The organism is Acinetobacter sp. KB005 (assembly GCF_049949095.1).
GTDB classification, from domain to species: Bacteria; Pseudomonadota; Gammaproteobacteria; order Pseudomonadales; family Moraxellaceae; genus Acinetobacter; species Acinetobacter calcoaceticus.
Genome location: NZ_CP188191.1, coordinates 1,210,314 through 1,440,999, shown reverse-complemented (window position 1 = coordinate 1,440,999; position 230,686 = coordinate 1,210,314). Strand labels below are relative to the sequence as shown.

Annotated in this window: 212 protein-coding genes, 5 tRNA genes, 3 pseudogenes and 1 riboswitch (2 of these 221 only partly in view); of the genes and pseudogenes, 101 read left to right on the top strand and 119 right to left on the bottom strand. The window is 40.3% G+C overall.

Annotation, left to right across the window (positions count from 1 at the left end; translation table 11 throughout):
* From holA to ACPF64_RS07030, 5 genes are all read left to right on the top strand, one after another.
* On the top strand, positions 1 to 315 hold the final stretch of the coding sequence (gene holA, locus ACPF64_RS07050; RefSeq protein ID WP_017391267.1) for a DNA polymerase III subunit delta. Its footprint begins 675 nt before the window's first position; 315 of the gene's 990 nt are visible here — the last part of the coding sequence; the start codon falls outside the window, past its left edge; the stop codon is at positions 313 to 315.
* Positions 316 to 422: 107 nt separating this feature from the next.
* Positions 423 to 1,763: a MacA family efflux pump subunit gene (locus ACPF64_RS07045; protein ID WP_426455887.1), complete on the top strand. Its 1,341-nt coding sequence runs from the start codon at positions 423 to 425 to the stop codon at positions 1,761 to 1,763.
* A gap of 2 nt (positions 1,764 to 1,765) precedes the next feature.
* Complete coding sequence (locus ACPF64_RS07040) at positions 1,766 to 3,760, top strand: MacB family efflux pump subunit (protein WP_151743489.1); 1,995 nt, start codon at positions 1,766 to 1,768, stop codon at positions 3,758 to 3,760.
* 22 nt (positions 3,761 to 3,782) lie between these two features.
* Complete coding sequence (locus ACPF64_RS07035; RefSeq protein ID WP_426456113.1) at positions 3,783 to 5,177, top strand: efflux transporter outer membrane subunit; 1,395 nt, start codon at positions 3,783 to 3,785, stop codon at positions 5,175 to 5,177.
* 185 nt (positions 5,178 to 5,362) lie between these two features.
* Positions 5,363 to 5,617 carry a hypothetical protein gene (locus ACPF64_RS07030; protein WP_004641165.1) on the top strand — a complete coding sequence of 85 codons (255 nt, stop codon included), beginning with the start codon at positions 5,363 to 5,365 and terminating at the stop codon, positions 5,615 to 5,617.
* Positions 5,618 to 5,943: 326 nt separating this feature from the next.
* Here the strand turns inward: ACPF64_RS07030 and ACPF64_RS07025 are convergent, their stop codons facing one another.
* The 3 genes from ACPF64_RS07025 to orn form a co-directional block, all read right to left on the bottom strand.
* A complete protein-coding gene (locus tag ACPF64_RS07025; RefSeq protein WP_209831560.1) occupies positions 5,944 to 6,747 on the bottom strand; it encodes an enoyl-ACP reductase FabI in 804 nt (267 codons plus the stop codon).
* A gap of 137 nt (positions 6,748 to 6,884) precedes the next feature.
* On the bottom strand, positions 6,885 to 7,616 hold the full coding sequence (locus ACPF64_RS07020; RefSeq protein WP_003654934.1) for a Bax inhibitor-1/YccA family protein: 732 nt from the start codon (positions 7,614 to 7,616) through the stop codon (positions 6,885 to 6,887).
* Between the two features lie 153 nt (positions 7,617 to 7,769).
* A complete protein-coding gene (gene orn / locus ACPF64_RS07015; protein WP_003654932.1) occupies positions 7,770 to 8,336 on the bottom strand; it encodes an oligoribonuclease in 567 nt (188 codons plus the stop codon).
* 125 nt (positions 8,337 to 8,461) lie between these two features.
* Between orn and rsgA the strand changes: the two genes are divergently transcribed.
* From rsgA to secB, 4 genes are all read left to right on the top strand, one after another.
* Positions 8,462 to 9,523 carry a small ribosomal subunit biogenesis GTPase RsgA gene (rsgA, locus tag ACPF64_RS07010; protein WP_004641160.1) on the top strand — a complete coding sequence of 354 codons (1,062 nt, stop codon included), beginning with the start codon at positions 8,462 to 8,464 and terminating at the stop codon, positions 9,521 to 9,523.
* 98 nt (positions 9,524 to 9,621) lie between these two features.
* Positions 9,622 to 10,038, top strand: a complete 417-nt coding sequence (locus ACPF64_RS07005; RefSeq protein ID WP_003654928.1) for a rhodanese-like domain-containing protein — start codon at positions 9,622 to 9,624, stop codon at positions 10,036 to 10,038.
* Positions 10,039 to 10,049: 11 nt separating this feature from the next.
* A complete protein-coding gene (gene grxC / locus ACPF64_RS07000) occupies positions 10,050 to 10,307 on the top strand; it encodes a glutaredoxin 3 (RefSeq protein WP_003654926.1) in 258 nt (85 codons plus the stop codon).
* A gap of 27 nt (positions 10,308 to 10,334) precedes the next feature.
* Positions 10,335 to 10,787 carry a protein-export chaperone SecB gene (secB, locus tag ACPF64_RS06995; protein ID WP_003654925.1) on the top strand — a complete coding sequence of 151 codons (453 nt, stop codon included), beginning with the start codon at positions 10,335 to 10,337 and terminating at the stop codon, positions 10,785 to 10,787.
* Positions 10,788 to 10,854: 67 nt separating this feature from the next.
* Here the strand turns inward: secB and ACPF64_RS06990 are convergent, their stop codons facing one another.
* The 33 genes from ACPF64_RS06990 to ACPF64_RS06830 form a co-directional block, all read right to left on the bottom strand.
* Positions 10,855 to 11,511, bottom strand: a complete 657-nt coding sequence (locus ACPF64_RS06990; RefSeq protein WP_426455886.1) for a 4'-phosphopantetheinyl transferase family protein — start codon at positions 11,509 to 11,511, stop codon at positions 10,855 to 10,857.
* Between the two features lie 24 nt (positions 11,512 to 11,535).
* Complete coding sequence (locus tag ACPF64_RS06985) at positions 11,536 to 11,970, bottom strand: hypothetical protein (RefSeq protein WP_005036894.1); 435 nt, start codon at positions 11,968 to 11,970, stop codon at positions 11,536 to 11,538.
* Positions 11,971 to 11,981: 11 nt separating this feature from the next.
* Complete coding sequence (locus tag ACPF64_RS06980) at positions 11,982 to 13,208, bottom strand: beta-ketoacyl-ACP synthase (RefSeq protein WP_426455885.1); 1,227 nt, start codon at positions 13,206 to 13,208, stop codon at positions 11,982 to 11,984.
* A complete protein-coding gene (locus ACPF64_RS06975) occupies positions 13,208 to 13,933 on the bottom strand; it encodes a 3-ketoacyl-ACP reductase FabG2 (RefSeq protein ID WP_005044822.1) in 726 nt (241 codons plus the stop codon). Before ACPF64_RS06975 ends, ACPF64_RS06980 begins: the two co-directional genes overlap by 1 nt.
* Before the next feature lie 23 nt (positions 13,934 to 13,956).
* A complete protein-coding gene (locus ACPF64_RS06970; RefSeq protein ID WP_000762336.1) occupies positions 13,957 to 14,382 on the bottom strand; it encodes a 3-hydroxylacyl-ACP dehydratase in 426 nt (141 codons plus the stop codon).
* Complete coding sequence (locus ACPF64_RS06965; protein ID WP_426455884.1) at positions 14,382 to 15,584, bottom strand: beta-ketoacyl-[acyl-carrier-protein] synthase family protein; 1,203 nt, start codon at positions 15,582 to 15,584, stop codon at positions 14,382 to 14,384. Before ACPF64_RS06965 ends, ACPF64_RS06970 begins: the two co-directional genes overlap by 1 nt.
* A complete protein-coding gene (locus ACPF64_RS06960) occupies positions 15,581 to 16,126 on the bottom strand; it encodes a DUF3261 domain-containing protein (RefSeq protein ID WP_426455883.1) in 546 nt (181 codons plus the stop codon). Before ACPF64_RS06960 ends, ACPF64_RS06965 begins: the two co-directional genes overlap by 4 nt.
* Before the next feature lie 2 nt (positions 16,127 to 16,128).
* The gene (locus tag ACPF64_RS06955) at positions 16,129 to 17,424 is read right to left on the bottom strand and encodes an NAD(P)/FAD-dependent oxidoreductase (RefSeq protein WP_426455882.1); all 1,296 of its coding nucleotides are present in this window, start codon (positions 17,422 to 17,424) and stop codon (positions 16,129 to 16,131) included.
* A 29-nt stretch (positions 17,425 to 17,453) separates the two neighbouring features.
* Complete coding sequence (locus ACPF64_RS06950) at positions 17,454 to 19,769, bottom strand: MMPL family transporter (protein ID WP_426455881.1); 2,316 nt, start codon at positions 19,767 to 19,769, stop codon at positions 17,454 to 17,456.
* On the bottom strand, positions 19,744 to 20,373 hold the full coding sequence (locus ACPF64_RS06945) for a LolA family protein (RefSeq protein ID WP_132070865.1): 630 nt from the start codon (positions 20,371 to 20,373) through the stop codon (positions 19,744 to 19,746). Before ACPF64_RS06945 ends, ACPF64_RS06950 begins: the two co-directional genes overlap by 26 nt.
* Complete coding sequence (locus ACPF64_RS06940; protein WP_000542808.1) at positions 20,373 to 20,801, bottom strand: acyl-CoA thioesterase; 429 nt, start codon at positions 20,799 to 20,801, stop codon at positions 20,373 to 20,375. The genes ACPF64_RS06945 and ACPF64_RS06940 overlap by 1 nt, the downstream gene beginning before the upstream one ends.
* A gap of 9 nt (positions 20,802 to 20,810) precedes the next feature.
* Positions 20,811 to 22,346, bottom strand: a complete 1,536-nt coding sequence (locus ACPF64_RS06935; protein WP_426455880.1) for an HAL/PAL/TAL family ammonia-lyase — start codon at positions 22,344 to 22,346, stop codon at positions 20,811 to 20,813.
* Position 22,347: 1 nt separating this feature from the next.
* Entirely contained in the window at positions 22,348 to 23,274 is a 927-nt protein-coding gene (locus ACPF64_RS06930; protein ID WP_426455879.1) for an acyltransferase, read from the bottom strand.
* A 2-nt stretch (positions 23,275 to 23,276) separates the two neighbouring features.
* Positions 23,277 to 24,017, bottom strand: coding sequence for a glycosyltransferase family 2 protein (locus tag ACPF64_RS06925; protein WP_426455878.1), 741 nt, complete (start codon positions 24,015 to 24,017; stop codon positions 23,277 to 23,279).
* Positions 24,018 to 24,019: 2 nt separating this feature from the next.
* Positions 24,020 to 25,678 (bottom strand): AMP-binding protein, encoded by a 1,659-nt coding sequence (locus tag ACPF64_RS06920; protein ID WP_426455877.1) that lies wholly within the window; start codon positions 25,676 to 25,678, stop codon positions 24,020 to 24,022.
* A gap of 9 nt (positions 25,679 to 25,687) precedes the next feature.
* Positions 25,688 to 26,242, bottom strand: coding sequence for a septation protein IspZ (locus ACPF64_RS06915; protein WP_127493167.1), 555 nt, complete (start codon positions 26,240 to 26,242; stop codon positions 25,688 to 25,690).
* Positions 26,239 to 26,493 carry an acyl carrier protein gene (locus tag ACPF64_RS06910; protein ID WP_080592314.1) on the bottom strand — a complete coding sequence of 85 codons (255 nt, stop codon included), beginning with the start codon at positions 26,491 to 26,493 and terminating at the stop codon, positions 26,239 to 26,241. Before ACPF64_RS06910 ends, ACPF64_RS06915 begins: the two co-directional genes overlap by 4 nt.
* Before the next feature lie 5 nt (positions 26,494 to 26,498).
* A complete protein-coding gene (locus ACPF64_RS06905) occupies positions 26,499 to 26,759 on the bottom strand; it encodes a phosphopantetheine-binding protein (protein ID WP_000067033.1) in 261 nt (86 codons plus the stop codon).
* A 1-nt stretch (position 26,760) separates the two neighbouring features.
* Complete coding sequence (locus ACPF64_RS06900; RefSeq protein WP_080026281.1) at positions 26,761 to 27,564, bottom strand: lysophospholipid acyltransferase family protein; 804 nt, start codon at positions 27,562 to 27,564, stop codon at positions 26,761 to 26,763.
* Positions 27,549 to 28,163, bottom strand: coding sequence for a beta-ketoacyl synthase chain length factor (locus ACPF64_RS06895; protein ID WP_426455876.1), 615 nt, complete (start codon positions 28,161 to 28,163; stop codon positions 27,549 to 27,551). The genes ACPF64_RS06900 and ACPF64_RS06895 overlap by 16 nt, the downstream gene beginning before the upstream one ends.
* A 196-nt stretch (positions 28,164 to 28,359) precedes the next feature.
* Positions 28,360 to 29,769: a ribosome biogenesis GTPase Der gene (gene der, locus ACPF64_RS06890; RefSeq protein ID WP_005036930.1), complete on the bottom strand. Its 1,410-nt coding sequence runs from the start codon at positions 29,767 to 29,769 to the stop codon at positions 28,360 to 28,362.
* A gap of 187 nt (positions 29,770 to 29,956) precedes the next feature.
* Positions 29,957 to 31,102: an outer membrane protein assembly factor BamB gene (gene bamB / locus ACPF64_RS06885; RefSeq protein ID WP_426455875.1), complete on the bottom strand. Its 1,146-nt coding sequence runs from the start codon at positions 31,100 to 31,102 to the stop codon at positions 29,957 to 29,959.
* Complete coding sequence (locus tag ACPF64_RS06880; RefSeq protein WP_004641116.1) at positions 31,102 to 31,800, bottom strand: YfgM family protein; 699 nt, start codon at positions 31,798 to 31,800, stop codon at positions 31,102 to 31,104. The genes bamB and ACPF64_RS06880 overlap by 1 nt, the downstream gene beginning before the upstream one ends.
* 28 nt (positions 31,801 to 31,828) lie before the next feature.
* Positions 31,829 to 33,121, bottom strand: a complete 1,293-nt coding sequence (gene hisS, locus ACPF64_RS06875) for a histidine--tRNA ligase (RefSeq protein ID WP_426455874.1) — start codon at positions 33,119 to 33,121, stop codon at positions 31,829 to 31,831.
* A complete protein-coding gene (gene ispG / locus ACPF64_RS06870) occupies positions 33,118 to 34,233 on the bottom strand; it encodes a flavodoxin-dependent (E)-4-hydroxy-3-methylbut-2-enyl-diphosphate synthase (RefSeq protein WP_426455873.1) in 1,116 nt (371 codons plus the stop codon). The genes hisS and ispG overlap by 4 nt, the downstream gene beginning before the upstream one ends.
* Positions 34,234 to 34,254: 21 nt before the next feature.
* On the bottom strand, positions 34,255 to 35,046 hold the full coding sequence (locus ACPF64_RS06865) for a helix-turn-helix domain-containing protein (protein ID WP_004641111.1): 792 nt from the start codon (positions 35,044 to 35,046) through the stop codon (positions 34,255 to 34,257).
* Complete coding sequence (pilW, locus tag ACPF64_RS06860) at positions 35,037 to 35,837, bottom strand: type IV pilus biogenesis/stability protein PilW (protein WP_212749600.1); 801 nt, start codon at positions 35,835 to 35,837, stop codon at positions 35,037 to 35,039. The genes ACPF64_RS06865 and pilW overlap by 10 nt, the downstream gene beginning before the upstream one ends.
* A gap of 14 nt (positions 35,838 to 35,851) precedes the next feature.
* Positions 35,852 to 37,087 (bottom strand): 23S rRNA (adenine(2503)-C(2))-methyltransferase RlmN, encoded by a 1,236-nt coding sequence (gene rlmN / locus ACPF64_RS06855; RefSeq protein ID WP_231764111.1) that lies wholly within the window; start codon positions 37,085 to 37,087, stop codon positions 35,852 to 35,854.
* 123 nt (positions 37,088 to 37,210) lie between these two features.
* Positions 37,211 to 37,642, bottom strand: a complete 432-nt coding sequence (ndk, locus tag ACPF64_RS06850) for a nucleoside-diphosphate kinase (protein WP_003654870.1) — start codon at positions 37,640 to 37,642, stop codon at positions 37,211 to 37,213.
* A 113-nt stretch (positions 37,643 to 37,755) separates the two neighbouring features.
* The gene (iscX, locus tag ACPF64_RS06845; protein WP_003654869.1) at positions 37,756 to 37,956 is read right to left on the bottom strand and encodes a Fe-S cluster assembly protein IscX; all 201 of its coding nucleotides are present in this window, start codon (positions 37,954 to 37,956) and stop codon (positions 37,756 to 37,758) included.
* Positions 37,957 to 38,055: 99 nt separating this feature from the next.
* Entirely contained in the window at positions 38,056 to 38,607 is a 552-nt protein-coding gene (locus tag ACPF64_RS06840; RefSeq protein ID WP_042894811.1) for a phosphatase PAP2 family protein, read from the bottom strand.
* A 24-nt stretch (positions 38,608 to 38,631) separates the two neighbouring features.
* Positions 38,632 to 39,921: a glycosyltransferase family 4 protein gene (locus ACPF64_RS06835; protein WP_426456112.1), complete on the bottom strand. Its 1,290-nt coding sequence runs from the start codon at positions 39,919 to 39,921 to the stop codon at positions 38,632 to 38,634.
* Positions 39,922 to 40,059: 138 nt separating this feature from the next.
* Complete coding sequence (locus tag ACPF64_RS06830; protein ID WP_056482901.1) at positions 40,060 to 42,243, bottom strand: carboxy terminal-processing peptidase; 2,184 nt, start codon at positions 42,241 to 42,243, stop codon at positions 40,060 to 40,062.
* 192 nt (positions 42,244 to 42,435) lie between these two features.
* Between ACPF64_RS06830 and nagZ the strand changes: the two genes are divergently transcribed.
* A complete protein-coding gene (gene nagZ, locus ACPF64_RS06825; protein WP_426455872.1) occupies positions 42,436 to 43,455 on the top strand; it encodes a beta-N-acetylhexosaminidase in 1,020 nt (339 codons plus the stop codon).
* Positions 43,456 to 43,535: 80 nt separating this feature from the next.
* Positions 43,536 to 44,378 carry a class I SAM-dependent methyltransferase gene (locus ACPF64_RS06820; protein ID WP_426455871.1) on the top strand — a complete coding sequence of 281 codons (843 nt, stop codon included), beginning with the start codon at positions 43,536 to 43,538 and terminating at the stop codon, positions 44,376 to 44,378.
* A gap of 55 nt (positions 44,379 to 44,433) precedes the next feature.
* Here the strand turns inward: ACPF64_RS06820 and ACPF64_RS06815 are convergent, their stop codons facing one another.
* Positions 44,434 to 45,747 (bottom strand): alpha/beta fold hydrolase, encoded by a 1,314-nt coding sequence (locus tag ACPF64_RS06815; RefSeq protein ID WP_416659241.1) that lies wholly within the window; start codon positions 45,745 to 45,747, stop codon positions 44,434 to 44,436.
* Between the two features lie 299 nt (positions 45,748 to 46,046).
* On the opposite strand from ACPF64_RS06815, the gene ACPF64_RS06810 reads away from it, so the two are divergent.
* Entirely contained in the window at positions 46,047 to 47,312 is a 1,266-nt protein-coding gene (locus ACPF64_RS06810; RefSeq protein WP_426456111.1) for a glutamate-5-semialdehyde dehydrogenase, read from the top strand.
* A gap of 121 nt (positions 47,313 to 47,433) precedes the next feature.
* Here the strand turns inward: ACPF64_RS06810 and ACPF64_RS06805 are convergent, their stop codons facing one another.
* The 5 genes from ACPF64_RS06805 to edd all read right to left on the bottom strand — a co-directional run bounded on the left by ACPF64_RS06805 (position 47,434) and on the right by edd (position 53,808).
* Positions 47,434 to 49,062, bottom strand: a complete 1,629-nt coding sequence (locus ACPF64_RS06805; protein ID WP_426455870.1) for an NADP-dependent glyceraldehyde-3-phosphate dehydrogenase — start codon at positions 49,060 to 49,062, stop codon at positions 47,434 to 47,436.
* Between the two features lie 163 nt (positions 49,063 to 49,225).
* A complete protein-coding gene (locus ACPF64_RS06800) occupies positions 49,226 to 49,738 on the bottom strand; it encodes a gluconokinase (RefSeq protein ID WP_017391294.1) in 513 nt (170 codons plus the stop codon).
* A 17-nt stretch (positions 49,739 to 49,755) separates the two neighbouring features.
* Positions 49,756 to 51,114 carry a gluconate:H+ symporter gene (locus tag ACPF64_RS06795; protein ID WP_003654858.1) on the bottom strand — a complete coding sequence of 453 codons (1,359 nt, stop codon included), beginning with the start codon at positions 51,112 to 51,114 and terminating at the stop codon, positions 49,756 to 49,758.
* A 187-nt stretch (positions 51,115 to 51,301) separates the two neighbouring features.
* Positions 51,302 to 51,931 (bottom strand): bifunctional 4-hydroxy-2-oxoglutarate aldolase/2-dehydro-3-deoxy-phosphogluconate aldolase, encoded by a 630-nt coding sequence (gene eda / locus ACPF64_RS06790; RefSeq protein WP_045434971.1) that lies wholly within the window; start codon positions 51,929 to 51,931, stop codon positions 51,302 to 51,304.
* A gap of 29 nt (positions 51,932 to 51,960) precedes the next feature.
* Positions 51,961 to 53,808 carry a phosphogluconate dehydratase gene (gene edd, locus ACPF64_RS06785; protein WP_426455869.1) on the bottom strand — a complete coding sequence of 616 codons (1,848 nt, stop codon included), beginning with the start codon at positions 53,806 to 53,808 and terminating at the stop codon, positions 51,961 to 51,963.
* A 650-nt stretch (positions 53,809 to 54,458) separates the two neighbouring features.
* Between edd and ACPF64_RS06780 the strand changes: the two genes are divergently transcribed.
* The 5 genes from ACPF64_RS06780 (at position 54,459) to ACPF64_RS06760 (ending at position 60,402) form a co-directional block, all read left to right on the top strand.
* Positions 54,459 to 54,578 carry a hypothetical protein gene (locus tag ACPF64_RS06780; RefSeq protein WP_151743507.1) on the top strand — a complete coding sequence of 40 codons (120 nt, stop codon included), beginning with the start codon at positions 54,459 to 54,461 and terminating at the stop codon, positions 54,576 to 54,578.
* Entirely contained in the window at positions 54,560 to 55,762 is a 1,203-nt protein-coding gene (locus tag ACPF64_RS06775; protein WP_416659247.1) for an acetate/propionate family kinase, read from the top strand. The genes ACPF64_RS06780 and ACPF64_RS06775 overlap by 19 nt, the downstream gene beginning before the upstream one ends.
* A gap of 45 nt (positions 55,763 to 55,807) precedes the next feature.
* On the top strand, positions 55,808 to 57,952 hold the full coding sequence (pta, locus tag ACPF64_RS06770) for a phosphate acetyltransferase (RefSeq protein ID WP_416659248.1): 2,145 nt from the start codon (positions 55,808 to 55,810) through the stop codon (positions 57,950 to 57,952).
* Between the two features lie 227 nt (positions 57,953 to 58,179).
* Positions 58,180 to 59,706 carry a fumarate hydratase gene (locus ACPF64_RS06765; protein WP_004641080.1) on the top strand — a complete coding sequence of 509 codons (1,527 nt, stop codon included), beginning with the start codon at positions 58,180 to 58,182 and terminating at the stop codon, positions 59,704 to 59,706.
* Between the two features lie 141 nt (positions 59,707 to 59,847).
* Positions 59,848 to 60,402, top strand: coding sequence for a DUF2059 domain-containing protein (locus ACPF64_RS06760; protein ID WP_416659250.1), 555 nt, complete (start codon positions 59,848 to 59,850; stop codon positions 60,400 to 60,402).
* Positions 60,403 to 60,426: 24 nt separating this feature from the next.
* Here the strand turns inward: ACPF64_RS06760 and ACPF64_RS06755 are convergent, their stop codons facing one another.
* From ACPF64_RS06755 to tig, 4 genes are all read right to left on the bottom strand, one after another.
* Complete coding sequence (locus ACPF64_RS06755; RefSeq protein ID WP_005036950.1) at positions 60,427 to 61,143, bottom strand: DUF2846 domain-containing protein; 717 nt, start codon at positions 61,141 to 61,143, stop codon at positions 60,427 to 60,429.
* Positions 61,144 to 61,295: 152 nt separating this feature from the next.
* Positions 61,296 to 62,609, bottom strand: a complete 1,314-nt coding sequence (clpX, locus tag ACPF64_RS06750) for an ATP-dependent Clp protease ATP-binding subunit ClpX (protein WP_004641074.1) — start codon at positions 62,607 to 62,609, stop codon at positions 61,296 to 61,298.
* A gap of 105 nt (positions 62,610 to 62,714) precedes the next feature.
* Positions 62,715 to 63,320, bottom strand: coding sequence for an ATP-dependent Clp endopeptidase proteolytic subunit ClpP (clpP, locus tag ACPF64_RS06745; protein ID WP_003654845.1), 606 nt, complete (start codon positions 63,318 to 63,320; stop codon positions 62,715 to 62,717).
* Between the two features lie 193 nt (positions 63,321 to 63,513).
* Positions 63,514 to 64,848 (bottom strand): trigger factor, encoded by a 1,335-nt coding sequence (tig, locus tag ACPF64_RS06740; protein ID WP_005036955.1) that lies wholly within the window; start codon positions 64,846 to 64,848, stop codon positions 63,514 to 63,516.
* A 414-nt stretch (positions 64,849 to 65,262) separates the two neighbouring features.
* On the opposite strand from tig, the gene ACPF64_RS06735 reads away from it, so the two are divergent.
* The 7 genes from ACPF64_RS06735 (at position 65,263) to rdgB (ending at position 73,718) form a co-directional block, all read left to right on the top strand.
* Positions 65,263 to 67,551 carry a TonB-dependent receptor gene (locus ACPF64_RS06735; protein ID WP_426455868.1) on the top strand — a complete coding sequence of 763 codons (2,289 nt, stop codon included), beginning with the start codon at positions 65,263 to 65,265 and terminating at the stop codon, positions 67,549 to 67,551.
* Positions 67,552 to 67,656: 105 nt separating this feature from the next.
* Positions 67,657 to 68,340 carry a Fe2+-dependent dioxygenase gene (locus ACPF64_RS06730; RefSeq protein ID WP_005036960.1) on the top strand — a complete coding sequence of 228 codons (684 nt, stop codon included), beginning with the start codon at positions 67,657 to 67,659 and terminating at the stop codon, positions 68,338 to 68,340.
* 458 nt (positions 68,341 to 68,798) lie between these two features.
* Positions 68,799 to 70,496 carry a 2-isopropylmalate synthase gene (gene leuA, locus ACPF64_RS06725; RefSeq protein WP_004641067.1) on the top strand — a complete coding sequence of 566 codons (1,698 nt, stop codon included), beginning with the start codon at positions 68,799 to 68,801 and terminating at the stop codon, positions 70,494 to 70,496.
* Between the two features lie 83 nt (positions 70,497 to 70,579).
* Entirely contained in the window at positions 70,580 to 71,740 is a 1,161-nt protein-coding gene (gene metX / locus ACPF64_RS06720) for a homoserine O-succinyltransferase MetX (protein WP_004641065.1), read from the top strand.
* Positions 71,740 to 72,333, top strand: a complete 594-nt coding sequence (metW, locus tag ACPF64_RS06715; protein ID WP_001217230.1) for a methionine biosynthesis protein MetW — start codon at positions 71,740 to 71,742, stop codon at positions 72,331 to 72,333. The genes metX and metW overlap by 1 nt, the downstream gene beginning before the upstream one ends.
* Complete coding sequence (locus ACPF64_RS06710; protein ID WP_017391301.1) at positions 72,330 to 72,917, top strand: tetratricopeptide repeat protein; 588 nt, start codon at positions 72,330 to 72,332, stop codon at positions 72,915 to 72,917. Before metW ends, ACPF64_RS06710 begins: the two co-directional genes overlap by 4 nt.
* Before the next feature lie 174 nt (positions 72,918 to 73,091).
* Positions 73,092 to 73,718, top strand: a complete 627-nt coding sequence (rdgB, locus tag ACPF64_RS06705; protein ID WP_426455867.1) for an RdgB/HAM1 family non-canonical purine NTP pyrophosphatase — start codon at positions 73,092 to 73,094, stop codon at positions 73,716 to 73,718.
* Positions 73,719 to 73,942: 224 nt separating this feature from the next.
* Here the strand turns inward: rdgB and ACPF64_RS06700 are convergent, their stop codons facing one another.
* Positions 73,943 to 74,818: an AEC family transporter gene (locus ACPF64_RS06700; RefSeq protein WP_198079044.1), complete on the bottom strand. Its 876-nt coding sequence runs from the start codon at positions 74,816 to 74,818 to the stop codon at positions 73,943 to 73,945.
* A gap of 253 nt (positions 74,819 to 75,071) precedes the next feature.
* On the opposite strand from ACPF64_RS06700, the gene ACPF64_RS06695 reads away from it, so the two are divergent.
* From ACPF64_RS06695 to ACPF64_RS06675, 5 genes are all read left to right on the top strand, one after another.
* The gene (locus tag ACPF64_RS06695) at positions 75,072 to 75,290 is read left to right on the top strand and encodes a Sec-independent protein translocase subunit TatA (RefSeq protein WP_004794775.1); all 219 of its coding nucleotides are present in this window, start codon (positions 75,072 to 75,074) and stop codon (positions 75,288 to 75,290) included.
* A gap of 12 nt (positions 75,291 to 75,302) precedes the next feature.
* Positions 75,303 to 75,737, top strand: coding sequence for a Sec-independent protein translocase protein TatB (gene tatB / locus ACPF64_RS06690; protein WP_017391305.1), 435 nt, complete (start codon positions 75,303 to 75,305; stop codon positions 75,735 to 75,737).
* A complete protein-coding gene (gene tatC, locus ACPF64_RS06685) occupies positions 75,734 to 76,504 on the top strand; it encodes a twin-arginine translocase subunit TatC (protein WP_004794778.1) in 771 nt (256 codons plus the stop codon). Before tatB ends, tatC begins: the two co-directional genes overlap by 4 nt.
* 177 nt (positions 76,505 to 76,681) lie before the next feature.
* The gene (locus ACPF64_RS06680; RefSeq protein ID WP_426455866.1) at positions 76,682 to 78,862 is read left to right on the top strand and encodes a PhoX family protein; all 2,181 of its coding nucleotides are present in this window, start codon (positions 76,682 to 76,684) and stop codon (positions 78,860 to 78,862) included.
* A 180-nt stretch (positions 78,863 to 79,042) separates the two neighbouring features.
* Positions 79,043 to 81,376, top strand: coding sequence for a PhoX family protein (locus ACPF64_RS06675; RefSeq protein WP_426455865.1), 2,334 nt, complete (start codon positions 79,043 to 79,045; stop codon positions 81,374 to 81,376).
* Positions 81,377 to 81,425: 49 nt separating this feature from the next.
* Here the strand turns inward: ACPF64_RS06675 and ACPF64_RS06670 are convergent, their stop codons facing one another.
* Positions 81,426 to 82,205, bottom strand: coding sequence for an NRDE family protein (locus ACPF64_RS06670; RefSeq protein WP_045434934.1), 780 nt, complete (start codon positions 82,203 to 82,205; stop codon positions 81,426 to 81,428).
* 93 nt (positions 82,206 to 82,298) lie between these two features.
* On the opposite strand from ACPF64_RS06670, the gene lgt reads away from it, so the two are divergent.
* The 7 genes and pseudogenes from lgt (at position 82,299) to msrA (ending at position 87,184) form a co-directional block, all read left to right on the top strand.
* Positions 82,299 to 83,117 carry a prolipoprotein diacylglyceryl transferase gene (gene lgt, locus ACPF64_RS06665; protein WP_005036980.1) on the top strand — a complete coding sequence of 273 codons (819 nt, stop codon included), beginning with the start codon at positions 82,299 to 82,301 and terminating at the stop codon, positions 83,115 to 83,117.
* A 79-nt stretch (positions 83,118 to 83,196) separates the two neighbouring features.
* Positions 83,197 to 83,556 (top strand): hypothetical protein, encoded by a 360-nt coding sequence (locus ACPF64_RS06660; protein WP_426455864.1) that lies wholly within the window; start codon positions 83,197 to 83,199, stop codon positions 83,554 to 83,556.
* Positions 83,557 to 83,567: 11 nt separating this feature from the next.
* Positions 83,568 to 83,937, top strand: a pseudogene (locus ACPF64_RS06655) (hypothetical protein); the annotation flags it as partial.
* A gap of 160 nt (positions 83,938 to 84,097) precedes the next feature.
* Positions 84,098 to 84,940 (top strand): thymidylate synthase, encoded by an 843-nt coding sequence (thyA, locus tag ACPF64_RS06650; RefSeq protein ID WP_003654809.1) that lies wholly within the window; start codon positions 84,098 to 84,100, stop codon positions 84,938 to 84,940.
* Between the two features lie 44 nt (positions 84,941 to 84,984).
* A complete protein-coding gene (locus ACPF64_RS06645) occupies positions 84,985 to 85,494 on the top strand; it encodes a dihydrofolate reductase (protein ID WP_426455863.1) in 510 nt (169 codons plus the stop codon).
* A 14-nt stretch (positions 85,495 to 85,508) separates the two neighbouring features.
* Positions 85,509 to 86,564 (top strand): DUF4105 domain-containing protein, encoded by a 1,056-nt coding sequence (locus ACPF64_RS06640; RefSeq protein WP_199990043.1) that lies wholly within the window; start codon positions 85,509 to 85,511, stop codon positions 86,562 to 86,564.
* A 95-nt stretch (positions 86,565 to 86,659) separates the two neighbouring features.
* Positions 86,660 to 87,184, top strand: coding sequence for a peptide-methionine (S)-S-oxide reductase MsrA (msrA, locus tag ACPF64_RS06635; protein ID WP_003654802.1), 525 nt, complete (start codon positions 86,660 to 86,662; stop codon positions 87,182 to 87,184).
* Positions 87,185 to 87,241: 57 nt separating this feature from the next.
* On the opposite strand, the gene ACPF64_RS06630 is transcribed toward msrA, so the two are convergent.
* The 5 genes from ACPF64_RS06630 to ACPF64_RS06610 form a co-directional block, all read right to left on the bottom strand.
* Entirely contained in the window at positions 87,242 to 87,646 is a 405-nt protein-coding gene (locus ACPF64_RS06630) for an ExbD/TolR family protein (protein ID WP_003654800.1), read from the bottom strand.
* Positions 87,646 to 88,266, bottom strand: coding sequence for a MotA/TolQ/ExbB proton channel family protein (locus ACPF64_RS06625; RefSeq protein ID WP_004641039.1), 621 nt, complete (start codon positions 88,264 to 88,266; stop codon positions 87,646 to 87,648). Before ACPF64_RS06625 ends, ACPF64_RS06630 begins: the two co-directional genes overlap by 1 nt.
* Before the next feature lie 43 nt (positions 88,267 to 88,309).
* Positions 88,310 to 89,065, bottom strand: a complete 756-nt coding sequence (locus ACPF64_RS06620; protein ID WP_426455862.1) for an energy transducer TonB — start codon at positions 89,063 to 89,065, stop codon at positions 88,310 to 88,312.
* 381 nt (positions 89,066 to 89,446) lie between these two features.
* On the bottom strand, positions 89,447 to 90,310 hold the full coding sequence (gene purU / locus ACPF64_RS06615; RefSeq protein WP_005036989.1) for a formyltetrahydrofolate deformylase: 864 nt from the start codon (positions 90,308 to 90,310) through the stop codon (positions 89,447 to 89,449).
* 75 nt (positions 90,311 to 90,385) lie between these two features.
* The gene (locus tag ACPF64_RS06610; RefSeq protein ID WP_003654791.1) at positions 90,386 to 91,078 is read right to left on the bottom strand and encodes a TetR/AcrR family transcriptional regulator; all 693 of its coding nucleotides are present in this window, start codon (positions 91,076 to 91,078) and stop codon (positions 90,386 to 90,388) included.
* A gap of 112 nt (positions 91,079 to 91,190) precedes the next feature.
* Here ACPF64_RS06610 and ACPF64_RS06605 point away from each other — a divergent pair, with 112 nt between their 5' ends.
* The 4 genes from ACPF64_RS06605 (at position 91,191) to ACPF64_RS06590 (ending at position 95,071) form a co-directional block, all read left to right on the top strand.
* The gene (locus ACPF64_RS06605) at positions 91,191 to 92,639 is read left to right on the top strand and encodes a coniferyl aldehyde dehydrogenase (RefSeq protein WP_198079053.1); all 1,449 of its coding nucleotides are present in this window, start codon (positions 91,191 to 91,193) and stop codon (positions 92,637 to 92,639) included.
* A 167-nt stretch (positions 92,640 to 92,806) separates the two neighbouring features.
* The gene (gene rpmB, locus ACPF64_RS06600) at positions 92,807 to 93,043 is read left to right on the top strand and encodes a 50S ribosomal protein L28 (RefSeq protein ID WP_000048256.1); all 237 of its coding nucleotides are present in this window, start codon (positions 92,807 to 92,809) and stop codon (positions 93,041 to 93,043) included.
* Positions 93,044 to 93,055: 12 nt separating this feature from the next.
* Positions 93,056 to 93,211, top strand: coding sequence for a 50S ribosomal protein L33 (gene rpmG / locus ACPF64_RS06595; protein ID WP_003654787.1), 156 nt, complete (start codon positions 93,056 to 93,058; stop codon positions 93,209 to 93,211).
* Between the two features lie 150 nt (positions 93,212 to 93,361).
* Positions 93,362 to 95,071, top strand: coding sequence for a cation:proton antiporter (locus ACPF64_RS06590; RefSeq protein WP_426455861.1), 1,710 nt, complete (start codon positions 93,362 to 93,364; stop codon positions 95,069 to 95,071).
* 36 nt (positions 95,072 to 95,107) lie between these two features.
* Here ACPF64_RS06590 and ACPF64_RS06585 read toward each other — a convergent pair whose 3' ends face one another.
* From ACPF64_RS06585 to ACPF64_RS06540, 10 genes are all read right to left on the bottom strand, one after another.
* The gene (locus tag ACPF64_RS06585; protein WP_003654767.1) at positions 95,108 to 95,386 is read right to left on the bottom strand and encodes a hypothetical protein; all 279 of its coding nucleotides are present in this window, start codon (positions 95,384 to 95,386) and stop codon (positions 95,108 to 95,110) included.
* 112 nt (positions 95,387 to 95,498) lie between these two features.
* Positions 95,499 to 96,002: a DUF6586 family protein gene (locus tag ACPF64_RS06580; protein WP_003654765.1), complete on the bottom strand. Its 504-nt coding sequence runs from the start codon at positions 96,000 to 96,002 to the stop codon at positions 95,499 to 95,501.
* 81 nt (positions 96,003 to 96,083) lie between these two features.
* Positions 96,084 to 96,446 carry an ASCH domain-containing protein gene (locus ACPF64_RS06575; protein ID WP_426455860.1) on the bottom strand — a complete coding sequence of 121 codons (363 nt, stop codon included), beginning with the start codon at positions 96,444 to 96,446 and terminating at the stop codon, positions 96,084 to 96,086.
* A gap of 9 nt (positions 96,447 to 96,455) precedes the next feature.
* Positions 96,456 to 96,695, bottom strand: a complete 240-nt coding sequence (locus ACPF64_RS06570; RefSeq protein ID WP_003654760.1) for an RNA recognition motif domain-containing protein — start codon at positions 96,693 to 96,695, stop codon at positions 96,456 to 96,458.
* 72 nt (positions 96,696 to 96,767) lie between these two features.
* On the bottom strand, positions 96,768 to 98,747 hold the full coding sequence (locus ACPF64_RS06565; RefSeq protein ID WP_151743519.1) for an ATP-dependent helicase: 1,980 nt from the start codon (positions 98,745 to 98,747) through the stop codon (positions 96,768 to 96,770).
* A 117-nt stretch (positions 98,748 to 98,864) separates the two neighbouring features.
* A complete protein-coding gene (locus tag ACPF64_RS06560) occupies positions 98,865 to 99,437 on the bottom strand; it encodes an HdeD family acid-resistance protein (RefSeq protein WP_016801770.1) in 573 nt (190 codons plus the stop codon).
* A gap of 135 nt (positions 99,438 to 99,572) precedes the next feature.
* The gene (locus ACPF64_RS06555) at positions 99,573 to 100,331 is read right to left on the bottom strand and encodes a hypothetical protein (protein ID WP_426455859.1); all 759 of its coding nucleotides are present in this window, start codon (positions 100,329 to 100,331) and stop codon (positions 99,573 to 99,575) included.
* Between the two features lie 88 nt (positions 100,332 to 100,419).
* Positions 100,420 to 103,056 (bottom strand): type I DNA topoisomerase, encoded by a 2,637-nt coding sequence (gene topA / locus ACPF64_RS06550; RefSeq protein WP_426455858.1) that lies wholly within the window; start codon positions 103,054 to 103,056, stop codon positions 100,420 to 100,422.
* Between the two features lie 35 nt (positions 103,057 to 103,091).
* On the bottom strand, positions 103,092 to 103,541 hold the full coding sequence (locus ACPF64_RS06545) for a hypothetical protein (protein ID WP_003654749.1): 450 nt from the start codon (positions 103,539 to 103,541) through the stop codon (positions 103,092 to 103,094).
* A 148-nt stretch (positions 103,542 to 103,689) separates the two neighbouring features.
* Positions 103,690 to 104,067: a winged helix-turn-helix transcriptional regulator gene (locus ACPF64_RS06540; protein WP_003654748.1), complete on the bottom strand. Its 378-nt coding sequence runs from the start codon at positions 104,065 to 104,067 to the stop codon at positions 103,690 to 103,692.
* 99 nt (positions 104,068 to 104,166) lie between these two features.
* Here ACPF64_RS06540 and ACPF64_RS06535 point away from each other — a divergent pair, with 99 nt between their 5' ends.
* A complete protein-coding gene (locus tag ACPF64_RS06535) occupies positions 104,167 to 105,177 on the top strand; it encodes a zinc-binding alcohol dehydrogenase family protein (protein ID WP_426455857.1) in 1,011 nt (336 codons plus the stop codon).
* Between the two features lie 53 nt (positions 105,178 to 105,230).
* On the opposite strand, the gene ACPF64_RS06530 is transcribed toward ACPF64_RS06535, so the two are convergent.
* On the bottom strand, positions 105,231 to 105,476 hold the full coding sequence (locus ACPF64_RS06530; protein WP_003654743.1) for a SlyX family protein: 246 nt from the start codon (positions 105,474 to 105,476) through the stop codon (positions 105,231 to 105,233).
* Positions 105,477 to 105,508: 32 nt separating this feature from the next.
* Here ACPF64_RS06530 and ACPF64_RS06525 point away from each other — a divergent pair, with 32 nt between their 5' ends.
* From ACPF64_RS06525 to ACPF64_RS06510, 4 genes are all read left to right on the top strand, one after another.
* Complete coding sequence (locus ACPF64_RS06525; RefSeq protein ID WP_056482973.1) at positions 105,509 to 107,419, top strand: ATP-binding cassette domain-containing protein; 1,911 nt, start codon at positions 105,509 to 105,511, stop codon at positions 107,417 to 107,419.
* A 235-nt stretch (positions 107,420 to 107,654) separates the two neighbouring features.
* A complete protein-coding gene (locus tag ACPF64_RS06520) occupies positions 107,655 to 108,287 on the top strand; it encodes a LysE family translocator (protein WP_017388434.1) in 633 nt (210 codons plus the stop codon).
* Between the two features lie 116 nt (positions 108,288 to 108,403).
* On the top strand, positions 108,404 to 109,339 hold the full coding sequence (locus ACPF64_RS06515) for a lauroyl acyltransferase (protein ID WP_426455856.1): 936 nt from the start codon (positions 108,404 to 108,406) through the stop codon (positions 109,337 to 109,339).
* 233 nt (positions 109,340 to 109,572) lie between these two features.
* A complete protein-coding gene (locus ACPF64_RS06510; RefSeq protein WP_426455855.1) occupies positions 109,573 to 110,673 on the top strand; it encodes a glycosyltransferase family 4 protein in 1,101 nt (366 codons plus the stop codon).
* 54 nt (positions 110,674 to 110,727) lie between these two features.
* On the opposite strand, the gene gltP is transcribed toward ACPF64_RS06510, so the two are convergent.
* Both gltP and ACPF64_RS06500 read right to left on the bottom strand, forming a co-directional pair.
* On the bottom strand, positions 110,728 to 112,014 hold the full coding sequence (gltP, locus tag ACPF64_RS06505; protein WP_003654734.1) for a glutamate/aspartate:proton symporter GltP: 1,287 nt from the start codon (positions 112,012 to 112,014) through the stop codon (positions 110,728 to 110,730).
* 699 nt (positions 112,015 to 112,713) lie between these two features.
* Complete coding sequence (locus tag ACPF64_RS06500) at positions 112,714 to 113,823, bottom strand: endonuclease/exonuclease/phosphatase family protein (protein ID WP_426455854.1); 1,110 nt, start codon at positions 113,821 to 113,823, stop codon at positions 112,714 to 112,716.
* A 187-nt stretch (positions 113,824 to 114,010) separates the two neighbouring features.
* Here ACPF64_RS06500 and asd point away from each other — a divergent pair, with 187 nt between their 5' ends.
* The 5 genes from asd to truA all read left to right on the top strand — a co-directional run bounded on the left by asd (position 114,011) and on the right by truA (position 119,782).
* Positions 114,011 to 115,129 (top strand): aspartate-semialdehyde dehydrogenase, encoded by a 1,119-nt coding sequence (gene asd / locus ACPF64_RS06495; protein ID WP_003654731.1) that lies wholly within the window; start codon positions 114,011 to 114,013, stop codon positions 115,127 to 115,129.
* 148 nt (positions 115,130 to 115,277) lie between these two features.
* A complete protein-coding gene (locus ACPF64_RS06490; protein ID WP_426455853.1) occupies positions 115,278 to 116,630 on the top strand; it encodes a type IV pilus assembly protein FimV in 1,353 nt (450 codons plus the stop codon).
* A 59-nt stretch (positions 116,631 to 116,689) separates the two neighbouring features.
* The gene (locus ACPF64_RS06485) at positions 116,690 to 117,943 is read left to right on the top strand and encodes a hypothetical protein (protein ID WP_426455852.1); all 1,254 of its coding nucleotides are present in this window, start codon (positions 116,690 to 116,692) and stop codon (positions 117,941 to 117,943) included.
* Between the two features lie 55 nt (positions 117,944 to 117,998).
* Positions 117,999 to 118,970 (top strand): asparaginase, encoded by a 972-nt coding sequence (locus ACPF64_RS06480; protein ID WP_426455851.1) that lies wholly within the window; start codon positions 117,999 to 118,001, stop codon positions 118,968 to 118,970.
* 14 nt (positions 118,971 to 118,984) lie between these two features.
* Entirely contained in the window at positions 118,985 to 119,782 is a 798-nt protein-coding gene (gene truA, locus ACPF64_RS06475) for a tRNA pseudouridine(38-40) synthase TruA (RefSeq protein WP_426455850.1), read from the top strand.
* A gap of 26 nt (positions 119,783 to 119,808) precedes the next feature.
* Here truA and ACPF64_RS06470 read toward each other — a convergent pair whose 3' ends face one another.
* On the bottom strand, positions 119,809 to 120,819 hold the full coding sequence (locus ACPF64_RS06470) for an AraC family transcriptional regulator (protein WP_151743532.1): 1,011 nt from the start codon (positions 120,817 to 120,819) through the stop codon (positions 119,809 to 119,811).
* Between the two features lie 262 nt (positions 120,820 to 121,081).
* Here ACPF64_RS06470 and infA point away from each other — a divergent pair, with 262 nt between their 5' ends.
* The gene (infA, locus tag ACPF64_RS06465; RefSeq protein ID WP_001284370.1) at positions 121,082 to 121,303 is read left to right on the top strand and encodes a translation initiation factor IF-1; all 222 of its coding nucleotides are present in this window, start codon (positions 121,082 to 121,084) and stop codon (positions 121,301 to 121,303) included.
* A gap of 51 nt (positions 121,304 to 121,354) precedes the next feature.
* On the opposite strand, the gene ACPF64_RS06460 is transcribed toward infA, so the two are convergent.
* Complete coding sequence (locus ACPF64_RS06460; protein ID WP_004640989.1) at positions 121,355 to 121,726, bottom strand: lysozyme inhibitor LprI family protein; 372 nt, start codon at positions 121,724 to 121,726, stop codon at positions 121,355 to 121,357.
* A 173-nt stretch (positions 121,727 to 121,899) separates the two neighbouring features.
* Between ACPF64_RS06460 and ACPF64_RS06455 the strand changes: the two genes are divergently transcribed.
* On the top strand, positions 121,900 to 122,307 hold the full coding sequence (locus tag ACPF64_RS06455; RefSeq protein WP_426455849.1) for a hypothetical protein: 408 nt from the start codon (positions 121,900 to 121,902) through the stop codon (positions 122,305 to 122,307).
* A 52-nt stretch (positions 122,308 to 122,359) separates the two neighbouring features.
* Here the strand turns inward: ACPF64_RS06455 and leuB are convergent, their stop codons facing one another.
* From leuB to leuC, 4 genes are all read right to left on the bottom strand, one after another.
* Positions 122,360 to 123,439 carry a 3-isopropylmalate dehydrogenase gene (gene leuB, locus ACPF64_RS06450; RefSeq protein WP_004640985.1) on the bottom strand — a complete coding sequence of 360 codons (1,080 nt, stop codon included), beginning with the start codon at positions 123,437 to 123,439 and terminating at the stop codon, positions 122,360 to 122,362.
* 33 nt (positions 123,440 to 123,472) lie between these two features.
* Entirely contained in the window at positions 123,473 to 124,063 is a 591-nt protein-coding gene (locus ACPF64_RS06445; protein WP_003654712.1) for a hypothetical protein, read from the bottom strand.
* A 112-nt stretch (positions 124,064 to 124,175) separates the two neighbouring features.
* Positions 124,176 to 124,823 carry a 3-isopropylmalate dehydratase small subunit gene (gene leuD, locus ACPF64_RS06440; RefSeq protein WP_003654711.1) on the bottom strand — a complete coding sequence of 216 codons (648 nt, stop codon included), beginning with the start codon at positions 124,821 to 124,823 and terminating at the stop codon, positions 124,176 to 124,178.
* Positions 124,824 to 124,841: 18 nt separating this feature from the next.
* Positions 124,842 to 126,260: a 3-isopropylmalate dehydratase large subunit gene (gene leuC / locus ACPF64_RS06435; protein ID WP_005037045.1), complete on the bottom strand. Its 1,419-nt coding sequence runs from the start codon at positions 126,258 to 126,260 to the stop codon at positions 124,842 to 124,844.
* A 237-nt stretch (positions 126,261 to 126,497) separates the two neighbouring features.
* Here leuC and ACPF64_RS06430 point away from each other — a divergent pair, with 237 nt between their 5' ends.
* On the top strand, positions 126,498 to 126,752 hold the full coding sequence (locus ACPF64_RS06430; RefSeq protein WP_426455848.1) for a DUF2061 domain-containing protein: 255 nt from the start codon (positions 126,498 to 126,500) through the stop codon (positions 126,750 to 126,752).
* A gap of 115 nt (positions 126,753 to 126,867) precedes the next feature.
* On the top strand, positions 126,868 to 127,728 hold the full coding sequence (locus ACPF64_RS06425; protein WP_003654705.1) for a LysR family transcriptional regulator: 861 nt from the start codon (positions 126,868 to 126,870) through the stop codon (positions 127,726 to 127,728).
* 8 nt (positions 127,729 to 127,736) lie between these two features.
* On the opposite strand, the gene ACPF64_RS06420 is transcribed toward ACPF64_RS06425, so the two are convergent.
* The 4 genes from ACPF64_RS06420 to ACPF64_RS06405 all read right to left on the bottom strand — a co-directional run bounded on the left by ACPF64_RS06420 (position 127,737) and on the right by ACPF64_RS06405 (position 131,204).
* A complete protein-coding gene (locus tag ACPF64_RS06420) occupies positions 127,737 to 127,988 on the bottom strand; it encodes a hypothetical protein (RefSeq protein ID WP_426456110.1) in 252 nt (83 codons plus the stop codon).
* A gap of 129 nt (positions 127,989 to 128,117) precedes the next feature.
* Positions 128,118 to 128,861, bottom strand: a complete 744-nt coding sequence (locus tag ACPF64_RS06415; RefSeq protein ID WP_426455847.1) for a sporulation protein — start codon at positions 128,859 to 128,861, stop codon at positions 128,118 to 128,120.
* A gap of 54 nt (positions 128,862 to 128,915) precedes the next feature.
* On the bottom strand, positions 128,916 to 130,355 hold the full coding sequence (locus ACPF64_RS06410; RefSeq protein WP_426455846.1) for a DUF2252 domain-containing protein: 1,440 nt from the start codon (positions 130,353 to 130,355) through the stop codon (positions 128,916 to 128,918).
* A gap of 198 nt (positions 130,356 to 130,553) precedes the next feature.
* On the bottom strand, positions 130,554 to 131,204 hold the full coding sequence (locus ACPF64_RS06405; RefSeq protein WP_045126237.1) for an HAD family hydrolase: 651 nt from the start codon (positions 131,202 to 131,204) through the stop codon (positions 130,554 to 130,556).
* Positions 131,205 to 131,386: 182 nt separating this feature from the next.
* On the opposite strand from ACPF64_RS06405, the gene ACPF64_RS06400 reads away from it, so the two are divergent.
* The 3 genes from ACPF64_RS06400 (at position 131,387) to katG (ending at position 136,938) form a co-directional block, all read left to right on the top strand.
* Positions 131,387 to 131,872: an RNA pyrophosphohydrolase gene (locus ACPF64_RS06400; protein WP_003654696.1), complete on the top strand. Its 486-nt coding sequence runs from the start codon at positions 131,387 to 131,389 to the stop codon at positions 131,870 to 131,872.
* Positions 131,873 to 131,957: 85 nt separating this feature from the next.
* On the top strand, positions 131,958 to 134,252 hold the full coding sequence (gene ptsP / locus ACPF64_RS06395; RefSeq protein WP_004640970.1) for a phosphoenolpyruvate--protein phosphotransferase: 2,295 nt from the start codon (positions 131,958 to 131,960) through the stop codon (positions 134,250 to 134,252).
* Positions 134,253 to 134,781: 529 nt separating this feature from the next.
* Positions 134,782 to 136,938, top strand: a complete 2,157-nt coding sequence (katG, locus tag ACPF64_RS06390; RefSeq protein WP_003654694.1) for a catalase/peroxidase HPI — start codon at positions 134,782 to 134,784, stop codon at positions 136,936 to 136,938.
* Positions 136,939 to 137,012: 74 nt separating this feature from the next.
* Here the strand turns inward: katG and ACPF64_RS06385 are convergent, their stop codons facing one another.
* Positions 137,013 to 138,065, bottom strand: a complete 1,053-nt coding sequence (locus ACPF64_RS06385; RefSeq protein WP_003654693.1) for an MBL fold metallo-hydrolase — start codon at positions 138,063 to 138,065, stop codon at positions 137,013 to 137,015.
* 655 nt (positions 138,066 to 138,720) lie between these two features.
* On the opposite strand from ACPF64_RS06385, the gene hcaR reads away from it, so the two are divergent.
* A complete protein-coding gene (gene hcaR / locus ACPF64_RS06380; protein WP_151743539.1) occupies positions 138,721 to 139,626 on the top strand; it encodes a DNA-binding transcriptional regulator HcaR in 906 nt (301 codons plus the stop codon).
* Positions 139,627 to 139,893: 267 nt separating this feature from the next.
* Positions 139,894 to 140,571, top strand: a complete 678-nt coding sequence (locus ACPF64_RS06375) for a DUF1345 domain-containing protein (protein ID WP_004640963.1) — start codon at positions 139,894 to 139,896, stop codon at positions 140,569 to 140,571.
* A 56-nt stretch (positions 140,572 to 140,627) separates the two neighbouring features.
* Here the strand turns inward: ACPF64_RS06375 and ACPF64_RS06370 are convergent, their stop codons facing one another.
* From ACPF64_RS06370 to ACPF64_RS06355, 4 genes are all read right to left on the bottom strand, one after another.
* Complete coding sequence (locus tag ACPF64_RS06370; RefSeq protein WP_231762004.1) at positions 140,628 to 141,233, bottom strand: glutathione S-transferase family protein; 606 nt, start codon at positions 141,231 to 141,233, stop codon at positions 140,628 to 140,630.
* A 49-nt stretch (positions 141,234 to 141,282) separates the two neighbouring features.
* Positions 141,283 to 141,975, bottom strand: a complete 693-nt coding sequence (locus ACPF64_RS06365) for a helix-turn-helix transcriptional regulator (RefSeq protein ID WP_092707211.1) — start codon at positions 141,973 to 141,975, stop codon at positions 141,283 to 141,285.
* 66 nt (positions 141,976 to 142,041) lie between these two features.
* A complete protein-coding gene (locus tag ACPF64_RS06360; RefSeq protein ID WP_426455845.1) occupies positions 142,042 to 142,716 on the bottom strand; it encodes an HAD-IA family hydrolase in 675 nt (224 codons plus the stop codon).
* Positions 142,713 to 143,645, bottom strand: a complete 933-nt coding sequence (locus ACPF64_RS06355) for an RluA family pseudouridine synthase (RefSeq protein ID WP_005037068.1) — start codon at positions 143,643 to 143,645, stop codon at positions 142,713 to 142,715. Before ACPF64_RS06355 ends, ACPF64_RS06360 begins: the two co-directional genes overlap by 4 nt.
* Before the next feature lie 721 nt (positions 143,646 to 144,366).
* Between ACPF64_RS06355 and ACPF64_RS06350 the strand changes: the two genes are divergently transcribed.
* From ACPF64_RS06350 to ACPF64_RS06335, 4 genes are all read left to right on the top strand, one after another.
* Complete coding sequence (locus tag ACPF64_RS06350; protein ID WP_426455844.1) at positions 144,367 to 147,711, top strand: Rne/Rng family ribonuclease; 3,345 nt, start codon at positions 144,367 to 144,369, stop codon at positions 147,709 to 147,711.
* 191 nt (positions 147,712 to 147,902) lie between these two features.
* Entirely contained in the window at positions 147,903 to 149,744 is a 1,842-nt protein-coding gene (locus tag ACPF64_RS06345) for a long-chain-acyl-CoA synthetase (RefSeq protein ID WP_426455843.1), read from the top strand.
* 120 nt (positions 149,745 to 149,864) lie between these two features.
* Positions 149,865 to 149,940 (top strand) — tRNA-Lys (locus ACPF64_RS06340).
* Positions 149,941 to 149,961: 21 nt separating this feature from the next.
* Positions 149,962 to 150,037, top strand: a tRNA-Lys gene (locus ACPF64_RS06335).
* 63 nt (positions 150,038 to 150,100) lie between these two features.
* Here the strand turns inward: ACPF64_RS06335 and ACPF64_RS06330 are convergent.
* Positions 150,101 to 150,997 carry a LysR family transcriptional regulator gene (locus ACPF64_RS06330; protein WP_426455842.1) on the bottom strand — a complete coding sequence of 299 codons (897 nt, stop codon included), beginning with the start codon at positions 150,995 to 150,997 and terminating at the stop codon, positions 150,101 to 150,103.
* A gap of 112 nt (positions 150,998 to 151,109) precedes the next feature.
* Between ACPF64_RS06330 and ACPF64_RS06325 the strand changes: the two genes are divergently transcribed.
* Complete coding sequence (locus ACPF64_RS06325) at positions 151,110 to 151,865, top strand: SDR family oxidoreductase (RefSeq protein WP_426455841.1); 756 nt, start codon at positions 151,110 to 151,112, stop codon at positions 151,863 to 151,865.
* A gap of 45 nt (positions 151,866 to 151,910) precedes the next feature.
* Here ACPF64_RS06325 and hemW read toward each other — a convergent pair whose 3' ends face one another.
* Positions 151,911 to 153,065, bottom strand: a complete 1,155-nt coding sequence (gene hemW / locus ACPF64_RS06320) for a radical SAM family heme chaperone HemW (RefSeq protein ID WP_426455840.1) — start codon at positions 153,063 to 153,065, stop codon at positions 151,911 to 151,913.
* Between the two features lie 116 nt (positions 153,066 to 153,181).
* Here hemW and ACPF64_RS06315 point away from each other — a divergent pair, with 116 nt between their 5' ends.
* Both ACPF64_RS06315 and abeM read left to right on the top strand, forming a co-directional pair.
* Positions 153,182 to 153,643: a DMT family transporter gene (locus ACPF64_RS06315; protein ID WP_426455839.1), complete on the top strand. Its 462-nt coding sequence runs from the start codon at positions 153,182 to 153,184 to the stop codon at positions 153,641 to 153,643.
* Positions 153,644 to 153,675: 32 nt separating this feature from the next.
* Positions 153,676 to 155,037, top strand: coding sequence for a multidrug efflux MATE transporter AbeM (gene abeM, locus ACPF64_RS06310; protein ID WP_426455838.1), 1,362 nt, complete (start codon positions 153,676 to 153,678; stop codon positions 155,035 to 155,037).
* A gap of 18 nt (positions 155,038 to 155,055) precedes the next feature.
* Here the strand turns inward: abeM and ACPF64_RS06305 are convergent, their stop codons facing one another.
* Entirely contained in the window at positions 155,056 to 156,306 is a 1,251-nt protein-coding gene (locus ACPF64_RS06305) for an acyl-CoA dehydrogenase family protein (protein WP_003654675.1), read from the bottom strand.
* 32 nt (positions 156,307 to 156,338) lie between these two features.
* Positions 156,339 to 157,586: an SfnB family sulfur acquisition oxidoreductase gene (locus ACPF64_RS06300; protein ID WP_198079083.1), complete on the bottom strand. Its 1,248-nt coding sequence runs from the start codon at positions 157,584 to 157,586 to the stop codon at positions 156,339 to 156,341.
* A gap of 256 nt (positions 157,587 to 157,842) precedes the next feature.
* Between ACPF64_RS06300 and ACPF64_RS06295 the strand changes: the two genes are divergently transcribed.
* The 3 genes from ACPF64_RS06295 (at position 157,843) to ACPF64_RS06285 (ending at position 160,079) form a co-directional block, all read left to right on the top strand.
* Positions 157,843 to 159,141 carry an ABC1 kinase family protein gene (locus tag ACPF64_RS06295; protein WP_426455837.1) on the top strand — a complete coding sequence of 433 codons (1,299 nt, stop codon included), beginning with the start codon at positions 157,843 to 157,845 and terminating at the stop codon, positions 159,139 to 159,141.
* A 99-nt stretch (positions 159,142 to 159,240) separates the two neighbouring features.
* A complete protein-coding gene (locus tag ACPF64_RS06290; protein ID WP_003654672.1) occupies positions 159,241 to 159,495 on the top strand; it encodes a type B 50S ribosomal protein L31 in 255 nt (84 codons plus the stop codon).
* A 251-nt stretch (positions 159,496 to 159,746) separates the two neighbouring features.
* Positions 159,747 to 160,079: a HopJ type III effector protein gene (locus tag ACPF64_RS06285; protein WP_426455836.1), complete on the top strand. Its 333-nt coding sequence runs from the start codon at positions 159,747 to 159,749 to the stop codon at positions 160,077 to 160,079.
* A 158-nt stretch (positions 160,080 to 160,237) separates the two neighbouring features.
* Here the strand turns inward: ACPF64_RS06285 and ACPF64_RS06280 are convergent.
* The 5 genes and pseudogenes from ACPF64_RS06280 to ACPF64_RS06260 all read right to left on the bottom strand — a co-directional run.
* Positions 160,238 to 160,333 (bottom strand): annotated as a pseudogene (locus ACPF64_RS06280) (hypothetical protein); the annotation flags it as partial.
* Between the two features lie 221 nt (positions 160,334 to 160,554).
* The gene (gene crcB, locus ACPF64_RS06275; protein WP_003654670.1) at positions 160,555 to 160,935 is read right to left on the bottom strand and encodes a fluoride efflux transporter CrcB; all 381 of its coding nucleotides are present in this window, start codon (positions 160,933 to 160,935) and stop codon (positions 160,555 to 160,557) included.
* Between the two features lie 124 nt (positions 160,936 to 161,059).
* A riboswitch (Fluoride riboswitch) is annotated at positions 161,060 to 161,126 on the bottom strand.
* Positions 161,127 to 161,171: 45 nt separating this feature from the next.
* The gene (locus tag ACPF64_RS06270) at positions 161,172 to 161,582 is read right to left on the bottom strand and encodes a GFA family protein (protein WP_004640936.1); all 411 of its coding nucleotides are present in this window, start codon (positions 161,580 to 161,582) and stop codon (positions 161,172 to 161,174) included.
* Between the two features lie 78 nt (positions 161,583 to 161,660).
* Entirely contained in the window at positions 161,661 to 162,866 is a 1,206-nt protein-coding gene (locus ACPF64_RS06265) for a TIGR03862 family flavoprotein (protein WP_426455835.1), read from the bottom strand.
* The gene (locus tag ACPF64_RS06260; RefSeq protein WP_080595440.1) at positions 162,856 to 163,494 is read right to left on the bottom strand and encodes an SAM-dependent methyltransferase; all 639 of its coding nucleotides are present in this window, start codon (positions 163,492 to 163,494) and stop codon (positions 162,856 to 162,858) included. Before ACPF64_RS06260 ends, ACPF64_RS06265 begins: the two co-directional genes overlap by 11 nt.
* Positions 163,495 to 163,581: 87 nt before the next feature.
* On the opposite strand from ACPF64_RS06260, the gene ACPF64_RS06255 reads away from it, so the two are divergent.
* Positions 163,582 to 163,776: a DNA gyrase inhibitor YacG gene (locus tag ACPF64_RS06255; RefSeq protein WP_003654666.1), complete on the top strand. Its 195-nt coding sequence runs from the start codon at positions 163,582 to 163,584 to the stop codon at positions 163,774 to 163,776.
* Here the strand turns inward: ACPF64_RS06255 and ACPF64_RS06250 are convergent.
* The 5 genes from ACPF64_RS06250 to ACPF64_RS06230 form a co-directional block, all read right to left on the bottom strand.
* Positions 163,773 to 164,417: an MBL fold metallo-hydrolase gene (locus ACPF64_RS06250; RefSeq protein WP_426455834.1), complete on the bottom strand. Its 645-nt coding sequence runs from the start codon at positions 164,415 to 164,417 to the stop codon at positions 163,773 to 163,775. The two genes, ACPF64_RS06255 and ACPF64_RS06250, sit on opposite strands and share 4 nt — an antisense overlap.
* A gap of 23 nt (positions 164,418 to 164,440) precedes the next feature.
* The gene (gene hemH, locus ACPF64_RS06245; protein WP_426455833.1) at positions 164,441 to 165,457 is read right to left on the bottom strand and encodes a ferrochelatase; all 1,017 of its coding nucleotides are present in this window, start codon (positions 165,455 to 165,457) and stop codon (positions 164,441 to 164,443) included.
* A 73-nt stretch (positions 165,458 to 165,530) separates the two neighbouring features.
* Positions 165,531 to 166,535 carry a DUF4062 domain-containing protein gene (locus ACPF64_RS06240; protein WP_426455832.1) on the bottom strand — a complete coding sequence of 335 codons (1,005 nt, stop codon included), beginning with the start codon at positions 166,533 to 166,535 and terminating at the stop codon, positions 165,531 to 165,533.
* A gap of 113 nt (positions 166,536 to 166,648) precedes the next feature.
* Complete coding sequence (gene murI, locus ACPF64_RS06235) at positions 166,649 to 167,515, bottom strand: glutamate racemase (RefSeq protein WP_426455831.1); 867 nt, start codon at positions 167,513 to 167,515, stop codon at positions 166,649 to 166,651.
* Positions 167,516 to 167,561: 46 nt separating this feature from the next.
* The gene (locus ACPF64_RS06230; RefSeq protein WP_004640922.1) at positions 167,562 to 168,173 is read right to left on the bottom strand and encodes a DUF1285 domain-containing protein; all 612 of its coding nucleotides are present in this window, start codon (positions 168,171 to 168,173) and stop codon (positions 167,562 to 167,564) included.
* 186 nt (positions 168,174 to 168,359) lie between these two features.
* Here ACPF64_RS06230 and ACPF64_RS06225 point away from each other — a divergent pair, with 186 nt between their 5' ends.
* On the top strand, positions 168,360 to 170,072 hold the full coding sequence (locus ACPF64_RS06225) for an electron transfer flavoprotein-ubiquinone oxidoreductase (protein ID WP_307011984.1): 1,713 nt from the start codon (positions 168,360 to 168,362) through the stop codon (positions 170,070 to 170,072).
* 103 nt (positions 170,073 to 170,175) lie between these two features.
* Here the strand turns inward: ACPF64_RS06225 and ACPF64_RS06220 are convergent, their stop codons facing one another.
* A complete protein-coding gene (locus ACPF64_RS06220) occupies positions 170,176 to 170,556 on the bottom strand; it encodes a hypothetical protein (RefSeq protein ID WP_426455830.1) in 381 nt (126 codons plus the stop codon).
* A 132-nt stretch (positions 170,557 to 170,688) separates the two neighbouring features.
* Positions 170,689 to 170,946, bottom strand: coding sequence for a sulfurtransferase TusA (gene tusA / locus ACPF64_RS06215; RefSeq protein ID WP_005037115.1), 258 nt, complete (start codon positions 170,944 to 170,946; stop codon positions 170,689 to 170,691).
* Positions 170,947 to 171,131: 185 nt separating this feature from the next.
* Here tusA and ACPF64_RS06210 point away from each other — a divergent pair, with 185 nt between their 5' ends.
* On the top strand, positions 171,132 to 171,971 hold the full coding sequence (locus tag ACPF64_RS06210; RefSeq protein ID WP_004794939.1) for an HlyC/CorC family transporter: 840 nt from the start codon (positions 171,132 to 171,134) through the stop codon (positions 171,969 to 171,971).
* Positions 171,968 to 173,527, top strand: coding sequence for an apolipoprotein N-acyltransferase (lnt, locus tag ACPF64_RS06205; RefSeq protein ID WP_426455829.1), 1,560 nt, complete (start codon positions 171,968 to 171,970; stop codon positions 173,525 to 173,527). Before ACPF64_RS06210 ends, lnt begins: the two co-directional genes overlap by 4 nt.
* A 1-nt stretch (position 173,528) precedes the next feature.
* On the opposite strand, the gene ACPF64_RS06200 is transcribed toward lnt, so the two are convergent.
* Entirely contained in the window at positions 173,529 to 173,867 is a 339-nt protein-coding gene (locus ACPF64_RS06200) for a tRNA-binding protein (RefSeq protein WP_003654647.1), read from the bottom strand.
* A gap of 243 nt (positions 173,868 to 174,110) precedes the next feature.
* Between ACPF64_RS06200 and ACPF64_RS06195 the strand changes: the two genes are divergently transcribed.
* On the top strand, positions 174,111 to 174,374 hold the full coding sequence (locus ACPF64_RS06195) for a DUF2798 domain-containing protein (RefSeq protein ID WP_426455828.1): 264 nt from the start codon (positions 174,111 to 174,113) through the stop codon (positions 174,372 to 174,374).
* Positions 174,375 to 174,439: 65 nt separating this feature from the next.
* Here ACPF64_RS06195 and ACPF64_RS06190 read toward each other — a convergent pair whose 3' ends face one another.
* The 4 genes and pseudogenes from ACPF64_RS06190 to gspF all read right to left on the bottom strand — a co-directional run bounded on the left by ACPF64_RS06190 (position 174,440) and on the right by gspF (position 176,878).
* Entirely contained in the window at positions 174,440 to 174,784 is a 345-nt protein-coding gene (locus tag ACPF64_RS06190) for a hypothetical protein (protein WP_003654643.1), read from the bottom strand.
* A gap of 268 nt (positions 174,785 to 175,052) precedes the next feature.
* Positions 175,053 to 175,445: a type II secretion system major pseudopilin GspG gene (gene gspG, locus ACPF64_RS06185; RefSeq protein ID WP_426456109.1), complete on the bottom strand. Its 393-nt coding sequence runs from the start codon at positions 175,443 to 175,445 to the stop codon at positions 175,053 to 175,055.
* 125 nt (positions 175,446 to 175,570) lie between these two features.
* Positions 175,571 to 175,649 (bottom strand): annotated as a pseudogene (locus ACPF64_RS06180) (type II secretion system major pseudopilin GspG); the annotation flags it as partial.
* Between the two features lie 23 nt (positions 175,650 to 175,672).
* Complete coding sequence (gene gspF / locus ACPF64_RS06175; RefSeq protein ID WP_005045048.1) at positions 175,673 to 176,878, bottom strand: type II secretion system inner membrane protein GspF; 1,206 nt, start codon at positions 176,876 to 176,878, stop codon at positions 175,673 to 175,675.
* Between the two features lie 148 nt (positions 176,879 to 177,026).
* On the opposite strand from gspF, the gene ACPF64_RS06170 reads away from it, so the two are divergent.
* The 6 genes from ACPF64_RS06170 to ACPF64_RS06145 all read left to right on the top strand — a co-directional run bounded on the left by ACPF64_RS06170 (position 177,027) and on the right by ACPF64_RS06145 (position 184,423).
* Positions 177,027 to 179,255 carry a primosomal protein N' gene (locus ACPF64_RS06170; RefSeq protein WP_270903110.1) on the top strand — a complete coding sequence of 743 codons (2,229 nt, stop codon included), beginning with the start codon at positions 177,027 to 177,029 and terminating at the stop codon, positions 179,253 to 179,255.
* A gap of 76 nt (positions 179,256 to 179,331) precedes the next feature.
* Positions 179,332 to 181,176 (top strand): monovalent cation:proton antiporter-2 (CPA2) family protein, encoded by a 1,845-nt coding sequence (locus ACPF64_RS06165; RefSeq protein WP_426455827.1) that lies wholly within the window; start codon positions 179,332 to 179,334, stop codon positions 181,174 to 181,176.
* A 164-nt stretch (positions 181,177 to 181,340) separates the two neighbouring features.
* Positions 181,341 to 182,216, top strand: coding sequence for an Hsp33 family molecular chaperone HslO (hslO, locus tag ACPF64_RS06160; RefSeq protein ID WP_004640903.1), 876 nt, complete (start codon positions 181,341 to 181,343; stop codon positions 182,214 to 182,216).
* 137 nt (positions 182,217 to 182,353) lie between these two features.
* On the top strand, positions 182,354 to 182,965 hold the full coding sequence (locus ACPF64_RS06155; RefSeq protein ID WP_045436893.1) for a LysE family translocator: 612 nt from the start codon (positions 182,354 to 182,356) through the stop codon (positions 182,963 to 182,965).
* 160 nt (positions 182,966 to 183,125) lie between these two features.
* Positions 183,126 to 184,082: a DnaJ C-terminal domain-containing protein gene (locus tag ACPF64_RS06150; protein WP_426455826.1), complete on the top strand. Its 957-nt coding sequence runs from the start codon at positions 183,126 to 183,128 to the stop codon at positions 184,080 to 184,082.
* An 11-nt stretch (positions 184,083 to 184,093) separates the two neighbouring features.
* Entirely contained in the window at positions 184,094 to 184,423 is a 330-nt protein-coding gene (locus ACPF64_RS06145) for a chaperone modulator CbpM (protein ID WP_151743562.1), read from the top strand.
* 230 nt (positions 184,424 to 184,653) lie between these two features.
* On the opposite strand, the gene ACPF64_RS06140 is transcribed toward ACPF64_RS06145, so the two are convergent.
* The 3 genes from ACPF64_RS06140 to rpsO form a co-directional block, all read right to left on the bottom strand.
* Entirely contained in the window at positions 184,654 to 185,865 is a 1,212-nt protein-coding gene (locus ACPF64_RS06140) for a magnesium transporter CorA family protein (protein ID WP_426455825.1), read from the bottom strand.
* 85 nt (positions 185,866 to 185,950) lie between these two features.
* Entirely contained in the window at positions 185,951 to 188,038 is a 2,088-nt protein-coding gene (gene pnp / locus ACPF64_RS06135; RefSeq protein WP_171252347.1) for a polyribonucleotide nucleotidyltransferase, read from the bottom strand.
* Between the two features lie 265 nt (positions 188,039 to 188,303).
* Complete coding sequence (gene rpsO, locus ACPF64_RS06130; protein WP_002114951.1) at positions 188,304 to 188,573, bottom strand: 30S ribosomal protein S15; 270 nt, start codon at positions 188,571 to 188,573, stop codon at positions 188,304 to 188,306.
* Between the two features lie 211 nt (positions 188,574 to 188,784).
* Between rpsO and ACPF64_RS06125 the strand changes: the two genes are divergently transcribed.
* On the top strand, positions 188,785 to 190,083 hold the full coding sequence (locus ACPF64_RS06125) for a serine hydrolase domain-containing protein (RefSeq protein WP_075431253.1): 1,299 nt from the start codon (positions 188,785 to 188,787) through the stop codon (positions 190,081 to 190,083).
* 702 nt (positions 190,084 to 190,785) lie between these two features.
* Here the strand turns inward: ACPF64_RS06125 and recD are convergent.
* From recD to ACPF64_RS06110, 3 genes are all read right to left on the bottom strand, one after another.
* A complete protein-coding gene (gene recD / locus ACPF64_RS06120) occupies positions 190,786 to 192,537 on the bottom strand; it encodes an exodeoxyribonuclease V subunit alpha (RefSeq protein ID WP_426455824.1) in 1,752 nt (583 codons plus the stop codon).
* A 108-nt stretch (positions 192,538 to 192,645) separates the two neighbouring features.
* Positions 192,646 to 196,344: a UvrD-helicase domain-containing protein gene (locus tag ACPF64_RS06115; RefSeq protein ID WP_426455823.1), complete on the bottom strand. Its 3,699-nt coding sequence runs from the start codon at positions 196,342 to 196,344 to the stop codon at positions 192,646 to 192,648.
* Positions 196,345 to 196,347: 3 nt separating this feature from the next.
* Positions 196,348 to 199,983: an exodeoxyribonuclease V subunit gamma gene (locus tag ACPF64_RS06110; RefSeq protein ID WP_426455822.1), complete on the bottom strand. Its 3,636-nt coding sequence runs from the start codon at positions 199,981 to 199,983 to the stop codon at positions 196,348 to 196,350.
* A 169-nt stretch (positions 199,984 to 200,152) separates the two neighbouring features.
* Here ACPF64_RS06110 and ACPF64_RS06105 point away from each other — a divergent pair, with 169 nt between their 5' ends.
* The gene (locus ACPF64_RS06105; RefSeq protein ID WP_056483103.1) at positions 200,153 to 200,659 is read left to right on the top strand and encodes a hypothetical protein; all 507 of its coding nucleotides are present in this window, start codon (positions 200,153 to 200,155) and stop codon (positions 200,657 to 200,659) included.
* A gap of 22 nt (positions 200,660 to 200,681) precedes the next feature.
* On the opposite strand, the gene pap is transcribed toward ACPF64_RS06105, so the two are convergent.
* Positions 200,682 to 202,100: a polyphosphate:AMP phosphotransferase gene (gene pap / locus ACPF64_RS06100; protein WP_004640882.1), complete on the bottom strand. Its 1,419-nt coding sequence runs from the start codon at positions 202,098 to 202,100 to the stop codon at positions 200,682 to 200,684.
* Positions 202,101 to 202,309: 209 nt separating this feature from the next.
* Here pap and ACPF64_RS06095 point away from each other — a divergent pair, with 209 nt between their 5' ends.
* The 6 genes from ACPF64_RS06095 (at position 202,310) to ACPF64_RS06070 (ending at position 208,276) form a co-directional block, all read left to right on the top strand.
* Positions 202,310 to 203,017: an FFLEELY motif protein gene (locus tag ACPF64_RS06095; RefSeq protein ID WP_426455821.1), complete on the top strand. Its 708-nt coding sequence runs from the start codon at positions 202,310 to 202,312 to the stop codon at positions 203,015 to 203,017.
* Positions 203,018 to 203,164: 147 nt separating this feature from the next.
* A complete protein-coding gene (gene ubiE, locus ACPF64_RS06090; protein ID WP_004640878.1) occupies positions 203,165 to 204,112 on the top strand; it encodes a bifunctional demethylmenaquinone methyltransferase/2-methoxy-6-polyprenyl-1,4-benzoquinol methylase UbiE in 948 nt (315 codons plus the stop codon).
* An 11-nt stretch (positions 204,113 to 204,123) separates the two neighbouring features.
* Positions 204,124 to 204,792, top strand: a complete 669-nt coding sequence (locus ACPF64_RS06085) for a ubiquinone biosynthesis accessory factor UbiJ (RefSeq protein ID WP_426455820.1) — start codon at positions 204,124 to 204,126, stop codon at positions 204,790 to 204,792.
* Between the two features lie 12 nt (positions 204,793 to 204,804).
* On the top strand, positions 204,805 to 206,424 hold the full coding sequence (locus ACPF64_RS06080) for an ABC1 kinase family protein (RefSeq protein ID WP_151743568.1): 1,620 nt from the start codon (positions 204,805 to 204,807) through the stop codon (positions 206,422 to 206,424).
* 125 nt (positions 206,425 to 206,549) lie between these two features.
* On the top strand, positions 206,550 to 207,863 hold the full coding sequence (locus tag ACPF64_RS06075) for an FAD-dependent oxidoreductase (RefSeq protein ID WP_426455819.1): 1,314 nt from the start codon (positions 206,550 to 206,552) through the stop codon (positions 207,861 to 207,863).
* A 26-nt stretch (positions 207,864 to 207,889) separates the two neighbouring features.
* On the top strand, positions 207,890 to 208,276 hold the full coding sequence (locus tag ACPF64_RS06070) for a VOC family protein (RefSeq protein ID WP_426455818.1): 387 nt from the start codon (positions 207,890 to 207,892) through the stop codon (positions 208,274 to 208,276).
* A 1-nt stretch (position 208,277) separates the two neighbouring features.
* On the opposite strand, the gene ACPF64_RS06065 is transcribed toward ACPF64_RS06070, so the two are convergent.
* Positions 208,278 to 208,544 carry a hypothetical protein gene (locus ACPF64_RS06065; protein ID WP_061874455.1) on the bottom strand — a complete coding sequence of 89 codons (267 nt, stop codon included), beginning with the start codon at positions 208,542 to 208,544 and terminating at the stop codon, positions 208,278 to 208,280.
* 213 nt (positions 208,545 to 208,757) lie between these two features.
* Between ACPF64_RS06065 and hisIE the strand changes: the two genes are divergently transcribed.
* The 9 genes from hisIE (at position 208,758) to ACPF64_RS06020 (ending at position 219,014) form a co-directional block, all read left to right on the top strand.
* Positions 208,758 to 209,525: a bifunctional phosphoribosyl-AMP cyclohydrolase/phosphoribosyl-ATP diphosphatase HisIE gene (hisIE, locus tag ACPF64_RS06060; RefSeq protein ID WP_426455817.1), complete on the top strand. Its 768-nt coding sequence runs from the start codon at positions 208,758 to 208,760 to the stop codon at positions 209,523 to 209,525.
* A 9-nt stretch (positions 209,526 to 209,534) separates the two neighbouring features.
* Complete coding sequence (locus tag ACPF64_RS06055; RefSeq protein WP_004640865.1) at positions 209,535 to 211,037, top strand: UvrD-helicase domain-containing protein; 1,503 nt, start codon at positions 209,535 to 209,537, stop codon at positions 211,035 to 211,037.
* A 23-nt stretch (positions 211,038 to 211,060) separates the two neighbouring features.
* Positions 211,061 to 212,452, top strand: a complete 1,392-nt coding sequence (locus ACPF64_RS06050) for an AAA family ATPase (protein ID WP_426455816.1) — start codon at positions 211,061 to 211,063, stop codon at positions 212,450 to 212,452.
* 314 nt (positions 212,453 to 212,766) lie between these two features.
* Positions 212,767 to 215,619 carry a monovalent cation/H+ antiporter subunit A gene (locus ACPF64_RS06045; protein ID WP_198496445.1) on the top strand — a complete coding sequence of 951 codons (2,853 nt, stop codon included), beginning with the start codon at positions 212,767 to 212,769 and terminating at the stop codon, positions 215,617 to 215,619.
* Positions 215,616 to 215,984 carry a Na+/H+ antiporter subunit C gene (locus tag ACPF64_RS06040; RefSeq protein WP_005037171.1) on the top strand — a complete coding sequence of 123 codons (369 nt, stop codon included), beginning with the start codon at positions 215,616 to 215,618 and terminating at the stop codon, positions 215,982 to 215,984. Before ACPF64_RS06045 ends, ACPF64_RS06040 begins: the two co-directional genes overlap by 4 nt.
* Positions 215,984 to 217,795, top strand: coding sequence for a monovalent cation/H+ antiporter subunit D (locus ACPF64_RS06035; RefSeq protein ID WP_426455815.1), 1,812 nt, complete (start codon positions 215,984 to 215,986; stop codon positions 217,793 to 217,795). Before ACPF64_RS06040 ends, ACPF64_RS06035 begins: the two co-directional genes overlap by 1 nt.
* Positions 217,796 to 217,797: 2 nt before the next feature.
* A complete protein-coding gene (locus tag ACPF64_RS06030; RefSeq protein WP_005037176.1) occupies positions 217,798 to 218,325 on the top strand; it encodes a Na+/H+ antiporter subunit E in 528 nt (175 codons plus the stop codon).
* Complete coding sequence (locus ACPF64_RS06025) at positions 218,322 to 218,597, top strand: monovalent cation/H+ antiporter subunit F (RefSeq protein WP_426455814.1); 276 nt, start codon at positions 218,322 to 218,324, stop codon at positions 218,595 to 218,597. Before ACPF64_RS06030 ends, ACPF64_RS06025 begins: the two co-directional genes overlap by 4 nt.
* A gap of 12 nt (positions 218,598 to 218,609) precedes the next feature.
* Positions 218,610 to 219,014 carry a Na+/H+ antiporter subunit G gene (locus tag ACPF64_RS06020; RefSeq protein ID WP_005037179.1) on the top strand — a complete coding sequence of 135 codons (405 nt, stop codon included), beginning with the start codon at positions 218,610 to 218,612 and terminating at the stop codon, positions 219,012 to 219,014.
* A 55-nt stretch (positions 219,015 to 219,069) separates the two neighbouring features.
* Here the strand turns inward: ACPF64_RS06020 and ACPF64_RS06015 are convergent, their stop codons facing one another.
* The 9 genes from ACPF64_RS06015 to tpiA all read right to left on the bottom strand — a co-directional run bounded on the left by ACPF64_RS06015 (position 219,070) and on the right by tpiA (position 226,003).
* Entirely contained in the window at positions 219,070 to 219,471 is a 402-nt protein-coding gene (locus ACPF64_RS06015) for a ribosome-binding factor A (protein WP_003654587.1), read from the bottom strand.
* On the bottom strand, positions 219,471 to 222,170 hold the full coding sequence (infB, locus tag ACPF64_RS06010; RefSeq protein WP_005037181.1) for a translation initiation factor IF-2: 2,700 nt from the start codon (positions 222,168 to 222,170) through the stop codon (positions 219,471 to 219,473). The genes ACPF64_RS06015 and infB overlap by 1 nt, the downstream gene beginning before the upstream one ends.
* Positions 222,171 to 222,180: 10 nt before the next feature.
* A complete protein-coding gene (gene nusA / locus ACPF64_RS06005; RefSeq protein WP_426455813.1) occupies positions 222,181 to 223,665 on the bottom strand; it encodes a transcription termination factor NusA in 1,485 nt (494 codons plus the stop codon).
* 36 nt (positions 223,666 to 223,701) lie between these two features.
* Positions 223,702 to 224,226, bottom strand: a complete 525-nt coding sequence (gene rimP, locus ACPF64_RS06000; RefSeq protein WP_426455812.1) for a ribosome maturation factor RimP — start codon at positions 224,224 to 224,226, stop codon at positions 223,702 to 223,704.
* A 215-nt stretch (positions 224,227 to 224,441) separates the two neighbouring features.
* Positions 224,442 to 224,518 (bottom strand) — tRNA-Met (locus tag ACPF64_RS05995).
* A gap of 89 nt (positions 224,519 to 224,607) precedes the next feature.
* A tRNA-Met gene (locus ACPF64_RS05990) sits at positions 224,608 to 224,684 on the bottom strand.
* 41 nt (positions 224,685 to 224,725) lie between these two features.
* Positions 224,726 to 224,810 (bottom strand) — tRNA-Leu (locus ACPF64_RS05985).
* 56 nt (positions 224,811 to 224,866) lie between these two features.
* Positions 224,867 to 225,196 carry a preprotein translocase subunit SecG gene (gene secG, locus ACPF64_RS05980; RefSeq protein ID WP_005037186.1) on the bottom strand — a complete coding sequence of 110 codons (330 nt, stop codon included), beginning with the start codon at positions 225,194 to 225,196 and terminating at the stop codon, positions 224,867 to 224,869.
* 12 nt (positions 225,197 to 225,208) lie between these two features.
* Complete coding sequence (gene tpiA / locus ACPF64_RS05975; protein WP_426455811.1) at positions 225,209 to 226,003, bottom strand: triose-phosphate isomerase; 795 nt, start codon at positions 226,001 to 226,003, stop codon at positions 225,209 to 225,211.
* A gap of 291 nt (positions 226,004 to 226,294) precedes the next feature.
* Between tpiA and pilB the strand changes: the two genes are divergently transcribed.
* The 4 genes in view from pilB to coaE are tightly spaced (at most 27 nt apart) and all read left to right on the top strand, a layout consistent with a single transcriptional unit that may run on beyond the window.
* Positions 226,295 to 228,007: a type IV-A pilus assembly ATPase PilB gene (gene pilB / locus ACPF64_RS05970; protein ID WP_426455810.1), complete on the top strand. Its 1,713-nt coding sequence runs from the start codon at positions 226,295 to 226,297 to the stop codon at positions 228,005 to 228,007.
* Positions 228,008 to 228,034: 27 nt separating this feature from the next.
* Positions 228,035 to 229,261: a type II secretion system F family protein gene (locus tag ACPF64_RS05965; protein WP_426455809.1), complete on the top strand. Its 1,227-nt coding sequence runs from the start codon at positions 228,035 to 228,037 to the stop codon at positions 229,259 to 229,261.
* Positions 229,261 to 230,121 carry a prepilin peptidase gene (locus tag ACPF64_RS05960; RefSeq protein ID WP_005037195.1) on the top strand — a complete coding sequence of 287 codons (861 nt, stop codon included), beginning with the start codon at positions 229,261 to 229,263 and terminating at the stop codon, positions 230,119 to 230,121. Before ACPF64_RS05965 ends, ACPF64_RS05960 begins: the two co-directional genes overlap by 1 nt.
* Before the next feature lies 1 nt (position 230,122).
* Positions 230,123 to 230,686: the 5' portion of a dephospho-CoA kinase gene (coaE, locus tag ACPF64_RS05955; RefSeq protein ID WP_426455808.1), read on the top strand. The gene runs 33 nt beyond the window's last position; only the first 564 of its 597 coding nucleotides appear in the window; the start codon lies at positions 230,123 to 230,125; its stop codon lies beyond the right edge, outside the window.

Below are 230,686 nucleotides of genomic sequence, written 5' to 3'. Positions count from 1 at the left end.
ATTAAGATTTTTCAATATCTAATTGCAGCAGGCGAACCAGATAGTCTGATTTTATGGACTTTAAGTAAAGAAATGCGCTTGTTGATGCAATTGTTTGAGCAACCTCATAATGCCCTACAGCTTGGTATATGGAAAACTAAGGTTGGTTTATATCAACAAGCCTTAAGAAGACTAAATCCACAACAGTTTTTAGGCTGGTCTACCCTTCTATTGCAAATTGATGCAGCAATTAAAGGAATGTCGAACGAAAATGCAGAACATTTAATGCAACAGGCGATTGCTGAATTATGTGGGAAAACACTATTTATACAATAATTCGGCTGAATCATTTTTCTTCATTCCTGAAATATCATAAAAATTCACGTTTTATCCTCATTTCGCTTTTATACTAAATTAAATTTTAAACTTTTCGACCTCTCGCCATGCCAAAAATAAAGCCAATCAAACTTGTTATTATCATCATCTGTATAGTCATTATTGCTCTTTTAGCCTGGAAGTTTTTCAAGCCAAAACAGCAGCAGCCACAATATATTACTGCCGAAGTAACACGCGGGGATATTGAAAATAATGTACTTGCAACGGGTACACTTGATGCAACCAAACTGATTAGTGTCGGTGCACAGGTATCTGGTCAGGTTAAAAAGATGTATGTACAACTGGGCGATCAGGTTAAGCAAGGTCAACTTATTGCGCAAATTGATTCAACCACACAAGAAAATAGTTTAAAAACTTCTGATGCGAATATTAAAAATTTAGAAGCACAGCGCCTTCAACAAGTTGCTTCTTTGAATGAAAAGCAACTTGAATACCGCCGTCAGCAACAAATGTATGCGCAAGATGCGACACCACGCGCTGATCTAGAATCGGCTGAAGCAAGCTATAAAACAGCTCAAGCACAAATCAAAGCATTAGATGCGCAAATCGAATCTGCAAAAGTGACTAGATCTACGGCGCAAACCAATATTGGTTATACACGTATTCTTGCTCCAACTGATGGTACGGTTGTCGCAATTGTGACTGAAGAAGGTCAAACGGTAAACGCAAACCAAAGTGCGCCAACAATTGTCAAAATTGCAAAATTACAAAATATGACGATCAAGGCTCAAGTCAGTGAAGCTGACATTATGAAAGTTGAGAAAGGACAACAGGTTTATTTCACTACCTTAGGCGAAGACACTAAGCGTTACGCAACCTTACGACAAATTGAGCCTGCTCCAGATTCAATTTCTAGCGAATCAACAAGTACAACAAGCTCAACAACAAGTTCAGCTGTTTACTATAATGCCCTATTTGATGTGCCAAATACCGATGGTAAATTGCGTATTGATATGACTGCTCAAGTTTATATCGTTTTAAATTCAGCTAAAAATGCCCTGCTCGTTCCTTCATCAGCGCTTAGCTCTAAACAATTTTCAGGTCAAAGAAAATCAGGTCAGTCATCTGATAAAGCAAGCTCTACACCTGAAGCTGCTAAAAAATCTCAAGGGAACGGAGCTCGTTTAGAGCGTCTTAACCTGACTGCTGAGCAAAAACAGTTAATTGAACAAGGCAAGTTAACTTTAAGTGTTGTACGCATATTACAAGCCGATGGCACAGCTAAACCAACTCAGATTTTGGTTGGCATCAACAACCGTGTAAATGCGCAAGTTCTTGCGGGCTTAAAACAAGGTGATCAAGTTGTCATTGCCGATAGCGCAGATACTTCTGCTGCATCAGCTAATAGTAGTAATAACCGTCGCCGTAGTGGCCCAATGGGAATGTAAGCATGACAAAACAAGCTTTGCTTGAAGTCAGCAATCTGGTCCGGGAATTCCCTGCTGGCGAAAGCACAATACAAATTTTAAAAGGGATTGACCTTACCATTTATGAAGGCGAACTGGTTGCCATTGTCGGCCAGTCTGGTTCGGGTAAGTCAACGCTCATGAACATTTTGGGCTGCTTAGACCGCCCTACCAGTGGTAGTTACAAAGTTAGTGGGCAAGAGACTGGTAAGTTAGAGCCAGATCAGCTCGCTCGACTACGTCGTGAATATTTTGGTTTTATTTTCCAGCGCTACCATTTACTGGGTGACTTATCGGCTGAAGGCAACGTTGAGGTTCCAGCAGTTTATGCAGGTGTTACGCCTTCTGAGCGTAAACAACGCGCAACAGCTCTACTTACCGAATTAGGATTAGGCACTAAAACACTTAATAGACCAAGTCAGCTTTCTGGTGGTCAGCAGCAACGTGTTTCTATTGCCCGTGCCCTCATGAATGGTGGAGATGTCATCCTTGCGGATGAACCAACAGGAGCGCTCGACTCTCATAGTGGTGTTGAAGTTATGCGTATTTTGCGTGAACTCAATGCTGCTGGTCACACTATTATTCTGGTGACACACGATATGCAAGTTGCAAAAAATGCGACTCGTATTATCGAGATTAGTGACGGAGAAATTATTAGTGACCGTCCTAATGTTCCAGATCAAGCAGCCGAACCAATCAAGTCTGATCCTGATGCTGCTCCTGCTTTACAAGGTAAACAGAAGAAAGGCAAAAGTATTTCCGCATGGCGTTCAACTTTAGATCGTTTGTCTGAAGCTTTTCAAATGGCTTTACTGTCTATGAATGCCCATCGCATGCGTACTTTTTTAACCATGCTTGGGATCATTATTGGTATTGCCTCTGTTGTTACCGTGGTCGCTCTAGGTAAAGGTTCTCAACAACAGATTTTAAGCAATATTAGTAGTCTAGGAACAAATACGATTACGGTGTTTCAGGGCCGTGGTTTTGGTGACAACTCCAAAACTGCAAGCTTTAAGACCTTGGTTCCTGCCGATGCCGATGCGTTAATGACTCAACCTTATGTCAGTGCAGTCAGCCCAATCGTCAGTACATCAAAAACCATGCGTTACCAGCAGAATGAAGCAAACGCGACCATTAATGGTGTGAGTAACGATTATTTCGATGTAAAAGGTTTAGTCTTTAAAGATGGACAAACTTTTGACCAACGTAGTGTACGTGATCGTTCACAAGATGTAGTGATTGATACCAATACACAAAAACAATTCTTCGGCGATGGTAGCAATCCAATTGGCCAAGTCGTACTGCTCGGTAGCGTACCAGCGCGCATTATCGGGGTTGTAGAACCGCAAACAAGCGGCATGGGCTCAGATGACACGTTAAATGTCTATATGCCTTATACAACCGTAATGAGCCGTATGCTAGGTCAGTCTAATGTCCGCAATATCGTGGTTCGTATTAATGACAAATATTCAACTACAGCCGCAGAAAATGCGATTGTAAACTTATTAACCCAGCGCCATGGTGCACAAGATATTTTCACTATGAACAGTGACAGTATCCGTCAAACCATTGAAAAAACAACCAGCACGATGACCCTTCTGGTTTCAGCAATTGCTGTAATTTCATTGGTCGTTGGTGGTATCGGGGTTATGAATATTATGCTGGTTTCTGTGACTGAACGTACTCAGGAAATTGGTGTACGTATGGCTGTAGGCGCACGTCAAAGTGATATTTTGCAGCAATTTCTTATTGAAGCAATTTTAGTCTGTTTAATTGGTGGTGTACTTGGTGTCTTACTGTCACTTGGCCTTGGACAACTCATTAATAAATTTGCTGGCGGTAACTTTAGCGTGGCTTATTCAAGCACTTCTATTATTGCAGCATTTGTGTGTTCAACACTGATTGGTGTCGTTTTTGGTTTCTTACCAGCCAAGAATGCGGCAAAACTCGACCCAGTTGCAGCACTATCACGAGAATAAGGAAAATTGCATGTCTTTCTCTATGACTAAACTCAGCACAGCACTTCTCCTCACAAGCTCTCTTGTTGGATGTGCTGCTGTAGTAAAAACACCTTATGAAACACCTGCGGTACAAGTTCCGGGTAGTTTTCAGTATGACGCCACAAAAGCAAAAACCATGTCTGCCGATCAATATTCTGACCGTTGGTGGACACTTTTTGGTGATGCACAGCTTAATCAGCTCGTAAGCAATGTATTAGAACGTAACAGTGACTTAGCTGTCGCAGGGATTACCTTAAAACAAGCACGTTTACAAGCTGACCTAACAGCAAATAAGCAAGGGTTACGTACTAGCTCTAGTGTTTCAACGGGACATTCTTTTGATTTGAACTCAGGAGATGACAGCGCTAAAGGTCTATCAATGAGTGCGGGCGTAAGCTATGAGGTTGATTTGTTTGGTAAGCTTGCACGCCAAACTGAAGCAAGTAAATGGGAAGCTTTAGCGACTGAACAAGACTTACAAGCCACTGGACAAAGTTTAATTGCAACCACGGCTAAATTGTATTGGCAACTCGGTTATTTAAATGAGCGCTACACAACTGCCCAGCAAAGTCTCGCAACATCACAAAAGCTTTATGACTTGGTACAAATTCAATATAAAGCTGGTGCTGTTTCAGGTGTAGATCTGACTCAAGCAGAACAATCTCTACAAAGCCAAAAAGCGAGCCTAAGCCAGATCAAGCAACAACTGGTTGAAACGCGTACTGCCATTGCAGTGCTCTTACATGAACCATTGCAACAGTTAAACATTCAAGAGCCCAAACGTTTGCCACGCAATGCACTACCAGCAATTGGTGCAGGCTTACCTGCTGATATTTTATCGCGCCGTCCCGATTTACAAGCCTCTGAGCTTCGTTTGAAAAAGGCGCTCGCGACTAAAGATGCTACTAAGGCGAGCTACTATCCATCGATTAGCTTAACCAGTAGTTTGGGTTCAACAAGTACATCATTGACAGAACTGTTACGTAACCCTGCCCTAACTTTAGGTGCAAGTCTAAGCTTACCGTTTTTGCAATATAACGATATGAAAAAAGATATCGCGATTAGCAATCTGGATTATGAAAAAGCAATTATTCAATATCGCCAGACGCTTTATCAAGCTTTTGCTGATGTCGAAAATGCTTTATCAAGTCGTACAGAACTCGATAAACAAGTAGCGTTACAAGAGCGTAATGTTGAACTTGCAGAAAAAACTGAACGTTTAACTGAAGTCCGTTATCGTTATGGTGCTGTCGCATTAAAAACACTTCTTGATGCTCAGCAAACGACACGTACTGCACGCTTAAGCCTTGTTGAAACTAAACAAAGCCAATACAACGCGTATGTCACCCTCATGCAAGCTTTAGGTGGTTCACCTGTAAAAGAACTGCCAAACTAATAAGCACTATAGATACTATTGTTTTACTCAATTAGAGTTATCAGCTCATTTTCGATGGGCTGATAACTCTTGATTATTGTGCATCTTGACGAAAATATTGTTTTTATATGTCGATAAAAATAAGATAGAAAATCCAATTAATTATATTTTATTATCACAACGATATATCAAAAGAGAGTAGTTAAATGCACGAACCTTGGGTAAATGGAATTATCAAAAAGTGGACTTTAGATAACATTGGAGATGAGCTATATGAATTGATAATTCACAAGGAAAAAAATGTCATTTGTACATGTGGGCGTTTTGCTCATTCGAGTGGTTCAAAGTCTGTTTCTTTCGAACAATTTATAGCAGGTGAACTTGATGACTTAATTTCCAAAACAATGGGTGAAGATATATTAAACCAAGCAAAAGAATATATAAGAGAACAAATAGTATAAATTGCTTAACTATGTACTTTTGCCACGTAAGCTCTGCGCGACGATATAAAATTATCAAAGTACAGTTTAACAAATTGGATTTTTAAGTATTTATTAAATTATAAACTGGTCTATTAACCTAGACAGTAGAGAATCCAATGTTTGATGACTGGTTTGAATATTACAAAAATCATGAATGGTCTATTGAAGGACCATATTCCCAAAATGAGTAATTAGACTATAGCGATATATTTATATTAATTTTGAAATGACACCAAAAGTGAAACTAGTTGTCAAAACAAAGCCGCTATAAAAGCGGCTTTGTTATATAGATTAGATAAATCTAATTATTCATCATCCATCATGCTTTGGCTCATACCTACAGTATTAAAACCACCATCAACATATAGAATTTCACCAGTAATACCTGAAGCCCACGGCGAGCAAAGGAACAATGCTGCATTACCCACTTCTTCAATCGTCACATTACGTTTTAACGGTGCAATTTTTTCATTGGCATCTAACATTTTACGGAAAGATTTAATACCAGAAGCAGCCAATGTACGAATTGGACCCGCAGAAATCGCGTTTACACGAATACCGTCAACACCTAAGCTTGATGCCAAGTAGCGAACACCCGCTTCTAAAGAAGCTTTTGCCATACCCATAACGTTATAGTTAGGCATAACGCGCTCAGAGCCTTGGTAAGTCAAAGTCAATAAACAACCTTGGCGAGCTTGTAATAATGGTTTTGCAGCACGTGCCATCGCAATAAAGCTGTATGCACTGATGTCATGAGCAACTTTAAAACCGTCACGGTCAGTCACGTCAGTAAAATCACCATCAAGTGTATGTGCAGGAGCAAAGCCGATAGAGTGAACTACGCCATCTAGACCGTCCCAATGTTTTGCAAGTTCTGCAAATGCATTGTCAATTTCGCTATCAACTGCAACATCACATGGGAACACAAGCTTAGAACCGAATTGCTCAGCAAATTCATCCACACGTTTTTTTAATTTTTCGTTGGGATAAGTAAACGCAAGCTCTGCACCTTCACGGTGTAATGCTTGGGCAATACCAAAAGCAATTGATAATTTACTAGCAACGCCTGCAATCAAAAAGCGTTTACCTGCTAAAAGTCCTTGTGTCATGCCGATCTCACTCAAAACAATTTAAAGCATAATGCCAATATTCAACGGTTTTCGAAATTGCATAATGCATCTTTTTTCAAAAATCGCACGAAAAAAAATCGCCCCTCATAAGGAGCGACTTCTAAATGAATATAATTTTAGTCGTCAGATAACAAACCAATCAAACGTAAAAAAGAGATATACATCCAAACTAAAGTTGAGAGTAATGCAATTCCACATAACCACTCCATAAATTTTGGAGCACGATAAGCTGCGTTGGTTTCAATTAAATCGAAATCTAAAATCAGGTTAAGTGACGCAATCACAGCAATAAATGCAGCAAAGCCAATGCCTAACCAGTTACTTTCAAAAATATAAGGAATGCTTGAACCAAAGGCTAAGCGCATGATCATCTGCACGATAAACACAAGAAAAATCGCCAAAGATGCAGAAATCACGACTGACTTGAATTTTTCAGTTGCACGTACAATCTGAAATTTATATAAGCCAAACATCACCAATGTTGTCACGAACGTGGCAAGTAATGCTTGTAAAGGCACACCTGGGTACTTCATTTGAAAAGTAAAAGAAATACCACCTAAAAATGCACCTTCAAATAAAGCATATGGAATTGCTAAGGTTGGTGCAGTCGTCGGTTTAAATGTGGCAATCAAAGCTAAAACCAGGCCACCAATTGCACCAACAATAGCACCCGCATAGGCAATACCAACATTTGCAGTAAAAGCTGCGTAGAAAAATAAAGCAATGCCCACAGCCGCTGCAATGACCGTCAACATAACAGATTTTTGAATCGCACCTTGCACAGTCATTGGTTGACTATAGTCACTGACCGTTTCAACACGTGTCAGTATCGGGTTATTACTTTGCATAAATGCTCTCTTTTTATAATAAAAATTTAAAACATCATTTTAAGCAAAATGAATATGAAAGCCAAATCAGGCTCTCGGCATTATTGTAACAATGTCCTTTAAGCAATAAAAAAAAGGGCAGTAGCCCCCTTTCATATTACGTATACAACGTAATCAATCTTTACCATCAGTATTCATAATAAAGAAGTATTCACGGTAATATTTCAACTCGGAAATCGAGTCACGAATATCATCCATTGCCAAATGTGATGCATTCTTTTTCAGACCGCTCATGATTTCAGGGCGCCAGCGTTTTGAAAGCTCTTTTACGGTAGACACATCAAGATTACGATAATGGAAATATTGCTCAAGCTCAGGCATAAGGCGATGTAAGAAGCGACGATCCTGACAAATCGAGTTACCGCACATCGGTGAAACTTTTGGATTGACCCATTTTTTTAGGAATTCTAAAGTCTGTAGCTCAGCATCACGAGCTGTCAATTTGCTACGACGAACTCGTTCAACTAACCCAGATTGTCCATGTTGGCGGGTATTCCACTCATCCATTGCATTTAAAATACGATCAGGTTGATGGACAGCCAAGACCGGACCTTCGGCAAGTACATTTAAATTATCATCTGTAATAATTGTTGCGATTTCAATAATTTGGTCATTATCGGTATCTAAACCGGTCATTTCCAGATCAATCCAAATTAATCGTGTATTTAAAGTACTGCTCATGTATGTACGTTCTAAAATGCCGTAAAAACATCAATAGTAGCAAATTTCTTGCATCTGCGCTGTAATTCTATAGCCGCTTCATGCTATTTTTGCCATCTTCAAACAGTGGTTTTTTTGGGATATGAATGGCTTTAATTCGTAAGCGTCGTTTAACTGAACAGCAGCAACGTCGTATTGAAAAACAGCACAAAACTCGCCAAGAAGAGGCCGATACTTCACAAGATCTGGACGGACTCGTTGTACAACATTATGGCCGCCAACTCGAAGTACAGGCACTCTCTGTACCTGAGCATCACCCAGAAAAACCTCAAGTTGCCGAAGGAGAGCCAGAACCATTCTGGAAACCTATCGAACTCAAAAGCGTATGGCGCTGTCACACTCGAACTAACCTTGAGTTACTTGTGACTGGTGACCGGGTTAAATGGCAAGCAGACCCAAACACGGGTTTAGGCATTATTACTGCCATTCATCCACGCAACTCGTTACTTACCCGTCCAGACCGTTATCACAAGGTTAAACCAGTTGCAGCAAATATCAGTTTGATTGTAATTGTATTTTCTCCCCTTCCTGAGCCAGCTCCGACATTAATCGACCGTTATTTAGTGGCTTGCGCAGACGCTAACATTCCTGCACTTTTAGTCTTAAATAAATCAGATTTACTCACTGAAAATGACCCAATTCTCACGCTATTAGAAGAATATAAAACTTTGGGTTATGAGGTGATGATTTGTCAGTCTAAAAAGGGAGATATCTCTGCTTTATCTGAACGTTTAGATGGTGAAACGGTAGCTTTCGTTGGTCAATCGGGTGTAGGGAAAAGTTCTTTAATTAATGTATTAATTCCAGATGCAGAGCAAAAAACAAATATTATTTCTGAAAACTCTGCACTTGGTCAGCACACAACAACCTCTACACGTTTAATGAATTTCGGTAAAAATGGCGCATTAATCGACTCACCGGGAATTCGTGAATTTGGGCTTTGGCATCTTGATTTAGAAAAAATTCGTATGGGCTTTCCAGAAATTGAAGCACATTTGGGTTCTTGCCAATTCCGTAATTGCACCCATACTCATGAAAAGAACTGTGGGCTAAAACACGCTGTAGAATCTGGTGAAATTTTACCACGGCGCCTAGATAGCTTTTTGCGTTTAAATGATGAGATTCAAGAAGCACAGCAAAAAAACTAATTTTCTGTCCGCTTTGCACTTGAAGTGGTGATTTTGATCACCATCTATATACGCTATACTCTAGGTCAATTTTGTTTTTAATTTTTTTTAGGTGACTTGTGGAACGCTGGTTAGAGTTTATGGGGAATCACCCCATTTTGTTTGGTACGCTCGGAGTCTTGGTCGTGTTGTTCTTCATTTTTGAAGGTCAACGTAACGGTCGTAAAATTTCACCACAGTCGCTTGGTATTTTAGTGAAAGCGAAAAATGCCATACTGATCGACTTGCGCGATAGTAAAGACTTCCGTGAAGGTCATATTAGTGGCAGCCGCAATATTCCTTTCAGCCAAATTGCAAGTCATGCTGATGAATTAAAAGCAAGTGAGCGCCCATTGGTATTTATTTGCAACCTCGGGCAAGTTGCTGGTAGTGCTTTGCAAAAAGTTGCTCACCATGACAGCTATCGTCTTGATGGTGGTATTAGTAACTGGAAAGCACAAGGCTTACCTCTTGTAAAAAGCAAACCAAAAGCTTAAGGAGAATTATTATGACTGCAAATGTCATTGTTTACTCAACTTCTGTATGCCCGTATTGCGTTCGAGCTAAACAGTTACTTGAGCGTAAAGGTATTGCTTACAAAGAAGTAAATCTTTCCGTTGAAGCACCGGAAGTACGTGTTGAATTAATGCAACGCACGAATCATCGTACTGTCCCACAAATTTTTATTAACGATCAGTTTATTGGCGGTTTTGACCAACTTTATGCTTTAGAGCGTGAAGGTAAACTCGACGAATTATTGGCTTAACATCGCATCCATATTAAGGAAAAAACAATGAGCGAAGAACAACAAGTTCAACCACAATTAGCTTTAGAGCGTATTTATACAAAAGATATTTCTTTTGAGGTTCCTGGGGCGCAGGTTTTTACTAAACAATGGCAACCTGAACTCAATATCAATCTTTCTTCTGCTGCAGAAAAAATTGATCCAACTCATTTTGAAGTTTCTTTAAAAGTTGTGGTACAAGCCGATAACGACAACGAAACAGCGTTCATTGTAGATATCACTCAATCAGGTATTTTCTTGATTGATAACATCGAAGAAGATCGCTTACCGTATATTTTAGGCGCTTATTGCCCAAATATTTTATTCCCGTTCTTACGTGAAGCGGTAAATGATTTAGTGACTAAAGGTAGCTTCCCACAGTTACTTCTTACACCAATCAACTTTGATGCAGAGTTCGAAGCAAATATGCAACGTGCTCAAGCTGTTGAAGGTCAAGCTTAATTTTTTAGCTTGTTCTAAACTAAAAAACCGCGTAATTCGCGGTTTTTTTATGTCTGCTATTCGCTTATTAAGTATCAAGTGAATGAAGCTGAATTGTAGGAAACTGAAAACCACGGCAAGATAATTCTGAGCGCCATGCCACTGTTAACATCATATTGCCCAGAACGAAATTTTGATAAGCAAATGTCCCAATAAGTGGATGAGAACATATTCCGCCATTGTCTGTAGGATGTGCTTGGGTATTTAAAGTATTTAAATCTAGCCGTATGCCGAGGCCCGAGGCTTTTAGAACAGCCTCTTTAGTCGTCCAGACTTTAAACCAGTATTCTCTGTCTTGATCCAAGCTTAGCCACGTTTCATATTCATCAGGATGAAATGCATGCTGGGCTAAAGCTTCCAAACGAACTTTACGGTCTAGTTCTTCAACATCTACACCGATATCTTTAACATGCGGGCTCATCGCTAAAGCATAATACTGTTGGCTATGAGAGTGATTGAAATCTAAATCGTGATTCAATAAATATGGCTTGCCATGCTCATGCTTTGCAAACTCTAAATCCGTTATTGTAATTTGCAATTTCTGTGCTATCAGCTCGTTTCTAATATTATGTATTTGCTGTTTTTTATAGTGATTAAATGTACGAAAGTCAGGGAAATCTTGTTTAGATTTTAAAAGAAGCTGGGACAATGTCTGTGTGTAGACTTCAATATTACGCTTAGACATTATCCCGACCTTATTTAAAATTAATTAGAATTTAACCACGTCGCCTTTTAAGGTAACCCCCGCCATCATGGCACCTTTATAGCAATCGTAAGTTGTCGTACTTGTGGTTTCATTGGCTTTAAAATAGCTCACAATATTGGTAACCGCGTTTGCACCTTGTGCTTTAGCATTGTTTTGCATTTGGATGAGTGCTGAACGTAAAACCCAGTCACAAGACGTTGCTGCTGACTTACCAAAACCATTGGTTTTTTTATTGGTCACCGCATCTTTTTGAATGACTTTACCACCAGACTTTGTACCCTTTAAATAAAACTTTACTGAACCATCTAAAGTGCCATCTGCAACTGCACGGTCTACAGCTTCTTTAAAATTTAACTGATGTACTTCATCTCCAGCCTGAACAGTGGCAGTAAAACCCGCACTTAGCATTGCTACAAATAAAAGTTTTTTATTTAACATTGTTGTGTTCCTTATTGTTTAACACGTTTAAAAATAAGCGAAGTATTAATTCCGCCAAAAGCAAAGTTATTGCTCATAATAATGTCAGCATCCAGAGTTCTTGGCTGCTGAACGATATAATCCAGATCGCCGCATAGTGGATCGACTTCATCTAGATTTAAAGTTGGAATAAAGCGACTACGATTCATCATTTCAATGCTCAGCCAAGCTTCAATAGCTCCACACGCCCCCAGCGTATGTCCAAAATAGCTTTTTAAAGAGCTGATAGGCTTACGTCCCAAAACTGCTGCTGTCGCCTGACTTTCAGCCACATCACCCTGATCAGTTGAGGTGCCATGCGCATTTACATAAGCAATGTCTTTAGCTTCTACAGATGCATCTTTAAGTGCCAATTGCATACAGCGACCCATCATTTCTGACTCGGGGCGAGTTACATGTTGACCATCAGTATTGCTACCGTAGCCAATCACTTCTGCATAGATATGGGCACCTCGAGCTTTGGCATGTTCGTATTCTTCTAAAATTAAACAGCCAGCCCCTTCACCAATCACCAATCCATCTCGCTTAGCATCAAATGGTCGTGGTGTTTTTTCTGGTTGGTCATTCATTCCACTAGTCGCGAACAATACATCAAAAACCGCAGCTCCTGCTGCACTGAGTTCTTCTGCACCACCAGCAATCATGACCTGTTGTTTACCATATTTAATCGCTTCATAGGCCTGACCAATGGCCATAGAACCAGAAGTACACGCACTTGAGGTCGGTAAAGTTAAGCCTTTTAGACCAAAATATACGGTCATGTTCACCGCACTTGTATGAGCCATCATGCGGATATAGGTTGTTGCATTGATCTTACTCATGCTCTGATGAAGCAACATGCTAGCAAACTCACCCACGGCCTCTACACTACCCGCAGAAGAACCAAATGCAACACCCGCTTCGCCACTAGACAAAATTTCGTGTCCAAGCAAGCCAGCATTTTGCAAAGCAGTTTCGGCACAAACCACAGACATGAGCGCAACACGGCCCATACCACGGGTGACTTTACGATTAAAATGTTTTGGAACATTAAAAGTTTCAATAGGTCCAGCAAGCTTGGTCCGAAGGTCAACATACTGTTCCCATTCCGGCATGTAACGAATACCACTTTTGGCGGCTTCAAATTGGGCAAAAATCTCATCAGAGGTTTCACCTAAAGAGGTAATTCCAGCCATTCCCGTCACGACAACGCGTTTCATCAGATGAGTCCCCCATTCACAGAGATAACCTGTCGAGTTACGTAAGAAGCTTCATCTGAACACAAGAATTTCACCACGCTAGCAACTTCATCGACTTGTCCCATGCGTTGTAACGGAATCATTTTAAGTGCATGCTCTTTGACTTCATCGGTAACCATTTCCGTCTCAATCAGGCCGGGTGCTACACAGTTCACGGTAATTTTTCGCTTGGCCAATTCGAGTGCCAAGGCCTTGGTCGCACCAATCAACCCTGCTTTTGCAGCACTGTAGTTAACCTGCCCCCGGTTACCCATAATGCCAGAAACCGAAGATAACGTGACGATACGACCGCCTTTACGCAAATGGATCATTGGCATAACTAATGGTTTTAATACGTTATAAAAACCATCTAAGGAAGTCGAAATAACTTCATCCCAGTCTTGATCTGTTAAAGCTGGGAAAGCACCATCATGGGTAAGACCAGCATTCAATACAACACCATAGAATCCACCGTGTTGCTCTACATCTTGTTCTAAAATCTGTTGAACGGTTTGGCGTTCAGTTACATCAAACATTAAATAATGGCTATTTTGTCCTAGCGCTTGAATCTCTTGTACGACTTGCTCTGCATCTGCCTGACGCGAACGTGCATGCACAGTTACATCAAAACCCGCCTTTGCAAGTTGTAATGCAATCGCTTTCCCAATTCCTCGACTTGAACCCGTTACTAAAATTCGTCTTGTCACAATGTATTCCTAATTCTTTGTGGTTATTCAAATGGTGTTTCTGTTGGCTCAAATACACTTAACGTTGCCTGAATGCAGTGTTCAGCATATTGGATTTCACAGGAAAATTGCCCAAGTCCTTCATGAAAATATTGTTGTTCTATTTGAATGATCAATCGTGAACCTAAAGCGAAATAAGGGATCGGTAAATTTAATTTACGTGTTCCCAATAAAAAACCGACTTTTGGCGCTTGTTTTGACTGCTGACCTTGCCAGCCTGAGTAAGCACTAATCGTTTGTGCCATAATTTCAATACTTGCCCATGTCGGCAAGCCTTCTGCTTCACAAAACATGAGCTCGGGTGTAATCGTGAGTTCGGCTTGTGCCCGCCCTTCTGCAACATCAGTTAAATGGTCAATAAAAACCATAGGCTGCTCATGAGGAATATATTGAATTGCATCAAGTTTCATCAGGGCTTCACTCCAAAAACAAGACTAATATTACTTCCCCCAAAAGCGAAAGAATTACTCATCACATAGCGAATGGGCTGTTTTAGCTCGGCATCTCGTACATAGTTTTGGTCAGCCAAATCCGGATCAATCTCAACATTTTGATGCAATGGCAACCAACTTTGATCTTTTAGAATCTGTTCACAAATAAAAGCTTCTATAGCACCTGCTGCACCAAGACAATGTCCAGTTTTGTGTTTGGTACTACTTAAAGCAACTTGATAATCACCAAAAACTTGTCGTACAGCCTTAATTTCCATCGCATCATTTTGTGGAGTTGCTGTGCCGTGCAAGTTGATATAACCAACTTCTTGAGCTGAAATATGAGCCATATCTAATGCGCGTTGCATGGCTAATGCTGCACCTTTGCCTTCTGGATGTGGAGCCGAAATATGCCATGCATCCATTGATTCACCAGCACCCATTAACATCACAGGAGCAGTGGCTTTACTTAATACAAAAAATGCAGCAGCTTCACCAATATTAATGCCATCACGTTTCACACCGCAGGGTTGGCAAGTCTTTTCAGATAAACTTTCTAGGCTATTAAATCCATTTAGTGTCAACTGACACAAGGTATCAACGCCCCCCACCAGTACAACATCGGCTAAATCTGCATGAAGTAAACGCTGTCCCGCAGCTAATGCTTTCGCGCTTGAAGAGCAAGCGGTCGAAATAGTATATGCAGGCCCTTCCCATCCTAAGTACTGCTGCAATGCTTTTGCTAAACAGCCCATTTCCTGAGGATAGTGAGATATTGAAAGTTCGGTTTTCCCTTGAAAATATTGCTTAAGTAATAATTCATTATCTGCAATACCTGAAGTGGATGTGCCCACCACAATTGCCAAACGTTTATTTTCAAAGGATGCCGTATAGTCTCTTAACGCTGCTTCGATTTCAGATAATGCAGTTAATGCAAAACGTAGATTACGTGAATCTACAGACTGTAAGGTGTCTGGTACATTCGAGCACAATGGATGTGTATATTGCCCCACCCAAACATTACGATCAGCAATTAAATCATCTCGCAAACTTAAGGTTTGCTGTGGTTGTTGTAATGCCTGTTTGATTTGATTAAGTTCGCAACCTAATGCAGATAAACCGACACTTAATTGTATGCCTACTGCCATTGTGGCTGCATTTTCTGAAGGTAAATGTTTCATGGTGTAGGACTTTCTTCTGTTTGCAACGTATTTTCAATCGAACTCAGCGTCATGGTATAAGGGACTTGTTCATTAATCAATTCAATGCTTCCTTGCCCCTGTTTAAGCTGCAACACAGGCTGCTTTTCAATATAAACAACTTGCATGCCTGCTTGTTGTTTCATCTCTACAGCTTGCTGTCCTAAATGTGAAAATTGAGGGTATGTCGCAAACAAAAGGTCACGTACCACAAACTCAAAAGGCAATAAACGCATTTGATCAATACGTTGTTCAACATGAATACGATGTCCATCAAACTGTAACTTAAATAATTGTTGGCCTGTCAGGCTCAAAGCCACCATATCCAGTACAGCACCCTTTTGCTGTTGGTATAACAAGAAGCTAAAACTTTGCTGCTTCCACTGAACTTCAACCTGATCTTGTCGTTGATAAGCTTGCGCCTGCCATAGTGGGCTTTGCAGCCCTTTGGCATGTGGCATGACCTGACAACCATTTAAAAATATAAAGCTACTGAGTAATATCGTTGCCCATTTGCGTTGCATGATTAGCCCTCAAGTGCCTGTTCTTGTGCCAAGCCCTCACGACAATATTCTGCCAAAGTAGTAAGTCTACGTTTGGCATTTTTATGGATTGGATTTTTTTCATCCCACGCATAACCAGCCAGTAATGAAGAAATCATACGGCGAATGCCTTCATTCTGATTTTGTGAGAACACTACATCTTGAAACTCACCTTCATACCATGACTCAACATAGGCACGAAATACCTGAATACCACGGCGTAATGGTTTTTCATATTCTTGCAACCAGTCTACCTGCTCACCTTGCAAGACACGCTCAACCAAAGGTACAGCCAAGCTGGAAGATTTTAAAGCGATCGTCACACCCGATGAAAAGACGGGATCGAGAAACTCACCGGCATTACCCAATAGCGCATAGTTGTGGCCTGCCAAGTGTTTTACATTCGCTGAGTAACCCACCAAGGTGCGTACTGGTGTATCAAATCTTGCACGGTGCAATACATGTGACAAGCTTGGCTCATCGGCTAAAATGCGCTTAAACATTGCCTCAGGTTCATTATCTTCAGCATTTTCGACCGTGTATTTGTCAAAAAAATCTTGTTCTGCAACCACACCAAAAGAAGCACGACCATCTGCAAATGGAATAAGCCAATACCATGCGCGATGATCTTTTTCGTGCACAGTAATTAAAATTTTATTGCGGTCAAACTCAGGGTCGTCTGTAATTCCGTCTTCAATATGGGTAAACAGCGCACGTCGTACTGGAAAATTTGATGGGCTCTCTAAATCTAAAAGCTTTGGTAAAATCCGCCCAAAACCACTCGCATCTAACAAGAATTTAGTTTGAATCTGATAACGCTGTTGTTCTTCATTTAATATAGTAAGTACAGGTTGTTCAGATGCAACATCAACATCTAAAACCTCATGTCCAAAGCGTATGTCAGCACCATAAACTTGTGCCTGCTTTGCGAGTAAGTTGTCAAAATCTGCACGGCGAACTTGCCAAGTAGTCCCCGGCCCATCCGTAAATTTTTCTGTAAAGTCATAAAAGCTACGTTGTTTACCGCGTAAAAAAGCCGCGCCATTTTTAAATTGAAAAGCGTATTGATCAACATGCTCACGGACCGTTTCTAATAAACCAGCCTCTTCTAAAAATGCCATAGATTGCGGTAACAATGACTCACCAATCGAAAAACGTGGGAAATGCTGTTTTTCAATGACCGTAACGGTATAACCCTTTTTTCGAAGAAGTGCCGCAGCAGAACTACCTGATGGTCCAGCCCCAATAATTACGACGTCAATTTTTTCTATAGTGCTCATAGCACAACTTCCTTTTTAATTTATTCAAATTATGAATGGTCTTGTAAATTCACGATATGTTTTTCATCTGCGGGAGTTAATAAAGTCGCATAGATAAACGAGAAAATAACCCCGAATAAAACCGTTAAACCAAAACAATGAATTGCGTAAGTATGGCTAAATGAAAGTAATCCAAAGCCAAGTAAGGTGGACATCATACATAAAAATAACGCCATTCCAACCACTTGCGGGTGATCATGTCCATGTCGGTAAAAAATTGCATAGTCGACTCCAATCCCGATAATCAGGAAAGTTGCCATAATACTAAACAGGTTAATCTCGACACCTAACCATGCCTGAACAGCAAAAGTGCTCAGTAATGCCAAACTTACTGGCAGGACCAAAGGCACAATCGAACTTAGTCCATAAATAAGCGCCAAACCAACCGCCAGACCAATTAAGGCATAAATCAGAAGATGCTGAGCCTGCACTCGATGTTCAGCAAACATTTGCGACATTGCAGTAATGGGTTGCTGGAAATGTATGTGATCATTCTGAAGCTGCTTTAACACTTCAGGCTGTTTCACCCCTGTTACCATCACTAATCGTTCATTGGCTTGAGGCTGTAAAAAAGCTAAAGGATGATCTTTAAATACAGAAAAATCTAATAGCGGTTGTGTAGCCAGTTGCTGTTGCCACTGTAAAACGTCAGTGACATTTAACCGCATGCTTTGGGCATATTGCTGCAAAGTCGCTTTTGGAATATTTCTTAATAGTTGTACATTGTTTTGCTGCTCTGCCAATGGTGGAATCCACTGTCCCAGAGCTTGAAATGCACTGATTTTCCCTTGTGACTGCAACTGTTGTAATTGCCCAATCAGTTGCTGCTCTTGTTGCTGCATTTCATTTGCAGAGGCTGCTCGTACTACAAAATAATCACTGCTTTGTTGCTGGCCAAATTGCTCACGAACAGCTTGGTCTTGCTGTTTCAGACTCACATCCATCCCTTGTAAGTTACGGATGTCATCGTTACTTTTAAGATAGAAAAGACTCACCGTACCCACTGCTATAATGGCTGCAATCAATCCATAACGTATTTTAGCTCGTTGTTGAAACCATAAGCGTGCTTGTCCAATCCACGACAATGCTCGTATGGCTGGCTGAGCATTGAGTGCGGGCAGTCTTGGCAATAAAAGCACACTACTAATCCAAGCCGCAGTCAGTCCCACAATTGAAAAGACTGCAATCTGCTTGAACCCAGGAAATGGAGTAAAACTCAAAAAGATGTAAGCAACCAATGTGGTCATTAAGCCCATAAACAAGCTTGGCAATAGTGGTTTTAAAATTTGAAAACCGCCAAGCTGTCTATGCTGTGATTGCATCGCCATAAAATAAAATGAAAAATCGACACAAACACCAATAAGACTCGCACCAAACACCAATGTCATGAGGTGAATTTCACCAAACATCCAATGCGTGACTGCAAATGCAACAAAGCTTCCGGTCGAAACTGCAATAAACTCGGTCGCCAAAGGTCGCAATGAACGAAAGCCAAACCAAACCAGAAAAATTAAGCCCAGTGTCGAACCGACACCAATGGTTGAGATTTCCTGTTTAGCTGATTGCGTCCCAAAATTTGAAAATAAAATAGTTCCAGTCCAATGAGAATTTAATCCCATTGTCGCTAAATTTTGCTTAGTTTGCTCAATCCAGTTCGATACCTGTTCTTGATAATCAATATTGTATGGGCTTTGGGTTAACTGTAATACGAAAAGCCGAGAGATACCTTGCTCATGATGAATCGTGGCAAAGCCCTGCTCCATTTCAATATCTTGTTGTGACGGATTCGCCAACTGCATGGCATAACGAGGGAACAATAATAATGGGTCTTGCTTAAGTGACTCAGCAGTGACAGGCATGCCGGGACTCATCATCTGCATCAGACTTTGTTCCGTCAGTGCCTCGTAATCCAGCTTTTGTAATAAGGCTTGATCTTGCGTATTCAACAACCCTGTTCGATGTTGATACAACTGTTTTGCAAATTGATCAAAATCAAGCTGTGGTTTGAGTGGCTGCCATAACTGACTTTGCTTGGCCTGCGTCGTTAAGAAATGAGTCGCTTTTTGTATCGCAGCTTCATCTTTGGCATCTACCACCACAAATACTTTATTGTTGAGTTGCTCATTCATGTACTGCTGAGTACGTGCAAGTTCTGGGTCTTGCTGAACTTTAGGCAATAACGCAAAAATATTAGTTTGAATATGAATATCTTTATTCAGCCACGTCACGCCAAGCCCCACCGCGATCAGTAGCAGAGAAATTAACCAAAGCGCGGTGAACTTATTTTGCCAGTTGGAAAAGCGCATGCTCAGCAGCCGTTAGAGTCGTCGGTTGAGAAGTCTGGTGACTAAAACGAATGGTAGTCAAATTATTGGCTTTTTCGGTAATCACAATTTGGTTAACGTACTGTTGCCCTTGCGCATCAACACGCACAAACAGCTTTTTAAACAGGCTACTTTTTGGAGTTAAGCTCATGCTCCAACCCGCTGGACTATAGTTCGCACTTACTACATTAAAATTCTTTGCCAAGGCTTGTTCATTACCTGACATTAACTGCAAAAATAAAGTTGCTACAGAGCTATAAGGTGATTGATCCACCTGAATTTGGCTAAATGTACGCTGCGTTTTTTGCACTAGCTTCGTTGGGGTAACGATCAAATCTGCTTGTACTGGGCGTTTGATTTGCCATGCCACACCATAAGATTTAGCAAATAATAACGAGCCGTTCGACACAAAGGTTTTATTCAATGATGGCAGTTTTTTTTGCTGTTCGAAATCAGCACGAACCGTAGGAGACTGCGACAATTGCTGAAAAATTTGAGTGATCTGTGCCGGTGCTGCATAGACCGCACTTAAACTACCCATCCAGATAGCAGTACCTAAACCTAAAGTTTTGATGAATTGAGACATCACGCATTCCTCTTCGGTTGAAACTCAGACCATGCATTTAAACGATCAAACAAAACCTGAGGCGACTGAAAACACATTTCACGGGCTTCAATATTCACCGCCACCTGTGTGGTATAACCTTTGGTTAAGCGTTTCCCAGACTCAGCATCAAAAATCAAATAATCAATTTTCAAACGGTTTTCCCATTCTTTTAAAATGGCGCGAACCCGAATCTTTTGTTCAAACTCAATACCGTATGCATAGCGAACATGGCTTTCAATCACAGGCCATGCATAGCCTGATTCTTTCATCTGCATATAGTTGTAATGAAATTGATCGAGCAATTTACAGCGCGCAATCTCAAAGTATTTTAAATAGTGTCCATGCCAAACCACATTCATGGTATCGACATCATGAAATGGAATTTCAATGATTACATCTGCATGCATTGGCTCACCTTATCCCATAAATTCTGGTTGATTAAACAATTCAAGTTGGTCTAAACGATCAACAATCTGTTGTAATTCGGTTTGTAATGGTCGGTCTTCTTCGACAAATGCAAAGCTTTGTAAGGTCCATTGCATAAATGCCTGCAATGTTGGGCTTAACTGTGCTGTTAAACCTTTCAGATGAATCGCCTGCACACTAGCGCAGCAGAGGGCTGCAACCACTTGTTGGGTTAAGGTGATCACCCGACTTGCATCACGTGCAGCAATGGTTCCCATACTGACTTTGTCTTGGTTATGACATTCGGTTGAACGTGAAAAAATCGACGCTGCCAAAGTGTTTTTTAAGGCTTCAGCTGTCCACGCTGACACCCCGATTTGCACCGCTTTAAAACCATGATTCAGTGGTAAACGTTCAGCCGTTGCGCCAGTTAAATTACGTGGTAAACCATGATTCATTTTATGATCGACCAATTGTGCAATCTGTCTATCCATCAAGTCAGCAATATTGGCAATCATAATTTTTAAGCTATCCATTGCTTGTGCAATGTGCCCGCCGTAAAAATGACCGCCATGCAACACACGCATCCCTATCGGATCAATCAAGGGATTGTCATTGCTGGAATTCAGTTCATTTTCAATAAACTGACGTAACCATACTTTTGAATCTTCAAACACACCAATAATATGCGGTGCACAGCGCAACGAATAACGATCTTGTAGGCGCGGGCTTTGATGTGCTGTTTGTACTTCGCTGTTAAGCCAATCACGTAATTGTTTGGCAATCTGTTGCTGCCCAGGATGGGGTTTCTGAGCAAACAGTACTTCATCAAAATGACTAGGATTACCTTCCAAGGCCAGCACATTTAGAGCTGTAATCAAAGTACTTGCGAGTGCAATCTGCTCTGCTTTTTTATAGTTTAAACAAGCAATTGCCGTCATCACGGCAGTGCCGTTCATAAGCGCCAAACCTTCTTTAGGTCTGAGCGTTAATGGTTGCAAGCCTTTTTCAGCATACACCTGAGCAACAGGGGTAATTTGTCCATCAATATAGACATCACGCTCCCCGATTAACGTTCCAGCAATGTATGACAACGGCGTTAAATCACCGCTTGCCCCCACCGAACCTTCAGATGGAATGACTGGAATCACATTTTCATTCAGCAACCAAACCAATCGTTCAAGCAATGCCAAAGACACACCTGAATAACCACGAGCCAACGAACATAAACGCGTCACCACTACTGCACGTGCAGTGATCACATCTAAGTTTTCACCTAAACCACAACCATGAAAACGTGAAAGATGTAGCGGTAACTCATTGACCTGATGTAATGGCACTTCAACTAAACATGAGTCACCATAACCCGTAGTCACGCCGTAAATGACACCTTCTTCTTCAAGTAACTGATCAAGAAAATCAGCACCTTTTTGAATTAGGTCACGCCATGAAGATGACTCAGGTAACGCAACCAGACATTCGCCTCTTGCGACCGAAACGACATCTTCAATACTCAGTGGCTGTTCACCTACGGTTAAAACACGCATGTTATTTCGTCCAAAAATTATAAAAATTAAACCATTGATAAGGGGCACGTACACAATGCTGTTCTAATACGGCAACATACGTTTTAGTTATGGTTTGCATACTTTCAATACGGTTAGCGCGGGGTAAATTTACCTGCTCGGCAATTGAATGAATATGAACTTGGAACTGTTGCTGCACCCGGTAGCAAAACACTGCAATAACAGGTACTTTCAGTAAATTTGCCAAGATCCATGCGCCTTGTGGAAAGGCTGCTGATTCCCCTAAAAAGTCGACATGCTGTACACGATCTGACTGCACAGGTACACGATCCGCAGCAACAATTACCCACTCACCCTGTTGCATTTTGTCTTGTAAAATCATAGCGGTTTCAATGCCCAATTCATCGACAGGCAATAAGCAAACATCAGCCTTATCATTTAGCTTTTTCAAAAACTCATTAAATTTGGTCGCATGTTTTTGATAAACCAGCACGTTAATTTTCTGGGGATGTTCTGACTTAATTGCCCGAAGCAATTCAATATTGCCAAAATGGGAAACCACTATCAGTGCCCCTTTTTGGTAGTGCCGAGAAAAGTTTTCATGCCCAAAAACTTCTAGATTTTGCTCTGAGATATGACCTAGCCAGCCCTCGATCTTATCTAAAATACATTCACCAAATTGCATAAAATGCGCATAGCTATTTGCCCAAGTTGGTTGGTGACTAAATGGAGACTGTGTTCCAGCAAAATGATGCAGTTTTTGTAAATAAATTAAGGAAGCTTGTCGTGCTGTGGCGGCAAACAGCCAATACCACATAATGACAAAATACATCACCAACTTGCATAACCAACGTCCACCAAAACGGTAAAACCACAACATGAGCATGAGAGGCAACATGCCTCCTCGCTCTTTAATGTCATTCCATTTTGGTGAAGCTGAATCTGTCATAATTAACCTTGCAGCCTCTGTTTTAACAGCTTCGGTAAGCGAATCAGCATGCCCATAAACAAAGTTGCGTGTGCTTTACTCAGCCCCAAGTTATCTCGCCAAGCATGAAAATGGGAGATGCCCTGCTCTGGATAAACAACAGGTGTCGGCACATTAATAAATGAGGTATTTTCCCATTTTAAACGCACCAAAATTTCGCTATCAAAGCCCATACGTGGCTGAAACTTAGCGCTGTTCAAAACTTTAATAGTGCTCTCGAGCGGATACACGCGAAACCCACACATACTGTCTTTAATTTCAAAAGACAAACTATTAAGCCAAACCCAAAAATGGGTAATGTAACGACCATACAACCGTTTTTTAGGAATAGATTCATCAAAGTACGGCTGACCAATTACCATGGCTTTGGGATGTTGCTGGGACTGCTCAATAAATTTAGGAATGTCATCCCAGTGGTGTTGCCCATCGGAATCGAGTTGCAAAGCATGGCTTAAACCCAACTCATGTGCAGCACGCAATCCTGTAATCACAGCTTGCCCTTTGCCCTTATTCACTTCATGTTCAATTAAATGAATTTGTGAATATTGATTAGCTAATGCCCGTAAAACCTGGCTACAAGCATCATCACTTCCATCATTTACCAATACAATCGGCAAATGAAAACGATCAAGATAGGCAATCAAGTCAGCTAAATAATGGGGATGGTTATAAACTGGGATAACAAAGCCATAGTTGGTCTGCATTTTTAACCCTCTACTTCCGTTTGCAAAGCGAATAATAAACGCCCAGAAGCCAAAATCTGTTCTGAATCGCGTAGCTCAAAACCCACTTTATGCTCTTTTCGAGAAAGCTTAAGTTGTACAATTGCATAAGGACGGATCAGATTTTGAAATTTTAGCTGTTCATAACCCTGACACCAATTTAAGTCCGACCAAATTGATTTAGCAAAATGTTGTAAAAAACCTATTTGCCCGACCCCAGGATAAATAGGTTGTGTCGGGAAATGCCCTTTAAAACAAGCTAATTCTGTTGGAAACTCAAGGCTCAAAATATAGTCATCTGAACTTTGAGACTGCGACAAAACCACAGGTTGTAACATAGGCTTAAATAGAGTCTGCAAATAGCTTTTATTGAGTTTAGACTGAGAATTTTGCGGTAGCTGACTTAGGAAACGCCATTGACGTGGAATCGCTATAGTTTCCAAGCTGTCTTTCAACTGTAGTTTTAAATGACCAACAAAAGCCGACTTACCTAGTTGCTGTAACTGTTCCCGTGCATCTTCTTTTAAAACAAAAATACATCCCAATATTTGGCGATGCTCATGTTCAAGTACCAATACATGACATTGCTGTACTGCATCTAAAGCTTGAATGCTTTGCTCGATCGCATCTAGGCTCAGACGCTTTTCTTCAAGTTTAACAATTCGATCTGTACGTCCTAAAAGCCTAAAAGTCTGACACGTTTCATCTGACCATGCTGCACCATCACCTGTGGTAATCCAATCATCCTCAAAGGCATGATTACTCTTTACCATGAGCTGTTGGTCTTCAATCCGAATAGCCACATTACTAAATGCAGTCCAAGCATCTTCATCTTTAGCACGATGGGCAATACCACCTGTTTCAGAGCTTCCCAAAACTTCAATAATCGGACGATTTAATAAAGGACGAACACCACTTTCCAGTTTGCCACCCGAACTAAAGACCATCTGGCATTCTTGTAAAACGACATCGGTTGTCCAACGTTTTAATAATGCAGGACTTGAAATCAAATAATTGCTTAATCCCAACGTTTCTAATTGTTTTTGAGCTTGTACAACATCTTCTGGGAATGCCATTTGAGGCACATAAAAACTTCGACCAGTAGCAAGTGGTAGCAGTAATTTAAACAGTAATCCATAAATATGTTGATGACTAACCGTTGCAATCGCGATTGCATGTTCATCAAAACTAAAGCTTTGACTCAACCCTTGAACTTCGTTGAGTAATTGTTTGAGTGTTCTTGGGATTTTTTTAGGTTCACCAGTTGAACCTGATGTATAAAAATAGAGTTGCGCCTGCTCTAGAAAAGCATCATCTAAGGTTAAAGATAAAGGAACAACTTTTTCAACATCTTGACGCTTTAAAAAATAAATCTGCTGCGCTGCGAAATCTTGTTCTAATTCGCGTACTCGATTTGGTGGTAAAAGTACCTGTTTTTCTGCTAACAAAGCGGCAAAAAATAAAACCAGAAATTCATAGCTGTCTGCTTCCCATAATGCCCAAGTTAAATTTTCCATTTGAGCAATTGCAGCAGCTTGTAAGGCAACGTCCTGCCAAAATTGAGTAAAACTAGTCGAATGTAGAGCAGCATCTATACAAAGTGGATGAGCTGAATCGATGAATTTTTGAAAATGACAGTGCATAGTTTTTAATTAATGATTTGAAGAATGTAAACGCTGATGTCGCTTACGCAAAATAAATTCACCAACGAACAAAATGCCCATTAGTACATACGAAATAAAGCCATTATAAATGACCCAAACCTGAGTCGATGTAAAAAGTACGGTGCTTAAAGCAATCAATGCATTACAGAAAAAGAAAATGCACCATACCTTAGTCACCTGTCTGGTCCACTGCACACCAGAAGGAGGTAAATCAGGTTCAACGAGTCGGGCAAAGCGTTCAATCATAGACGGCGGTTTGATGAGTGTCAGTGCAAAAATAACCAATGCACCCAAACTCATGCCAACCGGATATAACTTTAACCAAGCATGATTATGTGACAGCAAGCTAAGACTGCCGCAAACAATGGCAAAACCAGTTAAAGGCCATAATAATGAGTTGCCTTTACTAAACAGTCTGACCACACCTAATCCGATGAGTAACACACTCACCCAAACAAATTGACCGTGCGTCAAACTCCAACCCACAATAAAGGGATACAACACAAAAAGTGCTGTAATCATCCCTTTAATCACGAGCTTCATTCAGCAGTCATATTCCGAATAACCGTCACGACATCAAGTACAGTTCGCACATTTTTAAAATCTTCAGGTTTTACTTGCTTACCCGTTAACTCTTTAATTTTTACAACTAAATCAACTGCATCAATACTGTCTACATCAAGATCTGAATATAAGTTTGAATCGAGTTGAACAGACTCCGGTTCAATTTCAAACAAATCTTCCATCCATTCGCGGAGTTTAGTTAATACTTGCTCTTGAGATAACATCATCACACTCCTTATGACTTCTGCTGTGCTTCAACTAAAGCAACTAAACTTTGGATTGATTTAAAATGCTGTTTGGTTTCATCCGACTCTGCATTTAAATGAATGTTGTAACGCTTTTTCAAAGCTAGTCCCAACTCCAGTGCATCAATCGAGTCTAATCCTAAACCTTCTCCAAATAATGGAGCTTCTGTATCAATATCCGCAATAGTGATATCTTCTAGTGCCAAAACATCAATAATCATTTGCTTTAGTTCATCAGCAAGATTGCTCATTTCAAGATAACTCTTCATCAAAAATTTTATAAAAACTACGACTTAACTGACGAACTTGTTTAGGTCCTACTGTTAAATCATCTAACAAATCTGAAACTTGTACAGCATCGAGTACTTTCACTTCGATATGAAATGGTCGAGATGGTACGTGGTACCATTTTTCATTCTTGGTTAATGTCGATGGTGTACAGGTAATAATTACTGGGCGAATTGGTACATTTGCACGAATGGCAATGTTGGCTGCACCGCGCTGAAATTCGTTTAGGGTCATCCCTTTTTCAGTACGCGTTCCTTCCGGAAAAATTAAAAGAGAAGCCGCATTATTTTCTTTCAGACGCGTCACACAGTCTTCAACAAATTGCTGAGAGCCTGCGTTCAAAATATAACCCGCGCTTTGTACAGGTCCTTTGGTAAAGGGGTTCGACCAAAGAGACTGCTTCACCACACAATTAGCCTGCTGCATCATACCAATTAGTACTACAACATCAATCAAACTCGGATGATTGGCGATGACTAGCTCTTGGCGACTATTCTGTAGCTTTTCCAAACCGTCTACCGAATAAGTCATGATGCCCAGTTTGACCATCATTTCGGTAAAGCCTTTAAAGCTATACTTAATCACATTCTGCGCACGCTGCTGGCGCTTTTCAGAATCAGAGGTTGTGGCATTCAGCACGGGTGCAATGACGGTGGCAATTGCCATACCACCCAGCCCGAAACTGGCAAAACTAAAACCAGTTGCAGCTACACGCCAACAATAATTACCCTTTTGTTTCAGATTTTTAAGATTTAGCATTTGTTCCACCCAAATGCAGATATTAACTGGTCAGCATCCTGCCAAAAATGAGCAAAAGTAGGACCATCTGCTTCATCTGTATGCGTCCACGCAGTAATTTGTAAATTAGGTTGCTCTAAAGTAACGACAGCAGCCATAGCATAGGCGGGGAAATCGACCGCCTCAGCATAAATTTGGGGTAAGGGTTCATCATAGGCAACGACCAATACCCGCTGGATATCTTTCATTGACTTTAAAAGAGCATAGGCCTCAATCAAACTTTCAGTCCATGAACAGCTTAAGCTGGTAGAGGGAGTGTCATCCTGACATAAAATAGAGTAAAGCCCAGAAATTGCATTATGAACAGACGTTGAAAATTGTGTAGGTGATGGAGCTTGCTCACTTAAAACATCTTGCAAGATATTCAACGTTTTAGACTCGTCACCATATCGTGATACCCAAACTATATAATCAGCTTTACTGCCATCTAATGCACCAAGCGCACTATTTAAAGCAAGTTTAGCTAATGGCGATAACCGTCTACGCTGCATAGCTGGAATACAGTCAAGGGCTGTATATGAGGGCTGAGCATGTGTAAATGTGAGCTGAGCAAGATGTAATGTTACCATGCTAAAAGTGAACCCTAAGCAGCATTATTCTGTCGGAATATAAATTATTTTATAAAGATGCTGATTATAGCATTCGTTATGAAATTTACAAAAAATTACGTTTATCATTCACACTTTTTCATAACTCTTGGCACATGCTCATTTATTTGCAATAAAAAACCCAAAGAAGACTTTGGGTTTTTGAACTTTAAAAAGCTTAACGTTTAAACTTTTTCTCAGCTTTTTTGAATTTTTGTACATAACGACGTTTACGTGCCGCAACGCGCTCATCCACTTGTGACTTACGTCCTTCAAATGGGTTTTCCGACGTTTTAAAATCGACACGTACTGGCGTTCCTTCCAGTTTGTAAACTTTGCGGAACACATTCTCAAGGTAACGGCGATAATCCGCTGGGGTTTTGTCGACCTTATTACCGTGAATTACGATCGTTGGTGGATTTTGTCCACCCATATGCGCATAACGCATTTTAATACGCTTACCACCAATCATTGGTGGTTGATGCGCTTCAGTCGCATCATTTAAGATTTGGGTTAATTTCGCAGGAGAAACTTTTAAATGCGATGAATCATAAGCACGATGGATGGTTGGGTACATTTCCCCTACGCCAGTGCCATGCAATGCCGAGATTAAATGGACTTTCGCCCAAGGAATAAAGTCAAAACGACGATCAACATCCAATTTACACTGTTTACGATCGTATTCGGTCATGTTGTCCCATTTGTTAATGGCGATCACCATGGCACGACCAGCTTCAAGTGCATAACCAATCAAATGTAAATCTTGTTCAACTACGCCTTCACGAGCATCCAACACCACCACAATCACATGTGCATCTTTAATGGCTTGTAGTGTTTTCACGATTGAGAATTTCTCAATCATTTCATCAACTTTACCTTTACGACGCACACCCGCTGTATCAATTAATGTGTACTGACGACCATCACGTTCAAATGGGATATAAATAGAGTCACGAGTTGTACCAGGTTGGTCAAATGCTACTACACGATCTTCGCCCAGCAAACGATTGACCAAAGTCGATTTACCCACATTTGGACGACCAATAATCGCTAAACGCAAACCTGTTGCTTTGTCATGCTCTTCTGGATTTTCATCTTCAGGTACGTCTACTAAGACATCCTCAAGCATTTGCTGTACACCACGTCCATGGCTGGCAGCAACTTGTAAGGGTTCACCCATACCAAGTTTGTAGAACTCAACCAACGCAGCTTCTGCATGAACACCATCAACTTTATTGGCAACCAAGTAAACTTTTTTACCCAAAGTGCGCAGTTCACGAGCAATTTGTTCGTCCGAAGCCAATAAACCAGCACGCGCATCAACCACAAAAATGATGATATCTGCTTCATTGATCGCTGTTTTTGACTGCTCAGCCATGTAGTTATCAATACCGCCTTCATTTTCACCAATACCGCCAGTATCAACAACAATGAAAGACTTATTCTGATAAGTCGCATCACCATATTTACGGTCACGAGTCAGGCCCGCGAAGTCGGCTACAAGTGCATCACGACTCTTGGTAATCTGGTTAAATAACGTTGATTTTCCGACATTCGGACGACCAATGAGCGCAATAACGGGTTTCATACAATAACCTTAATTCAAGACCAGCCATATCTCATGGCATGAGCATTAAAAACAGTACAGGAGATATATTTTAAGGTCAGAGATGACCATAATAAAAGACGGGGCTTTGAACTGATTTAATTCAAACACCCCGATATTTTTAACAGCGTAATTTGTTAAGCGCTTATTTTAGCACAAGCGAACGAAATTAACGATTCTGCCAAATACTTAAATCACCTTTTCTGGTCGAAACATAAAGTTGGTTCTCGATAACACGTAATGTATTAACTTCACCACTTGTTTTTGAACGACCAATTAATTTACCTGTTGCTGGTTCAACAAGATGTAATACGCCATCTAAATCACCAACAACAAGATCTTGTCCTAGCACAACCGGATTACTTAAATGACGGTTTAACAAACTATCATTTTCCCAGATTTTTTCGCCAGACGCTAAATCGTAAGCTGTTAACTTACCATCTGCTGAAGAGACAAATACTTTATTGTCATAAACTTCTGGACGTTTAGTACTGCTCGAATCTTCACTCCAAACTACACGTTGAGAAGCAAGATCGGTAACAGTCACTTGACCTTGGAAACTGGTCGTTACCACAAACTGCCCAGCTACAGTAGGATCACCTTCGATATCAATTAAACGTTGAATATCAGAACGACCTTCGCTTACTGCAACACGACGTTGGAAACGTGGAATACCACTAATCGTATCAATTGCATAAACATATGCATTCGCAGATGCAATTAATACAGTACGAGGATCAAGGCTCACCGGTGATGCCTGACCACGCAAACTAAATTGTACATTTGGTAATTTATAAGCCCAAACTTGTTGGCCCGAAGTAGCATCATGCGCAAATACAGTACCATCATTCGCAATGGTAATAACGCGTCCAGATTGAACCAATGACGGGCTTAACAATGCGCCCGATAACTGTGCAGTCCACTTCTGTTCGCCTGTTGCTTGATCTAGTGCAAAGAGTTGCCCTTTACTATTACCAACAACAACAATTCCTTCAGCAGCTTCAACACCAGAGCTCAAGCCTAATTTGCTGACTTTCTTCTCCCAAATGCGTTGTTTACCACGATATGCAGCTACTTCGCCTTTTGGATCAAGCGTAAAAACCACACCGTCGCTTGCATCAAGTTGCAAACGTAATGGATCAGCCTTATCAGTAGAAGAAACACTACGCGAAAACACTGGCGTTAAGGTCTTTTTCGACTCGGTCAATTTCGGTAGAGGATTAGGTTTAACTTCTTTTACTTTATTACTCGAACATCCCACCAGTACAGCCGATGCGATTGCAATTGCCAAAGGCAGTTTGAATTTCTGATTCATTAAGACTCTTCCACCTGTGTTTCCAAAATTGGGCGCTCAATCTGTGGATCTTCAACTAAAACGCCAACACTTTCGAGTTTAATTTGTAAAATTTGTCGCTCTTGTTTACGTTCTAGTAACGAATTCCAGGCTGCCTGATACGCTTTTTTAGCAGAATCAACATCTTTCTTAGCAACAAAGATATCACCACGTAACTCTTCTACCGTTGCTTTAAATGCTGGATCGACGTTACCAGACAAGGTTTTTAGTGCTTCATCATATTTGTTTTGCGCCAATTGTGCATCTGCTAAACGCAATTTTACAACCTGAATCAAACCTTCATCTTTTACTTTTGAATTTTCAACTTTCTTTAATGCTTTTTCGGCAGCAGCATAGTCCTGTTTTTCATAGGCTAATTTTGCTAATACAAACTGAGTCTGTATTGCCTGAACAGAATCGATATCATCTTTTACAATTTTATCTGCCGATGCAGTTACTGAACTTAAGGCATTAGGATTATCGGCACTTGCATTTGCCTCATCCATTAACTGCTGTACTTTTGCAGTTTCTACTTGGCTAGTCGCCAAATTCTTTTTTTGCCAGTATGTCCACCCAAAAAAGGCAATCAACGCAATGAGAATTCCGCTAATCATGGCAGAACCATATTTTTTGGCGAACGACTTTAAGCTGTCGAATTGTTCTTCATCACTTACGCTCATGTGATTGTCCTTTTCCAGATGTTTCAGTTTATTTTGTAAATTTTTGGATTAAAAATGGTACGAGGTCAGCAATTGCGACTTGTGACTGTTCAGCTGTTGCTAGTTCTTTTACTGCAAGCTGCTGTGCATCCCACTCTCGTTCCCCTAAAATCAAAGCAAAGATTGCTCCAGCCTGATCAGCTTTTTTCATCTGGCTTTTCATGCTGCCTTGCGAACCTGTTTTGATTCGAATACTGCTATTTGCAGCTTCTAACTGGTCACGTAATTGTTCCGCTAAAATCAAAGCTTTAGTTTGATAAGCAGGCTCTGCAACCAAAAAGACTTCACAATCACGAATAACTTCGACCTGTTCAACTTGCTCAACTAAAAGCAATAAACGCTCCATACCCATGCCAAAGCCAACAGCTGGTACAGATTGATCTGGTTTACCTTTTAGCTGACCAACCAGACCATCATAACGACCACCTCCACACACAGTACCTTGCGAACCAAGTGCAGTTGTTGTCCATTCAAAAACGGTCTTGTTGTAATAATCTAGACCACGTACCAATTTTTGGTTAATTACAAATTTAACGCCCGCAGCTGTCAAATAATCTTGCAATTGTTGGAAGTGACTTAAACTGTCTTCTTTTAAAAAGTCATATAATTTCGGCGCATTTTCCAGAATTTTCTGAGTAGATTCAATTTTAGAATCTAAAATGCGTAACGGGTTTGTTGTTAAACGGCGCTGTGAATCTTCATCCAACGCATCTTTATGTTCATTTAAGAACGCAACTAAAGCATTACGGTATTCTGTACGTTCATCTTTTTCACCTAAAGTATTCAACTCAAGTTGAACCATGTGATCAACGCCCATACGCTTCCATAACCGAGCTGTCATCAAGATAACTTCAGCTTCAATATCAGGAGTGGCGACACCGAAAGTTTCAACACCAAACTGGTGGAACTGACGGTAACGTCCTTTTTGTGGCTTTTCATAACGGAACATAGGTCCCATATACCACACGCGTGGCGTAGCACCGCGCAACAAGTTATGTTCGAGCATCGCGCGAACACAACCTGCTGTACCTTCCGGACGTAAGGTTAACGACTCAGGTGGATTACCTTTATCGAAAAAGGTATACATTTCTTTTTCAACAATATCGGTTGCATCACCAATAGCACGTTTAAACAAGCCCGTTTGTTCAACGATCGGCAAACGAATTTGTTGATAACCATAAGCATCCATTAAAGACGCTAAATGTTGCTCGAGACGTCTCCACGCTACTGTTTGCGTTGGCAAGACGTCATTAAAACCTTTGATTGCGACAATTGAACTCATGATGAACTACGAATAATTTCTTTAGATTTAGCTTCTTCAAGCTCTTGAACACGTTGACGAACCATAGTTTCGATTTCATCAACCAATTGATCGGTATCGATTAAATGGCTTTTCTCACCATTACGATAAACCAGTGAGCGAGGCGCAGCCCCAACAACCCCGATATCGGCTTCTTTTGCTTCACCCGGGCCATTTACCTTACAACCAATCACTGACACATCCATTGGAGTACGAATATCTTCTAAACGCTCCTCCAAAGCTTGCATCACTTGAATAACGTTAAATTCTTGGCGCGAACAACTCGGACAAGCAATAAAGTTAATCCCGTTAGAGCGAAGTCCCAATGATTTTAAGATATCAAAACCAATCTTGATTTCATCTTCTGGTTCGGCAGCAAGCGAAATACGCATCGTATCGCCAATACCTTCCATCAATAATCCGCCAAGGGCAATCGCTGATTTCACAGTACCAGTACGGTAAATACCCGCTTCAGTTACACCAAGATGTAATGGATTATCGATTTGTTTTGAAAGTAAACGATAAGCATCCATTGTTAAAAATACATTAGATGCTTTTACACTGACTTTAAATTCATGGAAATTGAGTCGATCTAAAATATCAATATGGCGTAATGCAGACTCAAGCAATGCGTCGCCTGTAGGCTCGCCATATTTTTTTTGTAAATCTTTTTCTAGAGAACCACCATTGACGCCAATACGCATTGAAATGCCATGATGACGTGCAGCAGCAACGACTTCACGAACTTTCTGGTCGGACCCGATATTCCCCGGATTAATGCGTAAACAGTCTGCACCATAATCTGCAACTGCTAAGGCAATTCTGTGGTCAAAATGAATATCGGCAACTAATGGTACTGAAACGCGCTTACGAATTGCGCCAAATGCTTCAGCAGCCTCCATAGATGGGACCGAAACACGCATAATATCAGCACCTGCTTCAGCGCAACGTTCAATCTGAGCAACGGTTGCATCAACATCGCAAGTTTCAGTGTTTGTCATACTTTGCACGCTAATAGGTGCATCGCCACCGACATACACCGACCCAACACGGATTTTACGTGTTGGTCGACGTTTAATTGGGTTCTCTATCATTGTATCGCTCAACTCATGGTATTAGCGGGATAAACGGAATTCAGCTTTACCGTTTACCGTATATGGAGACAATGAAATCTGTTCTTGGTTTAAACTTAATGACACAGCAGTTGCATCATCAAGACGAATCTGAAATGGAGACTCACCATTTAAATTTAAAGTTGATGACTGACGACCTGTCGCCAAAACTTTACCTGTTGCATCAACAATATGAACAGAAGTTGGTCGGTTAAAGTTTAGCACCAATTGATCACCCACTGTTGAAGTGGCATTTCCTTTCATAGGTAAAACTTCAACATTAGATTGATTTACTTTAGGTAAATCAGCATCCTCTTTCTTTGAAGTCCATTTTTGAATACCCATAACAATCAATGACACAACAGCAATAACCAAAATTGCAAGCAGTGCACGCTTCAACCATTTCTTATTACGGTCACTGTTAGAACCTGGGAGTTTACCCATAATTTTAATCGGTGAATTATTTAAAGCATGGTTCGGTAAAAGCCCGGTATCATTTGCATAAATCTCATCAAAGCGCTGAATAATTGCCGTCGCATCTGTATTTAGATATTTTGCATATGAACGGTAATAACCCTTGATAAAAGTCGCTTCTGGCAATGACTTATAATCATCTTGCTCTAAAGCGGTTAGAGTTTTAACCGGCATGTTTAGATCTGAAGAAACTTGCCCTAACTCTTTATTCTGAGCAACTCGAATTTGACGTAAATACTCACCAGGACGTTGAATATTTCCTAAAGCAGAAGTCGGTAAGCTTGAGCCAGTTGGCTGCTGTGAATTAGGATTTATTTCCATACGGCCTCAGTACTATACTGTAATTGCAAATAACGTTGATATTCTGGACTTTCTGGGAACAAGGCACGTAATTGGTTTACTAACACTTGCATTCCCATTTTATCCGCATTGGCTCGAGCCACTCTTACACCAATCCAAAGTGCTCTTGCACCCTGATTTTTCTGCCCCACTGTACGAACATATTGCTCATACATTTGTGTAGCAGCCGGAATCTGCTGCTGCAAATAAAAAATTTCCGCTAACTCTAACATTGAAATATAAGAATCGCGGTTAGCAAGGAGTGATTGCTTGAATGTTTTTTCAGCATTCGCAACATCACCCAATTTTAAATAAATACGCCCCAGATTTTCTAACGCCTGATAGCGTTGGTCATACCCTAATGTTGTGCCAGCAATACGAAATTGCTCGATCGCATCATTATAGCGTTCCATTTGGTATAAATAAGTACCATAGTTATTATGTGCTTGAGCATTATCTGGTTCAGATGAAATTGCTCGTTTAAAATAATGTTCTGCTTTTTCTAAGTTCGGCTTACTACCTTCTTGCTGTAGTAAAATACCCATCATCATATTTGCCGTTGCATCACGGCTATCTACACTTAAAGCTTGATCAAGAGCTCGCTTTGCCGAATCCAAGTCACCTGAACGGATATGTTCAGCAGCAAGTTGTGTACGCACCTTTACCGCTTTTTCCGGGTCTTTTTTTTGCGTATGCGTTGTCTGACAACCACTTGTCAAAAGCGCAACTGCAACTCCCATACAAAATACCGTTTTTAACTTTGGAATACTCAAAGCCTGCCCTCAATTTATCCTTGTGTCCGCAAAATCTCTTGACGCTGTGTGACTTTCTTCTGCCACTGTTCAGCACGACGAGTTCTATCAGCCACTTGACCGACTAACTGTCCACATGCAGCATCAATATCATCACCACGTGTTTGACGAATCGTACACACAAATCCAGCATCAGACAAAGTTTTTTGGAACGAGATAATTCGATTTCGGCTTGAGCGACCATATGGCGCATGCGGGAACGGATTAAATGGAATTAAATTAATTTTACTTGGTAAGTTTTTTAATAATTTAATCATTTGCTGTGCATGTTCAGGCTGATCATTTACGCCCTCTAACATCACATATTCAATAGTCACATGTTTACGCGAACTTTCATTACCATCTTTGGCAATATAACGCTGACATGCTGCAATTAACTGAGCCAATGGATATTTTTTATTAATTGGCACTAATTCGTTACGTAATTCATCATTTGGCGCATGTAAAGAAATTGCTAAAGCAACATCAATGTCTTTTGCAAGTTGGTCAATTTTTGGTACAACACCTGACGTTGATAAAGTCACACGACGTTTTGACATGCCATAGGCAAAGTCATCAAGCATAATCTGCATTGAGCTTAATACGGCATCATAGTTGAGCAATGGCTCACCCATACCCATCATCACGACATTAGTCACTGAACGCTCGCGCTCGGCAACGGGCACTTCTTCCATATAAGAATAGTTTGCCATCCAGAGTTGTCCAATGATTTCATCTGGCGTTAAATCACGTTGGAAACCTTGTTTACCTGTTGAACAAAATGAACAGTCCAATGCACAACCTACTTGTGAGGAAATACACAAAGTTTTGCGCAAGCCTGTTTTATCTTCAGCAGGAATTAATACAGTTTCAACCAAAGATCCTGCACCATCACCCACGCGAAAAACCCACTTACGTGTGCCATCTTTTGAATAATGACGGTGAACAACTTCAGGCGCCTTGATTTCACAAATCTGTTCAAGCTTCTCACGTAATTTGCCTGAAATATTGGTCATTTCAGCAAAATCAGTAATGAAGTATTGATGAATCCATTTCATGACTTGTCCGGCACGAAACTTTTTCTCACCAATGTCTTCAAAGAATTTTTCTAATTCAGTACGAGACATGCCGAGTAAATTCACTTTATTTTCGGCAGCAGGAATTACCAGCGTGGACGAAGATTGCTGCTGTCCATCAAGATTTTCAGATGAAACGACCTCTGCAGAACTCATGTGTATTTACCTAAACCATGTCAAAAAACTGAAGATATTGTTCAAGAATCAAACAATATTCTCTTGAGAGAATAAAAAAACCAGATAAGTAGTATACCACTTATCTGGTTTGAATGCTTTCGATTAACGAGTGCGTGGGCAGATCTCGTTGTCAGCAAAGAAGTAAGCAATTTCACGCTCTGCAGAAGCAACTGAGTCAGAACCGTGAGCAGCGTTTTCATCGATGCTTACAGCAAAGTCAGCACGGATAGTGCCAGGAGCTGCTTCTTTAGGGTTTGTAGCGCCTAAGATTTCACGGTGTGCAAGAACTGCATTTTCGCCTTCAAGAACAGATACTACAACTGGACCAGAAGTCATGAATGCAACTAAGTCACCAAAGAAACCACGTTCTTTATGCTCAGCATAGAAACCTTCAGCATCAGCTTGAGAAAGGTGTTTCATTTTAGTCGCAACAATTTTTAAACCCGCTTTTTCAAAACGAGCAAAAATATCACCGATGTGGTTTTTAGACACTGCATCAGGTTTTACGATAGACAAAGTACGTTCAATAGCCATGAGTGGCTCCTTTATTTTAAGATTTAAACTTTAAAAAATTTGCCGCATTATACCGATGTCATAGGCAATAATCAGCTTTGTATGTGTAAAAGTTGCGATTTTTTCTACTGTTTTTAGCGAACTTCGTCTATCCAGGCCATTTGGATCCCTTCTAGCAATCCTTCTGTCGATTTATTAGGGTCATCATTAAAATCTGGTAAAGCACATACCCATGCATGTAAATCGGTAAAACGAATCCATTGCGGATCAACTTCTGGATGTGCTTCTGACAATTCAATGGCAATATCAATCGTATCTGTCCAACGTAAGCCCATAGCGGCTCCTATCTGTTTAATCTGCTAAATCAAGAACTGTGTACTTTAGCAAATCCACAAACCTAATCGTTAGCTTAAGCTGATAAAAATTACCGATGCTTATAAAGCGATGTTCAATAAAGGTGCAGCAAAAATAATTAAACTTGCCACAGCAGCACCAATTAAAGCCCCTACAATCACATCACTTGGGTAGTGAAGACCAAGCACCATACGAGACAATGCCACAAGCACCATGAAAGGAAACATCGCAGCAAGCAAGACTGGCTGGATATAGCCCAAGACAATCGTGACCATCACGGCATGAAGTGTATGGCCAGATGGAAAGCTGAAATGATCGAGTGGTCTCTCACCGAGCACAATCACCTGATGCACCTGATAAGGACGAGGTCGCGTTGTTTTATGTTTTAAGAATTTATAGATTGCAGTCCCAACAGAACCACCCAGTAACAAGTAGATAATTTGCAGGCTATAGGTGATGCCTTGCATCCCCCATACGATTGCCAGCATTAGATACCAAAATGGTCCATCACCCACACGACTGATGATTTTGAAAAAAAGGGCAACACGTTGTGAGTGAGAGAAATTGTTAAGATATAAACAGCCTCTCAAATCTAAATCGAGTATTTTTATTTTTGCATTCTTAAGTTTCATGGTCATTCTCCTATCTTAGGATACTTAGGTGAAGTCCACAGAGGGCTCCTTCACTACCTGATAAAATGCCTGCTCCAATTGCTGAACCGGAAGTTGCCAACCGCTTTGCTGTACTTTATGACAGGCTTGTACGCCCATTTCTCTAAGTTGTTGTACTGAAGGAAGCTGATAAATTTGTTGTATAAAGTGGCTTTTTTGTCCAAGTGGGCTTAACCAGCCATTCACACCATGTGTTAAGTATTGATGTGCACATGCATAATCATACGCGATAACTGGCAAACCGCTTGCCATTGCCTCTAAAACTACGTTACCAAACGTTTCAACTTGACTCGCAAATACGAATACATCTGCACTCGCATAGGCAACTGCCAAATCCTGACCTCTCAGACTTCCGGTAAAGATAACCCCCTTCGCTTCAGGCAATGATTTTAACCGAGCAAAATCCGGGCCATCTCCCACAATAACTAACTTAGTTTTATGTGGCTGAACAGTTTGTAAGTTGGCATAGCTTTCAATCAGCACTTGCACTTCTTTTTCAGGCGACAAACGCCCTACATAAAGCATAACGCGAGTATTCTCATCGGCATCCCATTGCTTTCGCAAACTTTCAGAACGGTGCTTTGGTGAAAACCTTGTCGTATCTACGCCACGCCCAACAACAACCAGTGGACACGTAATACCGAAACCTCGTAATGCTTCTTGTGTATCTTTACTCGGCACACAGGTCACTTGAGTATTGTTGTGAAACCAGCACAGGTATTTTTGAATCGGTTTGACTAAAAAAGCCAAATCAAAGAATCTGCTAAAATCTTGAAAGGGTGAATGAAAGCCGCTAGAAACCGGAATAGCTTTTGCTTTTGCGGCCTGCATGGCAGTTAAACCTAAAGGACCTTCTGTCACAATGTGGACTACATCTGGCACAAACTTTTCAAAAGCTTTCGATACTTTTAAATATTGTGGCCAGCCAAACTGTAAAGTCGGATATTTTGGAATCGCTTGCGACATGACCAGACATTCTTGCTCTGGTGTAAAGTCATGGCATTTTGCTTTTTGTTCTGGGCGAATCAGTAAAATCTTATGCCCCTGCTTTTGTAAGCCTTGGCATAACTGTAATAATGAAAGTGCCACACCATTAATTTCAGGTGGCCATGTTTCTGTAACAATCGCAATTTTTAAACGCGGGCGAACCAACTCATGTAATGAGTGGGTATTAGACAACTGCTGCTTTTGTTTAAAATAGAATTGGAAGCTTTCAGGAAGTTGCTGTTGTTTTAATAGTGCTGTCGCGTATGAGCTTTGCATAGCGCCATCCATCAATGTATTTATTTTCATGCTTAAAGATTAAGCAGTTTTTTTGACACTTTGATGATAAATGCATGACAGTTTACTGACATGAAAAATAAAAAAAGCACACTGATGACAGTATGCTTTTCTCTTAAAACTTAATAACGCTTAGCGATTTTGCAATTTTGCATAATCCATAAGTACATTTGCAGCTTCAGTCACAAAAGTTTCTTCTTCTGGCAATGCAGGACGTTGCGATGCTTTCATTTTAGCGCGAGATTCAGCTAGAGCATCTAATGAAGCTTGATAGCTTTCCCAGTTTGCAAAAGGCTTTTGGCCACTTGCTGCACGGCGTTCATTTTCTGCATCTAGAGTCTGTTTCTCTAAACCAAGCAATTCTGCACGGCGTTTATCAATATCAAGTACCACTTGCTTTTGCTCACTTGTAACCTTAGCAATCGCAGTACGTTTATTTAAATATTTAAACTGAGGATCGACAGCAACACGTTGTTCAGAAGACTGAGACAACTTCGCGACATATGGCTGAACAGAACCTTCACGCTTAAACGGTGCAGTCGGAATCGTATCCCACTTCAACGCATTCTTCGATTTACGTTCACCAAACTCTTCATTATAGATATCGACGAGTTTAATGTCTGGCACTACACCCTTGTTTTGTGTACTACCACCCGTAATACGGTAGAACTTACGCTGAGTTAAAGTCGCTTGACCGTATGCCAGAGTATCAAGTTGTACCTGAGCTGTACCCTTACCAGTTGTTGTACTACCAATAATAATACCGCGCTCATAGTCTTGGATTGCAGCAGAGTAAATCTCACTCGCTGACGCTGACGCTAAGTTCACCATTACAGCAAGAGGGCCAGTGTAAATTTGTTGACCGCCATCATTATCTTCAAAAACACTAACGTTGCCATTACCATCACGAATTTGGACAACTGGACCTGACTTAATCACTTGACCCAGCATACGTGCAACTTCTTCTAATGAACCACCTGGGTCATTACGTAAGTCAATAATAATACCTTCTACTTTCTTCGCTTTTAACGCTTCAAAAGCATTGGCAGTATCTTCCGAAACTGAACGGTACTGTTGACCAGCACGACGTGAACGATAGTCAAAATAGAATGATGGAATTTCAATTACACCCAACAGGTGCTTTTTACCATCACGTGTCACTTCAACTGTACGTGAACGAACACCAGCATCTTCTTCTTGAATGACATCACGCACCAAAGTCACATTACGTGCCTGACTCATTGATGCACCAGCACCAAGAAGTTTTAATGTTACTTTCGTTCCGCGTTTACCACGAATAAGCCCAACAATTTCAGAACTTGACCAGCCAACCACATCAATCATTTTTTCGCCTTCTTGGGCGACACCAACGATTCGATCTCCTGATTTCACTTGACCAGACTTACTAGCAGGACCACCTTCTACAATGGTTTCAATCTTGGTGTAATCTTCATTGCCACGCTCTGGACGAATCGATACCCCAATACCTTCTAGTTGCAAGGTCGTTTGGCGATTAAGTTCTATCGCATCAATTGGCGGGTAATAGTTACTATGTGGATCATAGGTCGCCAACATTGCATTTAATGTTTTGTCCAACACATCATCGCTTTTCACACGACTAATTCTTTCAAGCTGACGTGTATAACGTTTAGTTAAGGTCTGAGCTGGCGTTAAATCTTCTGGGCCTGTTAAGTCTTGACCATCAGCAAGTGAAGGGTTTTCTTTAAGCGCTTTTTGTTTAGCCTGCTCTTCTTCACGACTAATGGTTAAGTTGATTAACTGCGAAACCAACATTTTACGCCAGTGATTTTGTTGCTCAGCCGTCGTTTTAAAATACGGTGCTTTTTCACGATCAACTTCAATATAGCTATTTGGCTGTTTTAAATTTTGCTGTTGTTTCAACTCAGCCAACATGAACTCATAAAATTGTTTTAAGCGTTCACGATATTGCTGATGAATTGCAAATGGCCCTGTTAAGTTCCCCGCTTTTAATGAAGCGCCAAAATTTGAACCATATAGTTTTTTATAATTTTGAACTTCAGCGTCTAAAAATAGTGAGTGATCTGGGTCAAGATTATCTAAATACATATCGAGAATACGATTTGATGTTGTCGCATCCAGACGCATATTCAAATAATGTTGGCGATCAACTAAAGTTGCCAGTTGGCGGGCTACCAAAGCCTGCTCTTGCGTTGGCTGGATCGATTGAGAAACCACAGCAGTATTCGTTGCTGCTCTCGCTTCATTCATCGTATGAGAGAAGAATAAACCGCCAGTCGCGATCGCTACTGCACAAGCTATAGTTTGAAGTTTCATAAATTTTTAATACTTCCTTGGGTGTTCCTATCTTACATGCTCTGTTTTCGATATGAACTAAGCAGATTCAAAATCTTAACCAACTAAATTGTTTATACCGTGTAGTTTTATCATATTCTGTACTGACAAAATGTAGCAAAACATTGCAAAATTCGCTTATTGTTTTTCAATCAAAATTCAAATGGAACCAATATGATTGGCGCATTGATGCTGGATATCGCCGGCACAGAACTTACTCAAGAAGATATTGAACTATTACGCGCTCCGCAAGTCGGTGGCATGATTTTATTTGCACGAAATATTGAATCTCCGCAACAAGTGCGTGCTTTAACAGACCACATGCGTCAAATTCGTCCAGATATTTTAATTGCTGTCGACCAAGAAGGTGGTCGAGTTCAGCGCCTAAGATCTGGTTTCACCTTATTACCGGCCATGGGCCGTTTTGGTGAACTTTATATTACCCAACCTCAAAAAGCACTTGAGCTAGCTGAACAGTGTGGTTGGCTCATGGCAACCGAAGTCCTTGCAGTCGGCATCGATTTTAGTTTTGCACCAGTTTTAGACCTTAATGCAATTAGTGATGTCATTGGTGACCGAGGTTTCTCTAAAAATATTGAGGATATCGCACCTCTTGCTAGCGCATTTATGCAAGGCATGAAAAAAGCAGGCATGGCAAATACGGGCAAGCACTTCCCTGGCCATGGTTCAGTGAAAGCAGATTCTCATGTCGCAGCTGCAATTGACAGCCGTAGCTATGACGAAATCTATAATCATGACATGCAAAGCTTTATCAAGTTAATGCCTCAGCTTGATGCACTCATGCCAGCACATGTTATTTATGATCAGATTGACCCAAATCCAGCTGGTTTTTCACCTTTTTGGATTCAAGAAGTTCTACGCAACCGTTTGAAGTTTGATGGTGTACTTTTCTCTGACGACTTAACTATGCAAGCCGCGTGTGTAGCAGGCGGTGCAGATGCACGTATTCAAGCCGCGCTTTCTGCGGGTTGTGATATGGGGCTTGTGTGTAATGACCGTAATGCAGCATGCACAGCACTAGAAGGTATCGAAAAACTTGCTCTACCAAACCAAGAGCGTTTAGAACGTATGCGCGGTCAAATTCCACAAATTCAGATTGGTGAAACCTTATCGCTAGGAATGGAGTGGCAAGCTGTCAAAACAGCCATTGAAGAGTTTAAAAATTCGTTTTAAATTGACTTAAGCACATATTTGACTGATGGTTCAAATCATCAGTCAAATCACACAAAAACAATAAACCGAGTTCAGGACGAATGACACAACAACTTTCTAAACACCGCCATATTTCTTTTACTGCACACTATACCGGCTATATCTGGTACCAAATGGGGATCTCTCACGAAGCACTTGCTACAGCTAAAGGAAAATCACTGGCCTATTTGGTTCACCCGATAGAATCTTGGGCCGAGAAATATGTGGGTGGCAGCATGCGCACCACACTCAAACAACGCCATACCATGCTTGACCATCATTTAGAGAAGTTAATTCAAGAAAATCCTGATCTACAAGTCCTTGAAATAGCATGTGGCCTGTCCCCTCGCGGATGGTGGTTTAGGCAGCATTACCCTTCAATTACCTATCGGGAGCTTGATTTACCCGATATGGCACAAACCAAACAAAATGCACTTCAGCAAATTGAAAAAAATCCGCCTGAAATTTTATCGGTTGATTTATTTACAGAAGCTTTTGCACAAGCATTTGAAGTGTTTGACCCGAACCGCCCATTGGTTGTAATTAGTGAAGGTTTAATTAACTATTTTGATAAAGATTTATTAAAACAACTCATTCAATCGATCGCGCACTACGGTACTGCTTTTAAAACTTTCCACTATTTAACGGATCTGTACCCTGAACCAATTAAAAACAAACTGGCGACCCTGATCTGGAACAGTAGTAAGCTACTTAAATTAATGTCCCGCAGCTCTTTTAGTTTTCATTTTAAAAGTCCTCAAGAAGTACAGGATTTTTTTAAAGATGCGGGGTTCCAACACGCCACAGTTGAACAGCCACAAATATTTTTTGGGCAAGTTCATTCCGATGATCATGAGCAACATTTAGGTGATCTTGTCTGGATAATCCATAGCCAAACAAAATAATAAGCATAAAAATTGGAAGCTCGAAAATTACGAGCTTCCAACTATAAGGAATAGATTAAACAGTTTGTTTTTGACGAGCAATAAAACGACTTAAACGATCAGCAAGTTCAAAACTCCCATGTTTAAATAAAGCTCGAATCCCCTGCTCTGTACTTTCAAAAATTAAACATTCAATTGAAAAAGTACCTTCTTCATCTTCTAAATGCAGTGCTAAATCACGTGGATGTTCATTTACAAAATCCAGCTTCGAAACATCATCCATTTTTAAATACATACCAAAGAATGTGACATCAACGATCGTCACTGGCACCTGTACATCAAACTCTCGGTGAGTAAGTTGAGTTTTTGGCTGTAAAACCCGAACCCGCTCTTCACCACGGCGTTCCATCTTTTGCATTTGTTCACGTGTCATGGGAATAATGCCATCCAGATTTTGGATAGATTCCCCTTTCAAGAAAGTGGTGAACAAACTCATGGTTTCTTTACGGCGTTGCAACTGAGGTACATGGTCAGCATTCGCGATCAGTGCAAATTCCATATCCGGACATTGCAAAGCAAAATTTGCATTTTCATGTGGCAGAGTAAAGCTATCGTATTGCCCTGCAGCAACCAGAGTTTTACACGCTGGAATTGGCACGTCAGTTAAACGCAAAAGACGATTACAGTTAATTTCATAACGCTCTCGTTCAGTGCCCGTAAACTCAGCCATTTGCCTAAAAAATAATTTTTTGGCTGTAGGCGACATGCGGGTTTTATCTAATTTTGCATGATTCACCAAATACAAAATCACAGCTTGCCCAAACTCTTCCATGCGGTTTTCTTGCATGAGTTTGAGGGACTCTTCCAAAATCATTCGCCAACTTTTTCGGGTCTTTTGCATGACACCCATCAAAATCATGCGATCCATTAATTCTGGACGATGGTAAGCAAAGCAAGAGGCTATCACCGACCCCAAAGACATTCCCATCACGGAAACTTTCTGTAGTCCAACAATATCCAGCCAGCGTCCCAACATTTTAGATAAATCAGGTAATTCTAAAGTACCCGCAGATACTCCTGTATCCCGATTGGTAATTTGCTGATTTGCGCCCATAGAAGGTAAATCAATTAAAATGACTGGACCGCTTTCAAACAATTGTTCAACACAATATTTATAAGAATTAAAATTCTGGAAAGCACCACCCACAATCACAATTGGCGTATTGTGAATCGTTTTTGGATCGGCAATTGCCATATATTCAATCTTCCAGCCGTCAATCCATGTTGTACGAGCAGGTTGTTTAAAACTATCTCTATGGTAGATATCGAAAAAGCCAAAACCGGCATAAGCTTGGTTTATCTCCGAATCCATTTGAATAATGGAATTCATATCCTTGCTTCCTCCTTGCTGTAATTTTTTTATGCTGCAAGAGTTCCTTCTTGAACACGTAACCTTTTATGCACAAAACTTTAAAATTTGTATTAGTTTGTATTGCACAATAACATTCTAAACAATTGTGTGAAATATACGCAATCGCTCAAATGACCGCTCATCTTGTTTAAGTCGCTAATAGTTTGCAAAATATTTAAATGTTTTTTTATAGCGGTCACATTTTTCAAAAAAAGCCATTCATTGTTCCGCATTTGACTGCTACTATCGTAGTCATTGGTAAACGATTAAAAACGGCTATGCAAGATTCAATTGAACAATATATGCAAAAAGTCGGGCAACAAGCACGTGACGCCTCACGCGTCTTAACCAGTGCTTCTACCTCGCTTAAAAATCATGCACTCTCTGCTATTTATACTGCTTTGGAAAATAATCAGGCAGCAATCTTGGCAGCGAATCAAGTGGACATGGATAAAGGTCGTAGCAATCAGCTCGATAGCGCATTGCTTGATCGTCTTGAACTTACGCCCGCACGTTTTAAAGGAATGTTGCAAGGTTTAAAAGATGTGATCGCGCTTGTCGATCCTATTGGGGAAATTACCGATCTTGCATACCGCCCAACAGGTATTCAAATTGGCAAAATGCGTGTACCTCTAGGTGTCGTTGGGATGATTTACGAATCACGCCCAAATGTCACGCTAGAAGCAGCATCTTTAGCCATCAAATCGGGCAATGCCATTATTTTGCGTGGTGGTTCAGAGGCGCTTGAGTCAAATAAAGCAATTGCAGAAGCAATTAAGCATGGCTTAAAAGTAGCTGGTTTACCTGAACATTCAGTGCAAGTTATTGATACGCCTGATCGTGCGGCAGTCGGCCATCTTATTACTATGGCTGAATATGTAGATGTCATTGTTCCACGTGGTGGTAAAAGCTTAATTGAGCGTGTGACGAATGAAGCACGTATTCCTGTTATTAAGCATCTTGATGGTAACTGTCATGTATTTGTCGAAGCGCAAGCAGACCTCCACAAAGCCTTACCTATTACATTGAATGCAAAAACTCATCGCTATGGTGTTTGTAATGCGATGGAAACTCTGCTTGTTGATGAAAAAATTGCAGACGTTTTCTTACCACGCATTGCCGAACTTTATGCAGAAAAGCAAGTTGAACTACGTGGCTGCCCAGAAACACGCCGAATTTTAGGCCCATCTGTTAAAGCTGCAACGGAAGAAGATTGGTATACCGAATATTTAGGGCCAATTCTTGCAATTAAAGTTATTAGTGGTTTAGACGAAGCAATTGACCATATCAACAAATATGGTTCACATCACACCGATGCGATTGTGACCGAAAATTATAGTTTAGCGCGTCAATTCTTGGCTCGTGTAGATTCGAGTTCAGTGGTTGTCAACGCTTCGACTCGTTTTGCTGATGGTTTTGAATATGGCTTAGGTGCAGAAATTGGTATCTCTACAGACAAAATCCATGCACGTGGTCCAGTTGGTTTAGAAGGTTTAACTTCTCAAAAATGGATTGTGTTAGGTGACGGTCAGATTCGTCAATAATCGATCTATTATTTCAAACAAAAACGCCTGATATTAATCAGGCGTTTTTGTTTATTTTATTATTCAAATTTTACAATCAAAAAAACCAGCCATCGGGCTGGTTTTTTTAACTACATACCACTTAGAAAATAAAGTCGGTATTCACAAATTTAGAATAGTGCTCAGACACCATAGAGGCCAGCATGCCTTTACTGTCATCAGTCTGTTTAGCAGCAATCATAGAACGGATAGAGAATGCTCGCAGCGCATCATGCACAGACAGTGTACCTTCCGCAGAATCTTTACGACCACCGAATGGAAACACATCTGGACCACGTTGGCACTGACAATTAATGTTCACACGACAAACCTGATTGACCAGCGGATCAACCAAATGACCAATTTGCTCAGGGTCGCTACCAAAAATACTCACCTGCTGACCATGATCAGAAGTAGTGACATATTCCAGTACAGTTTCAATGTCATCATAAACAGAGACTGGTACCACTGGACCAAACTGTTCTTCACGATACAGTCTCATCCCCTCAGTCACTGGATAAACTACGGCTGGATAAAACATAGTTTTGCAGAATTCACCACCTTCTACATTAACCACTTTCGCCCCTTTAGCCACGGCATCTTCAATAACTTCAGTCATATAGGCCGTACGGTGCATACCTGGCAGCGGAGTAATAAACACACCTTTTTCCCACGGCATACCCACTTTCAGCTTGGCCAGTTCAGCCGTTAAGCGGTTAACAAATTCATCGGCTATCGAGCGATGTACCATCAGCATTTTGAGTGCAGTACAACGCTGACCATTGAATGACAATGCACCCAGCAGACACTCTTTCACTGTCAGATCCAAGTCGGCATCCGGCAGAATAATGGCTGCATTTTTCGCATCTAGCCCCAAAATCGCACGCAGACGGTGAGATTTAGGATGTTGCTTTTTCAAGTAATCGGCCACTTTGCTAGAACCAATCAGCGCCAATACGTTGATTTTTCCAGATGCCAACAGATGCGGCACCACCAGTGAGCCTGGCGCATAGATGGTATTGATCACACCTTTCGGGAATGATTCACGGAATGCTTCCAGCAATGGTTCAAACAACAAGGTACCAAATTGAGGTGGTTTGAAGACGATGGTATTGCCCATTAGCATAGCCGGAATCAGGGTAGCAAAGGTTTCATTCAGCGGGTAGTTATATGGCCCCATACACAACACTACGCCCAACGGGGTACGACGGATTTGACCAATGGTACCTTCAGCAATCACAAAGCGGGAGTTAGCATTGTCTAAGTCTTTCAGGGCATCAATGGTTTGACGCATATAGGTGACAGTACGGTCAAACTCTTTCTCAGAGTCAGCCAAGCTCTTGCCAATTTCCCACATAATCAGTTTAACAATCAGGTCTCGTCGCTCCACCATACGCTGAATGAAATTCTGCATACAGGCGATGCGCTCACCAACTTTCATCATTGGCCATTCACCACGACCATTGTTGTAGGCCAATACTGCTGCTTCTAGTGCTTCGTCGCTTTCTTTCTCACCCATGATCGGATAACTGCCAAGCTCAACTTGCTGCAAACTACCATCAGACTGCTGAGTCCAGATTGGGGACAATGTTTTCTTGGTTGCACCAGCCCACAACTTCAGCTCACCATCTACTAATGAGACACGCTGATGAATCTGGGATGGCAGACGCACGTTCTCAGGAATACTATCTACTACGGGAAATTTCTGCTGCAAATTATTTGAATGACTCATTCTTCTTATCTCCAAGTATTTATATATTTATGTATTTATATATTCGAAACTAGCCCGCTATGATCAGGCGTTGTTCCTGTGAATACCAGTACCATTACTGGTATTCACTTTGCTTGAGCCGCACCACAAATCAATCAAGACTTTGCAATGTTTCTAAATGAGGTTACCCCCTACACACGCTGTCAGTTACCCCTAGTTTTTGCATGACCTGCACAACTATTTGTTCAGGTGTCAATGCGATATCAATCGTAATTGCCTCATGAACATCAGGCTCTTCTAAAGTATCAAGCTGAGTCTGCAATAAAGAAGGGTCGAAAAAATGGCCCGCTCGCTCAGCAAGACGCTGTTTTAACAACTCATATGACCCTTTTAAATATACAAACTGCACATTTTGGTCATGGCCACGTAAAATATCTCGGTAGACCCGCTTTAGTGAAGAACAAGTAAACACTGCGGTCTCGCCCGCCAGCTGTTTCTCTTCAATAGCTTTACGAATCGCGTGTAACCAAGGCATGCGATCTTCATCAGTTAGAGGAATACCCTGACTCATCTTGCTTTTATTTGCAGTCGAATGCAGTGTATCTCCATCGAGAAACTCACAAGCCAAATGCTCCGACAGTAACTCACCAATCAGTGTTTTGCCTGTTCCACAGACACCCATTGCAATCACAATCATGGATTACTTACCTCTAATTATAAAATAGTGCTAAGAAGTAGCGTGAAAGACAAACCCAACACCGAAATAATGGTTTCTAATACTGACCAAGTTTTGAGTGTCTGCCCTACTGTCATACCAAAATATTCTTTGATTAACCAAAATCCTGCATCATTTACATGAGAGAAAACTAATGAACCTGAACCTGTGGCAAGTACTAAAAGTTCGGGTCTAACGGCGACACCAGCTGTAGCAGCAATCGGAGCGACAATACTACAAGCAGTAGCCATAGCGACTGTTGCCGATCCTGTTGCCAAACGAATCAATGCTGCAACTAACCAGCCCAACAATAACGGTGACAAATTTGCCTTCAAGGCTGTAGAAACGATCTCATTAGAAATACCACTGTCACGCAAAATACCGCCAAAACCGCCACCAGCACCGACAATCAACATGATTCCGGCAATAGAAGCCAAACAACCGCCACAGAATTTTTCGATCTGTTCACGGTTAAAGCCCTGCATCGTACCAAAGGTAATAAAGCTGACCAGTACGGCAATAAGCAATGCGATATCAGAAGTACCAATGAAACGTAGTAAGTCGTTTGCGAAAGTTTGTGGTGCAAAGAAAAGATCAGCCCAACTTCCGATTAACATTAATACGACAGGCAACATAATCGTAAATAAGGTAATTCCAAAGCTTGGTAGCTCACGAGTTTCTTTCTTATCTACCTCAACAAATTGCTTAAACAATGGATTGTTCTCAGGCAATTTGACATATTTATTGATCCATAATGCATACAACGGCCCTGCAACAATCGCCGTTGGTACGCCCACTAACAAACTGTAGGCAATTGTTTTACCAATATCAGCGTGATATGCCTGTACTGCCAACAATGCTGCCGGATGTGGCGGAATCAAACCATGCACAACGGACAACCCTGCAACCATAGGCAAACCTACGACCAATAACGACTTGCCTGTTCTTTTGGCAATGTTAAAAGCAATTGGAATAAGGAGTACGAAGCCCACTTCGAAAAATACGGGCAGCCCCACAATAAGGGCAATAAACATCATGGCCCAGTGAATATTTTTCTCACCGAACCATTTAATTAAAGTAATTGCTATTCGCTCTGCACCACCCGACTCGGCCATCATTTTACCGAGCATTGTTCCGAGTGCGATTACAATCGCAAGGTGACCCAAGGTTTTACCGGTACCAGCTTCGTAAGATTTAACAATGTCGCCCATTGGCATGCCAACAGCTAAAGCTAAACCGAGTGAAACAATAATAAGAACTAGAAATGGATAAATTCTGAACTTCGCGATCATGACAACTAAAGCAATAATCGCGATTACAGTATAGATAAGCAACATGCCACCCTGAACCGTCTCCATGTGACATTTCTCCTTGGAGTAACTATCTAGGCAACTAAGCCCAAATAAAGGTCTTCAACCAGGATAATTCCTACTGTTGAGACACTAATTTTTTATATTTAGGTATGACCAGCATCACTACTGGTCATATCGACATAAGCTCTAAAGCACATCAAACGCACTTCATTTTTATAAATATTTACTACACTTAATCAGCTCTCAACTGACTAGCCAATTGTGCCAAGCGAGTAATTTCCGCCCAATCTTGTGAAGCAACTGCCGCTTTCGGTGTTAACCACGAACCACCAACACACACCACATTTGGTTGCTTTAAAAATTCCGGCGCTGTCTCTACAGTAATGCCACCTGTAGGGCAAAAACGTAGGTTTGGAAATGGACCATAAAATGCTTTTAGCATCTCGACTCCACCCGCTTGCTGAGCTGGAAAGAACTTCACAATCTCATAACCTAATTCAATTGCCTGAATCAGGTCACTTGGCGTCATCACACCCGGCAACAAAGGCAAACCGGCATCTTGTGCAGCCAAATGTAAATCTTTAGTCAAACCTGGTGACACACCAAATTGAGCCCCAGCTTTTTTTGCTTGAGCACAATGTTCTGGCTTGGTAATCGTACCTACACCGACCACAATGTCATCTGCCAACTGGCTCGCACGCTCAATAGCGGCCAGTCCTGCCGCAGTACGTAATGTAATTTCTAATACTTTCACGCCACCAGTGTGCAGCGCGCGTGATACATGTTCACCTTGCTCGGCAGACTCAAATGCCAGTACAGGAATCACTGGTCCTAATTGAACAACATCTTCAATCTTAATCATTACTTTTCTATTCCTATTATTATTAAAGTCTAAGGTTGAACGATTTCACCAACCAAAGCACCAAACACAGAAGCACCATGCTCAGCTGGGGCAGCAGCTGCACGGAATACACCAAATAATTCACGGCCAAAGCCGACTTCGTTTTCTGCCTGATGTTCTGGCTGCGCAACAGGGCGTGACTGCCAAACAGCTTCATCTAACTCAATATCGAGTACACCAGCTTCAGCATCAATCACCAACATATCGCCTGTTTGCACTTTAGCAATCGGACCGTTCAGCAAAGCCTCTGGAGATAAATGAATCACCGCGGGAACTTTGCCTGAAGCACCTGACATACGACCATCGGTTACTAATGCCACATGGAAACCTTGATCTTGTAAAACACCCAACACAGGCGTTAAGCGATGCAATTCAGGCATACCATTCGCACGTGCGCCTTGGAAGCGAACAACAGCAATGAAATCACGATGTAACTCACCACGATCAAATGCAGCCTGCACTGCTTCTTGAGAATCAAACACGATTGCAGGTGCTTTAACTTTACGATGTTCTGGTGCAACAGCAGAAATCTTGATGACGCCACGGCCAAGACGACCTTGCATTAAACGCAAACCACCATCTGGTTGAAACGGCGCGTCAATACTACGTAGAACCTTGTCATCAAGGCTTTGAACCACGCCATCGACCCAAGTGAGCTTACCGTCGATCAGTTTTGGTTCTTTGGTGTAATGGTATAAACCTTTACCTGCAACGGTAGTCACATCGTTATGCAACAAACCAGCTTCAAGCAAATTACGAATGAGGAAAGCAACCCCGCCCGCAGCCTGAAAATGGTTCACATCGGCCTTACCATTTGGATAAATTTTGGCTAACAATGGAACAACGGCAGACAATTCATCAAAGTCGTCCCAGTCAATCAAGATGCCAGCAGCACGGGCAATCGCAATCAAATGCAAAGTATGGTTAGTCGATCCACCTGTAGCTAATAACGCCACAATGCCGTTTATAATTGCTTTTTCATCAACGACATGACCAATTGGCGTGTAGTTTCCGCGCTCAACAGTTAAGTCAAGTACACGAATCGCAGCTTCTGCGGTGAGGGCATCACGTAACGGCGTATGAGGGTGAACAAATGCGGCACTTGGAAGGTGTAAACCCATCACTTCCATCAGCATTTGATTACTGTTAGCAGTACCGTAAAACGTACAGGTACCTTGTCCGTGATAGGCTGCTGATTCAGCTTCAAGCAAGGCATCACGCCCAACTTCACCTGTTGCGAACTGCTGACGGATTTTGGCTTTATCGTCATTAGATAACCCACTTGTCATTGGGCCCGCAGGTACAAAAATGGTAGGTAAATAACCAAACTGCAAAGCACCAATTAACAACCCTGGCACAATCTTGTCGCAGACACCTAAACATAACGCTGCATCAAACATGTTATGAGACAGTGCAATCGCAGTGCTCATTGCAATCGTTTCACGAGAGAACAATGATAGTTCCATGCCAGCATTACCTTGAGTAATACCGTCACACATCGCTGGCACACCGCCAGCAAATTGCGCTACACCACCATTTTCACGAGCGGCTGTTTTAATTAGATCTGGAAATGTTTTATAGGGTGCATGTGCCGAGAGCATTTCGTTATATGAAGATACAATGCCAATATTTGGCTCACGGCCTACTTTAATAATTAATTTTTCATTATCTTCCATGCTGGCAAAACCATGAGCCAGATTGGCACATGAGAGTGCACCTCGAGCTGGAAATTTGCCTTGTGCATGTTCAATACGTTGTAAATATGCAGAACGAGTTTTTTGACTACGCGCAATTACGCGCTCGGTAACTTTTGCCAGTATGGGATTCGGCAAGTCCATGCAGGACGCTCCTGTACAACCGGATAAGCCGGAAAAAAATAAACCAAATGATATATTTTCTGATCATTTGAAAAAGAATGAATAATATTATTCAGGCGAAAAGCGACATGCAACCCCAGTCAATGCTGCTGTAATGGCCTCAGCACAAGCCTTAGAGGCGTAGTAAGCTTAGGTGTTAGACCAAAAACCTATTTAAAATCTCGATTATTTATGCTTAAACTGAACTTCAGAATTATGGTAAAATTATCGTAATATCAATATTATGAAACACATTGAACAATATCTAGATAATAAGCTTTTCATACTATTTTTTAGTTCTAATAAGCCTATGTTTTATTCTTTATAATTCTCATTCCTACTATTAATTCTTAATTTCAATTACGTATATTATTTGTAATATATTTTTCAAATTTAATTAAAGAGACTTCTGCCCTCTTAATAAAGAATCAATATCCAACATTTTAAAATGAAATTTGATTCAAGCTTACTTTTCATAAATGTATACAAAAAACTCGTTTGCATCCTTATAAAAAAACAAGGAATACAGTGATTAAGCTTTATACTGAACAAATATTAGTTACAAATAATTTGATGGTCGATAGTGCTTAAGTCTAATGGGCTAAAGTCTATCTTGGACAGAAAAACAACACATGTTAAAACATGACAACCCGTTCAATCTGTATCAAAAAATAATACATTTTGAACAGGAAGTTAGGAAAACTATTTTAAATCAGGACGTGGGTATTTCAACGTGGCTACATCAGTATTAGTTATCAATTGCGGCTCTTCATCTATTAAATACGCGCTAGTTTCAGAACGTCGTGAAGATCGTATTTACGGTTTAGCAGAAAACTTGGGGGCAGCCGATGCTCGTATTAAGGGAGTGACAGTTGGTGGCGAACCACTTGAACTTTCAATTCCCTATGCTGACCATGCCAAAGCTTTAGAAACTCTACTTGCGCGTCTTGCCAACTACAAACCACAGGCAATCGGCCATCGTGTTGTACACGGCGGTAGTTTAACTAAAGCCGAATTACTCACTCCTGAAATTATTGAACGTATTCGCGCTGCGACCCCTTTAGCTCCGCTTCATAACCCAGCACATTTAATTGGTATTGATGCAACCGTACGCCTATTTCCTGAACTGCCTCAAGTTGCAGTCTTTGACACAGCATTCCATCAAACCATGCCACCGCATGCCTACCGTTATGCAATTCCTAAGTTCTTATATACCGAACATAACGTCCGTCGTTATGGCTTCCATGGTACAAGCCATGCCTATGTGTCTGACCGAGCAAGTGAACTTGCAGGCAATCTGAAAAAAGGTGGTTGGTTAACAGCGCACCTAGGAAATGGTAGTTCAACTTGTGCAGTCTGGAACGGACAAAGTGTTGATACTTCTATGGGCCTTACTCCACTTGAAGGTGTGGTGATGGGAACTCGTAGTGGTGATGTCGACCCAAGCCTACATAGCTTCCTTGCGAAAAATCTTGGTTGGGATTTGGCTAAAATTGATAAGGTTTTAAACAACGAAAGTGGATTACTTGGCTTATCGCAATTGTCTAATGACATGCGTACAGTTATTGAAGCAGCAGAAATTGGTAATGAAGATGCTTGCCTTGCAATTGAAGTGTTTAGTTATCGCCTTGCAAAATCACTTGCTGCCTTAAGCTGTGGTTTACCAACTTTAGACGGCCTCATTTTCACAGGCGGTATTGGTGAAAACTCGGCATATATTCGTGAAAAAACTTTAGCGTATTTACCTCATTTTGGTTTGCAGCTCGACAAAGATCAAAACAACAACTTAAAACGTGGCACTGAAGGCCGAATTGATAATGGAACAGGTCCGCACATTTGGGTCATTCCAACAGATGAAGAAGGCCGTATTGCCAAAGAAACCCGTCAAGTTGTTGAAGCAGCAGGAACTACAGCATCTGTAGCGAGCCTTGCTTAATCAGATCTTAGCGAAAACTCGATATTCATTTATTTATAGGTTTATATGAATACAATTTTATTGATTCCTACAGGTGAAGGGGTGGGTTTAACCTCTGCCTGCCTAGGCATGATTTACGCGCTTGATTGTAACGGGATTAAAGCAGGCTTTTTAAAACCATTTTCTCAAGAAGACCAAGAGCATCTTGATCGAACAACTTCATTATTCGGTCATTTATTTCAAGGCAAAACTGTTCAATCTATTTCGCATGAAAAATTAACTCAGCTTATTGCCGCTGGGGAAGTGGATGAATTACTTGAAGAAGCTGTGAGTCTACATCGCAGTGTTGCAGCAGACCATGATGTCATTATTGTGGAAGGCTTATTACCAAACGGACAAGACCACTTCGCAAGTGAACTCAACGCAAGTCTTGCACAAGCACTTGATGCAGAAGTCGTATTGGTCAGTACAGCAGATATTCAAAATCCGAAAAAAGCCGCAGAAAAAGTAGATGCTCATTTACGCCAGTTTGGTGGTGCAGCGTCAAATCGTACTGCTGGTGTACTCTTTATGCGTACCCGTGGATTAACCGAAGAAACAGCACAAATTCCTGTCGCGTTTGATCCATCCTTACGTCCGACTGAAGACATCGCAAAATTTACGACAGAATTGCAAAAATATAATCGTTATTTTGGCTCTAGCGATTTACCGATTATTGGTTTAGTTCCATTTAGTAACACCTTAAGCGTACCGAGAACCCTCGATATTGCGAATGTGATTGATGGGCAATGGGTACATCAAGGTGAAGCTAAAACACGCCGTATTTTGCATTCAAGTTTAATTGCGTCAAGCATTGAATATGAACTCAATAAATTTATTGCAGGTGAACTAATTATTAGTGCGTCTGAGCGTACAGACGTATTACTGGCAAGTAGTTTGGCGACCAGTAATGGTATTCCACTCGCTGGCTTGGTTCTTACTGAACGTGAAGCACCAGCTCCTGAGCTTTTAGAGTTTTGTCAAAGTGCGATCAAGCAAGGCTTACCGATTTTACATACACGTCTCAATACATTAGAAACTGCTCAGCGTTTATCTGACTTTGGTAATGAAATTCCCGTCGATGATACTGAACGTGCGGAACAAGTGACTCGTTTTGTTTCAAGTCATATTGATGTCGAATGGCTTAAGCAGCACAGTAACAATGCAGCTACCCCTCGCCTATCTCCATCGGCTTTTCGTCATGAACTGGTGCAAAAATCGATTGCAGCGAAAAAACGAATTGTACTGCCTGAAGGCGATGAGCCACGCACTATTCAAGCCGCGGCAATTTGTCAGGCACGTGGCATTGCTGACTGTATTTTGCTGGCTAAACCAGATGTAGTACAGGATGTTGCAAAAGCCCGTGGTATTGAATTACCAGCCGGATTAGCAATTGTTGATCCAGATAGCATTCGCGACCAATATGTAGCACCAATGGTCGAACTGCGTAAAGGTAAACTCAACGAGCTTCAGGCAAAGGAACAACTTCAAGACACCGTAGTACTCGGTACGATGATGTTAGCTTTAGACGAAGTAGATGGCCTAGTTTCCGGTGCAGTACACACCACAGCAAATACGGTCCGCCCAGCTTTCCAGCTCATCAAAACAGCCCCTGAATATTCACTAGTTTCATCTATCTTCTTTATGCTTTTACCAGATGAAGTTTATGTATATGGTGACTGTGCAATTAACCCAGACCCTACAGCCGAACAACTGGCTGAAATTGCGATTCAGTCTGCTGACTCGGCTAAAGCTTTTGGAATTGACCCTCGTATTGCCATGATCAGTTATTCAACTGGAACATCTGGCACAGGTGCTGATGTTGAGAAGGTACAACAAGCAACTCAAATTGCTCAGCAACGTCGCCCTGATTTACTTATTGATGGTCCACTTCAATACGATGCAGCTTCAGTTGAAAGTGTTGGACGCCAAAAAGCACCAGACTCGCGAGTTGCAGGTCGTGCCAATGTATTTATTTTCCCAGATTTAAATACGGGTAACACCACGTACAAAGCAGTACAACGTGCTGCAAATGTTGTGAGCGTTGGACCAATGTTGCAAGGTCTAAACAAACCTGTAAATGACTTGTCTCGCGGAGCATTGGTAGATGACATCGTGTTTACCATTGCATTAACAGCAATTCAGGCTGAACAGCAAGCTGCTGCTAAATAACTAATAATTTGATCCGCTTCTACCTCTCGCCATTTGATGTCCGCTCAAATGGCTTTTTTTATTTTAATCGTTTCAAAATAAATAATTTCCTATCTCTGACATTTAAATGCCCCCTATATAGTCTTATGCGACTTTCGGTCAAAAGATCAACCAATCTCCCACAAAACTATCTTTTTGTCATATAATTTAGCCCGCTAGCTAACAGCCCGCTCAAGAGATTTTTTGGTATGACAACGATTATCAAACAAGATGACTTGATTACATCAATCAAGGACGCCCTACAGTTTATTTCGTACTATCACCCGCAAGACTTCATCCAAGCGATGAGTCGTGCTTATGATCGCGAAGAAAACCAAGCTGCAAAGGATGCAATTGCACAGATTTTAATTAACTCTCGCATGTGTGCGGAAGGTCATCGTCCAATTTGCCAAGATACTGGTATTGTTAACGTTTTCCTTGAAGTGGGCTTAGATGTTAAATTTGATTTAACAATGAGCTTAGACGATGCAGTAAATGAAGGTGTTCGCCAAGGTTACCTTGAAAATAGCAACGTTCTTCGTGCATCTGTACTTGCAGACCCTGCATTTGGTCGTAAAAATACAAAAGATAATACCCCTGCTGTAATTCACTACAAACTCGTTCCGGGTAACAAAGTAGATATTACTGTTGCTGCTAAAGGTGGCGGTTCAGAAAATAAATCTAAACTTGCGATGCTTAACCCATCTGACTCGATTGTTGATTGGGTACTTAAAACTGTACCAACAATGGGTGCAGGCTGGTGTCCTCCAGGTATGCTCGGTATTGGTATTGGTGGTACTGCTGAAAAAGCCATGATGCTTGCTAAAGAAGCGCTCATGGAAGAAATCAACATGGACGAATTACTTCGTCGTGGACCAGAAAACAAAATCGAAGAACTTCGTATCGAAATCTTTGAAAAAGTAAACGCACTTGGTATTGGTGCTCAAGGTCTTGGCGGTTTAACCACTGTTCTTGATATTAAGATTAAAGATTACCCATGTCACGCTGCTGGCAAACCAGTAGGTATGATTCCTAACTGTGCTGCTACTCGTCATGCTCATTTCCAGCTTGATGGTTCAGGTGTAGCTCATATTCAGGCACCAAAACTTGAAGATTACCCATCTGTAACTTGGGATTCTTCAAAGTCTAAACGTGTAAACCTTGATACCATTACTCAAGCAGAAATGGATTCTTGGAAACCAGGTGACACATTACTCCTTAGCGGAACAATGTACACAGGTCGTGATGCTGCGCACAAACGTATGGTTGAAATGATCGACAACGGTGAAGAATTACCAGTTGATCTTAAAGGTAAGTTTATTTACTACGTTGGTCCAGTTGATCCAGTGGGTGACGAAGTTGTTGGTCCTGCTGGTCCTACAACTGCAACACGTATGGATAAATTCACACGTAAAGTACTTGAGCATACAGGCTTGTTTGGCATGATCGGTAAAGCTGATCGTGGTCCTACAGCGATTGAAGCAATCAAAGACAACAAAGCAACTTACTTAATGGCAGTTGGTGGTGCAGCTTACCTTGTATCTAAAGCTGTTCGCGAAGCTGAAGTTGTTGCGTTTGCAGACTTAGGTATGGAAGCAATCTACAAATTCGTAGTTGAAGATATGCCTGTTTCTGTTGCAGTTGATGTAAACGGTACATCAATTCATGCAATTGCTCCAAAAATCTGGCAAGCGAAAATTGGAAAAATTCCAGTAGTCGACGCTGCGGCAGGCTAATCAAGAAAAGCACCGAATTCGGTGCTTTTTTTATGCATTCTTTTTTATTTTAAAATCTGAAAAGAATTGTAACAATTACTTCTTCAATCTGTGCTATTAATAAATGCACTCTCTCGCCATATATTGAATATAGGTCATTTCATGACTATTCGCCCTATTCTTAAAAATCTTTCAATTAGCCTCTGCCTAAGCTGTATTACGACAAGCTTATTTGCATCTCCTGCCAAATTAAGTTCAGTCAAAGAACTCATGCAAATGAGCCAAATTGATTACCTACTTAAAGAATCAATTAATGAATTAACGCCTTATTATGATCAACAGGCAGAACAAATCGTTAGTAATATCACGGGCATCAAAGCTTTAGGTCCAAAAGAAAAAGAGGCCGCCAAAAAGTTAGGTTTACTCTTGAAAGATTCGAGCAATCAGCTCATCAGCAATCCTAAAACAGCACAAGCTTTACAAGATATTTATTTAAAGACATATTCTGAAGAAGAGATTCAAGCGAATCTTAAGTTTTTAAAAACCCCAGAAGGCCAATCGATTACACGTAAAAATGTGCAGATTATGGGGCAAATTTCAGAATATATGATGGAGTTGGGGCAGCAGACATTTAATGACCCTAAAGCAAGGGATCATATGCAAGAAGAGATGCTTAAAATTATTGCGCCATTGATGAAAGATAAAGAAAAGTCTTAACTTTTCTTTATCCTTTGCAGGCCATTACCAAGTTAAAGGGTTCCATAATTTAAATGGTTTAATCAGATGTACATCTGATTTTTCATCATATTTAGCAGGTTTTAATTCTTGTGGTTTATGCCGAATCTTGCCTGAAGCATCTTCTGCTACAAAGTTGTAGCTTGAAGATTTCAACTCGGTAAAGGCAATTTCTCTACGGCCAATATTATCTTGCATTAACATAAATGGGCCAGTGTGTTCACCTCGGTCCATTTTATTTTCTTCATCATATTTCAAATAATAAGACGTTCCAGCCTCAACAGTTATATCCATATATTTTGGCTCTTGAAAATGAATCCCCAATAAAGGGCGGCTCGCAGAAAGACGATAAGTCCCTGCTGGCAATTCAATCCAATAATAATGGTTATGTAGTAGGCTCGGAATTCGCTTGCCATTTACAAACAGGTTAATCGCAGCAATTTCCTGACGATTCCATTTCGTATCTGGTCGATAGAGGTAAACGACAGCAGCTTGTGCATTTTGTGGTTTGATCGGGACAAATGTCTGACCCAATTTTTGATTAACCCAACCACCCACGGCAAAACCACCTACGTGATATTGGTCTAATAGCCCGGGTTCTTTTTCAACATCAACTTTAGGTAAGGTTGCAGTCAATTCACCCGTATTTTTTTCTAAATGAGATGAACTTTGACAGCCCACAAACAGTCCGGCACAGCACAAAGATACGATTAAATAACGCATGGCATCCCTCAAAGCGTTTTGTTTTTGATTTATTTTTTACACCGCAAAACTATGCGTATTTTGTATTTTTAAGATTAACACCACGCACATAAATTGAAAACAAAAAAAGCATGAATCACTCACGCGATTCATGCTTTTTAGATGAATAAAATCTATGCAGACTTCGAATCAATAACCTTTAAATCTGCCTTAGCAACACTTTCATGCGTTGCAGCTTCTTTAGGTTGACGCTCTGCTTGATAAACAGGTTCTGCTTCACCATTAATGACTGCTTCATTAATGATGACTGTTCCAACGTCAGTACGACTTGGTAAATCGTACATGGTTTCAAGCAGTACGTTCTCCATAATAGAACGTAAACCACGCGCACCTGTATTGCGTTCAAGTGCTTTCTTCGCGATAGCACGCAATGCAGAATCTTCAAAGATCAGATCAACATTTTCCATAGTGAAAAGATATTGATACTGGCGAGTTAATGCATTTTTTGGCTCAGTCAAAATTTGCATTAATGCTTCTTCATCCAACTCTTCAAGTGTAGCAATCACTGGTAAACGACCAATGAATTCTGGAATTAAACCAAATTTCACTAAGTCGGTTGGCTCAACCTGACGGAACAATTCAGCAAGTTTTTTGGTTTCATCTTTGTTTTTAACATCAGCTGTAAAACCAATACCGCCTTTCTCTTGACGCTGCTGTACAATTTTTTCCAAACCAGAAAATGCACCACCACAAATAAACAAGATATTCGAGGTGTCAATTTGGATAAACTCTTGCTGCGGATGCTTACGTCCACCTTGCGGAGGAATAGAAGCCACTGTACCTTCAATCATTTTTAACAATGCTTGTTGTACACCTTCGCCAGAAACATCACGCGTAATTGACGGGTTTTCAGATTTACGAGTAATCTTGTCAATTTCGTCAATATAGATAATGCCCTTCTGAGCTTTTTCTACATCGTAGTCTGCTTTTTGCAAAAGCTTTTGTACAATATTTTCAACATCTTCGCCCACATAACCAGCTTCGGTTAATGTCGTTGCATCTGCCATTGCAAATGGAACGTCTAAAAGGCGAGCCAATGTTTGCGCAAGTAAAGTTTTACCCGAACCTGTAGGTCCAATCAGTAGAATGTTACTTTTAGCAATTTCTACTTCTTTAGACACATGGCCATTATGACCAACTTTTAGGCGTTTATAATGGTTATAAACCGCAACAGATAACGTCTTTTTGGCAAGATCTTGACCAATCACATATTGATCAAGCGCAGCACGTATTTCATGTGGTTTTGGCAATGCCTTACTTGCCCAGTCCCCTGCTTCAACCTGTTGGCTGGTTTGTACAAGGTCTAAGCAGACATCCACACATTCATTACAAATATATGCGTCCTCACCTGCAATCAGTTTCCCGACTTCAGACTGCGTTTTACCGCAAAATGAACAATGTTTTTGTCCTTGAGGATGTTCGGACATATTCACTCCACAAATAGAATCTTAAATATTAGGGCAAGATGCACTGCATAAATAACTAAATGGAGATCTTTTTCAACATCTCAAGTTATTTACATCAGAAGGTCCTTATGGACGCTTACTTAACACCTGATCAACCAAACCATATTCTTTAGCAGACTGTGCTGTCATAAAGTTATCACGGTCAGTATCACGAGCAACGGTTTCGTAGTCTTGACCACTGTGCTCTGCCATTAAGCGGTTTAAACGTTCTTTAATAAATAGAATTTCACGCGCATGAATTTCAATATCCGATGCTTGACCGCGGAAACCACCTAGTGGTTGATGAATCATGACACGGGCATTTTCTAGACAATAGCGTTTGCCTTTAGCACCAGCATTTAACAAGAATGCACCCATTGAAGCAGCTTGACCCATACAATATGTAACGACATCAGGTTTAATAAACTGCATCGTGTCATAAATAGCCATGCCCGCTGTCACAGATCCACCTGGAGAATTGATATAAAGGTGGATATCTTTATCAGGGTTTTCAGCTTCTAAAAACAACATTTGGGCAACAATCAGATTTGCCATGTTGTCTTCAACTTCACCTGTTAAGAAAATGACGCGCTCACGTAAAAGTCGTGAATAAATATCAAAAGAACGTTCGCCGCGAGAAGATTGTTCAACCACAACAGGAACTAAAGCATTTTCAATTGTTGGAACATACATACGTTATTTATTCCTAAATTTTTTGTGACTTAACCTATGGCAACAATATGCGGGATAATTTCTCAAATTGCAAAAGGTTCGCACTGAAATATTATATTATTTATACCTAAGTACTTAATGTCGCACTCAAATTAACCACATAGTGAAAAACAAAAAAGGCGCCTAAAGCGCCTTTTTCTGACTTCTTAAAAGATTAGCCCATACGGCGAGCTTGTTGTTCTTTTAACAAATCATCGTAAGATACAGCTTTGTCAGTCACTTTAGCAGCAGCTAAGATGTGATCAACAACTTGATCTTCTAATACAACTGCTTCGATTTGAGCACGTTGTTGAGCATCATTTTTGAAGTATTCAATCACTTCAGTTGGATCTTCGTAAGAAGAAGCCATGTCGTCAATGTAAGCATCAACGCGAGTTTGATCAACTTCAAGTTTAGCGTCAGCTAAAACTTTGCTCACCAATACGCCAAGCTTAACAGAACGCTCTGCTTGCTCTTTGAACAATTCGTCAGGAAGCATGCTCTTGTCAAAAGATTGCGCGCCTGCACCACCGAACTGTTGAGTGAACTGTTGAACCATTTGTTGACGTTGACGGTCAATTTCTTGAGCAACCATTGCAGTTGGAACTTCAACTTCGTTCGCAGCAACAAGTGCATCAAAAGCAGCTTGTTTAACTTGGTTACGTAAACCATTGCGAACTTCACGTTCCATATTCTTGCGAACGTCAGCTTTTAACTTCTCAACGCCTTCTTCTTCAGTTACACCGAAGATTTTCAAGAATTCAGCATCAATTTCTGGAAGTTTTGATTTTTCAACTTGCTTCACAGTGATTTTGAACTGAGCTGCTTTACCAGCCAAGTTTTCAGCTTGGTAATCTTCTGGGAAAGTAACATCGATTACTTTCTCTTCGCCAGCTTTCATACCAATGATGCCGTCTTCGAAGCCAGGAATCATACGACCTGAACCTAACACAAGTTTAAAGTCTTCAGCAGAACCGCCTTCAAACTTCTCACCATCGATAGTGCCTTCAAAGTCAAAAGTCACTTGCATGTCTTTTTTCGCCATGCCCTTGGTAACAGCCCAAGTTTGACGTTGTTTTTGCAAGTTTTCGATCATAGCGTCAACGTCAGCATCTTTAATTTCAGCTGTTTTACGTTCAACTTCTAAACCGTCAAATGCTTGTACTGTAACTTCTGGATAAACTTCTACAGTCGCTTCAAAAACTAAAGCATCTTCTTTATGTTCAACTTTATCAATGTTCGGCATTCCTACCGCATTGATTTTTTCTTGTTGAATTGCTTCAAAAACGCTATCACGAATGATGTCATTTACAACTTCTTGATAAATGCCCGCACCGTATTCGCGACGAACAACGTTTTCAGGTACTTTACCTGGACGGAAGCCGTTGATCTTCACAGTTTTGGCAGTGCGCTTCAAACGAGCTTCAAATTGCTCGTTAATACGGCTCGTCGGTACAGAAACATTTAAACGACGGGCAACGCCCGAAACCGCTTCAGTCGTTACTTGCATGGCTTCCTCGATAAAAATTAGTGAGTAGGAACAGTTTTTTTAAAAGTGCTGTATTATATGACAACTTTCAAGATATACAAAATTAACCGACCACTTCATTTAAATGAAGGTCGTTATTCTCGTAAATTTCACAGTAATTTTATGATTCTTTAAATATTTTTCATAAAGCCTTAAGTAAAACTAATTTTTTAGTTATTCTTCATAAATCTAAAATTACAATCAAAATCTAATTTTAATCGTTTTTACAAACAATTACTAAGAATCAGTAGATTAGCTACATAAAAGTACAATTCCCTATTCAATCATTCACTTCATCTTCACAATCCAATTGGCAAATCCAATTAACACAAACTGTACATATAAATAAGAATTATTATTATTCGCATAACCTTTTAGTTTTAGAGTCCTGAAGTCATGTCTTTGATTAGAACACGTAAAAAAATTGTTTCTTCTGCGATAGCTTCATCGCTATCAATGATTGCAACAACAGCCATGGCACAAGAAGCAATTTCACAATTACCAACGATTCATACTCAAGCGACTCAAGAAGAATCTTTAAAAGTAGACCAGTCTGCAAACTCTAAATTCGTGGCTCCCCTCAAAGACACGCCAAAATCGGTCTCTATTCTTTCTCAAAAATTAATTAAAGATACAAACTCTAATACCCTACTCGAAGCTTTACGTTATGAACCAGGCATTACTTTAGGTGCAGGTGAAGGCGGTACACCATTTACAGATATGCCTTACATTCGTGGTTATAGCGGACAGTCTTCTATTTATGTTGATGGTGTTCGCAATACAACGTCACAAAGCCGCGATATGTTTGCCATTGAACAAGTGGAAGTGATTAAGGGCTCTTCTTCTGCTCTTGGTGGCGGTGGTAGCGTTGGTGGAAGTATCAACTTAATCCCTAAAGTTGCTCATGAAGGTGACGTTTACCAAGGTAGTGTTCAAGGTGGTACCGACAACTATCGACATATTCAACTCGATGCAAATAAAGACTTCGGAAATGGCATTGCTGGTCGTGTTGTTATCATGGGCCATGAAAATGAAAAAGCTGGTCAGAGTAATGGAGCTGAATATGCTCGTGCTGGTATTGCCTCAAGCCTTGCATTTGGCCTAGATACAGCAACTCGTGGAACACTTAGCTACTACTATTTACGCAGTAATGATGAACCAGATGCGGGTATTCCATTTAACAATGCAAACCCGACTACTCCTCCTGCTGGAGTTACTGTGACTCCTGGTAACGGTAAGCCTGTTGATGTAAAAGCGGGTACTTACTATGGCTGGAAAGCTCGTGACTTTGATAAACGTGAAAACCATATTGGTACGTTTAAATTAGAACATGACTTTAATGAAAATCTTACCTTGTCTAATGTAGCGACTTACAACAAATCTAAATCTGACTATGTTTACACCAATGCTGATGACTCGAAGGGTAATATTTACAGAGGGACAGTCGCTCGCCGTGCTTTAAGTCGTATCTTGGATACTGATGCGTATAGTGATCAACTTTCTTTGAGAGGTAAATTTAATACCGGTTCATTAAAACATTCTTTTAATGTCGGTACTGAATGGAGCTTCCAAGAAACTGACCAAGGCGTATATACCTTTACCAACGCTGCTGGTCAAACCACCTCGACTATTTTAGACAGCAATATTCAAAACTGTACTTCAGCTGCTGCTGTAGCAAATGGCTGGTGTACGAGTTTAAATAATCCAGGAAATGGTGCATTCACAGATAAACGTGGATCTATTACAGCACAATCGACCACTCGTAGTCATAATGTAGGAGTCTACGCTTTAGATAGTATTGAATTTAATCCACAATGGTTACTTAACTTAGGTGTTCGTTGGGATAAATTTGAAACTGAGAAAAAATATAATAAGGATGTAGGTGGGCGTACCCCTCATAAAGCTGGTGATAAGCTAGAAAGTGATACCGATTACTTCTCTTATCAGGCTGGGTTAGTTTTCAAACCAACAGAAGATGGTAGTATCTATTTAAGCTACGCAACGTCAGCGAACCCTGTAGGTGTGCTCGCTGAAGGTGATACAGGTTCAGATTCTATTAGCGACTCAGGTAGCGCAAGTGCGAGTGCAAATGATCTAAAACCAGAAGAAGCTCGTACTTTTGAACTTGGAACAAAATGGGACCTGTTTAATAATCGTGCGAACTTAACCGCAGCAATTTTCCGTACTGAAAAGCAAAATACACGTATCCAAATCGACCCTACAACAACTGCTAACGCTGGTAAAAGTAAAGTTGATGGATTTGAAATTAGTTTGAACGGCAAAATTACTGACAAATGGGATGTTTCTACAGGCTATAGCTATTTAGATAGCGAAATCACTGAAGCGGCATACAATGCGGTTGCTCAAGAAGGGAAACCATTACCATTTGTAGCGAAAAACAGTGCTACCCTATGGTCTACTTACAGAGTAATGCCTCAATTGACTTTAGGAGCTGGTGCTGAATACCGCGATCAAGTATTTGTAAACACGACTGCGCCTAAATATTTGCCAACTTATACCATTTACAATGCTATGGCTAAATATGATGTGAACAAGAACGTGAATTTGCAGCTTAACATCAACAATATCTCTGATAAGCGTTATTTCACGAGTGCACATGCAGCTCACTACGCATTTGAAGGTAATGGCCGTAATGCAGTGTTAGCAATTAACTTTAAGTACTAAGTTTAAATTCCATAATTTATTTATGGAATTAATTAAAGTTCATATAAGATAGCCTCATCACGAGGCTATTTTTATAAATGAAATATCTATTTAAAGGTGTTTGCTGTGATTCATCATATCCCTAATGTTTTAAGCAAAGAGCAAGTTGCCGAGTTTCGTAAACTCATGAAAGAAGCGAATTGGGTGGGAGGAAAAGTTACTGCTGGCACTCTATCGGCTTCAGTTAAAAGAAATCAGCAACTCTCTGAACAAGATCCACTTACACACAATTTAAGTGATATTGTGATTAAAGCAATTTGGCAAAATCCTGTGTTTCAGGCCGCAGCCCTACCCCACAAAATTATTCCACCACTTTTTAATCGTTATGATGAACATGAAAGCTTTGGCTTCCATGTAGATAACTCAATTCGTCTTATCCGTGGTACTTCTGAGCAAATTCGTACCGATTTATCTTGTACATTATTTTTAAGTGAACCTGATGAATATGAAGGTGGTGATCTGGTTATTGAAGATACTTATGGTTATCACGAAGTCAAATTACCAGCAGGTGATGTCGTACTCTATCCCTCTACTAGCTTACATGAGGTAAGTAGTATTACATCAGGTACTCGATTTGCTTCTTTTTTCTGGGTTCAAAGTCTGGTCCGTGATGATAGTAAACGACACCTTTTATTTAATTTAGATGAAAGTATCAGAGCACTGCGTAAGACACACGGTGATAGTTATTCTGAAGTTATGAAACTCACCAACATTTACCACAACTTAATTCGCATGTGGTCAGAACTGTAACTACATTTATTTTTGCCTTATTGAGATGACGTAATCTTTTTTCCCTCAATAAGGCAAAATAACGAAAAATATTTTCCACAAATTAGAAAGTAGCGCAAAATTAGAAAATTATTTTCTAATTTCCGAGATTAAAATTATTATAAGAATTTTGCACAACGTGTAATCATTGTTTAGATGTGATATATCTAAATGATAAACATATTAGCAAACCACCAAACTTATTATTTCACGGTCTAGAGATGAAAACGAATTACTTGTTTGCCCAGCCTACTCAAGCAAGACATCATCTGCAACTCCTGATGCTGCGCCACGCGCGCGTATAAATATTTTGTCTGCTTTTTAAGCAGCACTTCGAAATTACCTTTAATTTTTCTCAATTAGATACCATATATAACCGTAGAGACGTTGCCTTTTAAATATATCCAGAGCAACCGCGCTACGAGACAAGGAGTTTTCTCATGATGTTGGCTGACCCAAGCAAAAAATACCGCCGTATGTACCAACGAGTGGATTTACCAGATCGCCAATGGCCAAATAACGAAATTACAAAAGCGCCAATCTGGATGAGCACCGATTTACGTGACGGTAACCAAGCAATTTTTGAACCAATGGACATGGAACAAAAATTCAAAATGTTCAAAATGCTTGTAAAAATCGGTTTCAAACATATTGAAATCGGCTTCCCTTCTGCATCTCAAATCGACTTCGATTTTACCCGTATGTTGATCGAAGAAAATCATATTCCTGATGACGTATACATTGAAGTTTTGGTTCAAGCACGTGATCATTTAATTGAACGTACCTTTGAATCTTTGGCTGGTGCTAAACGTGCGATTGTGCATATTTATAACTCTAATTCTCCAACCTTCCGCCAAAAGGTGTTGAATGTAGATGTTAATGGTGCAAAACAGTTAGCAATTAATGCTGCTCAAAAAGTTAAAGAGTACGCTGCGCAATATCCTCAAACTGACTGGATTTTTCAGTACAGCCCAGAGTGTTTCTCTGCAACAGAATTAGAAGTCGCTAAAGATGTCTGTGATGCCGTCACAGAAATCTGGGATGCACGTCCAGATCATAAAGTTATTTTAAACTTACCTGCGACTGTAGAAGTTTCTACACCAAATGTTTATGCAGACCAAATTGAATGGATGCATCGTAATTTGGCACGTCGTGATGGTGTAATCATTTCTGTTCACTGCCACAATGACCGCGGCTGTGGTATTGCTGCATCAGAACTTGCAATTATGGCAGGTGCTGACCGTGTTGAAGGATGTGTGTTCGGTAACGGCGAACGTACAGGTAACGTTGACGTTGCAGCGATTGCATTGAATATGTATACCCAAGGTGTAGCGCCAGAGTTAGATTTCTCTAACATTAATGAAGTGATTGCAACGGTTGAAGAATGTACTGGCTTACCGGTACACCCTCGCCATCCATATGCAGGCGACTTGGTATTTACTGCATTCTCTGGTTCACATCAGGATGCAATCAAAAAAGGCTTTGAGTACCAGAAAAACGAAGAAATCTGGGATATGCCTTACTTGCCAATCGACCCGAAAGATTTGGGCCGCGACTACGATGCAGTTATTCGTGTAAATAGCCAGTCTGGTAAAGGTGGTATCGCTTACTTATTAGAAGCGAACTACAACGTTGTGTTACCTCGTCGTTTACAAATTGAGTTCAGTCAGGTTGTTCAACAATATGCTGATGATAATGGTACAGAAATTAACGCAAAAGAAATCTGGACCTTATTTAAAGACACGTATGTTGATGTGAAAAACCATCATTACACAGTCAAAAACTACAGATTATCTGACATTAATGGTACTCAAATCATCGAACTTGATGTTGATGTCGAAGGTGAAACACAACAACTTCGTGGTGAAGGTAACGGACCGATTTCTGCATTCTTAAATGCACTTCAGTTACCAATTGACGTATTGAACTATGAAGAACGCAGTATTAGTTCAGGTGCAAATGCGAAAGCGTTAACCTTAATTGAGCTTCAAGTCAAAGGTACAGGCAGAGGTTCATTTGGTGCAGGTGTTCATGACAATACCGTCACCTCATCAATTGAAGCAATTATTGCATGTACTAACCGTTTGATTGATCAAGGCGTTTTAAGTACAGATCAGGTTGTTGCCGCTGCTGTTTAATTTAAAAAAAGACTTTGGAAAGGATACCTAGCTTGGTATCCTTTCTTTTTATTCCTGAAAGATTTAAAAGGCGAAATGTTCCCGTGTCTTTTCCAGCTGATTCAGTGGGGTTAGTCACTCCGCAAAAGTTCCAATTTGAAGAACCATTACATCTTGAATGTGACCGTGTTTTGCCACGTTTTGAATTAATGGTCGAAACTTACGGCACTTTAAATGCAGATAAATCAAATGCTATTTTAATCTGTCATGCCTTATCTGGACATCATCATGCAGCGGGCTATCACCATGAAGATGATAAAAAAGCTGGCTGGTGGGATAGTTGTATTGGCCCGGGTAAAGCAATCGACACGAATAAGTTTTTTGTAGTTTCGCTAAATAATATTGGTGGGTGTAATGGCTCAACTGGCCCAACGTCACCAAATCCTGAAAATGATAATCGCCCTTATGGACCAGATTTCCCATTAGTAACGGTACGTGACTGGGTAAAAACTCAGGCCATGCTTTCTGACCGGTTGGGTGTAAATATTTGGTATGCCGTTATTGGTGGCTCTTTAGGGGGCATGCAGGCACTACAATGGTCGGTTGACTATCCTGACCGCTTACAAAAATGTGTCATCATTGCCAGTGCGCCAAAGCTTTCAGCACAAAATATTGCCTTTAATGAGGTTGCACGCCAGTCTATCTTGTCTGATCCAGACTTCCATCATGGTCGTTATTTAGAAAATGATAGCTATCCTAAGCGTGGCCTGATTTTGGCTCGCATGGTAGGTCATATTACCTATCTTTCAGAAGAAGCCATGAAACAAAAATTTGGTCGTGATTTAAAATCAGGCAAATTTATGTACGGTTTTGATGTCGAGTTTCAGGTTGAAAGCTACCTTCGTTATCAAGGCGAACAGTTTAGCCGTAACTTTGATGCCAATACTTATCTCATTATGACCAAAGCATTGGATTATTTTGATCCATCACGTGAATACAACCACTCATTAACAGACGCGATGGGTAAAACAAAATGTCAGTTCCTGATCGTTTCTTTTACAACAGACTGGCGTTTTACACCAAGTCGCTCTCAAGAGATTGTTGATGCACTCATTACCAATCATAAGCCAGTAAGTTACCTCGATATTGATGCGGAACAAGGACATGACTCGTTCTTATTCCCGATTCCATTGTATGTAAAAACAATGCGCGCTTTCTTAGGCGGTGAAGAACTCTTAAAATCGACGTCACTGGAGGCAAGCTAATGCGTATTGATCAACAACTGGCAGAAAAGTGGATTAAACCAGGCTCAAGCGTACTCGATTTGGGGTGTGGTGATGGTGAATTACTCGCTCATATGAGCCAAAAGCATCAAATTCGTGCTTATGGCTTAGAAATTGATCAAGAAAAGATTGCAATTGCCGTCAGTCGCGGGTTAAATATTATTCAACAAGATTTGAATCTCGGTTTAAGCCGCTTTGCTGACCAGTCTTTTGACTATGTGGTCATGGCACAAGCTTTGCAAGCCGTAGATGCACCAGATGTTTTATTAAGAGACATGGTGCGTGTGGGTAAACAGGCAATTATTACTTTTCCAAACTTCGCGCATTGGAAGACTCGTTCTTTTCTTGCATTAAAAGGTATGATGCCTGTATCGGATGCTCTACCATATATGTGGTATAACACCCCCAATATTCATTTATGTACATTTAAAGATTTCGAAGCACTCTGTGCGGAAAATCAGATACAAATTATTAATCGACTCGCCGTCAATGGAAATCAGCAGGGAAGCCTGTTAAGCAAACATGTTCCTAATTTGTTTGGTGAAGTCGCTATTTATCGAGTGAGTGCACTATGAAAAAGACATTATTTAGCACACTATTTGCAGGACTGCTAAGTATGCAGGCTCATGCAGATTATATCGCCCAGCCACAATCGGTTGCGAGTCAGGCTGCACGCTTTTCAACAATGGGGGTGAGTGACCTTCAGAAAGCTGCAAAAGCTGGTCAAGCAGGCGCACAATTTTACCTTGGTACACACTACCAATATGGTAAAGATGTAGAAAAAGATGAAAAACAAGCTTTCACATGGTTTAAAGCAGCAGCTGATCAAGGTTTATCGCCAGCACAATTAAACGTAGGCCGTATGTATGCCGACGGTATTGGTGTTAGAAAAGATGAGTCAATGGCTCGTAAATACTTTGAGAAAGCGGCAAGCAATGGTGATAACCGTGCAAGCTATAACCTCGCGATGATGGAAGAGCAAAAGAAAAACTACGTAGGTGCTTACCAGTGGTATGAGCTTTCAACTCGTGATGGCATGCTCGACAATAAAGTAATTAGCCTATCAGAAGGTAAGAAAACTGCTCTTGCAGCTAACTTGACTCAAGAACAAATCCGTACAGCACGTGACCGTGCAGACAAATGGATTCAAGCACAATAATAACGGTTCATCCGTAAAAAACCTTACTCGAATAAAACCACCTTGTATGCTCTACAAGGTGGTTTTAGTTTAGATCATGCCATTTTATATTCTATTTATTTCCCTCTATATCCCCTCTTAAAAAACACGTAACATAACTCACGTTCGATATTAGCTATAAAGTTTGGTTTTATTATGTCTACCCCACATTGGTTTGATCAGGGCAGTTTAGTTCTTGCCAGCAATAACAAAGGTAAAGTCGCTGAGTTTGAAAAACTTTTTGAACAGCTTAAGTTACCTGTAGAAATTATTCCTCAAGGTCGCCTTAATATTCCTGATGCAATTGAAGATGGTTTAAGCTTTATTGAAAATGCCATTATTAAAGCTCGTCATGCCTCTCAAATTTCAGGTAACCCTGCTATGGCTGATGACTCTGGTATTTGTGTTCCTGTCTTAGGTGGCGCACCCGGTATTTACTCAGCACGCTATGCTGGAGAACATGGTGACGATGCTGCCAACAATGCAAAATTATTAAATGATCTTTTACCATTTCGTAAAAATGGTGAAGTGATTGAAGGCATGTTCGTATGTGTACTTGCTTTAGTAACGCATGCTGAAGATCCTTTGCCACAAATTTTCCAAGGCATTTGGCACGGCGAAATTTTAGAAGCTGCACGTGGTGAAAATGGCTTTGGCTATGACCCACTGTTCTGGTTGCCTGAGTTACAACTTTCTAGCGCTGAACTGTCTAAAGAAGACAAAAATAAGATTAGTCATCGTGGACAAGCGATGCAGTTATTTAGAGAGAGTTTGCAGAAGTAAGTTGTTCATATAGCCACAATATGCAGCGTTAAAACATATTAAACTTTGTATAGGCAAACCTTACTTTTCAAAGATGAAAAGTAAGCAAAAATCTTTTGTTAGACTGATGGTACATCCTGAGCGATTTCCAAAGCACTGCTTTGGAAATCAGCGCAAGGCAGTGACATGGCGGCATCCATGCCGCCTTCGCACAAGCAGATGTGGTGAAAAAAGTTTAAAATTAATTATAATGCGAAATGTAAAAACACAGCATAAATCGCAATACACACACAACTCACAATCGTCCCTGAGGCGATATAAGCCGCGGATCTTCCTGTTCCTTGATAATGTGTTTCTAGCGCTACAATATTGGCCGCTGGTGGTAGACAGAACATTAAAAACATCACTCCAATTTGCTGACTCATATTGGGAATTGGTAGAAATCTATAAGTAAGTCCACAAAGAATAATCCCACATACCACCTTAAAAGCTTGAGCTTTTGTACTGTAGATTAAGTCTTTTAAATGCACACGTGTACGGCGTAGCCACATTCCCAATACACACATCCCAGCAAAAGTCATTGCGAACTTGGCAACTTCATAAACCCAGTGTATGGCAGGATGTTCAATATGTTGAGCACCAAGAAGTCTAAGTAGAAGCGCAACGAATATTGAAATACATGGTGGAGAAGACAAAACTTTTTTTAATATATTGAGCTTACTTTGCGGTGCAGTCGTTACTGCTGTAACTGCCCATGCATTTCCGAACAGCGACATACCTATATATAACGCCACAATAGGCGCCGTAGCTTGGGGGCCAAATAAAGCCATGGCAAAAGGAAAACCGAGCCAGCCCATGTTGGTATAACTTGCACAAAGTGCTAATAATCTGTCTTTAAATAAAGCTAAATAAGCAAAGAAAATAAGAAATGCTGAACCAAAGCTAAACAGCATTAAACTCAAACTACCCGGTTGATAAAATACCATGTTGTAAATAATAACAACGGGAATAAGTAAGCGTGCGAGCCAAGCTGAAAGAACGGGTTTTATGGTTTCTGAAAGAGAAGTCTGGGCAAGTAAAAGTCCAGTGATAAACGCCAATATTGGCAGTAATAACGCCACGTTTGCTCCTCTCACCTCTCAAAATCAGTTTGTTATGCTACACCTTTTCAAAATGAAATGTACTCTCCTTTTCAAGTAATTTAAGCTTCTCTTTTTTAACTCTTTCTAAAGTAAAAAACCAAACACATCCTTTCTAGAACCCATCTTTTTAGATTTTGACTGACGGCCATTGTCTTAAAAATGACATATAAATGTCACATTGTTGTCATAGCAACCTGTTGAGATAAAACAAACTGAAAAGAGGTATAAGATCATGGCCGGTTTATCTATTTGGCACGTTGTTATTTTTGCAATTGTCGTTATTTTATTATTCGGTACATCTAAATTAAAAAATATCGGTAAAGATGTAGGCGGTGCAGTAAAAGACTTTAAAAAATCAGTTCGTGAAGAAGACGAAACTGCTGCTCTTAATACTCCACGTACAATTGATGCCCAAGTCAAAACCCCTGACAGCACATCAGTGAAAAGCTAAAGGTTTTCCACTATGCTTGATGTAGGAATGACAGAACTACTCTGTTTTGCAATTATTGCAATTTTAGTTTTAGGTCCGGATAAACTTCCAGAAGCCGCACGCTTTGCTGGTCGTTGGTATGTCCGTCTAAAACGTTATATTACCAATTTGCAAAATGAGATTGATCAAGAGTTGCGTCTTTCTGAATTTCGAAAGGAAATGCAAGAAGAACTCAACCGCATTGAAGCACTTGAACGAAAAGTACAGCAACAACTTGAAGAAATACAAAAACAGACTACTTCAGACAACTCAGAAAAAGCTGAGGTAGCTGAAACTATATCTCAGTCTACAATGTACTCCCCTGTATCGGGCCATTATGAAGTGCCCTTTCTTGCCAAATTTACACCTTTGGCATCTCAAAGCGACACTTTAGAAACACCCCCCGTTAAATTGAAGATTGCCGTATGAACCAACTGCCTTCAACGACTGTAAATACGCAAGAAAATTTAGACCAAATGCCAATCATGAACCATTTGGTCGTTTTAAGACGTCATTTATTTAGGATTGTCGGGGTAACATTATTTTTATTCTTTTGCTTATTGCCCTTTAGAAATAACACTTACCAATTATTATCTGAACCTTTAAGGCTGCAACTTCCTGCATCATCGTCAATGATTGCAACAGATGTAACTGCAACCTTTATGGCACCTTTTAAGCTCAATTTATTTGTCGCGCTCGTGTTGGCAATGCCATTTATTCTTTATGAAATCTGGACTTTTGTCCGCCCAGCGTTGTATCAAAAAGAACGTCATTTAGCACTTCCATTACTTATTGGTAGCATTGTTTTGTTCTATGCTGGCGTTGCTTTTGCATATTACATTACCCTTCCAGCGATTTTACATTTCTTTATTAGTGTATCGCCTGAAACGGTAGCACCTATGACGGATATTAATAGCTACCTAAGCTTTTGCTTAAAGTTATTTTTAGTTTTTGGTGTCACTTTTGAAATTCCAATCGCGACCCTCTTACTTATTTTAATAGGTGTGGTGAATACAAAGAGTCTGGCTGAAAAAAGACGTTTTATTATTGTGGGATGTTTTTTTGTAGCCATGTTCATTACACCACCAGATGCAATTTCTATGGTGATGTTAGCCATTCCAATGTGGTTGCTTTTTGAACTTGGATTATTGTTCGGTAAAATTCTTGAGAAAAGAAAAGCTCAATCTGCTGAATAAAAAATCATGTTTTTTTAAAAGCCTGAAATACAAATTTCAGGCTTTTTTATATAGACCACTTTTTAATCTATAAACCCATAAACTGTCTTCAAAGTGACTTAAAAGTGTAAGAAAAGTGTCATTTCTAGTCCATAGAATCAACTCAACAAATATACTCACAAAAGTTACGGATTTATTATGACAACTGCTTCTAATCACCCAACACGTCGCGATATTTTAAAATGGTTTACGGGGATTCCTTTTCTTCCATTAGGTGCGATGGCTACGGCAGCAACGTTAGCAGGATGTAACGATAGTAATGATGATTCAGATATCACTACTCCATCAAAACCAATTAATTTTAAAAATGCAACGTTCACTTCAATGCCAGCTCCTTCTGCTGTAGCAGAGATGGCAACGACAGCATGTGCATCAAAGCTTGCAATTTCATGGGAAGATGGCAGTAAAACCGAATACCAACTCGCTTACAAACCATTCTTTTTAACAGGTACAGAAGTTCCTGATGGTAAAGGCGGAAAGATTATAGCGGGTGGTTATTACGATATTAATAATAAGCCAATTATCGATAAATCAGTTGCGGGTAAAGAGCGTCAGTTCTTCTCTGACTGCCCAGACGGTAGTTCTCTAATTAGCTTCAAACAAGCGACTGGCAAAGATTTCACAGATGCAGACAAGAAAGCATTAGGTGTAACGGGTAACCCTGTATTCCATGTCGTTCAATTTGAATATTTATCGAAGGACCAAAATGGTGGTGATACTTACGGTAAATTATCATCTCCGATTGCTGTGCTTACTTTAGACCAAGACCCGAAAACTGGTCATTTGACTTTAATTAAATATCACAATGTAGACACTTCAAATGCGCATGGTTTATGGATTACTTGTGGTGCAAGCTTATCGCCATGGGGAACTCATTTATCGAGTGAAGAATATGAACCAGATGCTTTCAACCAAAAGTTAGGTCAATCACTTTCAACACTTAAAGCATTCAGTAAAAATGTGTATGGTGATGAAAACGCTGCTAATCCATATAACTATGGTCATTTACCAGAAATTACGGTAAATGCAGATGGTACGGGTCACGTGACAAAGCACTACTGTTTAGGTCGTATTTCACACGAACTCGTACAAGTTTTCCCAGATAATCGTACAGTCTTGATGGGCGATGACTATACCAACGGCGGCCTCTTCATGTTCGTTGCAGATAAAGAGAAAGACCTATCTGCCGGCACACTTTACGTTGCAAAATATACAACAGTACTTACAGATACAACGACTGGTCAGATCTCATGGATCAAGCTTGGTCATGCAACAAGTGTAGAGATTGAAAACCTAATCAAGAGCGGTATTAAAGGAACTGATATTTTCGAATCGGTTCTACAAATTGCCAAATATCCAAGCGATGCAACGACAGCAGAAGTTGGAGCTATTGATGCTGGAGATAAAGGTACGCCTGAACAACAAGCTTTAGCAAAAGCTGCGAAAGATCGTTTAAAACTCCAACAAGCTGCTCAAAAAGCAGAATTGGAAGCACAAGGTTTTAAATTTACTTATTTGAGCAAAACTGGTGTTTATCTTAAGCTTAAAGATAACAGTGACAAAACTAAACTTGCCGCTGCTTTCCTTGAAACACACCGCTATGCTGCTTACATCGGTGCTTCAATGGCATTGACTAAGAACGAAGGTACGACTGTAAATATTGCAGATAAACGAGCATATTCGGCTTTAGCTAACATTGTTGATTCAATGGTTGAAGGTGGTAGCGGTTATCTTGCTGAGCACAACGTTAAATTCCCAAAAATCACGGCTGGTGGTATTTTGGAGCATAAACTTACAGGCGGCCAAAAAGACAGCTTAAATGTCGCAATCAATAGTGAATGGGTGCCTAGCCAATCTAGCCTTCTCATTAAAGGTAAAGATATTAGCTTTGACAGTTTAGGTAATACTGCTGACCCAGAGCAGATTGCTAGCCCTGATAACTTGAAGTTCTCTGAAAAGCTACGTACGTTATTTATTGGTGAAGACTCTGGTAACCATTTGAATAACTTCTTATGGGCTTACAATGTCGACACTAAACAGCTCATCCGTATCTTGTCTACACCAGCAGGTGCCGAATCGACTGGTCTACATGCGGTCGATGAAGTGAACGGTTGGACCTACATCATGAGTAACTTCCAACATCCAGGTGATGAATGGAATCGTTTCTATAAAGAAACTAATGGTGTTCGTACTGGTATCAGTGCAGATTTACTTGCTCAAATTGATACAGCAATTAATACAAACTACAGCAACAAATTTGCAGCAGCAGTTGGCTATATCACTGCCGACCCAATTGCTCCATCTGTTGTGAAGAAATAATTTCTTTCACCAGAATAAAAGAAACCTGCTTTGTGCAGGTTTCTTTTATTTTTGACTAAACGATCAAATATTTCACTAAGTTATCATCAAAACGTCAACGCCACGTCACACTACCCAACTAAGCTAATGAAGATTTTTAGAACAATCTCTTTTACTTCTTTACTTACTTAGGAATTTCCCATGACAGAGCTGACGCCATATCATGAAGATCAAGAACTGGACAATAATACTTCTGACAATATCCACTTTCGTGACATTTTAGAACAACATGTAAGCCGCCGTAGTTTAATTACCAAAGCTGCAAGCGGTGCCGTAGCTCTAACTTTAGCTTCTACATTAACTGGCTGTAATGATAGTGATGATGACTCTGGTTCAAACAACGGTGGAACCACGCCTGTAGACCCAAATAAAAGACCAGAAAAATTAACCTTTACGGCCGTCGCAAAAAACCACAACGATATTGTGACTGTACCTGAAGGTTATGAAGCTAATGTCATTTATGCTTTAGGGGACTCAATCAATCCAAAAGTTGGAGATTGGGACGACAATAAAATTCCACCTGGCCCAAGCTTCCAGTTTCGCTCTGGCGACTGCCATGACGGCATGCATTTCTTTGGCTTAAATACTTCAACAAACCGCTTTGACGAGAGTGTTTCAGCTGAAGGTTTGTTAGTCATGAATCACGAATATATTAATCAGACTTTCCTTCACCCAAAAGGTCCAACAAAAGTTGATGGACGCCGCCCTGAAGATGAAGTGATTCGTGAAACTAATGCACATGGCGTTTCTATTGTTCACATTAAAAAAGATCCAACAACTCAACAAGTAACAATTGATAAAAGTTCTGCTTTTAACCGTCGTATTACAGCATCAACAGAGATGGATTTTGAAGGTACTGCAGCGGGTTCAAGCCTGCTCGCAACTCGTTTCTCGCCTGCTGGCCGTCAAACTCGAGGCACACATAATAACTGCGGTAATGGTCATACCCCTTGGGGCACATACTTAACCACTGAAGAAAACTTTATTGGTTATTTCCAACGTTCAGGTAGCGATGAATATGCACGTACAGATGCAGAAAAAATTGCATTAAAGCGTTACGGGTTAAGTGTTAAAAAAGATGAACTCTATCGTTATGAGAAAGATGAAAAAGGTGCCCCTAAAAAAGATACAGAGGGCAAAATCATTTATGAAAAAGATAAAAATGGTGAGTTAATTCCTAACGTTGATGAACAAGGGCGACAAATTTATTTAGGCGCAAGTTCACGCTACGGCTGGGAAAGCGCGATTGGTCAGGTGGAACCACAAGACTTATATGACCGCTGGAATGCCGATGTAAAAGCTGCACAGCCGACACAGGACTACCGCAATGGACCTAATACATTCGGCTGGATGGTCGAGATTAACCCGTTTGATGGACGTCAAAATCCAGTTAAAAGAACATCGTTAGGTCGTTTTGCACATGAAGATAGTGCTTGCCGTGCCGTTGTAGGTCAACCATTAGCATTTTATATGGGTGATGACTCTCGCGGAGAATACATCTATAAATTTGTCTCTAGTGCAGTGTGGGATGCCAAAGATGTAAACGGCGGCTATACGGCCGGTGACAAATATATGAACGCGGGTAAATTGTATGTTGCCAAATTTAATAACGATGGTTCAGGTCAATGGATTGAACTTGCCTATGGCAAAAATGGCTTAAATGAAAGCAACACTACTTACCCATTCAAATCTCAAGCAGACGTTGTCACATTTGCACGTTTGGCTGGCGACGCAGTCGGTGCTACAAAAATGGACCGCCCAGAATGGTGTACTGTTAACCCAGTGAATGGCGAAATCTATGTAACTCTTACCAACAACTCAAATCGTGGTAAAGACTACCCAACAGATGCAGCCAACCCACGTAACTACACAGATTTATATAACGGCACCAAAGAGCAAAAAGGTAACGTGAACGGTCATATTATCCGTTTTAAAGAAGCCGATGACAAAACCACTGCTGAAACCTTTAAATGGGATATCTATCTGTTCGGCGCAGAAGCATCTATGGCATCAAACATTAACCTATCTGGTTTAACTGACAATAACGATTTGTCTTCACCAGATGGTATGTGGTTCGACTCACGCGGTGTGCTTTGGATTCAAACAGACGATGGTGCCTATACCGATGTCACTAACTGTATGATGCTTGCTGCGTTACCGGGCCAAATTGGTGATGGCGCTACTGCAACCACTTCAAATGGCCAACAAACGCTAGTCGGCGCTAAAGTTACAGACTCAACATTACGCCGTTTCTTAGTTGGACCAAAACAGTGTGAAATTACAGGCATTGCCATGACACCAGACCACAAAGCAATCTTTATTAATGTTCAACATCCGGGCGAAGATTCTGCAAGCTACGCGACACCAGACAGTAACTGGCCAGCAACCCAGAAAGATCCAAGCAACAAAACTGCACGTCCACGTTCAGCCACTGTTGTGATTACCCGTAAAGATGGCGGTGTGATTGCAGGCTAATTTGTTTATACTTATAAAAATGCCGATCAATTGATCGGCATTTTTATTACTATCGATTTAAAAGAATCTGCTGCTGCACAATTTGACCACTGTGCTCACCTTGTTGGGTCTTTTCTAACCAAAGCCATTCATTATTGGTCATTCTTAGAAAGTTCGAACAGCGTGTTCCATACACGGGACTTTGAATAAAGGTGGATGATAATAACTCTTCCATTTCTGCTTGAATGCCAGTATTCGGTAACAATGCTGTTGTGACTTTACGCTCATCTTCTAGAATATCCCATGCAGCGTGTTGCAAAGTTAATTCTTCTGTCTGGTGTTGAAGCATAGGCAAAAACTCTTGCGTAAACCGTGTTCGTAAATGTCTGGTTTTTTCCCAATGATCAGACATCAAGCCATTAGAAACCACATAGACTCCATTAGCTAAAACTTGAGGAGCTTCTCCGCGGTTACTCATATAGACAGCTTGATCAGCATTGCCCATAAACAAGTTAAAGCCAGCAAAATTTTGTTGTTGCTGTTCTAATTGTTGTGCAAAACGAATAGGTAATAAATCAGATTCTAAAAAGGCCTGAACCAAATGACCCCGAGAAGTTTCATAAGTTTTTTGGTCTCGCCCATCACGAAAATTGGTCAAAACAGCCCATCGGCCTTGAGGTGTTATTCCCATCCAAGTACCACCCGACTGTAAGTCCTGCCCTGCAACAATTGGCTTATGTTCCCACTGATGCAACAAAGCTGTGGGGCGATGATAAAACTCGTCTCGATTTGACATAAGACACAAGGGCATATCATCCAGAACATGCCATGCTAAAGCCACAATACACATTAATTCTTGTTCCCTATCTTTACACATTGAATGTACAACATTTTTCACATCATTCCGCTACAATCTGTCAAAACGTAAGATCAAGGAGCAGCAATGCTGACCTATCCTAATATCGATCCGGTCGCAATACACTTAGGACCTCTTCAAGTCCATTGGTATGGACTCATGTATTTATTAGCATTTTTATGTGCTTGGGGGCTTGCTTCCTACCGTGCCAAACAGCGTGATGGCTGGACATCGGACATGGTTTCCGATCTGGTATTTTACGGTGCTCTAGGTGTCGTTCTGGGCGGTCGTGTCGGCTATGTCCTTTTCTATGAGTTTGATAAATTCCTCGAAAACCCAATCTGGCTATTTCAAGTCTGGACAGGCGGTATGAGCTTCCATGGCGGCTTTTTAGGCGTCATGATTGCTATGCTATTTTGGTGTAAAAAATACCAAAAAACATGGTTCCAAACCCTCGACTTTATTGCCCCTTGTGTACCGACTGGTTTAATGTTCGGACGTATTGGTAACTTTATTGGTGGAGAGTTATATGGTCGTGCGGTAACTGACCCAAATTATCCATTTGGTATGATTTTCCCGACGGATCCGTTACACCTAGTCCGCCATCCATCACAAATCTATCAAGCACTTTGTGAAGGTTTAATTCTATTTATTATCTTGTGGTGGTTTAGTTCAAAACCGCGTCCACGTATGGCTGTTTCTGCCCTATTCTTAATGGGATATGGCGTTGCCCGCTTTGTGATGGAATTCTTCCGTCAGCCAGATGCCGACCAAGGTTTTATTCTATTAGGCTGGATGACAAAAGGACAAATTCTAACAATTCCAATGTTGCTGATTGGCCTTTGGATGATGTGGTACGCCTACCAAAAGAAAATTTACGACTGGGGTCCACAAAAGAATAGTTAATATCTAAATTAGAGGAGTTTCGGCTCCTCTTTTCTTTTTTTATGCTACAGTTTTTACTCTCCCAAGATGAAGATATACCATGCTGGAATTCTGGTTTAATACGCAAGTCCCGACATTTAAAAAACTAGTTATTTTAATTATTACGCTGCTTATTTGTATTGCGCTATATCAATACCAACCACTGCCTTTAGATACAATTCTGATGTTTACTGGAACTGGGGTAATTTTTTTAATCTGTCGTTACTTTAAATTGCATTTCGCTCAAAAAAATCCGACGGGGTTATTTTACCGCCTATTTACTTGGATCCCTATTGCCCTTCTTTTCGCTCTAATTTTTGTTAAAGCGATGCCGAACTTGCTGATCTGGGGTGTGCAAGGAATTGCTTTTATGGCACTTGCTGCTTTTATTTTTTCACCGCAATCACTTTTTAAAAAATAGGTTTGGTTTTCATGTTGGCTTATTGGTACAACGCTCCGCGCCATATCAAACTCATCTTCATTGTTGCCGTTTGTGTGGCAGTTTACATAGCTAATCAAGTTCAGCCCCTATCCCCTATCTATACTGTACTCAGCCTTATTTTCGGTTTTGGTTTACATGTTGGACATTACTTAAATAGCAAAATTTCAAATAACAAATCATATAAATCGAGCTTTGGAATTTTAAGCAGCATCTATCCTATTTTTATCGTTGTTATTTTGATATATCTGCTTCCTGCTCAGGACAAATGGATTCTTGCGCTACAAGCTTTAGGCTTTGTACTGGTTGGCTTTTTTCTTGTTTCGATTTATCAAAATCGCGCCAAGCGATTTGATTAATTACACCCATTGAAATGTCATAGAACTATTTTTAGATTTTCATCTTGAGCTACAACGGGTATCATCTTCAGTGGTTCATGATGAAGCAGCTCTATTGCGTAATTATTTATCGTTGAGCTATCTCCCCCTTTATTTTATGGAATTAATCCGAACTCGAGAGTGTTATGCGTGCATATTTAGACCTTCTACAACATATCCTTGATAATGGCGGTGACAAAGGCGACCGTACAGGCACAGGAACCCGTTCTGTATTTGGTCATCAAATGCGTTTTGATCTCTCTAAAGGTTTTCCTTTACTCACCACAAAAAAAGTTCACTTCCGTTCTATTGTGATTGAGTTACTTTGGTTTTTAAAAGGCGACACCAACGTCCAATATCTAAAAGATAATAAAGTTTCAATTTGGGATGAATGGGCAACAGCAGAACAAACTGCCCGTTTTGGCCGCCCAGAACATGAACTTGGACCGGTATATGGTCACCAATGGCGTAATTTCGGTGCAACTAAAAATGCGGATGGCACTTATAACCAAGATGGTTTTGACCAAATTAAATGGTTAATTAATGAAATCAAAACCAATCCGAATTCACGCCGTTTAATTATTTCCGGCTGGAATCCAAACGAAGCTGGACAAGTGGCTTTACCACCTTGCCATACACTTTTTCAATTTTTCGTACAAGATAACAAATTGTCATGCCAGCTTTATCAACGTAGTGCAGACGTGTTTTTAGGCGTGCCTTTTAACATTGCCAGTTATGCTCTACTCACCCATATGATTGCTCAAGTGTGCGGTTTAGGAGTAGGTGACTTTGTTTGGACAGGCGGTGATACGCATCTTTATGTCAATCATTTTGAACAAGCACAACTTCAATTGACACGTGAACCTTTACCACTATGCCAATTGAAACTAAATCCAGAAGTAAAAGACTTATTTGATTTCAAATTTGAAGATGTTGAAATTGTAGGTTATGAGTCACATCCTGCAATTAAAGCACCAGTTGCAGTATAACGACCACTCAAATTTCATTAGGTTACGGTTTAGAGAATAAGATTATGGCATGGCAAAATGTAGAAGTTGTTCACGTTGTGGCAATGGACAAAAACCACTGTATTGGTAAAGGCAATGCGTTGCCATGGCATATTTCTGCCGACTTAAAACACTTTAAAGAAATCACACAAGGCGGTGTGGTCGTGATGGGCCGTAAAACCCTTGAGTCTATGGGGCGTGCTCTACCCAACCGTGTGAACTGGGTGATTACCCGTGACATTAACTGGCAATTTGACGGTATTAAAGTTGCTTATTCAATTGAAGATGCTTTAAACGCAGCTTTGGAAGATGTGAAAAATACTGAAAAGCAGGCACTGTTCATTATTGGTGGTGGTGAGATATTCAAGCAGACTTTGTCGATTGCAGACCGTCTTGAACTCACTCATGTTGACTTAGATGTGCAAGGTGATGCACATTATCCAACAATACCGAGTGAATTTCATAAAACTGCAAGTGAACAGCAAGTTGATGAAAAATCAGGAACTTCATTCGAGTTTGCTACTTATAAAAAATAATTCTATGGATGCCTATGCACAATATCGGAACACGTGAATTTATTACTGCCCTACTTTTGGGGCTATTACATAGTCTATTCACGCTGTTTATTGTGTTTTCTAGCATTTGGGTATGTGTAGCGCTTTGGGTTCAACAACCTTTTGGCTGGTTAGGCAGCCGCATACTCATTGGCATCTGGATTGCTTTTGCACTCAGTATGGCTGGCTTATATGTGGAAGGCCATATTATTAGCCGCCGTACAGACATCCTGATTTATCTTCTCGCGTTTGCTTGTTCTCTCGTTTGGTATTTTTCAATTACTGCACGTCAAGACCGCGACTGGAACCCTGAAGTTGCCAATATGCTGAGCTACGAAAAGCATGGCGATGTGATTACCCTGCATAATGTTCGTAACTTCAACTGGCATCCCGATGGAACCTATGATGTTCGGTGGGAAACTCGAACTTTTGATCTTAACCAGTTGAATGGCATAAACATTATTGCCTCTTACTGGATGGGACCACAAATTGCTCATACATTGGTCAGCTTTGAATTTAAGAATCAACAACCCTTAGTATTTTCAATCGAGATTCGCAAAGAAAAAACTGAAGAGTTTTCGGCAATTGGTGGATTTTTTAGAAAATATGAACTTAGCTTAATTGCTTCTGATGAAAAAGATATTGTGTACACACGCAGTAACATCCGCAAAGAGCAAGTTTATAATTTTCCTATCAACATGCCACGTCGCGAGCAGAAGGCTTTATTTTTAGAATATCTAAAGAAATCTGATGAACTTCGTGCAGAACCAAAGTGGTACAACACCCTCACCAGTAACTGCACCACTCTAATTTTTGATATGGTTCAAGCGATTAACCCCTATCAACTTCCTAAAGATTACCGTCTAATCGCTTCAGGTTACTTACCTAATTATTTATATGATCTTAAAGCACTTAATCAAACTATCAGTTTAAAACAGTGGTATCAAATTGCACACATCAACCCACGTACTGAAAATTTTGAACAGCTTTCAGATCAGAGTAGCGAACATTTCTCTCAAATCGTTCGACAAGGTTTACCAAAACCGAAATAAGTAATGCACTTTTCTTTACTTTTTTATACATGCTTTACTTTGTATTTTAAATACATAACCCCTATTGTAATAGACAGGAAATAGAGGAAAAAACAATGCAACAGGCCTTATTTGGCGGCGGCTGCTTTTGGTGCGTCGAAGCCGTTTTTTTACAAATTCGTGGTGTAGAAAAAGTAACTAGTGGTTATGCGGGTGGGCATACAACTCATCCAACTTATGAGCAAGTCTGCCAAGGAGATACTCAGCATGCTGAGGTGATCTTAGTAGATTTTGATGAAGAGCAAGTAACATACTCCCAGTTACTCGATGTATTCTTCGCGACTCATGATCCAACGACTTTAAATCGCCAAGGTAATGATATCGGCACGCAATATCGCTCTGTTATTTACTATTATAATGAAGAGCAAAAGCAGGCAGCAGAACATACGATTCAAACTCTAAAAGATGATGATCTTGATATTGTGACTGAGTTGTCTCCTGTCCCGACGTTCTATCCAGCCGAAGAATATCACCAGAATTACTATGCAAAGAATCCTTCACAAGGTTATTGCAACTTTGCGATTCCACCTAAGTTGCTCAAGCTATATAGTAAATTCCAGCATCTTATGAAAGATCAATAAATTAGAGCAATAAAAAAGCAACCAATGAGGTTGCTTTTTTATTGCTTAAACTAAATTTTAGTTTTCACTGACAAAGGCAATATCGCTCAGTCCGGCTTCACTTGCGCGAGACATTACCTGTGCAACAGTATCGTACTTCGACTCTTTATCAGCACGAAGCTGAACTGTTGGTTTAACATCACCTTGACCCGCTTCTTGGAAACGTTTTTGAAGCTCATCAAGGCTAATTACTTGAGTATCCCAAGCCACTTCACCATTTGCATTAATACTAATCGTAATTGCTTTTGGTGGTGGATCAATAATTTCAGCAGTTGTTTTAGGAAGCGTTAATGGAATCGATGGGTTGGCAACTGTTGCTGTGACCAAAAAGATGATCATTAACACCAACATAATGTCGATTAGCGGAATGAGGTTCATCTCATTTATGCCACTATCGTGGTCTTCACCCAATTGAAAAGCCATTAAGCTTGACCTCCAACATAACTTTGCTGTGCAGTTTTAACATCAGACTTTACAGTTGAATCTTGCTGCAACATCGTGTCAATTAACAGACTGTGTGCTTGATCTTGTAAATCATGAGCAAGACCACGGTTAGCACGTACACAGATGTTATAAGCCAATACCGCAGGAATCGCAACTGCAAGACCAAGGCCCGTCATAATAAGCGCTTCACCTACTGGTGTAGCCACTTGAGCCAAACCTGCTTGTCCACTTTTACCTACTGCAACAAGTGCATGGAAAATACCCCATACCGTACCAAACAAACCAACGAATGGTGCAATTGAAGCAATTGTTCCTAAAACAGAAATACCTTTCTCAGCATTGACTTTTTCAGCAGAAATTTGACGAAGTAGCGCCTGCTCTGCAACCGCTTTACGTTGCTCAAAACTTAATGGTTGTAACTTTGCTTTTAGCGAAGTGATAGCCTGAGAAAGTTGAGCATAAGCTTGTTGCTTTAATTGGCGAGTCCCCATCAAACGTAAGATGAAAACTGTCCAAGTAGCAATCGACATTGCCAATAAGATGAAATACAGGGTCTTACTCACTGCATCTGCATGTTGCCAATAGATTGAAAAGTTCATATTGAACTCCTGATTAAGGTTAGCCGTTGGGACTCAAATTCATTTAAGGGGTTAAATCAAAAGGTTGCTCTGCTTTAATTGGGTAAGCAACCCCATTTTCCATATAAGGTTTAAATTTCGCACCGCGAACAGCACGGACAACTTTATCATCTAGACTTGAAATACCACTACTTCTGGTCACTCGCACATTAATAATCTTGCCTTTTTCATCGGCTTCAATCAGTACCATGATAGAGCGTGCTTCGCCTTGTAAATCTTTTGAAGAAACTGTTAATCGTGGTGAACGACTCCACTGTACACCCGAACCACCAATCGAAACTCGTTTTGGTGATGGATCTGGAGCTGGTTGAGCTTTAGGTGCTTCTTGTACCACTGGTTTTGGGGTTTCATCTACTTTTTTAACAACAGTAGTCGTCGTTGTCACCACTTTGGTTTCAACTTTAGGTTCTGTCTTTACTGTTTGTTTTGGTGTTTCAGCCTTTTTCACCTGTTGAATTTTTTCCACTTTTTTTGGCGGTGTTATAGGTTTTTCAACAACTTTAACTTCTTTTACCTCTTTTTTAGGTTCCGGTTTTTTTGGCGGTTCCTTTGGTTTAGGAGGTAGTGGTTTAGGTTGCTCTTGAATTTTTACGAAACGTACCTGTAAAGGTTTCTTATCGATTGGCTTTAATTCAGCAGGCTTAATATGGCTAACTGCCCATAAGACCCCGATATGACCAACTGCAACTGCAATTAGTGCTGTGATGACTTTCTTTTTCATCGGATTGGGAGAGTTTAAGGCTGCGGAAGATTGACTCATAAGAATCTAATTACCTAATGGATGATGATTTCAGCTTTCTATTTATAGAAACGATTTCAAACATCGGATAGAACAATAAAGTGCCACAATAATAAATGAGAAGTGTTTTCATTTGCAACTATTTTTTGAGAAAATCATCTGTGCTATGTCACCCATTTGTATCTATTAAGTGTCTTTGCTTTAGTTTTCTCATAGTTACATCAGTGTTGATCACTTGCTCATCATTCACTTAATCAAACTTATATTGCTTGAATAACTTCATATTGAACAAAACCAATGCTATCACAAACTAACTCAATCATTGATATGTTATATCATTTCATAAATATTTTAAATATAAAAAAACACGCATAAAGCGTGCTTTTTTAAGATAGCGGTTATTTAAAAAACAACAGTCTTATTACCATCAACAATAATACGGTCTTCTAAATGCCACTTCACTGCGCGAGCCAATACATTACGCTCTACATCTTCACCAAGCTCACGTAATTGCTCAACATTATAGTCATGACTCACACGCTCAACGTCTTGCTCAATAATTGGGCCTTGGTCAAGGTCGGCAGTCACATAGTGAGCTGTCGCACCAATCAACTTCACACCTTTTTCATAAGCTTGCTTATATGGGTTAGCACCCACAAAAGCTGGCAAGAAAGAATGGTGAATATTGATGATTTTCATTTCCCATTTTGCAACAAAATCTTCGCTTAAAATCTGCATGTAACGTGCAAGAACCAATAAATCGTTGCCTTGCATCATTTCATCAATTTGCGCATAAGCTTCAGCTTTATTGTCTTTGGTGACTTTAATTACAGTAAATGGAATCCCGAAGTTTTCAACAGATTCACGTAAATCTTCATGATTTGAAATAACATGAGTAATTTCACAATGTAACGAACCACGTGCATGACGCCATAACAATTCAAGCAATGCATGGTCAACTTTGGAAACTAAAATACCGACTTTTTTAACATCATTTACGAAAGCAAGGCGCCATTGCATGCCATAACGCTCAGCAACGTTCGCAGCAAAAGTCTGGATTAAGGCATCTTTACGCGACTGTAAGTGGTCAAGTTCAAATTCAACACGCATGAAATAACGTCCGCCCTGAGCTTCCGTCGCATACTGATCAAGCGCGGTAATGTTTGCACCTTGGTGATACAAAAAGCTCGATACCGCTTGTACGATCCCTGGCTTGTCTTCACAAGTAATCAGTAAACGGGCTGTATTGGCAGTGGTCATATTCATTTGGTTAATATCACTTAATTGAGATAAATTTTTTAATAGGCCGAGTATTCTAGCGCCCTAAATAAACAAGCACAACTATTCGTCTTTTAAGGACGATAAGCTAGCAAATAGATCTGAAGGTCCAAGAGATTCAAGCAACTGCTCATAAGTTGCTCGGCTTTCACCCATAAGATAAGGCCCTTCAAGGAAAACCATTTGGCGTAATGCTTGCCAAACCCATTTTTCTTCTAAATGGTTATTGTCACTAATATGACCAGACATATACAAAAAGTTTGTCCAGTTTGTTAATACAATCCAGAGGTTAATAATGAGTGCTTCAATTTCTGACGCTGTCATTTTCATAAGACCTGCATCTACAAAGGCTTGATAAATTCTTTGCCCCTGCTGCATGACCTGCCCCGCAAAACGTGGATAAATCTTTTTAAAGTCTTCGTTACTTTCAACTAAATGATAAACATCACGATGAATAAAACGGTAACTCCATAACTGGCCACTTAGTACTTGAAAATAATTGATTTTATCATTAGTCGTTAATGGTCTATCGTCAGGTAAAGAAAGTACTTCCAAAGTCTCGGCCTGATATTGATACATTAATTCCTTAATAATTTCATGCTTGTTCCGGAAATGATAATACAAGTTTCCGGGACTGATACCTAACTCCGCAGCAATATGATTGGTTGTAACCGACCGTTCACCTCGCTCGTTAAAAAGCTGCAAACTGATTTGTAAAATCCGGTCTTTTGTCTTCAGAGCTTTAGGTTGAGACATTTTAATAACCTTTAATAATTCAAATGGTTAAGACTTGAACACATAAACTGACTTGACTATTTAGAGTATTTACTCTAAAAAATAAACATATCAATGTATTTGGTAAGTACCGATGAACAGTCAAACAAAAACAAATCCAGAGACTCAGCTTCCTTATGATGTTAAGCATTTACATGACTTGCTTGAACATCAAAAGCTTGCTTATTTACGTCATCCGGTACCCACTGCTAAAGAGCGTATTGATCGTTTAGCTCGTCTTAAAAGAGTCTTGGTAAAATATCAAGATCAGATTGCCGACGCAATTAACCTTGATTATGGCAATCGTGCAGTTATGGAAACAAAAATTGGTGAGTTACTCACCAGTTTGGAACAAATCAAATATTACAGCAAACATCTGACAGCGTGGATGAAACCTTCAAAACGCCATATCAGTGTATTACATCAACCAGCAAAAGGTTGGGTACAATATCAACCTATGGGTGTAATTGGTATTATTACACCATGGAACTACCCATTGCTGCTTTCAGTTGGACCATTAATCTGTGCGTTGGCAGCGGGCAACCATGCCATGATCAAGATTTCTAGTGCCTCTCCAAATTTTGGGCGAGTCCTTGAAAGTGTATTAGCAGAAGCCTTTCCACAAGAATTAGTTGCTGTGGTAAATGGTGGTGGCGTTATTTCAGATGCTTTTAGTCATTTGCCTTTTGACAAAATGATTTTCACAGGCTCAACTTCTGTTGGTAAAACAGTGATGGCAGCCGCAGCTCAAAACCTGGTTCCAGTGATTCTTGAGTTAGGCGGAAAATCTCCTGCACTTGTGCATGCATCTATGGATATGAAAGATGTGGCTCAACGTATTGCTGTAGGTAAATTATGGAATGCAGGACAAACTTGTGTTGCACCTGACCATATTTTCTTACCGCGCGGAAAAACTGCTGAGTTCATCGAAAACTTTAAATTGATTGTGGCTGGTATGTATCCACACTTCCGCAATAATCAAGATTACACATCTATTATTAATGACAAGCAATACAACCGTATTCAGGGCTACCTTGAAAATGCCCGCGATCAAGGTGCTCGTATTGTTGAAATTAATCCACAAAATGAAATTTTAGATGATGTCCGTAAAATTGCACCGACTTTAGTTACAGGCGTAACGACTGCAATGGACATTATGCAAAATGAAATTTTTGGTCCTATTCTGCCAATTTTAGAATATGACCAAATAGAAGAAGTCATCGAATTTATTAATAGTCGCCCACGTCCTTTAGCTATGTATTATTTCGACTATGATCAGGCGCGTGCTGATTATGTTGCGCAGCACACCCACTCAGGACATTTCGGAATCAACATGGTCATTACCCATGTGGCTCAGGATGATTTACCCTTTGGAGGAATTGGCGCATCAGGTATGGGTAAATATCACGGACCAGAGGGCTTTTTCAGTCTTTCTCATGAACGTTCGGTGATGTCAAATCCAAAACTTTATAGTCTTAAATACATTCTTCCACCGTTCAATAAGCCCATTCATCGTTTCATTTCGAAAACCTTGTTGCGCTAACTGATCAAGGCATGATCTGTTATACTAAATCATGCCTCGTTTTTACCAATTCCGCTTGTCTTTTAATCGTATTTTTGGTATAAAACGCCCCTTGAATGAATTCATCCGTTTACATTTAGTATGACTGGCCACAGATTTGCTGTTGGCTGAATCAATGGAGTTACACCATGTCTAAGGTTTGCCAAGTTACCGGCAAGCGTCCAGTCGTTGGTAACAACGTCTCACACGCCAACAACAAAACCAAGCGCCGGTTCGAGCCGAACCTGCACCACCACCGTTTCTGGTTAGAAAGCGAAAAACGTTTTGTACGTCTTCGTTTAACCACTAAAGGTATGCGTATTATTGACAAATTGGGTATCGAAAAGGTTGTTGCAGACCTTCGTGCTCAAGGTCAAAAGATCTAAGGAGTCTGAACAATGCGTGATAAGATTCGTCTCGTTTCTACAGCTGGTACAGGTTATTTCTATACCACGACTAAAAACAAACGTACTATGCCGGAAAAAATGGAAATCAAAAAATTTGATCCAAAAATCCGTCAACACGTGATTTTCAAAGAAGCTAAAATCAAATAATTTTAGCCTCGAAAAAAACGACTTCACAATGAGGTCGTTTTTTTTTGCATTTTTTTTATACCTGGCTTTTTTTTGTTAAACTTTCCACATATTTCGCCTTGGCATTTTTTATGCTTGTCTTTAGCCTAACTCACGTAAAAGGAGTTTTTAGTGCCGCATGACGTAGATTTAATTGTTTTACTTGCTGTTGGTTTCGGTGTTGCCCTCTTCTTTGGTTATCTTGCAGCCCGATTACGACTTCCCCCTCTTATTGGCTATTTAATTGCCGGAATTATTATTAGTCCAAATACACCCGGCATAGAAGCTGATATGCATCTTGCTAACCAGCTTGCAGAACTCGGGGTCATGTTCCTGATGTTTGGTGTAGGGATGCACTTTTCATTAAATGACCTATTGCTCGTTCGCCGTATTGCTCTACCAGGCGCGATTTTACAAATTGCGGTCGCCACCCTATTAGGAGTTGGCGTATCCATGCTATGGGGATGGAGCTTTGGTTCTGCACTCGTTTTTGGCTTAAGTCTGTCGTGTGCGAGTACTGTTGTATTATTAAAAGCTTTAGGAGACCGAGGTCTTTTAGATTCAGTCAACGGCAAAATTGCTGTGGGTTGGCTGTTAGTCGAAGATTTAGTCATGGTACTTGTTTTAGTACTCCTTCCAGCTACAGCAGTTTTACTCGGTGGGAAAGCACCAGAAGGTGCAGATGGTAATATCTGGTTAACCCTTGGGCTCACTTTATTAAAAGTAGTTGGCTTTATTGCCTTTATGCTGATTGTAGGTAAACGTGTTGTTCCTATTATTATGCAGTTTGTTGCTCGTTTAGGTTCAAGAGAGTTATTCACCCTCACCGTTGTTGCAGCTGCTGTTTCTATTGCCTATGGGTCTTATGCCATTTTTGGGGTTTCAATGGCATTAGGAGCTTTCTTTGCAGGGATGGTTGTTAAAGAATCAGACTTTAGCCACCGCGCAGAAGAAGAAACGCTTCCATTACGCGAAATTTTCTCAATTCTGTTTTTTGTCTCTGTGGGCATGCTGTTTGACCCACATATTCTTGTTGAACGTCCGCTCCATATTTTGGCCGTTATCGCCATTATTATGGTAGGTAAAACAGTTGCTGCAATGGCATTGGTTTTATTCTTCCGCTATCCAATCAATACAGCCCTTACAGTTGGCGCGAGTTTGGCCCAAATTGGTGAGTTTTCATTTATTTTGGCTACCCTTGGTGTTTCTTTAGGCCTATTAAGCCTAGAAGCTCAAAATCTGATTCTAGCTGGTGCTTTATTTTCAATTACGCTGAACTCTTTTATATTCTCTGCAATTGAACCAGTACAACGCTGGATTCGTGAGCGCTCTCACTTAGCCCGTCTTCTTGAACGTAGTGGTGACCCATTAGCAATGTTACCTGATGAAGTTGATCAAGCCTATTTACGCGATCAGGTCGTCATTGTTGGATATGGCGGTGTGGGACGACGTATCACTGAAAATTTAATTAATGAGAATATTAAGGTTGTTATTGCCGAAGAGAATCGTGAAATCGTAGAAAAACTGCGTAACTCGAATATTGCAGCAGTCAGTGGGGTTGCAACTGAGCCAAGTGTTTTAATTCAAGCACATATCATGCATGCACGGCTCTTGGTGATTTCACCTATGGATATTCTAGATATTCACCGTATTGTGGCGATTGCTAAGCAATTAAACCCTCAAATTCAGGTGTTAATTTGCGCAGAAAGTAAAGAAGAAGCGGCTATCATTCGAGATGAGAATATTGGTGAAGTGTTCTATGCTAAAGAGGAAATGGCAAAGAATATGAGCCATCATATAGTAAATCAGATCGAGCTTGCCCATCAGTCAACTATTCATTAACTGATATAAAAAGCGTACTCAAGAGTACGCTTTTTATTAGCTCAAGAATTTAGGCTGTTCGTCTACTACCTCAGCCTGCCACTCATTTACCTGCTTCTCAAGCAGTCCAAACAATGCAGCCTGAATCATATGTTGGGCAACCACAGGTGTTTGTTCACCTAAGATTGCTTTTACTTCATCACTAAATTGAATTTTGACCAAGGGTTCATTCTCAGAACCAGCATTACGCAAGGCAAGTTCACCACCTTCGAGTTGGACTAATTCCAACACTGCTTCTTGATTTCCAAATAACTCTTTCAATTGCTGTATAGACATATACTTCCTCCATGTTTCAACATGGTGGCAAAGCACCCTTGCACTTTGCATCTCTTGTCTTATTTATATAGGCACATCCACACTAAATTTCAAGCACTAGGACAGTTTAATTTTAGAACTCGACCATTTCATTACGAAAACCATCAATTAAATGGGTTAATTCTCGATGCCATTCACGCAAAATTTTGACATCAGGCAACCAAGATTGAGGACCTTGAGTTACTTTGATAATCAGGTTAGAGGATGTCTCTTCTTCAGGGGTCGGCTCTTTTGGTTCCGGCGCATATTGACACATACGATAAGCTCGCTTTAACTCAGCAACGAAACCATCTTTTGCCAATTGCTGCAAAACAGAGACTTCAGGAGAAACCTGCCCTTTTGCCGCCATATGTTCCTCAATAGATTTTAAGGTAGGTTGTAAATCATTTAAACGATAATAACGTACCAATTCTTGTAAGAAAGCTAACATTGCACCATGTAGGTGGAATACAGCTGCTTCACGGTGAGCTTGTATCTGCTGCACATGATCGGTCTGTTCAGCCTGTTGACACGCTAAGCGCGCAAAATAGAGCTTCTGATTGGTACGATCGGCATGATAACGAGCAACACGTGACATAACTAAACTTTCCTGTTCTAAAATCGCTATTGCAACAGCTAATCTTTAGCTTAACGACTCCATTAATAAAATCAACGTTATTTATGGTAAATCCAGCTCAACTTGATAAATTTTACGTTTAGCTAAAGTTTTTAATGGCTGCCTTATAGGGCGAACATTACTTAAAACCCAAGCAAAATATCCCTCGTCCCAAGCAGTTGCACATGCGGGCTCAATTTCATCATTTCGCCAAGCATGAATAGAGTCGATATCAACCAAAGCGACAGCAACTCCCTGTTCTTCATCAGTATCTTTGACCAAAAAATTTTGGTTCTCGACAATTAATAGATCTTTGATTGGCAGTTTTGTAGGTACCCATGAACGCACTTCAAGTGTTTTTATACCTTCAGTGATACGAGTACCATTTGGCGCGACAATCGAAAGAGCTAAAAACTGTCTTTTCACACTGAAGACTTATTCTTCAGCTGCTTTAACGCGAATTCCATTGCCTTTAACTTTAAGCAGGTTTAAGCCTTTAATTGCCTTAATTGCTTCACGTGGGTTAGGCATTTCAACAAAACCAAAACCTTTCGATTTACCTGTGTCTTTATCAGTAACAAGAACACACGTTTCAACTTTACCAAATGCTTTGAATAACTCTAAAATTTCAGTTTCACTCACAGCACGATCTAAATTACGAACTAATATCTTCATTTTCTAACCTTAATTGGCAATAAAAGGGAGCAGCCAATATATTTAAGTAATCACAGTGTCTTATACAGTAGTTTAATCCAGATCGATACCAAAACCTAAATTTACTGCAGGTGAACGGTTCCATTGCTTTTTAGCAAATGGCTGAGGTACTTGCCTATGAATCTTTGCCTGAACCAAATGTGCAGGAAGATCATTTAGGAAATAACTTTCGATTTTACGACCTTGTTCATCATAATTGTCTTCTGACCATGTATTGAGGTTTTGCTTAGTCAAAATTAATTCATTTTCTGCACGTGTTAATGCAACATACAATACGCGGCGCTCTTCTTCGACATCATCAAAATCGCCCTGTGCCCTTGCATAAGGATATTGATTTGGCGATACATGAGGTACATAGCAGACTTTCTGTTCAGCACCTTTAGCTGAATGAATCGTAATTAAAGTCACTAAATCCTGATCAGCTGCTTTTTCAATTTCAGAAACTGAAATAGGTTCAAGAACATATTCTTCAAGAAACTCACCTAAAGATGCATGTTTACGTGCAAGTTGCTTGACCAAATCAAAGTCTTTTAACCGGCGTGACCAATCTTTAGTTTTATAATTTTGCTCGAGTTGTTCACCTAAAGCATCGAGTGCTAAGCCAATACTTGCTTCAACATGCTGCTGCAATACATCTAACTGCTTTAAAATTAAAATAGCCTGTAAAGGGACTTTGCCATGACGTTCTAGACGATTGCAGCGCTCCTCAACATCAGCAATTCCCATCAGATCTTGAGCGAGCTTACTTGCACCAACATCACCAATACCATCCCACAAGGTTAAAAAACGCATCCACGCCAAATCATCGTGAGGATTGCTCACAATACGTAGCAGGCTAAGTACGTCTTTCACATGAGCAGACTCAAGAAGTTTTACCCCACCAATAAAACGGTAAGGTAATTCAGCAGCAATAAAAGCTCCTTCCAGATATCGTGCACTATAGCCAGAACGCACCAAAATCATATGATCGTGCCAGCTTGCACCTTGCTGATGTCGCGTTATTAAGTCCTGTGCAATCCAGTTTGCTTCTTCATACTCATTACCAAACAAATGTAGCTGAGGCTTTTGGCCTTGACCACGATGGGCTTGCAGCTGTTTTTGATAATCAATTGGGCTATTTGCTAATAACCAATTTGATAAATCCAAGATTTCTTGGGTCGAACGGTAATTTAAATCCAGTGTATGAATGACTGCGTCAGGTATCCGCTCTTTAAAAGAATGGATATTTTCAAAGTCTGCACCGCGAAAACCATAAATCGACTGGGCATCATCGCCAACACAAAACAACTTCACTTTGCCAATCAATGGTTGTAATAAAGCCCACTGCAAAGGATTGGTATCTTGCATTTCATCAACCAGCAGTGCCTGACAAAAACCTGCAACCCAGTTGGTGAGTGCTTCAGAATTTTGCAAATGGACAGCTACAATTGACAAAATATCGTCATAATCTAAAAAATTACGTTCTCTTTTACGTTGCTCATAGGTTTTCATCAAATCTGCAATTTGAGTCTTATGCTCATAGGCTTCTGGAAGCTGTTTGATTAATGCTTCAGAAAGTTTTGTTTGAGTATTTCTGGCATAAGAATATAAATCGCATAGCTCTGCGGCTTTAGGTAAGACGTTATCTTTGTCTTTGCCTCTTAATAAGCGAAACATGAGCAACTGATCATCACGATCAATAATACTAAATTGATTTAACCCAAAAGCTTGTGGATTACGGCGCAGTAAATACATACAAAAAGTATGAAAAGTTGAAGCTCTCAGACCCTTTGCCTGTGCTCCCACATGTTGTTCTACTCTTGCAACAATCTCACTCGCAGCGCGTCGAGTAAAAGTTAAAATCTGAATTTGGTTCGCTGGTAAGCCTTGATCAATTAAATAGGCTGCACGTGCAACAATCGTTTTAGTCTTGCCACAACCAGCACCCGCCAAAACTAAACAGTTCTGTGCAGACGTTGTTGCTGCTTTTTTTTGCTGAGCATTTAGTTCATTAATTAATTTTGCAAGACTCATAACACATATCGCTAACACACCAAGGCATAGTTTAACAGAGCCCAGCAACGGATGGGTCTGCCTGTCCTAAAAACAAAAAGAGCACTTAAAGTGCTCTTTGATTCGATATTGTTTTTTTTAAGATACTGTTTTTGAACTAGATGGAAGATGTTTAATGGCTGAAGCTAAACCAAGGAAGTTAATTCCCTGAAATAAGATATCAACAGCAAGGAACATTCCCAGCACCCAAAAAGGTGAATCTTTAGAAACCAAAATTAGAATACCAGTAAATAAGGTGAGCAGTCCTGAAAACAAGGTCCAGCCCCATCCTGTAATGGGCTTAAGTAAAATTGCATTTATAGTACGTATAGCACCAGCAATGATAAGCGCTATTGATAATAAACTTGTCAAAACCACAGCTGTAGTGACTGGAGTAGAAAAAGCGTAATAGCCAGCCATGAGATAAAGCACACCAAACAGTGCCCATAACCATCTACTTGCGCCTTTAAAAACACTCATAGCCGCGACGAGATGTAACACACCGCCGACCATCATGAGTATTCCAAATAAAAAAACGACAGAAAAAGTCGCAAATGGCAATGAACTAAATAAAATCAAACCAAAACCAATAAGCACAAAGCCTAATATCAAATACCATTTACGGTCAGCATGTAACTGATTACGTACCAAATCATTACCTACAGTTTTCATCATGGCTACTCTTATTATCAGGTATTAGAATTTCATCTACCTAACAATAGTGATGTACTTCACACTTTTTGTCTGTATAAAATCTGCATCGTTTCTTAACAATTGATGTGGATAAAGCAGTATTTATCCACAGTTTTATTTCACCCAGCCAATTTCTCGGGCAGTAGGTAAACCTATGATCGTTTCTTGTAAATTATTAGGCATTTTACTACTCTGCTCAGATAAGGCAGTATGACCTCCCATAATTTCAGCTTGAATTTGCGGATAAAGAGGAATTTTTTCTGGTTGAGCATAACCTAGAGGATAAACCGGCTGTCCTGTTTTTAAATCATATTTGTCCTGTGCTCCAAAGCCATGTAAAAGCTCATGAACGATGACGACTTGATTTTGTGAAGCTTGTGTTTTGGTCGCAAATAAATTAACACTACCAATGCGACCTTTTTCTAAAGCAGTCGAATGGATTAAGACTTTCTGATAATTCGGATCATAATAATTTAAGTAAAGTTTGAATGAGGCTCCACTATCCTCGGGTTGTTGTTGTCGCCATGCATAAAAACGAAACTTTAGGCTCCACCACATAACATGCAAGATATTGGCATTTTCAGGAACCTCTGGTGGACGTTGCTGTAACTGTTGTCCTAAACGAATTACAAAGTTTCCTGTTTGCCCACGATAATGCTGTGACCATTCATCTAGATAGTTTTTAATTGCCCAAAAATCTTCATTTTTCAATTGATCAGTATAAGTCTGTGTTGTCTGTAAACCATCAGCATTCACTGGGTGTAGAACGACTACAACTGTGTGATTCCAGTCTTGATTTTGATCTCGCCATGCCTGAACAGCAACAATCAACAAAATAATTAATAAGCATAAGACCCGAATGTTTTTCCACATTCTTATTCCCCATAAAATTAAAATTTTCTTTTATTGTTTTAGATATAAAAAATGCTAGCTGAGCTAGCATTTTTTATAGTGGGCTTGTTTAACCCTCAACCCATTTACCATCTTGATAAATCAGGCTCCATTTGGTTTGTTTACCCTCCGGTGTTTCCGAGCCTACATATTGTGATTGATTCTTACGACTGAATTTCACAACTGCTGGATTACCTTCTGGGTCTACATCTGGTGCTTGTAAAATAAATTGATATTTTGGATCAAGCTGAGCTGCCACACTACGTAACTCTGCAACTTTTGGTGCGCGTGTTTCACGAATTTTCGGGAATTTACTCGCTGCCAAGAATAAACCTGCTGCGCCATCACGTAACACAAAGAAGTCATCATGTTTCGCTGAACGTAGGTGTTCCATCTTGATCGGTTCTACACGTGGAGGTGCAGGTTGACCACTCTTCAAGACTTTACGTGTATTGTCACAACTGGTACAAGCGAAATATGGACCAAAACGACCCGTCTTAAGCTGCATTTCACCATCACATTTATCACATGGAATCGTTGGGCCATCATAACCCTTGATCTTGAACTCACCTTCTTCAAGCTCAAAACCATCACAGTCCGGGTTGTTACCACATACGTGCAGTTTACGACCACCATCAATCACATAGCTGTCCATGGCAGTGCCACATTTCTCACAGCGATGCTTTGACATCAAGTCTGCTGTTTCTGCACCATCATCATCAGATAGAGCAGCTAACGACTCAACAGGTGTTAAGTTCAGTGTACCTTTACAACGCTCTTTAGGTGGCAAGTTATAGCCAGAACACCCTAAGAATACACCAGTTGTACCCGTACGAATCTGCATTGGACGTGAGCATTCAGGACAATGCACTGCTGGCACTTCAACTGGTTGGTTACGGCGCATTCCATGCTCGCCTTGAGCATTGGTCAGACGTTTCTTAAAGTCGCCGTAGAAAGTATCTAGTAACTCTTTCCAGTTACGCTCGCCTGTTGCAACTTTATCAAGCTGCCCCTCAAGGTCTGCCGTAAAGGCATAATTCATCAAGTTATTAAAACTTTCATCCAGACGATCCGTCACAATTTCACCCATTTTTTCGGCGAAAAGACGACGGTTTTCTAACTTAACGTAACCACGTTCCTGAATGGTAGAAATAATAGCTGCATAGGTCGAAGGACGGCCAATACTACGTTTTTCAAGCTCTTTAACTAAAGATGCTTCAGTAAAACGTGCAGGTGGTTTAGTAAAGTGCTGACTTGGATCTAACTTTTCTAACTTTAAGATTTCGCCTACTTTAATTGCAGGTAAAATAATATCGTCATCTGACTTATTCGCTCCACGTACTTTAGTGAAGCCTTCAAATACAAGCGTACGGCCTTTCGCCTTTAACTCAACATTCGCTGCTTCAACAATTAAAGTAGAAGATAAATATTCTGCTGGTGTCATTTGACACGCAACAAATTGACGCCAGATCAAATCATATAGACGTTGAGCATCACGTTCTACACCCGCAAGTTGATCGCCACTAAGCGCAACATTTGACGGACGAATCGCCTCATGGGCTTCTTGAGCACCCGCTTTGTTACCGTAGCGGTTTGGCTTTGCCGGTAAATATTTTTCACCATATTGGCTTTCAATATGAGCACGTACCATGCTTACTGCATCATCACTCAAGAAAGTTGAGTCAGTACGCATATAGGTAATAAAACCTGCTTCATATAAACGCTGAGCTAACATCATGGTTTTCTTTACAGAAAAGCCTAAACGTGTACTCGCAGCCTGTTGCAAAGTTGAAGTAATGTAAGGTGCGCTTGGATTGACCTTAGTTGGTTTATCTTCACGCTGTGCAACTTTATATTCAGCACCCTTTAGAACATCTAATAAAGCATCAGTTTCAGCTTTATTTTTCAGTTTAAGGGTTTTACCAGCCTGCCTAAATGCTTCAAGACGAATATCATCTTTTTTGGACTGAGTATCTGCAAAAACTTGCCAATATTCTTCTGGAATAAACGCACGAATTTCACGCTCACGCTCTACAACCAGTTTCACTGCTACTGACTGCACACGTCCGGCAGATAAACCACGGGCAATTTTTTCCCAAAGTAATGGTGAAACCATAAAGCCCACTACACGGTCTAAGAAACGACGTGCTTGCTGAGCATTTACACGATTTAGATCTAGACGTGTTGGCTGTTTAAATGCTTCTTGAATGGCATTTTTAGTAATTTCGTTAAACACCACGCGGTGATAACGACTATCATCACCACCGATAACTTCTCTTAGGTGCCAAGCAATGGCTTCCCCTTCTCTATCCAAGTCCGTTGCGAGATAGATTGCATCGGCATCTTTGGCGAGTTTTTTGAGTTCAGCAACAACATTTTCTTTACCGGGCAGAACTTCGTAATGAGCTTCCCAACCATGTTCAGGATCAACCCCCATACGATTAACTAAAGCCTGACTAGCTTTTTGTTCTTTTTCGGCTTCGGTGAGTTTAGTCCGGGCAGCCGGCTTTTTCTCTGTTGATTTACTGCCGCCTGTTGGCAAGTCACGTACGTGACCTACAGAAGACTTTACAATGAATTGCGAACCCAAATATTTATTGATGGTTTTCGCTTTGGCAGGCGACTCCACAATCACTAAGGCACGTTTAGGTGCAGCAGGTGCAGTAGATGCTGTGCTTTGAGATGCAGAGCGCGAGGTATTCGCCATATAAAATGTTATTCCTATACCAATAAATTTAAAAATCAGGCTTTAGCCAAGGCCAACAGATAAGCCTTCATCTCATCTAATTGTGTCGCTCTTAGGTCTGATTCCTCATCCCAATAAAGCCCTACACAGTTTGCCTGCATATCAATAGCATAAATCCCTTTTAATGCAATGGGAGAATCATTAAATTTCTCATCACCCTGAATTACTTTTAACTTGCCGTCTATAACGCGAGCACGCATTAAGGATAAACGGGCATCAGGAATCAATACACTATAATAAGCAACCATGCTGGCACGTTTTTCAGTAGCCATTGGGACATGTGTCCATTCAGGTGCAACAATTACACGTGGATGCAACCCTATTTTACGGGCTTTATCTCGCATAATACCAAGTGCCTTTTCACGTGGGCTCACTCTTAAACCAAAAATGGAGCCTAGTACGAAAAGAACAATGATAACGGTAACCCAAATTCCCATATTGTCCATAGCAAAACCTATTAATCTCTTTTATTAGAGTTGCATAAGCTGACCAGAAAACGCAAGTTACATCATAAAAATAATGCCCGATAAGATCGCAAGGCCCAAAATATCGGTATTTCAAGGTCCAAATTGCCGTGAGATTATTTAAATATGTTTAAGGGTTCTGATCGCTCGCAACCAATGTCAATTTACCAAACTGATCAAGATGGGCATCTCCCCATAATTTTAAAGCAAACAAAATTTGCTCTAGACTCCGCCCTAAATCAGTTAGAGAGTACTCAACCTTAGGCGGAACTTGAGGATAAACTTCCCGATGGATAATTCCGTCTTGTTCTAACTCACGTAACTGATTTGTCAGCATTCTTTGAGTAATGCTTGGAACACGCTTTCGAATTTCATTAAACCTTAAGGTGCCTTCATTAAATAAATGCCAAAGAATGACGCATTTCCACTTTCCATCAATCAAACTAATGGCTGCTTCAACTGAACAACCCGGAGAGCAATCAAAACTTGAATGTCGTGCTTTTGCCATTTTACAGTATCCTTTTTGACACTATGAGCGTTATTTGTCAGTAGTCACTTATTTTAAGCTTACGTTATGATCAAACTCCCAACAAGAGGAATTATTATTATGAAAGCTGTGGCATATCAAAAAGCAGGTCCCATTACATCACCAGAGGCACTGGTTGACGTCGAACTAGAGACACCTGTTGCAGAAGGTCATGATCTACTTGTCCGTGTCCAAGCGGTCTCTGTGAACCCTGTAGACACAAAAATTCGTAAGAATGTAAGCGCAGATAATAATCAGTGGAAGACTCTTGGCTGGGATGCGGTAGGTGTCGTTGAAGCGATTGGAGACAAAGTCTCACAATTTAAAGTCGGAGATGTGGTTTGGTATGCGGGTGCACTCAATCGCCAAGGCAGTAATAGTGAATTACAGTTGGTTGATGAACGCATTGTGGGCCATAAACCAAAGACCTTAGAACCAAGAGAAGCAGCGGCCCTTCCTTTAACCGCAATCACGGCATGGGAAATGCTATTTGATCGGTTACAGGTCCCAAAAGTTGCCCCAGAAAATACATCAATATTAGTGATTGGTGGGGCTGGCGGTGTTGGTTCAATCACAATTCAACTACTCAAGCAACTGACTAACCTAACGATTATTACAACAGCCTCACGAGCAGAAACTAAAGAGTGGGTTAAGCAACTCGATGCTGATTATGTACTAGATCATAGTCAACCTTTAACAATACAAATCAATCAATTAGGTTTAAATGCACCTTTATATGTGTTCTCGACTACCCAAACAGATCAACATTTATCAGACATCGTAGAATTGATTGCACCACAAGGTCATTTTGGCTTAATTGATGATCCAGCACAGTTAGATATTAAACCTTTTAAATCTAAGTCTGTATCAGTGCACTGGGAATTTATGTTCACTCGTTCCATGTATCAAACCCAAGACATGGTTAAACAAAGTGAGTTACTCAATGAGGTTTCCGAACTTGTTGACGCAGGTAAAATCAAGACGACTCTTTCGCAAGTTTTAAGCCCAATTAATGCTCAAAACCTAAAACTGGCTCACCAACAAATTGAAAGTGGTACAACAAAAGGGAAAATTGTATTGCATGGTTTTTAAGCAAAATTAATAAATATCCCCTAATAAAATGGCAAGTATTGAACTTGCCATTATTAATAGTGAGGAGGTTTATTGGTTAATGGGTCAAAAGCGGCAATACCTTCTGATAAATCCGATGATTCCATACGTTGATAAAGAAATTGCATTTGTTTTTTTAAATCAGCTATTTCTTGGGTCTGAATAGCGAGTTGTTGATTTAATTCTTCAACTAAATCATCCAAAAATGTAATTCGCACTTGCAAATCTTCAATGGGTGCGGACAATGACGCTTGATCATCATGATATGGTGGTTTAGTCATTTAAATCCTCATTTGAGATTCTGGAAAACATTATGGCCTATATTACCCTAAGGGATGTCCAACTTGCTTTTGGCGGACCTGCCCTGCTCGATGGCGCGAACTTTAATCTAGAACGTGGCGAACGAGTCTGTTTAATTGGGCGTAATGGTGAAGGTAAGTCTACTTTACTTAAACTGATCGAGGGAAGCCTATTACCAGATTCTGGTGAAGTTTCCATTCAAAATGGTCTAACTGTTTCAATGTTAGCCCAAGACGTTCCAATGGACTCTGGCAAAGTAGCCGACATTGTGGCAGATGGTGCAGGAGAAGCAGCAGAAGTACTCAGAGCTTATCATGAAGCAACTGACGCTTGTATGCTAGGAGATATGGAAGCCTGTGACCGTATGGGTAACCTTCAGCATAAGCTAGACCAATTAGACGGTTGGGCACTCGAAAATAAAGTAAATGCTCTTCTAAGCAAAATGGGTCTCGATCCAAATGCCGACTTAGCAGACCTGTCTGGTGGACGTAAGCGCCGTGTTTTATTAGCTCGCGCTCTATTGACACAACCAGATGTATTACTTCTAGACGAACCAACGAACCATTTAGATGTTGAAAGTATTGAATGGTTAGAAAAATTTTTACTGGATCAAAATAATTTAACGCTTCTGTTTATCTCGCATGACCGTTCTTTTGTAGATAGCATTGCAACTCGAATTGTAGAACTCGATCGAGGCGTTTTACGCACTTATGAAGGTAACTATTCACGTTATTTAGAGCTTAAAGCTCAGCAAATGGAAGCCGAAGAAAAACAGAATGCTTTATTTGATAAAAAACTAGCTGAAGAAGAGGCTTGGATTCGCCAAGGTATTAAGGCACGTCGTACGCGTAATGAAGGCCGTGTTCGTGCCCTAAAAGCCTTACGAGAAGAATCTAAAGCACGCCGCTCACAACAAGGCAAAGTGAGTATGGCAACTCAAGATGCAAATCGTTCTGGTAAATTAGTATTCGATATCGAACATTTAAGCGTATCTTATGGTGACAATCTACTCATCAAAGATTTTTCTGCCCTTGTCATGCGCGGTGACCGTATTGGTTTAGTCGGCGATAACGGTGTTGGTAAAACGACATTGATTAAAGCTATTTTAGGTACAATCGAACATGGCGGTTCAGTTAAAACAGGCACACAGTTAGAAGTTGCTTATTTTGACCAGTTACGTAATGCCTTAGACCTTGAAAAAACGGTAATGGCCAACGTTTCAGAAGGCTCTGACTTCGTTGATGTGAATGGCAACCGTCGTCATATCTACAGCTATCTACAAGACTTCTTATTTTCACCTGAACGTGCTCGTACTCCAGTAAAAGCACTTTCTGGTGGTGAACGAAATCGTATCTTACTGGCTAAATTGCTGCTCAAACCATCCAATCTAATTGTAATGGATGAGCCAACCAATGACTTGGATATGGTAACCCTTGAGCTACTTGAAGAAATGTTAGCCGAATACAAAGGCACTTTGCTTCTCATTAGCCATGACCGTGCGTTTATGGATAACGTAGTAACATCAACGTGGGTATTTGATGGTAAAGGCAACATTGCAGAGTACATCGGTGGATATCAAGACTATTTGCAACAGCGTCCAGATGATAAAGTTGTAGACCAGAAATCTGATGTAAAAAAAGCTCAGGCAAAAGCTGAAGCTGAAAAAGCCGCAGCTCAGAACAGTGTTAAAAAAGTAAAACTGAGTTATAAAGATCAGCGTGAACTTGAACAATTACCCGCTGAAATTGAAAACTTAGAAAAGGAGCAAGCAGAACTTTCTGAGAAACTTGCAGATGGTTCATGGTTTGTTAAAGATGCTGATGCAGCAACAAAAGCAAGCCAACGTCTTACAGAAATTGACGAGTTATTACTTGAAAAATTGGAACGTTGGGACGTGCTTGAACAAATGAGCAAAGGAAACTAATCAGCTTTACTTTGCTAAAAAGAACGTAAAAAAGAGCCTCCTTAAATTAAGGGGGCTCTTTTTTTATATTAAGAATATAAGCTTTTTTAAAATCAAAGCTTATACATCACATTCCTATAATGGATTATATCTTCGCTATTTTCAGTATTTTAAAAATAGCCTTGTGCTTGAATATAAGACTTCTAAAAATAATTATGTTATACCTAACAGCATAATAATATTGGAGTGTTTTCACATGCTAGAGCTTTCTCAAATTTTGGCATTTGGACTAATTTGTTTGGCGATGGTACTCACTCCTGGCCCCAATATGATTTACCTTATTTCTCGTTCGATTTGCCAAGGGAAAACCGCTGGATTTATTTCTTTAGGTGGGGTAGCTGTAGGCTTTATCTTTTATATGCTTTGCGCATCTTTTGGTATTACGGCGTTAATTGTAGCTGTTCCCTACGCCTATGACACTATTCGTATTGCGGGTGCAATTTATTTACTCTGGCTTGCATGGAAAGCATTACGCCCAAATGCCTCACCTATTTTTAATGTAAAAGATTTATCAGTAGATTCCCCAGCTAAACTCTTTTTAATGGGTTTTGCCACAAACTTGCTTAATCCTAAAATTGCCATTATGTATTTATCTTTACTGCCACAGTTTATTCACCCACAACAAGGCAGTATTTTATGGCAATCAATCCAACTTGGTACGATTCAAATTTTTGTAAGCGTTTCAGTAAATGCTCTTATTGTACTTTCTGCGGGTAGCATTGCACTTTTTCTACAAGAAAAGCCTCTTTGGGCAAATATACAACGCTGGCTCATGGGAACTGTATTAGCCGGACTCGCTGTTAAAATTCTTTTAGAAAATCGCCGATAAACCAACCTTCTTATTTCCAAACCTCTTAACACTCAATTGAACAGTGTATTACGACGATAAATTCAGTTCGTGATACACTTTTGCCAGTTTTAATTTTTTGAAATCTTTATATCGTTATGAGCCAAAAGCAGTCTTATACGCCCGGTGAGTTTCAATGGTCCTTTTTATTGCCTAAATATTGGGGTGTTTGGATTGCTATTGTTTTTTTAATGCTTTTGGCTATTTTACCATGGGCCATACAATGGCGTCTGGCGCATAGCGTAGCTCATCTGGCTTGGAAATATCTAAAATCACGCCGTAAAACCACTATTCGTAATTTAGAAGTCTGCTTTCCTGAATGGTCTACCGATAAAGTTCAACAGCAAGCTCAACAAGTTTTTGTCGATATGATGCTTGGCGTGTTTGAAACCTTAAATGCATGGTACAACCCGCGCTGGTTTAAAAACCGAGTCACTATTGAAGGTTTAGATCACATTACCGATGCCCAAGCTCAAGGCAAAGGTGTTTTATTACTGGGGACTCATAGTACGCTTCTTGATGCAGGCGGCTATCTTTGTGCTCAATATTTTGAACCTGATGTTGTCTATCGCCCTCAAAATAATCCATTACTCGATATGCTTATTTATCGTTGCCGTGGCACCATCTATAAAGCACAAATCGATCATGACGATATGCGTGGTTTAATTCGTCACCTTAAAGATGGTGATGCAATTTGGTATAGTCCCGATCAAGACTTTGGTTTAAAACAAGGCGTTATGGCACCTTTCTTTGGTGTACCAGCTGCCACAGTCACTGCACACCGCCGCTTATTAAAAATCTCAAAAGCAGTCGCCGTGCCTTTATATTTCTACCGTCATGGGGATATTAAGAACCCCAAATATCATGTTCTGATTGAACCTGCCGTCGACAATATGCCAAGTGATGATGAAGTTGATGATGCAACACGCGTCAATAAAATTATTGAAAATCAGCTTCGAATCGCACCGACGCAATATATGTGGTTCCACCGTCGCTTTAAAACACGTCCTGAAGGATATGAAGAAATTTATTAAATAATCTTCCGTAATTACCGCATCATAGTTATAAACATCTAAATAATATCCAGTATGTACTATCGTGCGAAGGCGACAAGGATGTCGCCCGTTGAACTACGACATCATGGATGTGTCGTTAATCCAACAAATGGTTTTGTTACTTTTGCCAAAACAAAAGTAAGGAGTAAACTCCAAATATTGAATGAATAAACTGCAAGACCTCGCTTTGCTACAACCTAAAGGCAAAAATAATGAAAGTGATGCAACTTCTCCCAGAACTCAATAGCGGTGGCGTAGAACGCGGCACACTTGAAATCGCACGTGCGCTTGTTGCACAAGGCCATCAGTCTATTGTTGTGTCCAATGGCGGGCGCTTAGTTTCACAGCTCGAAGCTGAAGGTTCTACTCACCTAACACTACCGATTCATAAAAAGTCACTTTCAAGCTTGTGGCAGATTCGGCCTTTACACCAGCTTATTGAACAGCATCAACCCGATATTGTTCATGTACGTTCTCGTGTACCCGCATGGTTAACTCATTTTGCTTTAAGAAAAATACCTAAAAATAAACGCCCTCACCTCATTAGCACGGTACATGGCTTCTACTCAGTCAATCGTTATAGCGCAATTATGACTCAGGCCGAGAAAGTCATTGCTGTTTCTGATAGCGTGGTCAAATACATCACTGAGCATTATAAAAGTTGCCCACCACAAGATATTGTTCGGATTTATCGAGGGATTGACCAAGCTGCTTTTCCGCATAACTATCACCCTCCAGCACAATGGTTCAATCAAGTTTTTAATGACTTTCCTGAGCTCGAAAATAAATTTTTACTTTGCTTACCCGGCCGTATTACACGTTTAAAAGGCCATGAAAGCTTAATTGAACTTATGCAAAAACTAGGTGAACAATATCCTCAACTACATGCGGTTGTAGTCGGCGGTGCTGATACAAAAAAACAGGCCTATTTAAGTGAACTGCAAAGCACCATTCAAAGTAAAGGTCTCGCAGATAAAATTACCTTCGTAGGACATCGCTCAGATATACGTGAATGGCTCGCTTTTAGCGATATTGTGCTCTCTCTATCCAATCAAGCAGAAACATTTGGCAGAACAGCCTTAGAAGCGCTCTCAGTAGGTACGCCAGTCATTGGCTGGAACCGTGGAGGTGTTGCCGAGATTTTATCTAATGTGTATCCACAAGGTCTTGTTGAAGTAGGAAATGAAAAGGTTTTAGTGGAAACTGTGGAACAGCATATTGAACAGCCTCAAGTCGTTGCCCCTGTTACCATGTTTAGCTTGAAAGACATGTGTGATCAGACACTGGCACTATATGAATCTATACTGAAATAACCTCATAAAAAAACCCGCGATCAACGCGGGTTTTTACTACAATAACAAGGCAGATTATTTATAAGTTGCCTCATAAGCTGCTGCTTTCTCGCTGTCGTATTGTTTTTCCCATTTACTAATCACAAGTACTGCAAGTGCATTACCTACAACGTTCAATGCGGTACGCGCCATATCCATGATACGGTCAACACCAGCAATAAATGCTAAGCCTTCAAGTGGAATACCAACTGTATGTAACGTAGCTAATAACACCACGAATGATACACCAGGAACACCAGCAATACCTTTAGAAGTAATCATTAAGGTTACAACTAAAAGAACTTGTTGACCAATTGACATGTCAATACCATAAAGCTGCGCAATAAAGATAGCAGCAATACTTTGGTAAAGTGTTGAACCGTCAAGGTTAAATGAATAACCCGTTGGAATTACAAAACTAGAAATTGCTTTTGGTGCACCGTAGTCTTCCATTTTTTGCATAATACGCGGTAGAACAGTTTCCGAGCTCGCTGTTGAGTAAGCTAAGATCAGTTCATCTTTCAATATCTTCATTAGAATAAGGATATTGATACCGAACATTTTTGCAGTGATTCCTAAAACCACAAAAGCAAAGAATAAGATAGCTACGTAAACTAATACCACTAATTTAGCTAATGGAATTAATGATGCGAAACCGAAGTTCGCAACAGTTACAGCGATCAAACCAAACACACCAAATGGTGCATATTTCATAATGATGTGTGTCACACGGAACATTGTTTCTGACACAGCATGAAATACGCTTAACAATGGATCTTTGGTCTTCTCTGGCAATGAAGATAAACCAATACCAAATAACACGGCGAAGAAAATCACTGGCAACATTTCGCCATGTGCCATCGAGTTAATAATATTGGTTGGAATCATTGACAAAACTGTCTGTACCAAACCATGCGATTGAGAACCAACTTCTTGAGCTGTACTCTTATATTGAGAAATATCGGTTTGAACCAGTTGAGACATATCAATGCCTGAACCAGGATGGAAGATATTTGCTGCAACCAAACCAACTAAAATGGCAATCGTGGTAATAATTTCAAAATAGAGAATGGTTTTAAAACCAAGACGCCCTAAACTTTTCGTACTGCCAACACCTGCAATACCTAAAATTAAGGTAGAGAAAACGATTGGAATAACAATCATTTTGATCAGGCTAATAAAGATCTTACCCATTGGCGTAAGAACATTATTCACAATACTATCTTTGATTTCAGGCTGGTTATGTAAAACAGCCCCTACAACTATCCCTAGGACTAAAGCAATTAAAATTTGCCAAGCAAGGCTAAATTTAAAATTCTTCATAAGACAATCCTTATGCACCGCAAAGTATCAAATATGAGAGGGAGAAGACCACTAACTAAGAGTGAAACCTCAATATGTACAATAATTTCCAAACAGAAATTTAAATGCACAAACAAATCACAACTCGCCGATCCGGCGAAATAAACAACAATGCCTGTTGACGATCCAACATGTCAACGATCGGCACATTCTATTGAGATTTGCCAATTAAACAACCCCAATTTATATCTAAATAGATCAAAGCCTATATTTATTCATCAATAATCTATAAAAACAAAAACTTATCAAAAAAAAATTTTTATCTATTTTTCATTTAAAATTGCTCAGATATATAAAGAACTTATGAACTCTTACCTACAGTTAAATAGATTTTTAAATTAAGATTAACTTAACAATATTTCTTGTATTTGCCATGAATTAAATGAGGTATATATAAAATATTAACCCGAGTTCTGCGTCCTGCAAAACTCGGGTAAATGAGGTTGTGCTTTCAGGTTAATCGTTATTTTTATCGTTTCCGTTCCAACATCTGATCCGTGATGCTTATTCCATATCAGCTTAGTGTATCCTTACGTGGGATCGTCCATTCCCGTTTCCGTGTGCCGATGAATGTAGAATAAGGTTTTTATACCCCTCTGCCTATTGGCCCTAGACTCAAATCTTTGTACGATATTGCTTACATCGATTTTTATATGCTTTTTATTTATAAGGCTGTGCGATTTCATCAGTCACAATTTTTTCTTCTTTTTCAGCCTTGGCAATTCCTTCTTGTATAGCGCTTTGAGCCTCTTCTTCATCATTTTGGGTTTGTTCCAATTCTTCTTGAATTTGTTCAAACACCCGACCGGTCTGCAAAACGACATATACTGGAAAATGATCCGATCCAATATGTGGCAACCGTTTCATTTTAACTAGACCAAAATCAGTACTATGAAAAATATGGTCTAAAGACCAACGCAGCAATGGATAATCTGCATGGAAGGTATTAATAAAATGACGACCAACCCGGGGGTCAAGTAACCCGCTAATCCGCTGAAATAACCGAGTAGTACGTGACCATGCTACATCGTTTAAATCCCCCATCACAATACAGCTTTCATCTAAGTCCTTAATCTGATCTCCAACAATTAAAAGCTCTGCATCACGTAGTGTTGAATCTTTCGCCTCGGTTGGACTCGGTGGCTTAGGATGCAAACAATATAACTGAACTGGCATACCAGATCGTAAAGTTACAGTGGTGTGAATTGAAGGAATTTCATCACTCAAAATAAATTTAACTTCTGTATTTGATAGAGGTAAGCGACTATATAAATGCATTCCATATAAGTTATCTAAAGGCACAGGAACACGATGAGGATAATCTTCTTCAATTTCTTTTAAAGCATTTTCCCATGTCTTGTCACTTTCCAAGGTAAGCAATAAATCAGGTTTTAATGTCCGAATCTGTTCAAGAAGTAAATGATATTTATCATTAGGGGTTAGAACATTCGATACAATCAATGAAATCTGCTTTTGAGGGTCTAATTGAGACCGCCTCACCTGCTTAACCTGTTTTTTCCAAAATAGGGTATAAGGTAAAACCATTTTAAGCTGATAGGCGATGGCAGCAATGAGCGCAGCAAGCAATATTTCACGCCATAGATTCCATTCGGTAGGCCAAAACAGCATACCCACAAAGGCCAATAAACCAATAAATAGAATCTGTAAACGTGGGAAGTCGGCTCCGCGAAACCACCACTCATCACGAGGAATAAGTGACCAGAAACTTAACCAAATCACCAGACTAGCTAGAACTTCGATATAAATCATTGAATTTTCTCTTTTAAGATGATTTGTTTTTTAAAGTTTTTGTCATCTTTATCAATTTTGTATGTAACATAAACAAGATATTCTACTCAATAAACATGGTGTTTTGTTTCTGTAACGCTTGCAGTTGTGGACACTTTTGATACACTCAACTCCCCCTAACAATTTTAACGCACCGAGGCAAAATGACATGAAAGTAGGTCTGGTCGGTTGGCGCGGGATGGTCGGTTCCGTCCTTATGCAACGTATGGTTGAAGAGAATGATTTTGCTCATATTGAGCCATTTTATTTCTCTACCAGTAATGCAGGTGGTGAAGCTCCTTCATTTGGTGGTAAGACTGCCCCAGCACTTATGGAAGCTACAGACATTAATAGTCTGAAGCAAATGGATGTCATTATTACCTGTCAAGGTGGTGACTATACGTCTGAAGTTTTCCCACAGTTAAAAGCAACTGGCTGGAATGGCTACTGGATTGATGCAGCCTCTACTTTACGTATGTCAGATGACGCAATCATCGTTCTTGACCCAGTAAACCTTAACGTTATCAAAGATGGTTTGGCTAACGGCACTAAAACTTTCGTAGGCGGTAACTGTACTGTATCGCTTATGTTGATGGGTTTAGGTTCACTTTTCCAAAACAATTTGGTGGAGTGGATGACTGCTATGACTTATCAAGCAGCATCAGGCGCTGGCGCACAAAACATGCGTGAGCTAATTACTGGTATGGGCTACTTATATAACAATACCAAAACGTTGCTAGATGATCCTAAATCTGCAATTTTAGATATTGACCGTCAAGTTGCCGAGTTACAACGTGGCGAAGGTTTCCCATCTGCTAACTTTGGCGTGCCATTAGCTGGATCGTTGATTCCTTACATTGATAAGCAACTTGAAAGCGGTCAGTCAAAAGAAGAATGGAAAGGTCAGGTTGAAACCAACAAGATCTTGGGTAATTCACAAATTGTTCCTATCGATGGTCACTGTGTCCGTATTGGCGCGATGCGTTGTCATTCTCAAGCATTGACGATCAAGTTGAAAAAAGATGTCCCGCTTGATGAAATCGAAGATATGATTCGCACTTCAAACCAATGGGCAAAAGTTGTACCAAACACTCGTGAAGCGTCTATGACTGATCTTACACCTGTTGCTGTAACTGGTACTTTAACTGTACCTGTCGGCCGTTTGCGTAAACTTAACATGGGTAAAGAATATTTAGGCGCATTCACAGTAGGCGATCAGTTACTTTGGGGTGCTGCTGAACCTTTACGTCGTATGTTACGTATCTTAGTAGAATACAAAAGCTCATAATTTGGTCTGAATTATTCAGTCAAAACAAAAAGCCGATCACATTAGATCGGCTTTTTCGTAACTGGTTTGTGAAAAATTTACAATTTATTTACATTTCATTATTGTATAATTTTGAACGACTTTACGACTTATTAGGTCATGGATTGAGATGACTGTTTATAACAAATTAAAAATTGCCATTTTCACCATTATGTCTTCGCCATCTATTTATGCGATTACATTAGACCCTATACAAATTCAGTCCGCACCCGGCGATTTGTTATATGCAGAAATGAACTTCCAGCAAGCTGATCCCAATTCTACTTTGCAAGTCAGTTTAGCAACCCCCGAAGATTTAAGTGCTTTGGGTGTGACTCATCAACCTCCGGGAAATCTTAATTTTTATACACGCCAAAATGGTCAAGGCTCTGGGGTTATTGTCATTACCTCATCCCGTCCTGTTATTGATCCCGAGCTCAATATTGTTGTAAAAATCAGTGAAGGTTCTGCAACGCGTTTACAGCATATCAAAACTGTAATTAAGCCTTCTGCTATAAAAAAGACCGAAAATAACGAAAGTACTTTATCGCCTCAGCTTATTGTGAATGAAAAAGATATTGCTTTAAATCTACCGGAAAGTACCAGATATACTTCATCTGTTCCTGCCCTAGCTACCACTAACTCAAATAGTGAACAAAACCTGAATATCAAGTCTGGGACTGTCCCAGCGATAAATACAAATTCATCTGCCCCACTTAGCGAAAACTCTTCGGCTGAACAAGTTGTAACAAGCACTATTCCTGATCAGGCAGCAACAAAAAATCAAATTACATCTGCTATTAATAAGTCAGATGCAAATAATTCGCCAAAAACACCAGTTAAAAAGTTAGCAGTACAAAAGAAATCTGTTCCATCCAAAAAGCTCAGTCAAAATGCTGCAAAGAAACAAACCCTAAGTCCGTCTAGAGGACCAGTAACTTCAGGTAAATATGTAGTACAACACAATGAGTCTCTATGGAGCATTGCTAATCGTATTGCAGCGAAAACCAAACAGCCAGTTGCGAAAGTCATGCACGATATCCAAAAACAAAACCAGCATGCTTTTATCCAAGGTGATGTAAACCGTTTACGTCAGGGAATCGCTCTAAAACTCGCCCATACTCCTGTCTCTAAAACTCAGCAAAATAAATCAAAAACAGAAATAACGCATACTGCAAAATCACCTTCTGGCAAAGCTAAATACCGTTTGCAACAAGCAGAAATGAGTATCGTGGCTGAAAACAGCCAAAATTCTACACATGGAAGTGCTAAAAAGAGCACACAACAAAGTCAAAACAATACTGAGTTAGCAGTAAAAGTTATGACAAAAAGAGAAAAAAACGTTACATTACAAAGGAATGTAACCAAATTAAATCAAACTTTAAGGTTAAAAGACCAACGTATTCAACTTTTGAATGCGCGTTTGGCAGAGTTACAACAGCAGTTACAAGCACAGCAAAACACTCACAAGCAAAAACATTAAGTTAAAACCAGAGTTAGCTCGCTTTATATTGCAAATATTTATTTTTTAAGGGGAAAGTAATGTTATATGTGATTCCATTCATCATATTGCTCGTGGTCGCTGTTATTTTTAAAAAACGCGAGAATAGCCAGAAGCAAGAGGCCACCTCCCCTAAAACGGTAAATAAAAAAACCAATAAAAAAGCAAACTCTAAATCGAGTAAAAACTCGCGTGAAAAAAGTAAAGTAAATGTGGTAGAAGAAACACTTCCACCTATTCCACAAAGCAGTCCTCTTCCAGAAGCTGTACGTCAAAAAATCAAACAGCTCATTCAAGAAAAGCAATATTCAGCCGCTGAAGCTCAAGTAAATCAGGCGCTAAAAAAAGATAATACTCAACATGAGCTTTATTTATTATTGCTTGAAGTTCATATTGCACAGAAAGATGAATTTGCCATAACACAACTGATTAGTCATATTCGAAGTCTGGCATTACATGAAATAGTGACTCAAGCTGAAACTAGACAAAAAGAATATGAGTCATCAAGACAACCTGATGCTATCGATTTCCCTCAAGCTCAAACACACGAAGAGCCAAAAAATACACCAGACACAACAGCTCAGTTTGACCAGTTAACAACAAGTTCTTCTGAAGCTTCTTTTGATGACTTGCAGAAAGACTATACACCTGTAAAGCAAGAACCTGCTGTTGAAGTTGAGCCTCTGGAATTTAATTTCTCATTTGAGCAAAAAACAACAGAAGTCGATTCTGCTAAACCTGAAGATAAAATTAGCACTGAAACAGCCAGTGAAACAAATGACTTAAATACTTTAGAGTTTTCATTTGATTTAGAGTCTATCCCAAATAAAGCAGAAAAGTCTCTTGAGCCTAGCTCTGAATTGACTGTTGAAACAATCAAAGTTGATACAACCTCTACACCAGACATTGATCTTGATTTTAGTAATTTCTCAATAGACAAAGAGTCTGATTCACAAAGCAATAACTCTCAAGAAATCGTCCTAGAAGAAAATATTCAAACTCAGTCATTATCAGTTGAAACCCTTGAGTTTTCTTTAAATCCTATAGAGTCTGAAGATAATCAACCGAATTTAAATGAATCAGAACTTAGCCCTGAAAACAACGACCCACTTGTTCAGGCTTTTCCAGAATTAAAACAGTTAGATGAAAATGAACTCGACTTAAAACTTGCAGAGCAATATATCAGTTTAGGTGCTTACTCAGCAGCGCACGCTTTGTTGGCAAGTAATGAGCAAAAATTAAACACAGAGCAACAACAACGCGCGAAAAATCTACTAAATCGCATAGCTTCTTAAGGCTGATCGTTTTACCATAAGCAGTCAAAGATGACTGCTTTTGTGCCTGAAAAAGATGAAAAAAATAGCCTTATTTTATATGGGTGGTACTTTTGGCTGTGTAGGTGAACCTTTAGCGCCTATGCCATATGACCAATTCTTACCTCAACTTGAAAAAGTTATACCACCTCACTTAACGGTCGACTGTTTTGCTGCCCCAAATATTGTAGATAGCAGTGCTTGTACAGCGCCCGACTGGCTACGTCTTATTCAATGCATACAACAACTACAACTTGAAGGCTATCAGCACTTCGTCGTTATTCATGGTACAGATACTCTCAGTTATGCTGCTGCGACTCTAGCTCGTTTTCTAGGACAGAGTTGCCATGTGGTTATTACTGGTAGTCAATATCCTCTCCTTAATATTCAAGGGAATGATACCCGTGAGTTTACTGATGCAATTGATAATTTATATCTTGCATTAGAACAGGCGATTAGCTTACCTGTGGGTGCTTACCTTGCGTTTCATCATCAAGTATTTCATGCTCAAACTGTGTTAAAGACACATACAACTGAACTTGACGCTTTTTCTGGTCTTAAAGCTGAGTCTGAATTTACACCTCAGCAAAACGGGTTAATTCTGCAAGATACGCAAATCGAACGTGCAGCATCTTTTCAAATCTTGAATTGGATGATGCAACCTATCGCGACCACTCAGCTCGTTCAACAATTACGAAATTTACTGCCAGCCCCACCTCAATTTTTAGTATTGCAAGGTTTTGGTACTGGAAACATAGCTGTTAATCAAGAGTTACTAGCAACATTAGATGAGCTCTATACAAGTGGCTGTGTTCCGATTCTTACGACTCAGGTTACCTTTGGTGGTATTGATCAACGCTATGCAATTAGTGAGTGGACGAAAACTGCAAAAATTGTCATTAGTGATGCACATAGTCATGCAGATCTCTATGCAAAAGCACTTCAAATCTATTTAAAATACTCAACCCCAGAACAGTGGCTCAGCCATTGGAACGAAAATTTGCATTAAATAGAGGTAAAGCCATGCAACGTTATGCAGTCGGTATTGAATTTAGCGGAGTTCAATATCGAGGTTGGCAAACACAACAGCCAGGCGTTGCCAGCGTACAAGAAACCATTGAACGTGTGCTTAGCAAAGTCGCAAATGAGCCTATAGCACTTCATGGTGCTGGTCGTACCGATGCAGGAGTACATGCGACAAATATGGTGGCACACTTCGATACGCATGCCATTCGCCCAGAAACAGGGTGGTTAAGAGGGGCAAACAGCCAACTACCTAAAGATATTTCCATTCAGTGGATTAAACTGATGGATGAAAGTTTTCATGCCCGTTTTAAAGCGACTGCTCGACGTTACCGCTATATTATATATAACACTCCTCATCGCCCTGCACTATTGCATAAACAGGTTACTCACATTTACCAACAGTTAGATGTGAAAAAGATGATTGAAGCTGCAAGTAAATTTGAAGGTACTCATAACTTTGAAAGCTTCCGTGCGGCAGCGTGCCAATCAAATCAGCCTGTTCGAAATGTAAAACATTGCCGTTTATTTGAACATGGACGCTATTTGGTTTTAGATATTCAGGCAGATGGTTTTTTACACCATATGGTGCGTAACATTGTTGGATGTTTACTCGAAATTGGTCAAGGTATGTATGAGGTTGATCATATCGATGCAATGTTTGCTGCACAGGATCGTAAGGCAGCAGGAGTAACTGCCCCACCCGATGGCCTTTATTTTATTCAGTGTAATTATCCTGAGCAGTTTGATCTGCCTCAGCCGCCACTTGGGCCACATTGGCTAAACTTACCTGAGTAAGCTTAGCCTGCTCGACTTATACTTATCTAGCGATGCTGTTTACGCTTACGGTACTCAACCGGTGTCTCATTCGTCCAACGCTTAAATGCGCGATAGAAAGTACTCGGTTCAGAGAAGCCAGTTAAATACACAATACGCTCAACACTCTCGTTGGTATTTGCCAAAAGTTTTTTAGCTAAACGGCAACGATAGTCAGAAAGTATTTGCTGAAAACTGGTATTCGCCTCACTTAGCTGAGTGCGTAAGCGACGTGGGGTAATATTCAACTGAGCAGCAACTGTTTCCAAGGTTGTTTCTCCACTTTCCAGCGTTGAACCAATTGCTCTGCGAACTTCACCCACTAGATCATAACGCGCTAATTCTTGTAGTTTTTCAATCGCAAGCTGCTCATGCAATTGCAATAACTCAGGCTCTGCTTGCCAAAGCTGAAAATCTAGAATAGCGGGATCAAAATATAAACGTGTTTCTTTTTGACCTAAACTAACCGGACAGCCGTATACGCGGAAATATTCATCCTCAGCTGCTCCTTCGCTGAAGTTAAAATCGATAAAGATCGGATGAAATTGCCCTTCGGTAATAAATTTAAAAAATCTAAGTATTCCCGAAATTGCACATTCAGAGAAATGCCGATTAACAAGATTATCAGCACCGATCTGCTCGCCATTGGTTAAATAACAGCGTCCTTCTTCAATCACTAGTTTTGCATCAAAGGCATCACTAATGAGTCGCTGATAAGCCAAAGCCCGCTTTAGGCCCTCACCAAAAGTTTCACTACTAATAAATAGATGTTCAATGACCTGACCACGATACAAAGGCAAATGTTCGCCCAAATGCAGTCCGATATCTGGATCTTTACTGACTTCCTGAGCGGCAGTCCAAAAGGCATACTGTGCACTTAACGGTGTACGTGCATTCGTATCAACCTGATTTAAAGCAACTCCCGCTTTGGTTAATATTTCTTCTGTTGGCAATCCCGCACGACGAATCGCTTGATAGCCAAAGCGTAATACAACTGATGCATCTGTTAGCTGACCCACGCAGTGCCCTTCCATGTAGATACTTCATTGATATTTAGGGCCGTTGACTTTTACGCAATTAACAGTCCCTAATAACTATGATTTTAGATTAGCGTTGATTGACCAAACTGACAACAGAATTAAACTTCTTTTGTGAAAAAAATTACATCTTTTTTATTAGTCATACTTTAACCAGATGCTTGAGTAGAAGTATGTCTATCTTGTTTTTTTTAAATAAATTGACTATAATTTGCGCCTTTCCAATTTGATCATCAGGTAGGCTATGGCCAATAAAGAGGAACTCATTGAGTTCGAAGGCGTTGTCACCGAAACGCTTCCTAATACGATGTTCCGTGTACGTCTTGAAAACGGTCACGAAGTTATTGCACACATTTCTGGTAAAATGCGTAAACACTATATTCGTATTCTTACTGGCGACAGTGTAAAAGTCGAAATGACTCCATATGACCTCACTAAAGGTCGTATCACGTACCGTGCTCGCTAATTAGTGAATGCAAAAAAGCCACTTCATGATGTGGCTTTTTTATTGCGTTGTTTATTCACTTAAGCGACTGGTTTTACATCCCACCGTTTGGCATTCACGCAATCTTTCTTGCAGCCAATGGTTTCTTTCCTGCGTTGTCTGTAAACGGCATTGCACGTCTACGCTATTTCTATTTGAATCTGTACACTCAGCATCACGTTGACGTATCCATGCGAGCTGAGATTTCTTAAGAATATTTTTTTGCGCGGTATTTAACTTTACTCGTAATGCTTGATAATTCTTATTCAGATCTGCATCTGCACTCGCATAGATTTTATTTGTACAGTAAATATCATCATAAGTATTGCGGGCACTATCACAGTTATCTGCATAGACGACAGTCATTCCTAAACTGCATAAAAATGCAAAAGCAATTTTTCTCATCGTATTTTCCCTTCGTTTTCTACAAAATTATTATTAGAACGGTTTGAATGTAAGGATAAGTCTAAAGATAAGTTCACCTTTCATTTATCATAATCTTCCTTTTTTACTTTACAAGTATTCAAATCCAACCTATTGTTCTTTAATAATAAATATAATTTTTTATTGAGATAAAAATGAATATAGATACCCGATGTAAAATTGGCCTACTTTGTTTGATCATAATGAATGTGAACGGTTGCACTAGCCATCCACGCCAATCTATAGATTTACAAGAGTATTTAAAGAGCTTTCTAGGCAAATCTTCTGCAACCATTCGACAAGATATCAATCTACGTAGTCTTGGTTTTCAAGTCGCTAATGCTCCACAGAAAACACCTAATCAACTCATTTATACGATTTTACGTCCATTAAACATCCCAATCCCGATGGTGACTAATGTCGATATGAGAGGTAACTCTGTTGCTATACAGTCAGGTAATCTGGGTGGCAATTCTTACGATGTGAATTTCAGCTGCAAAGTTATTTTTCAGCTTAAAAATGATATTGCCGAGTCTATTCAATATGAAGGTAAAGCCTGCTAAAACATACGCATAAAAAAACGCAGCGTTGAGCTGCGTTTTTTATAAGAAGCTTTTAAGCAAGAGCAGCTACAACTGCCTCACCCATCTCGGCTGTACCCACTTTTGTCATACCTTCAGACATAATATCTGCTGTACGTAAGCCTTGATCAAGTACTTGACCTACAGCATCTTCGATTGCTTTTGCAGCAGCTTCTTCACGGAATGTATAACGAAGCATCATTGCAACAGAAAGAATAGTTGCTAATGGGTTGGCAACATTTTGACCCGCAATGTCAGGTGCAGAACCATGACAAGGTTCATACATACCTTTGCCATTTTCATCTAAAGAAGCTGATGGCAACATGCCAATTGAGCCTGTAAGCATTGCCGCTTCATCAGATAAAATATCGCCAAACAAGTTACCTGTTACGATCACGTCAAATTGTTTTGGTGCACGTACAAGCTGCATAGCAGCATTATCTACATACATATGTGAAAGCTGAATGTTTGAATAACTCGCTTGCTGCAAATCAGTAACTGTTTGCTTCCAAAGTTCTGTTACTTCTAAAACGTTCGCTTTATCGACTGAACAGACTTTACCACCACGTAAACCTGCAAGTTCAAAAGCAACTTTTGCAATGCGCTTAATTTCACTTTCAGAATAAACGTCAGTGTTATAGCCTTGTTTTTCACCGTTTTCGAGTTCACGAATACCACGTGGCTGACCGAAATAGATACCGCCAGTAAGCTCACGAACAATCAGAATATCTAAACCAGCAACAATTTCAGGTTTTAAGCTAGAAGCATCTGCCAATTGCGGATAAAGAATGGCTGGACGCAAGTTAGCAAACAAGTTGAGTTCACTACGAATTTTTAAAAGACCACGTTCAGGACGGATAGAACGCTCAATCGCATCCCATTTTGGTCCGCCTACTGCACCCAGTAAAATTGCATCAGCTTTTTTTGCCTGTTCACTCGTTACAGCTGGATACGGTTCGCCATGTGCATCAATTGCCGCACCACCCAATAGGCCATGTTCCCAAGTCAACGATAAATTAAATTTTTCATTTACTGTATTTAATACTTTTTCTGCTGCCCCAACAATTTCAGGACCAATACCATCACCAGCTAAAATTAAAATCTGTTTAGACATGAACTTTTTCCATTTTCCAAAAAACAAGCAGTGTTATGACGACCGCGGTGTTAGTTTTTTCTGTTCAAGGAACTCGCCTAGCCCTGTTGTTACATCAAATGGTCGGCAAAAACGGCGAATAACACGCTCATCTTGTTCTAAATCGACACATAATGGATCTGGCACAGAAACATTCAGCAAACTACCCGAACGGTTAGTTTTGTCTCGGTACATTTTAAATGTATAGCGATGGTTGGCATTAAACTGGTGAATCACATGGATTGTTTCAGCCCGATCTGGAGAAATCGGATAAAAACGGATCACCACTTCATATTGTTTCGCAGGCACAGATAAATATAAACTGTTGGTTTGCCCGAGCACTGAACCGTGCAACCGTACAATTCCTTGATGAATTGCCTGATTACTAATTCGTCGTGTTTGCGCATCCACTACAGTAATATCGTTTAGTCGTTCAAATTCACAACTCTTCGCACCCGAACAATATATTGCTGCATTCTGCCCCAAATTTTCTTGTTCAGCCTGCTTAATACGGACAGTATCCACTACATTGTACGTGCTCTGACAAGCACTGAGTGTTATTGCGCACAGGCTCAACAAAAAGCTATGAGTAACGTTCCTCTTCATTGTTCAAGCCCAATCCTCATCTAGTGCATAATTTTAAGGTGTTTTTATGCTTTAGCATGTTAGCAAGAGTTTGAACACTACGCCATGGCTATGTTTAAAATGTACCAAAAGGTTAATTTAACTCTTGGAATACCCAAGGACGAACTTGTTTAGTTTTTTCTTCATAAGCGCGAATTGCATCGGCGTTTTGAAGCGTTAAACCAATATCATCCAAGCCATTTAACAAGCAATGCTTGCGAAATGGGTCAACTTCAAATTTAAAAGCTTCACCTGTTGGGGTACGCACTTCTTGAGCCGCTAAATCAATTGTTAATTGATATCCTTCATTGGCAGCGCATTCTTTAAATAACTGATCAACAATTTCTTCTGACAAAATGACAGGTAACATGCCATTTTTGAAACAGTTATTAAAGAAAATATCAGCAAAGCTTGGCGCAATAACAGTACGGAAACCGTATTCATTCAATGCCCAAGGTGCATGCTCACGACTTGAACCACAACCGAAGTTAGTACGAGCAATTAAAACATTTGCTCCTTGATAACGTGGTTGATTCAAAACGAAATCCGGATTTTTTGGACGAACTGAATTATCTTGTCCCGGATAACCTTCATCTAAATAACGAAGTTCATCAAATAAGTTATCGCCAAAACCAGTACGTTTGATTGATTTCAAAAACTGTTTTGGAATAATTAAATCTGTATCAACATTGGCACGATCTAATGGTGCAACGATACCTTGTTCAACTGTATAAGCTTTCATGGTTTGCTCCAGACCGAATTAAAATGAACGAACATCAACAAAGTGACCTGCGATTGCAGCCGCTGCCGCCATTGCTGGGCTCACCAAGTGAGTGCGGCCACCATTGCCTTGACGACCTTCAAAGTTACGGTTAGACGTCGATGCACAGTGTTCACCTGGTTGTAATTTATCTGCATTCATTGCTAAACACATTGAACAACCCGGTTCACGCCATTCAAAACCTGCTTCCAAGAAGATTTTATCCAAACCTTCTTTCTCTGCCTGTTGTTTAACTAAACCTGAACCCGGAACAATCATGGCTTGTTTAATGCTAGATGCCACTTTACGGCCTTTAACCACCTCAGCCGCGGCACGGATATCTTCAATACGAGAGTTAGTACAAGAACCAATAAAGACACGGTCAAGTTGAATATCAGCTAATGCCTGACCTGCATTTAAGCCCATATATTGATAAGCACGCGTCCAGTCATTACGTTGAACGTCATCTTTCGCTTGTTCTAAGGTTGGTACAGCTTCTGTTACCGGAATAACCATCTCAGGTGAAGTTCCCCAAGACACTTGTGGTTCAATCTCTGCGCCATTTAATTCAACTACAGCATCAAAGGTAGCATCTTCATCTGAATGCAAAGTGTCCCAGTAAGCAACTGCTTGTTCCCATTGCTCGCCTTTTGGTGCATAGCTACGGCCTTTCACGTATTCAACGGTTTTGTCATCGACAGCAACCATACCTACACGAGCACCTGCTTCAATCGCCATGTTACATACCGTCATACGTCCTTCAATCGACATATCACGGAACACCTGACCACCAAATTCAATCGCGTAACCTGTACCACCTGCGGTACCAATTTTAGCAATAATTGCCAACACCACATCTTTTGGTGTCACACCTTTGCCTAATACGCCATCTACACGGATTAACATATTTTTAGATTTTTTCTGAATCAAACATTGTGTTGCTAACACATGTTCAACTTCAGAAGTTCCAATACCGTGTGCCAAACAACCAAAAGCACCGTGTGTTGCTGTATGTGAATCACCACATACCACAGTCATGCCCGGTAAAGTTAACCCCTGCTCAGGTCCAACGACATGCACAATACCCTGACGGATATCATTAATATTAAATTCAACAATATTAAAGGCTTTACAATTGTCATCTAAGGTTTGAACCTGAATACGAGACGTATCATCTTCAATACCCGCGATGCCTTGCTCACGTTCTTTTTTAGATGTTGGAACGTTATGGTCTGGTGTAGCAACGTTTGCACTTAAACGCCATGGTTGACGACCAGCAAGTTGCAAACCTTCAAATGCTTGTGGACTAGTCACTTCATGCAATAAATGACGGTCAATATAAAGTAAACATGAGCCATCATCACGCTGTGAAACAACGTGGTCATCCCACAATTTGTCATATAAAGTTTTGCCTGCCATGTCGTCTTGCTCCATTGGACTGGGTAATTCTAATCTTTCTTCGATTATAGCCAGAGTTTCACATAAATCTAATTTATCATTTTTATAAATTAGAAAACTTTTTGGAATTAATCATAATCCCTTCTATACACATCAAATTTAATAAATCGTTTTTGTTAATGATTATCATTTGCATAATCAATTTTTAATCTTATACTCTCATCTCTATACTAAAAATATCTAAAGTGGCTAAAGAGAATGATCATGGCTAATATTCAAAAATTCGTTGTAAATAATCAACGTACCTTAAAGAAAACCTTCAGCTATTACATTATGCATATTAGTGTAGCGATGATAGTTGCATACTTTGTAACAGGTAATATCTGGATGGCTTTAACTTTAAGTATGCTTGAGCCAACCATACAAGCATTTGCTTTTTTCTTTCATGAAAAAGTATGGGCAGCTAAAGACCGCCGCATTTCAGCCTTAGCTGAGAAAGAGACAACAGCTTAGGCTAAGATTAGTGCGGTAATTCATAACTTTCTAACTCGTTTTGCTGCAAGCATGATACGATTTTGGCTTGGCAACTTTAGCCCCTCGATTTTTCTATTCCAAGTTGAGTTGTATTATGAATCTTGCAGCCTTTGAAGCTTTTGTAAAAGTTATGGAAACAGGGTCTATCTCTGTGGCAGCAGATCAATTATTTATTACTCAACCTGCTGTAACTAAAAGGATTCACAGCTTAGAAGAATATTTTGGTGTAAAACTATTTGAGTCGGCAGGCCGAGGCGTTCAAGCAACACATGCCGCTCATTCATTATTACCAAAAGTTAAAAACTGGCTAAATGAGCTTGGAGATATCCATCACACCCTAAGCCATGAGCAAACACAGATACAAGGCCGTTTAAAAATTGGAACGAGTCATCATATTGGCTTGCATCATTTACCCGCGCCCCTTAAACACTTTGTTCAGCAATTTCCGCAAGTCACTTTAGATGTGCATTTTGTTGACTCAGAGCAAGCGCATGAAAAAGTGCTTGCCGGTGATTTAGAGTTAGCATTTTTAACACTTCCCCCTTCAGGTGATGAGCGTCTTAACTACATTACCATCTGGAATGATCCTTTAGTTTTTGTTGCTGCCCCTTTTCATCCACTGGCACAAAAAAAGAATCTGACCTTACAAGATTTAATCGAATATCCGAGCTTGTTACCTGCTGCACAAACTTACACTGCTCAAATCACTTTAGCCGAGTTTGAAAAACAAGGGCTTAAACCCAAAATCACCATGAGTAATAACCCGCTTGAGTCTATTCGTATGCTGGTATCTATTGGTTTAGGTTGGTCAGTTTTACCAAAAACTCTGTTGAATCAGGATATGCAACAACTTGATTTAGATGTAAAAATGAATCGCCAATTAGGCATGGTATGGCATCCTGCGCGCACTCAATCCAGAGCTATGCAGGAACTGATTAAAATGATGCAAGAGTAGTTGAATTATTAGCGACTATATTTTTTAAAAAGGATATAAACCAGAACAGCAAAAGGTAATAGTAAAAATAATACGCCCCAACCAAAGAAAATAGCGGCAAAGATAATACCGAGTAAAGTACCTGAAAATAATAAAAAAATAATGTAAATGAAGAGCTCACCAATGAGTATGATGAAACCGTCAATCAGTTGCCCACTAAATTCTTCAAGAAGATTACCTTTACGAGTCTTCTTTTCTTCGGTCTCATTCTGATTATCCATCATATCCTCCACACATCATCACGACCGATTTAAATCGCCCTTACTCTCAATGCAGCAAAAGCGATTTAAATATAAGGCTCTTTTCAAGTTGATAAAAAAGCTCTCATTTGATGCGCATAATTTAATTTATCAAAGCTGCAATAGGCTTCGAATTTGTTGCATCATTTGGTTTTCATCAAGCATATGATGTGGAATGGTCATTGTTAATAGTTGATCTGATCGAAAATGACGGTCAACTTCAAGCATAACGTGAGTTTGATTAGGTTCAGCAACGAAAGAGACTTCAACCTCATTAAACCCACTAAACATATGTGAAGAGACAAATTCAAGTTCTTGGTAACAACCAATTGTTGATCTAAAATTTCGTGCAGTAAGTTGACCTTTTTCTACATCAACTGTTGATAAAATAAAGCTACATCGCTGCATGGCCTGTAAAAACATTTGCATAGCGGGAGTTGGCAGCACTTTTAGATAATCACGATCAGTTGCATCTAATCCCCAATCAACATCCATATGAGTTTGAATCCAAACACGTGTACCATTTCTTCGACAAGCGACTTCGGTAATCGGTGTCTCAAATGGTAATTGAATACTGAAAGGGAAAGAGTGAGCTTGATGTGCTGGCAATAGAAAACGAGAATTTACTAACCACTCTTGTAAGACCAAAGGTTGATTAAACTCATGGTCACCAGATTCAACTTCTGCCATTGTCATCAACTTCAAATAAAGACCATTAATCTCTTTATCAGATGATCCCCCCTTGAAGCTAATTTCCCCATGCAGTGTCTCACCTGCTTGCAAGTTTGGATTGTGTAAAACAGTTTCTACCGTTACGCCTTGAAGACCCAAACCAGACATAATTTTATTAAACATTTTTTCTCTAACCTTTCAAATTATTTCATGTCATCTGTAGCAGCATACTTATTCTTAAAGTGCATCATCTCCAGCGAGCAGAATCTTACCCTCTGCAACTGCATTCATAAATTGCTGATAGTCATTTAAATTGCGCTCTGCATACTCCTCTGCATACGTTTGCAATACTTCTACGATCGTACTGCCCTCTCCAAGATATCCCATAAGTACATCAGCATTTCCAGACTTAGCATGGGCATGAGCTAAAGCCAAACCACAACTTTCAGCATACTCATTGAAATACTCATCATCCATATCACTAAGATCAACCGAGATTTTCATATCACGTAACTGACGTACATGAAAATGTTGATTGGGGGTTGAAGAAAATCCAAGGAAGATGTCACTGGCAGCTTGCATGAGTTGCTGGCCATGTATCACGCGCTCGCCTTCATGTTTTGCTTTTTCTACAAATAACGGACTAAGAATCGATGGATTCGCTTCTTTCATTTGTAAAATTAACGGTTCCCGATCTGCATCCTGAAATAATGCAATCGCGGATCGTGTACCCACACTTCCGACTCCCACCACTTTCAAAGCCACATCGGTCCGTTGATAACGATCAAAAAGTACTTGGCGATCATATTTCAAAGAATCTCGATATTGCTGAAAGAATGCATCAACATCTTTACTAAACGGTTCATCTGCCTTTGGATGCCATAATAACGGCGCATCATCCACAAAATGACGAGATCCCGTATCTTGATCTTGCTGTGTGAGTTTCGGTAAAACAGAATATGCATTTCTCTTTTGTGCTGAATCAAGATGCTTCGCGCGTTTCTTTCTCAGTTTTCGGCATTCAGTGTTTTCTAATAAGGTACTGGCATCAACTTTTTCATACCAAACTTGTAGAGGCGAAAGTTTCGTATTTTCTAATAAGTGCTGACGATAACTATTCAACATCGTTTTAATTGCTTTTAAACCCACTTTATCTGCAAGATCAATATCACGAGCCGCAATCACAAAACTGGTTGCTAAACGCTTTAAATCCCATTCAAATGGGGCAACCAAAGTCTCATCAAAATCATTGATTCCAAACAATAGATTACGCTCTGGACTAGCAAACCCACCAAAATTACTTAAATGACAATCACCACAAATCTGTTGAAATAAACCTGAGTTCATCTGCTCCCAAGCCTGATCAAACAGCATCAAAGAAGGCATACCACGATAAAATGTAAACGGTGAAACGCTCATTCGTTTTGCACGAATTGGTTTGAGCTGCTCTAAACGCCCTTGATTACTCCAATCATAGATTGTTAAAGCAGTTATACCTTTTGGTCGCTCAGAAAGCTCTGACAGCTGTTCTCTCGGAACTTTTTTACGTTGAGCCTTACCTAATTTGAAGCCTTCGCTTTTATTAAGTAATTTCCCCTGATAGCTATGACGTGTTAAATCAATACTTTCATCATTCCAAAGTTGTTTTGGTAATTTAATTTGTGCTGTTTTTGGCATTATTCCCTCATTTTTAAATTAGAATTTTTTATACTCTTAAACCGTTACCAAGATGAAATTTATTTTTTATTAGACATACTCATGTCTACTTTTGGAACAAGATTTATAAAAAACATTCAAAAAATGATTTTTAAATATAATTAATTAGGAGTTGGAAGACCTCAAAGCTTTGCAAGCTACTCTTCCAACTCCACAATCTTAAATCGACCAGTCTTGAATTTCCCAGCTATTTTCTTGAGCCAGCTTTTCAAGGCGATCATCAGGATTTACAGCAATCGCATGAGTTGCATATTCAAGCAAAAAGCGATCGTTGATTGAGTCTGAATATGCCCAAGATTCAGATACGCTGCGTCCAGCCAACCAGTCGTCGAGACGCGCAAGTTTACCTTTTTGATAACACGCCAAGCCCGCAACTTTACCCGTATATTTCCCATCTGCAACTTCAGCATTGGTTGCCAAAATTTCGGTAATACCAAATTCACGAAAAATAGGCGCAGTAATAAAATCACTTGTTGCCGTAATACCCACAATTGTATGACCTAAATCTTGATGCTTTTTGATTGCATCAAAACCTTTTGGACGCATTTGTGGGCGAATCACTTTTTGCATGAACAATTGGTGAAGCTCAGTTAAGTAGTTATTGTCGTGCTTTGTTAAAAATCCAAAGACAAATTCATTATAAGCATAGGGGTCAAGTTGCCCTGCTTTGTAATCTTCATAAAATTTATCATTCATCTGACGATGATGAACCGGATCAACCAAACCTTCATTGACTAAAAATTCACCCCATGAGTGGTCTGAATCCGTATTTAACAAGGTATGGTCTAAATCAAACAACGCCAGTTTCATGAAAATTCTCGTTTAAACTGAAATTTAAGAAAAAAAATGTAAATCTATCTCCGCTAGTCGATAGAAATTCGTTAAGATCGTAGCAATTTAAACATTTTACTTTGATCTTTTCGAGCTGGACATAAAAAAGTGTTTGTCCCCGCGATTAAAGTCAACGATATAGACAATATTTAGGTAGCCAAATGATCGATTCAGAAGGTTTCCGACCGAATGTCGGGATCATTTTGGCAAACGATGATGGACAGGTTTTATGGGCAAAGCGCATTGGTCACAATGCTTGGCAATTTCCACAAGGAGGCATTCAGTTTGGAGAAACCCCTGAACAGGCACTTTTTCGAGAACTGAGAGAAGAAATCGGCTTATTGCCCGAACATGTCCAGATTATTGCGCAAACCAAAGGATGGCTGCGTTATCGTTTGCCACATAGGTACATTCGGTCAGACTCTGACCCCGTATGTATCGGACAGAAACAAAAATGGTTTTTACTGAAATTGACTGCGCATGCAAGAAATATTCAGTTAGACCTCTCTGACCCACCCGAATTCGATGAATGGCAGTGGGTTAGCTATTGGTATCCTCTTGGACAAGTGGTGAACTTCAAGCGTGATGTTTATCGCAAAGCCATGGTGGAGTTGTGTACACAGTTGCCGATGCAACAATTACCCTAAAAATCATTTATCTAGCAAATGATTTTTATTGAAAGTGCTGTTATAAATACATTCATAGTCTAAAAAAATACTGGAGTATACATCCATGTCAAACATGCAACTCGACACTCTACGGCGCATTGTCCAAGAAGTTAATGCGTCCGTCAGTTTGCATGAATCATTAGACACCATGGTCAATCAGGTTGCTGAGGCCATGAAAGTGGATGTTTGCTCTATTTATTTACTCGATGAACGCAATCAGCGCTATGTTTTGATGGCCTCTAAAGGCTTAAATCCAGAATCTGTGGGCCATGTTTCACTGCAACTCGGTGAAGGCTTGGTCGGTCTGGTCGGGCAACGTGAAGAAATAGTTAACCTTGACAATGCACCAAAACATGAGCGTTTCATGTATTTACCTGAAACAGGTGAAGAAATTTACAACTCATTCCTCGGCGTACCTGTCATGTATCGCCGTAAGGTTATGGGTGTTTTGGTTGTACAAAACAAACTTCCTCAAGATTTTAGCGAAGCAGCCGAGTCATTTTTAGTTACTTTGTGTGCCCAGCTTTCTGGTGTTATTGCCCATGCTCACGCGGTTGGAAATATTGACGTATTTCGTAAACCAAGTAATGGCCCTGCCTATAAAACCTTTCAAGGTGCTTCAGGTGCAGGCGGTGTTGCTTTAGGCCGCGCTATTATTTTATATCCACCTGCCGATTTGGGTTCAGTACCTGACCGTGAAGCAGAAGATATTAGTCATGAACTTCGTCTTTTAGATCAAGCCATTTCATCAGTGCGTTCAGAGATTCGTTCTTTAGATGAAAAAATGCATGATTCATTAATGGCAGAAGAACGCGCTTTATTTAGTGTTTTCTTAAGAATGCTAGATGAAAATGCATTGCCGGCAGAAATTAAAGAACTCATTCGTGATGGACATTGGGCACAAGGTGCTGTGCGCCGTGTCATTGAAAAGCACACTGCCCTATTTGCACAAATGGAAGATGACTATCTTCGTGAGCGAGTTTCTGATCTTAAAGATTTAGGCCGACGTATTTTAGCCTCGTTGCAAGAAGAAGATTCTAGTCACCGTGAGCTCAGTCCAGACAGTATTTTAATTGGTGAAGAAATTAGTACTGCGGCACTAGTCGAACTACCAGTTGATAATATTGCTGCCATTGTTACATCCGAAGGTGCAGCAAATTCACATATGGTGATTGTGGCTCGAGCACTAGGAATTCCAACTGTGGTTGGTGTCACTGAGCTGCCAGTTAACACACTTGATGATGCAGAAATGATTGTGGATGCCTATCAAGGGCGTATTTTTGTAAATCCTCCACGTCGTTTACGCCAACGTTACAAAGAAATTCAAAAAGAAGATGAGCAAATCGCAAAAGATCTCAAACAATACGAGACAAGAGAAGCGATTACTCCAGATGGTGTATCTGTTCCACTTTACGTAAACACAGGCCTTATGATTGATGTGGTTCGCGGTGTACAACGCGGTGCTCAAGGTGTGGGTCTATACCGAAGTGAAATTCCATTCATGTTACGGGAACGTTTCCCGGGTGAAGAAGAACAGCGAGCAATCTATCGTCAACAATTAAGTCACTTTGCCAACAAACCTGTGGTAATGCGAACTCTGGATATTGGTGCCGATAAAGACCTCCCTTATTTCAGTATTGAAGAAGAAAACTCGGCATTAGGATGGCGTGGTATTCGTTTCACGCTCGATCATCCCGAGATTTTTTCGTCACAAATTCGCGCAATGCTCAAAGCAAGTATTGGTTTAAATAATTTGCATATTTTATTGCCAATGGTCACTACAGTAAGTGAAGTCGAAGAAGTACTTTATTTACTTGAGCGTGACTGGATGGCGGTGCAAGAAGAAGAGCAAGTTAAAATTACCAAGCCAAAAATTGGAATTATGGTTGAGGTACCAAGCGTACTACTACAAATTGATGAGTTTGCTGAACTTGTCGATTTCTTTTCGGTCGGTTCAAATGACTTAACTCAGTATTTACTTGCAGTTGACCGTAATAATCCACATGTGGCAAACGTTTACTCGCACTTCCACCCATCCGTTCTACGTGCTTTAACTCGCTTAGTTAAAGAATGTCATGAATACAAAAAACCTATCAGTATTTGTGGTGAAATGGCAGGTGATCCATTATCGGCAATTTTGCTCATGGCGATGGGCTTTAATACCCTTTCAATGAGTTCGAGTAACATTTTGCGAGTACGAAAAGCAATTTGTCATGTACCTATGACAGATGCACAAAAACTACTTGATGATGTCATGAAAATGAATAATCCACTCATTGTGAAAAGCTGGCTTGAGTACTACTTTAAAACTCACGGTTTAGCAGATATGGTCAAATCAAATCGAATCGTAAATGTTTAATATATAAACAATAAAGGAGAGCAATGCTCTCCTTTATTTATTTTAGATAGCTTCTACGATCACTGACTATAAAAATTTCTTTTCACTCTCAGTTCTGCCCTACTTTTTAAATTAAACAAAAACACAATCGGTTTTTTAAATTAATATTGACAGTTTAATCTATTTGAAAAATAAGAATTCTACTTCTAGTATATTTAAAGAGCGTTATTAAAAGATCTTACGTTGTTCCAACAATTGAAGAGGTAATTTTATGCATCATTATTTACAGCCTTCAGCTTATTTTTCCTCTTGTTTTTTCACCTTCATACAGTAAATTGGAGGAATAACAATTAAAGGAATCTGATGCATTATTAAATAAAAAATAATGAGCTAACATCTCAGTGAAAAGAATTTTTAAACGGTTTCTCTCACCATTTGTTCACTCATTTCTTTATTTGATAAACATGAGTTTTTAACCCAGAAGTCCAGGAAAATGAGCCCTACTACTTTATCAAGAGCTCAATAATTATTACCCAGAGAGAATATAGCCATGTCAGACGAATCAAAATGTCCTTTTTCAGGTCATAACTCAAAACCAGAAGTAACTGTCGGTGGTGGTACGCCTAGTTTACATTGGTGGCCAAAACAATTACGCGTTGACTTGCTCAATCAACATTCAGAACGTTCTAATCCACTTGGTAAAGATTTTAATTACCGCGAAGAATTTAAAAAAATTGACTACTACGCACTCAAAGCTGATATCAAAAATGTGTTAACCGATTCCCAAGATTGGTGGCCAGCCGATTGGGGTAATTATACAGGCTTATTTATTCGTTTAGCATGGCATGCCGCTGGTACATATCGTATGGGCGATGGCCGTGGTGGCGCTGGTCGCGGCCAACAACGTTTTGCACCATTAAATAGTTGGCCTGACAATGCGAGCTTAGATAAAGCACGCCGCTTGCTATGGCCAGTTAAACAAAAATACGGTCAAAAAATATCGTGGGCAGATTTATTTATTCTTGCGGGTAACATTGCGCTTGAGTCTTCTGGCTTCCGCACCTTTGGTTTTGGTGCTGGTCGTGAAGATGTTTGGGAACCAGACAACGATGTAAACTGGGGCGATGAAAAAGAATGGTTAGCTCATCGAAACTCTGAAGCATTGGAAGGCAGCAATCTAGCTGCAACTGAAATGGGTCTAATTTATGTAAACCCTGAAGGTCCACAAGCCAGTGGTGACCCTAAATCGGCTGCACCATTTATTCGTGCGACTTTCGGCAACATGGCAATGGATGATGAAGAAATTGTTGCATTGATTGCTGGCGGTCATACCTTAGGTAAAACTCACGGTGCTGGCTCTGCTGACCATGTTCAGGCTGATCCTGAAGGAGCACCAATTGAACAAATGGGCTTTGGCTGGTCAAATAGCTTTGGCACAGGTGTTGGTAAAGACGCGATCACTTCTGGCTTAGAAGTTATTTGGTCGCAAACTCCAACACAATGGAGCAATTACTTCTTTGAAAACCTATTCAAATACGAGTGGGTGCAAGAACGTTCACCTGCAGGCGCAATTCAATGGGTAGCAGCAGATGCTGAAGCGATCATCCCAGATCCATTCGACCCATCAATTAAACGTAAGCCAACAATGCTCACTACAGATTTGACCTTACGTTTTGATCCTGAGTTTGAAAAGATCTCTCGTCGCTTCCATAACGACCCACAAGCTTTCGCCAATGCTTTTGCCCGTGCATGGTTTAAATTAACTCACCGCGATATGGGTCCCAAAGCACGTTATTTAGGTCCAGAAATTCCTGCTGAGGACTTAATTTGGCAAGATCCATTACCGACTGCCAGCGCTATACCATCTTCTGCTAGCATTGCTGATGCTAAGGCGAAAATTGTTGCGCTGGGACTATCTGCTGGAGAGTTGGTTTCTCTTGGTTGGGCTTCAGCCTCAACTTTCCGTGGTGGAGACAAACGCGGTGGTGCAAACGGCGCACGCATTGCTTTATCGCCACAACGTGATTGGGAAGTAAACCAAAAAGCGGTTGAGACTTTAACTAAAATTGAAGAGATCAAAGCATCAACTCAATTGTCATTAGCTGATTTAATTGTTCTCGCAGGTAACGTTGGTGTAGAGCAAGCTGCTCAAGCGGCAGGTTTCAATATTAGCATTCCATTTGCCTCTGGTCGTGTTGATGCTTTACAAAGTCAAACTGATGTCGAATCTTTCCAATTACTCCTCGGCCTTGCTGATGGTTTTAGAAATTGGAAAAAAGAGGGAGTTAATGCAGCAACTGAAGCATTATTAATTGATAAAGCACAGCAACTAACTTTGACTGCACCAGAGTTAACTGCATTGGTTGGTGGTTTACGTGTACTGGGTACCAACTGGGATGGTTCGCAACACGGCGTATTCACTCAGCAAGTTGGTGTACTCAGCACAGACTTCTTCACGAACTTACTCGACATGTCTACGGTGTGGGCACCTGTTGATTCATCAAACGAAGTATTTGAAGGCAAAGACCGTAAAACAGGTGCAGTAAAATTTACTGCAACACGTAATGATTTAGTCTTTGGTTCAAACTCAATCTTGCGTGCCTTAGCAGAAGTTTATGCTCAGGTAGATGGTAAAGAAAAATTTGTTCAAGACTTTGTAGCTGCATGGACTAAAGTCATGAATCTTGACCGTTTTGACTTAGCTTAATTTAGATCAAAATAATAAAAAGCCAGTTCAATTTGAACTGGCTTTTTAAATTTAAATATAAAATTATCTGGTAGTTACACAGTTAATTTATGCCCTTCACGAATGCAATAAAAAGGATTAGCAAGCTTCGATGAAGCTTTAATCGCTTGTCCTAAAGCATGTTCCGGATCTTCACGGCCTTCATCAGTCAACTGGAAAGTCCGATAATGAATCGCAATAGAACGATGGGCCTGTAAATCAAAATGTGCATGTAGCGCATCTTGTGGATTCATGTGGACATAGCTCATCAAGGCACGTGGCTCATAAGCACCTATTGGAAGCAAAGCAACGCGTGGCGCCCCATAACGTGCATGTATTTGTTTGAAATGCCCTGCATAACCGGTGTCCCCTGCAAAGAAACAATGACCTGTTTTAGCAACAACAGAAAAGCCTCCCCAGAGTGCTTTATTCTGGTCACGTAGACCACGGCCCGATCCATGCTGTGCAGGTGTATAGATTATTCTTAATTCGTGATAAGGAATTTCTTGCCACCAATCCATCTCAATCACATGAAATTCTTTTGGTAGATAAAAACCATTCCCCAATCCCGTGTAAATCGGCATTGCAAATTTTTTATGCAACCAATCGAGTGTAGCCAAGTCCATATGGTCATAGTGATTATGGCTGAGTAAAACACCATGAATAGTCGGTAATTGCTCTAACGCAAAACCCGCAGGGCATACACGGCGTGGTCCACGACCATGTAAAGGGCTTGCATAATCACACCATACTGGGTCAGTAATAAAGTTATAAGGTCCGATCTGAATTAATACTGTAGCATGCCCAACAAACCAAACTTGCCAATCCTCCAAATCTGCATGTGGTCGATTTTGAGGTAAAGCCACAGCTGTATTTATGCGGGTTTCATATTCACTTTGAATATCAACATTCCATGTATAAGACTCACGAGTAGCTAACCAACGTAATAGCTCTTTTGAGCCTCTAGCCGGTAATTTAGGTTGTTGGTTATAAAAACGTGTATCTGATTCACGCCCTGACTCGGGATGATAAAAAGGAGGTTTTATCCATGTATGCGTCCAACAGGACTGAGTCGGCAATTGATATGTTAATGTCGGCTTGTCTTTCATGGGCTTTTCTATGCTTTAGCATCGGCAGAATGGATGTGTTCAGGTTTCTATCTTAACAATTAAAACAAATTAAGCTATGGCACTTACACTTATTTATCATATAAATATCCCTTTTATTGTGGTCACAGCCAACATAAGTTGAATTAGCTTGCCATAAAAAATGCATAGATGTGTTGAGTTTATGCGTCGATAATTACCATTCTTATTAAGAGCACTTGTATAACATAACAATAAGTAAGCTACCGAAAGTAGCCATAGAACTACGGTGCTCCACTACCCTAGTCCTAATTTTTTCAGCCTAAAGAGTCTTCAACATAGAGAGAAAAAATATTTAGTAACAATTTCAGATTAATAGTTCTGAGAAAATCACATTTATAAATTTATTTTATTACTCCACACTTTTGCATAATATGAGAATCAATCATATTAATATTTAAAACATTTAAATATTTCTTTGATTAAGTAAAGATAATGCATTTAACATCTAACAATTAATATATTTTATGAATTATTAAAACCTAGCTTCCCATATTAAATCCTTAATGAAAATTTAAATTCCATTTATTTTATAAATACCTAAAGTATCTTCACGCTATATCCCTTTATGCTTTATACTTCACATAAATCATAGTAAGACATTTTTTGGATTAGTCTTATGGAACTACGCCACCTCCGATATTTCATTACCGTTGCTGAAGAATTAAATTTTAGTAAAGCCGCTCTTAAACTTTTTACCGCACAACCCTCCCTTAGCCAACAGATTAAAGATTTAGAAGAAGATGTTGGTGTACGACTTTTAAATCGCACTAAACGTAAAGTTGAGTTAACCGAAGAAGGCGTAGTATTTTTAGAACATGCTCGCCTTACCCTTGCTCAAGCTGAAAAAGCAGTTGCTCTGGCAAGACAGGTTTCTAAGGCTAAACAGCAACTGTTGCGTATCGGTTTTGTCCCCATTGCAGAAATGAAAATTTTCCCTTACGTTCTTCCTAATCTGCGATTACAACACCCTGACCTCATCATTGAACTATCTAACCTAAACAATACTGAACAAATTAAAGCCTTAAAAAAAGGTGAGTTGGACATTACCTTTACCCGAGAAAATACAGATAGTGATGATATCCAAAGCCAATTTGTTTTGACGGAACCCTTGATTTTTTTACTTCCTAAAAATCATCCACTTACTCAATATGACCGAATTCCTGTCCATGCCTTACAAGGCGTTGATTTTATTATTCCCGCTGCCGAGCAGTCACAAACATTACATAACACTATTCTAGACTTTGCCAAAACTCACAATATTGACCTCAATATTGTTCAAAAAGCAGATAGCATGTTGTTTAATATTAACTCTCTTGGTTCTGGACTAGGTTGTACAATTTTACCTGCCTACGTGGCACCTTTAGGAATCAAAAATACGGTAGTCCGCCCGCTTGATATCGAGTTACCAACACTGGATTTATTCGTAAATTACCGTAAAAACTCACAGTCTTTAGGGGTCCAAAAATTCATTGATCAACTCACTAAAGTATTTCATCTAGATAAAAACTTAACTCACACCTAATCAGAAAAGCTATATTTTATTTTTAAGTAGATGATTAATAAGAACACCTTTATAAAAAGTATAAGTAAATATTATTTTTATTTATTTTATACTTTTTATAAACATTTTAGCCCATGGTTTTGTTCTATTTTACCTACTCAGTAAAAGTAGATATCTCTTAAATATAATTTAAAATATTGGAATAAAATCTATATAAAACTGGATATTAATTTCACCATTTAATAAAAAATAATATATTTACCATATAGTAAAAGGAGATTAGGAAAAATGGTTGCAGTATTTCAACATCTTGGACGTAGTGTACTAAACCGCCCTCACTTCTTTATTGCTTTATTTATGGGACTTATCACAGCAAGTATTTTGACATGGTTAACTTCATGGCAATGGTCAACTATTTTATTAGTCAGCTGGAATGCTTCTGTTAGCGTATATCTATTATATATTCTGCAACTTATGAAAAGTTGCGATCATTCAAAAATGCAACAGCAAGCCAAAAAACAAGATGAAAGCAAATGGGTCATTATGCTGATTGTTTTATTGGCCTTAGCCATGTGTTTAGTCGCTATTCTAATCCAACTCTCACAGCTCCCTTCTGAGAGTTCTGCAAAGCTAGGGCATGTAGCTTTAGCTTTATTAACAATTGTTTCTGCATGGCTGTTTATGCATAGCGTTTTTGCCCTACATTACGCACATGATTTCTATATGGCTTTGTCTAGAAATGAAGAGAATGGCGGTTTAGATTTTCCTGGAACAGAACATCCAACTTATCCCGACTTTTTATACTTTAGTTATATTATTGGTACCTCTGCTCAAACTGCCGATGTTTCGATTACCACAAAACATATGCGACTTTTAAATTTATTTCACGCCGTGTTGTCATTTGGTTTTAACACCACAATTTTAGCGATTTGTATTAACGTTGCTGCTGGTTTTCTTACCAACTAACTTCTTATTTATAAAAACAAAAAGTCATCCGTTTGGATGACTTTTTACTTAAAAGCTTAGCTGGAGAAAATCGCACCTAACGCTTGCAAACTTTCACGCTGCTTAATTGCTTCAACATAACGTGTAATAGCTGGATGTGATTCAATCGCACCCATTTTCAATTGCCATAAAAGCATTGCTCCAACACTTACATCTGCTGCGGTAAATTGTTCGCCACACACATACGGATTTGCTTCACTCAAGCCTTGCACTAAAGCTTGATAAGCATCGTTATAATCACCATAGCCAACAAACATTTTTTGCTCAGGAGATACCTCTATTCCGAGGGCTTTATCAACGCCTGCAGCTTCCCATGGACCTGCCATCACAAATAACCAGCGATAGTACAAACCACGTTTAGGATCATCTAATGCCGGAGCCAGCCCCTTGTCGAAAAATTTATCAGCCAGATAAGCACAGATCGCACCTAGCTCATAAATCACGACATCGCCATCCACCAATACTGGCACTTTTCCAAAAGGGTTAATTTTTAAATATTCTGGTGATTTCATTTCGGTCTTGTATGCAACTTCAATACGTTCACACTCAACACCTAATTCGGCTAAAAGCCAATCGACCACAACACCACGTGACTCTTTGTTAGTATAAAGTTTAAGGCTCATTTTTATGGCTCCTTGTTTATCGTGGGTCCTAGTCTACAAAACCTCTTTGTCAGTTTTTGTCAGTAGTCTGCGACTCTTGTGCCCACCACTGCTGAAATAGTTGTTGCTTAAATGATGGGTATAATTCTTGGCTTAAACTCAACTGTTGAATACGATCGAGTCGAAAATGTCGAAAGTCCTGCCTGAGTTCACACCACGCGGCCAACACAATTTTGTCATTAAAGTATCCCAAAGCAAAAGGCCACAAGGTTCGAACACTACTTCGTTGCTGCTCATCATGATAATGCATCGAGATTTTGACTTGCTGCCGAATGGCTAAACGCACCTGTTCGACTCGATTTTCATCCACAGGCAGCCATGTATTAAACGCTCTTAAAGTCGTTTGCTGTAATAAATATTGCCGATGTTCAGGTAAAACAGAATTCAATTTAGCTAATACTGATGTAGATGCCGATTGTAACGATTGATCTGGCACACTCTTCAACCAATACAATGCCAAAAAAATAGCTTCGACTTCATTTTCATTGAGCGTCATTGGTGGTAATACAATATCTTCTTTAAGCTGAAAACCGATACCTGCCGATGCCTCAATTTCTACGCCCTGCTCACGTAAACTATCTATATCTCGATATATACTTCGCACACTAATTCCCATACGCTCAGCGAGAACTTGTGCTGTGATTGGATAACGGGCTTCCCGAAGTTGTTGTAAAAGGTTTAATAGGCGAATAGAACGACTCATTTTTCTCTTCTTATTGTTTTTTAAATTCAAATAAGGGGGAATAAATCCCCCTCGTACCGCTTTAAATTACACTAAATCTATAGCAGGTAACTGAGCATAACCGTTTAGGAAGCGATGAAGCTCTTGAACATCATTAGCAATCGTTAAAGGCTTAAATTGCTGTAGCACTTCAATCGAATGAACTCCATAACCAACACCAATTCGTGGCATGTTTAAACGCTGGGCCATCTCAAGGTCATAGCTACTATCACCAATCATTACCGCACGCTCAACACTCACCCCAGTGACTGTTAATATTTCTTGCAACATGAGCGGATCTGGCTTCGATCGAGTTTCATTGGCTGCCCGAGTCACATCAAAAAGATGAGTACTTTGTGTTTTTGCTATTACACGATCTAACCCACGACGGTTTTTACCCGTTGCGACTGCAAGTTTTAAACCTTGAGCTTTTAAGTCATGTAAGAGTTCAGCAACACCATCGAACCATGCATCATTTGTAGAGTTCGCAATATAGTGATCGCCATATGCTTTTAGAATTGAATCATGTAACTCAAGTGCTTCTGGGAATAAGGTTTGCATGACTTCAGGCAAGCCTAAACCAATAATGCTTTTTGCTGCTTCATCGGTTAAAGACAATTCATGCTGCTCTGCGGCATGTTGCAAGCTCGCAACAATCTGTCCAACAGAGTTATATAAAGTCCCATCCCAGTCAAAAATAACTAATTCGGTTTTTAGACTCATTTTGCCACTCTCAAAGCCTTTAATAACTGGGTCATGTCTTCTGGTAACGGTGCTTCAATCGGTGGATAACCCGGAATATCTAAACGCATCGCATGTAAGCATAGACGACGTGCTTCAGGGCCAGTGTACGCTGTAGTGTGCCCATATTTATCATCGCCAATCAACGGGTGTCCAATGCTTAAACCATGCACACGGATCTGATGAGTACGACCTGACAAAGGTGACGCATGGATTAATGTTGCATTTTTAAAGCGCTCTGCTACAACCCATTCGGTTTTACTTGGTTTACCATCTTTAGTCACACGTACACGACGCTCGCCATTTGCCAACTCATATCGCAATAAAGGCGCATCAATCAGTTGTTTATCTAGGCTCACTTGACCTTTAACAATCGCAGCATAGGTCTTACGAATTTTGTGCTCACGCAACATATCTTGTAGTAGTTTTAAAGTGCTACGTTTTTTACTAATCATGACCAGACCTGAAGTATCACGGTCAATACGATGAATAAGTTCTAAATATTTTTTGCCAGTCGCTGCGCGTAATGCCTCAATCAAACCATATGCCACACCACTGCCACCATGGACAGCAATACCTGAAGGCTTATTAACAACTAATAGACCTTCATCTTCATAGACGATACGGCTTAACAAGCTTTGTGCTACATTGTCACTGACAGGAGCGGTTGTTTCATCTTTTTGTTCATAACGAATTGGAGCAACACGAATCTGATCACCAATCTCAAGTTTAGTCTCAGCTTTAACACGTTTTTTATTTACTCGAACCTGACTTTCACGAATCAAACGATAAATACGACTTTTAGGTACACCTTTTAAACGCGAAAACAGGAAATTATCAATTCGCTGTCCTGCTTGATGTTCATCCACCTCAAACCAAGTGACACTTTGCCATTGCTGTGTAGAATTCATACTAATATTTAAACCTGAAATTTTGCTAAATTTGATTAATAAATGACCATTTAGCTTAGTTTTTTCACAAGAAATCTAAGCTTAGCCCATAGGCAGATGCTGCAAGGTTTGATATAGTCAGCGCACGGATACCGCCGTAAGTGAACATCTAATAGGGAATTTCCCTGATTGAAACCTCAATCAAAATGATGCTTTCACCATCAGCTCGGATAGGTCCTAAAGAATTATGCCGACGCCGAAGGCTTATTATATCGGCAAAATGACAAACTGTTGCGTTTAATTCAGTTTGTTCAAAAAAATATGTTACCAACTCTAGTTGGTTATGGAACGTAAACTGATACACATCAGACAAATCGCTCCTTAATGTTGCCTTCAGGCTAAAGCGTTGATGCATTGGAACTGCCGAAAGCACCGATACGATGAACATTCCGTATCAAACTTCTAAAAAGAAGTCACTTCGCGCACAATGACAGTGAAAGTCATTAACCAATGTACCGCTCACCCGCCAGTGAAGCACTAAGGATGTCCGATTTAAAGGTTGAAGCAGTATTGCCTACATCACAGACGAGAATCGAAGTTCAGGCTAAATGTAGCCGGTAACAGATGACTCAGACCACAAATATTTTGAGATCTGGGAAATGATCCGTCATGTTCGATGTTCGTTCAGAACCTTTAAGTTTGTGCGATATGTTTGTGTGGGTCACTATTAGGTGTCACACCCATGAAACGTATGTTGATTAATGCAACTCACGCAGAAGAAGTCCGCGTTGCACTTATCACTGGTAATCGTCTTTACGATTTTGATTTAGAAAATCGTACCCGAGAACAGAAAAAATCCAATATCTATAAAGGCCATGTAACCCGCGTAGAACCTTCTTTAGAAGCTGTGTTTGTTGAATATGGCGCAGGTCGTCAAGGCTTCTTGTCTATGCGTGAAATTGCGAACAGCTATTTCCAAGCAGACCCGCGACAAACTTCAAACATTCGTGAACTCATCACTGAAGGTACTGAATTACTTGTTCAGGTTGAAAAAGAAGAACGTGGTAACAAAGGCGCTGCCCTTTCTACATTCATTTCACTCGCAGGACGTTATTTGGTTCTTATGCCAAACAACCCGAAAGGCGGTGGTATTAGCCGTCAAATTTCAGGTTCTGTACGTGAAGAATTAAAAGAAATTTTAGCTTCTTTAAATTTACCTCGCGGCATGAGTGTTATTGTGCGTACAGCAGGTATTGGCCGTACTCAAGAAGAATTACAGTTAGATTTACAGCATTTGCTTGACCTCTGGGCACAAATCCAAGGCACTGCAAGTTCTGGTCCGTCTCCAATGCTTGTTCACCAAGAAGCTGGCGTAGTTACTCGTGCTATCCGCGACTACTTACGTGATGACGTTGCAGAAATTTTAATTGATAGCGAACAAGCCTATAACGAAGCTTATAACTTTGTTAAAGCAGTAATGCCTCGTCAATTAGACAAACTTAAAACTTATACTTTAAACGAGCCATTGTTTGCTCATTTTGGTATTGAAAGCCAAATTCAAACTGCTTACGAGCGTGAAGTAAAACTTCCTTCTGGTGGTTCAATCGTAATTGACCAGACCGAAGCTTTAGTTTCAATCGATATTAACTCTGCGAAATCGACTCGTGGACATGACGTTGAAGAAACTGCGCTTAATACAAACCTAGAAGCAGCAGAAGAAATTGCTCGCCAACTTCGTCTTCGTGACATTGGCGGTTTAGTTGTGATCGACTTTATTGACATGACTAAAGAACGCAACCAACGCATGGTTGAAGCAAAACTTCGTGAAGCAACACAAAGCGATCGTGCACGTATCCAGTTTGGCCAATTATCTCGTTTTGGCTTAATGGAAATGAGCCGTCAACGCTTACGTCCATCACTTGAAGAAGCAACTGGATATGTTTGCCCACGTTGTCATGGCACAGGTATGGTCCGTGACTTACGCTCACTTTCGCTTTCAATTATGCGTAAAGTAGAAGAAATTGCACTTCGTGAACGTCATGGTGAAGTACAAGTAGAAGTTCCTGTTGAAATTGCAGCGTTCTTACTCAATGAAAAACGCCATAGCCTTGTTTATTTAGAACAAACTTCTAGTGTTCGTGTGACTATTTTACCTCACCCACACTTAGAAACACCTCATTATGAAATTCAGTACAATCCAGATGGATTTGCACCATCTAGCTACGAACGTACTGAAGCAACTCGTTCAAGCGAGAAAGAGTTAGGTTATGAATCTTCTGAATGGCATTTAGAAGAAGCGGATCATGGCCATGCTCATGCAGCTCCTGCTGCAAACAACACAGCCGGTCAAAAGAAAGTAAATCAACCAGCTCAACCTTCTGCTGCTCAACCAAGCACTCAAAAAGCAGCGAGCCCTTGTGCATGGTTAGAGAACCTTTTTGTTCAAAAACAAGCTAAAACTGTTGACCAATCTCGTTCGGCACAGAACGCTGCTGCGTCAATTGAACAAATGGTGAATACTGGCGCTGTAAGCCGTGGCCAGTTTGGACAAGTCGTAGTACCAGCAGTTGCTGAAGTTGTTTCGGCGCCATCTAACAATGCTTATATTTCGCAATCTCCTGCTAAACAGGAAGTTCGTGAGAATGTTGAAAAAGACGAGAAAGTACAACAACGTCCAAACAACAAAAAACGTAAGCACAAAGAGCAACGTGAACAACATCACCATACTCAAGAGCCTCAACAACAGCAGCAACAACCACAACAGGTTCATGAAGAAGTTGTACAGTTATCACGTCAAGAACAACGTGAGTTAAAACGTCAACAAAAACGTCCGCACTCTGATCAGCCACATCCACAACATCAAAATGATGGACAACAAACTGAAAATGCCGTGCCGCGTCGTGACCGTAATAATCAACAACGTCCGAACCGTCCAAATCGCCACCGCGATCCAAGCGTATTAAATGAAAATCAAAATGCGCCGGCACCAGTAGTTGTTGATGAGAAACAAATTAAGGTTGATTTGATTGATGCTCCAAAGCATGAAGTCATGAATACAGCCTTAGTGATCAATGTTGATCAGGCACAAAGCGAAATTATCGCTTTAACTCCTGAGCAGCCTGTTAAACGTACTGAAACAGCACCTGTTGTTGAAGTCGTTCAAGAGTCGGCTCCAGCACCTGTTGCTGTTGTAGAAGAGACGGTAACTGCTGAAGCAGAGGAAACTACTCCTCCTCCAGCACACAACAAGAATCAACCGCAAATTCAACGTGCGAGTAATGATCCTCGCATGCGTCGCCGTGAACAACGCAACGCAAAACGTGCTAAAGCTGCGGTACCGTCTATTGCCCCATCGCAAATTCCAACTTTGGCGCAATACACAATTGGTAGCTTGATTCGTCATGTTTATGGTGAAGACTGCACAGTATTGATTGAACAGTTTGGTTTAGTTCCAACGTTTAATCGTGCATTGCTAAAATTTGCAGAACAGTACGCAAGTACTCTAGTAACAGAAGTCGCGTCTGATGCTGAAGACAAGAAGCCTGTTACTCGTGATGCAGAGCTTCCAAGCAACAAACCGTCACAAGAAGCAGAGCCTGCGCCTGTACTTGCATTAACGCCACAAAAAGAGTCGACACCACGTGTTGCTAATGATCCACGTGAGCGTCGTCGTTTAGCAAAACTTGCTGCTGAACAAGCTTTTGAGCAAGTTAAACAACAACACTCTGCACCAGAAGAAGCTGCTCCTGTAGCTCCGGTTGTTGAAGAAACTGTTGTTGCTCCTGTAGCTGAAACGCAAGCACCTGTTGAGTCAAAACAACAACCGCTTGAGCTTGATCAGGTGGCTGAAGTAGCGCAAAGTGAAACAAACGCAGAAGAAGCGCCAGCGGCAACTGTGGTTGAAGCTCCGGCTGTGAAACAACCGAGAGCAAAAGCCAAAGCAGCCACTGAACAAGCTGTAGCACCAGTAGAAGCTAATGCAGAGGTTGAATCAGAAGATTCTAAGGCAGATCTGGACAAACCAAATCGCCCTCCTCGTCGTCCTCGTGGTCGTCCACCAAAGAAAGCAAATCCTGTAGCTGAGTAAATCATTTGCTCAATTGCAGCTAATTTAAACAAACCTAGTCATTTCGATGACTAGGTTTTTTTTGTTATTTTTAACCAATTAGGTTGATTGCACTAGAAGAAAAGTTTTAAAAGCATGGTGAACCATGAAAAATACTGTACTTTTGCCAACGCAACCTTTTTTGGATTGATCGAAAAATAAATAGGATTGATATGAGCCAGACAACACAGACCGATATCATTACGCTTGGTGATGTTGCAACAAGACTTCCTAGCTTCATCCCCAAAGTACCCCATATCCTGAATGGTCTTAAACAGGCTTACTTAAGAACAGCAAATACACCAACGGGATTAGGTGTAGCTTTTGAAAAAGCTGTTAAGCGAAATCCGCAAGGTATTGCATTATTATTTGAAGATCAAAGTTATTCTTATGAAGCTTTAAATGAATGGGCTAACCAGATTTCTCACTATTATCTATCTCTCGGGGCGCGTAAAGGTGACGTGATTGCCGTAATGGTTGAGAACCGTTCTGAGCTTATTGCCACGATTGTAGGTTTAGCTAAAATCGGAGTAACTATTGCGCTGGTTAACACTTCACAAGTCGGTAAAGTGCTCTCTCATAGCATTAACCTTGTAAAGCCAATTGCTTTAATTGCTGGGGAAGAAGTTCGAACTGCAATTGATGAAATCCGTCAGGACCTAAATGTTCCTAAAGATCGTTTCCATTGGTTTGCAGATCAAGCTACACGTCAAGATCAGGGAACAGCGCCTCAAGGTTATGCCAATCTTGCAAAAGAAATTGATCAGTTTCCAAAATTTAATCCATCAACCACAAATTCTGTTCATGGAAATGATGGTCTATTTTATATTTACACATCTGGCACAACAGGTTTACCAAAAGCTGTTGTTTTCAAACATAGTCGCTGGACGCTGGCATATGGCACCTATGGGCACATTTTGAACCTTGGTCCAGATGATGTGATGTATGTAACCTTACCGCTTTACCATGCAACAGGTGTGGTTGTGTGTTGGTGTGGGGTGATTGCAGGAAGTTCTACCCTTGCAATTCGACGTAAATATTCAACCAGTGCGTTCTGGAAAGATGTTCAGAAATTTAATGCCTCTGCAATTGGATATGTTGGAGAGCTTTGCCGCTATTTAATGGATGCCCCTACTACAGAAATTGACCGTGCTCACCGTGTAACCAAAATGATCGGTAATGGCATGCGTCCAAACATCTGGGATAAGTTCAAACAACGCTTTGGTGTCCAAGAGGTTCTTGAGCTTTATGCATCAAGTGAGGGTAATGTCGGGTTTAGTAATATTTTTAACTTTGACAACACAGTCGGCTTCTCTCCTATGCCATACGCGGTCATTCAGTTTGATAAAGAAAAGAATGAGCCTGTACGCGATAAAAATGGCTGGTGTAAAAAAGTTAAAGCAGGTGAAGTTGGTTTGCTTGTAGGCAAAATTACCAGTCGCTTTCCTTTCGATGGCTATACCGATCCTGAAAAGAATAAATCTGTGATTATGCAAGATATCTTTAAAAAAGGTGATTCATATTTCAATACAGGCGATCTTGTCCGTAACATTGGTTTCCGTCATGCTCAATTTGTTGACCGCTTAGGAGATACCTTCCGCTGGAAAGGCGAAAATGTATCTACGACTGAAGTTGAGAACATGGTTTGTGAATATGACAAGATCGCTGAAGCGGTGGTCTATGGCGTAGAAATTCCAAATACCAATGGTCGTGCTGGTATGGCAGCAATCACACTTGCTGATGGTGCTGAGTTAAATGAGTCTGATTTAACAGAAATGGTAACGATATTTAAAAAATGCCTACCGGCTTACGCAGTACCCGTGTTTTTACGTGTGCAGGCTAAAGTTGAAACAACAGGTACTTTTAAATATCAAAAGAATAAATTGAAGGAAGATTCGTTTAATCCAGACAAAACTTCTGAACGTTTACTCGCTTTATTACCTGGTGCGAACAGTTATTGTGACGTCACAACTGAAATTTTTGACAATATTCAGGCATATAAATACCGTTTTTAGTTCATTTTTTAGCTAAACAAGAGGAAATCGTGCTTTTTATAGGCAATCATGCAAATGTTTTTGATTTACCTCTTGTGTTAGTTGAATAACTTGCTAAAATACGCGACATCAAAACGATACGGGTCGTTAGCTCAGTTGGTAGAGCAGCGGACTTTTAATCCGTTGGTCCCGCGTTCGAGTCGCGGACGACCCACCACTTATCTGTTTTGACCTATTTGGGTCGTTAGCTCAGCTGGTAGAGCAGCGGACTTTTAATCCGTTGGTCCCGCGTTCGAATCGCGGACGACCCACCAAATTCTAAAAAGCCTCTCAGTTCGAGAGGCTTTTTTTATTGTTATCGTATTTTAGTTTCATGACTAAAAGATGACGATGCATCTCTTATATAGAACATCTTTAACCCATTCCATAAAAATTTCTAACCGTTTAGGAATATAACTTCGATTCGGATATAAAATATTAAGTGGCAAAGATTGAGCCGTATGTGCACTTAACACTTCAACCAGAGTTCCTTGCTCAATTTTATCCTGAACATCATAGTAAGGTAGTTGAATAATTCCTAAACCGGCACAAGCTGCTGCAATATAAGCTTCTGTATTATTCACACTCAACGCACTGTCCATCATCACTGTTCCATCTTGATATAAAAATACGCCTTGTTTTTCCCCTACCGCTCCTGCGTAGTTAATAAGTTTGTGTTGAGATAGATCTTCTAATTGTTCAGGAATACCATAATGTTCCAGATAATCGGGACTTGCACAGTTCACCATAATCAAGTTGCCAACGAACTTCGCGATCAAACTACTATTGTCTAGCTGCCCCACCCGAACAACACAATCAATTCCTTTCTCGATCAAGTCAGTGATGTCATCAGAGCTATTCAGTTGTAAATGGATATCTGGATAGCGGCTATAAAAATCGGGAAGTTCTGGAATAATGACTTGATGCACGATTCGGCTGGGCATTGAAATTTTTAGTGTGCCCCGGTAATGCTGCTTTTGCGCCTGTATAAGTTGTTCGAGCTGTTCATAGTCAAATAATAGATTTTGACATTCGGGCAATATCCTTTGACCATCTTGTGTAAGGCTTACTTTACGGGTGGTGCGATGAAATAGCCGAACACCATAGTGAGTTTCCAACTGTTGAATAGCACTGGTCACTGTCGAGCGAGGTAAATCGAGCTGATTTGCCACTTCACTAAAGCTTTGTCGTTTAGCGACTTCCGTAAAAATAAAAAACTGCTGCAACCGATCCATTTAATTGTTCGTATTTTCTGAATAGTTAAACCAAACTAGCATAATTGATCAAAAATTATCGCCAATCTAGACTAAAAACACATTAGAACAAGTCATCATAGGAACAATCATCATGGTAACTCATACGCTTAAAGATAAAGTTGTACTGATTACAGGCGGTGCAAAAAACTTAGGTGGACTCATTAGCCGTAAATTTGCAGAACAAGGTGCAAAAATCGCAATTCACTACAATAGTTCGGAAACTCAAGCTGATGCAGAGCAGACGCTCGCAGATGTAACAGCTTTAGGCGTAGATGCCGTTTTAATTCAGGCAGACTTAACGCATATTGATAATATCGAAAAGCTCTTCTTAGACACCAAACAGCATTTTGGTGGAATTGATATTGCTATTAATACGGTTGGTAAGGTTTTGAAAAAATCCTTCTTGGAAACCACAGAACAAGAGTTTGATAGTATGAGCGATATCAACTCAAAAATTGCCTATTTCTTTATTCAATCGGCTGGTCGGCATTTAAATGACGGCGGAAAAATCTGCTCAATCGTTACTTCGCTTCTTGCAGCTTACACTGGGCTGTACTCAACCTATGAAGGCTTAAAAGCGCCTGTTGAGCATTACACCCGCGCTGCATCAAAAGAATTTGGAGACCGTCAGATTTCTGTGACTGCTGTTGCGCCTGGACCTATGGATACACCGTTCTTTTATGGTCAGGAATCTGCCGAAGCAGTCGCTTACCATAAATCGGCTTCAGCTTTAGGTGGTCTTACCAAAATTGAAGATATTGAGCCATTAGTTCGCTTTTTGGTGACCGATGGTTGGTGGATTACTGGTCAAACTATTTTTGCAAATGGTGGTTATACCACTCGCTAAAATAAAAAAAGCCGCATCTGATGACGCGGCTTTTGCTTTGCTTCATTATAAAAATTCTTCAAGCACTGAGTTTAAGAAAATATGGCCTTGCTCAGTACAAGCTAAATGAGAAACATCATCTACCAGTAGTTTTCTAGCTCTTAGCGACGTTAGCACATCATTTAGGCCATCCAAGCTTAAACCTGTACGCTGTTCATATAACTCAGCTTTGACACCATCATTTAAACGCAAAGCATTCATCATAAACTCAAATGGTAGCTCTTCTGCCTCAATCTTTTTCATTTGCAAATGTTCAGCTGGAACCTTGGCTAAATAGTCTTTTGGCAAACGAGTCTTTTGGAAACGGTACACACCATCTGGTCGTGTAACTTTGCCATGTGCACCTGCACCAATCGCAAGATAATCGCCAAATTCCCAATAATTTAAGTTGTGTGTTGAAGGCAGCTCTTTACGCCATGCCGAAACTTCATAGTTTATAAAACCATTTGCCTTAAGATATGCCTCACCCTGCTCTTGAATGTCTTCTAGCATTTCATCCTGCGGTAGAACAGGTTGGGTACGAAAGAAAACGGTATTAGGTTCAATGGTGAGTTGATACCAACTAATATGTGTTGCGCCACTTTCTACAGCTAACTGTAGATCGTAAAGCGCCTGTTCTAGCGTTTGCTCAGGTAAACCATGCATTAAGTCTACATTCACTCGCTTAAAGCCAGCCTGTTTTGCTTGTTGAATCGCTTCAATTGCATTATTTGCAGAATGAATACGTCCAAGCTTTTGCAAATGATTGGTATCAAAGCTCTGGACTCCAATAGACAAGCGGTTAATGCCTGCCTCTAAATATCCTGAAAACGGGTCATGCTCTACCGTTCCTGGATTTGCCTCTAAGGTAATTTCACAGCCATCTTCAAACTTAAGCAATGATTTAAGCTCTGCAAATAGCCACACATAACCCTGTGCCGAAATGAGTGAAGGTGTCCCACCACCAATAAATACACTGTGAATCGAACGCCCCTGTGCCATCTCGAGTTGGGTTTCAAAATCGGCTACCAACGCTTTTAAATAGGTTTGCTCGAGTTCTGAAGAAAGTGCTCCGTCTGGTACGGCATGCGAGTTAAAGTCACAATATGGACATTTACGCACACACCAAGGCATGTGGATATATAAAGATAAAGGGATAGAAGCAGGGTTTAATACAGCCAAGGAACAGGTCCAATTTACACAATATTTCTATTTTAACATGACTGCATCAATGGGCTTATGAAAACATACCTTAATTGCTTTAGACTGTTTTTAAACATACTTAAATACTGATAAAAATGATGAAATTCTCTAGCCAATTTTTCCTATTTTTGCCCTTAGCTCTGGGAATCGGCATTGCCATGGCTTTTCAAACTGCCATCAATACCCAACTCAGAGAACAGTTGCACACCCCTTTACAAGCAGCCCTCTTATCCTTTTTAGTAGGAACTATTGTTTTAGCAATCATGGTTTTCTTTCAAAGTGCCGAGAAGCCAACTTTAAGTGAAATATCAAATATTCCATGGATTCTATGGACTGGGGGATTCCTTGGGGTTTATGCAATTAGCATGAGCATTTATACTGCACCTAAACTTGGTTTTTTAACCTTTTCAGGTTTAGTCATTTTTGGGCAATTGCTCATTTCAATGTTGCTTGACCATTTTGGTTGGTTGGGCACAGAAAAGACACCTGTTACATTGCAACGGTTTCTTGGTGGAGTCATCATCTTTGTCGGTGTGCTACTCACTTTGCAGCGTTAGCTTCATTTTTATATTTAAAAAGAGTACCTTTTGTGTCGAATGTCACATCTTTTCGGTCTGAACTAAAACAACTCTTCCACTTAATGCTACCGATTTTAATTACCCAGTTTGCTCAAGCAGGATTCGGGTTAATTGACACTATTATGGCTGGGCATTTATCTGCAACCGATTTAGCAGCAATTGCTGTAGGGGTCGGTTTATGGGTTCCAATCATGCTCCTGTTCAGCGGCATTATGATTGCAACTACACCCTTGGTAGCCGAAGCAAAAGGCGCAAGAAATACAGAGCAGATTCCTGTCGTTGTTCGTCAGTCATTGTGGGTTGCCGTCATTTTAGGTGTACTGGCAATGCTCATTTTGCAGCTTATGCCATTTTTCTTGCATGTGTTCGGTGTACCAGAGAGCTTACGACCTAAAGCAAGTCTATTCTTGCATGCAATTGGTTTAGGTATGCCAGCTGTGACCATGTACGCAGCGCTACGTGGCTATTCAGAAGCATTAGGCCATCCACGCCCTGTCACAGCTATTAGCATGTTAGCTTTAGTTGTATTAATCCCTCTTAACATGATTTTTATGCATGGATTAGGACCAATACCTGCATTAGGTAGCGCAGGCTGTGGTTTTGCAACATCCATTTTACAGTGGCTAATGCTGATTACTTTAGCTGGCTATATTTATAAAGCCTCAGCTTATCGAAACACGTCTATTTTTGGCCGATTTGATAAAATTAATATGGCTTGGGTTAAAAGAATTTTACAGCTTGGTCTACCAATCGGTTTAGCTGTGTTCTTTGAGATTAGTATTTTTAGTACAGGTGCATTGGTCCTTAGCCCACTTGGTGAAGTGTTTATTGCTGCGCACCAAGTCGCAATTTCCGTTACCTCTGTGCTGTTTATGATTCCGCTTTCACTAGCCATTGCCTTAACCATCCGTGTTGGTACTTATTATGGTGAAAAGAACTGGGCTGCAATGTATCAGGTACAAAAGATTGGTCTGAGCACAGCAATATTTTTTGCCATATTAACCATGACTTTTATTGCTCTAGGCCGTGAACAAATTATCTCGATTTATACTCAAGACTTAACCGTAGCTCCTGTTGCGATGTATTTACTCTGGTTTGCAATGGCATATCAGTTGATGGATGCGTTACAAGTAAGTGCCGCAGGCTGTTTAAGAGGTATGCAAGATACTCAAGCGCCGATGTGGATTACGCTCATGGCATATTGGGTGATTGCTTTTCCAATTGGTCTTTATTTAGCTCGCTATACCCATTGGGGCGTAGCTGGTGTGTGGCTAGGCTTAATTATTGGTTTAAGCATTGCCTGTGTCTTATTACTTTCGCGGTTGTACATCAACACCAAACGCTTAGCCAAACCTAATAAAAAGAGCCGATAAAATATCGGCTCTTTTACACTATGCAGATTTTGCCCGTGGGCTTGCTCCAATTTGCCAGACAAAAGGTAAGTCCGTACGGTTCACTTCCCAATCACCAATCACTTTTTCTTTATAGATAAGTGGATTATGTGAAGACACTGTTCGCGCATTACGCCAGAAGCGGTCGAGTTGCTTGACCTGGCTACTTGCTGATGCGCCTAAAGCATTAAATAATTGGCTGGTTAAATCCAGTACCAAGTTAGAAATCACCACCTGCCCTTGTGCGGACTCAAGCTCAGCATCTACATTAAACTGATGCTCTTTCACCTCTAACTCACTAAAGTGACTTTCATAAGCCTTTTGTAATGCCTCCGCCGTTTTTAAGGTAATTGCCTGACTTGCGTAGGCTTGAGCAGAAGCTTTACCCACCACTTGTAAAACTTGTGGATCGTGTCGAACCAGATCACCATTACCATGACTAAAAATACGTTTTCGCTCACGTATTTCTTGACTAAAAGTTTCTACAGCTGCCTGCGCAATCCCAGTTAAGGTTGCAAGGTGTACGACCTGATAAAAAGCAGTTTGATATTTAAAACGCTGATCAAATGGAATGAGGTGTGAAGCTGGCAAATGAACCTGATGTACTTTTAAGGTGCCACTGCCCGTTGTTTTTTGACCAAAACCATCCCAATCATCAATCACACTTACCCCTGTTTCATGGCGATAAATAGCAGCAATTACATGGCGGTCATTCACTTCATCATAAGCAAATAGGTCTATCCAGTCTGCAAAGATACTTCCAGTTGAATAGTACTTTTCACCATTCACCACCAAGTTGCCCGAAGCATCTTTGGTAACTCGTGTAACGACGTCACCTATCTGTACATTTCCAACTTCGGTCCATGCGTTCCCGACCAAATCACCTTGTACAAAACGCTGAAACCAAACCTCCTGCGAATGCTCTTTATGGGCAACTAAACGGTCTTCAACAAAAGCGAAGTGTCCACGCAAAGCTTGCACAATATTCGAGTCTGCTTGCGCCAATTCTGCTAAAAGCTGGAAAAGTTGCGGTAATGACACCCCATCTCCACCATATTTAACAGGTACACGTACCGCACCTAATTTCAGTTCTTTTAACCACTGAATCGGTTCAAAAGGTAAGATTCGTTCTTTTTCTCGTTGAATTGCACCTTGAGCAATTTTTTCAAAAACTGGACGAAATCTGCTTGCTACCTTTTCATAATCAGCGCCTACAGACAGTTCTTCTAATTCAATTTGAGTAATCGTCATCTTTATTCTCCTAATCTTATTTTTTCTTCAATTTAGCTCCATGCATGACGAGGCGGATGGACACCATTGAGGTAATAATTACCGACAATGTGATATTTCCAGCGCACCGGATCATGCAAGGTATGGGTACGTGCATTACGCCAATGGCGATCCAGATTAAGCTCAGACAAAGTGGAGCGCGTTCCCGACAATTCAAAAAGCTTATTGGCAGCTAAAATTGCAACTTCTGTGGTGAGTACTTTTGCTTCGGCAACCAGTAAGGTGGCTTGGTTTACATGTTCTTCAGTCGTGTCGGCAATTGCCTGATCAATCGCATCTCCTGCCAAATCCAATACGGCTTCTGCTGCACGCAGTTTTATTTTTAAATCGCCAATGTTTGCAATCGTGTAAGGATCATCACTGGCTTTTTCCAAACCTGAGTCGACCCATGCGCGGCTATGATTTTTGACATAGTGAATTGTTTCTTCAATGGCACCACGTGCAATACCTGCATCGACAGCAGCTTGAATAAACTGTGAAATTGCTCCCGCTGGTGTTGGTCGCTCGAAAGCTTGATAAATCGGAACTAAGTATTCTTCACGTACTGGAACCTGATTAAGTTCAACAGTACCACTGGCTGTAGTTCGTTGCCCAAAACCAGACCAGTCATTAATAATATTCACCCCTGACGTTTCCCGAGGGACTAGTGCTGCATAAGGCTGCCCCTGTTCATTCACCGCGACAATCGGAATCCAATGTGCAAGTAATGCGCCTGTTGCAAAGAACTTCTTGCCATTAATTTCATAACCGTGCTCGGTCTTTCTCAATGTTGTAGTGAGGTCAGCAACCGTTTTGCTATGTTTTTCCGAAAAGGCATTTCCAAAACGAATGCCTCTCAACACTAAATTAAAGAAGAACTGTTGTTGTTCTGGGCCTGCATCAAGACGTAAATGTTCAATAAAAGCCAAATGATTTTGAGGAAGCTGCGCAAGCGATGGATCAACACTCGCAATGGTTTTTATGACCTCAGCCAAGGTTCGATATCTGACTTGTGCACCACCAAACTGCTTAGGAACTGTAATGGCCCATAAGCCACTTTGTGAGAACTGTTGAATTTCATCTAAGGGTAAACGGCGCTCTCTGTCTCGCTCGGATGCCTCTTGTGCAAACTCTTGGGCAAGTTGTTTTGCAATCTGGATTGCCTCTTCATCAGAACGAATAATATGTGCATCTTTTGACTGCTCAAATACAGATAAAGGAACCGCTTGAGATCGTCCATGGGCCGAATTTAAACTTGTCATCGCTTTTGTTATCTCTATATTTATTTAACCTGTCATTCACATTAGCACTAAAAAAATAGAGACTATATAGATATTAAAGCTTTGTTTATGAAATGGATTTTCACAAGCTTTTCATATTTTTTACTATAAAAATAACATTTTGTTTTTCGAAAATTTTCTTACATGAGATAAACAATTTCGTATAGGCTTTTTAAGCTTTGTCACCTATGATCAAAACTAGGTAATATTATGTTGTAGTCAATGAGGTATCGAAGATATGGCAAAGAATGCAAGTTCACCAGGCAAACGTTTTATGAAACTTGCAGGAATGACCGCGAGCATTGCAACGAAAACCGTTTCTAACTCGATTCGAAACTTGACCGCAGATGAAGAGCAAAAGCTGGCTTCAAAAACCAAATTATTTCAGGATATTGGTTTGCAAATTGCCGACACCTTAGGAGAAATGAAAGGTGCCGTCATGAAAGTCGGGCAAATTGCTTCGCAATATAAAGATATCTTCCCACCAGAAGTCGCTAAAGCAATTTCAAAGTTACAACGCCAAGCCCCAGCCATGCCTTTTGCAGCGATTCAACAGCAAATTGAACGAGAGCTTGGAAAACCGCTTAATGTGGCTTTTAAATCTTTTGATAGTGAACCTTTTGCTGCTGCATCGATTGGGCAAGTTCACAAAGCTACTCTGCCTAGTGGCGAACAAGTCGTGGTTAAAGTGCAATATCCGGGTGTTGATGAAGCCTGTGAAAGTGACTTAAAACAAGTACGTTTAGCCCTTCGCTTAATGGGCGTACTTAAAATTGATAAAAAGTTGCAGGATCAGCTTTTTGCAGAAATTCAGGATAGCCTTTCAGCAGAACTCAATTATGAAATAGAAGCTCAAAATCTTGAGGTCTTTAAAACATTTCATAGTCAGTTAGATGACAAAATTATCATTCCAACTGTTTATAAAGATTACTCTTCAAGACGTATTTTGACCCTAAGCCTCGAACAAGGTGACAGCATTGAAACTGCAAGTTCTTGGCCGCTCGAAATTCGAAATACAATTGGAAACCGCCTAATCCGTGCTTTAGGTCAGGAAATGTTCTTTTTAAAACGTTTTCACTGTGACCCTCACCCTGGAAATTTCGCTTTCCGCCAAGACGGTAGTGTAATTATTTATGACTATGGCAGTGTTAAAACACTTTCAAATGAAATCGTTCAGCACTTCAAGCGTTTAGTGAATGCAGCTCGCCATGAAAATATTGATCTGATTGAAACAGAGCTACTCGAACTACACTCCCTTGCTGAAAAAGGCAAGTTCCCAAATGATCTGTATAAGCTATGGATTGAAGTGTTATTACGCCCGCTTAATACCACTTATGATTTTGCCGAGAACTCATCACATCATGATGGCATGTTACTTGTGAAAAAATCTTTGAAGTATTGGGATGTCTTTAAACCTTCACCAGATACGCTGATGGTCAATAGAACAATTTCAGGACATTACTGGAACCTGATTCACTTAAAAGTACATGACAATCTCAGTGATTTATTTGAAGAACTGGTCCCGCCATCTAGCTAATTAAATTTTAAGTCAGTGTGACCTTTAGGGGGTACATTGACTTTTTAATTGTTATGTTATAACATTTCTTTAATCAAAAATAATTTAGGACAATCTCTCATGCGTAAAGATATTCATCCTGCTTATCAACAAGTGTTATTTCATGATACCAATGCAGATGTGTACTTCTTAATTGGCAGTACTCTCCAGACGAAACAAACTAAAGAATATCAAGGTCAAGTCTATCCTTATGTCACCCTTGATATTTCAAGTGCATCACACCCTTTCTATACAGGTGAAGTACGTCAAGCAAGTAACGAAGGCCGTGTTGCAAGCTTTAATAAACGTTTCGCTCGCTTTAATCGTAAGAGTTAATCTTACGTTAAGGTTTGATCAATACACTTAAATCATTGGAAGCCTAAGACTATCTCCTCCACTTAGGCTTCTTTTTTTATGTCCGTTTTTTCGATCTTTTTATGTTGTGTATAAAAGAGAACTTATCCACAACTTATGTAAAAAATATTCTTATTTTTTCCACAACTCATCAATTTTTTGTATTCGCCAAGCTTTCAAAGCTTCTATTCGATGCTATGCTTAAACCCTCATTTGATAGGAAGTTTAAGATAATGGCACAAGAGTTACTTGCCCAATTACAAGCAGGCACAGCAAAATTTTCAGACGTTTTAGCTCATATTGAAGCACGCTACCAACATACTCCAACAGCTTTTCAAAATGGCGCACAGCATAACGCTGCTACTGAAAATCAAGGCAGTGCAAAAGTTTTCTCTTTTGCCAAATTACAAGATTTAGACCAAGCACAAACTTTAAGTTTATTTGCAGAACACTATGCATCTGTATTGGCTACCCCAGAGGGAACTGACCATCAAAATATTCGTCAGTTTATGCAAAATGGTTGGGATGGTGTGAAGTTTGAAGGTCAGGCTTTAGCTGTAAAATAATAAGCTTTAGGAGCTAATGCCTCAAATCATAGGATTGTCACAACAGAGTCTTTTCAGTTAGATTTTATACCTAGATTAGCCTTCGGCTCGACCTACTTTTCTTTTGGGAAAAGTAGGCAAAACCATTTTCATCAACAGAACCTGTTATCTGTTTGCACTTATCCAATATTTTGCAAAAACAATATATCTCTGATTTCAGTCAGGCTGTTGATGACTTTAACGCGTATCAAATCAAAGAATAAATCAGATAATTTTCTTTTTAAAATTTAAATAATAATTAGTCATTTACTATCGTGACAAGCGGCAAGGATGCCGCTGTTTCGCTGTGCTATAAGGATGTAGCATCAGCGAAACAAAAGATTTTTGCTTACTTTTGATCTTTCAAAAGTAAGGTATGCCTATACAAATGGTGTTGGAGAATATTGTAAAACAGAGGCCGTGCCATATATATATCGTGCCTTAAACATCTGAATAATCAGTTTCCAGCTACCCAATAATAAGTCGCCAACCCCAAACACGTAAAAATTAACGACCCAATTAAATGAATAGAAATCCCCAGCATCGCCATTCCCAATTTACCACTTTGCAACAAAGTGACAATCTCAATCGAGAATGTTGAAAAGGTGGTTAAAGCACCACAGAAACCAGTAATCACAAAAAGTTTATAATTCGGACTTAAGTCACTATGAGCAAAGTAAGCAATCGCAAAACCAATAATAAACCCACCCACTAAATTAACAGTGACGGTACCTAGTGGAATTTGAGGATAGATCGGATTAAGTTTTAAGCCTAGAAACCAACGTAACCACGCCCCTAGAACGGAACCTAGAGCAATTGAAAGTAGAGAGTAATACATAAGACGACCCCTTTAGATAGACGCTAAAAGAGTAAAAAAACATGAAGGTAAATGTGACATGGCGTACTCCAAAAATAAGCAAAGTACGCAATAACCTACGTACCCAGCGATATAAATACATGAGGGTAACGTAGGCATCATTAGCCAATACGGCGGTTTTTCAAGGGAAGAATGCCATCTCCCTATTTTGATTATATTAGTCCATCTAAAAGTTGATTGAAATATACTTTTTTAAATCATGGACGTTCAGCATACTGCGGCAAATCATCCAGAATACAATCCCACTCTGCTTTTGAAGCAGCAAAAAGATGTAATGTCGGTTTTTGATCTAATAGTGTATCAAGAGTACCAATTCTTAAACGATAGAGTTCGGGCTGTCCATCACGCGAGCTAATCAAAGGTGAACCACATTCACTACAGAACCAACGATACACACCTTCCACAGCAAATTTTTTGACTAATTCTTCACCTTGGGTAATTTTAAAATCTGCACTTTTAACAGGAGCATTCGTGGCAAATGCTGTTCCATTGGCTTTTCGGCATCGTTGGCAGTGGCACTGAATAATATCTCCGATATCGCCCTTAATTTCATAGCGAATACCTTGGCATAAACAACTTCCCTGATAGACTGGTGATGCTTGAGACATGTGATCGCAACTCCTATTATTATTGATCGCTCAAAAATAACACTTTTCACCTATCAAACATAGCGCCAAATGAAGCACTTATCGCTCCAAGAATGAATGCGCGCCCTGTCCCGCAGCTCGTCCTGTGGCAAAGCATGCTGTAAGCAAATAACCACCTGTAGGTGCATCCCAATCCAGCATTTCACCGCAGCAAAACACCCCTGATATTTCTTTGAGATTTAAACTTTCGGACAGTGCTTCTTGCTTAATGCCTCCTGCACAACTAATCGCTTCTTCGATAGGTCTAAAGCCCTCTAACTTGATTTGAAGCGCTTTGATTTGCTGAGCCATGGCATCTGGTTGGTTCCATAGCGCTTTATCAACGACTTCTCGGATTAAGCTAATTTTGGCTGTGTCTAAGCCTGCTTTACGCCAGATATTGGTTAGAGATTGTTTCTTACCACCCTGTAATTTTTTAATTAACTGTGACAACTCTACATCAGGCAATAAATCTAAAAATAGGTTTAAGCTTTGTCCTTGTTTTTGCTGTTCTCGTAAGGCACGTCCGAGTTTATAAATAACCCCACTTTCTAAACCATAGTGAGTAATTACAATATCGCCATGTGTAATTTGGCTAGGATCGACCCATGCATGGACGCGTTTTAAGGGCTCGCCAAAACAACTTTCCATAAAAGTAGACCAAACATGCAACACCCCTGCATTGCTTGGCTGAAAAGGCTCAATACTAGATTGATGAATCCATTGCTGCCATGCACCATCACTACCTAATTGTGACCACGACACAGCCCCACATGCCAATACCACCGCATCATATTGATGGGTAAAAGTTTCAGTGTTTTGATTAGTCTGATTTTGCAAAGTCACTGTTGTACCTTGCAAATCAATACAACGATGACGATAAAAGAATTTAACTTGCTGCTCTGCCAAGCGTTTTAGCCAAGCACGCAGTAAAGGTGCTGCTTTCATTTCGACCGGAAAAATACGACCAGAGCTGCCCACATAAGACTCAATTCCAAGACTTTTCATCCAGTCTTGAATCCAGACGGCATCCCACTTTTCAATCCAAGGTTTTAGCCATTCTGGACGGTCGTAACGCTCAATAAATTGTACTAGTGGTTCAGCGTGTGAGATATTTAACCCTGTTTTACCTGCCATAAGAAACTTACGCGCAGCAGATGGTTTTTGTTCATATACATCAATGTCATAAGCATATTGGCTTAATACTTCAGCAGCCATAAGACCTGCTGGGCCTGCCCCAATAATAGCAACCCGCTTATTCGCCATGTGTTTGCCCTTGCAGCGGCGCAAAATCATCAAAACGTGTGCTGTAGCCTTCAGGCTTGGTCATAATGAGTTGCTGACAAAGCTCTCCACGCTCTAAATACTTAATTTCGAAATGAGTACGTGCAGAGGTTTGAGCAATTTTTTCTTTTTGATAAGGCAGCTTCCACACATGAATTAACTGCTGTTCTGCTTCTTCAATATATTCAGGAATATTACTTGCCAATGTAATGGTTCCACCTGTTTGCAGGCGTGAGATTAAGAACTCAAAAAATGGCATATTCAACCAGCGCTGTGCCGGATTATGTGGTTCTGGATTTGGATAGAGTATAAAGAAATGTTCAACTTGAGCAGGGTGTAGAGCGTGTACAACCCAAGGTAAAGCATCTGCATGTACAGGTACCAAATTATCTCTTGGTTCCAAACCATGCTGTTTTTGCATTGCCAAGAATTTTTCTCGGGTTCGTTCAATTGCATATAACGTATGCTGTGGCTGTTGGCCGCTAAAGAGCAAAGCATGTTTACCCTTGCCAGCACCAATTTCAACACAAATCGGTGTATTTTCAATTGGGGTAAAATCACGAGGCGCTTGCATACGTTGTGCTTGAAATTGACGAATCGGCATAATCACATCAAACTAAATAAAAATCGGCATAAGTCTAACAACTCACCTGACTTTTGCCTAATCTATTTCTCTTCACTTTGAGGATATCGCTATATGCCACGTACATTTCCCTGCCCACGTTGTGGTGGACCAAGTGTTTGGGAAGGTAATGAGTTTCGTCCGTTTTGCTCAGAACGCTGTAAATTAATTGATTTAGGCGCTTGGGCAAACGATGAATATAAATTGCCTACCCAAGATGCTCCTCAGCAAAACAAGGGTAGTCAAAATGAAGATGATTATGAGGATTAACCTGCTTTACCAGCGACAAACGGGTTAAATTGCTTTTCATAGCCAATGGTACTCATCGGACCATGTCCAGAAATAAACTGAGTATCATCTGGCAAACTAAAACATTCACGTTTAATCGATTCAATTAACTGCTCATGATTGCCTCGCGGGAAGTCTGTTCGTCCAATCGAACCTTTAAACAGAACATCGCCCGTCCAAAGTAAGCCATGATTTTTATTATAGAAAACAACATGTCCTGGTGTATGCCCCGGTGCAAAGCGCACCTCAAACTCATCTTCACCCAGTTTTAGCACTTCGCCACCTTCAAGCCATTGATCGACTTTAACAGGCTGCGGAATTGGGAAGCCATACCGTGCTGATACTTCCTGAATCATGTCTAACCAGAACTGATCTTCTTTATGTGGACCAATAACTGGAACGCTCCATTCTTTAGCAAGCTCACCCACCGCTCCAGCATGATCTAAATGCCCATGAGTTAGCCACAGGGCCTTCACTTTTAGACCTAAAGCTTCAACTTCTTTTTTCAAAACAGCAGCGTCACCACCAGCATCAATCAAAACCGCTTCTTTCGTTTCACTGTCCCAAATGATGGAACAATTTTGGGCAAATGCAGTAACTGGAACAATTTTGACTTGCAGCATAAAAACCTCTGGCTAAAACACAATTAACGGTGGGCTAAGGTATAAGTAAGGGCATCAAGATTAGCCTGAACTAAACCTGCAAGCAAATCAATATGAGCCTGATCGCTATTTAAAGCTGGAATATAAGCATAGCTTCCACCGCCTGCTTGTTGAAATAGTTCAGCATTTTGAATCGCTAACTCTTCAAGCGTTTCTAGACAATCGGCAGAAAAAGCTGGGCTTAATACCTGAACGGACTTAACACCTTGCTTTGCCCAATCTTGTAATAGCTGGTCGGTATAAGGTTTCACCCATTCTTGTTTCCCAAAACGTGACTGGAAGCTAATCGCCCATTCATCATCTTTTAAATGTAAAGCTTCAGCGACTAACTTTGCTGTGATGCGACAACGGTCTGCATAAGGGTCACCTTTGTCTGCATATGGCTGTGGAATTCCATGAAATGACATCAATAGTTTTTCAGGTTTGCCATGCTGCTCTTGGTAGGCTAAAACGCTTTCTGCCAATGCCTGAATAAACATTGGATGCTGATAATAGTCTTTAATAATCGTCAGCCCCGGCAAATTCCGCTGTTTAGGAATCCATTTGGCAAATGCATCGTATAACGGCGCTGTAGATGTTGCGGAATACTGAGGAAACAAAGGTAATAAAATGACATGTTCTTGCGGGTTAGCCGTCAATTTTTCTAAAACTGCATCAATCCCCGGATTTCCATAGGTCATTGCGGGTAAAACAGTTAAATCAAACTGTTTATTTTCCTGCTGTAGATAAGCCTGCACACGTTTGGTTTGTTCAAACACAATTTCACGCATTGGTGAATCTGCGGACCATACCGAGGCATAGGCATGCGCCACTCTTTTCGGGCGAAAAGGCAAAACAAACAGATTTAAAATTATCCACCAGATCAGTTTCGGTATTTCAATCACGCGTGAATCAGATAAAAACTGTTTTAAAAAACGGCGCACCGCAGGCACAGTCGCCTCATCTGGTGTGCCTAAATTCGCTAAAATGACAGTAACTTTCGGTTTTTGTTCAAACGACATGTGTAAATGCCTTTCAGTTCATCTTATGACACTAATGTAACAGTTTTCATTGTCATATATAAATTGAATCGCTCTAAGCTTTTAATCGAACGCCCCGATGATTCCATTTATAGCTCAACAATATCTTTTGAGCTTTAGTGGTTAGTTTCCATAAGCCATACGATTGTTCAGTTTGAGTTGGAACAATCCAGCCTTGCGATTGCATTTGATTTTTAATTCGGAATAGTGCCTTGTGATTAATCTGTGCACAGGCAACCGCATGCGCACGAGGCAATTCCTGACGAGCATCTTCTAAGCCAGCCTGGTTTAAATATTCATTCAGACAAATTCCAAAATTCTCTTCTGGCACCGCTGTTTCAAAGCGCTTTGCCAGCACGCTTAACAACTGAGACCACGTCATTTGCCGCTGTCGTTTAAGCTCTTTAAAGTTGCCATCCTGAAATGCTCGAATCTGATATTCAAATGCAAAAATATCTTGCGGTGCAACTTCATTTAACTGTGTAGATGGCTCGGTTACTCGCTGTTCTAACTGTAAAATTTTACTTTTTAATAGCTTAATTTCATCTTCTAACTGCTGAGCTTGATGTGCAGGAACCCAGCCTTTTCCCCCATACTGCTCAATCATTAAAGGGATATTCAAACGAACAGCCAACTCCAGTTCACGTGGAGTTTTAAAGTAAAAAATATGCTCTGCTTCGTGTAATAATTTTTTTCTAAATGCGAGAAATTTATCTTTAAGTTGTGAATGTGTTTCTTGTAAATCTATTTCACGGTTTTCTGGCTGTTCATGCATGAAAACAATAATCGGTTTCGCCTGACTTAACGCATATTCATACTCTAAAGACAGATAACTCACACCAGAAATCGCTTGTTCTCCATACTGACTTCCTAGAAGTAGGATTACATAATCACATTCATCAATCTGTCGACGTGCAAGTGTAGTGGTTAAAGGTGTTCGATGCTCTAATCCCCAAGCAAAGAAACCCATCCCCACCAAGGTTTGAGACAAAACCATTCGCTCTGGCTGCATATCGCGGCCAGACGTTGAAATAAAAATCTGATAGCGTGTATCGAGCATAACAATACCCTTTCGCCCCATGACCTGTACGTGACTTAATATCAGCCAAGATCATGAACCGCCCCAAATAAAATAATAAATCTAAAAACACTACTTTCTAAACGATAAAAAAACTAGTTCAGATTATGAAGTGTCCAAGTTAACTCTTGTGGAATCATATGTTGTAAAACAGGTTGCAGTGCCTCAGCATTATTTCCGCTGACATAACATTCAATACGTGCAACATTCTGACCTATTTGGTCACATAATAACGCATTTTTTATTAAAATACGGGCTGTTTGTCGGGCTACTGCTAATCCCGAATCAATCAGTGTGAATTGGTTATCAAAAAGATGATGAATTGCTTCATTTAAGAAAGGATAATGAGTACAACCGAGCACTAAATAGTCTGCACCTTGCTCTGCGGCAGGCTGTAAAACCTCTTTTAATGCGTTTAAACAAGCCTCCCCCATTTGCTGTCCCGCTTCCACACAAGGAACAAGTTCGAGGTTGGTTAAAGTCATCACTTTAACACCTGCTGGAACAGCAAACTTTTCAACAACATCTTTAATGAGTTGTCCACGAAAAGTAGCAGGAGTCGCCAACACGGCAACCACTTTAGAACGTGTTTGCAATACGGCAGGTTTTAATGCTGGAACTAACCCAACAATTGGAAAGTGTTCACCATAATGCTCGCGTAAATGGTCAAGACTAAATGCTGAGGCGGTATTACAGGCTACAACCGCAATTTTGCAACCCTGACGGTATAACCAATCGACAGCACGAGCTGTGAGCTCTCTAATTTCGTCATCGGAACGTGGGCCATAAGGAACGTAGGCAGTATCGGCATAATACACAATACGTTCGTTTGGCAAATATCTGGCAATTTCTGCTGCAACTGACATTCCTCCAATTCCCGAATCAAAAATACCAATTGGAGCATCAGCAGATGCGTTAGGCATAGGTTCTAGATCGGTAAATAGAGGTTGTATGGCTGTCATGGCTGTACTGAAGTGTCGGAAATTTTCACTTCCTAAAGCTTAAACCTCAAGTGCCTAATTGCAAGAGCAAATTACCACTTTTTAACTCTAAAATGGTTTCACCATTCTCTTTTTCAATGAGTGTTCCATAGTTCACTAAATGATAAAAAGACTGACGTTGAATAAGGGCGTTAATTCCAAAACGCACATGCACATAAGGACGCAATTCCCCGTCATATTCACGCATAAAAATTGGATGTTCAGCATCAACCAAAATCACATCTTGATTCGTCGTGGTCAGTTGTAAAAATTGATCACCTGAAATTTCAACTTGATCTACCTGATTGACTAATAAAGGTTCATCTTCGACCTCAATTTCAATTTGTTCTACGGGGGTTTTCAGGTAGAATTTACCCTCTTCTTTCCATAGGACTTTGGTAAATAGATCTAATAGGGCTTGGCGCTTAATCAATTGACCTTCGTGCCACCATTCTCCATTGGCTTTAACCGTCAAATCCATTTTGCCGCAATGCTTTGGATGCCACTGCTCTAAAGGTGGAATTGACCTTTTGTGACTTTGCTGTACACCTTTTAAGTATTGTGCAATGTTCATTAAGTTTTTATCATCAGATAACGGTATTTTTCCCATATCCGATGGGGAATTATTTTGATTTACCATAGTTTATGCCTTGCTGACGAAAAAATATGACGACTCAGCCAATTGGCTAGATCATGGTTTAAAACTATACTAGCCAAAACGATAAAAGGCACAATAGCATATTTGCGCCTATGGATTAAAACACTCACGGCAGCACCGAATTTCTGAATATGACGGTTGCCACCTTTAAGTATTGAGGAGTCCTACATGGAACACATCGAACGTGAATCGATGGAGTTTGACGTTGTCATCGTAGGTGCAGGACCTGCAGGTCTATCTGCTGCGATTAAGATCCGTCAATTAGCGATTGAAAATAACTTACCCGATCTTTCTGTTTGTGTAGTTGAAAAAGGCTCTGAAGTAGGTGCGCATATCTTGTCTGGTGCTGTGCTTGAGCCACGTGCCATCAACGAACTTTTCCCGAACTGGAAGGAAGAAGGTGCGCCTTTAAACGTACCTGTAACTGAAGATAAAACTTTCTTCTTGCTTTCAGACACCACATCTAAAGAAGTGCCTCACTGGATGGTTCCTAAAACCATGCATAACGATGGCAACTATGTTATCTCTTTAGGTAACGTGGTTCGCTGGTTAGGCCAAAAAGCTGAAGAACTAGAAGTTTCTATTTTCCCTGGCTTTGCTGCATCTGAAGTGCTTTACCACGAAGATGGTACTGTAAAAGGTATTCAAACTGGTGACATGGGTATTGGTAAAGATGGCGAACCAACGCATAACTTTACACCAGGCTATGAACTTCACGCTAAATACACTCTCTTTGCTGAAGGTTGCCGTGGTCACTTAGGTAAACGCCTGATTGCAAAATATAACCTCGATAAAAATGTTGATCCTCAGCACTACGGTATTGGGATTAAAGAGCTTTGGGAAATCGACCCTGCAAAACATAAACCGGGCTTAGTCATGCACGGTGCAGGCTGGCCATTGGCTGAAACAGCTTCTTCTGGTGGCTGGTGGTTATACCACGCTGAAAACAACCAAGTGACTTTGGGTATGATCGTGGACTTGTCTTATGAAAATCCACACATGTATCCATTTATGGAAATGCAGCGCTGGAAAACTCATCCACTCATTAAACAGTTTTTAGAAGGTGGTAAACGTATTTCTTACGGCGCACGTGCTGTAGTGAAAGGCGGTTTCAACTCATTGCCTAAATTGACTTTCCCAGGCGGTTGCTTGATTGGTGATGATGCAGGTTTCTTAAACTTTGCAAAAATCAAAGGCTCACACACTGCCATGAAATCAGGCATGTTATGTGGTGAAGCTGTATTTGAAGCGATTGCTGCTGGTGTAGAAAAAGGCGGTGACCTTGCGATTGCGCGCGTTACTGAAGGCGAAGATTTATTCACTAAAGAATTAACGTCATACACTGACAAATTCAACAACAGCTGGTTAAAAGAAGAGCTTTATAACTCTCGTAACTTTGGCCCAGCAATGCATAAATTTGGTCAATGGATTGGTGGTGCATTTAACTTTATCGACCAAAACGTCTTTAAAGTTCCATTCACCTTACATGACTTGAAGCAAGACTTCGCTGCATTGAAAACTGTTGATGCAACGAGCTTCAAGCCAAACTATCCAAAACCAGATGGCAAATTAACATTTGACCGTTTGTCTTCTGTGTTTATCTCAAACACTGTACATGAAGAAAACCAGCCAGCTCATTTGAAGCTTACTGATCCGTCAATTCCAGTGAACGTAAACTTACCGAAATGGGATGAGCCTGCACAGCGCTACTGCCCTGCTGGTGTTTATGAAATCATGGAAGATAATGATGGTTCTAAACGCTTCCAGATTAACGCAGCGAACTGCGTTCACTGTAAGACCTGTGACATTAAAGACCCATCTCAAAACATCACATGGGTAACGCCTGAAGGTGGTGGTGGTCCGAATTACCCTAATATGTAATTCCTTGCGACACGGCAAAGCGTTGCTTTGCTAGCCGTGTCTCATACCCGAACATGTAATACAAAGAAGCCCCGATTATTCGGGGCTTCTTATTGGAGTTCGCTTATTGAAAAGGCGGTATTTTTGCTACGTTTAAATTAAGATTCTTTTTATAAAAAATAAATGTGCCTAATAAAAATAGGCCAAGAAAACCAAAGTTTCGAGCTAAATCGAAGTACCAATCCGATTTACCAAACAATAAATCAATAACTAACATAAGCCCCATAAAACTTGTATGCAAAATCAGACTCATCTTTATTTTTGGTTCGGGAGCAAAATGTGCATTTCTATAACCTAATAGAATTGAGCCAAAAATAACAACAGTAAGTAAAATAATGGTAGCAACAGTTTCAGATAACCAAGAAGTCTCTATATGTAATAAACCAGCAATGCAGAAAAACCAAAGAAAAATAAATAAGCTTCGTTTCACAAAATATTCATTCATTTTTATGCGTCATTTATATACATCATTTTATAGATTATATAATGATTCTTATTTGTAAAAAATTATCATTTCAAATTAAATTTGAATTATTAATGGCTTCTAATAGTTTTTATTAGAAGCCTTATTATTCTATTACCCTTTCTTCACTAAGTAATGAAATTCTTTATGACCATTTTCATCTAAGCGCTCTTCTTGCAAAAGCAACTCATGGCCTAAATGCATACAAAATTTAGGAATATCCCACGAGGTCGAGTTGTCTGTTGCGAAGACTTCAACCACATCGCCAGATTTAGATTTGCGGATGGCTTGATGCAACATCATGACAGGTTCAGGACAACGTAAACCACGTGTATTAATTTGGACAGTAGGTGAAATGGATTGTTCCGACATGACAAACTCGAACAAATAGAATTTTCACATTTTAGCATAAACAAATTACTGAGCTGTTAACTGTAACTGGCTTTTACATAACAATATGCGTTTTGTCTTTTAGCTGGTTTTATAGATGCATAAGCATCTTTTCTTCGGTATGATTCAAAGTATTCATTTGATAGATTGAGTCTTTAGGAAAGATCATGCAAGAGGAACCAAGTCCGTCGTGGGGAATGCGCGGCTTACGAAAATGGTTAGGTACAGCACCAGAAACCCGTGATGAATTATTAAAATTAGTCCAAAATTCACGTCGCTTTTTAGAACCAGATACTGTTGCCATGCTTGAAGGTGTTCTTGACCTTCCTGCTACAAAAATTCGTGAAGTCATGACACCACGAACAGCAATGATCAGTTTGCAAGAAGATGATCAGTTACTTGATATTCTTGATGTACTGGTCGAGTCTGCTCACTCACGCTTTCCAGTCTTCTCTTCTGATCAGCCTGATAATGTTGTCGGGATTTTGCTCGCAAAAGATTTATTGCCGTTTCTAACCGAACCGAATACCAAAGTCGATATTCGAGTTCTCATGCGTCAACCCTTATTTGTTCCAGAAAGTGCGCGCTCCGATCAGGTACTACGCATGTTGAAACATACTCAGACTCACATTGCAATTGTGATTGATGAATATGGTTCAACGGCTGGTCTTGTTACGCTTGAAGATATTCTTGAAGAAATCGTTGGCGAAATCGAAGACGAACATGACACTGCTGATGAAGATGCTCAGTACATTGTTCCTGACAATGACCATACAGTAGCAAATGCATGGATGGTGCAAGCACTTACACCAATTGAACATTTCAATACTGTTTTAGATGCTGATTTTTCTGACGATGAAGTAGAAACTGTCGGCGGTTTATTGCTTCAAGAGATTGGTCTCGTAAGTGATTTACAAGGTCAAACTGTTGAACTTGGAAATTGGTTATTTACAATTGTTGAAGCAGATGCCCGCACTATTCATCTGATTCGAGCTGTACGTCAATGAGAGCATACTTTGAAAAGTTGTTAGATTCTTCGCAACAACAAAAACAGCTTCCTTTAATTTTTCCTTTACTCATTGCTTTATTTTCAGGTGCCGTATTCAGTTTTTCACTGGCACCTTATTATTGGTGGTGGTTGGCAATATTATCTCCAGCCCTACTCTATGCATCATTACATAAACGTTCAGCCAAACAAGCTTTTGCTATTGGCTGGAGTTATGGCTTTGGCTTATGGTTTGTGGGAGCTTTCTGGCTCTACACCTCCATCCATGTATATGGCGATACCAATGCATTTCTAAGCGTTTGTATGATTGTCATTATGGCCCTTGTGATGGGCTTATTTACCGCATTTCAGACTTGGGTTTACCGACGTTTCTTCCCTGAAACACCACTGACTTTCGCACCACTCTGGATTGTTTTTGAGTGGGCAAAAACTTGGGTATTTACAGGTTTTCCATGGCTGTTTGTAGGTTACGCGTTTACCGAGCGTTTACTCGATGGTTATGCGCCTCTATTCGGTATTTATGCAATTTCCTTTGTCGTCATTGTATTAGCCTGTGCTTTAGTTGAAGTTCTACGTAAGCGTATTTTCTGGGTTATCCCTTCTGCCCTGTTAGTTTTGGGCGCGTGGGGAGCATCATATATACAGTTTGTAAAACCTAAAGCTGCCAAGCCGCTTAGTGTTTCACTCATTCAGGGCAATATTCCACAAGATTTAAAATGGCTAACCGAATATCAAGTTAGAACATTAGAGATTTATGCAGGTTTGACTCAATCTGAATGGGGCCGTGACTTAATTGTATGGCCTGAATCTTCAATTCCACTCTTCCAAACCGATATCGAACCGTTTTTGGATGCAATGGATGCACAAGCTAAAAAGAACCACACTGCATGGGTAACCGGAATTCCTTACTGGGATGTTACCAAATCACATGAAGTTGGTAGCCCACTGTATTACAACAGTATTATGGCTTCTGGAAGCGACTCCAGTGGTCTATATAAAAAGCAACGTCTTGTGCCTTTTGGTGAATACATCCCTCTTTCAGGTTTACTGTCTTGGGTACTACCGGCCATGCAAAATGATATTAGCATGAGCGGTTTTACACGTGGCGAGAGGGACCAAAAACCACTTATGATTAAGGGGCACGCGCTTGCCGCTGCGATTTGTTATGAAGTGGCTTATCCAAACCTCACCCGACGTAATGCAGAAGACAGCGACTTTTTAGTGACTGTATCTAATGACGCTTGGTTTACTGGCACTGCTGGACCATTGCAACATTTACAAATGGTACAAATGCGAGCTAAAGAAAATGGCCGCTGGTTTATCCGTGCAACCAATACGGGTGTAACTGCCTTTATTGATCAAAATGGTCATATCACTGAACAAGCACCGATCGACAAAGAGTTTGTCTTGAGAGGCGATTTACCAGCCATGCAAGGTCAAACCCTTTATAACCGTTTAGGTGATTATCCAATTTTAGGATTTGCAGTATTACTGCTGGTTTTAGGTTGGGTTTATCGTCCACGTAAAGTTGACGTTTCTTTTAAATCCCGCCGCTAACTTACAATAACTTTGTACCCAGAGGCACTTCAAACTCTGGGATACAAAGTGCTACATCACCATCTGCATTATGAAATCCTGTCACCAAACATTCTGACTGAATAGGTCCTATTTGTTTTTTAGGAAAATTCACTACAGCAACCACCAACTTACCAACTAAATCTTGTGGCTGATAGAGTTTAGTAATCTGAGCACTCGATTTACGTACACCTAACTCTTCACCAAAATCTACATGCAAAATATAGGCAGGTTTACGTGCCTTTTCGAAAACTTCAGCTTCAATAATTTTACCAACGCGAAGCTCTACTTTTAAAAAATCATTCCACTCGATTTGTTCCATTTACTTTTTCTCATGTGCTTAAACATCTGATTTGAAGCATATAATATGTACAAATAAAGAAATACCCTCTTTTTATTTCCAGTTTGAAAAATTCGTGCTAAATTAAATCTGCTCATCAAAAAGCCGTAAACGTTTACGTCAATCAACGTGCCAACATACCTCCAACAATGCTTGGAGCTATTTGTTCAAAATATTTTTATATTTTTGAATGGCACTGGCGTTTGTTGGTTTACGGAGTCAAAAATGCAAAACTCAAAATCTTTGTTTAGTTTTAAAAAACTTCCAAATCGCTATACATCTATCGTTTTACCCTTTCTTCTATCGATCATTATGACGTTAGTGGTTTCAATGATTAGTACATTACGAAGTTTGGGATTAGAAGAATTTTCCATTTATGTATGGATGTCTGCATGGGCTATTTCTTGGTTAATTGCTTTCCCAACGCTACTTTTCATCCTGCCTATCGTTCGTAAAATTACAGCAATGCTAGTACAACAGCCTGCTTAAATTAAAAAAATAAAACGTAGATATTCAGTCTACGTTTTATTTAAAAATTTGGTTTTAAAATATCATTAAAAAGCGATCGATAATTGCAAAGATAAATAAGCAACTAAACTCGATAAAAAGACCATTGGCACATAACGATAGGCTTTAAAAAGCAATTGCTCATATTTAGTGGATATTTGTTTAGCTTGCCAGACACTCGCTTTTAATGCAGTAAAGAAGCTCACCATTAACCATGCACTCACAATACTTAATGCAAAGAAACCAATCATGATTTGGCTACTTCCTTCGGTATTAAGCCATAACTTTAAAAAAACTTCGGCAATCGGCAATAAACCCAAAATCAATAGGACAGACTTCAGCATTACCCAATGAAACTGAGTCAGTTCATCTACGATGAGAAATGCTTTCATTTAATCTCTCCTTTTAATGTAATAAAGTGCTTTTTATTTATTATGCAAAGCTTTTATTTAAATATATAGCTTATTTTTCTCTACATTTTAACTTTCTTGTAACTATTAAATATGGGAATAATTCTTATTATAAGTCTCAAATATAACTATTAACTTTATTTAATATCTTTCAAAAACTTACTATATTTTTGTGATTAAGAAAGATTATCAATTCGTATTTACCAGTTTATCTTTTTAAACGAATTGATAATCTCCATTATATTTTCAATTAAGGTTGGTAATAAATATCTGCATCATTACCTTCACCGCCCTCTTTGCCATCTGCTCCAAATGAGTACAAATCAAAAGCTCGACCATCTGCACCTGGAATTACATATTGAACATCATTTTTCCAACTATCTTTAGGATAACCACCTTTAACATATCCACCCGGCATCCAGTTTTTTGCTGTAGCAGGCTGATTCACTAAAGCATCTAGTCCACCTTCTTGCATTGTTGGGAAATGACCGTTATCGAGCTTGTACTGATCTAAAGCACCAGCCACACCTTTTAATGTAATTTGGGTGGTATCAATTTTAGCTTTTTCACTACGCCCCATGACATTTGGTACGATGAGCGCTGCTAACACGCCTAAAATTACAATCACAACCATAACTTCAATGAGGGTAAAGCCTGAGTGAGGATTAGCAAAGCGAAGCTTTGCCCGAACGCAAGATGGAGAGCTATGCTCGGAATGGCACGATTGTGCAATTTTTAAAGCTACACTTGAGGTATGTTTATCAGAACACTGCTCAAACTGATTTGAAACCGCAGAATCACTGTGTTGTTCCATCGCTGTTTCGCTTTGAATATTTTTTACTTTCATCATTATCTCTAATATCAAAGTTATTAAATCATATTGTTCATATTTACGATTGGCAGCATAACCGCGATTACAATAACCAGTACAATGCTTGCCATTAAAACCAGCATAAGCGGTTCAAGTAATGCCAGTAAGGTTGAAATAAATGTTGTAACCTCACGGTCTTGCATGGTCGATGCTCTTTCTAACATCCGGTCGAGCTCACCTGATGCCTCACCACTTCGAATCATTTGTACCATCATTGGTGGGAAATAACCACTGCGCTCAAGCTGCGTACCCAAGTTACCACCTTCTGTAACACGCTCAGCCGCATGGGCAATTGAATCGCGGATGACCCAGTTATTGGTCACTGCTGCACCAATTTTTAATGCGTCAACCAACGGCACGCCTGAACGGGTCAAAATAGATAAGGTACTGGCAAATCGTGCCGAATTAATACCACGTGACAGTTTACCGAATAATGGCAATTTGAGTGTTAATCGATCAAAAGCATAATGTCCAGCTGTTGTTTTTAAAAACCGTACAAATGCGACAATTCCCACAACTGCAAAAATAATAATAAACACCCACGCATGACGAATAAAATCGCTGGCCTTCATTAAAGCGACCGTAATCCACGGCAGTGCATCTTTGTTCTGATCAAAAGTTTTAACAATTTCTGGCACAACAAAAGTCATTAAGCCCATCACAATAGCAAATGACATCAGCATTAAAATGATCGGGTAAATCATGGCGCCCTGAACTTTCTTTTGCATGGCAAAACGATTTTCGGTGTAATCCGAGAGCTGATCTAAAATCAGATCTAAATGTCCAGAACGCTCACCTGCAGCAACTGTTGCAATATAGAGGTCTGGAAAACGTCCAGATTGCTGCATACCTTGAGCCAATGAGTGTCCTTCCATGACTCGCGAACGAACAGACGATAAAAGATTTTGCACATGCGCTTTTTCACTTTGCTTGCTCACCGCACGTAAAGCTTCTTCTAAAGGAATTGCGGCTGCAACCAAAACAGAAAGTTGTCTGGTCATGAGTGCCAAATCATAGGCACTGAACTTTTTTTGAAATAACCCCTGACTCTGATGTTTATCTTTTTGTTCAACAGGGTCAACGCTAATTGGTGTCCATGCTTTATCGCGTAATTGTTGGCGAATCTGGCGTGCTGAGTCTCCCTCAAGCACTCCTTTTTGCTGCTTCCCTGAAGCATCAATGGCAGTAAATTGATATGCAGGCATGGTAATGTTCTAATTTTCCAAAAATAATAGTCGCTGCTGTTGCATCTATGCTACGCAATCATTCATATTCATTCTATAGCCTGTGTAGAATACCCAAGTCCTCTTCACGACGCTATGCCGTTTTTTAAAATTGACGAAATGAGCCTCTATGACCATAACGCCAAAGCCTGATTCAGTTGTTTATCGTGTGCGTGTTGCCGTACCTGTGCATCTGTACGACACTTTTGACTATACACTCACCGAAGCACAATATGAACGGGCTCAAGTAGGCTCACGCGTCGCTATTTCATTTGGGCGACAAAACCTGATTGGTATCATCACTGAAAAAGTGAATCCACATGAACCATTTACAGGCAACTTTCAGCTTAAAGCCATTTCTGAACTTTTAGATGAACAACCTATTTTAGATGAACAAGTTTTAAGTTTATTGACATGGTCCGCACAATATTACCAATTTCCAGTTGGCGAGGTCATGCAAACCGCCCTTCCGGCTATACTACGTCAGGGCAAACCGATGGACGTTTTGTTCCATCTCTGGAAAATTACTCCATGCGACAATGTTGAAGCACTGCTTAAACGTTCAGTAAAGCAACAAGATGCTTATCAGATTTTAAAGTTACATCCTGCGGGAACAACAGAGAACATTCTGAATTTAAGTGGCGTAGAAACTGCAACACTTAAAGCGCTAGAAAAGAAAGGTTTGGTTGAATGTACGCTTGAACCACATGACTTTAGCCCTACACCTGTTCAATTGGCACAAATGCCGCTCACGCTAAATGAAGACCAAAAGCAAGCAACCCAACAGGTTATTAAAGCACAGCATCAATACCAAGCATTTTTGCTAGATGGTTTAACAGGTAGCGGTAAAACCGAAGTTTATCTACACATCATGCACGAGGTGCTAAAGCAAGGTAAACAAGTACTGGTTTTGGTGCCTGAAATTGGTTTAACTCCTCAAACCATTTCGCGTTTTAAGTCTCGTTTTAATTGTGATATTGCTTTATTGCATTCTGGCCTCAACGACTCCAAACGTTTACAAGCATGGCAACAAGCACAGACCGGAAAAGCATCTATTATTTTAGGGACACGCTCAGCGATCTATACACCGCTGCCACGTTTGGGCTTAATCATTTTAGATGAAGAACATGACCTGTCTTATAAACAACAAGAAGGCTTCCGTTACCATGCGCGTGATGTCGCACTGTACCGAGGGCACTTACAAAGCTGCCCTGTGATTTTAGGTTCGGCAACACCAAGTATCGATAGTTATTATTTGGTCGAAACTGGCAAGTTAACTTCACTACAACTCAACAAACGTGCTGGACATGCACTTTTGCCTAAAATGCATTTGATTGATCTTAAAATTGTCAAAAAACAGCATGGAATTAGCCAGCCTCTCATTGAACAAATCAAACATACATTAGCGAGAAAAGAACAGGTTTTAATCTTTTTAAACCGTCGTGGTTATGCACCTGTACTGGTCTGTGAAAGCTGTGGATGGCAAGCCAATTGTCCACATTGTGATGCACATTTTACTTTGCATACCCAGCCTTATTCTTATTTACATTGCCACCACTGCGGAACCATTCATCGCTTACCAGATCATTGCCCTGAATGTCAGCAAAAAAGCTTAAAAACTTTAGGTGCAGGAACCGCAAAGGTTGAAGAGCACTTACAAGAATTATTTCCAGAGCATGACGTGATTCGAGTTGATCGTGACAGTACCAGTCGTGTCGGAAGCTGGCAAAAAATCTATGATCGCATTCATCAAAACAAGCCAACAATTTTGCTCGGTACGCAAATGTTGGCAAAAGGTCACCATTTCCCACATGTGACTTTGGTTGCCATTTTAGATATTGATGCAGGGTTACTCAGCGTAGACATCCGTGCGCCAGAACGTACTGCGCAATTGATTGTTCAAGTGGCTGGCCGTGCAGGCCGTGGTGAACACAAAGGCCATGTTTATTTGCAAACATTAAGACCCGATCATCCTTTACTCACCACTTTAATTGAAAAGGATTATCGCGCGGTTGCCAAACAAACATTGGCTGAACGTAAAGTTGCTTTACTACCGCCCTACCGCTATGCAGTACTCATACGTGCAGAGTCGAAAGATCGAGACTATACCTTACAATTTTTAAATGAAGCTGCCGAGCAACTTCGTCAAGTCGCTGGTGAAATTGTTGATATTTGGGGACCTATTCCAGCCCCTATGGAACGTAAAGCTGGGCGCTATCGTGCACACATGGTGATTTTATCTGCCGACCGCGCTCGTCTACATTTTTACTTAAGACAATGGTGGTCTCAATTGGTCCATGCACCAAGGCAGCATCAACTCAGGCTATCAATTGATGTTGATCCGCAAGAATTTAATTAGATGATTTGAATATCATGGTGTGAAGACGTCTTTTTCGTTTTACACTTAAAAGAGACTAATACATTCGAGGCAATGGATGTCATTCCTACTGCAAGCAACTATCTTTCTTGGAGCTTCTCTGATTTTAGTCCCTCTTGGCAAACGCCTAGGGATTGCAACAGTTTTAGGTTATTTATTTACAGGAATACTTCTGGGTCCTAGTGTTTTAAATATTGCTCATGACCCTGAAGCAATTATGGAACTTGCCGAATTCGGTGTCATTTTATTGATGTTCCTGATTGGCTTAGAATTAAGGCCACAGCGTTTGTGGGAAATGCGTGACTCTATTTTTGTAATGGGAAGTCTGCAAGTTCTTATTAGCGGTGGCGTTCTTATGCTGATCGTACTCTTCCTATTTCAACAGCAACTTGCCGTCAGCTTTGTGGTTGGTTTTGCGCTGGCACTGTCTTCTACAGCCTTTGTATTACAGCTTCTGACTGAAAAACAGCAACTCAACACAACCTATGGTCAGCAGTCTTTTTCAATTTTATTATTTCAAGATATAGCTGCGATTCCGTTACTTGCAATTATTCCATTACTCGCAGGAACAGAATCAACCCATCATGGGATCGCTTATTTTGCGGCTATCATCGCAACATTCACTGGTCTATTTCTATTTAGTCGTTATGTGATGCGTCCATTTTTCCGTTTTGTTGCCAAAAGTGGAGCAACTGAACTCATTACGGCGGTAGGATTATTTATTATTCTTGCTGTCGTTTTGCTGATGGATACGTTAGGTATTAGCACGACATTAGGTGCTTTCCTCACAGGCGTATTATTAGCAGATTCCGAATTTCGTCACGAAGTTGAAGCCAGTATTGCACCGTTTAAAGGCCTACTACTTGGCTTATTCTTTATGACCGTGGGTATGACTACTCAACTGTCACTATTGATTGAAATGCCGTGGCTTATTATTGGTGGAGCAATCGGCTTACTGGTCATTAAAACACTGATATTGACCGCCATTGCACGCTATAAAAAATACAGTTGGAATAACAGCCTACTATTAGGAACTTGTTTAGCTCAAGGCGGTGAGTTTGCTTTCGTCATTTTAAGCTTAGCTAAAAGTGAAAAGATTTTAACTCAAGCTTTATTAGAACCTGTGACTCTTATTGTGACTTTGTCGATGGTACTCACACCAGTGATTTACTGGTTTATGGCATACAAGGTCATTCCACTTTTTAATAAAGAACGCCCACCTGAGTATGATGAAATTCCTCAGCAAGAAAACCCGATTATCATTGCTGGTTTTGGTCGGTTTGGACAAATTATTGCGCGTATTGCCCGCCTGCAACATCTAGGGTTTACCGCAATTGATAACAATCTTCATCAAGTCGACTTTGTCAGACGGTATGGCGGATCACTTTATTATGGTGATGTGACCCAACCAGATTTACTACGCTCTGCTGGTATTGAAAAAGCCAAAGTATTTATTCTAGCGATTGATGATGTCGAAGATTCTATGAATGTGGCACGACATCTCAGATTAAATTATCCAAACTTAAAGTTATTGGCTCGTGCTCGTGACCGCCACCATGTACATCTTTTAAGAGATTTAGGAGTTGAATACATTTGGCGTGAGACGTATTTATCTTCATTAGGTATGGCTTATCGTGCCTTGCGAGAACTCGGTATCTCTGATGAACAGGCCTATAACAATATCGAAATCTTTCGGGATTATGATGAGAAATTGCTCATACAACAGCAAAGTATTTATACTGATGAACAGAAGATCTTTGAAACACATCGTAATGCTTTAGCCGAACTTGAACATCTATTTGAAAGTGATGCTCAACAACAAGCCACGTCGAAACACGATGTGAATTTAAAGCGTCATTTACAGCCAAATCGCATCGACATTACACGAGATCATCTAGAATAACTTGAGATTTCGAAGAATGGCTATATTAAGGACTTATTCACATTGCCTAAATAATTGGACAATGGACACCAAGCTGTCCTTTGTCCTACTTGCGGCTTCGCTGCATTCCCTAAGCTTGATTAAAAAGAAATTGTTATAATCTGCTTAGGGCCCTGGAGAATATTATGTCTGATTTACGCCAACGCTTTTATATAGAGAACTTTCCAGTCCGTGGGGAAGTCGTTCATCTAGAAGAAGCACTACAAACTATCTTAGCTCAACGTGACTATATGCCTGCCGTTAAAATTCTGCTAGGTGAAATGTTGAGTGCGACTGCATTACTTGCAAGTACATTAAAAATCAAAGGCCGTATCAGCTTGCAAATCCAGGCTAGCGGCACCTTTAAATGGGCAATGGCTGAATGTAATCATTTAGGTGAAGTTCGTGCTTTAGCCGATTATGAAACCGATCCACGCTTCATTGAAGCAACAGACAGCAGCACAGTTCTCGGCGCTTTAGTTAATCCCGTTTTATTTATCAATATTGAACCGGAATTTGGCGAGCGTTACCAAGGCATTGTACCTCTTGATCAGGCAAATTTAGCGGGTTGCCTCATGCAGTATTACGACTTATCTGCACAAATTCCAACTCGAATTGTGCTAGCGAGTACTGCTAAGCGCTCTGGTGGTTTACTCATTCAGCTTTTACCACGTCATGATGACGAAGAGCAAAAGTTGGTTGATGAAGATTTATGGCCACGCTTGACCATGTTGACCGAAACATTAAAAGCTGAAGAGCTCACCAATTTAGATGCAACCGAGATCTTATATCGTTTATATAACGAAGAAGAGGTTCGTTTACCAGAAATTGAAGCACTCAAATTTGGCTGTACATGTTCAAAAGAACGCTGTGCAAATGCGCTGATTCAAATTGGTGTAGATGCTGTTCATGAAACCTTAGAAGAACAGAACCCTATTCGTATGGACTGTCAGTTCTGTAATACGCAATACACCTTTACCGCTGAAGAAGCTTTAGCGTTATTTGGTGAGCATTTGAGTTAATCGTTAAACTTTATAAAAAGGCGGATATACCGCCTTTTTATTTATCCTTATTTTTTGATGATCGTTTTAAATATCTTATTTTAAATAAGATAATATAAGATTACTTTATAGCCCAATAAGTAAGATTCTTATATTCCATGAATTATTTTGATTATTTTCTATTTATTTTTAGCGTCATTATTATGATTGCTACCCCCGGCCCTGTCATGATTTTAGTTGCAAGCGCTGGACTTAAAGGTGGATATAGAAAGGCACTTGAAACAATTTTTGGTACAAATTTAGCCTCACTTATTTTAATTTTTATTTCAGTACTCGTTTTAAAGGGAGTACTGAGTGTTAACGATAGTTATCTCAATATTATCCGTATCTTAGGCTGTCTATATATTGGATATTTAGGTTTCACTATTCTTAAAGAAGTCATTCAGGCACCTCACCCAGAAGCGATACAAACAGTTTCGGCACAAAATGGTGGCTTCAAAAAGGGCTTTTTTGTCGGAATCTCCAATCCTAAAGATATTATTTTTTTCTCGGCTTTCTTTCCGCAATTTGTTTCTATTACACCACAGCTCAACCTAAGTTTAACCATACTCACCCTGACATGGATTGTTTTAGACTTCTTAACTTTATCTCTGGTTTATGTATTTTTCCGCCGTCTTTCTAATAGCCATTTATATCCAAAAATATTAGGGCTTTGCGGCCTATTACTTCTATTGATTGCTATTTACGGCTTGTACCAAACTTTTATCTAAATACTTTTATCTAAATAATGAAAGGTATAGTCCTGCTCCATCTATACCTCTTTCTCTCAATTTTATTTTGCAATAGAACAACTCTTATACAATCTAGCTTATTGAAAACTCTAAAAATCGTTTCATAATGAAATAAACCACACCATCCTGATAAAACATTATGGCTAAAAATTATTATGAAGAATTAGGGGTTACACGCAAAGCCTCTGCTGATGAAATTAAGAAAGCTTATCGAAAATTAGCTCGTAAATATCATCCTGACATCAGCAAAGAAAAAGATGCCGAAGAAAAGATGCAGGCAATTAATGTTGCCTACGACACGTTAAGCAATGCAGAAAAAAAAGCTGAATATGACCAGTTATTAGATCATCCACAAGGTTTTAATAACTTTGGTCAGGGTGCTGCGCAAGGTGGTTTTGATGGCGCACAGTTTTATCGCCAGGGCTTTACAGGTGGTGAACAAGCAGACTTTAGCGGTTTTGAAGATTTATTTGGTCGCTTTGGTGCAGGATTTGGTGGTGGTCAACAGCAACATCAGAGACAACAGCGTAGTTATCGCGGTGAAGATCAACATGCCAGCATAGAAGTCGATCTTGATATTGCCTATCATGGATCAACGCAACAAATTACCCTGCAAATTCCGACCGTGAATGCTTACGGCGAACCTGAAGTTCAACGTAAAACCCTTCAAGTCAAAATACCAAAAGGTATGAAAGAAGGTCAGCAAATCCGATTAAGTGGACAAGGACAAAGTGGTATCAATGGCGGTGCTAACGGCGATCTCTATATTGAAATCCAATATAAAGATACAGACCGCGTTCATGTCGAAGGCAGTGATGTATATTTGACTGTAGATGTCGCTCCGTGGGAAGCAGCGTTAGGTCAAGGTATTGAAGTAAAAACACCTGCTGGATCTTTGCATGTCAATTTACCTCACAATGCAAAACAAGGACAACAGCTACGTTTAAAAGACAAAGGGATACCTAATAAAACACCAGGGCATCTATACTTAATCTTAAATATTGTATTTCCACCTGCACATTCTGAAAAAGAAAAACAAGCCTATCAGCAACTGGCTGAAGCCTTTGCTTCATTCGAACCTCGTTCATCTCAATAGGGAGCAAGATTATGACAACCATTCATTATCGAGAAATTGTATATGACGGCCATACCTTTAGTGCTGAGGTCGTTGATGAACAATCCACATTTGATCTACAAGAATTTGCACAAGCTTGTGGTCAAAGTCCCGACTGGATTATTCAGCTAATTGAATATGATATTTTATCGGTCAATACTGCACCTGAAACCCATCAGTTTATGGGCGAAGATGTCTCTCGTGCTCGCAAAGCTTATCGTCTACAACGTGACTTTGACGCAAGTTTGGCAGCAGTTGCAGTGATGTTAGATTTGATTGATGAAGTACAACAACTTAGAAAACAGTTGAAGCATTTCCATTAAGATTTTTTCTTCTAAATAATCTTTCACACAGGTATGAGCTAACGTGATGGGCGGCATGGATGCCGCCTTTTGGACTGCGGTAACATGGATGTACCGTCAGTCCAAGGAAGGGGTTTTGTTACTTTTGCCCAGTCAAAAGTAAGGATATGCCTAGACAATAAGTATCAAATTAATCCCTAAATTTGAGGCAGTACTAACAAATCAACTTTACTGATCTTTGAAAATTCCTATTACTTCAATCGAGTAATCTTCTCCACTTCCTTCAAAGTCTGCTTAATCGGTTCATATTCCAAAAACCAAAATAAATTCATCCGATCTTGACGATGCTGTTGGGCCAATAAATCAATGACGCTTCGTTCACCTCGCCCCACCAAATGCTGTCGATAAAAATAGTACAACAGAAAAATCGTACTAAGCAGCATGACCCCTAGCATAATCCAGAAACCAACTGGCGATTTAAGACCTGGAATAAACTCAAAATTCATTCCATAAATACCAGTTAAAAGGGTAAGAGGTGCAAAAACGGCGGTGATAATTGCAAGAATCCGCATGTTTTCATTGGTCTGGTTCGCAATAGCTGAAAAATGCAGATCAATTGCAGACTGAATGGCGCTACGCAACCGTAATGTATGTTTTTGAATACGTTCAACATGACTCATTAAATCATTTAAACGTACCAGTAAAATATCTTGTGAATTGTGGATATGCTTGCCAATCACATGGTGGTAATTTTCTACGATTTCATCTCTAAACTCTTGCAAGCTTTCAATTTGCTCCTCGCATAGATTTTCCACTTGCTGAAATGCCATATTCTCATGAAATAATTGATGCCATTGTTTAAAACGACGATTACCCTGAAGCAATTGCTGTTGCCAATGCTCGACTCTTCTCGTCAATGGCGAGCGGATATCAAGATAGCCATCAATCATACTGTTTAACAACCGTAATGATAAATCGATCGGTGAATTTGGTAATTTACGGGTTTTATTTTGCTCTTCTAAAGTTCTACATAAAATGTTATCAAGACGTTGAACATAATTTTCAATCGACTTGTTTCCCGGCTCACGCACACTAATCAGCACATCTGGCGTCAAAATAAAGCTAATTGGTGTAGTCGCCAAACCAAAAACACTGTCTTGGGATTCAGCATGTTTAATTTCATCATCAGGCGTAACTAGCTTTTTAAAAATCAGCAAGTCATATTCTTCAAGCGTGTCAAAGGCGCAAGGATGTTCAATATTCGCAATATCCCGCATATGAAATTCATTAATAACCACGCCTGAAAGCTTTTGAATCTCTTGTTGCCATTCTTCATTATGGTTAACCACGTCCGTTCTGAGACTATCAATCCAGAAAAACTCTAGAACATGTTCACTATGCTGTTCACGGCTTAAAAAGACATAGCCCTCAGCTTGATGGCGATAAAAGTAATAAACCTGCATACCACAACGATCTGTTTTTGTATTACTTGCATCATGCCATAAAAAAAGTCCGCATCAAGCGGACTTTTTCATGTCACTAGAACAATTATGCTTGTTCAATGTCTTTCATAGTCAATTTAATACGACCACGATTATCAACATCAGCAACTTGTACTTTCACTTCCTGACCTTCTTTAAGAACATCAGTTACGTTCGCAATACGTTCATTTGAAATTTGCGAAATGTGAAGAAGACCATCAGTACCCGGCATGATGTTTACAAACGCACCGAATTCTACAATACGGATTACTTTACCGTCATAGATCTTACCTGGTTCAACTTCAGCAGTAAGTGCTTGAATTTTTGCAATCGCAGCACGAGCAGCGGCTTTAGTTTCACCAAATACGCGAACTGTACCGTTATCTTCAATATCAATTGCAGCTTTAGTTTCTTCAGTAATAGCACGAATCGTTGCACCGCCTTTACCAATAACATCACGGATCTTGTCTGGATTGATGTTAATGACTTCAAATGTCGGTGCATGAGCGCTGATTTCAGGACGAGCACGTGAAATGACTTTATTCATTTCGTTAAGGATGTGCATACGACCAGCAAATGCTTGGTTTAATGCAACTTCCATAATTTCTTCAGTAATACCTTCAATCTTGATGTCCATTTGAAGTGCAGTAATACCGTTTGCAGAACCTGCTACTTTAAAGTCCATATCACCTAAGTGATCTTCATCACCTAAGATGTCAGAAAGTACTGCAAAACGCTCACCTTCTTTCACTAAGCCCATTGCGATACCAGCAACTGGTGCTTTAAGTGGAACACCCGCATCCATAAGTGATAATGACGCACCACATACTGAAGCCATTGAAGATGAACCGTTAGATTCAGTAATGTCAGATACAATACGAATAACATATGGGAAGCGGTCAGCAGCAGGAAGAACTGCTTGAACACCACGACGTGCTAAACGGCCATGACCAATTTCACGACGTTTAGGACCAGATTCACGACCAGTTTCACCTACAGAGTATGCAGGGAAGTTGTAGTGCAACATGAAATTGTCAGTTTTCGTACCTGACAATGTATCAACCATTAGTGCATCACGAGTATTACCCAAAGTTGTTGTTACCAACGCTTGAGTTTCACCACGTGTAAATAATGCAGAACCGTGAGCACGGTCTAATACACCAACTTGAACGTCGATACCACGAACAGTTTTAGTATCACGGCCATCAATACGTGGTTTACCTGACAAGATGTTGTCACGTACTGTACGGTATTTAAGTTCTTCAAATAATTCGTTTACTTCGTCAGCAATACCAGTTTCGTCATTTTCAGGAACGAACTGAGCTACAGCTTCTGCATAAAGTGCATCCAGTGCTGCATAACGATCTTGTTTAACCGCAATCGTATATGCTTCAGAAATTTTAGCTTCGAAAGCTGCTTTTAATTGTTCAAGAAGAGCTTCGTTTTTGCTTGGAGCAACCCAAGTTGATTCAACTGCACCAGCAGCAGCAGCAAATTCTTTAATTGCTTGAACAGCAATTTGCATTTCGTCATGACCGAAAAGTACAGCACCTAACATTTGGTCTTCTGAAAGTTCTTTCGCTTCAGATTCAACCATCAGTACCGCAGATTCAGTACCCGCAACCACAAGATCAAGATCACTTTCTTTCAATTGTTCGTGGGTTGGGTTAAGAATGTATTCGCCGTTGATTAAACCAACACGTGCGCCTGCAATTGGACCACGGAATGGAACAGCTGCAATTGACATTGCAGCTGAAGCACCGATCATTGCAGCAATGTCAGCATCCATAGTCTTATCAGAAGAAACAACAGTCGCTGTCACTTGGATTTCGTTATAGAAACCTTCTGGGAACAATGGACGAATTGGACGGTCAATAAGACGTGAAATTAAAGTTTCAGCTTCAGACTGACGACCTTCACGTTTACCATAACCACCTGGGATACGACCCGCAGCATATTGTTTTTCTTGATAGTTAACTGTTAACGGGAAGAAGTCCTGACCCGCTTTTGCTTTAGGTTGAGCAACTACTGCAACTAAAACAGTTACGCCGCCCATTGTAACTAAAACCGTATTTGCTTGACGTGCAACACGACCTGTTTCTAAAACAACAGTGTGTTGACCATATTGGAATTCTTTACGAACGATATTAAACATTGACATGTATTGTATTTTCCTAATTTTATTCTAGTGAGACCCCTAAGGTTTGGCATTCAGACTACACCGATTGGTAGATAAATGACAAAGCTTAGAAGCCATCACACTAGACCAAAAATTTTAAATAACGTTAAAAGTTAAACGCAAAGAAGGAGCGCACAAGCGCCCCTTCTAAAAATCACTTAATCTAAAATTAAGTGAAACTCTCTTTTCAGCAATCAAGCATTGCGACATGCGAAATAGCGAAAACAAAGTGAAAATCGAATTAACGACGTAAACCTAAAGCACCGATCAAAGCAGTGTAACGACCGTGGTCTTTACCATTTAAATAGTCAAGCAATTTACGACGTTGGTTAACCATACGAATCAAACCACGACGGCTATGATGGTCGTGTTTGTGAGCTTTAAAGTGACCTTGTAAATCATTGATTTGAGCAGTCAATAAAGCTACTTGTACTTCTGGTGAACCAGTGTCATTTTCAGCGCGAGCAAATTTAGCAATGATCTCTGCGCGGTCTGCATTAGTTAAAGCCATTCGATTTCTCCGAGATGCTTAAAAAAAGTAAACGATATGAATCAGTTGAGGCAACTGACTGCCGTGCATCACTACAGCAAGTCGCCTATTTTAAGGTATCTATAGGTGGATTGCAAAATAGTTTTCAGTAACTTGTCATTTTAGACACTGACATGAGCATATTAACTCTGCACACTACCCTTGAATAAAAAGAAATAAGCGCGAGGAACGTGTGAAAATTTTTTCAACCAACACTTGTCCAGTACCGGACAATATTGAGCAAGTTATTCGTCGTAAAGATGAGGTTGCTGCCGAACAGGGTGGAATGACTGAACGCCAGATTCAAAAAATCTGGAACAGTGTAGAAGCATTATATAAAACCGGAAATTATCCACTTATTACTTTTTGTCTACGTCGACAAGGTAAAGTTTTGCTGAACAGAAGCATTGGATATGCCCAAGGGAACTCTCCGGCAGGACTTCAAGAAAACGCTCTGATTGCGACTCCAGATACACCTGTTTGCCTGTTTTCAGCATCAAAGATGATCACCGCCATGTTAATTCATCTATTAGATGAAAAAGGCGAAATCAATTTGCTTGATCCTGTGAGCTACTATATTCCGGAATATGGCGTAAATGGTAAACGCCGTGCGACTATCTTTCATTTATTAGCACATCGTGGCGGCATTCCCTATATAGACGGCGATGTCACACCAGAATTACTCTTTGATAAAGATCAAATTTTAAAACGTTTATATGCTGCCAAACCTGTGTCTCCTGCTGGAAACCACCTTGCCTATCATGCTGTTACGGCGGGTTATATTTTAGGAGAAGTGATTGAGCGGGTGACTGGGCAAGATTTACGTGAATTTGTGCATCAAACTATCGAAAAGCCGATGGGAATGCCTTATTTCAACTATGGTTTAAAACCAGAGTACCGCTCAGAGGTTGCTTTAAATTGTGCAACGGGCCTACATCCTCGCCTTGGTACCGACCACTACCTGAACCATGTATTAGGTGGAGGGTTACAACTTGCAGTTGATGTCACTAACGACAACCGTTTTATGGACACAATTTGCCCAGCCGGAAACATCTATACCAGCGCAGAACAAGCTGGACGTTTCTTTGAAATGCTTTTAAGTGGAGGAAGCTATGGCGGTCAGCAAATCTTCAGTGAGAAAACGATTTTCAGGGCAACTCTGCCGACCACAGGCGTTAACATTGATCGTACTTTATTAATTCCAATGCGCTATGCCTTAGGTCCAATGTTAGGTAGTAACCCTGTAGGTCTTTTTGGTCCAATGACGGGACAAGCTTTTGGTCATTTAGGGTTCTCTAATATTTTATGTTGGGCCGACCCTGAAAGAGATATTAGTGTGTCTCTGTTAACAACGGGCAAATCTGTCGTGGGAACCCACCTTCCTGCTTTAGCCAACGTGCTTTATCAGATTTCGACACAATGCCCACGCATTCCTAGAGATCAGCGCCGATCTTTGTTTGGTAGCGATTCACACGAAACTAACTTAGTATAAAAGCAAATAAAAAACCCAAGCATTTCTGCTTGGGTTTTTTGCGCTGTAGTTTTTGTTTATCGTGTTATTTCTGTTTTTATTATCGTTGGTGAGATGCTAGTCACATCCTTCTTGTTGTTTTAACTCACTTCCAGTGTCTTTGTTTCTATTTCCTTATGTGATGTATTGTGACACATCCAATTATGAAGAAAAGTAGTATTTTTCTTATCATCATGTAAGTAAAAACGTACAGGTCTGTATAATATTTAGTAAATAACCATTTTTAACATTTAACGTACAGTTCTGTATAACATATAACTTAACAATTCACAGGAAAAATGGCTGTTTAAAAATCATATTACAGATAAATATATTGATATTATTGATATAAATTTTTAAAAGAAAATATACTAAATAGAGGTCTAAAACAGATCTTTTTTGATAATTTTTTAGAAGTAAATTAAAAAGAGAATATAAAAAAGCCCTGTAGTCTCTCCCAAAACTACAAGGCTTAGCGGCTGTAAGTTTCCTCTTTATACACCTACGTCATTGTAAGTTCGCAGTCTCTCGACTTAAGCTATTATTATTGTGCGATTTTGCCCGACATTCCGTGCCAAGCTCGTTGTGTGTTTATAATCTCAAAAACGTGGGGTGTACTCTAGCAGCAAATATCTCGAATCTATGTAAGCTTTTTCTTACAAGGGTAAAAATATTAAGTTTGTCTTAACGAACTAACCGATTAACTTTCTGAACTAAACCACTTTTTCGTGTAGTGCGAACTGTAAATGCCTGAACTAAAGCTTCTGGATGAACCAAAAGACTCACTACTTTTTTAGCTCGTGTAATCGCAGTGTAAATAAGCTCTTGGCTTAATAAATTCTTTGCAGCCTGATCAAGAACCACAGCAGTGTGTGTAAATTCAGACCCTTGCGACTTATGAATTGTTAAAGCGAATGCGCTTTGGATACTTTTAGGTAACCGGTTTGCCGCCACCCATTTATTTAAACTTGGAAAATATACTTCAAATTGCTGTGGCTGAGTTCTATGCTCAAAACACAGGCCAATATCTCCATTTGAAATACCGAGCTGATAATCGTTATAAGTCATCATTACCGGACGGCCTACATACCAACCGCCCACTGTAACTATTGATAACTGTTGTTGTAGCCAGCGCTGCGCATACTGATTTAACTGCTGTAATCCAAATGGGCCATGACGGACCGCAGTTAAAATACGGTAGTCATCGAATGCTCTTACTACATTTTGAACCTGTTCAATCGAGCGTTCTTCTTTTAAATAATTTTTTAGGCTCTTTACATATCCTTGAAAACCTAACATGAGTTTCTGATAATAAATTTCGACTTCTGTGTGATTCCCTTCCGGTAAATACTCAAGCTGAACCACATCTGGCATGTCATTTTGTAAAACTATAGGCTTTAATTCAGAAACCTCAACAATATCAATCTCAAACTGCTGCAAAACTACTTCATGATTTTGTTGATAGGTTTGTGCCTGAATAAATTTAGCAACTTGCCCAATCAACGCCCCTTCAGCAAAACGGCGACTGGTTTGTAATTGTACTCTGTTGTCGGCTAGTGCCTGTATTTGTTGCAAGTCAGCAAGTACTGCACCTACATCAACGGAAGCAAGCTGATTTGCATCTCCTAATAAAATAATTCGACAAGACTCTGGCACAGCCTCAAATAAAAGAGTTGCCAGATTTAAATCCAGCATGGAAGCCTCATCCACCACAATCACATCGTAAGGAAGCGGTTGTTTTTGATTAAACCGTGGTGTTTGGCTATGCCCCATCCCTAATAATCGATGAATCGTTTGTGTTCCCTGATTTCTGAGCTCTTCACTCATTAATCCGGACTCAAACAATTTAGGGTCATTAAATGAGTTTTGTAGCGCTTCTTGCATGCGCTGTGCTGCTTTGCCCGTTGGAGCAGCCATCGCCACACGAATATGCGGAATTGCTTGGCTAAGCACAGCAATAATACGTGCAAGTGTATAGGTCTTACCTGTACCCGGCCCACCCGTAATAATACTCAGGCTCTGCCGAGCAACCATTTGTAAAGCTGCCTGCTGATGAGGGTCTGTGAGTAAGCTTATATAGTCATCACAAGATACAGGCTGAATTAATTGTTGCTTTAATCGACAAATTTGTTCTGCAAGGCGTTGCTCTAGGTGCCAATATCGGTATAATGCCAACCCCTGTTCATCGTAGACGCATGGTGCAACTTTTGAAGTCGCTTGATCGGCTGATATAGCAAGTTGACCAAGTGCTGCAATTTGCTCTGGACTGACATCGATACAGCTATCACCTTGCAAGCTAGCTTCAATAAGCTGCTGTAAATAAGAAGCGGTATCTGGCACTTGTGATTGCTCAGTAAATGGAGCCTGATTTAAGAAGTTACTCCACGTTGTTAACCAGCTTAAATCGGCTTGTTCAGGGCTATTTAGATTGTCCACACACTTATCCACCTAGTTTTCCACACGCTTGTCCACATGGTTATAGACAGGCTTATCCACATGTCAAGTATTTGTTAATCTTAAAATTACCTAACTTATCAGCATTTTTCATGCGATTTTATCCTCAGCAAAATACCCCAAAATAGCATCAAGACGCAGAATAAACTCAATACTAGGTTGCCAGTAATAATACCCCTGCTCTGCTTCACCATTCATGCCACGCAAATAAAGATAAGTCGCCCCACCTAAATGTTGCTCAATTTGGTAATCCTGCATTTTGACTTGCAAATAGCGATGTAATGCCACCAAGTATAGACCTGCCTGTAGCCAGTAACTTGCCAAAGACATGCTTTGTGCAATGTTATCGCTACGATAATCAGCAAGATCCTCTCCTAAATAATTACTTTTATAATCGGCAATGTGATAGCGCTGTCCATCAAAATAAACCAAATCGATAGAACCATTGAGATAACGGGCTGAACGGGCTTCAAGTAACTCCGGCATATTCAGACCATATTCAGCAAAGAGTTGCTGAACACGAGTCATGGCTAAAACCCGATCCGACAATGCCAAATAAAAAGGAAACTCCGACAAATGCTGCTCTGGTTGGAGTTGGTTCAATCGGAAGCCCTGATAGAGTGGCGTTCGTAAAACATCTTGCAACCACTGTGCAACTGACTGATAAAGCAGATTCTCGGCGTCTTCTTCCTCTGGAAAGCTCTCTTTATATTTACTGATTAAATCTAGCCAGAGACTACTATAGTCATTTTTAAAACGACGACGTATTTCTATGACCCAGTCATCTGAACATTGAAAATCGATATGCTCAAAAATTTCATGCAGGAAATTACCAGCAAGCGTTCCTCTCGGAAAATTATTCTTTATCCAGTCAATCGGCTGAGCACTGATTGTTTCAACAGTGTTGACCAAGTCCAGCTCATCTTCTGCTAATACAGCATCATTGCTCTGACTCGCCAATAAATCTGTGCCAACCTTATGTTTTAAATGCTGCGCCAAGTAACTGAAACTGGTTTTACCACGAGAATAAAAACGTTGCTCAGGAAAACGTTGTGCTTGTAGTTCAATAATACTGGTTTGCTTAGCTAAATGAATTGCTTGAGGCATCTGCTCCAAAACCATTTCATCTGTACAGCAATGGTGCTGAAAAGGCTCATTCCTATTTTTCCAGAAAGCTAAGCCTGAAACTGATTTACCATCAGCATCTTGTAAAACAGCATAGACGCGGTGGCTTGCTCGCGTTAAAGCGACATACCAAAGACGATTCTGTTCAGCTAATGCCCGCTCTTCATGTTGTTTAAGTTCAATTTCATTCAAATACGTCTTGTCAGCAATCGCAACTACACGTTGAGTTAACGTCTGGCTTGAGTCTGGTTGGACTACATCTTGGGTCGAAAAATTCAGAGTTTTGTTATTTTCTCGAAACGGCTTGTCTGCACCTAATAAGAAAACAATCTTAAATTCCAGTCCTTTTGACTGGTGAATTGTCATGAGCTGAATACCTGCTTCACTCGACAATTTACGTTCTAGCTCCCAATCACGATCGAGAGGAGAACGCAACTGTTTGAGATACCAGTGATAAAGGTTTTGCGCGCCTGAGTATTTCTCGCTGTGCTGACTCAAAATTTCAGTCAAATGACGCAAGTTCACCACAACTCGTTCATTATCTTTGCTTTGAGCAGCCACCAAATTTTGCCAGATATCAAACTGGCTTAAACATTGTTGCCATGCAACTAAAAAGCCCTGACTAGACCATAGCTCTCTAATGCTATCAAAACCAGTCATGAACTGGCTTAAGCCTTCTGCTGTCTGCTCAAGCTGTAATAGCTGTTTTAAATCCATAGCAAATAGACGGCTAATTAAAGCCCGCTTCACTTTTGCCTCATCATAAGGGTGAAGTATTGCTGTCAATAAAGCACCAACGTCTTGAGCAATCGTGCAATCAAAAACACTTCGTTTCGATGGACGATTAACCCGAATTCCTAAACGCTCTAGCTCAAATTGAACTTTATCAAGCCCATCATGATTACGGGACAATACTGCAATATCATCTTCACCTACTGTTTGAGTTTGGGTGCCATTTTGAAAATATAAATGCCCCTCATGAGAACGATTGAGTAAATCCCGAATCTTCCATGCAACTTGCTGAGCCTCTGTTTCTTTATCTTTAAGCATCAGCCAGCGTAAAGGATGAGAGTTATGATTGTTCTGCTCAATCAGTACAGGATGAGGCCGAGTTCCTGCTCGAATTGGGTCATATTGAACCTGTTCACCAAAATCGATTTGCCGTTGAAAGAAGGCATCGACCACTTCAACCAGATCGGCTACCGAACGGTGGTTATGAATTAACTTATATTCGCACCCATGTTTGGCTTGAATATCTTTATAGGCATTTAGGAAGGTGAGCATATCCCCACCACGGAAACCGTAAATTGCCTGTTTTCGGTCACCCACCATAATCATGCAGCCTTTTTGATAACGCTGCGGATGACGCCAGATACTGGCGAGCATGTCGTCTTGATCTTGGTTGGTATCCTGAAATTCATCAACCAAAATTAAGGGATATCGAGCCTGCACAAATACAGCAAAACGTTGCCCCTGCTCACCTTTTAAAGCTTCTGAAAGTGTACGAATTTGCTGAGAAAAAGTAGTTTCACCTTTATTTTGCAAAACCTGTGGTAAACGTTTTTTAACTTCTACACACAAATAGGCCTTCAAATAAATATGAAGCTGATCAAACTGCTCAGCATAGTTTTTCAGTACACCAAAGAGTTGCTGTATTTGCTGAACTGTAGTGTGCTGATAAAAACCATCTGAAATTTCGGCCGGACATTTTTTAAAAACTTTCTGATCGGCAATTTGACCTAAAAATTTAAAAATAAGTTCACGCTGTGCTGATAGCGTTCCATCAAAAACTAAAATACTGTCGCTTTGCGTTAGAACTTGCAGAAGCTGCGGTAAACATTCACTAAATAATTTATTAAAAGCGCCGTTTCGAAATACCGTACCGCTCACATACTTATAGTGTTCGCCATCAAGCTGGTAATAGTGCTCTAAAAGGCTTAAGTCAATTTCTGTAGCTAACTGTTTGAGCTGCGCCAGTTGTTCAAATTGAATTGTTGGTTTTTCGGGAAGCTTAAAATGTGCAGAACTAAAATTAAGCGAGTCTTCTACTAATTTGACAAAACTATCGACACTCTTAAGTTCACCTGCCAGATACAAAGCATCAATCACGGTTTGAGGTTGAGACTGTATCCATTCACGCAGTACATCATGAATGAGTTGTCGGCTATAGGTTTTGGCATCATCGGTAATTTGAGCGCGTTCAATTTTGCCACTCTCAAAAGCAAACTCACGCAATAGTTTTTGGCTAAAGCTATCGAGTGTTCCAACAAATAGCTCATCGAACTGATCTATAACCAGTTTTAAACGTTCACACGCATAGGCAATACGCGTCGCAAAGCTTTTTAAAATATGTTGAAGTAATAAGTCAGGCTCTTGCTCGGCCTGCGTAATTAATTCATGTTCTGTAAAACTACGCTTGGTCTCTAAGTAACGATACGTTTCGACCAAACGGGCACGAATACGGCTTTTTAACTCAGCAGCGGCAGCACGGGTAAACGTGGTCGCAATGACCTGTCTAGGCAAGTACTTTTCAAGAAAGATACGGACCATCAAGCTCGATAAAGTATAAGTTTTTCCTGTACCTGCTGAAGCTTCAATTAAGTGTAATCCACTAAAATCAATATCAATAATAGGTTGATAAGACACCTGTACTCTTGAGTTCATGTCTTACTCCGAATGTTGAAATTGAAAAACTGGATGGTACAGATCATACGCAAACTCATCACAAGCATGTTGAAGCAAAGCTTGTGCATCTTGTTCTTGTAAAATAAAACTCCAGTCTTTATGCAGCTTGCAAGCTTCATTTTGAGTCATATCCATTGTGGTAAATGACCCTGTTTCATTCCAGTATTTTAGCAGCTCAGCATAGCTCTTCTCATCCAGTTTTGCTTTTTCTGCCTGATCTGCCGTTTCCCACTGATATGCTTTGGCTTTTTCTAGTGGCTTTAATAATAAGGCAGCTGGTAGAACCAATGGTTGTTGTTGTGCATAACGCCAGATTTTAAACCACGGTTGTAAATATTGCCGAGCCTGTTCAGAACTCACACCACTACAAATCACGGTTTGATCACTAAAAACCACAATGCGGCGCTTTTCAGCTCCTGCACTTCCCTCATTAAGATATGCCAACCAGAGTAGATGTTCTAACCAGACTTTCGCACGTCTTTTTGCCCGAGCGCTTGAAGGCTCCATGCTGATCCAATCCTGAGTTTCAGACTTTGGAACAGTAATATTCATATGAAGCTGTTTAGCAATTCGCCAAACTCGCTGAGTCGTTTGTGTGACTGCTGGCGCGTATTGATGAAGGCGTTCAAGCAAACATTCTTGTTCAAAAACACCTTGTTGCCATGCGCTGTATTTGACTTTGCCTACAGGCAATTGATCAAGTAATACCTCAGGTTGTGCTTGTTGATCAGATTGCTGTAAAAAATCTCGAATCGCATAACGTCCTAAACCATCTAGTAACAAGGGCTCATTTTGATCGAGCAGTCCGACACTTCCTAAGTTTTCGACACCCAAGGTTTTCAAATATAGTCGTGCGGGGAATGTCACATCCTGTATCCATTGCTGGCTATCTAAAACCAACATGTCAGGGGCTTGCAGCGGATAGGTCGTATTCGCCCAAGGTTGACGGTTTCCTGAGACTTGCTGAATTTGTGAAGCAACCTTAAACCAATGATCTTGGTAACGAACACCACTTTTTTCTACAGTAAAACCTTTCGGATCAAAGGGCTGTAAATGATGGAGGTGATAAAGCTGCTTTAATTGTGATGGAATCTCGATCCCTTCAACAACTACATTTTCAGGTACATCGTCTTCGGCTTTTACAATCAAGGCAAGGTGTTCACGGAACTCTTGAAGAATACTAGAAGGTTCTCTCACCTCGCCATCATTCACATCAAACCCGTTATAAAACAACCATAAATTTTCTTGGGCTAATAATAAAGCATCTAAAAAAGCGCCCTGATCATCCTCAATACGAGAGCGGTCTCCTAACTGTTGGCGCAATGCATCCATTAAATCAAATGGAACATGTGTATCACGGTTTGGGAATTGCCCTGCATCAAGATTTAACATCACCATTAAGCGATAAGGGAGCGGCCGAATGTGTCCAATTTGGGCAAAGGTAATTTGCCCTGTCGGTTCTGCTTGTGCACTTTGGCTTTCTAAAGTCCGTTGAATTTCTTCAATAATATAAGGTAGAGGCAACGTGATTTTGCGCAAAGTTCCTGTTTCTGTCTCTGCGTAATAGCTTGCGAGCGTCAACATTCGCTCTTGTTTTTTGACAATTTCCCGAACAGCTTTTAAAGCAGCAACACCCACCTGCTCAAATTCGACAATATCTTTACCCAGCACCTGAAGCCAATATTCAACCGTATAGACTTGCCCCTGTTCATGCAGGGTTAACCAATCACGGCGCTCATTCAAATCTTGATAAATCTGAATGAGTGTACCAATCAACTCAAAATCACCTGGTTGAACTTTGGCATAACTCAGCACCTGATTAAATGTTTCATGTACAGGCACAGCAATGCCTAGAGCCAATCGCTCTAAAGCAAATTTAAAACTATATCGATAATCGTCATCACCCTCACACAAACTGCGCTTGAGATGCTCTGCATCAAGTCCTCGTTTAAACCCTGCATCGGCAAGTAAATTTAAAATTCGCTCAACCTGAGCATATTCAAGTTCGTATCGTTGCTGAGTCGCATGCAAGCTTAACCAGTCAGCAAAATCATCAAAGCTAAAACGCCCTTGCATGAGCTGAATACGCCCAATCACGGCACGCCAAGCATTTAATGCATCGAGTGAGGCAACACCTGCAATTTTCACTGGTAAATGCACCCCCTGCTCAGTGGCAGTTGCAGGAAATACACTCCGAATTAAAGGCTCTATATCGGTCAAATTGGGAACTAAAACCAAAATATCATTTGGACGACGCGGCTGCTCATGTGCTTTGGCCAACCAACCAATCAATTGCTCTTTTAGTACTTCAAGCTGACGTAAAGTAGAATGGCAAACATGGATCTGAATAGAGTCATCGTCTGGAGCAAGCTCATATTGCTTAGCTTGGGGTTCCACCAAATGCAAAATATCGGACTGAACTTTACCGAGTAAACTTTCAGGGAAATCATCCACAAAAGCATCAACCCATTTACCCTCTTCACCCGTAGATAAATTTGATAATAGCGAAAAGTGATCGCGGGCTTGTTTACCCAATCTTGTTAAAAGTGGATGTCTGGACTCACGTGCTTCAGCATTAAAGTTGAGTGTAAATTTATTAAAGAAATCGCTAATTTCAGCATCCGTTGCCTTAGGGTTTTTCGCAATAAAGCGCTCTTTCACCCCTAAGTCATAACGCTGTTTCCACAGTGGATCGACGCTATCTGCCCAATATTCTTGCGAAGGGTTATAGTGCAAAATTAGCACATCAATATATTGCCCTAAACGACGTAAGAACTGTAACTGGCTTGGCGGTAAATCCAATAATGTAAAGATCACCACCTGATGAGGCAATCTTGAAATAGCCCATTTACTACGATCTGAATGTTCGATCTCTTGCCAAAACAACGCATCAATTTGCTGCATCTGCAAAAAGTCATCATGAAAATGTTGCTGCCACAACCACCGCTGCCAACGTTCTAGCTCTTGAGTTTGATGCAATGCAAAAGCAGTAACCTCTTCGTCTTTTTGCACAATATATTTTTCAATATCGAGCGCTCGCCCTTGCCCCCAAGCAGCCAACCAGTTTTCTGGACACGTACAACTATTTTCACAACCACGCTGACACTGTCCACGATAAATCATGTAGTTACTAAATAGATCGGCAACCTGCTCAGCCACCCAATACAGCATTTTTTGTTTTTTTAGTTGTTTATCTATGCCTTGCTCAAGCCGGTCTGCGCTGTCATAAATGCGCTGAACAATAGAATGGAGAGGATGTGAGGCATCTATGCTAATTGCATCAGGTTGTATAAATTCATACAAAGCCTGATGAACCCGCCATTTAAAAATTAAACGTGGAATGTTCGCTTTACGGACCTGTTCTTTATGGGCAGTTAAAACTTGCTGATAGGCATACCACTGGAAACCTCGTACCCGTTGATGAAACTGGTAATTGGCACTCATGCCTTGCTGTTCTGCAAGTTTCTGTATCAGCCACTGCTCAACCGCAGGACTTGGAACAACAAAATGCTGTGTTTTCAAAACCTGTAAAGGATGCGTTGAAGTTTGCGATGTAGACGCTAATACACCTTGCAACAACACATCAATACGTTGGCTTTGAATAACATGAATCCCCATTTATTTCATATCCTGCTTGCATAATTTATGCACAAAATCATAAACATTCATTACTATACAACTGAATCTGACTATGTCACGTTGGTTTAAACACAGCATAATTTAACTTTAGGTGTCACTTACACTTGGTTTAAATGACGCCATCAAGAAACTTACACAGGTAGACATTATGAAAATTGATAACATTCCTGACTATATTGATCCTAGCCTAAATCTGGAACAAATTCGCGATGAGTGTCGTGACCTCATCAAAAAAAGAGCTTACGTCTCAGCAGGAGCGGCAATTGTACCGATTCCGTTTTTAGACGTTGTGATAGATTTGGGAATTTTGTCGTACCTTATTCCAGATATCAATTCCCGTTTTGGCTTAGCACCTGAGCACGTTAGTGTTTACGACCCAAAAACTAAAACAATTCATTGGGATGAATTACGTAAACGCGGTTTTGAATTTTCAGGTTTTGTAGTGGCACGTACTACTGTTAAAAAAACATTTAATGGTTTTTTAGGCAAAATCGTAACGAAACAGGTGACTAAATTTATACCGTTAGGCGGACAAATTGTAGCAGCAAGTTTAGGCTATTTCATGATGAAAAAAATAGCAGAAACTCACCTAAATGACAGTTACAATCTTGCAAAACGTATTCAGCAAAAAAGCCGTACCACTATTGTAAATTAGTAGATTCCTTATGGCTGAGAGCTTAATCCGCTCTCAGCTGTTTTAAAACCGCCTTTAATACTTCTAGACGTGCAGTATATTTATCATCAGTTGCAACAATATACCAAGGTGCGTATTCAGTACTGGTTCGCTCAAACATATCTGCTGCCGCTTTTAAATAATCGTCCCACTTATCACGATTACGCCAATCCTCTGCGGTAATTTTAAAGCGTTTATGGGGTGTCTCTTCTCTGGCTTTAAAACGCTGCTCTTGTTCATCTTTGCTAATTGCCAGCCAAATTTTTACTACAATCGTTTGACTATCAAATAAATCTTTTTCAAAACGATTAATTTCGTCATAAGCACGCTGCCACTCTAAAGGCGAAGCAAAACCTTCGACACGTTCAACGAGTACACGCCCATACCAAGTCCGATCAAAGATTGTGATTTTTTCAGCCTCATTAATACGGTTCCAGAAACGCCATAAATAAGGATGTCGTGCCTCGTAACGTTCAGGTGCTCCAATACAATGAATATCATATTCACGCGGATCTAGGTTTTTAACAATTCGCTTAATTGCACCACCTTTACCTGCTGCATCCATGCCTTCAAAAGCAATCACGACATTGCGTTTGTCGAAACGCATTGCATCAGCAATTTTTTTGCTGAGTTTATCGAGCTCTTTTTTATATTCAGCTTTTTCAAGTGGCTCATTAGAAGGTTTTAATAAACTCTCTGGAATTTTAGCTTGTTGCCATTTTCCTTTAACTTCAGTTTCATGGTCAGGAAGTTGACGCATGTGTTGTAAAAGGTATTGAGCAAAAAACTGATCGCGTTGCGTTTCATCTTCGCCATCAATAATGTACCAATCGTCGGTAAAACGGCGGCGTAACTTTTGCAAAGTGTCATATTGTTTTTTATTACGCCAGTCTAGACCGTGAAGCTTATGCCAGTGCTGCTCTGACGGATCAATTTTGTCTAAACGTTTTTGCAGTGATTTCCATGAAAGGTCGAACCAGACTTTGACCACATCCACATAATTATTTTTCAAATCTTGTTCGAATGCCCGCATACTTTCAACGTAAGCATCAAATCGCGCCTCATCTAAAGGTTCAGACACATGCGTTGCCGTAACAAGCAAATCGCTATACCAATTGCCAAACATCACCACAATTTGACCTTCGGTAGGAATAAACTCCGAATAAGATTGCCAAAATGCTTCTGTATCTGTCAGCACACGCGGCGCATCTGCTTTTACTCGTAAATATCTTGGGTCTAACCACTCGCGAAGCTGCTTAACCGCTTCCCCTTTTCCAGCCAGTTCAATACCACTCATTAAAATGAGTGTACTTTTAGCATTCGGCTTCCCTCGACTTTCTTTTAGAGCATATTGTGCTTCAATCAAATCGACCGAAAGCTGTTCTTCATCTCGAATTTCAAATTTTGGTTGTTGTTCACTCATAGTCCACGGCTCTAATCATTTATTGTTTAATTTCGTTGATATTTAACTTATGCGGTTAAATGATGAATTGCTATACAAATTATGTCATTGCGACCAAATTCCATCTAAAAATTGACGCATGAATCATTTTTTTTACATCTTCTCGCCATAGCACAAGGTTACAATGCCTCTTATGATTTTTTGTAAATAGCCCAATATTAGAGTCTTACATGTCTAAACTCGCTGCTTTTGATGAACTTTTACAACAATATAAAACATTTAATTATCACGACAATCCAGTGCTTGCCCAACGTTTGCAAGATGTACAAACATGGTTAAAAGAGCGGATGAAAGATACACATCACGACTTTTTTAATCTGCCTGAACATAAACTCATGGCAGAGTATTTTTTAAATCGTTTATATGGTGGTCCAGAGTTTGATGCCCTTGCAGCGCAAATTGAACGTCTATTGAAATATGCACATAAAGCCGAAAAAGTATTGCCTGAGAATGCGATTAAAACTGGAACTAAATCGGTAAGTTTAGCTGTGCTTGCCACTCAGCTTGATGAACAAGTGGCGATACAGCTTCTTGAGGATTATCCGGCTGACACGGTATTAACCGATGAAATCATGCGCTTAACCTTAACCAAACTTGATCAGGCAGAAGCTCGTTATCAGCAACTTGCTCTTCTTGATGATTTAGGTACAGCACTCGATAAATATATGCGCTCATTTATGATGTTTACGGCTTTTAAAATGTGTAAAGGCATTGCCCAAAAATATCACTTCGAGTTGATGTATGATTTTATCCAAGATGGTTTTACTGCGATGAAACCGTTAAAATCAGCCGAGACCTTTATCAAGACTTTTACGGAAAAAGAACGCCAGATTATTGAAAATGTACATTCAGGGCATCCGAATCCGTTTAGAGTGTGATAAGGTCGGCACAGAGAAAAAATCAACCTTACGAAGTTGAGATTTTATTCATTATATTTGCATGATGATGCCTGTAAAAATAGACAAAATCTGTCATCATGCAGAACTTATTCCGTTTCACTTGAGTTTGAGTCTAGGAGAGACAATATGTCTAACGAAAACCAAAAGCCAACATCTCCAACTGAGCAGGCACAAAGTTCAGACAAAGTTAGCCCATTCCTAAGCTCACCTTTACCGCAAGGTACCCCTCAAGGGCAACAACAAACTTTACAACAAACCTTAACTGATACACCAGTTAACGGTTCTGTACCGAAATACAATTTACCACGTGGTGCTGGCAATACTGGCAACGTGGGAGAAACCACACACTTTGGTTTCTCGACTGTTAAAACTGAAGATAAAGCTCAAAAAGTTGCAGAAGTTTTCCATTCAGTTGCAAGCAAATATGACTTGATGAATGACTTGATGTCATTTGGTATTCACCGCCTTTGGAAACGCTTTGCAATTAACATGTCAGGTGTACGCCGTGGTCAACATGTGTTGGACATTGCTGGTGGTACAGGCGATTTGGCGAAAGTATTCAGCCGCGAAGTTGGTCCTCAAGGCCATGTCGTTCTTTCAGACATTAACGAATCTATGCTCAATGTAGGCCGTGACCGTTTGATTGATGCAGGCTGTACCAATGTTGACTTCGTACTTGCCAATGCAGAAACTTTAGAGCCTTTTGCAGATAACAGCTTTGATCTACTCACCATTAGTTTTGGCTTACGTAACGTGACTGATAAAGATGCAGCACTTGCTTCTATGTTCCGTGTATTGAAGCCAGGCGGTCGTTTGCTTATTCTTGAATTTTCTAAGCCTGTATTTGAGCCATTCTCAAAACTTTATGACCTCTACTCATTCACTGCTTTACCGATTATGGGTAAATTAGTTGCCAATGATTCAGAAAGTTATAAATATTTGGCTGAATCAATTCGTATGCATCCAGACCAACGCACCTTAAAAGGTATGATGGAAAATGCTGGCTTCCAGAACTGTGACTATCACAACCTTACTGCTGGTATCGTTGCCGTTCACCGTGGCTTCAAACTGTAAGGGTTAACGATATGTGGTCGATTCTGGCACTCGGTGCAGTCGAACGTATCATTCATCATCTGATCGATCTGGATGCGGTTACTCGAATTCAGCTTAATCAGTTACAGGGCAAAATGTTGCGTGTCGTAATCGACAGTCCGCAACTTTCTGTCGATGTATTCTTTGATCAAGAAAAAGTACGTCTTGAACCTACCGCAACAGGGCATAGTGAAAAGCCTTCTATTTTTGAACAACGCCCTTTTGATGAGCAATTCAAAATTTCTGAAGCTACAGCAACTTTGCATGTTAAAGATGTCATTGAGCTGATCAAACTATTGGTCAGCGATCCAGATCAGATTGGCAATATCCCATTGCAAGGTGATTATCACCTGTTACAGGATATTCAAAAAATCATGCAACAAGCTGAACCAGATTTAGCTACGCACTTATCAAGATGGGTGGGTCCTCAACTTGCCCACGAAATTGGCAAGATTCAGCTTGCACCAAAACATTTAAAACGCTCTCTTCAAAGTCATCTATTTTTTGCTGAAGATGCCTTAAAAGAAGATAGCGGTCTATTTGCCCCTCGCTGGGAAATGGATGATTTAACTCAAGCAACGCGCAAGCTTAATCAAGACATTGACCGTCTTGAAGCAAGATTGCAGCAACTCAACGCACAACTACAACCCTCTCAAGACTAGGTAAGACTTTATATGATTCCGCACGTTTCACGTTTACTCGAACTTTGGCGTATTGCAGCGCACTATAGACTCGATACGTTGTTCCCTGCGGATGAATTACCAGTTAAAGCTCAACGTGCATTAAGTGTTATTAAAATGCACCCGGCCGCATGGTCTAGTCGTGAACGTAAAAACCCTTTAAAGCTCAAAGAAGCTTTGGAAGAGATGGGGCCGCTTGCAATTAAGCTTGGGCAATTACTGTCAACCCGACGTGATTTGATTCCACCTGAAATACTTGCTCAATTGGTCTTACTTCAAGATCAGGTAAAACCTTTTGATAGCAATGTTGCCAAGCAACGTATTCAAGATTCGTTAAAAGCTGATGTAAATACCTTGTTTGCTCGCTTTGATGACCAGCCATTAGCTGCTGCGTCAATTGCGCAAGTTCATACTGCTGCTTTGCACGATGGTCGTGAAGTCGTTATTAAGGTGACTCGTCCAGACATTCGCAACCAAATTTTGCAAGACTTTGAGATTTTGGCATGGTTAGGCAACACACTAGAAAGCCGCCTTGAAGCTGCGCGTGCGTTGCATTTAAGCGAAATTATTCAAGACTATCGCCAGATTATCTTAAATGAGCTGGACTTGAGTATTGAGGCGGATAATACCCGTCGTATGCGCCATTATTTTACTGGCTCAACCATGATGTATGTGCCTGAAGTCTACATGGACACCAAAGATGTCATGGTGGCAGAGCGGATTACAGGTGTACCTATTTCAGATACGGCGACTTTTGACCGTCTAGGCATGGACCGTGCACAACTTGCAGAAAAAGGATTAACCATTTTCTTCACGCAAGTATTCCGCGATAACTTTTTCCATGCCGACATGCACCCCGGCAATGTCTTTGTAGAAACAATTAACCCAAGCAATCCACGCTTTATTGCATTGGACTGTGCGATTATGGGTGAGTTATCTAAGCATGACCAGATGACGATTGCCCGCATGTTGCTTGCTGTAATGAATAGCAACTTTATGCAGCTCATTCAAATTGTGCATCAAGCTGGCTGGATTCCACCGGGTACAGACCAAGATGCGTTATCACGTGAAATGCGTCGTACCGTTGGACCAATGGTGTCTAAACCAATGGATCAACTTGATTTTGCTGGCATCTTAATTCAAGTGATGGATATTGCCCGTCGCTTCCATTTAGAGATTCCACCGCAACTCATGTTGTTGCTAAAGACTTTAGTGCATGTTGAAGGCCTAGGGACCGATCTTTATCCGCAGCTCGACATCTGGAAATTGGCAAAACCAATTTTGACTGAATGGGTCAAAGCCAACATGAACCCAGTCAAAAATATAAAAGAGTTAGGGCAGCAACTACCTGACCTGCTTTTAGGTGCTCAAGATTTCCCAAGCTTAATTGTTGATAGTTTAAATGGTTTAAAAAATCAGTCTGCTTGGCAAGACCGTCAGTTACGCGAAATGCAGCAACTTCGTTTGCAAATGGAACATCAACAACGCCGCAGTTGGATGTTCGGCAGTACTATGCTGATTTTACTAACCATCGCGATTATTAGCCCTTGGTTTGTTTCGGTTATTTTGATTGTGCTGAGTAGCTTATTAGCGCTTTGGCGTATATTGAAATAAATTCTAAATCCCTTGCAATCGCAAGGGATTTTTCTATGACAATAATTTAATTTTAAAAAATTTTTCTAGATCAGTGATAAGTTCATTGTTAAATTGAATCTATAAATACTTCAAAAGAATAAGCAATGAAAACACCTCATTTTGCCATTATCGGTGCTGGTACAGCAGGTTTAGCAACTGCGATTTTGCTCGCCCGCGAAGGCAATAATGTGACTATTTTTGAACAAGTTGATGAATTATCTCCGGTAGGTGCAGGTCTTTTACTACAGCCTGCTGGGTTAGCCGTATTTGAGCATCTTGGTGTACTTGATGAAGCCTTAACACTAGGTGCAAAAGTCACAGGTCTAGAAGGGCAACTTCCTGATAAACGCCTTTTAGTAAATAGTCACTATCATGAAGCTTCAACAAATCTTTATGGTTTAGGTATTCACCGTTCTACTTTATGTCACGTTCTTACTCAAAAACTTTCTCAATATTCAAGTCACATTACTTGGCGTATGAGCCACACAATTGAAAGACTTGAAGAACACCCTAATGAAATTCGGGTCTTTGGCTTTAATCACAACCAAAAGTTTGATGATTGCTTTGATGCGGTCTTAATTGCCAATGGCGCTCGTAGTCAATTGCGACCAAAAGCATGGGTAAAAGTCGATCAAGCTTATCCATGGGGTGCTGCTTGGAGTATCGTGCCTGAATGTTTAGCACTGAATCCCCAAATTCTGCATCAATTTTATGATCGCTCAAAGATTATGATGGGGATTTTACCTACAGGGGCAATCCCTTCTACACCCGAGCAACGACTTGCGAGTGTATTTTGGAGCCTACCTACTGCACAATTACCTACATTTTTGAAAGACGAGCAGTCAAAACAGGCTTGGTTAAACCAAGTTTCAGAGCGCTGGCCTGATGTAGCAGAATGGTTAAAACAGATTTTGTACAACAATCAAATTCAACCTAAATGGCTATCTGCCGAATACCGTGATGTCGTGATGACTCAATTTGGGCAAGGCCGAATTGGTGTTATTGGTGATGCTGCTCATGCTATGAGCCCTCAACTGGGACAAGGCGCAAATATGGCTTTATTGGATGCTTGGGCATTTTCTCAATCATTGCAACTTGCCCAAAAGAACCAAAATATTGACTGGTCACTCCTCTGGCAGCACTATCATCAACATCGCCGCTCTTCCACCCAGTTTTATCAATTCCTCAGTCGCTTATTAACACCACTTTATCAATCTGATCATTGGTGGGCTGGAGGTTTAAGAGATCTAGTTTTTCCGTGGATGTATCAAATCCCTTATTTTCGAAAAGAAATGGCAATTACGATTTCAGGCTTAAAAACAGGGCCATTCCAACAACTTGACTATGATCAGGTAGCTCAATTACCTAAAGAAAACAGTGTTTTTAATTTAGAAAGAAAATCTCTGTCTGACTATTAACCCAACCAAATAATAGTGAGTAACACATGAAAATCAGCCATCTTGATCATCTTGTTTTAACCGTCTCAAATATTGAAACCATCTGTCATTTCTATCAAACCGTATTGGGGTTTGAAGTCATCACTTTTAAAGGTAATAGAAAGGCTCTAAAGTTTGGGCATCAAAAAATTAATTTGCATCAACTAGGCAATGAATTTGAACCCAAGGCATTGCATCCGACTCCCGGATCTGCCGACTTGTGTTTTATTTCAGACACTCCCATTTCAGAAGTGGTTGCGCACCTTAATCAATTAAATATTCAAATTGAAGAAGGTCCTATTGAGCGTACTGGTGCAATGCATCCTATTCTTTCAGTTTATATTCGTGATCCAGATCAAAATTTGATTGAGATTTCAAACAACATAAGGTTATAAGTTATTTAAAAGTTACAGGGATATTTTGTAATTGTTTTTCAACATCCCAATCTTTAGGTTTCTTTTTTAATGTCCACCAATTAGCACCTACCTCTAACCATTTCTTGCGGTACGCTTTTACAGATTCTTTAGTATAATCCTCATATCCAAATTCAACACCACAACAATCACAAATATTAAAGTTTGGATCTTCACCACTTTCCCCCCACGGCTCTTCATCTTGTATAAGACCACATACTCGACAAGCAAAATTTTCTATTTTGTCCAAGACTTATTTTCCCAAGTTATAACAATATGCTTAGATAATTTTATAATAGCGATGGCTTCACAAATCAAAATTAATTTAAACAACTCTTAAATTACAATTTACTAGTATCCATCTTATAGACAAATCATATAACCGATTTTTTATACGACAAGCATAGCCAACCCTAAGCACAAGCGCTACACTAGCTCATTTCCACTGAATAGATTTCCGCTCATGTCAAACTGGTTAGATGAAGTTAAATTTGATTCCAATGGCCTTATCCCTGCCATTGCTCAACATCATCAAACCGGACGTATTTTGATGGTGGCGTGGATGAACCGTGAAGCACTCGCACTCACAGCGGAAAAAAATCAGGCAGTTTACTTCTCTCGCTCTCGTCAAAAACTCTGGCACAAGGGTGAAGAATCAGGACATTTCCAAACAGTTTATGAAATTCGTCTGGACTGCGATGCCGATGTCATTGTGTTACAAATTGAACAACACGGCGGTATTGCATGTCATACAGGTCGTGAGTCTTGTTTCTACCGTAAACTTACCCCACAAGGTTGGGAAATTGTCGATGCACAGTTAAAAGACCCTACTGCAATTTACGGTGAAAATGCTAAAACAGAAGCTCATGATCAAGCCCACACCACTGAACAAGTTGATGTACTTGCTCATTTAGGTCAATTGATGCAAGAGCGTAAGCAAGCTGAAGCAGATACCTCTTATGTTGCCAGCCTCTATAAAAAAGGCATCAATAAAATTTTAGAAAAAGTCGGCGAAGAAAGTGTAGAAACCATTATTGCTGCTAAAGATTTTGCAGTTCAAGATTCAGAAGCTCACTTAAACGATCTCGTTTATGAAACAGCGGATTTATGGTTCCATACTATTGTCATGTTGGGTTATTTCGATCTTAATCCACAACTTATTATTGACGAATTAGCTCGTCGTCAGGGTTTATCTGGTTTAGTTGAAAAAGCTAACCGCAACAAGGTATAAAATCACTCAGTGTCGAATATTGAAAAACCTAAAGCTACCTATGAGCAAGCAATTGCCATAGACAACGCCCGTCTTGGGCAATCATTTAAAGTGATTGCCTATGCGGGTACAGGTAAAACTACTACTTTACAAATGATTAGCGATGCCATGCCTGAGCGGCGCGGTATGTATTTGGCATTTAACAAAGCAATTGCTGGTGAAGCCCAAAACAAATTTCATCGCAATGTCGACTGCCGTACTTTTCACTCACTTGCCTTTCGTAGTGTGCCCCGTGGTGTAACTGACAAATTACGTCTACCGCGCTTAAGTCCAAGTTTTATTGCTAAAGAATATCGACTAGAGCCGATTACTTTACGACGCATGATGGGTGGGCGTTACGAGAAATATGTCTTAATGCCAAGCCGACTAGCAAGTCTTGTCGCAAATGCGGTGGGTTACTTCTGTTCAACGAGTTCTCAATACCCTGCACCTCGCCATATTCAAGCACCGAATTGGTTACATCCAGATGATATTATCGAATTACAAAAGCATCTTTATCCTGCTGTAGAACGTCGTTGGCTAGAGTCGATTGACCCGAATCATCAAGCCGGAATTGGCCATGATATTTACCTTAAACTTTGGGCATTATCTGAACCGAACATTCCTAGTGATTATGTGTTATTTGATGAAGCACAAGATGCCGACCCTTTAATGCTGGGTATTTTGCTTCGACAAAAAAATACGCAGGTCATTTATGTAGGCGATGCTCATCAGCAAATTTATGCATGGCGTGGTGCGATTAATGCTATGCAGCAATTACCGTTACCTGAATCTCGTTTAACCACGTCTTTTCGTTTTGGTGAAACGATTGCTGATGTTGCCAATGCTTTGCTGGGCGGCTTAAATGAGACTGTTCCTCTACTTGGCAATCCGAACCAGAAATCAAGTGTAGTTAATAAACCTCATACTAAAATGCGTGACGCAATTTTATGCCGCACTAATGCCCGTGCAATGGAACTTTTGTTGGCAGGTTTAGTTCATGGCGATAAGGTAAGTTTGCAAGCAGACCATCAAAAACTAAACCGTTTTGTAGATGCTGCAAGCCTCTTGAAACAAGGCAAACGTGTCACCGATGTTCCTGAGTTAGCATGGTTCAATTCATGGCATGATGTTCATGAATACTGTGAAACCAATGAAGGTAGTGACATTAAACCTTTGGTTAAATTGGTTGATGATCACGGGACTGACCCATTAAAGAAAGCACTTGCAAAGATTACACCCATTGAGCAAGCTGATTATGTCATCTCTACAGCCCACAAAGCGAAAGGGTTAGAATGGAACCGTGTTCATATTGAAGATGACTATCAATTTAAAATTAATGGCTTAGAACACAAGATTACAGATGAGGAGTTAAGATTACTTTACGTTGCCTGTACTCGTGCTAAAGTAAGTTTAAATATCCATCATCTTTATGATCTGATACAACAATTAAAACTAAGGGCGCCTTTAAGTCTTCGTCAATCGGTTGGTTGAAGCGCTCATACTTAGGTGAGCCTATGAAACTTGAATCGATCCAATTTAAACATATTGCTTTATTTCACGATCTTAAAATACAGTTTCAATATGAAAAACAGCCTATTACCTTAATTTTAGGTGAACAAGCAACTGGTAAAAGTATGTTACTCAAACATACTTACCATGCTTTAACTTGGTTCCCTGCCCGTCTTAAAGATTTACGTAGCCCTGGTATTGTCATGCCTGATCAAGACATTACTCAGTCGCGCCTACAATCAAGAATCGAAGTGACCATTCAAATTCCAGCAGAAATTGGCCATTTACCTGAAAGTACCTCTGCCCAACAGGTAGATTCTTCACTATGTAGCTGGAAACTTTTTAAAACTCTAAATTCAAGTGGCATTGGGATAAGCCAAGTTGAAACGCAGCAACTTGATCAAACTATGGCCCTTTATCAGCAAGTCACAAAAAAAGATCCACTACAAGGATTGCCCTTAGTCGCTTACTACCCAGCCGAGCGATTTGTAAATGATATTAATCTGCTGAATAAAAATTTACCCGGCATTACCCAATCCATTTCAGCCTATGACATTAGCCCACTGCCATTTACAACGTTTACCCGTTTTTTTGAATGGTTACGTGAAATTAGTGATATAGAAAATGCTCAAGCTGCACATCTCGTACAACGTATTATTTCCAAACAATCAGATCAGCAAGATCAAACAGAACTATTAAATGAGCTTCAAAAAGAGTTATCAGGGCAGCCTAAACAGCTCACCTCCCCGAATCTTTATGCACTGAAAAATGCATTAAATATTGTTTTGCCTGAACTGAAAGATCTATATTTGCAATATCAACCTCGGCTCCAGCTCATGGTTGACTATGAAGGTCAAACCCTACCGTTTCAGCAGCTTTCCAACACCACAAAAACTTGGATTGCGTTAGTAGGCGATGTAGCCCGTAGACTCTGTTTACTTAATCCCTTAAGTTTAAATCCTTGCCTCGAAGGTGACGGGGTTTTATTAATAGATCAGATTGATGCACAGCTCGACTCCACACATTGCACAGAAATCTTGAATCGGCTTCATCAGGCATTCCCGCGCTTACAAATTATTGCAACAGGAAGTCGTGAGGAATTACTTGAACAGGCTTCCAACTATCAATGTTTAAAATTAGAACACAGTAAAATTAATCCGCTTGATCTTAATACTACTCAGCAACAGCTTGAAAACATCTATACATTGCTACAAAGAAGCGAACCATTAACACAGTCTATAGAGGCACAACCTCTTAGCTTAATTGATCCAACACCATCTCCAGCACAAATTGGTGTTTTATTTCAGCAAATCCAAAATCTAAATGAGCAACAAAAAAATGAATTGCTCCGCATGATTCATGCTGGAGACACACCAGAAGAAAGCCCTTCTGTTTAAATTTTATGATCCATTTACTCTATTTTTATAGTGAAATTCGGCTTCACACAATATAGAGTTTAAGCAGGATTTTTAGGCTCTAAAATCACTAGATGTTGTTACTACATGTAATAACATCAGATTTTTACTGCTTTTTTAGTGTACAATAAATTTCATTTTGCGTTTTTATTCTTCAAGTTGCGCAATACAACTTGTTTCTCGCTTTATTTTTCTAATTTGGTTGGGCTTTCAGAATACAAGCCTTGGAAATCTCTTTGAATTCCTATCTGTTCTGAAATTAAAATTTCACTTTTAGGTCTCGACCTAAATCACATATGGATACGAGTGTGCTACCGATAATTATCTTATTACCGTTAATATTAGGCACCACCCTTGTTTCATTGCTTCAACGGTTCTCGCGTGGAGTAACGGCTTTAGGGGCAATCGGAGTCAGTTTAACCAGTTTTGGTTTATTACTGGCTCAAGCAAAAACTGTGCTTGGTGGTGCAAGCATTCAACAGAGCTGGGATTGGTTACCTCAATTAGGAATTAATCTAAGCTTCAGACTCGATGCTCTTGGTTTACTATTTTCTTTACTTATTACCGGTATCGGTACACTCATTTATATATACGCCTACTACTATCTTGGCCCTAAAAATTCTTTAAGCAAACTATATGCTTTACTCATGCTGTTTATGGCAGCAATGCTGGGTATTTCGCTCTCTAATAATCTTATTATTTTATTAGTCTTTTGGGAGCTCACCAGTATTTCATCTTTTTTATTAGTGGGTTACTGGAGTCATTATGAAGCTGCTCAACGCGGCTCTCGAATGGCACTCACCATTACAGGGATGGGCGGTTTAGCGTTGTTGGGTGGATTTGTTCTATTAGGACAAATCACTGGAACCTATGAAATTAATGACATCATGGGTATGAAAGATGCCATTCAAGCCCACTCCCTATTTATTCCAATGTTATTGCTTATTTTGCTTGGTGCATTTACGAAGAGTGCTCAGTTTCCATTTCATTTTTGGTTACCCAATGCAATGGCTGCTCCCACTCCGGTGTCTGCCTACCTACACTCTGCAACCATGGTAAAAGCTGGGATCTTTCTACTTGCCCGCTTACTGCCAATTTTTGTAGGCGCTGCGATCTATCACAATATTGTGACGTTTGTCGGCCTATTTACACTTTGTATGGCCGCATGTTTTGCCATTTTCAAAGAAGACTTAAAAGGTTTGCTCGCCTATTCAACAATTAGTCATTTAGGTCTTATTGTCTGTTTACTAGGTATCGGTTCGCCTTTAGCAGTTGCTGCTGCCATTTTTCATATTATTAACCATGCGACATTTAAAGCAGCGCTCTTCATGCTTGCAGGGATTATTGACCATGAAACTGGTACACGTGATCTTCGAAAACTCAGTGGTATTTGGCAATTACTTCCTTTCACGGCCACATTAACCATGATCACCGCTGCTTCTATGGCAGGGGTACCACTCACCAATGGCTTTATTTCTAAAGAGATGTTCTTTACCGAGCTATTGGCGAATCTTTCAGGTTCAACGGTTATCTTTGCCAGCATTATTGCAACTCTGGCTGGTATCTTTGCAGTAAGTTATTCAATTCGCTTAGTGCATGGCGTGTTTTTTGATGGCCCAATTGGTAAACAAGTTCCAAATAAAGATGCACATGAACCACCTATCGGTATGCGTGCGCCTGCCATTCTTCTTGCTGTGCTATGTATCTTGGTTGGAATTCTACCTTCTTTATTGGTAGAACCACTGGTCAATAGCGTAACGAGAGCAAGCTTGATGCAACCAGAATTTGCAGGAACTCATCTTGCAATCTGGCACGGATTCAATGCTCCTCTCATTATGAGTATTATTGCTTTAGTGGGCGGCTCACTCTTCTATTTTGCTTTGGCAAAAGATGGCATGATTCGTAAAATTGACCTTGACCCACGTCTTGGTAGATTACAAGGCCGTATTTTATTTGATTTATTTTTAAAACATCTGTTACTCACCAGCCGAAAAATCAAACAAAAAACTGAAAATGGCTCATTGCAAAGTTACTTGTTCTTGATCATTGCTTTTAGCATCATCATGGTAACTATGCCGCTACTCAATCAAGGGCTTACTACAGGCACACGTGAACTCACTCATGCCCCATGGATTGCCATCGTTCTCTGGCTGACCTTATTCTCGGGTTGCTGGATGATGCTATGGTTCCACCATGAACGTATTAAAGCAGTCCTCATTAGTGGTGCAATTGGTCTGGTTGTAACGATGGTATTTGTCACCATGTCAGCTCCAGATTTGGCATTGACTCAAATTACTGTGGATGTTGTAACCACTGTTCTTTTATTAATGAGTTTATCTTTACTTCCACAGCTAACGCCTTATGAATCTCTGCGCTCAAGACGTTTAAGAGATGCCGCTTTAGCCATTGTTGGAGGCTTAGGGATAGGCTGGATTACGTGGCTGATTTTAACCCGTGATCATAATTCGATTTCATGGTTCTTTGCCCAACAATCTTTACCACTCGGTGGTGGTTCAAATATTGTAAATGTCATTTTAGTTGACTTCCGTGGTTTCGATACCTTTGGTGAAATTACGGTACTAGGAATTGCGGCTATTGGATCACTTTGCCTCATGGATGGCATGCGTGTACATGGTACAACCATGACCCAAGGTCTCACCTACCGTTTTAATCCATCTCCGCTCATGTTCCGTATTACAGCCTCTTGGGTATTGCCTTTAGCGCTTGTCGTGAGTGTTTATATCTTTATGCGCGGCCATAACTATCCAGGTGGTGGCTTCATTGCAGGTCTAATCACCTCAATGGCGTTAATCATCCAATATATTGCGCTAGGTCAAGACCAAACCGAACAATTACTCAAAGCAAAATCAGGGCGTCTTTACGAAGTCTGGATTGGTTCAGGTTTAACAATTGCTGGGCTTACTGGCGTAGCTGCATGGTTCTGGTTACGCCCATTCCTCACCAGCGCGCACGTGTATGTTGAATTACCAATTTTAGGAAAACTACATTTGGCTTCAGCTGCAAGTTTTGACTTAGGCGTTTATATCACCGTTGTTGGTGCAACGATGTTGCTCATCTCTGTATTGGGAGACTCTCGCCACTCAAGTATGTCTGGTCCTGTAGTACCACATCGGGAGGAATCATCATGATCAGTTTAGAATTCTTATTGGCTTCTGCTATTGGTTTACTTGTTGCCACAGGTATTTATCTGATTTTACGTGCTCGTACTTTCCCTGTCGTGCTTGGATTAGCTGTAATTGGCTATGCTGTAAACCTATTTTTATTTGCTATGGGCCGATTACAAATCAGCTCACAAGCAATTTTAACCGAAACAACAAAAATAACCGATCCACTTCCTCAAGCGCTGGTGTTAACAGCCATTGTGATCGGTTTTGCAACCACCGCTTTTATTGTACAACTGGCGCTGCGTAGCCGTTATGAGTCAGGTAGTGATCATGTTGATGCTAAAGAAGACATCTCTCCAACATACGACCCACGCGAGGATGAGCCGTAATGTTTGATTTTTTATCTTTCTGGCAAGAACATGCGCCTATTTTTAGCATTCTCATCCCGGCATTTACTGCTTTTATATTATTACTGCTCGGCAACCCTGGAGCAGGTGCTTTAAAAGATGACTGGCGACAACCATTGCGTCGTGGCATTAGTCTTGTTTCGGCAATTGCTGGATTAATTACCGCAATTGTATATTTGAGCTTTGCAAGCACGGGCCAGATTACCATTTACCAACTGAGTGAATGGTCAGCACCGTTTGGCATTGTACTCGTATTAGATCGCCTTTCTGCTTTTATGCTGGTACTGACCTATGCACTAGTCGTCCCAGTTTTATGGTATGCAAGCGACAATTGGGATATACGTGGTCGCTATTTCCATGCCATGGTTCATTTCTTGTTAATGGGTATCTGCGGCGCATTTTTAACAGGCGATTTATTTAACCTTTTCGTCTTTTTTGAAATCTTGTTGATGGCTTCGTATGTTTTGCTTTTACATGGACAAGGCAAGCCACGTTTTCAGCTGGGTGTTCACTACGTCATTATCAATCTGTTAGCCTCTGCCCTATTCTTAATTGGCCTTGGTATGATTTATGGTAGTGTGGGTAGCCTCAACATGGTGGATGTTTCACGTCTTATCCCCACACTCGAAGCAGATCAACATAAATTAGCTGTAGCAGGTGCCTTACTTTTATTTGTAGTGTTTGGCATTAAAGCAGCCATGCTTCCTGTAGGTTTTTGGCTACCAAAAACTTATGCTATTGCAAGTACGCCTGTAGCTGCAATTTTCACCATTATGACCAAGGTCGGTATATATTCGATTTTGCGTGTGAATGGAACTGTATTTGACGATGCGCTTAGCCAAGAAATCTTAAAAAGCTGGTTACTTCCTATTGGTTTAATTACATCACTCTATGGTGTGATTGGAGCAATTGGAGCAGATCGATTACGTCGCTTTGTCGGGTTTATGGTGCTTTCTTCAATTGGTACCTTGCTCACGGCAATTGCCATGTCGAATACACAAGCATGGTCTGGCGCATTATATTACTTAGTGCACAGTACGCTGATTGGAGCAGCTTTTTATCTATTTTGTGGATGGATAACCTCACAACGTGGAGATTTTAAAGATCACTTAAAAGTTGCCCCAAGAATCAAACAAGAAAAAGCGGCTATGCTGACTTATTTCTTGATTGCCATGATGCTCGCGGGTTTACCACCTTTTAGTGGTTTCCTTGGAAAAGTATTCATTTTACAAGCGACAGTTGAAACCAGTTATCAAGCATGGATCATTGGTGTGGTACTTGTTGTTAGCCTATTAAGTATTATTGCTCTAACACGTGTTGGTTTTATCTTGTTCTGGCGAGCAGCTCCTCCAGAACAAGATCCAATTCATCCTGCTTATATTCTTTATCAGGCCTTACCAGAACGAGCACCACCACGTAATGATAAAGTCATCTATGTGTTACTTGCTGGCTTAATGGCTTATGTCATATTTGCTGCACCTATTCAGCATTACACATTAAGTACTGCCCAGCAGATCCAAGACCATGCGCTTTACCAACGTACTATTCTTAAAGTAGATCAAAATGGTGAATTTATCAGCGTGCAGCCATTTGATCCCGCTTATCTACCAGAAACTAAATATGGGGGTGAAGTTGAAGATCATAATGCTTACCTCATTCCTGATATTATTTCGAAAGATACCTTCAATGGTGAACATATTTCAGAATATAAACATCGACAAATTCAGCAACAGGACAAACTACAAACACCTACCATTATTGATGAAAGTCAATTGAAACCTATGGAGCCATAACAATGCAGTTATCTCATTTGCTTGAACGCTGGTTTCCACATCCATTTGTTTCCGTTCTTATCATTTTATTTTGGCTGATGCTGTCACATAGTCTTGATGCCAGTGATCTTTTGACGGCTGTGCTTTTAGGCTTGATTATTCCTCGTTTAGTCAAACCGTTCATTACTCGCACACCGCATATTCACTGGAAACCTGCTGTTAAATTATGCTTTGTAGTTCTTTGGGATATTGTCATTTCTAACTTTCGAGTAGCAAAGCTCGTTTTAGGGCCTACTAAAAATTTACACCCTAAATGGTATCGTGTGCCACTAGAAACAGAACATGAGCAGGTCAATACATTACTGGCAATGATCATTACGACAACGCCGGGTACTGTCTCTGCTGGTATTGATCAGGAACGTGGAGATATTTTGGTTCACGCCTTGAGCACGGATGATACCGAATCTGACATTCAAGACATCAAACAACGCTATGAAATTCCACTTATGGAAATTTTTGATGTAAAAAGCGAAACGGAGGCAAGTGTATGACAATCCTATCCTATGCTCTAGGTATTAGTTTAATTGCCATTACAATCTCTATGCTACTTTGTCTTTTCCGAATGGTAATCGGTCCATCAATTGTAGATCGACTTTTAGCACTCGATACTCTTTTCTTAAATGCAACTTGCCTCATTGTTGTGCTAGGCATTTACTGGATGACGACCTCTTTATTTGAAGGAGCGCTACTGGTTGCTATGCTAGGTTTCGTATCTACAGCAGCCTTAGCACGTTACTTCACAACCGGTCATGTTGTCGATTAAGGAGAGATCAAAATGCAGTTTGTAATGGAAATTATTGTTTCGGTCTTTCTGGTTTTTGGCGCTTTCTTTATGTTAGTCGGCTCAATTGGTATGGTCCGCTTACCTGACTTATTCATGCGCTTACATGCACCCACAAAATCGAGTACGTTAGGATTAGGCAGCTTCTTGATTGCTTCCATGATCTTTTTTGCTTTTCAAGGCCGCTTTGGTTTTGCCGAGCTACTGATCACACTTTTAGCTTTTATTACCGCACCGGTTTCAGCAAATTTAATTGCTCAAGCTGCGCTACATTTACGTTTGCGCTCGCTTAGTGGAGAAGTTCCTGAAGCAATTGAACGCCCTTTGCCTTGGGATCGTTATAAAATTGGACAGCGTTTCTCACAAAATAAACCACCTATGGACCCTCCTAAAGAATAGGGAAAAAAGACAACCAATAAAAAAGCCACCCGAAGGTGGCTTTTTTTTATTTATATTACTGTTCGTCATCTGACTCGCGTTTCGGTAAATCATTTACCGCTTTCTCGATCAGACCAAACATATAGTTACCATAGGCATTAGTCTTGTCATAATGGAAACGCAATCTTGGCGTAATACGTGTCTTGATACGACGGCTCAATTCATGACGCAAGAAACCAGAAGCTTTATTTAATACATCTAAAGTTTCTTTATTTGCTGCTTCACTTTGCTCATCGCCAAGCTCACGTCCCATTACGGTGACATAAACTTCAGCATAACCCATGTCTGCACTGACTTTCACCGCAGAGATGGTCACTAGACCACCTAAGCGAGGATCTTTAAGCTCCTGACGAATCAGCTCAGACAACTCGCGTTGAACTGAATCCGCCATGCGCTTTAAGCGTTGGCTACCCGCCATTAAAGACTCCGTTTAATCAATTGAACATCATAGACTTCAATTTTATCTTTCACTTTGATGTCTTTATAACCTTTCACCGCAAGACCACATTCCATACCGGCACGAACTTCTTCAACCACTTCTTTATAGCGACGAAGAGATTCAAGCTCACCTTGGAACACAACCACGTCATCACGTAATACGCGAATCGGTTTATTACGATGCAATACACCTTCAAGTACCATACAGCCTGCTGCTGCACCAAACTTACTTGAGTGGAATACTTCACGTACTTCAGCAACACCCAAGATAGTTTCACGATGTTCAGGAGCAAGTTTACCACTCATGGCATCTTTCACATCATCAATTAATTCATAGATGATGCTGTAGTAACGAATATCGATACCGTCTTGGTCACTTCTCTGACGAGCAGTCGTATCGGCACGAACGTTAAAGCCCAACAATACAGCTTCTGAAGATTCAGCAAGAATCACATCAGACTCAGTAATCGCACCAACACCCGAACTAATTACACGAACTTTTACTTCATCAGTAGATAATTCATGTAAAGCTGCATTCAATGCTTCTAAAGTACCACGTACGTCAGTTCTTAAAACAACGTTCACTGTAGGAACATCTTTTTTGCCCATTGACGACATGATATTTTCAAGACGCATTGCGCTTTGACGATCAATACGTTTTTGACGTTCACGGTCAGCACGAGCATCAGCAACTTCACGTGCTTTCTTCTCGTCATTTACAACAAGAACTTCATCACCTGCCATTGGAGCATCTGGAAGACCCAGAATTTCTACTGGAATAGATGGTCCTGCTGATTTAATAGGCTTACCATTTTCATCAGACATTGCACGGACACGACCATATGATGAACCTGCAAGAACGAGGTCACCAATGTTTAATGTACCGTTTTGAACAAGAATAGAAGTTACTGCACCACGGCCTTTATCAACACGCGCTTCAATAACAACACCTTGTGCAGCACCTTCAGCAGATGCTTTTAATTCCATCAATTCTGATTGAATAAGAATTAAATCAAGGAGTTCATCAATACCTTGTCCACTGTGCGCAGAAACCTTAGCAATCGGAACATCACCACCCCATTCTTCTGGAACGATTTGTTTCGTTGTTAATTCATTTAACACACGGTCTACATCAGCAGATTCTTTATCCATTTTGTTGATTGCAACAATAATTGGAGTACCTGCTGCACGCGCATGGTCAATTGCTTCTGCAGTTTGTGGCATTACACCGTCATCTGCTGCAACAACCAATACAACGATATCCGTTGCTTTAGCACCACGTGCACGCATTGAAGTAAACGCAGCATGTCCCGGTGTATCAAGGAATGTAATGATTCCTTTGTCTGTTTCAACGTGATATGCACCAATATGCTGGGTAATACCACCTGCTTCACCTGCCGCCACTTTCGAACGACGGATACGGTCAAGCAATGATGTTTTACCATGGTCAACGTGACCCATAATGGTAACAACTGGCGGACGAGTTGTTTGCTCACCACGTGCTTCCTCAGCCGCTTCAAGCAAGTTATCTTCCGCTTGTGTATCAGAAACTAAAACAGGGTTATGGCCCATTTCTTCAACAACAAGTGCTGCTATATCTTGATCAATAGCTTGTTCTTGATTAACCAACTCACCCATTTTCATAAGTGATTTGATAACTTCACGTACTTTAATCGCCATTTTTTGAGCAAGATCGGCAACAACAATGCTTGAACCGATTTCTACATCATAAACTTGCTTTTTAACTGGCTTTTCAAATCCATGCTTATTTGCTTGGCTTGATTTTAAACCGCGTTTGTTATGGTTAACAAAGCTTTGCTCTTCTTGACCACGACGACCACCTTTTTTACCCGCACGTGGGTTAGTGGTTGCGCCACCGCGTTTAATTTCACGGTCTTCTTGCTTAAATGAATCTTCATAAGCTTGGCCAACTAAACCTGAAGCAAGTGGAGAATCATCAATCACACGAATTGTAGTAGTAGCTTCGTCATTTGAATACTTAGACGCCATTTTGCGCATTTGTTCAAGTGTACGTTGCTGAGCTTCTTCAGCCGCTTTACGACGCGCAGCTTCTTCAGTTGCTTTTAACTGAGCTGTTTGTGCTTCACGCGCTTTCTTTTGCTCTAATGTTTCTGCTGGTTTTGGTGCAGGTTTTACTGTACCACCACCACGTCTTTTCACGACTACAGCAGCTTTAGGAGCTGTCTGAGCAGCGCTATCTTGTTGATGAGCAGCACGCATAGCATCTAAAGTTGCTTTTGCTTTTTGCTCTGTTTGAAGACGCGCGTTTTGCTGTGCAGTGTCACGCGTTTGCTGTTCTACACGTGTTTTAGCTTCAGCTTCTGCACGTGCTTTAGCTTCAGCTGCAATTTGTTCAGGGTTTGGTTTAGCAAAAACCTGTTTTTTACGTACTTCTACGTTAATTGTTTTTGCTTTACCTGAAGTACTTGCAACTTTAGCGGTACTGGTTGTTTTACGTTTCAACGCAATTTTTCCTGTGTTACCACTTTCCTGACCATGCACTTTTTTCAAATGATTGACTAAAGTATCCTGTTGTTCAGTGGTAATAATATCGTCTGCTGTACGTTGAGGCAAACCTGCTTCACGAGCCTGTTCTAGGAGCTTCTCAACAGGACGTTCTACACTGAGAGCTAACTCTTTAATCGACTTGTCCGTCATATTTCATCTCCTAGTTAAACCATGATTCGCGAGCTTTCATGATCAATTGACCTGCTTGTTCATGATCAAGTCCTTCAATATCAGAGATATCGTCAGTAGCCTGATCTGCCAAATCATCGACAGTAATGATACCGCGAGCGGCAAGCGAGTAAGCGATCTCAGAAGTCATGCCTTCCATTGTTAGAAGGTCTGCGCTCGGTTCTTGAATATTTTCTTGCTGTTTCAAAGCATCAGTAAGTGCTGCTTCTTTTGCACGACTTTGCAATAACTCAACCAATTCAGCATCAAGCTCAATTTCGTCAAAAGTTTCAGCTGGAACATAAGCAATCTCTTCTAAAGAGGTAAAGCCCATTTCCACCAATGCCATTGCTAAATCTTCTTCAATATCGAGACGTGATACAAACATGTCAAGATATTGCTGAGCTTCATTTTGCTGACGAGCACGATACTCTTCTTCAAGCATCATGTCGAGTTTGTAGCCAGTTAAATCGGAAGCCAAGCGAACATTTTGGCCTTGTGAGCCAATCGCGCGAGCCAATTGATCGCTGGTTGCAAAAATAATATCGGCACTTCTTGCATCTTCATCAAGCACGATGCCTGAAACATCAGCTGGTTCTAATGCACTTGCAATGTACTGAGCTGGATCATCAGACCAGACCACTACATCAATACGTTCACCGTTTAACTCTTGTTGTACCGCTTGAATACGCGTACCACGCATACCAATACATGCACCTACAGGGTCAATACGATGGTCATTTGTTTTCACTGCAATTTTAGCACGAACGCCTGGTTGACGTGCCGCTGCTTTAATTTCAATAATTTCTTCAGAAATCTCAGGAATTTCTTTTTTCATTAAAGCAATTAACATTTCAGGCTTAGCGCGTGATAACAACAACTGAGCGCCACGACCTTCACGGTTCACATTGTATAAAATAGCGTTCATACGTTGTTTTGGACGAAGAATTTCTTTAGGAATCATTTCTTCGCGCGCAAGATAAGCTTCAGCGTTGTCGCCTAAATCGATAATAAAGCCATCTTTGGTTTGTTTTTTCACTTCACCGTAAATCAACTCACCAACTTTAGACTCGTATGCATCAGCAACTAACGCACGCTCAGCTTCACGAATTTTTTGTACAATAACTTGTTTTGCAATTTGTGCAGCGATACGACCAAACTCAATAGATTCTACTTCGAGTTCACGTACATCACCAATTGACCATTTAGATGGGTCAAGGTCAGAAATCGCATCTTGGCAAGCTGGCATTTCATGATCTTCATCTGCCACAACAGTCCATTGACGGAACGTACTGTAATCACCAGTTTTACGATCAATTTCGACACGAAGCTGAGCTTCTTCAGCATGCGTACCTTCGTAAAATCTTTTCTTCGTTGCAGCAACTAGAGCTTGTTCTAAAGCCTCGAAGATCGCTTCACGACTAACACCTTTTTCATTACTAACCGTTTCAACAACGGTAAGAATTTCGCGGCCCATAAGTCACCTACCGATTTCTTATAAAATTTAATAAATTTAATCTTGATAGATCAAGTTTGCTTTATCGATATTGTTGCTGTCGATCTCAAGCACGTGCTTCCCATCAACTTCAACCTGAATTTCTTCATTTTCAAGGTCTACTGCGATAAGTTTTGCTTGAAATTTACGACGGTTTTCTACTGCTGCAATCAAACGCAAAGCAATTTGTTGTCCAATGTAGCCTTGTAACTGTTCTAGTTGAAAAAATGGACGATCCCAGCCCGGGGAAGAAACTTCTAATGAATACTCACCTGAAATTGGATCATGAACATCCAGCATTGCGCCAACTTGTTGTGTTACACGCACACAATCTTGTACACCAATACCACGGCCTTGTTCTACTTCGCCATCTTCATTAAGTACAGGCTCAGCATCTTCACTTACCGTTTTATCGATATAAATACGCAATAATGAACGTTTGCCTTGTGGGAGAAACTCGATTCCCCAAAGGTCGACACCACATGCTTGTACTGCAGGAACAATTAAGTCATGCAATGCTTGGGATTTATTTGATAATTTCATTTACTCTCGTCATTCTCGTGCGATTCAATCGGTTGTTTTAACCGACACAGACCTACTATAGTGAAGCATGACTATTTGACCAATTGATGTCGAAACTACACGATAGCGATACGATAACCAATAAAAAAGGGCGTTAATCGCCCCTATCTTGCACAGAAAACAATAGTCCACTGTGCAAAAAGGCCCACTTGTCTGTGAGCCTCTTTTAAGAAACTTGGTAGCGGGAGCTGGATTTGAACCAACGACCTTCGGGTTATGAGCCCGACGAGCTACCAGACTGCTCCATCCCGCATCAACGTGCAAAAATTATATACAAATATCAAATAAAGTCAATGTAAACTTACTAGATATTTGCCTGATTAAGTTGCACCTTAATCAAATTGGTAGCGGGAGCTGGATTTGAACCAACGACCTTCGGGTTATGAGCCCGACGAGCTACCAGACTGCTCCATCCCGCAACAAAAACAAACTACTTGCACTCAACTTTCTGGTTAAAAGCTGGTGCGGAAGGGGGGACTTGAACCCCCACGCCCGAAGGCACTACCACCTCAAGGTAGCGTGTCTACCAATTCCACCACCACCGCAGCTTGTGGGACGCATTCTAGTGCTTCCAACTGCAAAAGGAAAGCCTTATTTCGAATTATTGACTCGTTTTTGGTGCATTTGGTGAAGTTTCAGGCGATGTTGTTTGAATTGGCGCTGTCGTCTGTACAGTTTTTAAACTATATGCCTCTGTAGTCTGTTTTTTCGCAAAAACAGCTAAGGTTAAACTAGTCACAAAAAACAATGCTGTTAACACAGCAGTAAGTCGAGTAAGGAAGTTAGCAGAACCCGATGCGCCAAATACAGTGGCTGCTCCACCACCGCCGAAAGAAGCACCAGCATCCGCACCTTTACCGTGTTGCACTAGAATCAAGCCAATCATCAGTACCGCTAAAATAATATGTACGATCAGTACAAAAGAGTGCATACCCTATCCTCGTTATTTACTTTGTGCAAAGGCTTCTACGATTTGATAAAAAGATGCTGCATTTAACGAAGCACCTCCAACCAACGCGCCATTAATATCTGGACATGCTGCCAACTCGACTGCATTTTCAGCTTTTACACTACCGCCATATAAAATCGCAATGTCTGGACCCGCAGAAGTAATCTGACTTAAACCTTCACGGATTTTAGCATGCATTGCCTGTGCATCTTGTGGTGAAGCAGTTTTACCTGTACCAATTGCCCAGATTGGCTCATAAGCAATTACAATTTGCTTTTGCCATTGCTCTGCAGTCACTACAGGAGCTATATCACAGATTTGTTGCAATACAACCTGCTCTGCCAAATCTTGTTCACGCTGTTCGAGACTTTCACCAACACAATAAATAACAGTTAAGCCTGCATTTAAAGAATTTTGGAGTTTTGCCTTCAAAATTTCAACGTTATCACCTAATAAATCACGGCGTTCGGAATGACCCACCAATACAAAATTAATTTGGCTATCTTTTAATAATTCTGCACTGACTTCACCAGTATAGGCGCCTGTACCTGCTACACGCGATACATCTTGTGCAACTGTATATACTGTTCTTGCAGCATTTTGCAATTGTGTTTGTACCATTGCAAGTGCAATAGAAACTGGAGCAACCCCCACATGGCAGCTTTCATCTGCAATTTGGTTTTGTTGCAATAGTTGTTTAAATTCTTCTATAAGTTGTTTGGCATTGGCACGCATTGGGTTCATTTTCCAGTTGCCAACTACCCAAGGCGTAATCGTCGAACCCGACATACGGCTCACCTTTCATCAAAAATGCAGCACATTCTACACGCATTTCTACAAATTTCAGATACTTTTCTTTAACGGGGTTGCTCATATCTTTTCTACTATTTGAAATCAGTAATAAAACTTTATTGAGCCCAAAGCCTTAGCTTTTAAAAATTAATGAATAAAAACTTCGACTGGTTCAAGCTTTGATAAGCGGATCAAGACGAGAGCATCATTTTCTCAGGTAGTAATTTTAGATAACAAAAGTATAATTTTTTATATACCAATTATAAACATATGAGCACAGGTAGGCAGATGTCAGTCATACATACATCTCCAAAATTTTCGGGGTTTTTTCGACGATTAGTCGAAGAAAAACATGTGTCGGCAGCGACCATGCAAACAGCATTAGATGCAGCAAAAAGAGCTAAACAGGATACAGTTTCGTACCTGATTGAAGAGGTTCATCTCTCCCCTTCTTTATTAGCTGAAACAATTTCTATTGAATTTGCTGAACCATATTTTGATCTGGATGTTTACGATACCAGCCAGATTCCTAAAGATTTGGTCGACCAGAAACTGATTTTAAAACATCGGGTCTTACCTCTCGTACAAAGAGGACAGATCTTATATGTTGCAACCAGTAATCCCAGCAATATTGAAGCGATTGATGCTATTCGCTTCAACAGCAAGCTTATGGTTGAGCAGGTTATTGTCGAGCACCATAAACTTGAGAAAATTCTGGCGCAGCAATTTACTGAAGAAAGTAGTTTCGAGTTTAGTGATGAAGAGTTTGATCTTGATGTAGATCTTGATACCTCAACTGCTCCAGAAGAGGATGAGGATACTCCGCAAGGCGATGAAGCACCTATTGTTAAATATGTTAACAAGTTATTAATAGATGCGATTCGTATGGGGGCTTCAGACTTGCATTTCGAACCCTATGAGAAATCGTATCGGGTCCGTTATCGGGTCGATGGCGTTTTGCGTCAGATCGCAAATCCGCCTTTGCAACTGGCTAATCGTTTGGCTTCACGCCTGAAAGTTATGTCTCAAATGGACATTTCCGAAAAGCGTGTTCCCCAAGATGGTCGTATCAAGCTCAAGCTATCGAAATCTAAAGCAATTGATTTTCGTGTGAACTCTCTTCCGACCTTATTTGGTGAAAAGCTAGTTCTACGTATTCTTGATCCATCGAGTGCCATGTTGGGAATTGATGCTCTAGGATATGAAGAAGAACAAAAAGCACTCTTTATGGAAGCATTAGATAAGCCACAAGGTATGCTTTTAATTACTGGTCCTACAGGTTCTGGTAAAACAGTATCCTTATATACGGGCCTCAACATTTTAAATACTGAAAGCTCCAATATTTCTACTGCCGAAGATCCAGTCGAAATTAACCTTGAAGGTATTAATCAGGTTAACGTAAACCCTAAAGTAGGTCTCACTTTTTCGGCTGCGCTTAAATCATTTTTACGTCAGGACCCTGACATTATTATGGTCGGTGAGATTCGTGATTTAGAAACAGCTGAAATCGCGATTAAGGCTGCTCAGACGGGACACATGGTAATGTCCACACTACATACCAACAGCGCCCCTGAAACACTGACTCGTCTACGCAACATGGGGGTTCCATCTTTCAATATTGCGACATCGGTCAATTTGGTTATTGCTCAACGTTTGGCACGTCGATTATGCCCTCAATGCAAGGTGCCTAGTGACATTCCTAAACAAAGCCTATTAGAAATGGGTTTTACCGAACAAGATCTAACACATCCCGATTTTCAAGTTTTTCAACCAGTCGGTTGTCCTGAATGTCGTGAGGGTTACAAAGGTCGAGTAGGTATTTATGAAGTAATGAAAGTCACACCTGAGATTTCCAAGATTATTATGGAAGATGGCAATGCTTTAGAAATCGCTGCTGCTTCTGAAAAATTGGGGTTTAGTAATCTGCGTCGCTCAGGTTTAAAGAAAGTCATGCAAGGTGTTACTTCTTTACAAGAAGTCAACCGCGTGACCAGTGAATAAAAGACAATTTAAAATAAGGATAATGTCATGACTGTCAAAAAGGCACAATTGATGCCGACTTTTGCTTATGAAGGGGTTGACCGTAAGGGCGTAAAAATTAAGGGGGAACTTCCAGCTAAAAATATGGCTTTAGCTAAAGTCACCCTACGCAAACAAGGTGTAACTGTCCGTAATATTCGGGAAAAGCGTAAAAATATTCTTGAAGGTTTATTTAAGAAAAAAGTATCAACGCTCGATATCACGATTTTTACCCGACAACTTGCAACTATGATGAAAGCTGGCGTACCGCTGGTACAAGGCTTTGAAATTGTGGCGGAAGGTTTAGAAAACCCAGCGATGCGTGAGGTGGTGCTCGGTATTAAAAGCGAAGTTGAAGGTGGTAGTACTTTTGCATCAGCTTTAAGAAAGTATCCTCAGCACTTCGATAAATTGTTTTGCTCTCTTGTAGAGTCCGGCGAACAATCTGGTGCGCTTGAAACCATGCTGGACCGCGTGGCAATTTACAAAGAAAAAAGTGAATTGCTCAAGCAGAAAATCAAGAAGGCCATGAAATACCCAATAACGGTTATTGTGGTCGCTGTAATCGTTACCATTATTTTGATGGTTAAAGTAGTTCCCGTCTTCCAAGATCTATTTTCTTCCTTTGGCGCAAATTTGCCTGCTTTTACACAAATGGTCGTAAATATGTCGAAATGGATGCAGGAATACTGGTTCATTATGATTATTGTGATTGTTGCAATTATTGTTGGTTTTATGGAAGCTAAAAAGCGTAGTAAAAAATTCCGTGATGGTTTAGACAAACTCACCCTTAAGTTACCTATCTTTGGTGATCTTGTTTACAAGGCAATTATCGCCCGCTACAGCCGTACTTTAGCAACCACGTTTGCCGCAGGTGTTCCACTCATTGATGCGCTTGAATCAACTGCGGGTGCAACCAATAATGTTATTTATGAACAAGCAGTAATGAAAATTCGTGAAGATGTTGCAACAGGTCAACAACTCCAATTTGCGATGCGCGTTTCAAATCGCTTTCCATCTATGGCTATACAAATGGTCGCAATTGGTGAAGAATCTGGTGCACTAGACAGCATGCTCGATAAAGTTGCCACCTACTATGAAAATGAAGTTGATAATGCCGTTGATGGTTTAACTTCAATGATGGAACCTTTAATCATGGCAATTTTAGGGGTACTCGTAGGGGGTCTAGTGATTGCTATGTATCTTCCAATTTTCCAAATGGGCTCAGTCATATAATGCAAGAAATTATTGCTTATTTTATTCAAAACTTAACTGCACTTTATATTGCAGTTGCACTATTGAGCCTGTGTATTGGTAGCTTTTTGAATGTGGTGATTTATCGCACCCCCAAAATGATGGAACAAGATTGGCAGCAAGAATGTCAAATGTTACTCAATCCTGAACAACCCATTATTGACCATGAAAAGCTAACATTAAGTAAGCCTGCTTCATCATGCCCCCAATGTCACCAGCCCATTCGCTGGTATCAAAATATTCCTGTCATAAGTTGGTTGGTTTTAAAAGGTAAATGTGGGCATTGTGAGCATGCAATTAGCATGCGCTACCCAGCCATCGAACTATTAACAATGGCATGTTCACTGGTTGTGGTCATGGTGTTTGGCCCAACCATACAAATGCTTTTTGGACTAGTCCTGACTTGGGTTTTAATTGCTTTAACATTTATAGACTTTGATACTCAGCTGCTACCCGACCGTTTTACCCTACCTTTGGCCGCACTGGGTTTAGGTATTAATACCTTTAGCATCTACACCACACCCACCTCAGCCATTTGGGGTTACTTAATTGGTTTTTTATGTCTGTGGATTGTGTATTACCTATTTAAAGTAATTACCGGCAAAGAAGGCATGGGCTACGGCGACTTTAAATTGCTTGCCGCATTAGGTGCATGGATGGGGCCATTGATGCTGCCATTAATTGTGCTATTGTCATCTTTACTAGGTGCAATTATTGGCATCATTTTACTAAAATTACGCAATGACAATCAGCCCTTTGCCTTTGGGCCCTATATTGCCATTGCAGGCTGGGTTGCCTTTTTATGGGGTGACCAGATTATGAAAATCTATTTGGGAGGTTAAGATGGCTTTTATTCTGGGAGTCACAGGTGGAATTGGCAGTGGAAAATCTGCTGCAACACAATGGTTTGAATCCCAAGGAATACAAGTCGTCGACGCCGACATCGTTGCTCGCGAAGTGGTTGAGAAAGGCCAACCTGCCCTTCAAAAAATTCAACAAACTTTTGGAGACTGGGTACTTCAAGCAGACGGGAATTTAGATCGCCGTGCCCTACGCGAGTATATTTTTCAAAATCCACAAGCACGCCATACACTTGAGCAAATTACTCATCCTGCAATTCGCCAATCTATTATTCAACAATTACAAAATCCGCGTAGCACTTATGTGATTTTAGTTTCGCCATTGCTCTTTGAAACCAACCAGCATGAATTGGTTAATCACACGTTATTAGTTGATGCTAGTGAACAAACTCAAATTCAGCGTGCAAGCCAACGCGATGGGCAAAACCAAGAACAAATCCAGAAAATTATTGCGGCGCAAATGCCACGTGAGCGAAAACGCGAACTTGCCAATGACATTGTGTTTAATGACGGATTACTCGAACATTTACATCAACAATTAGAGCCT

Bases quoted from the DNA above. Each gene is read 5' to 3' on its own strand.
- ACPF64_RS06400 (WP_003654696.1), top strand. From the start codon at position 131,387: ATGATCGATTCAGAAGGTTTCCGACCGAATGTCGGGATCATTTTGGCA.
- grxC (WP_003654926.1), top strand. From the start codon at position 10,050: ATGACTGCAAATGTCATTGTTTACTCAACTTCTGTATGCCCGTATTGC.
- ACPF64_RS06070 (WP_426455818.1), top strand. From the start codon at position 207,890: ATGAAAATCAGCCATCTTGATCATCTTGTTTTAACCGTCTCAAATATT.
- ACPF64_RS06200 (WP_003654647.1), bottom strand. From the start codon at position 173,867: ATGGAACAAATCGAGTGGAATGATTTTTTAAAAGTAGAGCTTCGCGTT.
- ACPF64_RS06250 (WP_426455834.1), bottom strand. From the start codon at position 164,417: ATGCTGCAAGTCAAAATTGTTCCAGTTACTGCATTTGCCCAAAATTGT.
- ACPF64_RS06835 (WP_426456112.1), bottom strand. From the start codon at position 39,921: ATGGATGGCGCTATGCAAAGCTCATACGCGACAGCACTATTAAAACAA.
- tig (WP_005036955.1), bottom strand. From the start codon at position 64,848: ATGCAAGTAACGACTGAAGCGGTTTCGGGCGTTGCCCGTCGTTTAAAT.
- pilB (WP_426455810.1), top strand. From the start codon at position 226,295: ATGTCAGTCATACATACATCTCCAAAATTTTCGGGGTTTTTTCGACGA.
- rpmG (WP_003654787.1), top strand. From the start codon at position 93,056: ATGCGTGATAAGATTCGTCTCGTTTCTACAGCTGGTACAGGTTATTTC.
- ACPF64_RS06455 (WP_426455849.1), top strand. From the start codon at position 121,900: ATGAATATAGATACCCGATGTAAAATTGGCCTACTTTGTTTGATCATA.
- ACPF64_RS06810 (WP_426456111.1), top strand. From the start codon at position 46,047: ATGCAAGATTCAATTGAACAATATATGCAAAAAGTCGGGCAACAAGCA.
- ACPF64_RS06430 (WP_426455848.1), top strand. From the start codon at position 126,498: ATGATCATGGCTAATATTCAAAAATTCGTTGTAAATAATCAACGTACC.
- gltP (WP_003654734.1), bottom strand. From the start codon at position 112,014: ATGAAGAATTTTAAATTTAGCCTTGCTTGGCAAATTTTAATTGCTTTA.
- ACPF64_RS06355 (WP_005037068.1), bottom strand. From the start codon at position 143,645: ATGAATTCTACACAGCAATGGCAAAGTGTCACTTGGTTTGAGGTGGAT.
- hslO (WP_004640903.1), top strand. From the start codon at position 181,341: ATGTCTGATTTACGCCAACGCTTTTATATAGAGAACTTTCCAGTCCGT.
- ACPF64_RS06145 (WP_151743562.1), top strand. From the start codon at position 184,094: ATGACAACCATTCATTATCGAGAAATTGTATATGACGGCCATACCTTT.
- pap (WP_004640882.1), bottom strand. From the start codon at position 202,100: ATGAGTGAACAACAACCAAAATTTGAAATTCGAGATGAAGAACAGCTT.
- ACPF64_RS06370 (WP_231762004.1), bottom strand. From the start codon at position 141,233: ATGAGCCTTAAACTTTATACTAACAAAGAGTCACGTGGTGTTGTGGTC.
- ACPF64_RS06080 (WP_151743568.1), top strand. From the start codon at position 204,805: ATGATTCCGCACGTTTCACGTTTACTCGAACTTTGGCGTATTGCAGCG.
- ACPF64_RS06190 (WP_003654643.1), bottom strand. From the start codon at position 174,784: ATGAAAGCATTTCTCATCGTAGATGAACTGACTCAGTTTCATTGGGTA.
- nusA (WP_426455813.1), bottom strand. From the start codon at position 223,665: ATGGGCCGCGAAATTCTTACCGTTGTTGAAACGGTTAGTAATGAAAAA.
- ACPF64_RS06490 (WP_426455853.1), top strand. From the start codon at position 115,278: ATGACTGTTTATAACAAATTAAAAATTGCCATTTTCACCATTATGTCT.
- ACPF64_RS06110 (WP_426455822.1), bottom strand. From the start codon at position 199,983: ATGGGGATTCATGTTATTCAAAGCCAACGTATTGATGTGTTGTTGCAA.
- ACPF64_RS07025 (WP_209831560.1), bottom strand. From the start codon at position 6,747: ATGACACAAGGACTTTTAGCAGGTAAACGCTTTTTGATTGCAGGCGTT.
- ACPF64_RS06765 (WP_004641080.1), top strand. From the start codon at position 58,180: ATGACAACGATTATCAAACAAGATGACTTGATTACATCAATCAAGGAC.
- msrA (WP_003654802.1), top strand. From the start codon at position 86,660: ATGCAACAGGCCTTATTTGGCGGCGGCTGCTTTTGGTGCGTCGAAGCC.
- leuB (WP_004640985.1), bottom strand. From the start codon at position 123,439: ATGTCTAAACAGATTTTAATTTTAGCTGGTGATGGTATTGGTCCTGAA.
- ACPF64_RS06945 (WP_132070865.1), bottom strand. From the start codon at position 20,373: ATGTCTCAATTCATCAAAACTTTAGGTTTAGGTACTGCTATCTGGATG.
- ACPF64_RS06955 (WP_426455882.1), bottom strand. From the start codon at position 17,424: ATGAGCACTATAGAAAAAATTGACGTCGTAATTATTGGGGCTGGACCA.
- secB (WP_003654925.1), top strand. From the start codon at position 10,335: ATGAGCGAAGAACAACAAGTTCAACCACAATTAGCTTTAGAGCGTATT.
- pta (WP_416659248.1), top strand. From the start codon at position 55,808: ATGAATACAATTTTATTGATTCCTACAGGTGAAGGGGTGGGTTTAACC.
- ACPF64_RS06325 (WP_426455841.1), top strand. From the start codon at position 151,110: ATGGTAACTCATACGCTTAAAGATAAAGTTGTACTGATTACAGGCGGT.
- pnp (WP_171252347.1), bottom strand. From the start codon at position 188,038: ATGTTTAATATCGTTCGTAAAGAATTCCAATATGGTCAACACACTGTT.
- ACPF64_RS06170 (WP_270903110.1), top strand. From the start codon at position 177,027: ATGACCATAACGCCAAAGCCTGATTCAGTTGTTTATCGTGTGCGTGTT.
- secG (WP_005037186.1), bottom strand. From the start codon at position 225,196: ATGCACTCTTTTGTACTGATCGTACATATTATTTTAGCGGTACTGATG.
- ubiE (WP_004640878.1), top strand. From the start codon at position 203,165: ATGTCTAACGAAAACCAAAAGCCAACATCTCCAACTGAGCAGGCACAA.
- ACPF64_RS06895 (WP_426455876.1), bottom strand. From the start codon at position 28,163: ATGGTAACATTACATCTTGCTCAGCTCACATTTACACATGCTCAGCCC.
- ACPF64_RS06970 (WP_000762336.1), bottom strand. From the start codon at position 14,382: ATGAAACTTGATGCAATTCAATATATTCCTCATGAGCAGCCTATGGTT.
- leuD (WP_003654711.1), bottom strand. From the start codon at position 124,823: ATGAAAGCTTATACAGTTGAACAAGGTATCGTTGCACCATTAGATCGT.
- ACPF64_RS06605 (WP_198079053.1), top strand. From the start codon at position 91,191: ATGAACAGTCAAACAAAAACAAATCCAGAGACTCAGCTTCCTTATGAT.
- ACPF64_RS06805 (WP_426455870.1), bottom strand. From the start codon at position 49,062: ATGAGTCATTCAAATAATTTGCAGCAGAAATTTCCCGTAGTAGATAGT.
- ACPF64_RS06115 (WP_426455823.1), bottom strand. From the start codon at position 196,344: ATGAACTCAAGAGTACAGGTGTCTTATCAACCTATTATTGATATTGAT.
- ACPF64_RS06640 (WP_199990043.1), top strand. From the start codon at position 85,509: ATGCACAATATCGGAACACGTGAATTTATTACTGCCCTACTTTTGGGG.
- ACPF64_RS06140 (WP_426455825.1), bottom strand. From the start codon at position 185,865: ATGCAGGTTTATTACTTTTATCGCCATCAAGCTGAGGGCTATGTCTTT.
- ACPF64_RS07035 (WP_426456113.1), top strand. From the start codon at position 3,783: ATGACTAAACTCAGCACAGCACTTCTCCTCACAAGCTCTCTTGTTGGA.
- ACPF64_RS06025 (WP_426455814.1), top strand. From the start codon at position 218,322: ATGACAATCCTATCCTATGCTCTAGGTATTAGTTTAATTGCCATTACA.
- rpmB (WP_000048256.1), top strand. From the start codon at position 92,807: ATGTCTAAGGTTTGCCAAGTTACCGGCAAGCGTCCAGTCGTTGGTAAC.
- ACPF64_RS06265 (WP_426455835.1), bottom strand. From the start codon at position 162,866: ATGGCGAATAAGCGGGTTGCTATTATTGGGGCAGGCCCAGCAGGTCTT.
- lnt (WP_426455829.1), top strand. From the start codon at position 171,968: ATGAGAGCATACTTTGAAAAGTTGTTAGATTCTTCGCAACAACAAAAA.
- ACPF64_RS06075 (WP_426455819.1), top strand. From the start codon at position 206,550: ATGAAAACACCTCATTTTGCCATTATCGGTGCTGGTACAGCAGGTTTA.
- ndk (WP_003654870.1), bottom strand. From the start codon at position 37,642: ATGGCTATTGAACGTACTTTGTCTATCGTAAAACCTGATGCAGTGTCT.
- ACPF64_RS06480 (WP_426455851.1), top strand. From the start codon at position 117,999: ATGAAAAAAATAGCCTTATTTTATATGGGTGGTACTTTTGGCTGTGTA.
- ACPF64_RS06985 (WP_005036894.1), bottom strand. From the start codon at position 11,970: ATGTTAAATAAAAAACTTTTATTTGTAGCAATGCTAAGTGCGGGTTTT.
- hisS (WP_426455874.1), bottom strand. From the start codon at position 33,121: ATGAGTTCAATTGTCGCAATCAAAGGTTTTAATGACGTCTTGCCAACG.
- ACPF64_RS06535 (WP_426455857.1), top strand. From the start codon at position 104,167: ATGAAAGCTGTGGCATATCAAAAAGCAGGTCCCATTACATCACCAGAG.
- ACPF64_RS07040 (WP_151743489.1), top strand. From the start codon at position 1,766: ATGACAAAACAAGCTTTGCTTGAAGTCAGCAATCTGGTCCGGGAATTC.
- ACPF64_RS06760 (WP_416659250.1), top strand. From the start codon at position 59,848: ATGACTATTCGCCCTATTCTTAAAAATCTTTCAATTAGCCTCTGCCTA.
- infB (WP_005037181.1), bottom strand. From the start codon at position 222,170: ATGACGGACAAGTCGATTAAAGAGTTAGCTCTCAGTGTAGAACGTCCT.
- ACPF64_RS06050 (WP_426455816.1), top strand. From the start codon at position 211,061: ATGAAACTTGAATCGATCCAATTTAAACATATTGCTTTATTTCACGAT.
- ACPF64_RS06940 (WP_000542808.1), bottom strand. From the start codon at position 20,801: ATGCATGCAGATGTAATCATTGAAATTCCATTTCATGATGTCGATACC.
- ACPF64_RS06960 (WP_426455883.1), bottom strand. From the start codon at position 16,126: ATGCAACGCAAATGGGCAACGATATTACTCAGTAGCTTTATATTTTTA.
- ACPF64_RS06565 (WP_151743519.1), bottom strand. From the start codon at position 98,747: ATGAGTCTTGCAAAATTAATTAATGAACTAAATGCTCAGCAAAAAAAA.
- ACPF64_RS06030 (WP_005037176.1), top strand. From the start codon at position 217,798: ATGCAGTTATCTCATTTGCTTGAACGCTGGTTTCCACATCCATTTGTT.
- ACPF64_RS07030 (WP_004641165.1), top strand. From the start codon at position 5,363: ATGCACGAACCTTGGGTAAATGGAATTATCAAAAAGTGGACTTTAGAT.
- der (WP_005036930.1), bottom strand. From the start codon at position 29,769: ATGAAACCCGTTATTGCGCTCATTGGTCGTCCGAATGTCGGAAAATCA.
- nagZ (WP_426455872.1), top strand. From the start codon at position 42,436: ATGATTGGCGCATTGATGCTGGATATCGCCGGCACAGAACTTACTCAA.
- ACPF64_RS06815 (WP_416659241.1), bottom strand. From the start codon at position 45,747: ATGAATTCCATTATTCAAATGGATTCGGAGATAAACCAAGCTTATGCC.
- ACPF64_RS07045 (WP_426455887.1), top strand. From the start codon at position 423: ATGCCAAAAATAAAGCCAATCAAACTTGTTATTATCATCATCTGTATA.
- ACPF64_RS06305 (WP_003654675.1), bottom strand. From the start codon at position 156,306: ATGACGATTACTCAAATTGAATTAGAAGAACTGTCTGTAGGCGCTGAT.
- ACPF64_RS06020 (WP_005037179.1), top strand. From the start codon at position 218,610: ATGCAGTTTGTAATGGAAATTATTGTTTCGGTCTTTCTGGTTTTTGGC.
- clpP (WP_003654845.1), bottom strand. From the start codon at position 63,320: ATGTATGTTCCAACAATTGAAAATGCTTTAGTTCCTGTTGTGGTTGAA.
- hemH (WP_426455833.1), bottom strand. From the start codon at position 165,457: ATGTCGTTTGAACAAAAACCGAAAGTTACTGTCATTTTAGCGAATTTA.
- ACPF64_RS06195 (WP_426455828.1), top strand. From the start codon at position 174,111: ATGCAAAACTCAAAATCTTTGTTTAGTTTTAAAAAACTTCCAAATCGC.
- ptsP (WP_004640970.1), top strand. From the start codon at position 131,958: ATGTCAAACATGCAACTCGACACTCTACGGCGCATTGTCCAAGAAGTT.
- ACPF64_RS06865 (WP_004641111.1), bottom strand. From the start codon at position 35,046: ATGGAAATAAATCCTAATTCACAGCAGCCAACTGGCTCAAGCTTACCG.
- ACPF64_RS06695 (WP_004794775.1), top strand. From the start codon at position 75,072: ATGGCCGGTTTATCTATTTGGCACGTTGTTATTTTTGCAATTGTCGTT.
- ACPF64_RS06405 (WP_045126237.1), bottom strand. From the start codon at position 131,204: ATGAAACTGGCGTTGTTTGATTTAGACCATACCTTGTTAAATACGGAT.
- ACPF64_RS06385 (WP_003654693.1), bottom strand. From the start codon at position 138,065: ATGAAAGACAAGCCGACATTAACATATCAATTGCCGACTCAGTCCTGT.
- ACPF64_RS06930 (WP_426455879.1), bottom strand. From the start codon at position 23,274: ATGACAGATTCAGCTTCACCAAAATGGAATGACATTAAAGAGCGAGGA.
- hisIE (WP_426455817.1), top strand. From the start codon at position 208,758: ATGTCAAACTGGTTAGATGAAGTTAAATTTGATTCCAATGGCCTTATC.
- ACPF64_RS06670 (WP_045434934.1), bottom strand. From the start codon at position 82,205: ATGTGTATTGTGGCTTTAGCATGGCATGTTCTGGATGATATGCCCTTG.
- ACPF64_RS06500 (WP_426455854.1), bottom strand. From the start codon at position 113,823: ATGATTTATATCGAAGTTCTAGCTAGTCTGGTGATTTGGTTAAGTTTC.
- ACPF64_RS06460 (WP_004640989.1), bottom strand. From the start codon at position 121,726: ATGAGAAAAATTGCTTTTGCATTTTTATGCAGTTTAGGAATGACTGTC.
- ACPF64_RS06560 (WP_016801770.1), bottom strand. From the start codon at position 99,437: ATGAAAACTGTAGGTAATGATTTGGTACGTAATCAGTTACATGCTGAC.
- ACPF64_RS06795 (WP_003654858.1), bottom strand. From the start codon at position 51,114: ATGGAGACGGTTCAGGGTGGCATGTTGCTTATCTATACTGTAATCGCG.
- ACPF64_RS06420 (WP_426456110.1), bottom strand. From the start codon at position 127,988: ATGGATAATCAGAATGAGACCGAAGAAAAGAAGACTCGTAAAGGTAAT.
- ACPF64_RS06520 (WP_017388434.1), top strand. From the start codon at position 107,655: ATGCTAGAGCTTTCTCAAATTTTGGCATTTGGACTAATTTGTTTGGCG.
- ACPF64_RS06525 (WP_056482973.1), top strand. From the start codon at position 105,509: ATGGCCTATATTACCCTAAGGGATGTCCAACTTGCTTTTGGCGGACCT.
- eda (WP_045434971.1), bottom strand. From the start codon at position 51,931: ATGATTAAGATTGAAGATGTTGTTCAATTAGGACCAGTGATTCCTGTA.
- rlmN (WP_231764111.1), bottom strand. From the start codon at position 37,087: ATGAGTTCTGCAGAGGTCGTTTCATCTGAAAATCTTGATGGACAGCAG.
- rpsO (WP_002114951.1), bottom strand. From the start codon at position 188,573: ATGGCTTTAACTAATGCAGACCGCGCAGAGATCATTGCTAAATTTGCT.
- ACPF64_RS06570 (WP_003654760.1), bottom strand. From the start codon at position 96,695: ATGAAGATATTAGTTCGTAATTTAGATCGTGCTGTGAGTGAAACTGAA.
- thyA (WP_003654809.1), top strand. From the start codon at position 84,098: ATGCGTGCATATTTAGACCTTCTACAACATATCCTTGATAATGGCGGT.
- ACPF64_RS06660 (WP_426455864.1), top strand. From the start codon at position 83,197: ATGCTGGAATTCTGGTTTAATACGCAAGTCCCGACATTTAAAAAACTA.
- ACPF64_RS06990 (WP_426455886.1), bottom strand. From the start codon at position 11,511: ATGTCTAAGCGTAATATTGAAGTCTACACACAGACATTGTCCCAGCTT.
- ACPF64_RS06300 (WP_198079083.1), bottom strand. From the start codon at position 157,586: ATGACAAGTTTAAATTCGGCCCATGGACGATCTCAAGCGGTTCCTTTA.
- ACPF64_RS06965 (WP_426455884.1), bottom strand. From the start codon at position 15,584: ATGAAACATTTACCTTCAGAAAATGCAGCCACAATGGCAGTAGGCATA.
- ACPF64_RS06255 (WP_003654666.1), top strand. From the start codon at position 163,582: ATGCCACGTACATTTCCCTGCCCACGTTGTGGTGGACCAAGTGTTTGG.
- ACPF64_RS06045 (WP_198496445.1), top strand. From the start codon at position 212,767: ATGGATACGAGTGTGCTACCGATAATTATCTTATTACCGTTAATATTA.
- tpiA (WP_426455811.1), bottom strand. From the start codon at position 226,003: ATGTCGGGTTCGACGATTACGCCTTGGGTAGTTGGCAACTGGAAAATG.
- ACPF64_RS06675 (WP_426455865.1), top strand. From the start codon at position 79,043: ATGACAGAGCTGACGCCATATCATGAAGATCAAGAACTGGACAATAAT.
- lgt (WP_005036980.1), top strand. From the start codon at position 82,299: ATGCTGACCTATCCTAATATCGATCCGGTCGCAATACACTTAGGACCT.
- ACPF64_RS06780 (WP_151743507.1), top strand. From the start codon at position 54,459: ATGTTAAAACATGACAACCCGTTCAATCTGTATCAAAAAATAATACAT.
- ACPF64_RS06375 (WP_004640963.1), top strand. From the start codon at position 139,894: ATGGTTGCAGTATTTCAACATCTTGGACGTAGTGTACTAAACCGCCCT.
- ACPF64_RS05965 (WP_426455809.1), top strand. From the start codon at position 228,035: ATGACTGTCAAAAAGGCACAATTGATGCCGACTTTTGCTTATGAAGGG.
- bamB (WP_426455875.1), bottom strand. From the start codon at position 31,102: ATGAATCAGAAATTCAAACTGCCTTTGGCAATTGCAATCGCATCGGCT.
- ACPF64_RS06980 (WP_426455885.1), bottom strand. From the start codon at position 13,208: ATGAAACGCGTTGTCGTGACGGGAATGGCTGGAATTACCTCTTTAGGT.
- orn (WP_003654932.1), bottom strand. From the start codon at position 8,336: ATGAGCAGTACTTTAAATACACGATTAATTTGGATTGATCTGGAAATG.
- ACPF64_RS06410 (WP_426455846.1), bottom strand. From the start codon at position 130,355: ATGCCAAAAACAGCACAAATTAAATTACCAAAACAACTTTGGAATGAT.
- gspF (WP_005045048.1), bottom strand. From the start codon at position 176,878: ATGCCTGCATATCAATTTACTGCCATTGATGCTTCAGGGAAGCAGCAA.
- ACPF64_RS06350 (WP_426455844.1), top strand. From the start codon at position 144,367: ATGAAACGTATGTTGATTAATGCAACTCACGCAGAAGAAGTCCGCGTT.
- ACPF64_RS06445 (WP_003654712.1), bottom strand. From the start codon at position 124,063: ATGAAGAGGAACGTTACTCATAGCTTTTTGTTGAGCCTGTGCGCAATA.
- tusA (WP_005037115.1), bottom strand. From the start codon at position 170,946: ATGTCGGAACAATCCATTTCACCTACTGTCCAAATTAATACACGTGGT.
- ACPF64_RS06630 (WP_003654800.1), bottom strand. From the start codon at position 87,646: ATGGCTTTTCAATTGGGTGAAGACCACGATAGTGGCATAAATGAGATG.
- iscX (WP_003654869.1), bottom strand. From the start codon at position 37,956: ATGGGCTTACGTTGGACAGATACGATTGATATTGCCATTGAATTGTCA.
- ACPF64_RS06620 (WP_426455862.1), bottom strand. From the start codon at position 89,065: ATGAGTCAATCTTCCGCAGCCTTAAACTCTCCCAATCCGATGAAAAAG.
- asd (WP_003654731.1), top strand. From the start codon at position 114,011: ATGAAAGTAGGTCTGGTCGGTTGGCGCGGGATGGTCGGTTCCGTCCTT.
- ACPF64_RS06830 (WP_056482901.1), bottom strand. From the start codon at position 42,243: ATGAAACTTCAAACTATAGCTTGTGCAGTAGCGATCGCGACTGGCGGT.
- leuA (WP_004641067.1), top strand. From the start codon at position 68,799: ATGATGTTGGCTGACCCAAGCAAAAAATACCGCCGTATGTACCAACGA.
- ACPF64_RS06295 (WP_426455837.1), top strand. From the start codon at position 157,843: ATGGCAAAGAATGCAAGTTCACCAGGCAAACGTTTTATGAAACTTGCA.
- ACPF64_RS06285 (WP_426455836.1), top strand. From the start codon at position 159,747: ATGGCACAAGAGTTACTTGCCCAATTACAAGCAGGCACAGCAAAATTT.
- rsgA (WP_004641160.1), top strand. From the start codon at position 8,462: ATGGCTTTAATTCGTAAGCGTCGTTTAACTGAACAGCAGCAACGTCGT.
- ACPF64_RS06220 (WP_426455830.1), bottom strand. From the start codon at position 170,556: ATGAATGAATATTTTGTGAAACGAAGCTTATTTATTTTTCTTTGGTTT.
- ACPF64_RS06545 (WP_003654749.1), bottom strand. From the start codon at position 103,541: ATGGACAATATGGGAATTTGGGTTACCGTTATCATTGTTCTTTTCGTA.
- ACPF64_RS06095 (WP_426455821.1), top strand. From the start codon at position 202,310: ATGTCTAAACTCGCTGCTTTTGATGAACTTTTACAACAATATAAAACA.
- purU (WP_005036989.1), bottom strand. From the start codon at position 90,310: ATGAATATGACCACTGCCAATACAGCCCGTTTACTGATTACTTGTGAA.
- ACPF64_RS06935 (WP_426455880.1), bottom strand. From the start codon at position 22,346: ATGCGTGTTTTAACCGTAGGTGAACAGCCACTGAGTATTGAAGATGTC.
- ACPF64_RS06290 (WP_003654672.1), top strand. From the start codon at position 159,241: ATGCGTAAAGATATTCATCCTGCTTATCAACAAGTGTTATTTCATGAT.
- ACPF64_RS06150 (WP_426455826.1), top strand. From the start codon at position 183,126: ATGGCTAAAAATTATTATGAAGAATTAGGGGTTACACGCAAAGCCTCT.
- truA (WP_426455850.1), top strand. From the start codon at position 118,985: ATGCAACGTTATGCAGTCGGTATTGAATTTAGCGGAGTTCAATATCGA.
- ACPF64_RS06230 (WP_004640922.1), bottom strand. From the start codon at position 168,173: ATGGTAAATCAAAATAATTCCCCATCGGATATGGGAAAAATACCGTTA.
- ACPF64_RS06425 (WP_003654705.1), top strand. From the start codon at position 126,868: ATGAATCTTGCAGCCTTTGAAGCTTTTGTAAAAGTTATGGAAACAGGG.
- ACPF64_RS06880 (WP_004641116.1), bottom strand. From the start codon at position 31,800: ATGAGCGTAAGTGATGAAGAACAATTCGACAGCTTAAAGTCGTTCGCC.
- ACPF64_RS06240 (WP_426455832.1), bottom strand. From the start codon at position 166,535: ATGCTCGATACACGCTATCAGATTTTTATTTCAACGTCTGGCCGCGAT.
- ACPF64_RS06920 (WP_426455877.1), bottom strand. From the start codon at position 25,678: ATGCACTGTCATTTTCAAAAATTCATCGATTCAGCTCATCCACTTTGT.
- ACPF64_RS06915 (WP_127493167.1), bottom strand. From the start codon at position 26,242: ATGAAGCTCGTGATTAAAGGGATGATTACAGCACTTTTTGTGTTGTAT.
- ACPF64_RS06510 (WP_426455855.1), top strand. From the start codon at position 109,573: ATGAAAGTGATGCAACTTCTCCCAGAACTCAATAGCGGTGGCGTAGAA.
- rimP (WP_426455812.1), bottom strand. From the start codon at position 224,226: ATGAAATTATCAAATAAATCCCAAGCATTGCATGACTTAATTGTTCCT.
- ACPF64_RS06315 (WP_426455839.1), top strand. From the start codon at position 153,182: ATGATGAAATTCTCTAGCCAATTTTTCCTATTTTTGCCCTTAGCTCTG.
- ACPF64_RS06270 (WP_004640936.1), bottom strand. From the start codon at position 161,582: ATGTCTCAAGCATCACCAGTCTATCAGGGAAGTTGTTTATGCCAAGGT.
- tatB (WP_017391305.1), top strand. From the start codon at position 75,303: ATGCTTGATGTAGGAATGACAGAACTACTCTGTTTTGCAATTATTGCA.
- topA (WP_426455858.1), bottom strand. From the start codon at position 103,056: ATGGCGAATACCTCGCGCTCTGCATCTCAAAGCACAGCATCTACTGCA.
- ACPF64_RS06225 (WP_307011984.1), top strand. From the start codon at position 168,360: ATGGAACACATCGAACGTGAATCGATGGAGTTTGACGTTGTCATCGTA.
- ACPF64_RS06840 (WP_042894811.1), bottom strand. From the start codon at position 38,607: ATGAAACTTAAGAATGCAAAAATAAAAATACTCGATTTAGATTTGAGA.
- ACPF64_RS06610 (WP_003654791.1), bottom strand. From the start codon at position 91,078: ATGTCTCAACCTAAAGCTCTGAAGACAAAAGACCGGATTTTACAAATC.
- infA (WP_001284370.1), top strand. From the start codon at position 121,082: ATGGCCAATAAAGAGGAACTCATTGAGTTCGAAGGCGTTGTCACCGAA.
- ispG (WP_426455873.1), bottom strand. From the start codon at position 34,233: ATGATAGAGAACCCAATTAAACGTCGACCAACACGTAAAATCCGTGTT.
- ACPF64_RS06555 (WP_426455859.1), bottom strand. From the start codon at position 100,331: ATGTGGAAAAACATTCGGGTCTTATGCTTATTAATTATTTTGTTGATT.
- ACPF64_RS06530 (WP_003654743.1), bottom strand. From the start codon at position 105,476: ATGACTAAACCACCATATCATGATGATCAAGCGTCATTGTCCGCACCC.
- ACPF64_RS06085 (WP_426455820.1), top strand. From the start codon at position 204,124: ATGTGGTCGATTCTGGCACTCGGTGCAGTCGAACGTATCATTCATCAT.
- ACPF64_RS06105 (WP_056483103.1), top strand. From the start codon at position 200,153: ATGAAAATTGATAACATTCCTGACTATATTGATCCTAGCCTAAATCTG.
- ACPF64_RS06905 (WP_000067033.1), bottom strand. From the start codon at position 26,759: ATGAGCAATCTTGCTGATGAACTAAAGCAAATGATTATTGATGTTTTG.
- ACPF64_RS06155 (WP_045436893.1), top strand. From the start codon at position 182,354: ATGAATTATTTTGATTATTTTCTATTTATTTTTAGCGTCATTATTATG.
- ACPF64_RS06035 (WP_426455815.1), top strand. From the start codon at position 215,984: ATGTTTGATTTTTTATCTTTCTGGCAAGAACATGCGCCTATTTTTAGC.
- tatC (WP_004794778.1), top strand. From the start codon at position 75,734: ATGAACCAACTGCCTTCAACGACTGTAAATACGCAAGAAAATTTAGAC.
- ACPF64_RS07020 (WP_003654934.1), bottom strand. From the start codon at position 7,616: ATGCAAAGTAATAACCCGATACTGACACGTGTTGAAACGGTCAGTGAC.
- ACPF64_RS06680 (WP_426455866.1), top strand. From the start codon at position 76,682: ATGACAACTGCTTCTAATCACCCAACACGTCGCGATATTTTAAAATGG.
- ACPF64_RS06485 (WP_426455852.1), top strand. From the start codon at position 116,690: ATGTTATATGTGATTCCATTCATCATATTGCTCGTGGTCGCTGTTATT.
- murI (WP_426455831.1), bottom strand. From the start codon at position 167,515: ATGACAGCCATACAACCTCTATTTACCGATCTAGAACCTATGCCTAAC.
- ACPF64_RS06345 (WP_426455843.1), top strand. From the start codon at position 147,903: ATGAGCCAGACAACACAGACCGATATCATTACGCTTGGTGATGTTGCA.
- ACPF64_RS06625 (WP_004641039.1), bottom strand. From the start codon at position 88,266: ATGAACTTTTCAATCTATTGGCAACATGCAGATGCAGTGAGTAAGACC.
- ACPF64_RS06580 (WP_003654765.1), bottom strand. From the start codon at position 96,002: ATGTCACGTGTTGCTCGTTATCATGCCGATCGTACCAATCAGAAGCTC.
- ACPF64_RS05960 (WP_005037195.1), top strand. From the start codon at position 229,261: ATGCAAGAAATTATTGCTTATTTTATTCAAAACTTAACTGCACTTTAT.
- edd (WP_426455869.1), bottom strand. From the start codon at position 53,808: ATGGACTTGCCGAATCCCATACTGGCAAAAGTTACCGAGCGCGTAATT.
- crcB (WP_003654670.1), bottom strand. From the start codon at position 160,935: ATGTATTACTCTCTACTTTCAATTGCTCTAGGTTCCGTTCTAGGGGCG.
- clpX (WP_004641074.1), bottom strand. From the start codon at position 62,609: ATGTCCGAACATCCTCAAGGACAAAAACATTGTTCATTTTGCGGTAAA.
- ACPF64_RS06735 (WP_426455868.1), top strand. From the start codon at position 65,263: ATGTCTTTGATTAGAACACGTAAAAAAATTGTTTCTTCTGCGATAGCT.
- ACPF64_RS06800 (WP_017391294.1), bottom strand. From the start codon at position 49,738: ATGATTGTGATTGCAATGGGTGTCTGTGGAACAGGCAAAACACTGATT.
- ACPF64_RS06330 (WP_426455842.1), bottom strand. From the start codon at position 150,997: ATGGATCGGTTGCAGCAGTTTTTTATTTTTACGGAAGTCGCTAAACGA.
- ACPF64_RS06415 (WP_426455847.1), bottom strand. From the start codon at position 128,861: ATGTTTAATAAAATTATGTCTGGTTTGGGTCTTCAAGGCGTAACGGTA.
- rdgB (WP_426455867.1), top strand. From the start codon at position 73,092: ATGTCTACCCCACATTGGTTTGATCAGGGCAGTTTAGTTCTTGCCAGC.
- ACPF64_RS06015 (WP_003654587.1), bottom strand. From the start codon at position 219,471: ATGGCGGGTAGCCAACGCTTAAAGCGCATGGCGGATTCAGTTCAACGC.
- hcaR (WP_151743539.1), top strand. From the start codon at position 138,721: ATGGAACTACGCCACCTCCGATATTTCATTACCGTTGCTGAAGAATTA.
- ACPF64_RS06540 (WP_003654748.1), bottom strand. From the start codon at position 104,067: ATGGCAAAAGCACGACATTCAAGTTTTGATTGCTCTCCGGGTTGTTCA.
- ACPF64_RS06365 (WP_092707211.1), bottom strand. From the start codon at position 141,975: ATGAGTCGTTCTATTCGCCTATTAAACCTTTTACAACAACTTCGGGAA.
- ACPF64_RS06515 (WP_426455856.1), top strand. From the start codon at position 108,404: ATGAGCCAAAAGCAGTCTTATACGCCCGGTGAGTTTCAATGGTCCTTT.
- ACPF64_RS06710 (WP_017391301.1), top strand. From the start codon at position 72,330: ATGAAAAAGACATTATTTAGCACACTATTTGCAGGACTGCTAAGTATG.
- ACPF64_RS06165 (WP_426455827.1), top strand. From the start codon at position 179,332: ATGTCATTCCTACTGCAAGCAACTATCTTTCTTGGAGCTTCTCTGATT.
- ACPF64_RS06360 (WP_426455845.1), bottom strand. From the start codon at position 142,716: ATGAGTCTAAAAACCGAATTAGTTATTTTTGACTGGGATGGGACTTTA.
- metW (WP_001217230.1), top strand. From the start codon at position 71,740: ATGCGTATTGATCAACAACTGGCAGAAAAGTGGATTAAACCAGGCTCA.
- ACPF64_RS06820 (WP_426455871.1), top strand. From the start codon at position 43,536: ATGACACAACAACTTTCTAAACACCGCCATATTTCTTTTACTGCACAC.
- ACPF64_RS06040 (WP_005037171.1), top strand. From the start codon at position 215,616: ATGATCAGTTTAGAATTCTTATTGGCTTCTGCTATTGGTTTACTTGTT.
- ACPF64_RS06925 (WP_426455878.1), bottom strand. From the start codon at position 24,017: ATGCAGACCAACTATGGCTTTGTTATCCCAGTTTATAACCATCCCCAT.
- katG (WP_003654694.1), top strand. From the start codon at position 134,782: ATGTCAGACGAATCAAAATGTCCTTTTTCAGGTCATAACTCAAAACCA.
- ACPF64_RS06950 (WP_426455881.1), bottom strand. From the start codon at position 19,769: ATGCGCTTTTCCAACTGGCAAAATAAGTTCACCGCGCTTTGGTTAATT.
- ACPF64_RS06585 (WP_003654767.1), bottom strand. From the start codon at position 95,386: ATGTCTATACAGCAATTGAAAGAGTTATTTGGAAATCAAGAAGCAGTG.
- ACPF64_RS06210 (WP_004794939.1), top strand. From the start codon at position 171,132: ATGCAAGAGGAACCAAGTCCGTCGTGGGGAATGCGCGGCTTACGAAAA.
- ACPF64_RS06755 (WP_005036950.1), bottom strand. From the start codon at position 61,143: ATGCGTTATTTAATCGTATCTTTGTGCTGTGCCGGACTGTTTGTGGGC.
- ACPF64_RS06645 (WP_426455863.1), top strand. From the start codon at position 84,985: ATGGCATGGCAAAATGTAGAAGTTGTTCACGTTGTGGCAATGGACAAA.
- leuC (WP_005037045.1), bottom strand. From the start codon at position 126,260: ATGGCAGGCAAAACTTTATATGACAAATTGTGGGATGACCACGTTGTT.